Origin of the sequence: Kitasatospora sp. NBC_01539 (assembly GCF_045040525.1) — a bacterium.
In the GTDB taxonomy this organism is placed as follows: domain Bacteria; phylum Actinomycetota; class Actinomycetes; order Streptomycetales; family Streptomycetaceae; genus Kitasatospora.
Genome location: NZ_CP109390.1, coordinates 3491904 through 3720344, shown reverse-complemented (window position 1 = coordinate 3720344; position 228441 = coordinate 3491904). Strand labels below are relative to the sequence as shown.

196 protein-coding genes, 2 tRNA genes and 1 riboswitch (2 of these 199 running past the window's edge) are annotated in these 228441 nt (G+C 73.6%); of the genes, 100 read left to right on the top strand and 98 right to left on the bottom strand.

Annotation, left to right across the window (positions count from 1 at the left end; translation table 11 throughout):
* The 10 genes from OG335_RS15800 to OG335_RS15755 all read right to left on the bottom strand — a co-directional run.
* On the bottom strand, positions 1–877 hold the 5' portion of the coding sequence (locus OG335_RS15800) for an ABC transporter ATP-binding protein (protein WP_405011751.1). Its footprint begins 218 nt before the window's first position; the window shows 877 of its 1095 coding nt (coding positions 1–877); it begins with the start codon at positions 875–877; its stop codon lies off the left edge, out of view.
* Between the two features lie 31 nt (positions 878–908).
* A complete protein-coding gene (locus tag OG335_RS15795) occupies positions 909–1979 on the bottom strand; it encodes an ABC transporter ATP-binding protein (RefSeq protein ID WP_405011750.1) in 1071 nt (356 codons plus the stop codon).
* Positions 1980–2034: 55 nt separating this feature from the next.
* Entirely contained in the window at positions 2035–3012 is a 978-nt protein-coding gene (locus OG335_RS15790) for an ABC transporter permease (protein WP_405011749.1), read from the bottom strand.
* A 178-nt stretch (positions 3013–3190) separates the two neighbouring features.
* A complete protein-coding gene (locus OG335_RS15785) occupies positions 3191–4960 on the bottom strand; it encodes an ABC transporter substrate-binding protein (protein WP_405011748.1) in 1770 nt (589 codons plus the stop codon).
* A 110-nt stretch (positions 4961–5070) separates the two neighbouring features.
* Positions 5071–6096, bottom strand: coding sequence for an ABC transporter permease (locus tag OG335_RS15780; protein ID WP_405011747.1), 1026 nt, complete (start codon positions 6094–6096; stop codon positions 5071–5073).
* Positions 6097–6583: 487 nt separating this feature from the next.
* Positions 6584–8308 carry an ABC transporter family substrate-binding protein gene (locus OG335_RS15775; RefSeq protein ID WP_405011746.1) on the bottom strand — a complete coding sequence of 575 codons (1725 nt, stop codon included), beginning with the start codon at positions 8306–8308 and terminating at the stop codon, positions 6584–6586.
* 265 nt (positions 8309–8573) lie between these two features.
* On the bottom strand, positions 8574–10940 hold the full coding sequence (locus tag OG335_RS15770) for a hypothetical protein (RefSeq protein WP_405011745.1): 2367 nt from the start codon (positions 10938–10940) through the stop codon (positions 8574–8576).
* 320 nt (positions 10941–11260) lie between these two features.
* The gene (locus OG335_RS15765) at positions 11261–11713 is read right to left on the bottom strand and encodes a DUF6113 family protein (protein ID WP_405011744.1); all 453 of its coding nucleotides are present in this window, start codon (positions 11711–11713) and stop codon (positions 11261–11263) included.
* On the bottom strand, positions 11710–12597 hold the full coding sequence (gene mshB, locus OG335_RS15760) for an N-acetyl-1-D-myo-inositol-2-amino-2-deoxy-alpha-D-glucopyranoside deacetylase (protein WP_405011743.1): 888 nt from the start codon (positions 12595–12597) through the stop codon (positions 11710–11712). The genes OG335_RS15765 and mshB overlap by 4 nt, the downstream gene beginning before the upstream one ends.
* A 28-nt stretch (positions 12598–12625) precedes the next feature.
* Positions 12626–12820, bottom strand: coding sequence for a DUF2304 domain-containing protein (locus tag OG335_RS15755; RefSeq protein WP_405011742.1), 195 nt, complete (start codon positions 12818–12820; stop codon positions 12626–12628).
* Positions 12821–13118: 298 nt separating this feature from the next.
* Between OG335_RS15755 and OG335_RS15750 the strand changes: the two genes are divergently transcribed.
* The 5 genes from OG335_RS15750 (at position 13119) to OG335_RS15730 (ending at position 18934) form a co-directional block, all read left to right on the top strand.
* Positions 13119–15245, top strand: a complete 2127-nt coding sequence (locus OG335_RS15750; RefSeq protein ID WP_405011741.1) for an alpha/beta fold hydrolase — start codon at positions 13119–13121, stop codon at positions 15243–15245.
* A 128-nt stretch (positions 15246–15373) separates the two neighbouring features.
* Positions 15374–16357, top strand: coding sequence for an ABC transporter ATP-binding protein (locus tag OG335_RS15745; protein ID WP_405011740.1), 984 nt, complete (start codon positions 15374–15376; stop codon positions 16355–16357).
* Entirely contained in the window at positions 16354–17076 is a 723-nt protein-coding gene (locus OG335_RS15740) for an ABC transporter permease (protein WP_405011739.1), read from the top strand. The genes OG335_RS15745 and OG335_RS15740 overlap by 4 nt, the downstream gene beginning before the upstream one ends.
* Positions 17077–17084: 8 nt before the next feature.
* Positions 17085–18332: a sensor histidine kinase gene (locus tag OG335_RS15735; RefSeq protein WP_405011738.1), complete on the top strand. Its 1248-nt coding sequence runs from the start codon at positions 17085–17087 to the stop codon at positions 18330–18332.
* Positions 18329–18934 (top strand): DNA-binding response regulator, encoded by a 606-nt coding sequence (locus OG335_RS15730; RefSeq protein ID WP_405011737.1) that lies wholly within the window; start codon positions 18329–18331, stop codon positions 18932–18934. The genes OG335_RS15735 and OG335_RS15730 overlap by 4 nt, the downstream gene beginning before the upstream one ends.
* An 18-nt stretch (positions 18935–18952) precedes the next feature.
* Here OG335_RS15730 and OG335_RS15725 read toward each other — a convergent pair whose 3' ends face one another.
* Both OG335_RS15725 and OG335_RS15720 read right to left on the bottom strand, forming a co-directional pair.
* The gene (locus tag OG335_RS15725) at positions 18953–19831 is read right to left on the bottom strand and encodes a transglutaminase family protein (protein WP_405011736.1); all 879 of its coding nucleotides are present in this window, start codon (positions 19829–19831) and stop codon (positions 18953–18955) included.
* 37 nt (positions 19832–19868) lie between these two features.
* Positions 19869–20882 (bottom strand): GNAT family N-acetyltransferase, encoded by a 1014-nt coding sequence (locus OG335_RS15720; RefSeq protein ID WP_405011735.1) that lies wholly within the window; start codon positions 20880–20882, stop codon positions 19869–19871.
* 130 nt (positions 20883–21012) lie between these two features.
* On the opposite strand from OG335_RS15720, the gene fdxA reads away from it, so the two are divergent.
* Together fdxA and dapC are read left to right on the top strand one after the other, a co-directional pair.
* Positions 21013–21339: a ferredoxin gene (gene fdxA, locus OG335_RS15715; RefSeq protein WP_405011734.1), complete on the top strand. Its 327-nt coding sequence runs from the start codon at positions 21013–21015 to the stop codon at positions 21337–21339.
* A gap of 25 nt (positions 21340–21364) precedes the next feature.
* Complete coding sequence (gene dapC / locus OG335_RS15710) at positions 21365–22510, top strand: succinyldiaminopimelate transaminase (RefSeq protein WP_405011733.1); 1146 nt, start codon at positions 21365–21367, stop codon at positions 22508–22510.
* Between the two features lie 68 nt (positions 22511–22578).
* Here the strand turns inward: dapC and OG335_RS15705 are convergent, their stop codons facing one another.
* Positions 22579–23307: a hypothetical protein gene (locus OG335_RS15705; protein WP_405011732.1), complete on the bottom strand. Its 729-nt coding sequence runs from the start codon at positions 23305–23307 to the stop codon at positions 22579–22581.
* A gap of 311 nt (positions 23308–23618) precedes the next feature.
* Positions 23619–24647, bottom strand: coding sequence for a hypothetical protein (locus OG335_RS15700; protein ID WP_405011731.1), 1029 nt, complete (start codon positions 24645–24647; stop codon positions 23619–23621).
* A 114-nt stretch (positions 24648–24761) separates the two neighbouring features.
* On the opposite strand from OG335_RS15700, the gene dapE reads away from it, so the two are divergent.
* Positions 24762–25832 carry a succinyl-diaminopimelate desuccinylase gene (gene dapE, locus OG335_RS15695; RefSeq protein WP_405011730.1) on the top strand — a complete coding sequence of 357 codons (1071 nt, stop codon included), beginning with the start codon at positions 24762–24764 and terminating at the stop codon, positions 25830–25832.
* Positions 25833–25895: 63 nt separating this feature from the next.
* Positions 25896–26708 (top strand): TIGR00730 family Rossman fold protein, encoded by an 813-nt coding sequence (locus OG335_RS15690; RefSeq protein WP_405011729.1) that lies wholly within the window; start codon positions 25896–25898, stop codon positions 26706–26708.
* Positions 26709–26771: 63 nt separating this feature from the next.
* On the opposite strand, the gene folP is transcribed toward OG335_RS15690, so the two are convergent.
* Positions 26772–27584: a dihydropteroate synthase gene (gene folP, locus OG335_RS15685; protein WP_405015416.1), complete on the bottom strand. Its 813-nt coding sequence runs from the start codon at positions 27582–27584 to the stop codon at positions 26772–26774.
* 160 nt (positions 27585–27744) lie between these two features.
* On the opposite strand from folP, the gene OG335_RS15680 reads away from it, so the two are divergent.
* Both OG335_RS15680 and OG335_RS15675 read left to right on the top strand, forming a co-directional pair.
* The gene (locus tag OG335_RS15680) at positions 27745–28188 is read left to right on the top strand and encodes a DivIVA domain-containing protein (protein WP_405011728.1); all 444 of its coding nucleotides are present in this window, start codon (positions 27745–27747) and stop codon (positions 28186–28188) included.
* On the top strand, positions 28185–28778 hold the full coding sequence (locus OG335_RS15675; RefSeq protein ID WP_405011727.1) for a DNA-3-methyladenine glycosylase I: 594 nt from the start codon (positions 28185–28187) through the stop codon (positions 28776–28778). The genes OG335_RS15680 and OG335_RS15675 overlap by 4 nt, the downstream gene beginning before the upstream one ends.
* Before the next feature lie 13 nt (positions 28779–28791).
* Here the strand turns inward: OG335_RS15675 and OG335_RS15670 are convergent, their stop codons facing one another.
* Positions 28792–29592 carry an enoyl-CoA hydratase/isomerase family protein gene (locus OG335_RS15670; protein ID WP_405011726.1) on the bottom strand — a complete coding sequence of 267 codons (801 nt, stop codon included), beginning with the start codon at positions 29590–29592 and terminating at the stop codon, positions 28792–28794.
* Positions 29593–29913: 321 nt separating this feature from the next.
* Here OG335_RS15670 and OG335_RS15665 point away from each other — a divergent pair, with 321 nt between their 5' ends.
* On the top strand, positions 29914–30081 hold the full coding sequence (locus OG335_RS15665) for a DUF3117 domain-containing protein (RefSeq protein ID WP_014137929.1): 168 nt from the start codon (positions 29914–29916) through the stop codon (positions 30079–30081).
* 161 nt (positions 30082–30242) lie between these two features.
* On the opposite strand, the gene OG335_RS15660 is transcribed toward OG335_RS15665, so the two are convergent.
* A complete protein-coding gene (locus OG335_RS15660) occupies positions 30243–30899 on the bottom strand; it encodes an O-methyltransferase (protein ID WP_405015415.1) in 657 nt (218 codons plus the stop codon).
* A 297-nt stretch (positions 30900–31196) separates the two neighbouring features.
* On the opposite strand from OG335_RS15660, the gene sigE reads away from it, so the two are divergent.
* The 5 genes from sigE to OG335_RS15635 all read left to right on the top strand — a co-directional run bounded on the left by sigE (position 31197) and on the right by OG335_RS15635 (position 34884).
* Positions 31197–31910 (top strand): RNA polymerase sigma factor SigE, encoded by a 714-nt coding sequence (sigE, locus tag OG335_RS15655; protein WP_405015414.1) that lies wholly within the window; start codon positions 31197–31199, stop codon positions 31908–31910.
* Complete coding sequence (locus tag OG335_RS15650; RefSeq protein ID WP_405011725.1) at positions 31907–32956, top strand: zf-HC2 domain-containing protein; 1050 nt, start codon at positions 31907–31909, stop codon at positions 32954–32956. The genes sigE and OG335_RS15650 overlap by 4 nt, the downstream gene beginning before the upstream one ends.
* 142 nt (positions 32957–33098) lie before the next feature.
* The gene (locus OG335_RS15645) at positions 33099–33515 is read left to right on the top strand and encodes a sec-independent translocase (RefSeq protein WP_405011724.1); all 417 of its coding nucleotides are present in this window, start codon (positions 33099–33101) and stop codon (positions 33513–33515) included.
* Between the two features lie 225 nt (positions 33516–33740).
* Positions 33741–34418: a hypothetical protein gene (locus OG335_RS15640; RefSeq protein ID WP_405011723.1), complete on the top strand. Its 678-nt coding sequence runs from the start codon at positions 33741–33743 to the stop codon at positions 34416–34418.
* A gap of 154 nt (positions 34419–34572) precedes the next feature.
* On the top strand, positions 34573–34884 hold the full coding sequence (locus OG335_RS15635) for a hypothetical protein (RefSeq protein WP_405011722.1): 312 nt from the start codon (positions 34573–34575) through the stop codon (positions 34882–34884).
* Positions 34885–34953: 69 nt separating this feature from the next.
* On the opposite strand, the gene OG335_RS15630 is transcribed toward OG335_RS15635, so the two are convergent.
* From OG335_RS15630 to OG335_RS15615, 4 genes are all read right to left on the bottom strand, one after another.
* Positions 34954–36114, bottom strand: coding sequence for an Mrp/NBP35 family ATP-binding protein (locus OG335_RS15630; RefSeq protein WP_405011721.1), 1161 nt, complete (start codon positions 36112–36114; stop codon positions 34954–34956).
* A 78-nt stretch (positions 36115–36192) separates the two neighbouring features.
* Entirely contained in the window at positions 36193–36816 is a 624-nt protein-coding gene (locus OG335_RS15625) for a DUF1003 domain-containing protein (protein WP_405011720.1), read from the bottom strand.
* Positions 36806–38083: a magnesium transporter MgtE N-terminal domain-containing protein gene (locus OG335_RS15620; RefSeq protein ID WP_405011719.1), complete on the bottom strand. Its 1278-nt coding sequence runs from the start codon at positions 38081–38083 to the stop codon at positions 36806–36808. The genes OG335_RS15625 and OG335_RS15620 overlap by 11 nt, the downstream gene beginning before the upstream one ends.
* Before the next feature lie 176 nt (positions 38084–38259).
* Positions 38260–38799 carry a hypothetical protein gene (locus OG335_RS15615; protein WP_405011718.1) on the bottom strand — a complete coding sequence of 180 codons (540 nt, stop codon included), beginning with the start codon at positions 38797–38799 and terminating at the stop codon, positions 38260–38262.
* 199 nt (positions 38800–38998) lie between these two features.
* Here OG335_RS15615 and OG335_RS15610 point away from each other — a divergent pair, with 199 nt between their 5' ends.
* Positions 38999–39949 carry a DMT family transporter gene (locus tag OG335_RS15610; protein ID WP_405011717.1) on the top strand — a complete coding sequence of 317 codons (951 nt, stop codon included), beginning with the start codon at positions 38999–39001 and terminating at the stop codon, positions 39947–39949.
* Between the two features lie 73 nt (positions 39950–40022).
* On the opposite strand, the gene corA is transcribed toward OG335_RS15610, so the two are convergent.
* Entirely contained in the window at positions 40023–41135 is a 1113-nt protein-coding gene (corA, locus tag OG335_RS15605) for a magnesium/cobalt transporter CorA (protein ID WP_405011716.1), read from the bottom strand.
* A 407-nt stretch (positions 41136–41542) separates the two neighbouring features.
* Between corA and OG335_RS15600 the strand changes: the two genes are divergently transcribed.
* Entirely contained in the window at positions 41543–42190 is a 648-nt protein-coding gene (locus OG335_RS15600; protein ID WP_405011715.1) for a suppressor of fused domain protein, read from the top strand.
* A gap of 117 nt (positions 42191–42307) precedes the next feature.
* On the opposite strand, the gene OG335_RS15595 is transcribed toward OG335_RS15600, so the two are convergent.
* The 5 genes from OG335_RS15595 to OG335_RS15575 form a co-directional block, all read right to left on the bottom strand.
* Positions 42308–43156, bottom strand: a complete 849-nt coding sequence (locus tag OG335_RS15595) for a PHP domain-containing protein (RefSeq protein ID WP_405011714.1) — start codon at positions 43154–43156, stop codon at positions 42308–42310.
* A 105-nt stretch (positions 43157–43261) separates the two neighbouring features.
* Positions 43262–43900 (bottom strand): DUF6758 family protein, encoded by a 639-nt coding sequence (locus OG335_RS15590; protein ID WP_405011713.1) that lies wholly within the window; start codon positions 43898–43900, stop codon positions 43262–43264.
* Between the two features lie 231 nt (positions 43901–44131).
* On the bottom strand, positions 44132–44278 hold the full coding sequence (locus OG335_RS15585; RefSeq protein ID WP_405011712.1) for a hypothetical protein: 147 nt from the start codon (positions 44276–44278) through the stop codon (positions 44132–44134).
* A 350-nt stretch (positions 44279–44628) separates the two neighbouring features.
* Positions 44629–45486 (bottom strand): alpha/beta fold hydrolase, encoded by an 858-nt coding sequence (locus tag OG335_RS15580; protein ID WP_405011711.1) that lies wholly within the window; start codon positions 45484–45486, stop codon positions 44629–44631.
* A gap of 134 nt (positions 45487–45620) precedes the next feature.
* Positions 45621–47447 (bottom strand): DEAD/DEAH box helicase, encoded by a 1827-nt coding sequence (locus tag OG335_RS15575; protein WP_405011710.1) that lies wholly within the window; start codon positions 47445–47447, stop codon positions 45621–45623.
* Positions 47448–48039: 592 nt separating this feature from the next.
* On the opposite strand from OG335_RS15575, the gene OG335_RS15570 reads away from it, so the two are divergent.
* A complete protein-coding gene (locus tag OG335_RS15570; protein WP_405011709.1) occupies positions 48040–48759 on the top strand; it encodes a ferritin-like fold-containing protein in 720 nt (239 codons plus the stop codon).
* 53 nt (positions 48760–48812) lie between these two features.
* Here OG335_RS15570 and OG335_RS15565 read toward each other — a convergent pair whose 3' ends face one another.
* From OG335_RS15565 to OG335_RS15555, 3 genes are all read right to left on the bottom strand, one after another.
* The gene (locus tag OG335_RS15565; RefSeq protein ID WP_405011708.1) at positions 48813–49097 is read right to left on the bottom strand and encodes a hypothetical protein; all 285 of its coding nucleotides are present in this window, start codon (positions 49095–49097) and stop codon (positions 48813–48815) included.
* A 164-nt stretch (positions 49098–49261) separates the two neighbouring features.
* Complete coding sequence (locus OG335_RS15560; RefSeq protein WP_405011707.1) at positions 49262–49489, bottom strand: DUF3107 domain-containing protein; 228 nt, start codon at positions 49487–49489, stop codon at positions 49262–49264.
* A gap of 124 nt (positions 49490–49613) precedes the next feature.
* Positions 49614–50270, bottom strand: a complete 657-nt coding sequence (locus tag OG335_RS15555; protein WP_405011706.1) for a TetR/AcrR family transcriptional regulator — start codon at positions 50268–50270, stop codon at positions 49614–49616.
* Positions 50271–50477: 207 nt separating this feature from the next.
* On the opposite strand from OG335_RS15555, the gene OG335_RS15550 reads away from it, so the two are divergent.
* From OG335_RS15550 to moeZ, 5 genes are all read left to right on the top strand, one after another.
* Positions 50478–51392, top strand: coding sequence for an alpha/beta fold hydrolase (locus OG335_RS15550; protein ID WP_405011705.1), 915 nt, complete (start codon positions 50478–50480; stop codon positions 51390–51392).
* A 346-nt stretch (positions 51393–51738) separates the two neighbouring features.
* The gene (locus tag OG335_RS15545; RefSeq protein ID WP_405011704.1) at positions 51739–53382 is read left to right on the top strand and encodes a DUF3492 domain-containing protein; all 1644 of its coding nucleotides are present in this window, start codon (positions 51739–51741) and stop codon (positions 53380–53382) included.
* Positions 53382–54398, top strand: coding sequence for a hypothetical protein (locus OG335_RS15540; protein ID WP_405011703.1), 1017 nt, complete (start codon positions 53382–53384; stop codon positions 54396–54398). The genes OG335_RS15545 and OG335_RS15540 overlap by 1 nt, the downstream gene beginning before the upstream one ends.
* Positions 54399–54471: 73 nt before the next feature.
* Positions 54472–55410 (top strand): NAD-dependent epimerase/dehydratase family protein, encoded by a 939-nt coding sequence (locus tag OG335_RS15535; RefSeq protein ID WP_405011702.1) that lies wholly within the window; start codon positions 54472–54474, stop codon positions 55408–55410.
* A gap of 174 nt (positions 55411–55584) precedes the next feature.
* Positions 55585–56763, top strand: coding sequence for an adenylyltransferase/sulfurtransferase MoeZ (gene moeZ / locus OG335_RS15530; protein ID WP_405011701.1), 1179 nt, complete (start codon positions 55585–55587; stop codon positions 56761–56763).
* 79 nt (positions 56764–56842) lie between these two features.
* On the opposite strand, the gene OG335_RS15525 is transcribed toward moeZ, so the two are convergent.
* On the bottom strand, positions 56843–59557 hold the full coding sequence (locus OG335_RS15525) for a flippase-like domain-containing protein (RefSeq protein ID WP_405011700.1): 2715 nt from the start codon (positions 59555–59557) through the stop codon (positions 56843–56845).
* A gap of 136 nt (positions 59558–59693) precedes the next feature.
* On the opposite strand from OG335_RS15525, the gene OG335_RS15520 reads away from it, so the two are divergent.
* The 4 genes from OG335_RS15520 (at position 59694) to OG335_RS15505 (ending at position 68239) form a co-directional block, all read left to right on the top strand.
* A complete protein-coding gene (locus OG335_RS15520) occupies positions 59694–60056 on the top strand; it encodes an MGMT family protein (RefSeq protein WP_405011699.1) in 363 nt (120 codons plus the stop codon).
* 235 nt (positions 60057–60291) lie between these two features.
* Positions 60292–63570: an ATP-dependent helicase gene (locus OG335_RS15515; RefSeq protein ID WP_405011698.1), complete on the top strand. Its 3279-nt coding sequence runs from the start codon at positions 60292–60294 to the stop codon at positions 63568–63570.
* A gap of 74 nt (positions 63571–63644) precedes the next feature.
* Positions 63645–66842 (top strand): UvrD-helicase domain-containing protein, encoded by a 3198-nt coding sequence (locus tag OG335_RS15510; protein ID WP_405011697.1) that lies wholly within the window; start codon positions 63645–63647, stop codon positions 66840–66842.
* A gap of 191 nt (positions 66843–67033) precedes the next feature.
* Positions 67034–68239 carry a PP2C family protein-serine/threonine phosphatase gene (locus tag OG335_RS15505; protein WP_405011696.1) on the top strand — a complete coding sequence of 402 codons (1206 nt, stop codon included), beginning with the start codon at positions 67034–67036 and terminating at the stop codon, positions 68237–68239.
* Here the strand turns inward: OG335_RS15505 and OG335_RS15500 are convergent.
* Positions 68229–69200: an endonuclease/exonuclease/phosphatase family protein gene (locus OG335_RS15500; protein ID WP_405011695.1), complete on the bottom strand. Its 972-nt coding sequence runs from the start codon at positions 69198–69200 to the stop codon at positions 68229–68231. The two genes, OG335_RS15505 and OG335_RS15500, sit on opposite strands and share 11 nt — an antisense overlap.
* 62 nt (positions 69201–69262) lie before the next feature.
* Between OG335_RS15500 and OG335_RS15495 the strand changes: the two genes are divergently transcribed.
* The 6 genes from OG335_RS15495 to OG335_RS15470 all read left to right on the top strand — a co-directional run bounded on the left by OG335_RS15495 (position 69263) and on the right by OG335_RS15470 (position 77166).
* Complete coding sequence (locus tag OG335_RS15495) at positions 69263–69871, top strand: PadR family transcriptional regulator (protein ID WP_405011694.1); 609 nt, start codon at positions 69263–69265, stop codon at positions 69869–69871.
* A 25-nt stretch (positions 69872–69896) separates the two neighbouring features.
* The gene (locus OG335_RS15490; RefSeq protein WP_405011693.1) at positions 69897–70664 is read left to right on the top strand and encodes an ABC transporter ATP-binding protein; all 768 of its coding nucleotides are present in this window, start codon (positions 69897–69899) and stop codon (positions 70662–70664) included.
* Positions 70661–73474 carry an FtsX-like permease family protein gene (locus tag OG335_RS15485; RefSeq protein WP_405011692.1) on the top strand — a complete coding sequence of 938 codons (2814 nt, stop codon included), beginning with the start codon at positions 70661–70663 and terminating at the stop codon, positions 73472–73474. The genes OG335_RS15490 and OG335_RS15485 overlap by 4 nt, the downstream gene beginning before the upstream one ends.
* 107 nt (positions 73475–73581) lie before the next feature.
* Complete coding sequence (locus OG335_RS15480; RefSeq protein WP_405011691.1) at positions 73582–74979, top strand: dipeptidase; 1398 nt, start codon at positions 73582–73584, stop codon at positions 74977–74979.
* Between the two features lie 73 nt (positions 74980–75052).
* The gene (nudC, locus tag OG335_RS15475; protein WP_405015413.1) at positions 75053–75991 is read left to right on the top strand and encodes an NAD(+) diphosphatase; all 939 of its coding nucleotides are present in this window, start codon (positions 75053–75055) and stop codon (positions 75989–75991) included.
* Positions 75992–76347: 356 nt separating this feature from the next.
* Positions 76348–77166: a GntR family transcriptional regulator gene (locus tag OG335_RS15470; RefSeq protein ID WP_405011690.1), complete on the top strand. Its 819-nt coding sequence runs from the start codon at positions 76348–76350 to the stop codon at positions 77164–77166.
* A 128-nt stretch (positions 77167–77294) separates the two neighbouring features.
* Here OG335_RS15470 and OG335_RS15465 read toward each other — a convergent pair whose 3' ends face one another.
* Positions 77295–77552 (bottom strand): mycoredoxin, encoded by a 258-nt coding sequence (locus OG335_RS15465; RefSeq protein ID WP_405011689.1) that lies wholly within the window; start codon positions 77550–77552, stop codon positions 77295–77297.
* 261 nt (positions 77553–77813) lie between these two features.
* On the opposite strand from OG335_RS15465, the gene OG335_RS15460 reads away from it, so the two are divergent.
* From OG335_RS15460 to OG335_RS15445, 4 genes are all read left to right on the top strand, one after another.
* A complete protein-coding gene (locus OG335_RS15460; protein WP_405015412.1) occupies positions 77814–80024 on the top strand; it encodes an ATP-dependent DNA helicase UvrD2 in 2211 nt (736 codons plus the stop codon).
* A gap of 245 nt (positions 80025–80269) precedes the next feature.
* Positions 80270–80728, top strand: coding sequence for a hypothetical protein (locus tag OG335_RS15455; RefSeq protein ID WP_405011688.1), 459 nt, complete (start codon positions 80270–80272; stop codon positions 80726–80728).
* A gap of 157 nt (positions 80729–80885) precedes the next feature.
* Entirely contained in the window at positions 80886–81254 is a 369-nt protein-coding gene (locus OG335_RS15450) for a WhiB family transcriptional regulator (protein ID WP_405011687.1), read from the top strand.
* Positions 81251–81664 (top strand): hypothetical protein, encoded by a 414-nt coding sequence (locus tag OG335_RS15445; protein ID WP_405011686.1) that lies wholly within the window; start codon positions 81251–81253, stop codon positions 81662–81664. The genes OG335_RS15450 and OG335_RS15445 overlap by 4 nt, the downstream gene beginning before the upstream one ends.
* A gap of 156 nt (positions 81665–81820) precedes the next feature.
* Here the strand turns inward: OG335_RS15445 and OG335_RS15440 are convergent, their stop codons facing one another.
* From OG335_RS15440 to OG335_RS15415, 6 genes are all read right to left on the bottom strand, one after another.
* Positions 81821–83164, bottom strand: coding sequence for an ABC1 kinase family protein (locus OG335_RS15440; RefSeq protein WP_405011685.1), 1344 nt, complete (start codon positions 83162–83164; stop codon positions 81821–81823).
* A gap of 289 nt (positions 83165–83453) precedes the next feature.
* Positions 83454–84557, bottom strand: coding sequence for a ThiF family adenylyltransferase (locus OG335_RS15435; protein ID WP_405011684.1), 1104 nt, complete (start codon positions 84555–84557; stop codon positions 83454–83456).
* Positions 84558–84700: 143 nt separating this feature from the next.
* Entirely contained in the window at positions 84701–86641 is a 1941-nt protein-coding gene (locus tag OG335_RS15430; RefSeq protein WP_405011683.1) for a TniQ family protein, read from the bottom strand.
* Positions 86642–86643: 2 nt separating this feature from the next.
* Positions 86644–87927: an AAA family ATPase gene (locus OG335_RS15425; protein WP_405011682.1), complete on the bottom strand. Its 1284-nt coding sequence runs from the start codon at positions 87925–87927 to the stop codon at positions 86644–86646.
* A complete protein-coding gene (locus OG335_RS15420) occupies positions 87924–90176 on the bottom strand; it encodes a transposase (protein WP_405011681.1) in 2253 nt (750 codons plus the stop codon). The genes OG335_RS15425 and OG335_RS15420 overlap by 4 nt, the downstream gene beginning before the upstream one ends.
* On the bottom strand, positions 90176–91009 hold the full coding sequence (locus OG335_RS15415; RefSeq protein ID WP_405011680.1) for a TnsA-like heteromeric transposase endonuclease subunit: 834 nt from the start codon (positions 91007–91009) through the stop codon (positions 90176–90178). The genes OG335_RS15420 and OG335_RS15415 overlap by 1 nt, the downstream gene beginning before the upstream one ends.
* Before the next feature lie 303 nt (positions 91010–91312).
* Here OG335_RS15415 and OG335_RS15410 point away from each other — a divergent pair, with 303 nt between their 5' ends.
* Both OG335_RS15410 and OG335_RS15405 read left to right on the top strand, forming a co-directional pair.
* On the top strand, positions 91313–92554 hold the full coding sequence (locus OG335_RS15410; RefSeq protein WP_405011679.1) for a HEPN-associated N-terminal domain-containing protein: 1242 nt from the start codon (positions 91313–91315) through the stop codon (positions 92552–92554).
* A gap of 29 nt (positions 92555–92583) precedes the next feature.
* Positions 92584–93135 (top strand): hypothetical protein, encoded by a 552-nt coding sequence (locus tag OG335_RS15405; protein ID WP_405011678.1) that lies wholly within the window; start codon positions 92584–92586, stop codon positions 93133–93135.
* A gap of 244 nt (positions 93136–93379) precedes the next feature.
* On the opposite strand, the gene OG335_RS15400 is transcribed toward OG335_RS15405, so the two are convergent.
* Together OG335_RS15400 and OG335_RS15395 are read right to left on the bottom strand one after the other, a co-directional pair.
* The gene (locus tag OG335_RS15400) at positions 93380–93994 is read right to left on the bottom strand and encodes a hypothetical protein (RefSeq protein WP_405011677.1); all 615 of its coding nucleotides are present in this window, start codon (positions 93992–93994) and stop codon (positions 93380–93382) included.
* On the bottom strand, positions 93991–95205 hold the full coding sequence (locus OG335_RS15395) for a hypothetical protein (protein ID WP_405011676.1): 1215 nt from the start codon (positions 95203–95205) through the stop codon (positions 93991–93993). The genes OG335_RS15400 and OG335_RS15395 overlap by 4 nt, the downstream gene beginning before the upstream one ends.
* Before the next feature lie 628 nt (positions 95206–95833).
* On the opposite strand from OG335_RS15395, the gene OG335_RS15390 reads away from it, so the two are divergent.
* The 4 genes from OG335_RS15390 (at position 95834) to OG335_RS15375 (ending at position 99501) form a co-directional block, all read left to right on the top strand.
* The gene (locus tag OG335_RS15390; protein ID WP_405011675.1) at positions 95834–96580 is read left to right on the top strand and encodes a M48 family metallopeptidase; all 747 of its coding nucleotides are present in this window, start codon (positions 95834–95836) and stop codon (positions 96578–96580) included.
* 107 nt (positions 96581–96687) lie between these two features.
* A complete protein-coding gene (locus OG335_RS15385) occupies positions 96688–98085 on the top strand; it encodes a TerD family protein (protein ID WP_405011674.1) in 1398 nt (465 codons plus the stop codon).
* A gap of 15 nt (positions 98086–98100) precedes the next feature.
* Complete coding sequence (locus OG335_RS15380) at positions 98101–98793, top strand: AIM24 family protein (protein ID WP_405011673.1); 693 nt, start codon at positions 98101–98103, stop codon at positions 98791–98793.
* Between the two features lie 24 nt (positions 98794–98817).
* The gene (locus OG335_RS15375; RefSeq protein WP_405011672.1) at positions 98818–99501 is read left to right on the top strand and encodes an AIM24 family protein; all 684 of its coding nucleotides are present in this window, start codon (positions 98818–98820) and stop codon (positions 99499–99501) included.
* Positions 99502–99537: 36 nt separating this feature from the next.
* Here the strand turns inward: OG335_RS15375 and OG335_RS15370 are convergent, their stop codons facing one another.
* Both OG335_RS15370 and OG335_RS15365 read right to left on the bottom strand, forming a co-directional pair.
* On the bottom strand, positions 99538–100101 hold the full coding sequence (locus OG335_RS15370; protein ID WP_405011671.1) for an NUDIX hydrolase: 564 nt from the start codon (positions 100099–100101) through the stop codon (positions 99538–99540).
* Positions 100098–101600: a zinc-dependent metalloprotease gene (locus OG335_RS15365; RefSeq protein ID WP_405011670.1), complete on the bottom strand. Its 1503-nt coding sequence runs from the start codon at positions 101598–101600 to the stop codon at positions 100098–100100. The genes OG335_RS15370 and OG335_RS15365 overlap by 4 nt, the downstream gene beginning before the upstream one ends.
* Before the next feature lie 192 nt (positions 101601–101792).
* Between OG335_RS15365 and OG335_RS15360 the strand changes: the two genes are divergently transcribed.
* The 4 genes from OG335_RS15360 to OG335_RS15345 all read left to right on the top strand — a co-directional run bounded on the left by OG335_RS15360 (position 101793) and on the right by OG335_RS15345 (position 104922).
* Complete coding sequence (locus OG335_RS15360; protein ID WP_405011669.1) at positions 101793–102944, top strand: NAD-dependent epimerase/dehydratase family protein; 1152 nt, start codon at positions 101793–101795, stop codon at positions 102942–102944.
* An 84-nt stretch (positions 102945–103028) separates the two neighbouring features.
* Positions 103029–103469: a molybdenum cofactor biosynthesis protein MoaE gene (locus OG335_RS15355; RefSeq protein ID WP_405011668.1), complete on the top strand. Its 441-nt coding sequence runs from the start codon at positions 103029–103031 to the stop codon at positions 103467–103469.
* A gap of 134 nt (positions 103470–103603) precedes the next feature.
* Complete coding sequence (locus OG335_RS15350; protein ID WP_405011667.1) at positions 103604–103786, top strand: hypothetical protein; 183 nt, start codon at positions 103604–103606, stop codon at positions 103784–103786.
* Between the two features lie 50 nt (positions 103787–103836).
* A complete protein-coding gene (locus OG335_RS15345) occupies positions 103837–104922 on the top strand; it encodes a PDZ domain-containing protein (RefSeq protein WP_405011666.1) in 1086 nt (361 codons plus the stop codon).
* A 15-nt stretch (positions 104923–104937) separates the two neighbouring features.
* Here the strand turns inward: OG335_RS15345 and OG335_RS15340 are convergent, their stop codons facing one another.
* Positions 104938–105501 (bottom strand): PPA1309 family protein, encoded by a 564-nt coding sequence (locus tag OG335_RS15340; RefSeq protein ID WP_405011665.1) that lies wholly within the window; start codon positions 105499–105501, stop codon positions 104938–104940.
* Positions 105502–105693: 192 nt separating this feature from the next.
* On the opposite strand from OG335_RS15340, the gene OG335_RS15335 reads away from it, so the two are divergent.
* The 3 genes from OG335_RS15335 (at position 105694) to OG335_RS15325 (ending at position 111052) form a co-directional block, all read left to right on the top strand.
* Positions 105694–108624 carry a UPF0182 family protein gene (locus tag OG335_RS15335; protein WP_405015411.1) on the top strand — a complete coding sequence of 977 codons (2931 nt, stop codon included), beginning with the start codon at positions 105694–105696 and terminating at the stop codon, positions 108622–108624.
* Between the two features lie 56 nt (positions 108625–108680).
* Positions 108681–108754 (top strand) — tRNA-Met (locus OG335_RS15330).
* 369 nt (positions 108755–109123) lie between these two features.
* On the top strand, positions 109124–111052 hold the full coding sequence (locus OG335_RS15325) for a tetratricopeptide repeat protein (RefSeq protein ID WP_405011664.1): 1929 nt from the start codon (positions 109124–109126) through the stop codon (positions 111050–111052).
* A gap of 99 nt (positions 111053–111151) precedes the next feature.
* Here OG335_RS15325 and OG335_RS15320 read toward each other — a convergent pair whose 3' ends face one another.
* From OG335_RS15320 to OG335_RS15290, 7 genes are all read right to left on the bottom strand, one after another.
* Positions 111152–111493, bottom strand: a complete 342-nt coding sequence (locus tag OG335_RS15320) for a DUF742 domain-containing protein (RefSeq protein WP_405011663.1) — start codon at positions 111491–111493, stop codon at positions 111152–111154.
* Positions 111490–113373, bottom strand: coding sequence for a nitrate- and nitrite sensing domain-containing protein (locus OG335_RS15315; RefSeq protein WP_405011662.1), 1884 nt, complete (start codon positions 113371–113373; stop codon positions 111490–111492). The genes OG335_RS15320 and OG335_RS15315 overlap by 4 nt, the downstream gene beginning before the upstream one ends.
* 218 nt (positions 113374–113591) lie before the next feature.
* Positions 113592–114389 (bottom strand): histidinol-phosphatase, encoded by a 798-nt coding sequence (hisN, locus tag OG335_RS15310; RefSeq protein ID WP_405011661.1) that lies wholly within the window; start codon positions 114387–114389, stop codon positions 113592–113594.
* Positions 114390–114492: 103 nt separating this feature from the next.
* Positions 114493–114816 carry a DMT family transporter gene (locus OG335_RS15305; RefSeq protein ID WP_405011660.1) on the bottom strand — a complete coding sequence of 108 codons (324 nt, stop codon included), beginning with the start codon at positions 114814–114816 and terminating at the stop codon, positions 114493–114495.
* 126 nt (positions 114817–114942) lie between these two features.
* Positions 114943–115998: a ribosome small subunit-dependent GTPase A gene (rsgA, locus tag OG335_RS15300; protein ID WP_405011659.1), complete on the bottom strand. Its 1056-nt coding sequence runs from the start codon at positions 115996–115998 to the stop codon at positions 114943–114945.
* A gap of 14 nt (positions 115999–116012) precedes the next feature.
* Entirely contained in the window at positions 116013–117332 is a 1320-nt protein-coding gene (gene aroA, locus OG335_RS15295; RefSeq protein WP_405011658.1) for a 3-phosphoshikimate 1-carboxyvinyltransferase, read from the bottom strand.
* Between the two features lie 133 nt (positions 117333–117465).
* Complete coding sequence (locus tag OG335_RS15290; protein ID WP_405011657.1) at positions 117466–118179, bottom strand: M50 family metallopeptidase; 714 nt, start codon at positions 118177–118179, stop codon at positions 117466–117468.
* Positions 118180–118313: 134 nt separating this feature from the next.
* Here OG335_RS15290 and OG335_RS15285 point away from each other — a divergent pair, with 134 nt between their 5' ends.
* The 8 genes from OG335_RS15285 (at position 118314) to def (ending at position 126062) form a co-directional block, all read left to right on the top strand.
* Positions 118314–119066 carry an SOS response-associated peptidase gene (locus tag OG335_RS15285; protein ID WP_405011656.1) on the top strand — a complete coding sequence of 251 codons (753 nt, stop codon included), beginning with the start codon at positions 118314–118316 and terminating at the stop codon, positions 119064–119066.
* Positions 119067–119186: 120 nt separating this feature from the next.
* Positions 119187–119828, top strand: coding sequence for an alpha/beta family hydrolase (locus OG335_RS15280; protein ID WP_405011655.1), 642 nt, complete (start codon positions 119187–119189; stop codon positions 119826–119828).
* A 321-nt stretch (positions 119829–120149) separates the two neighbouring features.
* Positions 120150–120800 (top strand): sigma-70 family RNA polymerase sigma factor, encoded by a 651-nt coding sequence (locus OG335_RS15275; protein ID WP_198524298.1) that lies wholly within the window; start codon positions 120150–120152, stop codon positions 120798–120800.
* Positions 120797–121123 carry a mycothiol system anti-sigma-R factor gene (gene rsrA, locus OG335_RS15270; protein WP_405011654.1) on the top strand — a complete coding sequence of 109 codons (327 nt, stop codon included), beginning with the start codon at positions 120797–120799 and terminating at the stop codon, positions 121121–121123. Before OG335_RS15275 ends, rsrA begins: the two co-directional genes overlap by 4 nt.
* 313 nt (positions 121124–121436) lie before the next feature.
* Positions 121437–122861 (top strand): HD-GYP domain-containing protein, encoded by a 1425-nt coding sequence (locus OG335_RS15265; protein WP_405011653.1) that lies wholly within the window; start codon positions 121437–121439, stop codon positions 122859–122861.
* Positions 122858–124183, top strand: a complete 1326-nt coding sequence (locus tag OG335_RS15260) for an HD-GYP domain-containing protein (protein ID WP_405011652.1) — start codon at positions 122858–122860, stop codon at positions 124181–124183. The genes OG335_RS15265 and OG335_RS15260 overlap by 4 nt, the downstream gene beginning before the upstream one ends.
* A 161-nt stretch (positions 124184–124344) precedes the next feature.
* On the top strand, positions 124345–125334 hold the full coding sequence (locus tag OG335_RS15255) for a tetratricopeptide repeat protein (RefSeq protein ID WP_405011651.1): 990 nt from the start codon (positions 124345–124347) through the stop codon (positions 125332–125334).
* A gap of 86 nt (positions 125335–125420) precedes the next feature.
* The gene (gene def / locus OG335_RS15250; RefSeq protein ID WP_405011650.1) at positions 125421–126062 is read left to right on the top strand and encodes a peptide deformylase; all 642 of its coding nucleotides are present in this window, start codon (positions 125421–125423) and stop codon (positions 126060–126062) included.
* Positions 126063–126160: 98 nt separating this feature from the next.
* Here def and OG335_RS15245 read toward each other — a convergent pair whose 3' ends face one another.
* The 3 genes from OG335_RS15245 to OG335_RS15235 form a co-directional block, all read right to left on the bottom strand.
* Positions 126161–127156, bottom strand: coding sequence for a ribonucleotide-diphosphate reductase subunit beta (locus tag OG335_RS15245; RefSeq protein ID WP_405015410.1), 996 nt, complete (start codon positions 127154–127156; stop codon positions 126161–126163).
* A gap of 29 nt (positions 127157–127185) precedes the next feature.
* Positions 127186–129576, bottom strand: coding sequence for a ribonucleoside-diphosphate reductase subunit alpha (locus OG335_RS15240; RefSeq protein ID WP_405015409.1), 2391 nt, complete (start codon positions 129574–129576; stop codon positions 127186–127188).
* Between the two features lie 184 nt (positions 129577–129760).
* Positions 129761–129891: riboswitch (cobalamin riboswitch) on the bottom strand.
* A gap of 135 nt (positions 129892–130026) precedes the next feature.
* Positions 130027–130524, bottom strand: a complete 498-nt coding sequence (locus tag OG335_RS15235) for a GNAT family N-acetyltransferase (RefSeq protein WP_405011649.1) — start codon at positions 130522–130524, stop codon at positions 130027–130029.
* A gap of 309 nt (positions 130525–130833) precedes the next feature.
* Here OG335_RS15235 and OG335_RS15230 point away from each other — a divergent pair, with 309 nt between their 5' ends.
* Entirely contained in the window at positions 130834–131826 is a 993-nt protein-coding gene (locus OG335_RS15230; protein WP_405011648.1) for a helix-turn-helix domain-containing protein, read from the top strand.
* Between the two features lie 16 nt (positions 131827–131842).
* Here OG335_RS15230 and OG335_RS15225 read toward each other — a convergent pair whose 3' ends face one another.
* Entirely contained in the window at positions 131843–132403 is a 561-nt protein-coding gene (locus OG335_RS15225) for a heme-binding protein (RefSeq protein WP_405011647.1), read from the bottom strand.
* A gap of 212 nt (positions 132404–132615) precedes the next feature.
* Here OG335_RS15225 and OG335_RS15220 point away from each other — a divergent pair, with 212 nt between their 5' ends.
* Both OG335_RS15220 and OG335_RS15215 read left to right on the top strand, forming a co-directional pair.
* Positions 132616–133869, top strand: a complete 1254-nt coding sequence (locus OG335_RS15220; protein WP_405011646.1) for a sensor histidine kinase — start codon at positions 132616–132618, stop codon at positions 133867–133869.
* A complete protein-coding gene (locus tag OG335_RS15215; protein WP_405011645.1) occupies positions 133866–134495 on the top strand; it encodes a response regulator in 630 nt (209 codons plus the stop codon). Before OG335_RS15220 ends, OG335_RS15215 begins: the two co-directional genes overlap by 4 nt.
* A 13-nt stretch (positions 134496–134508) precedes the next feature.
* Here the strand turns inward: OG335_RS15215 and OG335_RS15210 are convergent, their stop codons facing one another.
* The 8 genes from OG335_RS15210 to OG335_RS15175 all read right to left on the bottom strand — a co-directional run bounded on the left by OG335_RS15210 (position 134509) and on the right by OG335_RS15175 (position 143457).
* Positions 134509–135258 (bottom strand): histidine phosphatase family protein, encoded by a 750-nt coding sequence (locus tag OG335_RS15210; protein WP_405011644.1) that lies wholly within the window; start codon positions 135256–135258, stop codon positions 134509–134511.
* A gap of 222 nt (positions 135259–135480) precedes the next feature.
* Positions 135481–137106: a monocarboxylate uptake permease MctP gene (gene mctP, locus OG335_RS15205; protein ID WP_405011643.1), complete on the bottom strand. Its 1626-nt coding sequence runs from the start codon at positions 137104–137106 to the stop codon at positions 135481–135483.
* On the bottom strand, positions 137106–137372 hold the full coding sequence (locus tag OG335_RS15200; RefSeq protein WP_405011642.1) for a DUF3311 domain-containing protein: 267 nt from the start codon (positions 137370–137372) through the stop codon (positions 137106–137108). Before OG335_RS15200 ends, mctP begins: the two co-directional genes overlap by 1 nt.
* Before the next feature lie 180 nt (positions 137373–137552).
* Positions 137553–138341 carry a GntR family transcriptional regulator gene (locus OG335_RS15195; RefSeq protein WP_405011641.1) on the bottom strand — a complete coding sequence of 263 codons (789 nt, stop codon included), beginning with the start codon at positions 138339–138341 and terminating at the stop codon, positions 137553–137555.
* A gap of 139 nt (positions 138342–138480) precedes the next feature.
* Positions 138481–140058 carry a glycoside hydrolase family 3 protein gene (locus OG335_RS15190; RefSeq protein ID WP_405011640.1) on the bottom strand — a complete coding sequence of 526 codons (1578 nt, stop codon included), beginning with the start codon at positions 140056–140058 and terminating at the stop codon, positions 138481–138483.
* Positions 140059–140107: 49 nt separating this feature from the next.
* On the bottom strand, positions 140108–141019 hold the full coding sequence (locus tag OG335_RS15185) for a carbohydrate ABC transporter permease (RefSeq protein WP_405011639.1): 912 nt from the start codon (positions 141017–141019) through the stop codon (positions 140108–140110).
* Positions 141016–142005 carry a carbohydrate ABC transporter permease gene (locus OG335_RS15180; RefSeq protein ID WP_405011638.1) on the bottom strand — a complete coding sequence of 330 codons (990 nt, stop codon included), beginning with the start codon at positions 142003–142005 and terminating at the stop codon, positions 141016–141018. The genes OG335_RS15185 and OG335_RS15180 overlap by 4 nt, the downstream gene beginning before the upstream one ends.
* 138 nt (positions 142006–142143) lie before the next feature.
* Complete coding sequence (locus OG335_RS15175; RefSeq protein ID WP_405011637.1) at positions 142144–143457, bottom strand: extracellular solute-binding protein; 1314 nt, start codon at positions 143455–143457, stop codon at positions 142144–142146.
* A gap of 558 nt (positions 143458–144015) precedes the next feature.
* Between OG335_RS15175 and OG335_RS15170 the strand changes: the two genes are divergently transcribed.
* The 3 genes from OG335_RS15170 to OG335_RS15160 all read left to right on the top strand — a co-directional run bounded on the left by OG335_RS15170 (position 144016) and on the right by OG335_RS15160 (position 148430).
* Entirely contained in the window at positions 144016–145317 is a 1302-nt protein-coding gene (locus tag OG335_RS15170; RefSeq protein WP_405011636.1) for a sugar transporter, read from the top strand.
* Positions 145318–145473: 156 nt separating this feature from the next.
* Positions 145474–146535, top strand: a complete 1062-nt coding sequence (locus OG335_RS15165) for an SIS domain-containing protein (protein WP_405011635.1) — start codon at positions 145474–145476, stop codon at positions 146533–146535.
* Positions 146536–146912: 377 nt separating this feature from the next.
* Entirely contained in the window at positions 146913–148430 is a 1518-nt protein-coding gene (locus OG335_RS15160) for a sensor histidine kinase (protein ID WP_405011634.1), read from the top strand.
* Positions 148431–148898: 468 nt separating this feature from the next.
* Here OG335_RS15160 and OG335_RS15155 read toward each other — a convergent pair whose 3' ends face one another.
* Together OG335_RS15155 and OG335_RS15150 are read right to left on the bottom strand one after the other, a co-directional pair.
* Entirely contained in the window at positions 148899–149150 is a 252-nt protein-coding gene (locus OG335_RS15155; protein WP_030267905.1) for a WhiB family transcriptional regulator, read from the bottom strand.
* A gap of 343 nt (positions 149151–149493) precedes the next feature.
* Positions 149494–150465, bottom strand: a complete 972-nt coding sequence (locus tag OG335_RS15150; RefSeq protein WP_405011633.1) for a diacylglycerol/lipid kinase family protein — start codon at positions 150463–150465, stop codon at positions 149494–149496.
* A 51-nt stretch (positions 150466–150516) separates the two neighbouring features.
* Between OG335_RS15150 and OG335_RS15145 the strand changes: the two genes are divergently transcribed.
* Positions 150517–150969, top strand: coding sequence for a hypothetical protein (locus OG335_RS15145; RefSeq protein ID WP_405011632.1), 453 nt, complete (start codon positions 150517–150519; stop codon positions 150967–150969).
* 144 nt (positions 150970–151113) lie between these two features.
* Here the strand turns inward: OG335_RS15145 and OG335_RS15140 are convergent, their stop codons facing one another.
* From OG335_RS15140 to sodN, 5 genes are all read right to left on the bottom strand, one after another.
* Positions 151114–152136 carry an RNA polymerase sigma factor SigF gene (locus OG335_RS15140; RefSeq protein ID WP_405011631.1) on the bottom strand — a complete coding sequence of 341 codons (1023 nt, stop codon included), beginning with the start codon at positions 152134–152136 and terminating at the stop codon, positions 151114–151116.
* A gap of 133 nt (positions 152137–152269) precedes the next feature.
* Positions 152270–152683: an anti-sigma regulatory factor gene (locus OG335_RS15135; protein ID WP_405011630.1), complete on the bottom strand. Its 414-nt coding sequence runs from the start codon at positions 152681–152683 to the stop codon at positions 152270–152272.
* Positions 152684–152902: 219 nt separating this feature from the next.
* The gene (locus tag OG335_RS15130; RefSeq protein WP_405011629.1) at positions 152903–153385 is read right to left on the bottom strand and encodes a GNAT family N-acetyltransferase; all 483 of its coding nucleotides are present in this window, start codon (positions 153383–153385) and stop codon (positions 152903–152905) included.
* A gap of 52 nt (positions 153386–153437) precedes the next feature.
* Positions 153438–153806: a nuclear transport factor 2 family protein gene (locus OG335_RS15125; protein ID WP_405011628.1), complete on the bottom strand. Its 369-nt coding sequence runs from the start codon at positions 153804–153806 to the stop codon at positions 153438–153440.
* Between the two features lie 219 nt (positions 153807–154025).
* Positions 154026–154424: a superoxide dismutase, Ni gene (sodN, locus tag OG335_RS15120; RefSeq protein WP_405011627.1), complete on the bottom strand. Its 399-nt coding sequence runs from the start codon at positions 154422–154424 to the stop codon at positions 154026–154028.
* A gap of 180 nt (positions 154425–154604) precedes the next feature.
* Between sodN and sodX the strand changes: the two genes are divergently transcribed.
* The gene (gene sodX, locus OG335_RS15115) at positions 154605–155042 is read left to right on the top strand and encodes a nickel-type superoxide dismutase maturation protease (protein WP_405011626.1); all 438 of its coding nucleotides are present in this window, start codon (positions 154605–154607) and stop codon (positions 155040–155042) included.
* 27 nt (positions 155043–155069) lie between these two features.
* On the opposite strand, the gene OG335_RS15110 is transcribed toward sodX, so the two are convergent.
* The 5 genes from OG335_RS15110 to OG335_RS15090 all read right to left on the bottom strand — a co-directional run bounded on the left by OG335_RS15110 (position 155070) and on the right by OG335_RS15090 (position 159840).
* Positions 155070–155666: a CGNR zinc finger domain-containing protein gene (locus tag OG335_RS15110; RefSeq protein WP_405015408.1), complete on the bottom strand. Its 597-nt coding sequence runs from the start codon at positions 155664–155666 to the stop codon at positions 155070–155072.
* A gap of 188 nt (positions 155667–155854) precedes the next feature.
* Entirely contained in the window at positions 155855–156643 is a 789-nt protein-coding gene (locus OG335_RS15105) for an amino acid ABC transporter ATP-binding protein (RefSeq protein WP_405011625.1), read from the bottom strand.
* Entirely contained in the window at positions 156640–157533 is an 894-nt protein-coding gene (locus OG335_RS15100) for an amino acid ABC transporter permease (RefSeq protein WP_405011624.1), read from the bottom strand. The genes OG335_RS15105 and OG335_RS15100 overlap by 4 nt, the downstream gene beginning before the upstream one ends.
* Positions 157534–157611: 78 nt before the next feature.
* Positions 157612–158517: an ABC transporter substrate-binding protein gene (locus tag OG335_RS15095; protein ID WP_405011623.1), complete on the bottom strand. Its 906-nt coding sequence runs from the start codon at positions 158515–158517 to the stop codon at positions 157612–157614.
* A 399-nt stretch (positions 158518–158916) separates the two neighbouring features.
* Positions 158917–159840, bottom strand: a complete 924-nt coding sequence (locus tag OG335_RS15090) for an ABC transporter substrate-binding protein (RefSeq protein ID WP_405011622.1) — start codon at positions 159838–159840, stop codon at positions 158917–158919.
* Positions 159841–160531: 691 nt separating this feature from the next.
* Between OG335_RS15090 and OG335_RS15085 the strand changes: the two genes are divergently transcribed.
* Together OG335_RS15085 and OG335_RS15080 are read left to right on the top strand one after the other, a co-directional pair.
* On the top strand, positions 160532–161728 hold the full coding sequence (locus OG335_RS15085; RefSeq protein WP_405011621.1) for an NADP-dependent malic enzyme: 1197 nt from the start codon (positions 160532–160534) through the stop codon (positions 161726–161728).
* Between the two features lie 131 nt (positions 161729–161859).
* Positions 161860–162822 carry a zinc-binding dehydrogenase gene (locus tag OG335_RS15080; protein WP_405011620.1) on the top strand — a complete coding sequence of 321 codons (963 nt, stop codon included), beginning with the start codon at positions 161860–161862 and terminating at the stop codon, positions 162820–162822.
* 95 nt (positions 162823–162917) lie between these two features.
* Here OG335_RS15080 and OG335_RS15075 read toward each other — a convergent pair whose 3' ends face one another.
* From OG335_RS15075 to OG335_RS15045, 7 genes are all read right to left on the bottom strand, one after another.
* Positions 162918–163973: a helix-turn-helix transcriptional regulator gene (locus OG335_RS15075; protein WP_405011619.1), complete on the bottom strand. Its 1056-nt coding sequence runs from the start codon at positions 163971–163973 to the stop codon at positions 162918–162920.
* 3 nt (positions 163974–163976) lie between these two features.
* The gene (locus tag OG335_RS15070; RefSeq protein ID WP_405011618.1) at positions 163977–164897 is read right to left on the bottom strand and encodes a DUF4097 family beta strand repeat-containing protein; all 921 of its coding nucleotides are present in this window, start codon (positions 164895–164897) and stop codon (positions 163977–163979) included.
* A 143-nt stretch (positions 164898–165040) separates the two neighbouring features.
* Entirely contained in the window at positions 165041–165220 is a 180-nt protein-coding gene (locus OG335_RS15065) for a DUF6104 family protein (RefSeq protein ID WP_057226968.1), read from the bottom strand.
* Positions 165221–165271: 51 nt separating this feature from the next.
* The gene (locus tag OG335_RS15060; RefSeq protein WP_405011617.1) at positions 165272–167068 is read right to left on the bottom strand and encodes a serine/threonine-protein kinase; all 1797 of its coding nucleotides are present in this window, start codon (positions 167066–167068) and stop codon (positions 165272–165274) included.
* Positions 167069–167229: 161 nt separating this feature from the next.
* Positions 167230–170961: a multifunctional oxoglutarate decarboxylase/oxoglutarate dehydrogenase thiamine pyrophosphate-binding subunit/dihydrolipoyllysine-residue succinyltransferase subunit gene (locus OG335_RS15055; protein ID WP_405011616.1), complete on the bottom strand. Its 3732-nt coding sequence runs from the start codon at positions 170959–170961 to the stop codon at positions 167230–167232.
* Positions 170962–171237: 276 nt separating this feature from the next.
* Entirely contained in the window at positions 171238–172380 is a 1143-nt protein-coding gene (locus tag OG335_RS15050; RefSeq protein WP_405011615.1) for an ATP-binding protein, read from the bottom strand.
* Between the two features lie 86 nt (positions 172381–172466).
* Positions 172467–173198 carry a response regulator transcription factor gene (locus tag OG335_RS15045; RefSeq protein WP_405011614.1) on the bottom strand — a complete coding sequence of 244 codons (732 nt, stop codon included), beginning with the start codon at positions 173196–173198 and terminating at the stop codon, positions 172467–172469.
* Positions 173199–173788: 590 nt separating this feature from the next.
* Between OG335_RS15045 and OG335_RS15040 the strand changes: the two genes are divergently transcribed.
* From OG335_RS15040 to OG335_RS15025, 4 genes are all read left to right on the top strand, one after another.
* Complete coding sequence (locus OG335_RS15040) at positions 173789–174490, top strand: rhomboid-like protein (RefSeq protein ID WP_405011613.1); 702 nt, start codon at positions 173789–173791, stop codon at positions 174488–174490.
* A 116-nt stretch (positions 174491–174606) separates the two neighbouring features.
* On the top strand, positions 174607–177009 hold the full coding sequence (gene lon, locus OG335_RS15035) for an endopeptidase La (protein ID WP_405011612.1): 2403 nt from the start codon (positions 174607–174609) through the stop codon (positions 177007–177009).
* Between the two features lie 295 nt (positions 177010–177304).
* Positions 177305–178735, top strand: a complete 1431-nt coding sequence (locus tag OG335_RS15030; RefSeq protein WP_405015407.1) for a hypothetical protein — start codon at positions 177305–177307, stop codon at positions 178733–178735.
* A 58-nt stretch (positions 178736–178793) separates the two neighbouring features.
* The gene (locus tag OG335_RS15025) at positions 178794–179312 is read left to right on the top strand and encodes a GtrA family protein (protein WP_405011611.1); all 519 of its coding nucleotides are present in this window, start codon (positions 178794–178796) and stop codon (positions 179310–179312) included.
* A 45-nt stretch (positions 179313–179357) separates the two neighbouring features.
* Here OG335_RS15025 and xylA read toward each other — a convergent pair whose 3' ends face one another.
* Complete coding sequence (gene xylA / locus OG335_RS15020) at positions 179358–180518, bottom strand: xylose isomerase (protein WP_405011610.1); 1161 nt, start codon at positions 180516–180518, stop codon at positions 179358–179360.
* A 104-nt stretch (positions 180519–180622) separates the two neighbouring features.
* On the opposite strand from xylA, the gene xylB reads away from it, so the two are divergent.
* Together xylB and OG335_RS15010 are read left to right on the top strand one after the other, a co-directional pair.
* The gene (gene xylB / locus OG335_RS15015; protein ID WP_405011609.1) at positions 180623–182050 is read left to right on the top strand and encodes a xylulokinase; all 1428 of its coding nucleotides are present in this window, start codon (positions 180623–180625) and stop codon (positions 182048–182050) included.
* A 174-nt stretch (positions 182051–182224) separates the two neighbouring features.
* The gene (locus tag OG335_RS15010; protein WP_405011608.1) at positions 182225–183448 is read left to right on the top strand and encodes an ROK family protein; all 1224 of its coding nucleotides are present in this window, start codon (positions 182225–182227) and stop codon (positions 183446–183448) included.
* A gap of 13 nt (positions 183449–183461) precedes the next feature.
* On the opposite strand, the gene OG335_RS15005 is transcribed toward OG335_RS15010, so the two are convergent.
* Positions 183462–184523 (bottom strand): DUF3533 domain-containing protein, encoded by a 1062-nt coding sequence (locus OG335_RS15005; protein WP_405011607.1) that lies wholly within the window; start codon positions 184521–184523, stop codon positions 183462–183464.
* 108 nt (positions 184524–184631) lie between these two features.
* On the opposite strand from OG335_RS15005, the gene OG335_RS15000 reads away from it, so the two are divergent.
* Entirely contained in the window at positions 184632–185093 is a 462-nt protein-coding gene (locus tag OG335_RS15000; protein ID WP_405011606.1) for a MarR family winged helix-turn-helix transcriptional regulator, read from the top strand.
* A 156-nt stretch (positions 185094–185249) separates the two neighbouring features.
* Positions 185250–186806: an MDR family MFS transporter gene (locus tag OG335_RS14995; protein WP_405011605.1), complete on the top strand. Its 1557-nt coding sequence runs from the start codon at positions 185250–185252 to the stop codon at positions 186804–186806.
* 75 nt (positions 186807–186881) lie between these two features.
* Here the strand turns inward: OG335_RS14995 and OG335_RS14990 are convergent, their stop codons facing one another.
* Both OG335_RS14990 and OG335_RS14985 read right to left on the bottom strand, forming a co-directional pair.
* Positions 186882–187127, bottom strand: coding sequence for a hypothetical protein (locus tag OG335_RS14990; protein WP_405011604.1), 246 nt, complete (start codon positions 187125–187127; stop codon positions 186882–186884).
* 31 nt (positions 187128–187158) lie between these two features.
* Positions 187159–188325, bottom strand: coding sequence for an anion permease (locus OG335_RS14985; RefSeq protein ID WP_405011603.1), 1167 nt, complete (start codon positions 188323–188325; stop codon positions 187159–187161).
* A 363-nt stretch (positions 188326–188688) separates the two neighbouring features.
* Here OG335_RS14985 and OG335_RS14980 point away from each other — a divergent pair, with 363 nt between their 5' ends.
* A complete protein-coding gene (locus tag OG335_RS14980; protein WP_405011602.1) occupies positions 188689–190158 on the top strand; it encodes a C40 family peptidase in 1470 nt (489 codons plus the stop codon).
* Between the two features lie 30 nt (positions 190159–190188).
* Here the strand turns inward: OG335_RS14980 and OG335_RS14975 are convergent, their stop codons facing one another.
* Complete coding sequence (locus OG335_RS14975; protein WP_405011601.1) at positions 190189–192471, bottom strand: FdhF/YdeP family oxidoreductase; 2283 nt, start codon at positions 192469–192471, stop codon at positions 190189–190191.
* Between the two features lie 145 nt (positions 192472–192616).
* On the opposite strand from OG335_RS14975, the gene OG335_RS14970 reads away from it, so the two are divergent.
* Positions 192617–193615: a hypothetical protein gene (locus OG335_RS14970; protein WP_405011600.1), complete on the top strand. Its 999-nt coding sequence runs from the start codon at positions 192617–192619 to the stop codon at positions 193613–193615.
* Here the strand turns inward: OG335_RS14970 and OG335_RS14965 are convergent.
* Both OG335_RS14965 and OG335_RS14960 read right to left on the bottom strand, forming a co-directional pair.
* Positions 193582–195522: an FAD/NAD(P)-binding protein gene (locus OG335_RS14965; RefSeq protein ID WP_405011599.1), complete on the bottom strand. Its 1941-nt coding sequence runs from the start codon at positions 195520–195522 to the stop codon at positions 193582–193584. The genes OG335_RS14970 and OG335_RS14965 overlap by 34 nt on opposite strands.
* A complete protein-coding gene (locus OG335_RS14960) occupies positions 195519–196469 on the bottom strand; it encodes an amino acid ABC transporter permease (RefSeq protein ID WP_405011598.1) in 951 nt (316 codons plus the stop codon). The genes OG335_RS14965 and OG335_RS14960 overlap by 4 nt, the downstream gene beginning before the upstream one ends.
* Positions 196470–197139: 670 nt before the next feature.
* Here OG335_RS14960 and OG335_RS14955 point away from each other — a divergent pair.
* Genes OG335_RS14955 through OG335_RS14930 form a run of 6 tightly spaced genes read left to right on the top strand, consistent with a single transcriptional unit; the run spans position 197140 to position 202569 of the window.
* Positions 197140–198282: an LLM class flavin-dependent oxidoreductase gene (locus OG335_RS14955; RefSeq protein WP_405011597.1), complete on the top strand. Its 1143-nt coding sequence runs from the start codon at positions 197140–197142 to the stop codon at positions 198280–198282.
* The gene (locus OG335_RS14950; RefSeq protein ID WP_405011596.1) at positions 198279–198794 is read left to right on the top strand and encodes a GNAT family N-acetyltransferase; all 516 of its coding nucleotides are present in this window, start codon (positions 198279–198281) and stop codon (positions 198792–198794) included. Before OG335_RS14955 ends, OG335_RS14950 begins: the two co-directional genes overlap by 4 nt.
* Positions 198791–199726: an ABC transporter substrate-binding protein gene (locus tag OG335_RS14945; RefSeq protein WP_405011595.1), complete on the top strand. Its 936-nt coding sequence runs from the start codon at positions 198791–198793 to the stop codon at positions 199724–199726. Before OG335_RS14950 ends, OG335_RS14945 begins: the two co-directional genes overlap by 4 nt.
* A 46-nt stretch (positions 199727–199772) precedes the next feature.
* Complete coding sequence (locus tag OG335_RS14940) at positions 199773–200750, top strand: amino acid ABC transporter permease (RefSeq protein WP_405011594.1); 978 nt, start codon at positions 199773–199775, stop codon at positions 200748–200750.
* 20 nt (positions 200751–200770) lie between these two features.
* Positions 200771–201523: an amino acid ABC transporter ATP-binding protein gene (locus OG335_RS14935; protein ID WP_405015406.1), complete on the top strand. Its 753-nt coding sequence runs from the start codon at positions 200771–200773 to the stop codon at positions 201521–201523.
* Between the two features lie 56 nt (positions 201524–201579).
* Positions 201580–202569, top strand: coding sequence for an ABC transporter substrate-binding protein (locus OG335_RS14930; protein ID WP_405011593.1), 990 nt, complete (start codon positions 201580–201582; stop codon positions 202567–202569).
* A 32-nt stretch (positions 202570–202601) separates the two neighbouring features.
* On the opposite strand, the gene OG335_RS14925 is transcribed toward OG335_RS14930, so the two are convergent.
* From OG335_RS14925 to OG335_RS14900, 6 genes are all read right to left on the bottom strand, one after another.
* Positions 202602–203495, bottom strand: coding sequence for an STM4011 family radical SAM protein (locus OG335_RS14925; protein ID WP_405011592.1), 894 nt, complete (start codon positions 203493–203495; stop codon positions 202602–202604).
* Positions 203492–204817, bottom strand: coding sequence for an STM4012 family radical SAM protein (locus tag OG335_RS14920; RefSeq protein WP_405011591.1), 1326 nt, complete (start codon positions 204815–204817; stop codon positions 203492–203494). Before OG335_RS14920 ends, OG335_RS14925 begins: the two co-directional genes overlap by 4 nt.
* The gene (locus OG335_RS14915) at positions 204814–205635 is read right to left on the bottom strand and encodes an STM4013/SEN3800 family hydrolase (protein ID WP_405015405.1); all 822 of its coding nucleotides are present in this window, start codon (positions 205633–205635) and stop codon (positions 204814–204816) included. Before OG335_RS14915 ends, OG335_RS14920 begins: the two co-directional genes overlap by 4 nt.
* A gap of 77 nt (positions 205636–205712) precedes the next feature.
* A complete protein-coding gene (locus OG335_RS14910; RefSeq protein WP_405011590.1) occupies positions 205713–206813 on the bottom strand; it encodes an STM4014 family protein in 1101 nt (366 codons plus the stop codon).
* Between the two features lie 3 nt (positions 206814–206816).
* Complete coding sequence (locus tag OG335_RS14905; protein ID WP_405011589.1) at positions 206817–207737, bottom strand: STM4015 family protein; 921 nt, start codon at positions 207735–207737, stop codon at positions 206817–206819.
* 10 nt (positions 207738–207747) lie between these two features.
* A complete protein-coding gene (locus tag OG335_RS14900; protein WP_405011588.1) occupies positions 207748–208698 on the bottom strand; it encodes an STM4015 family protein in 951 nt (316 codons plus the stop codon).
* A 172-nt stretch (positions 208699–208870) separates the two neighbouring features.
* Between OG335_RS14900 and OG335_RS14895 the strand changes: the two genes are divergently transcribed.
* The 3 genes from OG335_RS14895 to OG335_RS14885 all read left to right on the top strand — a co-directional run bounded on the left by OG335_RS14895 (position 208871) and on the right by OG335_RS14885 (position 211463).
* On the top strand, positions 208871–209197 hold the full coding sequence (locus OG335_RS14895) for a hypothetical protein (RefSeq protein ID WP_405011587.1): 327 nt from the start codon (positions 208871–208873) through the stop codon (positions 209195–209197).
* A gap of 45 nt (positions 209198–209242) precedes the next feature.
* Positions 209243–210391: a DUF6745 domain-containing protein gene (locus OG335_RS14890; RefSeq protein WP_405011586.1), complete on the top strand. Its 1149-nt coding sequence runs from the start codon at positions 209243–209245 to the stop codon at positions 210389–210391.
* A 211-nt stretch (positions 210392–210602) separates the two neighbouring features.
* A complete protein-coding gene (locus OG335_RS14885; RefSeq protein WP_405011585.1) occupies positions 210603–211463 on the top strand; it encodes a fumarylacetoacetate hydrolase family protein in 861 nt (286 codons plus the stop codon).
* A 61-nt stretch (positions 211464–211524) separates the two neighbouring features.
* Here the strand turns inward: OG335_RS14885 and OG335_RS14880 are convergent, their stop codons facing one another.
* Positions 211525–212424, bottom strand: a complete 900-nt coding sequence (locus OG335_RS14880; protein ID WP_405011584.1) for a TetR/AcrR family transcriptional regulator — start codon at positions 212422–212424, stop codon at positions 211525–211527.
* Between the two features lie 248 nt (positions 212425–212672).
* On the opposite strand from OG335_RS14880, the gene OG335_RS14875 reads away from it, so the two are divergent.
* From OG335_RS14875 to OG335_RS14865, 3 genes are all read left to right on the top strand, one after another.
* Positions 212673–214385 (top strand): DUF885 domain-containing protein, encoded by a 1713-nt coding sequence (locus OG335_RS14875; RefSeq protein ID WP_405011583.1) that lies wholly within the window; start codon positions 212673–212675, stop codon positions 214383–214385.
* Positions 214386–214580: 195 nt separating this feature from the next.
* On the top strand, positions 214581–216101 hold the full coding sequence (locus OG335_RS14870; protein ID WP_405011582.1) for an MFS transporter: 1521 nt from the start codon (positions 214581–214583) through the stop codon (positions 216099–216101).
* Positions 216102–216385: 284 nt separating this feature from the next.
* Positions 216386–217186 carry a trypsin-like serine peptidase gene (locus OG335_RS14865; protein WP_405011581.1) on the top strand — a complete coding sequence of 267 codons (801 nt, stop codon included), beginning with the start codon at positions 216386–216388 and terminating at the stop codon, positions 217184–217186.
* On the opposite strand, the gene OG335_RS14860 is transcribed toward OG335_RS14865, so the two are convergent.
* Positions 217170–217805 carry an ATP-binding protein gene (locus OG335_RS14860; protein ID WP_405011580.1) on the bottom strand — a complete coding sequence of 212 codons (636 nt, stop codon included), beginning with the start codon at positions 217803–217805 and terminating at the stop codon, positions 217170–217172. The two genes, OG335_RS14865 and OG335_RS14860, sit on opposite strands and share 17 nt — an antisense overlap.
* 127 nt (positions 217806–217932) lie before the next feature.
* Between OG335_RS14860 and OG335_RS14855 the strand changes: the two genes are divergently transcribed.
* Positions 217933–218688 (top strand): GntR family transcriptional regulator, encoded by a 756-nt coding sequence (locus OG335_RS14855; protein WP_405011579.1) that lies wholly within the window; start codon positions 217933–217935, stop codon positions 218686–218688.
* A 188-nt stretch (positions 218689–218876) separates the two neighbouring features.
* Here OG335_RS14855 and OG335_RS14850 read toward each other — a convergent pair.
* Positions 218877–218948 (bottom strand) — tRNA-Arg (locus OG335_RS14850).
* 165 nt (positions 218949–219113) lie between these two features.
* Here OG335_RS14850 and OG335_RS14845 point away from each other — a divergent pair.
* The 7 genes from OG335_RS14845 to rho all read left to right on the top strand — a co-directional run.
* Positions 219114–219569 carry a response regulator gene (locus OG335_RS14845; protein WP_405011578.1) on the top strand — a complete coding sequence of 152 codons (456 nt, stop codon included), beginning with the start codon at positions 219114–219116 and terminating at the stop codon, positions 219567–219569.
* A gap of 82 nt (positions 219570–219651) precedes the next feature.
* Positions 219652–221307, top strand: coding sequence for an arginine--tRNA ligase (argS, locus tag OG335_RS14840; RefSeq protein ID WP_405011577.1), 1656 nt, complete (start codon positions 219652–219654; stop codon positions 221305–221307).
* A gap of 89 nt (positions 221308–221396) precedes the next feature.
* Complete coding sequence (lysA, locus tag OG335_RS14835) at positions 221397–222791, top strand: diaminopimelate decarboxylase (RefSeq protein ID WP_405011576.1); 1395 nt, start codon at positions 221397–221399, stop codon at positions 222789–222791.
* Positions 222792–222920: 129 nt separating this feature from the next.
* Positions 222921–224213 (top strand): homoserine dehydrogenase, encoded by a 1293-nt coding sequence (locus OG335_RS14830; RefSeq protein ID WP_405011575.1) that lies wholly within the window; start codon positions 222921–222923, stop codon positions 224211–224213.
* A gap of 6 nt (positions 224214–224219) precedes the next feature.
* On the top strand, positions 224220–225311 hold the full coding sequence (gene thrC, locus OG335_RS14825) for a threonine synthase (RefSeq protein ID WP_405011574.1): 1092 nt from the start codon (positions 224220–224222) through the stop codon (positions 225309–225311).
* A gap of 322 nt (positions 225312–225633) precedes the next feature.
* On the top strand, positions 225634–226551 hold the full coding sequence (thrB, locus tag OG335_RS14820; RefSeq protein ID WP_405011573.1) for a homoserine kinase: 918 nt from the start codon (positions 225634–225636) through the stop codon (positions 226549–226551).
* Between the two features lie 557 nt (positions 226552–227108).
* Positions 227109–228441, top strand: the 5' portion of a protein-coding gene (gene rho, locus OG335_RS14815) for a transcription termination factor Rho (RefSeq protein ID WP_405011572.1). Its footprint extends 836 nt past the window's final position; 1333 of the gene's 2169 nt are visible here — the first part of the coding sequence; its start codon is at positions 227109–227111; its stop codon lies beyond the right edge, outside the window.

Here is a 228441-nt window from a genome sequence, read left to right as displayed (position 1 = left end):
CGACCAGCCGGATGCGCTCGGCGGAGATGTTGTCCGGGTCGGCGTCCGGCGCGGCGGAGAGCAGCGCGTGCGTGTACGGGTGGCGGGGCCGCGCGTACAGCGACTCGCGGTCGGCGATCTCGACGATCTTGCCGAGGTACATGACCGCGACGCGCTGCGAGAAGTGCCGCACGATCGAGAGGTCGTGCGCGATGAAGACGAACGCGATGCCGAGCTCGCGCTGCAGCTTCTGCAGCAGGTTGACGACCTGCGCCTGGATCGACACGTCGAGCGCGGAGACCGGCTCGTCCGCCACGATCAGCTTCGGGTTGAGCGCGAGCGCGCGGGCGACGCCGATGCGCTGGCGCTGGCCGCCGGAGAACTCGTGCGGGAAGCGGTTGTAGTGCTCGGGGTTGAGCCCGACGATCTCCAGCAGCTCCTTGACCCGGGCCTCGCGGCCGCCGGCCGGGTTGATGTTGTTGATCTCCATCGGGCCGGTGATGATCGTGCCGACCGTGTGGCGCGGGTTCAGCGAGGAGTACGGGTCCTGGAAGATCATCTGGATCTCGGACCGGATCGGCGCGAGCTCCTTGCGCGAGGCGTGCGCGATCTCCTGGCCGAGGTACTTGACCGATCCCGCGGTGGGCTCGTAGAGCCGGGTGATCAGACGGCCGGTCGTCGACTTGCCGCAGCCGGACTCGCCGACCAGGCCGAGGCTCTCGCCCTCGGCGACGGTGAAGCTGACGTCGTCGACGGCCTGGACGGCGCCGACCTGGCGGCGGAACGGGAAGCCGCCCATCACCGGGAAGTGCTTGGTGAGGCCGGAGACCTCCAGCAGCGGGCTGCCGGGGGCAGCCGCCGTGGCGGCCGGCTCGCTCAGAGTCTTCTCTGCGCTCATGGGATTTCCTTAGTCCTTTACCGAGGTCTGATCAGCTGCTCAGCCGGGGCAGGATCTGCTCGGTGAGGATGGACTGCTTCTGCGCGCCCGTGAGGTGGCAGGCGCTGAGGTGGCCGTTGGCGAGCTCCAGCGCGGGCCGGTCGGTGCGGCAGCGGTCGCCGGTGACGAGCTCGCGGTACTCGCAGCGCGGGTTGAACGCGCAGCCGGACGGCGGGTTGAGCAGGCTCGGCGGGGTGCCCGGGATCGGCGCCAGCGGCACGTCGACCGAGGCGTTGATCCGCGGGATCGAGCTCAGCAGGCCCCAGCCGTAGGGGTGCTGCGGGGTCTTGAGGACCTCGCGCATCGTGCCGCGCTCGACGGCCCGGCCCGCGTACATCACCAGCACGTCGTCGGCGATCTCGCGGATCACGCCGAGGTCGTGGGTGATGAAGACGATCGAGGTGCCGAACTCCTGCTGGAGGTCCTTCAGGAGGTCGACGATCTGCGCCTGCACCGTCACGTCGAGCGCGGTGGTCGGCTCGTCCGCGATGATCAGCTTGGGGTTGCAGACCAGCGCCATGGCGATCATGGCGCGCTGGCGCATGCCGCCGGAGAACTGGTGCGGGTACGAGTCGACGCGCTTGTCGGGCTGCGGGATGCCGACCTTGTCGAGCATCTCGATGGCGCGCGCCCGGCCCTCCTTCTTGTTCGCACCGGTGTGCTTCATGAAGGGTTCGGCGATCTGCCGGCCGACCGTGTAGTACGGCGAGAGCGCGGCCAGCGAGTCCTGGAAGATCATCGCCATCTTGTTGCCGCGGAGCTTCTCCAGCTCCCGCTGCGGCAGGCCGAGGAGTTCCTGGCCCTCCAGCTTCACGGAGCCCTCGACCGTGGTGTTGCGAGGGTTGTGCAGGCCCATGACGGCCAGGTTGGACACCGACTTGCCGGAGCCGGACTCGCCGACGATGCCGAGGGTGCGGCCGGCTTCGAGCTCGAAGCTCAGGTCGTTGACCGCCTTGACGACGCCGTCCTCGGTGCGGAAGCGGACGCGCAGGTCCTGGACGCTGAGGAACGGGGTGCCGGCCTTCGGCGCCTGGGTGTCTTCGGCCTTGGTGAGGGTGCTCACGGTCGGATCTCCTCGGGGAGCGGGCGGTGCGGGGCGGGGACGGATGCGGGGCCGGTCATCCGATCCTCACCCGGGGGTCGAGGAGGCCGTACGCGGCGTCGATGATGATGTTGAAGATCAGGATCGACGCGGCACTGATCATCAGGACGCCCAGCTCCAGCATGGTGTCCTGGGTGACGACCGAGCGCACCGCCAGCATGCCGAGACCGTGGATGCCGAAGGAGAACTCGGTGATGATCGCGCCGGAGAAGACCGCGCCGAGGTCGATGCCGAAGATGGTGATGACCGGGGCCATCGCACCGCGCAGGGCGTAGCGCCACCAGACGTACCGGTTCGACATGCCCTTCGCGCGGGCCGCGCGGATGTGGTCCTCGGAGAGCTGCTCGATCATCAGCGACCGTACCTGGCGGCTGTAGTTCGACCAGAAGATGACCGACATCACGAGCCACGGCAGCAGCATCCCGGCGAACATCGCGGCCGGGTCCTCGGTGAACGGGGTGTAGCCGGGCTTGTCCATCCAGTGCAGCGTGGTGACGAACAGCGCGATCGACAGCGGCGCGATGAAGTAGATCTGCGTCGACTGGCCGAGCAGGGAGACCGAGCTGGCGATCTTGTCGAAGGTGCTGCCCTGCTTCCAGGCGGAGAGCATGCCCAGGGTCACGCCGATGACGAGGAAGCAGATCGCCCCACCCGAGGCCAGCACGAAGGTGGCCGGGTAGTTGGAGACGATGATGTTCCACACGTAGTCGTTGCGCCCGTAGGAGTAGCCCAGGCAGGGAGCGTGGCAGAAGCCGTCGCTGTACTGCGTGCCGACCACCAGGCCGCGCATGTACGTCCACACCTGCTCGGGCATGGACTTGTCCAGACCCATGTTGTGTCTGAGGTTCTCCAGCTGCTGGGGGGTGCAGGTCTTCGGGCAGCTGAGCATGGCCTGGTCGACCGGCAGCGTCATGACCGCCAGGTACGTCAACAGGACCAGCAGGAAGAGGATGACAATCGCGCCGAGCGCCCGGCGGATGAGAAATCTGAGCATGGGTTGGGCTCTTCCGAGTGAGGGCGCCGGCGGCGGCCGCGTCGTGGAGAGTGCCTGGCACGGTCGGGGCCCGGATGAGGGCCTGTGGGTGGTCGGCAGTGGGCCCGGTGGGGGCCGCTCGGTCGAGCGGCCCCCACCGGGTGGGGTGGCAGGAGGGTCTCCCGCCGCCGTGCGGTGCTTACTTGACGTAGATGCTGCTCACGTCGATGGCACCGATGACCTCGTTGAAGCCCACGGCACCCAGACCCGCGCCGTACACCTGGTAGAACTTCGAGTAGGTGGTCGGGATCTTCGGGGCGTCGGCGAGCATCTTGTCGGCGAGCTTCATCCACTCGTCGGCAGCGGCCTTCTGGTCCGTCATCGCCTGGATGCGGTCGATCTCCGCGTTGTTCGCCTCGCTGTTGTAGTGCGAGTAGTTCGGCGAACCGTCGGCGATCTTGCGGCCGTCCATGACCGGCGGGATGACGGTCGAGGCGACCGGCCAGTCGGCGCCCCAGCCGGTGCGGTACAGGTCGTACGGGTTGTCCTTCTTGCCGATGACCGAGTAGTAGGTCGTCGGGTCCAGCTCCTTGCGCTCGACCTTGAAGCCGGCCGAGTTCAGGGCCTCCTGGACGGCGGCCGAGATCGGCTGCCAGCGCGGGGTGTTGGCGTACGCCAGGACGATCGGGTAGTTCTCCGCGCCGGCCTCCTTCAGGAGGGCCTTGGCGGCCACCGGGTCACCCTCGGGCTTGGCCTTCAGGCCCAGCGGGTCGGTGTCCTTCCAGCCCGAAACGGTCGGGCTGATGAGGTTGTTGGCCATGTCGCCGGTGGCGGCGCCGCCGAGGAGCTTGTAGACCTGGGCGCGCGGGAAGGCGAGCGCGAGGGCCTTGCGGACCTTCGGGTCCTTCACGCGGGTGTTGTTGATGTCGAAGACGTCGACGAACGGCATGAACTTGCTGACCAGGCGGTCCTTGTAGGACGCGTCGCCGGAGATCTTCGCGATGTTCGGCGCGTCGGCGGCCTGGACGAGCGTGATGGCGTTCTTGTCGTTGCCGTTGCCGGCCATCAGGCGGGTGGTGAGCGCCGGGTTCGTGATGCCGAGCTCGAACTCCCAGGAGTCCACGAACTGGTGGCGGATCGGGTCCGACTTCGGGTCCCACATCGGGTTCTTGACGAACTTGATGGACTTGTCCGGCTCGTGGCTCGCGATCTTGTAGGGACCGATCGAGTCCGGGTGGACGTCGTACTTCTCCTTGGTGTCCTTCGACTTCTGGATCGGCGCGATGTTGGGCATCGCGGCCGCGTAGGGGGCGTCGAGGTGCGCCTCCTTGAAGTGGAAGACGATGGTCTTGTCGTCGGGGGTGCCGATGACGTCCTCGCCGAGCTCCTTGCCGCCGTACGGGCCCTCGTAGACCTTGCGGTAGTCGGCGCCGGACAGCCACTCCTGGATGAAGGCGGGGCCCTGGTCCTGGTAGGCCGCGTACAGGCGCTCGATGCCGTACTTGACGTCCTTCGAGGTGATGGCGGAGCCGTCCTCGAACTTCAGGTTGTCCTTGAGGGTGAACGTCCAGGTCTTGCCGTTGTCCGACGTCTTGCCGGTGTCGGTGGCGAGGTCGCCGACCAGGATGGTCTTGCCGCTGACCGGGTCGACCTTGTAGTTGGTCAGGGTGCGGTTGTAGAGCGCCGCGATGGCCTGGTACTCGTTGACGTAGATCTGGCCGGGGTCGAGGTGGTCGAGACCTGCAGACTCGATGCCGTACGCGGTGCCGCCGGTCTTGGAACCCGCGACGGCGGGGGCCGGGCCGGTGGAGTCGGCCAGGGTGCCCAGGCCGAAGTTCTGCACCTCGGACTTGGCGCTGCCGGCCTTGTCGCCGGACTTGCCGCTGCCAGCGTTGCTGGAGCAGCCGGTCAGGGCCAGGGCGCCGATGGCCAGCATCGCGGGCACGTACGCTGCCTTGCGAAGTCTCATGGATTCCTACCTGTCACTGGGCATGTGATGTCTGGTCAGCGCGAGAGCCGGGGCCGGTTCGGTACTGCCGGACGGGGTGCTGTGCTGTGCTGTGGTGCGAGGGTGCGGTGTTACTGGATGGTCTTCGGGTCGAGAGCGTCCCGGACCGCGTCCCCGAGCAGGTTGAACGCGAGGACGAAGATCGTCAGCGTGAGGCCCGGGAAGATCAGGTAGGCGAGGTCGGTGTCGTAGTACTGCGCGGCATCGGCGAACATCCGGCCCAGGTCCGGCGTGGGGCTGACCATGCCCACGCCGAGGAAGGAGAGGCCTGCCTCGGCGGTGACCATCGCGGGGAGCATCAGCGTGGTCTGCACCAGGATGGTGGTGGAGAGGTTGGGCAGCAGCTCCTTGAAGATGATGCGCCGGGAGGAGGCACCGGCGATCTTCGCGGCCTCGACGTACTCGCGCTCGCGCAGGCTCAGCGTCATGGCGCGCAGCAGGCGGGCGAGGCCCATCCAGCCGAGGAACGACAGCACCGTCCACATCGCGACGATGCGGATGTGGGTGGGCGTCTCCTTGTTGAGCGGCACGAAGAGGTTCAGCACGATCGGCGTGAACGCGATGAAGAAGAGCTGCGAGGGCATCGCGAGCAGCAGGTCGGTGAAGCGGCCGACGAAGTAGTCGAACTTCCCGCCGAGGTAGCCCTGGGCGATGCCCACGACCGCGCCGACCAGGGTCGAGACGATCACGATGACCACCGCGATGCCCAGCGAGGTGCGGACGCCGTAGATGATGTTGGTGAACACGTCCTGGCCGGTCTGCGGCGAGACGCCGAACCAGTACTCGCCGCTCATTCCGCCGTTGACGCCGAGCGGCATGTTGAACTCGTCGAGCAGCGTCACGTCACGCAGCCCGTAGAAGGCGTACGGGTCCTTGCCGTACAGCGCCGAGATGAGGGGTGCGCAGACGGCGACCAGGACGTAGAAGATCACGATCCCGGCGCACACCACTCCGGTGCGGTTGCGCTTGAAGCGGCTCCAGGCGATCTGGCCCGGCGTGCGCCCGAGGAGCCCGGCCGGCTTGTTGCCGGCGAGGTCCGACGTGGACCCGACGAGGACGGAGTCGTCCTCCACCGTGGTCCCGGTTGGCGTCGTCATGGTGCTAAAGCTCCCGACCGTGGTCTGTGTAGCAGCAAGGAGAAAAAAGTTGGATGCACGGACTCTCGCAACTCGTTTATCGAACGTCAAGAGTTCCTCAGTTGCCGGACACCTATTTTTTGCTTCGTGCTGGAATGTCAACCACTTCGTAGCCCGAAACCGCTTGACATGCGCGCTGTGAGACGGTCGAAACCGGACATAAACATCTAAAGCGTGTTCACAAGTCCGTAACTCGCGCGACGCAACTCCGCTATCAGGACGCGGTGTTCGACTCTGCGGTTGGTCGATGCGCGTAGACACGATGTCCGATTTCACGCTCTCCATGCACCTTTGTCCGGTGCAATTGGATGTCCGATAATCGGACACTACCGTTTCCAGGTGTGTCCGGGGGAATTCAGGGGCGCGCTGGGGCCGGGTCCGGTGCCTATTAGGGGTCCCCTTGATGGCAAATTCACGCCACTGGCGAGTTTTCGCCGCCTATTCCGCCCTACTTCTCGAAGCCGATGTTCTCGTACACGGTGTCCGAGAGCCCGGGGGCGCCGAGGTTGGCGAGCGCCCGCCGTACGCCGTAGATCGCCGGGCGCTGGTAGAGCGGCACCAGGCCGGCCACCCGCCAGGCCTCCTCATCGGCCCGGTTGATCGCCTTGTACCCCTCCTCGGTGGTCGTCGCCGAAGCGGCGGCGTCCATCGCCCGGTCGAGTGCATCACTGCCGACCTGGCTGACGTTGCCCCCCGCGCCCTGCTGGAACGTACCGCGCGACGACGTCGCCGGGAAGGGTGTCCCGACCATGCCGAAGACGGTCAGGTCGAAGTCGTGGCGGTTCACGTGGGCGTCCAGGAAGCCGGCCGTCGCGGTGGACTCCACCGTGACCCGCACCCCCACCGCGCGGAGGTCCTGGACCACCTGCACGGCCTCGTTCGCCGCCAGCATGCTGCCGGCCGGGGTCACCAGCCGCAGGCTCAGCTCCGTGCCGTCGCGGGTGCGGGTCCGTCCGCCCTCGCTGTGCCAGCCGGCCGCCTCCAGCGCGTCGGAGGCCGCCTGCGGGTCGTACTGGCTGAGCCCGGCGGAGTTGTCCTGGTAGCCGTTCTGGCCGGGCACGAGGAAGTGGTTGTTCATCGGCGTGTACGGCCAGTCGAGCCCCTGGAGCCCGGTGCGGGCCATGGTCTCGCGGTCGATCGCCTGCAGCACCGCCCGCCGCACGGCCGGGTCGGTCAGCTGCGGGCTGCGCCCGTTCAGCGCCAGCACGCGCATGCTGGGGCCGCCGGCCTTGCGGACGGCACCGTCCGGCGCGGCCTCGGCCGTGCGGTAGCCCGTGGCGTCCTGCGAGACGTCGAAGTAGTCGACCGTGCCCCGGGTGAACGCCTCGGCCATGTCGGCCGGCTCCATCGCGCGGAAGACGATCCGGTCGAGCAGGGGTTTCTCGCCCCACCAGCCCGGGTCGGCCTCCACCGTGACGGTGTGCGCCTCGCGGTCGGTGCCGGCCTGGCGGAACGGGCCCGCGGAGACGGGCAGGCGGCCCAGGAAGGCCGTGTTGAACCCCTCGGCGGTGCCGACGTACGCCGCGGGCAGCAGCGGGGCGTTGGCGGCGTTGTTGAACATCGCCTGCCACTCCGCGAAGCGGGTGCGGAACACCATGACGGCCTGGTGGTCGTCGAGCCCGCGGGCCACCGACTCGACCCGGTCGAAGCCGGCCGTCGAGGCCGTCCGGTAGCCGGGATCGGTGCCCCGCAGCGCCTTCCAGGTCGCCTGGAGGTCCTTCCAGGTGATCGGGGTGCCGTCCGACCAGTGCGCCTTCGGGTTGAGCGTCCAGGTGACGGTCTGCCGGCCGTCGGCCGTGGTGCCGGTGACGGCGTCCAGCAGGTAGGCCTGGTTCGGTGTCTGGGTGCCGCCCGCGTCCGACCGCCAGAACGTCGGCAGCAGTGCCTTGGTGACGGCCAGGGTGGCCGGGCCGGTGCCGTCGACGTGCAGGGGGTTCCACTGGGCGGGCAGCTGGTCGATCGCCCACTGCAGGCCGCCGCCCCGGCGGAGGTCCGTCCGCGCGTGCCCGTTGACGTCGGTCCGGGTCATCCCGGCCAGGCCCGCGTCGGCGGCCCTCGCCGGGGCGCCCAGCGTCGTCCCGCCGTCGGCGCCCGTGCTCGAACACGAGCAGAGCGCCAGGGCGAGGGCGGCCGCGGCGGCGGTCACGGCGATCGGGAACCGGGGTCTGTTCACGCGGGTCTCCCAGCGGTGCGGTGCGGCGGGGGTGGCCGACGGCAGGGGCGGGACGGCTCGGCTTGGGGAATCCTGCTGAGCGGGCGGTCGGCTTGTCGACGGTGCACCGATCAAGGATTGGTAACGTGCACCGGCCGACCGCCGCGTGGGCCACTTTGTCCCGTTCTGCCCCGCCACTGGCGAGTAACCGCCAGGAACGCCGAGGAGGCCGGGCCTGCGGCGGCGCCGCGGACCCGGCCTCCTCGGCCGGTGCTGGTGGAACGGGTCAGGCGGGGAAGACGAAGACCCGCTCCTTGCCGGTCTTGTCGAGCACGGAGGCGATGCCGTCCGCGACGTCCTGCGTGGTGATCGGCGCGAGCGCGCCGCTCTTCCGGGTCTTCGAGCGGTCGAAGACGCCGCCCAGGGCGGTGTCCAGCTTGGCGAGGTCCCAGGTGAGCACGATCTTGCCGGAGGCGTCCGGGGCGAGCGTGAGGGCCCTGCTGGCCGTCAGCTTGCCGAAGTCCCACTTCTTGGTGCCCGCCTTGAGCGTGACGTTGCCGGCCAGCACCTGCTTGCCGAGGCCGGCGGCGGCCGCCTTGAGGGCGTCCTCGCCGACCTTCGGCTGAGCGGCCGCCAGGGTCAGCGCGATCTCGCCCTCGGCCAGCCCGGCGGCCCGCTTGCGGTAGGCCTGCTCCACCTGGTCCGCCGCGGCGGCCGGGTCGAGGGCCTGGCCGGGCTTGCCGGCCACCACCTGGGTCTGGCCGGTCGCGGTGAACTCCACGCGGCCCTCCTGCAGCCCCTGGCCCGCCTTGCCGGCCAGTTCCTCCAGGGCGGCCTTCAGCTTGGCCCGGTCGACCTTGACCTCCGGTGCGACGGCCTTGCTGCCGCCCGCCAGCGAGCCGATCACCTCGACCGGGCTGTAACTGTGGCTGGTGAGCCCGTCGACGGTCGCGGTGGTGTCGAAGCTCAGCCCGGCGGTGGTCGGGTCGAGGGTCAGCGCCTGCCCGGCGAGCTTCAGCTTGAGCGGCTCCCGGCCGGTCTTCGCCACGGTGCCGTCGAGCGTGCTGACCGCCTGGTCGCGGGTGTCGCCGCCGATGTCGGTGCCGAGCACCGTGGTGCCCTTGGGGATGTCGGCCTGATTGAGCATCAGCCCGGTGCCGTACGCCGCCGCGCCGACGAACAGCACGCCGACGACCGCGTACGCGACCAGCTTGCGGCCGCGGCCGCGGCGCTTGGCCGGAGCCGCGGCGGCCGCGGGTGCGGCCGGGGTCTCGGTGGGCGGGGCCGCGGCGGGCGCCGGAACCGGCTCCGGCGCACCCGGTCCGGGGGTGCCCGGGAAGCCGCCGAACGGGTCGGCGGGCCGGTCGGTGCCGAACGGGTCCGCCGCGAAGGGGTCCGCGGCCTGCGGCGGGGCGTACGGGGCGGCGAAGGGGTCCGCGACCGCCGGGGCCGTGCCGAACGGGTCGGCGGCCGGCGTGCCGGGTATGCCGCCGGGCCGGGCGTCGTCCCGGATCGGCTCGAAGCCGCCGATCTGGGTGTCCTCCGGCTCGCCCGCCGCTGCGGCGGCCGCACGGCCCGCGGCGAACGGGTCGGCCGGGCCGGTGCGGAACGGGTTGTCCTGACCGGCGCCACCCGCGAACGGGTCCGCCGCGTGCTGCTGCGGGTGCTCGTCGTGCCCCGGCGCCGGGACGGCGAACGGGTCGTCGGCGAACCGGCCGGCCGGGCGACGGCCCCGGCCGGGCTCGGCCCGCTCCTGCGGCGGTGCCGAGAAGGGGTCCTGCGGCTGCGCGGCGTACGGGTCCTGCGGCTGCGCGGCGTACGGGTCCTGCTGGGGTGCGTACGGGTTCTGGGCGCCCGCGAAGGCGTCCTGCGGCCGGGCGGCGTACGGATCCTGCGGCTGCGCGGCGTACGGGTCCTGCGGTGCGTCGTCCCGGCCGCCCGCGAAGGGGGTGGCGGGGGCGCCGGTCGGCCGCGGGGCCTGCCGCTGCTCGCCGATGACGGGGCCGCGCGGTCCGGCGGCCCGCGGTGCGGCGCCCGCGGCAGGGGCAGGGGCGGGGGTCGGGGATCCTGCCGGGGGTCCGTCCTGACGGCCCCTCGGGCGCGGACGGAACCACTCGCCGGTCGATTCGGGGTTGCCGCCGTCGGGCCGGCCCGGACGGGGCTCCTGCCACTCGGGCGGGAGTTCCGGCGTCGCGGTGGAGGTGCCGCTGTCCATGACGCCCAGCACCGGCGAGCCGCCGGTGCCGGCGCGGTGCCGGCGCGCGCCGGGCTCCGGCGCGGGGGCCGGTGCGGGAGCGGGTGCCGGGGCAGGGGCGGCGGGGGGCTCCTCGTTCTTGACGGGGCTGCGGACCACGACCGGCGGGATCGGCCGGGAACCGGGGATGTTGATCCGGATCCGGGTCGTCAGCGTGGTCTCGGTCTTCGGCACGTCCTCGCCGGGTCCTCCGACGGCAGCGGCCTGCGCCGCGGTGCCGAAGGGGTCGTCGCTGGCGCCGTGGGCGAAGGCCGCGGCGCCGGGAAGGCCCGTGCCGGGCAGGCCGGTGCCGTACGGCGGGGTGCCGGAAGGGTAGGCGTCCGCGCCGTCGGCCGGCCGACGGCCGGGGTTGCCCCCGCGGGGCGGCGGGTACGCGCTGTCAGATTCGCGGCTGCTCAATGCTGCTCTGCTCCGGGTTCGCGGTTCGCGCCGGACGGCACCGACCACGGGTTGTGGGGCGCCGTCCCGCGTGCGGCGGGGCCGCGGTGCGGGTCGGACGGACCCTCCGACACCAGCTTCTTCACGTGCCGGCCGAGACGGCGCCGCCACCACGGGGTTGGGGCTGAAGGTACCTTCCCGCCCCGCACCCGAGGAATCCGGGGCCGTCGTTCCCCGGCCGTAGGGCCGGGGCGCCTGCACCGGCACCACCATACTGGGAAGCGCCGGGCGGCGATCGGGAACGGAAAGAACCCGATACGTCCGATAATTCCGCTATGACACTAGGGGTGCGGCTGCCTGACCGGCCGTGGGCGGTCGGCCGGCGGGACCCCGAACGTGAAGCCCGTCCGGGTCGGCAGGGTCGCGCAGACGACGCCCGACACCGCGCCGGCGAACAGGTAGACGTACGAGGTCAGGTCGGCCGCCAGGACGAAGTCGCCCTCCGGACGCGGCGCCATCAGCACCATCAGCATCACGAACCAGCCCGCCAGCGGGATGCCCGCGCCGAGCTTGGTGCCGGTCGCCCGTAGCCCGCCGTAGAAGAGCCCCGCGCTCGCGAGGACCGCCAGCAGCACCCCGAACGGCGGCCACAGGGCCTGCACGAAGGCTCCGCACAACGACACCGCGCAGCCGAGCAGGAACAGCACCGCGTAGATCGCCACCCGCAGCCCGCGCGGGGGGAGCGGCTCGGCCAGCCGCTCGGCGCGGGTGCCCAGGACGTGCTTCGGGTTCACAGGTCCACCCCGGCGAAGAGATCGGTCTCCGGCAGCGGGCCGCCCGGCACGCCGCGCACCAACTGGTAGTACTCGGTCGCCACCAGCGGCTGGCCGAGGTCGTTGCTGAGGGCGAAGTGCCCGCCGTCGACGGTGATCTGGGTGGCGTGCGCCGCCATGGCGGCGGCCTTCGCGGCGGCGTACGCCGCGCCGTCCAGCACCGTCGTGACGACCTCGTCGTCCACCACGCCGGGGACGTCGGCGACCGACGCGGTGCCCGGGAACAGCCCGGCGGCCGCCGTCTCCTTCAGGCCCTGCTCGATCACCGAGCGGGGCATCCGGGCGTGGTAGACCTTCGCGATCCGCCACGCCGGGCCCAGGTCGGGCCGGTGCGCCGGGTCGGCGGCCAGCTCGTGGGCGCGCATCGCGACCCGGTGCGCCTGGATGTGGTCCGGGTGCCCGTAGCCGCCGTTCTCGTCGTACGTCACCAGCACCTGCGGGCGGACCTCGCGGACGACGGCGACCAGGTGGTCCGCGGCCTCGTCCACGTCGGCCCGCCAGAAGCAGCCCGGCCGGTCGTTGTCGGGCAGGCCCATCATCCCGGAGTCCCGGTACCGGCCGGGGCCGCCCAGGAAGCGGACGTCCTCGACGCCGACCGCGGCCGTCGCCGCGGTCAGCTCGCCGATCCGGTACGGGCCGAGGGCGTCGTCCCGGTCGGCCGCCAGGTGGGCCAGCTCGGGGCCGATCACCTCGCCGCCCTCGCCGAGGGTGCAGGTCACCAGCGTGACCCCGGCACCCTCGGCGGCGTACCGCGCCATGGTGGCACCACTGACGATGGACTCGTCGTCGGGGTGCGCGTGCACCAGGAGCAGTCGGCGGGGCCGGCGGTCGGAGGCTGCGGTCATGTCCGTCAGCCTAGCGACCGGCCGTCCGTCAGAGCTTCAGGCCATTGATCATCCCTGCCACGTTGCTGGTGACCTCCTGGATCGACGGGGCGATCGAGCTGGAGGCCAGGTAGAAGCCGAGCAGCGCGCAGATGATCGCGTGGGTGAGTTTCAGGCCCGACCGGCGGACCAGGACCACGACGATGACGAGCATCAGCACAGCTGCGGAGACGGACAAAGCCATGACGGCTCACGCCCTTTCTCGGGTGCGCGGCCCGCGGGGCGGGCGGCGGTCGTGCGGGACGGGCCCGATCCGGGGCCGGAGGGAAGGGGACGGTCCGGATCCGTATCGGGATGAGCAACACATACCCGATCGGTGAGCGTTCCATGACGTTGTGTGAACGCGGCGCGCCGCGCCGCACGGGTGCTCCGGACGGCCCAGCGGCCGGTGGGACGGGGCGTGAGGGCCCTCGGCGAGCCGCGCCGCACGGCTGCTCCGAACGAGTGATCACCACCGGGGGCAGGCCGTAGGGTCGGGTGCCATGACCACCGAGAACCCTGCGGACACCTTCCCGCGGCAGTACGCGCGCACCCTGCGCTACACCGTCGGCGCACCCCGGTCCTTCGCCGTCGCACCCGACGGCGGCCGGATCGTCTTCCTGCGGTCCGGCTCGGGCCGGGACCGCGCCAACCGGCTGTGGACCCTCGACCCCGCCACCGGCGAGGAGCGCGTGGCCGCCGACCCGGCCGACCTGCTCGGCGGCGGCGAGGAGAACCTCTCCGCCGCCGAACGGGCCCGCCGCGAGCGCAGCCGCGAGAGCTCCGCCGGCATCGTCGGCTACGCCCTGGACGCCTCCGCCTCGCTCGCCGCCTTCGCGCTCTCCGGCCGCCTCTTCACCGCCGACCTCGCCGCCGGCACCACCCGCGAACTGCCCGCCGCCGGGCCGCTCCTCGACCCGCGCCCCGCCCCCGACGGCAGCCACGTCGCCTACGCCACGACCTCCGGCGCCCTGCACGTGACCCGCACCGACGGACGCGGCGACCGGGCCCTCGCCGAACCCGAGACCGACGGCGTGACCTGGGGGCAGGCCGAGTTCGCCGCCCAGGAGGAGATGGGCCGCGACCGCGGCTTCTGGTGGTCGCCCGACAGCCGGCGCCTGCTCGTCGCCCGGGCCGACGACACGCCCGTGCAGCGCTGGTGGATCGCCGACCCGGCCAACCCCGGCAGCGCCCCCGCCGAGGTCGCCTACCCGGCCGCCGGCACCCCCAACGCCGAGGTCGGGCTCTGGCTCGTCGACCTCGACGGCACCCGCACCGAGGTCATCTGGGACCACGAGGCGTACCCGTACCTCGCCCGCGTGCACTGGTCGGCGGGCGGCGCCCCGCTGCTGCTCGTCCAGGCCCGCGACCAGCGCAGCCAGCAGATCCGCACCGTCGACCCGGCGACCGGCATCACCGCGCTGCTCGTCGAGGAGCAGGACGACACCTGGCTGGAGCTCTTCACCGGCGTACCCGCCTGGACCCCGGACGGCCGCCTCGTGCGGATCGGCGACACCGGCGGCGTCCGCGCCCTGGTCGTCGACGGGCGGACCGTCACCGACGACACGCTGCACGTGAGGTCGGTGTGGGCCGTCACCGCCGACGCCGTCCACTTCACCGCCTCCGAGGGCGCCGCCGGCGAGGGCCGCCCGCCCGGCTGGACCGGCCTCTTCCGGGCCGGGCCGGACGGCGTCGCGCCGTTCGGCCCGGACGGCGACGGCGCCGCGGCGGCCGTCCACGCCGGCGGCGTCACCGTGCTCTCCACCGTCGCCGCCGACCGGCCGGGCACCACCGTGCAGGTGCTCCGCGACGGTACCGCCGTCGCCGTCGCCGCCGTCGCCTCGCACGCCGAGACGCCGCTGCTCACCGCCCGGCCCGTCTTCCGGTTCGCCGGGACGCGGCGCGTGCCCGCCGCCGTCCTCCTGCCGACCGGCTACGACCGGGACCGCGACGGCCTCCTGCCGGTGCTGATGGACCCGTACGGCGGCCCGCACGGGCAGCGCGTCGTGCAGGCCCACAACCCGCACCTCACCTCGCAGTGGTTCGCCGACCAGGGCTTCGCCGTCGTCGTCGCGGACGGCCGCGGCACCCCCGGACGCAGCCCCGCCTGGGAGAAGGCGATCGCCCACGACTTCGCCGGGGTCACCCTCGACGACCAGGTGCACGCCCTGCACGCGCTGGCCGAGGAGTTCCCGCTCGACCTCGCCCGGGTCGCGATCCGCGGCTGGTCGTACGGCGGCTACCTCGCCGCGCTCGCCGTGCTGCGCCGCCCGGACGTCTTCCACGCGGCGGTCTCCGGGGCGCCGGTCACCGACTGGCGGCTCTACGACACGCACTACACCGAGCGCTACCTCGGGCACCCCGCGGAGCGGCCGGAGGTGTACGACGCCAACTCGCTGACCGCCGACGCTCCGAAGCTGGAGCGGCCGCTGATGATCGTGCACGGGCTGGCGGACGACAACGTCGTGGCCGCGCACACCCTGCGGCTCTCCTCCGCGCTGCTGGCCGCCGGGCGTCCGCACACCGTGCTGCCGCTCTCCGGGGTCACCCACATGACCCCGCAGGAGCAGGTCGCGGAGAACCTCCTGCTGCTCCAGGTCGAGTTCCTGCAGAGGTCGCTGGGCCTCTGACGCCGCCGTGCACGTCCTCGGCATGACATCCGTCATGCCGAGGACACGACGGGCCGCACTGCCGCCCGGGGGCCCGTGGTCCGCACCCTGGAGGGGACAGCGGGGCACACACGGGAGGACCCACGGACATGGGCGGCACGACGGGCACGACACCGGGCGGGGAGGTCGCCGCGTTCCGGTCCGTCAGCAAGAGCTACGGGCCGGTGCGGGCGGTCGACGGGCTCGACCTGGTCCTGCGGGCGGGGGAGACGGTGGCCCTGCTGGGGCCCAACGGCGCGGGCAAGTCCAGCAGCCTCGACCTGCTGCTCGGCCTGCGCGAACCGGACCACGGCACGGTCGAGCTCTTCGGGGGCACGCCGCGCGCCGCCGTCGAGGCCGGCCGGGTCGGCGCGATGCTGCAGAGCGGCGGCCTGATGACCGACGTCAAGGTGCGCGAACTCGTCGAGCTGGCCTGCCGGATCCACCCCCGCGGGCACGACACCGCCACCGTGCTCGCCGAGGCGGGCATCGCCGAGATCGCCGACCGCAGGGTCGACAGGCTCTCCGGCGGCCAGGAGCAGCGGGTGCGCTTCGCGCTCGCCGTCGCCGGGGCCAACGACCTGATCGTCCTCGACGAGCCCACCACCGGCATGGACGTGTCCGTCCGGCAGGCGTTCTGGGCGTCCATGCGGGCGCAGGCCGCGGCCGGGCGCACCGTGCTCTTCGCCACCCACTACCTGGAGGAGGCCGACTCGGTCGCCGACCGGGTGCTGGTGCTGCACCGCGGGCGGCTGATCGCCGACGGCACCTCCGCCGAGATCAAGGCGAAGGCCGGGGCCCGCCGGATCAGCTTCGAGCTGCACCCCGGCGACGGCGAGGTGCCGGAGCCGGTGCTGCGCGGCCTGCCGGGCACCGCCGCGCTGGAGGTCACGGGCCGCCCGGGCGGCGTGCGCACCGTGCGGATCCGCTCCACCGACGCGGACGCGGGCGTGGCGGCCCTCTACCGGGCCGGGCTGTACCCCCGCGGCCTGGAGGTCACCGGCCTCGGCCTGGAGCAGGCCTTCCTGACCATCACCGGCGAGCAGGCCGCCCTCGACCGGGCCGCCGCGGACGACGAGGAGATCGCGCGATGACCACCCTGATCCGGCTGGAGATCCTGCGGACCCTCCGCAACAAGCGGTACGTGATGTTCACCGTGCTCTACCCGGCCCTGCTGTACGTCTTCTTCATCAGCGCCTACAGCGGCGGCGACGTGGCCGGGGGCGTCCCCGCGAAGTCGTACTTCATGGTCTCCATGGCCACCTTCGGCGCGGTCGGCGCGGTGCTCACCGGCTCGGCCCAGCGGATCTCGCTGGAGCGGAAGAGCGGCTGGGTGCGGCAGCTGCGGCTGACCGCCCTGCCCGGACGGGCGTACACCGTCGGCAAGATCGCGTCGTGCGCGGTGACCACGCTGCCCGCGATCGCGGTGGTGTTCGCGATCGGCGCGGTGGAGGGCGTCCGGCTGTCGGCGGGGCAGTGGCTGGGCCTGGCGGCGGTGCTCTGGCTGGGCAGCTTCGTCTTCGCGGCGCTCGGCGTGGCGCTCGGCTACGCGGCGCAGCCGGACGCGGTGCAGCCGGTCGTCATGATCGTCTACATGGTGATGGCGCTGTTCGGCGGCACGTGGTTCCCGGTGGGGAGCTCGCTGGAGCCGTTCGCCCGGTTCGACCCGGTCTACCTGTACAACCGGCTGGCCGCGTTCGTGCAGCCGGGCCACGGCACGGACACCGTCGCGGTGGCCGGGATGGCCGCCTTCCTCGCCGTCTTCGTGGCCGCGGCCGCCTACCTGTACCGCCGCGACACCCGCCAGGCATGATGGCCCGCATGCCGAGGACACTCCTGCCGCGCCGCGCCGACCGCACCACCGAGGACGGGGCGTCCTTCCGGACGGTGCCCGGCTCGACCGTCGACAACCGCCGGCAGCTGGTCGTCAAGCTCGCCTGGATGTCGCTGTGGATGATCTACCTGGTCTACCCGGTGGAGGACCTCACCGGCGGCGGCCACGGCACGGCGGCCACCGTCGCGGGGGCCCTCGCGCTGGCGGTGTTCGTGGTCTCGTACCTCGCCCTGGTGGCCCGGCGGTCGACCGCGACGGCCTCGGCGGCGGGCAACCTGGTGACCGTGGCCGGGATGCTGGCCCTCTCGGTCGGGGCCTCGCTGACCCTCGGCCCGCCCTGGCTGACGCTGTTCACCTACACCTCGACCTGCATCGCCGTGGTGGCGCCGCCGCGGTACGCGCTGGCCGCGGTGGGCGGCGTCACCGGGCTCGCGCTCGTCGTCGCGCTGGCGGCCCACACGGACGCCGGCACGCTCGCGGCGATCCTGCTGCCGTGCTTCCTCAGCGGCCTGGCCATGACGGGCCTGCAGCGGCTCATCAGCACCATGCGCGAACTGCGGGAGGCGCGGGCCGCGGTGGCCCACCTGGCGGCCTCCGAGGAGCGCCTGCGGCTCGCCCGCGACCTGCACGACCTGCTCGGCCACTCGCTGTCGCTGATCACCATCAAGACCGAGCTCGCCGGCCGGTTCCTCGACGCCGGCCGGCAGGACGACGCGCGGACGCAGGTCGCCGACATCGAGAAGGTCGCCCGGCAGTCGCTCACCGACGTCCGGGAAGCCGTCAGCGGCTTCCGCCGGCCCACGCTGGCGGTCGAACTCGCCGCCGCCCGGACGGCCCTGACGACGGCGCAGATCACCCTGGACGTCGCGCCCGAGGTCGCCGCCGGACGGCCCGGACTCGACGCCGAGGGGGCCGGGGCGCTCGCCTGGGCCCTGCGGGAGGCCGTCACCAACATCGTCCGGCACGGCACCGGCGCGACGGTCTGCACCGTCACCCTCGACGAGAGCTGGGAGGCGGACGGCGCGCGGTACGCCGTCCTGGAGGTCGCCGACGACGGCCGCGGCCCCGGCAAGTCCGCGCCCGGCAACGGCCTCTCGGGCCTCTCGGAGCGCCTCGCCCTGGTCGGCGGACGGCTGGAGAGCGGCCCGGGCCCGCGCGGCCGGGGCTTCCGGCTGCGGGCCTCCGTGCCGGTCGAGGCCGTGCGCGCCGGGGCGGACGGTAGGGTGCCCGAGTGATTCGCGTACTGCTGGCCGAGGATCAGGGGATGGTCCGCGAGGCGCTCGCCGCCCTCCTCGGCCTTGAGGGGGACATCGACGTGGTCGCGCAGGTCGCCCGCGGCGACGAGGTCGTCGACGCGGCCGTCGCGCACGCGGTCGACGTCGCGGTGCTGGACATCGAGATGCCCGGCCTGACCGGCATCGAGGCGGCCGCGCTGCTGCGCCGCCGGCGTCCGGAGACCCGCGTGGTGATCGCCACGACCTTCGGCCGGCCGGGCTACCTGCGCCGCGCCATGGAGTCCGGCGCCGACGCCTTCCTGGTGAAGGACGCGCCGGCCTCCGAGCTCGCGGAGGCGATCCGGCGGGTGCTGCGCGGCGAGCGGGTGATCGACCCGACGCTGGCCGCCGCCGCGCTCGCGGAAGGCGCGAACCCGCTCACCGGAAGGGAGTCGGACGTGCTCGCCGCGGCCGCCGACGGCTCGGTCAACGCGGACGTCGCGCGCCGGCTGCACCTGTCGGAGGGCACCGTCCGCAACTACCTGTCGATGGCGATCCAGAAGACCGGCGCCCGCAACCGCACGGAGGCGGTGCGGATCGCGAAGGAGAAGGGCTGGTTGTGAACGGCCCTGCCGTCCGGATCAGTTGAGGCGGTGGCGGGCGGCGCGGGCCGCCTGGCGCACCGTGCCGGCGTTCTCCGGGTCGAACGCGTCCAGGATCTGCGCGTAGGCGTCCATCTCCGCCGCACCGCCGAGGAAGTCGCCCGTGCGGACGAGGAGTTCGGCGCGCTCCAGGCGCAACTGCGCGGGGTGGCGCGGCAGCAGGAGGGCGAGCTCGGTCGCCCAGAGCTGGGTGCGGGCCTGCTCCGGACGGTCCGCGGCCCAGGCCCGGATGTTGCCGAGCACCCGCAGCACGATGTCCAGCGGCTGCGCAGGGGTGAGGAGTTCGGCGGAGAAGTCGTGACCGGAAGCGGTCACGAGCCGGCCGGCGTCGTCGAGGTCGAGCAGCCGCCCGCCGTGGAACGGATCGGCCAGCACGTAGTCGCTGCCGCCGCCCGGCCCGCCGACCGCGACGATGAAGTGGCCGGGCAGGGCGACGCCGTGCACGGTGAGACCGGCCCGCGCCGCCACGCCGATCCACACCAGCGACAGCGTGATCGGCAGGCCGCGCCGGCGCCGCAGCACCTCCGGCAGCAGGGACGACCCCAGCCGCCGGTAGTCGCCCTTCCGGCCGTGGAACCGCTCCCGGCCGCCCAGCACCGCGGCGAGCAGCGCGGCCGTCTCCTCCGGCCCCGACGGCCGGCGTTCGGCGACGGCGAGGCGCACCGCGGCGGCGTGCCGGTCCAGCGCCGCCTGGCACCCGGAGAGCAGTTCCTCCAGGGTGGGCGGCGGGCCGGGTTCGGCCTCGCCGGGGGCGGGGTCCAGCAGGTGCTCGGCGGCCGCGAGCAGGCAGAGCAGCACCGGATCGGGGTGCTCGGCCCGGGCCTCGGAACGGAAGCGGGATCTGCTCTGCTCGGTCACAGCAGCCTTCGTGGGGACAGAACTGGCGAGGGGAACGCTACCGCTGCGGGAGCCGGGCGTAGTGGTAAGTGTGACTGGTGGTGAAACCCAGACGATCGTAGAGGGCGACGGCCCCGGTGTTCTCCTCCTCGACCTGCAGGTAGGCGCCGGTCGCGCCCTCCTCGGCGGCCCGCGCGGCGAGCACGGCCATCACGGCCGTCGCCAGGCCGGAGCGCCGGGCCTCCGGATCGACCTCGATCGCCCCGAAGCACGCCCACGGGCCGTCGACGGCGAGCCTGCCGATGGCGAGCGGCGCGGCACCGGGCGGGCCGGGCACGGTGGCGAACCAGACGGACGGCCCGCCGTGCAGCACCGCGGCCGCGGCCTGCTCCAGCGCGGGGTCCCGGCCGACCCGGCGGTAGCGGGACATCCAGGCCGGGCCCGCGGTGCGCGACAGCCGGACACGCTCGTGCGGGCCGCCGAGCCGGGCGAGCGGTGCCAGCGGGGCGGTGCGGAAGAGGGTCTTCGCCAGGCCGGCGCCGAGCCGGTCGAGTTCGGCGGCCAGGTCGTCGGGCGAACCGGGCGTGACCACCTCGACGTAGGCGGGCAGGCCGCGGGCGGCGTACCAGGCGTCGGCCTCCGCGAGGGCCTGCGGCAGCGGCCGGCCGGGGTCGCCGAGGGCCTGGACGGAGTTGGCCCGGCGGGTGAAGCCGGCCGAGGCGCGCAGCACCCACCCGCCGAGCCGCTCCTGCTCGACGGCCGGCCAGCTGCGGGCGGCGATCCGCTGGAGCTCGACCGGTCCGGCGGACGGCGTCCGGGCGGGACGGGCCGGGAACGGCGGCACGGGCTTCCCCGCGACCAGCAGGTTCTCGGCGAAGGAGACCGGTCCGCCGCTGCGCGGCACCACCGTGAGGCCCGTGTCGTCCCAGGATACGAGCACGCCGACCACATCGCGGAACACCGGACGTCCGTCGACCAGCTCGGAGATCCGCCGGGCGGAGACCCGTCGTCCCACGTCAGAGCGGTCCATCCGGACCTCGGGGCGGCCCGCCGCCACGCTTCCGTCCGCCATCAAGGGCACCTCCTGTGCATTTGCCGTCCCCGACCCGCGATACTAGGGGCGGGCATCGACGACGCCGCGCTCACCCGCGCACGCAAGCAAACAGTTTGGGCCGCCAGCCCTTCCGAGGAGGAACGACAGCGTGACCTACGTCATCGCGCAGCCTTGTGTCGACGTCAAGGACAAGGCCTGTATCGAAGAGTGCCCGGTCGACTGCATCTACGAGGGCGAGCGTTCCCTCTACATCCACCCGGATGAGTGTGTCGACTGCGGCGCCTGCGAGCCGGTCTGCCCGGTCGAGGCGATCTTCTACGAGGACGACACTCCCGAGGAGTGGAAGGACTACTACAAGGCGAACGTCGAGTTCTTCGACGACCTCGGTTCGCCCGGTGGCGCCTCCAAGCTCGGTGTGATCGACAAGGACCACCCGTTCATCGCCGCGCTCCCGCCGCAGAACGCCGGCCACTGACCAACCGATCGGTGACAACTGAGCCGTGAGCACCAACCACACCGCGCGCGCGCCGTTCCCGGGACACCCGGGGGCGGCGCGCCGCGTATCCGAGCTGCTGCCCGCCTTCCCCTGGGACCGCCTGGAGCCGTACAAGCGCACCGCGCTCGCCCACCCCGGAGGTCTGTGCGACTTCTCCGTGGGCACCCCGGTCGACCCCGTGCCGGAGGTGATCCAGAAGGCGCTGGCCGCCAGCACGGACACCCCCGGCTATCCCACCGTCTGGGGCCCGGTCGAGCTGCGCGAGGCCGTCGCCGGCTGGCTGCACCGCCGGGTCGGCGCCGACATCGGCCCGCAGGCCGTGCTGCCCACCGTCGGCTCCAAGGAGCTGGTGGCCTGGCTGCCCGGACAGCTGGGCCTCGGCCCGGGCGACCAGGTGGCCTATCCGCGCCTGGCCTACCCGACGTACGAGGTCGGCGCGCGGCTGTGCGGTGCCGAGCCGGTGGCGTACGACGACGTGGACGAGCTCGACGGCTCCCGGGTGCGGCTGCTCTGGCTGAACTCGCCGTCCAACCCGACCGGCCGGGTGCTCGGGGCGGACGCGCTGCGCCGCGCCGTCGCCTGGGCGCGGGAGCACGGCGTGCTGCTCGTCAGCGACGAGTGCTACCTGGAGCTGGGCTGGGAGGCGGAGCCGGTGTCGGTGCTGCACCCCGAGGTGTGCGGCGGCTCGCACGAGGGCCTGCTGGCCGTGCACTCGCTCTCCAAGCGCTCCAACCTGGCCGGCTACCGGGCCTCCTTCGTCGCGGGCGACGAGGTCGTCGTCCGGGAGCTGCTGGAGATCCGCAAGCACGGCGGCATGATCGTGCCCGCACCCGTGCAGGCGGCGACCGTCGCCGCGCTGGCCGACGACGCGCACGTCGAGGAGCAGCGGCACCGGTACGCGGCCCGGCGCTCCGCCCTGCGGGCGGCGCTGGAGGCGTACGGCTTCACCATCGAGCACTCCGAGGCGAGCCTCTACCTGTGGGCGACCCAGGGGCGGCCCTGCTGGGAGACGGTCGGCGAACTCGCCGGGCTCGGCATCCTGGTGGCGCCGGGCGACTTCTACGGCCCGGCGGGCGAGCGGCACGTGCGGGTGGCGTTCACCGCCACCGACGAGCGGGTGCGGGCCGCGGTGGAGCGGCTCGGCGGCTGAGACCGGCGGACGACGCGCGTGAGGGCCGGCCCCGACGGGCCGGCCCTCACGGCGTTGCGGGGGCGGGATCAGCCGCCGATGCCGCCGCCGCCGATGCCGCCGAGCAGGCCGCCGACCGGGCCGAGCGCACCCACGCCGCCGAGCAGGTCGGCCGGGTTGGAGCCCAGCGACGGCACGCCGCCGAGGCGGTTGCTCGCGGCCGGGGCGCCGGTCAGGGTGCCCAGGGCGTCGGCGCCCGGGAGCGCCTGCGGGATGCCGCCGGTCGGCAGGGCGCTGGTGAGGGTGCCGGTCGGCAGGCCGCTGGTGGGCAGCGCGCCGGTGACGGCGCCGAGCGGGGACGCGGCGTTGGCGCTGCGGGTGCCGGGCACGGAGGGCAGCACCTTCTCGGCGAGCGCCGGGCCCGCCCGGTCGACCAGGGCGGGGGCGACCTGGCCGGCCACGGTGGTGAGCGCGCCGGTGGCGGCGGTGGTCTTCCCGGCGGTGCCGCTGATCGGGCCGAGGGCCTGGTCGGCGTCCGGCAGGGCGGAGGCCACGGTGTGGCCGGCCGCGTCGCTCGTGGCGGGCACGCCGGTCGCGACGGTCGCGGCGCCGGTGGCACCGGCGGACTGGCCGAGCTCGTGGGCCGCGCCCTGCACGGTGCCGCCGGGGGAGTCGAGCTGGGTGAGGCCGGATCCCAGGTCGGTCCCCTGCGGCACCAGGTCGGCGGCCGAGGCGTGGCCGGCGGCGAGCAGCGGGGTCGCTCCGGCCGCGACGAGCAGGGCGGCCTGGGCGATCCGGCGCTTGAGGGGGTGAGACATGGTGCTCCTAAGAGGTGAGGACATGACGGTCCGCGAGCGGACGACGTGATTACCGCTCAGGCGTCGGGAAGGTTTCGGCCGGTGAAGGTAAAGGGCGGGCAAAGATCCGACGATCCTCTTACCGGTACCGCCCTGCCGGGGAGGCGTTCCGGGGCCCCCGAGGAACCGTCACTCCCCTTGTCCCGCAGGGGCCGGACGCCACCCGCGCGGAGCCGTCCGCGGCCGGGCGCGCGCCACCGGGCGGCGTCCACGCCGCCCCGCCCGGATCACCCCCGGGGGCGACGGCTGCTCACGCGTTCGTCAACGCGTCGTCATGCCCGCACCGGCGCGCCGAGGGTGAGCCGCACCCGGTCGACCCGCGCCCCCTCCTGCAGCGGCTTCCAGCCGTCCGTGGGCCGGTCGAACCGCCACACCCTGCCGTCGTACTCCACCGAGCCGATCCCCAGCTCCCGCGACTGCGCCACCGCCCACTGCGCGACCGCCCAGCCCGCCTGCCGCACGCCCTCCGGGCCGGAGCCCGTCGACGCCGAGGTCTGCGGGGCCAGCGCCAGGGCCGGACGCGGGTCCTCCGGGGACTTCTCCGCCGGGCCCACCGCCACCACCCGGCCGAACTCCCGCCGGACCCGCTCGGAGACTTCCGCGGACCGCTGCGCCCCCGTCGACGGCGCCGCCGAGACGGAGGCCGACGGGGACGGGGAGCCCGGGGCGGAGGACGCCGCCGCGGGTGCGGACAGCTCGTGCACCACGCAGTCCAGCGCGGCCTGCTCGCGGCCCGTCAGCACCGAGGAGACCAGCGTCGCGTTCGACTCGTGCTTCGCGTACGCCTGCGGGTAGCCGCTCTTCTGCACCTGCTGGGCGGCGTCCGTCAGCGGGATCCGGGCGTAGCCCGGCACCTTCACCAGGCCGTCCAGGAACTTGTTGGTCGCGTACACCGGGTCCCTGATCTGCGCGGCGGTGCCCCAGCCCTGCGAGGGCCGCTGCTGGAAGAGGCCGACCGAGTCGCGGTCGCCGCCGTCCAGGTTGTAGATCTTCGACTCCTGCATGGCGGTGGCCAGCGCGATCGTGACGGCACGCTCCGGCAGCCCGCGGGAGAGCGCCACCGCGGTGATCGTCGCCGCGTTGGCGGCCTGCGTGAGGTCGAGCGTGCCGGTGCCCGCGGCCGTGGTGATCCGGCAGCCCTCCGGCGGCACGATCAGCTTGTCGCGGTTGAAGTACAGCACCAGGCCGCCCGCCAGCGCGAGCACCACGACGCCGACCAGCAGCCGCCGCAGGAACCGGGACCGCCGACGCCGGCGCCGCGGCCCCGCGACCCGCTCCGGCCCGCCATCCGTCCCTGCCACCGCCGCACCTCTCGCTCGCGTTCCGCGCACACCGTACCCACTCGGACGGCGGTGCGCCCCCGCCGGTTGCGCGCTGCGCCCGCCGGAGGTCCCGCACCGATAGGCTGAACGACCATGAGCAGCCCGAACACGTCCCTCGACCTGACCCTCGACGGCGGTGCGCTGACCGCCCGGCTGGTCGACTTCCCGTCCGTCAGCGGCGACGAGCAGGCCCTCGCGGACGCCGTCGAGACCGCCCTGCGGGACCTGCCGCACCTGACCGTCGACCGGTACGGCAACAACGTCGTCGCCCGCACGAACCTCGGCCGCGCCGAGCGGGTGCTGCTCGCCGGCCACCTCGACACCGTGCCGATCGCCGACAACCTGCCCTCGTACGTCGAGGGCGACCTCCTCTACGGCTGCGGCACCTCCGACATGAAGTCCGGCGTCGCCGTGCAGCTCCGGCTCGCCGCGACCCTCGCCGAGCCCAACCGCGACCTCACGTACGTCTTCTACGACTGCGAGGAGATCGAGGCCACCCGCAACGGCCTCGGGCACCTCGCCAAGGAGCACCCGGACTGGCTGGAGGCCGACTTCGCCGTGCTCATGGAGCCGAGCGGCGCCGTCGTCGAGGGCGGCTGCCAGGGCACCGTGCGGGTCGAGGTCACGCTCACCGGCACCCGCGCGCACTCGGCCCGCAGCTGGCTCGGCGACAACGCGATCCACAAGGCCGTCGAGGTGCTCCGCCGGCTCGACGCGTACGAGCCGCGGCGGGTGCTCATCGACGGCCTGGAGTACCGCGAGGGCCTCAACGCCACCCGGATCGACGGCGGTGTCGCGGGCAACGTCATCCCCGACGAGTGCACGGTGCAGGTCAACTTCCGCTACGCGCCGGACCGCAGCGAGGCGGAGGCCGTCGAGCACCTCCGCGAGGTGTTCGCGGGCTTCCCGGTGGCCGTCACCGACAGCTCCCCGGGCGCGCTGCCCGGCCTCGCCCGCCCGGCCGCCCGGGCCTTCCTGGAGGCCGTCGGCGGCGAGCCGCGCGCGAAGTTCGGCTGGACGGACGTCGCCCGGTTCACCGCGCTCGGCGTGCCCGCGGTCAACTACGGCCCCGGCGACCCGAACCTCGCCCACAAGCGGGACGAGCACTGCTCGCTCACGGCCATCGCCACGGTCGAGGAGCGGCTGCGCGCCTGGCTCGCCTGAAGGCCGCCCGGAGGTGGACCGCCGTTCACCGAAAACGGTGGACGGCGGGCGTAGGGTTTCGTCATGACAGGCACTGGAGACGTACACCACTACGGGCACGGACCCGAAGAAGTCGACGCGCCCTCGGCCAAGAAGCCCTGGCCGGAGAAGCAGAAGGGCCCGGTGCTCCTCCGCCGCGACCAGGTGGGCACCAGCACCACCGACCAGCGACTGCTGGACACCACCGGCCCCACCGACTGGCTGCACACCGACCCGTGGCGGGTCCTGCGGATCACCTCGGAGTTCGTCGAGGGCTTCGGCGCGCTCGCGGAACTGCCCGCCGCGGTGAGCGTGTTCGGTTCCGCGCGCACCCCGGTCGACTCGCCCGAGTACGCCGCGGGCGTGGCGATCGGCCGGGCCCTCGCCGAGGCCGGCTACGCGGTGATCACCGGCGGCGGCCCCGGCGCGATGGAGGCCGCCAACCGCGGCGCCTCCGACGCGGGCGGGCTCTCCGTCGGCCTCGGCATCGAGCTGCCCTTCGAGCAGGGCCTCAACGAGTTCGTCGACCTGGGGCTCAACTTCCGCTACTTCTTCGTCCGCAAGACGATGTTCGTGAAGTACTCGCAGGGCTTCGTGGTGCTGCCCGGCGGCCTCGGCACGCTGGACGAGCTCTTCGAGGCGCTCACGCTCGTGCAGACCGGCAAGGTGACCCGCTTCCCGGTGATCCTCTTCGGCACCGCGTACTGGGGCGGCCTGGTCGAGTGGCTGAAGGGCACCCTCATCGCGCAGGGCAAGGCGTCGCCGAAGGACCTGGAGCTCTTCCACGTCACCGACGACATCGAGGACGTCCTGAAGATCCTCGAAGCGAGCCGCCGCCCGAACGGCACCGCGGTCTGAACCGCGGCACGGGCGGCACCGGGCCCGCGCCGCCGTCCGGCACCGGGCCCGCCCCGCCGTCCGCTACGCGAGCCCCCGGCGGGCCACCGCCGGGGGCCGGACCCCGCGGATCGAGGCCACCATGTCGAGCACCTGGCGGGTCTCCTCCACCTGGTGCACCCGGTAGACCTGCGCGCCGAGCCAGGCCGAGACCGCGGTGGTGGCCAGGGTGCCGAGCAGCCGCTCGTCGACCGGGCGGTCCAGCGTCTCGCCGACGAAGTCCTTGTTGGAGAGCGAGACCAGCACCGGGAAGCCGGTCGCGGTCATCTCGGGCAGCCGGCGGGTCGCCTCCAGCGAGTGCCGGGTGTTCTTGCCGAAGTCGTGGCCCGGGTCGATGATCAGCGCGTCCCGCCGCACGCCCAGTCCCGCGGCCCGCTCGGCCAGCCCGACCGTGACCCGCAGGATGTCGGCCATGACGTCCTCGTAGCCGACCCGGTGCGGACGGGTGCGCGGCTCGGCCCCGCCCGCGTGCGTGCAGACCAGGCCGACGTCGTGCCGGGCGGCGACCTCGGCGAGCTTCGGGTCGACCCCGCCCCACGCGTCGTTCAGCAGGTCGGCGCCGACCTCGCAGACCGCCTCCCCGACCTCGTGCCGCCAGGTGTCGACGCTGATCACCGCGTCCGGGTGGCGCTTGCGCAGCTCCGCCACGAACGGCACGGTGCGGCGCAGCTCCTCCTCGACGGTGACCTCCTCGCCCGGTCCGGCCTTGACGCCGCCGATGTCGAGGATGGCCGCCCCGGCGGCGACCGCGCGGTCCGCGGCGGCGAAGGCGGCCTCGTCGGCGAAGGTGGCGCCCCGGTCGAAGAAGGAGTCGGGCGTGCGGTTGACGATGGCCATGATCACCAGTTCGTCGTCGCCGAACTCACGCGGGCCAAGGCGCAGTGCCACCGGAATCTCCTCCACAGCTCGCCCGGGTGCAATGATGGGCCCCGGCCTGTCCGGGGACCATGATCCCACCATTGCCGGAGACGGGCCGGGGACAGACGGAGGACGGCTCGTGTTCTGGGTGATCGTGGCCGCGATGGCCGTGGTGGTCGGGGGTGCCGCGCTGGTGGCACTCGGCGGGGGCGGGACGCTGGCGGAGGCGGTGCCGGACAGGATCGCCGCCCGGCTTCCGCACGACCGTCCGCTGGCCCGGCATGACGTGGACGAACTGCGGCTGCCGATGGCCGTCCGCGGTTACCGCATGGACGAGGTCGACACCGTGCTCGACCGGCTCGGCGCCGAGCTCGCGCTGCGCGACGCACGGATCGCCGAGCTGGAGGCGTCCGCGGTGGTCCGGGGCGCGGTGGAGGCCGCCCCGGCGGCCGCCGCGACGGACGAGCCGCTGCCCGGCCTGGAGGCGTTCGCCGCCGTGGTCGAACCGGAGCCCGAGGGCCCGGAGACGGCCGCCGCGCCCAAGGCCGACCTGGAGAAGAAGCCCGGCGCGGGGCAGCCGTGACCGGCGCCGTGCCCGGCCCGGACGGCCTGCTGCGCTGCGGCTGGGGCGAGTCCGCGGACGACTACCGGGTCTACCACGACACCGAGTGGGGCCGGCCGGTGCACGGGGACGACGCGCTGTTCGAACGCGTCAGCCTGGAGGCGTTCCAGTCCGGCCTGTCGTGGATCACCATCCTGCGCCGCCGGGAGGGCTTCCGGGCCGCGTTCGCCGGGTTCTCGATCGCCGAGGTGGCCGGGTTCGGCCCGGACGACGTCGAGCGCCTCGTGCAGGACGCCGGCATCATCCGCAACCGCGCCAAGATCGAGGCGACGCTGGCCAACGCCCGCGCCGCCCAGGACCTGGACGGCGGCCTCTCCGCCCTGATCTGGGGCTTCGCCCCCGACCGGGGCGGGCCGGCCCCCCGGACGCTCGCCGAGGTGCCGGCCGTGACCCCGGAGTCCACCGCGCTGGCGAAGGAACTCAGGAAACAGGGCTTCCGCTTCGTCGGCCCGACCACCGCCTATGCCCTGATGCAGGCCTGCGGCCTGGTCGACGACCACCTGGTGGACTGTCACGTGCGGGGTGCGGGCACCGCTCGGCGGCCGGTGTAGCGCGGCTGCCCGCTCAGCGGCCGGTGTAGCGCGGCTGCTCCTTGGCGACGAAGGCGCGCACCGCGATGCGGTGGTCCTCGGCCTCGCCGGCCAGGGTCTGCAGCTCGTCCTCCTTGTCGAGCGCCTCGCTCAGGCCGTGCGAGGCGCCGTAGGCGAGCGACTCCTTCACGGCGCCGTACGCGACGGTCGGACCGGCGGCCAGCTGGGCGGCGAACGCCCGCGCCGTGTCGGCGAGTTCGACGGTCGGCACGACCCGGGTCGCGAGCCCGAGGCCGAGCGCCTCGTCGGCCTTGACCGTCCGGGGGAACATCAGCAGCTCGGTGGCGCGGGCATGGCCGACCAGCCGCGGCAGCGTCCAGGAGACGCCCGAGTCGGCGGTCAGCGCGACCCCGACGAACGACGTGTTGAAGCCCGCGGTGTCGGCGACGATCCGGAAGTCGCAGGCGAACGCGAGGCCCGCGCCGGCGCCCGCCGCGACGCCGTTGACCGCGGCGACGGTCGGCTTGCGCATCCCGGCCAGGGCCCTCAGCAGCGGGTTGTAGTGCTCGGCCACCGTCCGGAGGGCGCCCTCGCCCGTCACCTCGGCCTGCTGGAGCAGGCCCAGGTGCTCCTTGAGGTCCTGGCCGACGCAGAACGCCCGGTCGCCGGCGCCGGTCAGCAGCACGGCGCGCACCGCCGGGTCTGCCGCCGCCTCGGTGACGGTGTCGCGCAGCGCCACCTTGGTCGCGACGTCGAGGGCGTTCATCGCCTCCGGCCGGTTGATGGTGATGACGGCCAGGCCGCCGTCGAGCTCGTACAGCACCGGGTCGGACATGGGTGAGGGCTCCCTGATCGTCGGTCGGTCGGGCGCGGCGCCGCAGGCCGGGGGCCGGCGCCTGACCCAGCATGACGGAGCGGGGGCCCGGCTGGGGAGTGTGAGGTATCGCACCTCCGGATGTCCGCCCGGGGACCGCCGGAACGGCCCTCCGGGCCGGTGTCCGGGCAGGGTGGGAGGGTGTGCGCACCGTCGCGTGGAGGGTGATGTTGGTCATCGGGGTGCGGGATGCGGGATAATGGCTTCCGATCAATGCGTTCGATACCGGTGGTGGACGGACCGCCGGTACGGAGCTGAGCGGTTGCAGGAAGGGGAACGAGCATGGCGGCCATGAAGCCGCGGACGGGTGACGGCCCGCTCGAGGTCACCAAGGAGGGGCGGGGCATCATCATGCGTGTCCCGCTCGAAGGCGGCGGTCGCCTGGTGGTGGAGCTGACGCCCGATGAGGCCGACGCCCTGGGCGAGGCCCTGAAGAAGGCCTGCGGCTGACGCAGCGGGTGCTCCCCTCATCTCTCCCGGAGATGCCGACAGGGCCCGGATTCGAGCGAGAATCCGGGCCCTGTGCCGTGCCCGGAGCGGTTCCCCGCCCCCCGCCGTGCCGCTGCCGTGCCGTGCCGCTGCCCGCCGTGCCGCCTGCCGCCTGCCGCGCCTCAGCGCTTCACGGCGCAGAGCAGGCCGTCGCTGACCGGCAGCAGCGCGGGCAGCAGCCGGTCGCTCTCGCGCACCTCGCGGACGAGCTCGCGCACCGCGTGGGTCTGCGGGTCGTCCTGGTCGGGCTCGGTGAGCCGGCCCTCCTGGAAGACGCCCTCGAAGCAGACCGTGCCGCCGGGCCGCAGCAGCCGCAGCGACTCGGTGAGGTAGGCCTGCGACTCGGCCGGGTCGCCGTCGCAGAACACCAGGTCGTACTGGCCGTCGGCGAGCCGCGGCAGGACGTCGAGCGCGCGGCCCGGGATGAACCGGGCCCGGTTGGGTGCGAACCCGGCCGCCAGGTAGGCCTCGCGGGCGTACTGCTGCCGCACCGGCTCGGTGTCCACGGTGGTCAGCACGCCGTCCGGCCGCATGCCGCGCAGCAGGTACACGCCGGAGACGCCGGTGCCGGTGCCGATCTCCGCGACGGACTTCGCCCCCAGGGCGGCGGCGAGCAGCCGCAGGAAGGCGCCGCCGCTCGGGCCGATCGCCCGTATGCCCGTCCGTGCGGACTGGGCCCGGGCGTAGGTCAGCACCGCGTCCTCGCCGACGTAGGTGTCGGCGAGGGCCGCCCGCTCGGGCCCGAACTCGGTGATGGTTGCCTCTCCGAAGCGACGGATGCCGACCCGATGTCGACATTTTCAGCCACAGATTACTGGCCGCCCGGGAACCGCGTTCCTCGGCGGGCCGTTGAGTGGGACAGGACTTGGCGATCGGGGTACGTACGACGCCGGAGCGGCGGGCCGGGAGCCCGCACGGACGGCGGTCGTGCACTTTATCCGGATCTGACGGGCGAGGTGGATATGGTGGTGGCCCTGCTGGGCAGAAGAGCCGACCGAGGAGGTGTGGCCGAGGGCGACGTCCCCGTGCGGCGGCACGTCCGCGGCACCTCGTCGGCCCGTACGCCGAAGCCCGTGATGAACCAGCCCGCGCACACCCCCCTGGACGCACAGCCCGCGGCCCACGACACGGCGGCCGAGCCCGCCGTGGTCGCCACCTTCGCCGAGGGCCCCGACGCGCAGAGCTGGACCCCGCCCTCCTGGGAGGAGATCGTCGAGGCGCACAGCGCCCGCGTCTACCGCCTGGCCTACCGGCTGACGGGCAATCAGCACGACGCCGAGGACCTCACGCAGGAGGTCTTCGTCCGGGTCTTCCGTTCGCTCTCGACCTACACGCCCGGCACCTTCGAGGGCTGGCTGCACCGCATCACCACCAACCTGTTCCTCGACATGGTGCGCCGCCGCCAGCGGATCCGCTTCGACGCCCTCGGCGAGGACGCCGCCGAGCGGCTCCCCAGCCGCGAGCCCAGCCCGGCCCAGCACTTCAGCGACACCCACTTCGACGCCGACGTCCAGCAGGCGCTGGACACCCTCGCGCCCGAGTTCCGTGCCGCCGTCGTGCTCTGCGACATCGAGGGCCTCTCCTACGAGGAGATCGCCGCCACCCTCGGCGTCAAGCTCGGCACCGTCCGCAGCCGCATCCACCGCGGACGCTCGCACCTGCGCGCCGCCCTCAAGCACCGCGCACCGAACGCCGCCCCCGGCCGCCTGCGCCGCGGCGGCTCCGCCGAGCCCGTCGTGGTGGGCGCCGAGCCCGGCGCTGCCGGCGGACTGGACCGGAGGGGCTCGTGAGCGCCGTCGGCCCCGCGGGCGACGGCCGGCCCGAGCCGGCCGGACGCTCCCGCCGGGGTCCGTCGTGGGCGCAGCTCGCCCGGCGCGGCACCGACCACGCCCCCGGCCGGGCGCAGGACGACCGGCAGCCCGACGACGCACCCGTCGCCGAGCTGCGCGTCCTCGCGATGCGCACCGCCGAGCCCCCGGACGGGCACCATCTCGGCGACCGGCTCTCCGCCTACCTCGACGGCGAGCTCGGCCACGACGCCCGTGAGCGCGTCCAGTCCCACCTCGCGACCTGCCCCGACTGCCTCGCCGAGGCCGACGAGGCGCGCGCGGTCAAGCACCTGCTGGCCCGGACGGACACCCCCGGCCCCTCCACCCTGCTGATGGCGCGGCTGCTCGCGGTGGCCGCGCCGCCCGACGACGAGTCCGGCGGCGGTCCGGGCGCCGGGCCGGCCCTGCCCGCCTCCGCGCCCACCCTCGGCGGCAGTCGGCTGACCGGCGGCTCGTTCGGCCGCGGCGCCGGCTCCTCGTTCGGATCCGGCGCGCTCGGCGCCGGGGCACCGCTTCCCGGTGTCGACCCCCGCGCCGGCATGCCCGGGCTGCCGCAGTCCGGCGGACGTCTGCACCTGGCCCCGGCGAGCGGCCCCGCGGCGGCCCTGCGGAGCCTCACCGAGGCGCGCGGACGCCTGGGCGGCGTCCTGCCCTCCCGCGGTCGCCCCGCGGCCCTTCCGGAGCCCGTCGCGGCCGCCGCGGCACCCCGGCCGGCCTCGCCCTTCGGCCGCCGCTTCGTGTTCGCCGCCGCAGGTGCGTTCTCGGTGGCCGCGGTCACCCTGGGCGGTGTCGGCGGCCCGTCCGCCGTCGGCGGCGAGGAACAGCACGGCACCCGGGTCAGCCCGGTGAGCGACCCGGGCGGCGCCGCCGTCCCGGTCAACGCCCAGCTGCCCGCCAGCCTCCCGGTCGTCCCGGCGGTCGCCTCGGCACCGCCCGCGGGCTTCCCGCAGCCGCAGTCCAGCGGGTACGGCGCAGGGCCGATCGGCCCGCACAACCTGCTCCGATAGGCGGGCGGCGGTTCGGCCACCGGGTGGTCCGGGCCGCATTCCGCAGGCTGCGGGGTCACAGACGGACCTCCGCCCATTACCCTGGTACGGACGGCTGTCCGCCGACCTCGTCGGGTGCGTCGATCAGGAGCTGGGAGCGTACGTGTTCACTGACATAGGCCCTCTTGAGGTCGTCACCCTGGCCATCCTGGCCGTGGTGATCTTCGGGCCGGACAAGCTGCCCAAGCTCATCCAGGACGCCATGGGCTTCATCCGCAAGGTCCGGGCCTTCGCCGACAGCGCCAAGGACGACATCCGCAGCGAGCTGGGCCCGGAGTTCCAGGACTTCGAGTTCACCGACCTGCACCCCAAGACCTTCGTCCGCAAGCAGTTCATGGGCGGTGACGAGGACCCGCTGGGCTTCAAGGAGCTCAAGGACGGGCTCGACATCAAGTCCGTGCTGAACGAGGAGCCGCCCGCCCGGGTCGCGGGCGCCGCCAACATGACGAAGGCGCCCGCCGAGGCCGGCGCGCCGCTCCCCACCGGGGAGCGCCCGCCCTTCGACCTCGACGCCACCTGACACGGGACGCCCCGACGCGCCCCGGCGCCCCGCCCGGTGAACCGACCGCGCGGGGCGCCGCCGTGTCCGCCGCTATGGTGTTCAGGTCGACCGCCCGCAGCACCCCCGCTGCGCCCGGCGGTCGTTCCACGACGTGTCGCCGGCCGGCCCCGGCCGGGCGCCCGGTGCGCCCGTCGGGTCCGCGGCGGCACCGCGCACGGTGACAAGGGCACGAGGAGGCCGGCGATGGACGTGACGAGCCGAGCGGGCGGAGCGGTCGCCCCCGACGGGCGGACGACGCCCGTGGTGGGCGCACAGGCGGGCCCCGCCGACCCGCTGGCGTCCTACCTGGAGGCCGACTTCCCCTGGTACGGCCTCGACGAGGGCTGGACGGGCCGCCGCTGGCTGCTGCCCGCCGGGGCAGGCCGGGCCGGGCAGGGCGCGGGCACCGACTACGGCTCCCTCGGGCACGGCGACGAGCCGGCCCGCCCCTACGAGGCGCGCGAGCCCGGCCGGTTCGCCGTCGTGGTCACCGTCGCCCGCAGGCCCGGACGCCGCAGTGCCGACAACACCGGCACGCTGGAGGCGACCTCGGCCTCCTCCGCGGCCTGGCTGGCCGCGTCCGGCCTGATCGCGACCGTCCCGCCGGGGCAGCTCGACCGTGCCCTGCGGCAGGACTGGCTCGACCAGCAGACGGCCCTCGCCTGGGACCTCGCCGACGACCTGGAGGGCCCCGGCTGGACCGTGCTCTCCCTGCCGGTGAACGGCGCCCCGCAGGAGTTCCGCTACCGCGAGTCCGCGTACGGCTGGGTGCTCGCCGGCGAGGCCCCGGGGGTCCTCCTGGGCGCGTACGGGCGGGGTGTCAGCGCGTACGGCATCGGCTTCGGCACGGTCGCGCAGCTGTCGGCCTACAACGGCCGCTGAGCGGCCGCCCGGAGCCCCCGGGAGGAGCCGCCGAGCCGCCGAGCCCCCGGCGCCGAGAGCCGGACCCGGAGCCGCGTGGCCCCGGGCGCTCCTCGTCCCGCTCGCGGCAGGACGGGAGAATGTCCGTACCACCGCGACGGGACGAGGAGCGCACGTGCAGGCGACCGGCTGGCTCGTGGTGGTGCTCGCCGGTGCGATGGCGGTGCTCGGCGCCGTCGGCCACCACTGGGTCACCGCCCGCTTCGCGGCGGGCACCGAGGCCGCACGGGCGGCCCGCCTCCTCGCGGGATGGGTGCCGGCGGCCGTCGGGTCGGCGGAGCTCACGCGGCGCGTGCCGTCCCTGCTCGGCGCACCCGGTGCCGTCGTCCTGACCGCCGATGCCGCGGGCGGGCTGTTCCTGGTGGTCGTGCTCGTCCTGACCGTGCGCGCCCTGCGCCGTCTGTGCAGGCCCGGCACCGCCACCTGACCGCGCACGGCAGGGGCCCCGGGAGCGCGATCCGCTCCCGGGGCCCCGACAGGCCGACCGCCTACCGCGTCAGAACTTGTTCCTGGGGGTGAGCCCCAGCGAGAGGCCCGACAGGCCGCGCTGGCGGCCGCCGAGCTTGCCGGCGACGGCGCGCAGGGCGGCGCCCGCCGGGGAGTCGGGTGCGGCCAGGACGACCGGGCGGCCGTCGTCGCCGCCCTCGCGCAGCCGGACGTCGATCGGGATCGAGCCGAGCACCGGCACGGTCGCGCCGACCGAGCGGGTCAGGGCGTCGGCGACGATCTGGCCGCCGCCGGTGCCGAAGACGTCGATCATCTCGTCGCAGTGCGGGCAGGGCATGCCCGACATGTTCTCGATGACGCCGACGATCTTCTGGTGGGTCTGCAGGGCGATGGTGCCGGCCCGCTCGGCGACCTCGGCGGCGGCCATCTGCGGGGTGGTGACGATGAGGATCTCGGCGTTGGGCACCAGCTGCGCGACCGAGATGGCGATGTCGCCGGTGCCGGGCGGCAGGTCCAGCAGCAGGACGTCGAGGTCGCCCCAGTAGACGTCGGCGAGGAACTGCTGCAGCGCGCGGTGCAGCATCGGGCCGCGCCACACCACGGGTGCGTTGCCGGGGGTGAACATGCCGATGGAGATGACCTTCACGCCGTTCGCCGACGGCGGCATGATCATGTCCTGGACCTGGGTCGGCCGGCCCTCGACCCCCAGCATGCGGGGCACGCTGTGGCCGTAGATGTCGGCGTCGACCACGGCGACCTTCAGGCCGTCCGCGGCCATCGCGGCGGCGAGGTTGACCGTCACGGAGGACTTGCCGACACCGCCCTTGCCGGACGCGACCGCGTACACCCGGGTCAGCGTGCCCGGCTTGGCGAAGGGGATCTCGCGCTCGGGCGCGCCGCCGCGCAGCAGCTGCGACAGCTCCTTGCGCTGCTCGTCGCTCATCACGTCGAGCTCGACCTCGACACCGGTCACGCCGGGCAGCTTCGCGACCGCCTCGGTCACCCGGCTGGTGATCGTCTCGCGCATCGGACAGCCGGAGACGGTGAGGTACACCGCGACCTTCACCGTGCCGCCGTCGGCGATCTCGACGGATTTCACCATGCCGATCTCGGTGATCGGACGGTTGATCTCCGGGTCGTGGACGGTCCCCAGGGCCTTGCGCACGGACTCCTCCGTGACGCCGGCCCCAACCTCTGTCTCGTTGGCCATGCCTTGATGGTACGGCGCCGGGCCGGGGGCCCGACCCGCCGGTAGCGTGCGCCCGGTCACACGGTGCGGCCCGTCCGGTCACACCCGGTCCGGGGCCTCCCGGCGGTCGTCGAGCTCCTTGAGCAGCGACTGCAGCTCGGAGCGGACGAAGTCGCGGGTGGCGACCTCGCCGAGGCCCTGCCGGAGGGCGGCCACCTCGCGGGTGAGGTACTCCGTGTCGGCGATGTTCCGGTCGGAGCGGGCGCGGTCCTGCTCCATGTTGACGCGGTCGCGGTCGTCCTGGCGGTTCTGCGCGAGCAGGATCAGCGGAGCGGCGTACGAGGCCTGCAGCGACAGCATCAGGGTCAGGAAGATGAACGGGTACTCGTCGAACCGCACGACGGTCGGCAGGAGGGTGTTCCACACGACCCAGACGATGACGACGACCGACATCCAGACGATGAACCGTCCGGTGCCCAGGAAGCGTGCGATCCGCTCGGAGAGCCTGCCGAACGCCTCCGGGTCGTAGGTCGGCATCGGGATGAGCCCGCGCCGGGCGGCGCGCGGCTGGTCGAGCCGGCTGCGGCCGGTGCCGGGCTCGGGGCGCTGCGGCCGCACCCCCTCGCGGGCGCGGAGCTCGCGCAGCTGGCGCAGCTCCCGCAGCTCGCCCTGGATGCGCTGGCGCGGGGTGTCCTCGCGGCCGCGCTTGCGGTCACTGTCCATGCACGACCTCGCTCTCGGTGCCGTGCAGCGAGGCCTCGCGCCAGTCCTCCGGCAGCAGGTGGTCGAGCACGTCGTCGACGGTGACGGCGCCGAGCAGGTGGTCGGCCTCGTCGACGACGGGTGCGGCGACCATGTTGTACGCGGCGAGGTAGCTGGTGACCAGGGGCAGCGGGGTGTCCGGCGGCAGCGGGTCGAGGTCGTCGTCGACCAGCGAGCCGACCAGGGTGAAGGGCGGCTCGCGCAGCAGGCGCTGGAAGTGCACGGTGCCCAGGTACTTGCCGGTCGGCGTCTCGTTCGGCGGGCGGCAGACGAAGATCTGGGCGGCGAGCGCGGGCTTGTTCTCCGCGATCCGCACCCGGGCGAGGGCCTCGGCGACGGTCGCGTCGGGTTCCAGCACGATCGGCTCGGTGGTCATCAGCCCGCCCGCGGTGTCCTCCTCGTACGAGAGGAGGCGGCGCACGGAGGCGGCGTCCTCGGGCTCCATCAGGCGCAGCAGCCGCTCGGCGGCCTCCTCGGGGAGGTCGGAGAGGAGATCGGCGGCGTCGTCCGGGTCCATGGCCTCCAGCACGTCGGCGGCGCGCTCATCCTTGAGCTTGCCGATGATCTCCACCTGGTCGTCCTCGGGCAGCTCCTCCAGGACGTCGGCGAGCCGGTCGTCGTCGAGGGCGGCGGCGACCTCGGCGCGGCGCTTGGCGGAGAGGTGGTGCAGCACGTTGGCGAGGTCGGCGGGGCGCAGCTGCTCGAAGGTGGCGAGCAGGTTGGCCGCGCCCTGGCCCTCCTCTGTGAGGGAGAAGCCGGTGAGTTCGGACCAGTCGAGGGTGAGGCTCTCGCCGCGCGCCTTGCGCAGCCGGCTCACCCGGCCGGTCTGCACGAAGACCTTGCGGATCTCCCACTCCCGGACGCGGGTCTGCACCATCGCGACGTCGAGGACGGTGACCTCCTCCTCCGTCTTGGTGCGCTGCACGGTGCGGTCCAGGAGCTCGGCCAGCACCAGCGTCTCGGAGGTCCGCTGCTCGAAGCGGCGCATGTTGATGACGCCGGTGGTGAGCACCTGGCCGGACTCCAGGCTGGTGACCCGGGTCATCGGCAGGAAGATGCGGCGGCGCCCGATCACCTCGACGACCAGTCCCAGCACGCGGGGCGGGCGGCCGCCGAGGCGCAGCGAGACGACCACGTCGCGGACGCGGCCGACCTGGTCGCCGTTCGGGTCGAAGACCGCGATTCCGGAGAGGTGCGAGATGAAGACCCGGCTGCCTGGTCCTGCCATCGGCTTCCCCTCTCCTCTCCCGTGGCGGCCCGTGGGTCGGCGCCGACGGTGTGCCGTCGGTGCCCCGTCGGTTCCGCGCCAAGGCTACCCGGGGGAGTGCGGGGCAGCCCGGCAGGAACCCGCGGGCGGCCCGGGGGTGCCGGGCCGCACGGCACGGCCGTGGGGGCCGGGCGGGGTCAGCCCTTGCGGCGCTTCAGCAGCAGCCGGGGCAGGCCGGCCGGGGCGGGCCGGCGGGTGGTGGCCGGGCTCGGCATCGGCACGGCGGTGTGCGAGGTGTCGGGCATGGCACCGGGGCGTTCGGCGAGGGGGCCGGACGGCTCCAGCCGGAGCACCCGGCACTCGCGGGCCCAGCGGTCGCCGATGGTGTCGGTGTCGGGGGCGTTGAGCCGCTTGCCCTTGAGCTCCTCGACGGCACCGAGCCAGGCCTCGCCGTGCGGGGCGAGCTCGGTGACGGTGGCGGGCCAGCCGGTCAGCCGGCCGCCCTTGTCCTTGCTGCGGACCGTCACCACCGCGGCGGCGCCCGCCCGCAGGCCGTGCAGCGGCTGTTCGGCGCCGTCGCCGACGACCACCACCGCGCCGTCGTGCCAGGCGTGCCACAGGGCCCGGCTCTGCTCCTGCCCGTCGGCGCGCACCCAGAGCAGGCCGGACTTCTTGGCCGCCTCCTCCAGCAGGGCGCGGTCCTGGAAGTCCTCTGCGGTGGTCGTCAAACGCTCCATGGTCCACAGCGTACGGCCTGGCGGCCCGGCGGCCGGAGGGCCGTCCGGAGAGCGTCCCACCCACCGGAATGACAGTTCCGTGGGAGTATTTGAGCCCTTACCTTTGGACGGTCGGCCCGGCGGCCCTTCCGCCTGTCCGGTCGGCTCGTCGGCCGGTCGCTCGGCCGTCCGCCTGCCCGCCCGTCCGTCCGCCCCGTCGATGTCGAGGAGCGCCGTGCCAGCCCGGCCCGCCACCACCGCCCCCGCGAGCGTGAGGCCCGCCCCCGCCCCGGGCGGGGCCGCACTGCCCAGGACGGACCTGCTGCTCCTGGGCGTCTCCATCGCCGGCATCTCGCTCTCCGCCCCGCTGATCAGCGCCACGGCCGCCCCCGCGCTGGCCATCGCGTTCTGGCGCAACCTCATGTCGGTCGGGGTGCTGGGCCCGTACGCGCTGTTCCGGCACCGCGCCGAACTCCGCGGCATCGGCCGGCGGGCGCTGGTGCTCGCGGCGGCGGCCGGGCTGCTGCTGGCCCTGCACTTCGCGCTGTGGATGCCGAGTCTGCGGATGACCTCGGTCGCCTCCTCGACCGCGCTGGTCACCACCACCCCGCTCTGGGCCATCCTGATGATGCGGCTCGCGGGCACCCGGCCGCCGCGCGCGGTCTGGCTGGGCGTCTGCGTGGCGTTCGCCGGAGTGCTGGTGCTCACCGGTGTCGACCTCACGCTCTCGCCGCGGGCCCTGCTCGGTGACGCCCTGGCCCTGGCCGCGGGTGCCGCGGCGGCCGGGTACATGCTGCTCGGCGCCGAGGTGCGGCGCACCGTCAGCACCACGGCCTACACCCTGGTCTGCTACACCACGACCGCGGTCGCCCTGCTCGGCGTCTGCCTGGCGGCCGGCACCCCGCTGGCGGGCTGGCCGGCCGGCGTGTGGTGGCAGATCGCGCTGCTGATGGTGGCGGCCCAGCTGCTCGGGCACTCGCTGAGCAACCGGGTGGTGCGCACCCTGGGCCCGTCGATCACCTCGACGGCGATCCTGCTGGAGACCCCGGGCGCGGCGCTGATCGCGGCCGTGTGGCTGGGGCAGTGGCCGCCGGCGGCGGCGTACCCGGCGGTCGGCCTGATCCTCGTGGGCCTGGTGCTGGTCGCCCGCGGCGGGCGCGGCCGCCCCTGACGCCCGCGGTCCGCCGAGCGGGAGCGCGGCGGAGGGCCGGAGCGCGGCGGAGGGCCGGAGCGCGCGGCAGGGGTCAGAGCCAGCCGTTGCGGCGGAAGCCGCGGTACATCGCCACACAGATCAGCGCGACGCTGCCCAGCACGAGCGGGTAGCCGTACGTGTGGTGCAGCTCGGGCATGTAGTCGAAGTTCATGCCGTAGATGCCGGTGATCATGGTCGGGACGGCGAAGATCGCCGCCCAGGCGGTGATCTTGCGCATGTCCTCGTTCTGCGCGACCGACACCTGCGCGAGGTTCGCCTGGAGCAGCGAGTTCAGCAGTTCGTCGAAGCCGTGCACCTGCTCGGTCACCCGCGCCAGGTGGTCGGCGACGTCGCGGAAGTACTTCTGGATGTCCGGGTCGATCAGCCGCTGGATCGGCTCGGAGAGCAGCTGCATCGGACGCAGCAGCGGTGTCACCGCCCGCTTGAACTCCAGCACCTCGCGCTTGAGCTGGTAGACCCGGCCGACGTCCGCGCCGCGGCCCGCCTTGGCGGTGAAGACGTCGAACTCGACCTCGTCGACGTCGTTCTGCAGCCGGTCCGCGACCAACAGGTAGTTGTCGACCACGAGGTCGGCGATCGCGTGCAGCACCGCGGACGGACCCTTGGCGAGCAGCCCGCTGCCGTCCGTGTCGGCCTCCAGCCGGTGCCGCAGCTCCTTCAGCGCGCTGTGCCCGCCGTGCCGGACGGTGATGACGAAGTCCTGGCCGACGAAGACCATCAGCTCGCCCGTCTCGACCACCTCGCTGGTCGGCGTGAGCTGGTCGTGCTCGACGTACCGGATCGTCTTGAAGACGGCGAACAGCACGTCGTCGTACCGCTCGACCTTCGGGCGCTGGTGCGCGTGCACCGCGTCCTCGACGGCCAGCGGGTGCAGGCCGAAGCGCTGCGCGATGCCCTCGAACTCCGCCTCGGTGGGCTCGTGCAGGCCGATCCAGCTGAACGATCCGGCGTCCTGCTGGCGGCACAGCTTGACCCGCTGGACGGCCTCGCGCGGGCTGCAGCTCTCGCCGACCCGCTTGCCGTCCTGGTACACGGCGCAGTCGACGACCGCCGACGGGGCGTGGCCCGGACGCAGGGTGTCGAAGGAGGTGTCGCGGCGGCGGTTCGGACGGACGGCCGCGCGCAGGTTGTTGATCATCGACATGGCAGGCTCCCTGGGGCAGGAACCGCCGCACGGCAGGCGGTGACGGCCGTGGTGCGACGGCGAGGAACACCGATGGATGTACCGGGCTGCCGACGGAGGCCCCGCGTCTCCGCGGAAAATCGACGGAGAGTCGGTTTGGGCGCCTCGGCTCCCGGGAAGGTGCTCTCCCGGCCGGGTGTGACGCCGCCTCGGTTACCTCGTCAGGGACGGGTGCGGAGGAGGAGGACAGGCCGGGCAGAGCTGCCGGTACTGCATGGTCGGCTGGTATCCACCGCAACCACCTCCTTCATGCCGCGGCTCCAGGGTTCAGTGTCCCCGGTAGCCAGCCGCCCACACTAACAGTTGTCGGTGCGCCGCCGCTGGGGTGTGCGCGAAAGCGGACGCGCCGGGGCGCTAAGGTCGCGGACATGGCCCACGATTTCCCGCTGTTCGGCGACTTCTCCGACCCGTCGGGCGGCTCCTCGGAGCTCTCCCGCAGCGCGGTGCTGGCCGCCGTCGAGGCGCGGCTGCTCACCACCTTCGGCGAGAGCAGCGGCCGGGCCGCGGTGACCTTCCTCGGCACCGAACGGATCGAGGTGCTGCGCTTCGGCCCCGACCCCGAGGGCCTCGTGCGCTACGCCACCCTCGGCATGGCCGTGAGCCCGATGGCCGACCCCACCGCGGCCGTCGCCGACCCGGTGCGCGGCCCCCGCGCGGAGCTGGTGCTCACCGTCCGCGGCGGGCGCGACGACGTGCTCCGCACGCTGGCCACCTTCGCCGCGACGCCGCAGGTGGAGGGCCTGGTCGTGACCCCCGGGGGCTCGCTCGACCTCGGCGCGCCGCTGTGGGAGGGCGCACCGTTCACCTCGGTCCTGGTGGCCGAGCCCGGCGGCCTGGTCGCCGACCTCGAACTCGCCGACCCGGCCGAGCCGGTGCGCTTCCTGCCGCTGCTCCCGATGACCCCGAACGAGGCGGCGCACAAGCGCGTCCAGGGCGCGGCCGCGCTGGAGGAGCGGTGGCTGCGGCACGGCACCGACCTGCGCGACCCGGACCGCCGCGGCGTACCGCTCGACTGATCCGGCGGCGGGTCGTCCGTGCGCCGGCCGCGGGCACGGGGCGTCCGGCCGGTCCGCACGCCGCCGCGGTGCCGTGAGCGCCGGGGCGTGACGCGAATCACGCGCCCCGCGGCCGGCTCAGCCCGCGATCGGCGCCGCGCCGGTCGCCTGGCCGACCAGTGCCTCGTACGCCGCGGGGTCGGTGGTGAACTCGCCGAGCCGCACGGTCTTGCGGTGCCCGTGGTAGTCGCTCGACCCGGTGGTGAAGAGGCCGAGGTCGCCGGCCAGGCCGCGCAGGTGCGCGCGGGTCGGCTCGTCGTGGTCGATGTGGTCGACCTCCAGCCCGCCGAGCCCGGCCGCCGCGAGATCGGCCAGCACCTCGTCGGAGACCGTACGGCCGCGCTTCACCGCGCCCGGGTGCGCGAACACCGGCACACCGCCGGCCGCGCGGACGAGCCGGACGGCGGTCGCCGGGTCGGTCTCGTGCTTGCGGACGTCGGCCCGGCCGCCGTTGGCCAGCCATTCGGCGGTGAAGGCGTCCGAGACGGTGGCGACCACGCCGGCCTCGACGAGGGCACTGGCGATGTGCGGGCGGCCCACCGAGCCGTTGCCCGCGATCCGCTCGACCTGCTCCCAGCTGATCGGCGCCCCGAGCTCCCGGCACCGCTCGACGATCGCGCGGCCGCGCCGGAAGCGGTCGTTGCGCACGAGGTCGCGCTCGGCGGCGAAGGCCGGCTCGGCCGGGTCGAAGAGGTACGCCAGCAGGTGCAGGCTGATGCCGTCGACGTGGCAGGAGAGTTCGGCGCCCGGCACCAGGGTCAGTCCGGTGCCGCGCACGGCCTCGGCGGCCTCGGCATGCCCCGCGACGGTGTCGTGGTCGGTCAGCGCGACGACGTCCAGGCCGGCCGCGACCGCGGCCGCGACCAGCTCGGCAGGGCTGTCGGTGCCGTCGGAGGCGTTGCTGTGGGCGTGCAGGTCGATGCGCACGGGCGGGGCTCCAGGGGCCTCGGGGGCGGGCGGTGCCGGCTGCCCGGCGCCGCCCAGCTTAGACCGGCGGGCCGGGGCCTCCGGGGCTCCGGCCGTGGAGGCCGTTCAGCCCAGGAGGCGCGGGGTGAGGGCGCCGCAGGGCAGCAGCCCCAGCTCGGCGCCGGCGTCGCGCAGGTCGGTGAGCACCAGCTCGTCGTGCATGAGCAGGGCGGACTGCTCGGGCCACGCCACCGCCCACAGCCAGAGCCCGCGGGCCTCGCCGACGTACACGGCGCGGTCGTCGGGGGCGTCGGGCACGTGGAACATCGGGGTGGGGCGCCCGGCGGCCATGAGCTTGGCGTCGGCGGGCTTGTACAGCGAGACCGACTCGCCGGGGTCGGGACCGGACAGGCCGGCGTACCGGGCCCCGAGGCCGACCCCGAGCTCCTCCGCGACGAGCACCAGCTCGCCGAACCCGCCGAGCGGTGCCGGGCCGGAGCAGGCGACCGCAGTGGCGCGGGCGCCCGACAGGTCGTCACCGACGTGGGCGATGCCGGTGAACAGCCAGCCGACCGGCAGCGGCCAGGGCAGCCAGACCGGCACCTGGGACCGGGCGACCGCGACGTTCAAGGCCTCCACGCTCGGCGGCAGCACGGGTTGCATCGGGTGCACGTCGCCGTGGCGGTCGCACTGCCACGTGTCGGAGAAGAGACCGGGGGCGCGGACCCGACCGGCGCACCTCGGGCAGCTTGGCTCGCCCCTCATAGCCGACAACGCTCCTCCCTCCGGACCGCCGCGTCAAGGACGATCACCCGTACGGGGTGCCTCGCGTCGGGGCGGCACGGCCCCGTTGGGAAATGTCCCGTCCCGGGGGGCGGCAAACGTCACGCTGGTCGCGCGGGGTGCGCGGGGGCGGCGCACTGACGCCCCGTCGTCCTCGGAGGATGACGGGGCGTCGGTGGTGCGGAGGGCCGGCCCGGTGCGGGCCGGACCGGTTCACGCGTTGGGGAACGGTCGGATGTACAGGCGTTCGCCCGTGGCGGCCGCGTCCTTCAGGTACTGGCGGACGGTGTCGGCGTCGACGACCAGTCGGTCGGTGGCGGCGCCGGAGGCGTCGTCCAGTCGGAGGATCTCGAAACGCATGTGCCTCTCCCTTCCCGGCCCGGTGGACCGAGGCGGCTGTGGCGGGCCGTCGACCGGATGGTCGGCGGCCGGCTCCTGCTGGGTCTGTCGTCCGGCGGCTGCTGCTGGCCGCATCGTCCCCCCTCGCGGACCGTGCGGCCTGTGCGCCGAGGCGACAGTGCCTCAGGTGCTCCACAGTGCCGCACTGCTGATTCCTGACGGTTGCCCGTCCGTGAAGTCCTGGTTTCGGCGTATCCCGCCGTGAGGGGCAACCGCGCTTGCGGCGCAACGATTCCCGGACAGAGTCAAATATTACCCGAGCTAAAGGTTTTTGTCCTGGACTTTTGCGGGCGGCCGCCCGGGAGGCCCGCTCAGCCCCAGAAACCGGCCAGGGCCGCGGCCGTGGCGGCCGGCTGCTCGGCGTTGGGGGAGTGCCCGGCCTCCGGCACCGCGGTGTACCGGGCGTCCAGCCGCCGCGCCATCGCCGCCTGCTCCTCGACCGGCCAGGCGTAGTCCCGCACCCCCGACACCACCTGGACCGGCAGCGGGGCCCCGGCCAGCTCGGCGACCCGGTCCCGCGCGGTCACCAGGTGCTCGCCCATCGCGGCCAGCGCCTCGGGCACGTTCGCGAGCCAGCGGCGCTCCAGGAAGGCCGCCACCTCGGGATGCAGGTCCGCCCGGCCGCCGCTGCCCTCCTCCATCTGCTGCATGACCTGCCAGATCGCCGCGAGGTCCATCACCGGGAGGGCGTCCAGCAGCAGCTTCGTCCGCGCGGCCTCGGTCGGGTCGATGGCGCCCGGCCCGGTGGAGAGCAGCGTGAGCGAACGCCACGGCAGCGGCCCGTCGGCGGCCAGCACCGCCTCGCGGACGACGTGTCCGCCGAACGAGTGCCCGAGCAGGTGCAGCGGCCCGTGGCCGGCGAGCTCCGCGGAGAGCGCCAGGACGTCCTGCGCCAGCTCCTCCACCCGGTACGGCCGCGGGTCGGCAGGACCGCCCGTCTCGTACTGCCCGCGCTGGTCGACGGCGGCCACCCGGTACCCGGCCGCGGCGAGCGGCTCCAGCAGCGCGATGAAGTCCTCCTTGCTGCCGGTGAACCCGGGGACGAGGAGGGCGGAGCCGCGCACCGGCCCCGACGGCTCCGCGAGCAGCGCGGCGAACGCGCCCCGCCCGGTGGACAGGCGCAGGGCGCGCGCGCAGCCGGGCAGGGTCAGGAAGGGCGGGGTGCTCATGGCGGTGCTCCAGGCGGCGCGGAGGGTGACGGCGTTCCGAGCTTAGGCGTCCGCCGCCGCCGTCCCCGTGCACCGCCGGGACGCGCCGGAGGGCGGGTCCGATCGACACGATCGGACCCGCCCTCCGGGTGCGGTCAGCTCTCCGCGGGTGCCTCGGCCGGGGCGACGGCGCGGCGGGTGCGGGTGCGGCGGCGCGGGGCCTCCCCGGTCGCCTCGGCGGTCTCCGTCGCGGTGCCGGCGGCCTCGGTCGCGGCCTCGGCCGGGACGGCCTTGGCGCGGGTGCGGCGGCGCGGGGCGGGTGCGGTGACGGCCTCGGCCGCGGCGTCCGCCGCGGTGTCGGCGGTCTCCGCCTTGGGGGCGGCGGCGCGGGTGCGGCGGCGCGGGGCCGGGACGGTCTCCACCGCGGCGACGGCCTCCGCGGCGGGGGCCGTCTCCGTGGCGACGGCCGCCGGGGCGTCCGGCGCCTGCACCGCGGTGTCCGTCGCGGTCTCCGCGCCGTCCGTGCCGGTGGTGCGGGTGCGGCGGCGACGGCGGCGCGGTGCGGCGTCGCCCTCGGTCACCGTGTGGTCGGCCGTCGCCGGGTTCGCCGCGGGGGCGTCCGGGAGGTCCGAGGACTCGGTCACGGCCGTGTCCGGGGCGGTCTCGCCGGAGCCGCCGCGGGTGCGCCGGCGCTCGCGGGCCTTGCGGGCGGGGCGCTCGGCGGCCGGCTCGGGCTCGGGGGCGCTGCCGGGCCGCCCCCCGCGGGTGCGGGGACGGGCGCCGCGGCCGCCGGTCTCGCCGAGGTCCTCGACCTCCTCCGCACCGAGGCCGGCGCGGGTGCGCTCGGCGCGCGGCAGGACACCGGTGGTGCCCGGGGCGATCTTGAGCAGCTCGTAGAGGTGCGCGGAGGTGGAGTAGGTCTCCGGCGGGTCCGTGAACGGCAGGTCCAGCGCCTTGTTGATCAGCTGCCAGCGCGGGATGTCGTCCCAGTCGACGAGGGTGACGGCGGTGCCCGACGCGCCGGCGCGGCCGGTGCGGCCGATCCGGTGCAGGTAGGTCTTCTCGTCGTCGGTGCACTGGTAGTTGATGACGTGCGTGACGCCCTCGACGTCGATGCCGCGGGCGGCGACGTCGGTGCAGACCAGCACGTCGACCTTGCCGTTGCGGAAGGCCCGCAGGGCCTGCTCGCGGGCGCCCTGGCCGAGGTCGCCGTGGACGGCGCCCGCGGCGAAGCCGCGCTTGGTGAGCTGCTCGGCGACGTCCGCGGCGGTGCGCTTGGTGCGGCAGAAGATCATCACGAGCCCGCGGCCGTCGGCCTGCAGGATGCGCGAGACGACCTCGACCTTGTCCAGCGAGTGCGCACGGAAGATGTGCTGCTCGATGTTGGCGACGGTCGTGCCGGTGTCGTCCGGCGCGGCCGCACGGATGTGCGTCGGCTGGCTCATGTACCGGCGGGCGAGGCTGATGACCTGGCCCGGCATGGTGGCCGAGAAGAGCAGCGTCTGCCGCTTGGCCGGCAGCATCGTGATGATCTTCTCGACGTCGGGCAGGAAGCCCAGGTCGAGCATCTCGTCGGCCTCGTCGAGGACCAGCGAGCGGACCTTCGAGAGGTCGAGCTTGCGCTGGCCGGCGAGGTCGAGCAGACGGCCCGGGGTGCCGACGACGATGTCGACGCCCTTGCGGAGCGCCTCGACCTGGGGCTCGTAGGCACGGCCGCCGTACACCGCGAGGACGCGGACGTTGCGGACCTTGCCGGCGGTCTGCAGGTCGTTGGTGACCTGGGTGCACAGCTCGCGGGTGGGCACCACGATGAGCGCCTGCGGGCTGTCGGTGAGCTGCTCCTCGGTGGCCCGGCCGGCGTCCACGTCGGCGCGCACGACCGCCCGCTCGATGAGCGGCAGGCCGAAGCCGAGGGTCTTGCCGGTGCCGGTCTTGGCCTGGCCGATGACGTCGTGCCCGGTCAGCGCGACCGGGAGGGTCATCTCCTGGATCGGGAACGGGTGCAGGATGCCGACGGACTCCAGCGCCTCCGCGGTCTCCGGAAGGATGCCCAGATCGCGGAAGGTGGTCTTGGGGGTATCGGTGGTGGACAGGGTGCTGCCTCTTCCATGTGGGGGCCGAGAGCGAGGGATGAGCAGCGGGCGACCACCGCGTGCGGGCCCGGGGGCCCGTCATCGCCGGGGTCGCACAACCGCGCCTGCCCCGGTGCGCCTGCCGGTCGGGGCGGCCCGTCTCGGGTCGCGTCGTCCGGCGGCGTGGGGGAGGGATCCCGTGTGGGGCTGGCGCGGGACCTGCGCCGTGCGGCGCGGTCCGCGGCGGCCCTCGCTCGGCCACTGATGCGGTGCCTGGCTTGGGGTCCAAGCCAAGGTCGGAGCCGATCGGGTCTCCGACCGGGCATCCGCGTACGTGAGCGCCCGGTGCGGTGTCCGTGCTGTGCACGTCTGCGCGGCCTGCCGTCCTCCGGCGGGCCGCGCGATCACACCAGGCCTCACTACCACCATACAGGGGCGCGACCACTCGAACACGTGACGCGCCTTACTCGGTCATCCGCGGGCCCGGCTAGGGTGGCGGACCATGGAGTCACAGGAATCTGGCGATGTCGCGTCGATCGGCGACTGGGCGGCCTGCTCGGGCGACCCCGGCTACCGCGCCGCGGTGCTCGACCTGCTCGGCGCGCTGGCGTACGGCGAGCTGAGCGCGTTCGAGCGGCTGGCCGAGGACGCGAAGTTCGCGCCCGGCCTGACCGACAAGGCGGCGCTGGCGCGGATGGCGTCCGCGGAGTTCCACCACTACCAGCAGCTGCACGACCGGCTGGCCGAGGTCGGGGCGGACCCGACCGAGGTGATGACCCCGTTCGTCGAGCCGCTGGAGGCCTTCCACCGGCTGACCGCGCCGTCCGACTGGCTGGAGGGCCTGGTCAAGGCGTACGTCGGCGACTCGATCGCCACGGACTTCTACCGCGAGGTGGCCGTCCGGCTCGACGACGACACCCGCGACCTCGTGCTCGGCGTCATGGCGGACACCGGGCACGCGCAGTTCGCGGTGGACCGCGTGCGGCAGGCCATCACGGACGACCCGCGGGTCGGCGGGCGGCTCGCCCTCTGGGGCCGGCGGCTGATGGGGGAGGCGCTCAGCCAGGCGCAGCGGGTCGTCGCCGAGCGCGACGCCCTGTCGAACCTGCTGGTCGGCGGCGCGTCGGTGCAGGGCTTCGACCTGGTCGAGGTCGGCAAGATGTTCACCCGGATCACCGAGGCGCACACCCGGCGGATGGCCGCCCTGGGGCTGGCCTCCTAGGGCGTGTCCGACACGCCCTGGCTGCGGTCGCGGCGCCGCCGGCGGAGCCCCCTTCAGGCGGGGCGGTGCCGGCGGTGGCCGCCGGGGCGGGCGGCGAGGTCGGGCCGGGCCAGCACGGAGACCAGCAGGCCGGAGCAGACGGCGCTGACGGCGATCGACAGGCCGGTGCCGTGCCCGTCCAGGGCGTAGCGGGAGATCAGGCCGGCGAGCAGGGCGGCGACCACCGCGGTGGCGGCCGTCAGCACGCGGGGCGCGGGGAAGTACTCCGGCAGCAGCACGAGGGCGCCCGCCCCCACGGCCAGGCCGATGAGGACGTAGGCGACGGTCTCGACGAGCACGGGCGGCCTCCCGGGGGTCGTACGGCACGGTGCTTCGTTCCGGCCATACCCGCAGGTGCGGGTCGGTACGCGTGCGCGGGACGATCCCACCCGCGCGGTCCGCGGACGCCACGGTGCCCCGGCCCTCACGGGGAGGGCCGGGGCACCGGGTACGTCGTCCTGCGTCAGAGCGTGCCGAAACCGACCTTGCGGACGGCCTGCTCGCCGATCTCCACGTACGCCAGGCGCTCGGCGGGGACGATGATGCGGCGGCCGTGCTCGTCCGCCAGCACCAGGAGCTTGGACGTGCCCTCCAGCGCCTTGGCGATCGCGCTCTCGACCTCGTCGGCAGTCTGCGGGCTCTCGAGAACGATCTCTCGGGGCGCGTTCTGCACGCCGATCTTGACCTCCACGGCTTCCGTCCCTCCGGGTTGCAGCCATTCACGCGCGCTGTTCGGACGGATGTCCGAGGTCACCGCGCCGTACGGCTTCACCTTAGAGCACCGGATCGGCCGTGCGGCGAAGGTCGGGAGATCGCTACTCGCCGCCCTCGGGACCGCTGCCGTCGGTCGGGTGCATCGGGAAGCCCTTCAGCCCGCGCCAGGCCAGGCTGGCCACCAGTCGCACCGCCTCGTCCTGCGGGATCTCCCGGCCCTGCGAGAGCCAGTAGCGGGCGGTGATCTGCGCCAGCCCGCAGACCCCGGCGGCCAGCAGCTTCGACTCGGCCTCCGGGAGGTCGGTGTCCTCGGCGATGACCTTGCTGACGAGCGTGGCGCTCATGTCCGAGGCCCGCTCGACCCGCTCGCGGACGGCCGGCTCGTTGGTCAGGTCCGACTCGAAGACCAGCCGGAACGCGCCCGACTCGCTGGAGACGTAGTGGAAGTACGCCTCCATCGTCGCGGCCACGCGCTGCTTGTTGTCGGTGGTCGCCTCCAGCGCGTTGCGGGTGGCGTCGACCAGGGAGTCGCAGTGCTTGTCGAGCAGGGCGAGGTAGAGCTCCAGCTTTCCGGGGAAGTGCTGGTAGAGCACGGGCTTGCTGACCCCGGCGCGGTCGGCGATGTCGTCCATGGCCGCGGCGTGGTAGCCCTGGGCGACGAACACCTCCTGGGCGGCTCCGAGCAGCTGTTCACGGCGGGCGCTTCGCGGCAGGCGAGCACCTCGCGGACGCTCCTGCGCCTCCTGGATGGCCGTCACGGCGGTCCTCACTTCACGGTTTGGGCGTACCCGGCAGGGCCTTGAGTCTACTTTTCGGTAACCGGATCTGCGCCTGCGGAAGCCGAGTAAAGCGTAGAAACAGGCTTGTCGGGAGCCCACAATACGACCAGCGTGCGCCGTGTCCGAGGGGTGAGACCGGGTCGGGTACCGGTGCGTACCCCCCGCGGATCACTACGATCGTGCTCCATGAGCGCTGATCAGCAGGTGCAGAGCGGTGCCCCGGCCCACCGCACGGTGGAGGTGCCCGGAGCGGTGCTGGCGGTCGGGCCCGCGGTGCCCGCGGACGCGGACGGCCTGCCGCCCGCGCTCTTCGTCCACGGACTCGGCGGCTCCGCCGACAACTGGACCGACCTCATGGCCGCACTCGCGGACGAGATCTCCGGCGAGGCCGTCGACCTGCCGGGCTTCGGCTGGTCGGCGCCGCCGCAGGACGGCAACCTGACGCTCTCCGGCCACGTCCGGGCGGTCATCGGCTACCTGGAGAAGTCGGGCCGCGGGCCCGTCCACCTCTTCGGCAACTCGCTCGGCGGCGCGGTCTCCGTCCGCCTCGCGGCCCTCCGCCCCGACCTCGTCCGCAGTCTGACCCTCATCTCCCCGGCGCTGCCCGAGATGCCCCCGCAGGCCAGCGCCTGGCCCACCGCCGTGCTCGCCGTCCCCGGGGTGCCCGCGCTGCTGCGCCGCCGGGCGGCCGGCTCGGGCCGCACCGCCGAGCAGGCCACCGAGGACCTGCTGCGGCTCGTCTACGGCGACATCGACACGATCCCGGCCGAGCGCCGCGAGCGCGCCGTCGCCGAGTACCGCCGCCGCCTGGGGCTGCCGTACGCCCTGCAGGCGACCGTCGGCTCGGCCCGCGGCATCGTCTCCGCCTACACCGAGCGCGGCGAGCAGGCGCTGTGGCGGCAGGCCGCCCAGGTCAAGGCGCCCGTCCTCCTCGTCTACGGCCTGAAGGACAAGCTGGTCTCGTACCGCTCCGCCCGCCGGGCCTGCGCGGCGTTCGCCGACGCCCGGCTGCTGGTGCTGCCCGACTCCGGGCACGTCGCGATGATGGAGCACCCGGAGCGGGTGGCCCGCGCCGTCCGGGAGCTGCTCGCCGAGGTCTGAGCGGCCGCCCGGCCTGCGTCGACGCGCCACGGTGAACGCGCCGCGGCGCCTCAGGTCACGGCCTTTCACTCGTTCAGGTGGCATGCCCGCACGCGGACGAGGAGTCGTCGGCGTTCCGCTCTACCTTCGAGCTGTCAGACCGAACAGGTGTGGGGGAGAGGCGGCCGGCACCGGACCCGAACGGGTCCCGGACCGTCCGCCCGGTGGAGCCGGACACCGTGACCGCGGGGAGCGGGAGCGGTGCCCGCGCGGCTCCGCCGGCTTTCCGGGCATTGGTGTCACTGGGTGATCAGGCTCCCTGTCGCGTCGTCGCATCCCGATCCGTCGCACCGCTCCGGAGGTCGTCGTGCGCATTGCCCTGCTCACCGAGAGTGCCCGCCCGCTCGCACCCCGTGGCGGGACGGGCTGGTGCGGCCGCCTCGCCGGCGCGCTCGCCGAGCACGAGTTCCGGCTGTACCTGCTCGGCGCCGAGACCGGCCCCGGCCCGGACGGCCCGCCGCCGCGCGGCCTGACCGCCGTCCACCGCCTGCCGATATGGGGCCGCCGCCCCGGCGGCCCGCGCCCCGCCGTGCACCGCCGCCGGGCCTGCGCCGCCGCGTACGAGGACCTCGTGCGCGCCCTCGTCCGGCCCACCGAGCGCGAGCTCTTCGGACCCGCGCTCCACCGCCTCGCCGAGCTCGCCGGCCAGGACGGCGCCCTGCCCGCGTTCCTCGCCTCCGGACGGGCCCGCCGGGCCCTGGAGCGTATTTGGCGCGCCCCCGGCGCCGAGACCGCCGCCGGGCAGCCGCTCCTGCAGGACGTCCTCGTCGCCGGCGACCTGCTGGAACAGCTCCTGCGGCCGCTCTCCGCCCCCTGGTACGGCACCGGGCCGGACGGGCTCGGCGGCGCCGACCTCTGCCACGTCGTCGGCGGCGGCCCCGCCGCCCTGCCCGCCCTCGTCGCCAAGCACCTGCACGGCGTGCCCTTCGTGCTCACCGAGCACGGACTGCACCTGCGCGAGCAGTACCGCGGCTACCGCACCGCCCCCTACCGCTGGCCCGTCCGGGCCCTGCTCCTCTCCTTCTTCCGGCTGCTCACCGCGGAGACCTACCGGCAGGCCGCGGTGCTCACCCCCGGCAGCGCCTACGACCGGCGCTGGCAGGAGGCCTGCGGCGCCGACCCCGCGCGGATCCGCGTCGTCCACGAAGGCACCCCGGAGGCGTCCCGGGAGCCCGCGGGCGCCGAGCCCGAGCACCCCACCCTCGTCTGGGCCGGCGCCCTGGAGCCCGGCAGCGACGCCGAACTCATGCTGCACGCCTTCGCCCGGGTCCGCGCCGAGCTGCCCGCCGCCCGGCTGCGCATGTACGGCGAGGAGGCCGCCCCCGGCTACCTGCAGCACTGCCGCACCGTCGCGGAGAAGCTCGGCGTCACCCGGGCGGTCGACTTCGCCGGGCGGCCCCCGCTCACCGCCGACGCCTGGGCCGCAGGCAGCGCCGTCGTCTTCACCGCCCGCGCCCGGCGCAGCCCCCGGCTGCTCACCGACGCCATGCTCAGCGGCCGTGCGGTCGTCGCGACCGACGTGGGCGTCACCCCGGAGGTGGTCGGGCCCGCCGGCCTGCTCGTCCCGCCGCGCAGCCCCCGGGCGCTGACCGAGGCCTGCCTCGCCCTGCTCACGGACGCCGAGCGGCGGGCCAGACTCGGCCTCGCGGGCCGGCTCCGCGCCCAGGAGCGCTTCGCGGTGGAGCCGGAGACGGCGGCGTTCCGCGAGATCTACCTGGAGCTGGTCTCCCGCTGGCCCGCCTTCCCGGCGGCGGCCGCGCGGCTGCGGCCCTTCGCCCGTCCGGCCGAGTACTGGGTCGCGGGGGCGCCGGTCACCGTCGCGCCGACCCCGGAAGCCGGCACCGGCACCAGCACCGGCAGCGAGGCCGGCCCTGCCGGGGCCGCACCTGCCGGGGGCCCGGCCGGGGACGGCGGCCGGTCCGCCCCCGGCGTGCTCGCGGAGGCGCTCTGATGAGCCGCCCCGCCGGTCCGCCCGCGCCGCCGGACGCACCGCCCGCCGCGCGCACGGACACCCCGGCCGGAACGCCGTCCGGCGACCCCGTCCGGGCGCTGATGGCCGAGCACCGACGGCTCTGCGAGGAGGCCGTGCACCCGCTGGAGATCGCCGCCGGACTGGAGGACGCCGGGCTCACCGACCGCGCCGCGGCCCGCTTCCGGCACGCCGACCTCTTCGCCCTGGCCGAGGAGCTGTACGCCCGGGTGGAGCGCCGCCCCGCCGCGCCCGCCCCTCCGCCGCCCGCCGCGCCCTGGCCGGGTCAGGCCGCCCGGGCCCTCGGCACCGCCCTGCTCCACCTGCCGGCCGCCGGCCTGCTGGCCACCGTGCCCTGGCTGCTGCGCGTGCTCGGCCCCGGCGCTGCCGTCGCGGCGGCGCTCGTCGCGATCGGCTGGCTCGCCCTCGCCGCCCCGGCCCCGCGACCGGCGGCCCGGATCGGCTACGCCCTGGGGGCCGCGCTGCTGCTGGTGCCGGGTGCGGCGGCGGGCGGCCCGGCGTCGGCGGCGGTGCTCGCCCTCGGCGCGGGCACCGCGGACTTCGCCGCCCGGCGGCTGCGCGCCGCGGGCCGGAGCCACCTCGCGGCCGCCAAGACCGCGGACGAGTTCCGTGCCCGGATGCGGCCGCTGCTGCCGCTCGCGGCGGCCGTCCAGTTCGCCGCGGCGGGTCTGGCCGGCGCGCTGCTGCCGCTCGGCGCGGAGGGCCTGCCCGGCCCGGCCGGATGGGCCGGGCAGGGCGTGCTCGCGGTGCTGCTGCTGCTCGCCGTCGTCCTGCTGCGCTGCGGCCGCGCGGCCGTCGCGGCCGGTGCGACGGCTCTCACGGGCGCGGCGCTGGCGCTGCTGCCGCAGGCCGGGGCCGGTCTGCGGCTGGGGGTGGCGTCGGCGGTGGTCGCGGTGCTGCTGCCGGCCGTCCGGTCGCTGCTCGGCCGCCCCTGGACGCACCACCCGGCGCCCGCCGCCGGCGGGCCGGCCGGCTGAGGCCGTCCCGATCACCGATCTTGCCAACCAGCCCGGCCGCCACCCGGCCGGGCCTCGTGGAAGGACACCCCCGATGAGGGTGCTGCTGCTGGGCGCCGACGGCTACATCGGCCGACGGGTCGCCGACCGCCTGCTCGCCGAGTCAGACCTCCAGGTCACGGTGCTCGGCCGCCGGGATTCGGCCGACATCCGCTTCGACCTGACGGCGGGCAGCCCCGGCGCGCTGTCCCGCTTCCTGGACGCGGTCGCCCCCCAGGTGGTGATCAACTGCGCGGGCGCGACGTACGGCAGCTCGCGTTCGCTGATCCGCTCCAACACGCTGGCGGTGGCCACCGTCTGCGAGGCGATCCGGCGCAGCCGGGAGCCGGCCCGGCTCGTGCACGTCGGCTCGGCCGCCGAGTACGGGCCGATGCAGCCCGGTGCGCCGATCGCGGAGAGCACCGAGCCGCGGCCGGTCGGCCCGTACGGGGTGTCGAAGCTCGCCGGCACGGAGCTGGTGCTGGCCTCCGGGCTGGACGCGGCGGTGCTGCGGGTGTTCGACGTGGTGGGGCCCGGCGCGCCGTCGGCCTCGCTCTTCGGCCGGCTCGCCGACGGCCTGCGGCGGGCGCTGGAGCAGGACGAGCTGCAGGTGCGGATGCCCGACCTGTCCGGATACCGGGATTTCGTCGACGTCCGGGACGTCGCCCGGGCGGTCCAGTCGGCGGCGGTGTCGGCCGCCACCGGCGTGATCAACATCGGCAGCGGGCACGCGGTGCGGGCCCGGGACGCGGCCCATCTGCTCGTCCGGGCCTCGGGGTTCGAGGGGATCGTGGCGGAGGACGGCCGTCCGGTGCTCGTGCCGGGCCAGGCGGGCGAGTACCACCGCCCGGTGGAGCCCCGGCTGCTGCCGGAGCCCGTGCCGTGGCGGCAGGCCGACGTCCGTACCGCGCGCGACCGTCTCGGCTGGCGGACGCAGGTGCCGTTGGAGGAGTCGCTGGGCGACGTGTGGCTGGAGACGGCCTGCCGGGTGTGACCGCGCAGGTCGGAGCGGACGGCGCTGACCAGCGCCGTTCACCCCGCCGGGGGCGGGTCTCGGCATCCGGGGCGGGCGGTCTCACATGACGGACCCGACGTCTCGGAATAACAACGGCACGTGACACTGTTGGCGTAGCAAAGACCTACCGAACTGACGACCATCGGAGTCCCCGTGTCGCTGCCACCCCTGGTCGAGCCGGCCGCCGAGCTCACCGTCGACGAGGTCCGCCGGTACTCCCGCCACCTGATCATCCCCGACGTGGGCATGGACGGGCAGAAGCGGCTGAAGAACGCGAAGGTGCTGTGCGTCGGCGCGGGCGGCCTCGGCTCGCCCGCCCTCATGTACCTGGCCGCGGCCGGCGTGGGCACGCTCGGCATCGTGGAGTTCGACACGGTCGACGAGTCGAACCTGCAGCGGCAGATCATCCACGGCCAGTCGGACATCGGCCGTTCGAAGGCGGAGTCGGCGCGCGACTCGGTCAAGGAGATCAACCCCTACGTCGACGTGATCCTCCACGAGGACCGCCTCGACAACTCCAACGTCATGGAGATCTTCGCCGGCTACGACCTGATCGTGGACGGCACCGACAACTTCGCCACCCGGTACCTGGTGAACGACGCGGCCGTGCTGCTCGGCAAGCCGTACGTGTGGGGCTCGATCTACCGGTTCGACGGCCAGGCCAGCGTCTTCTGGGCCGAGCACGGCCCCTGCTACCGCTGCCTCTACCCGGAGGCCCCGCCGCCGGGCATGGTCCCCTCCTGCGCCGAGGGCGGCGTGCTGGGCGTGCTCTGCGCCTCGATCGGCTCGATCCAGGTCACCGAGGCCATCAAGCTCCTCGCCGGCGTCGGCGAGCCGCTGGTCGGCCGCCTGATGATCTACGACGCCCTGGAGATGCAGTACCGCTCGGTCAAGGTCCGCAAGGACCCGAACTGCGCGCTCTGCAGCGACAGCCCCACCGTCACCGAGCTGATCGACTACGACGCCTTCTGCGGCGTCGTGTCGGAGGAGGCCCAGGCCGCTGCCGCGGGCTCCACCATCACCTCGAAGCAGCTCAAGGCGTGGCTCGACGACGAGGAGGACATCTTCCTCATCGACGTCCGCGAGCCCGGCGAGTACGAGATCGTCAACATCCCCGGCGCCACGCTCATCCCCAAGAACGAGTTCCTCATGGGGAACGCGCTGGAGAAGATGCCGCAGGACAAGAAGATCGTCCTGCACTGCAAGACCGGCGTCCGCTCGGCCGAGGTGCTGGCCGTGCTCAAGTCGGCCGGCTTCTCCGACGCCGTCCACCTGGGCGGCGGCGTGATCGGCTGGGTCAACCAGATCGAGCCGCACAAGCCGGTCTACTAGGCCGCAGCCGCAGCCGCAGCCGCACCATCGTGCCGAAGGGCCGCCCCACCGGGGCGGCCCTTCCGCGTGCCCGGGGGCCCTACAGCGCGCCGCGGCGCTGCAGCAGGTTGTACGAGATCCAGCCGGGCAGCACCGGCAGCCAGAACGTCAGCAGCCGGTACAGGAAGACCGCCGGGGTCGCCGCCGACGGGGGCACGTTGCCGACCGTCAGCGCACCGATCAGGGCGATCTCCACCGGCCCGATGCCGCCCGGCGTGGGGATCGCCGACCCGGCCGCGTTGGCGGTGAGGAAGACCACCGCCACCGCCGAGTACGTCATCTCGCCGCCGAACGCCCGCACCGACGCGTACAGGCAGGCCGTGAACGACAGCGTCAGCAGCAGGATGCCGCCGAAGCCGGTGACGAGCTTCGTCGGGGTCTGCATGAGGTCGAGCATGCGCGGCACCACGCCGAAGAACAGCGACCGCACCCGCGTGACCACGAACCGCCGCAGCGGCGCCACCGCGGCGACCACCAGGCCCAGCACCGACGCCGACAGCACGCCGATGATCACCGCGCGGGAGGCGCCGAGATCGCCGTTGGTCTGGCTGCCGGTGACCAGGCCGAAACTGAACAGCAGCAGCAGGTGCCCGGCCAGGCCTGCCAGCTGCGAGGCACCGACGCTGGCGACCGCCTGGCCCGGACGGATCCCGGCCTTCTGCAGGTAGCGGGTGTTGAGCGCGATGCCGCCGATCGCCGCCGGCGCGACCAGCTTCACGAACGAGCCGGCCAGCTGCGCGGCGACCGTCCGCCGGAACGGCAGGCGCTCCGGCACGAAGCCGGTGAGGCTCATCGCCGCGGCGCCGTACGTGACCGCGGCCGCCGCCAGCGCGACGGACGCCCAGCCCCAGTCCATCTGCGACAGCTTCAGCTGGGCGGGCTTGATGGTGGTCAGCGCCAGGTACGCGGCGAAGGTCAGCGCGATGACCGTGATCAGCGTCTTCGGCTTGAGCCGCTCCAGCCGGGCCGGGGCGAGCGGCGCCTCCGGCGCGATCTGCAGGATCTGCCCGCGGATCCGGCTCAGCAGGTCCTCGCCGGCGACCGCGATGTCCTCCTCGGCCTGCTGCTGGGTGCGCTCGCCCGCGGCGACCTGCTCCAGCGCGAGCGCCCGGGCCGCGGCCTTGCGCTCCTTGGTCATCCGCTGCAGGTCGACCCGGGTCGAACGGCTCATGCCGACGGGCTGCAGGAGCGGCAGCGAGGCCGCCACCCGGTCCGCGCCGAGCACCAGGTTGGCCACCGCCACCGAGCGGGCCGGACCGACCCGCAGGGCGAAGGTGGTGAGCAGCTGGGCGACGTCGATGCGCAGCGTCAGGTCGCCGGCCGCGATGTCGCCGCCGGAGAGGTTCACCAGCGCGCCGGACTTCTCGTCGACGACGAGCAGCGACTCACCGGTCAGCCTGCGGTGCGCGATGCGGCGCTCGTGCAGGGACTGCACGGAGTCCCACAGGGAGCCCATCACCTGGTCGGTGATCTCGTCGTCGGCGAGCTCGTCGAGGGTGCGCCCGGCGACGTTCTCGTACACGAGGATCGCGGCGTCCGGGCCGAGCTCGGAGGTCGCCACCAGCTGCGGGGCCCGCGCCCCGGACGCGGCCGCCGCGTACGCGATCAGCGCCTCCTGCTCCAACGCCTGCCGCAGCGACTGCGGGCTGCGCCGCACCGCCACCGACCGCAGCCGGATCCGCCGCCAGGCGCGGTAGAAGAAGCCGGACGCCTGCTGCTCCCGGTCGATGACGTGCACGTCGAGCAGCGGCCCGTCGGTCTGCGTCACGAGGTAGCGGCGGGTCTCCCCGGGCGCGTCCGGCGCGCGGTGCGCACCCGAGGGCGTGAAGCCGACCTTGCGCAGGCCGATCAGCAGGTGCTGGCCGGTCGGCCGGATGTTGGGCGACCCGATCGCGTACAGCGTGCCGTACGCCACCGACCAGCCGATCAGGACGGTGAGCAGCAGCGACAGCGGCGTCGTGTACCCGCTGATCAGCTCGGTGACGCCGCTGAGCACCACCACCACCCACAGCGCCACCCGCCACCGCGGACGGCTCGACATGCCGACCGCCGTCATGTAGGCGATCACCGGCGCCAGGTAGCCGTGCACCGGGTCGGTGAGCGTCTTGCCCCCGCCCGGCGGCAGCTGCGTCAGGGCGTCCCGGATCGCGGGGGGCGCCCCGGCGGCCACCCACCAGTCGATGCCGAGCGACACGCCGTACGCCAGCACCGAGGCGAGCACGCCGTCGGCGACGCGCAGGCCGTCGCGCTTGATCAGCCGCTCCACCGCGAAGGCCAGCGGCACCGCCAGCACGGCGACGCTGGAGACCAGCGCCGCGATGGTGCTGAGCACGCTCGGCACCTTGTCGGCGTTCGAGGAGATGTCCGTCTCGATGCCGGTCGTCGTCGAGACGGCGACCTGCGCGAGCACGAAGACCGCGATGATGCCGAGCACGCCGGCGAGGAAGCGCAGCAGGTCGGTGGGGCGGTGGGCGCGGGCGGCGAGCAGCGGCTCGTCCACCGCCACGAACTCGCCGGTCGGCTCGTCGGCCGCCGCGGCCACGTCCGCCACGTGTCCGTCGTCCTCCTGCCCGTCCCCGGGGGGACCGTCGGGCCCGGGGGCCTCCGGACCGTGCGCGTCCGCCGCGCGGTCGTCCTTGCCCGCGGGCTGCCGCGGCGGCGAGACTGTCGGCGGTTCGGGGGCGGGGCCCGCAGACCGGTCGGTGGCGGACTCGTCCGAGCCCTTGTCCACGTTCACGTCTGCCGTCCCGGTCATCTGGTCTTGTCCTCGTATCACCCACGCACTTGCCCCGAAGATGCTGCCATGCCCCGGCGTCTCGTGCGGGACAGGGGCCTGATCGGGCGCGGCGGATCGCCCGCACGGGCCCCAGGAATCGACCGGATGGGGAGAAATGCCACAGCAGACCGACGATCCCGGGGCGGAGGGCGCACCGCCGCCCTTCGCGGAGGCCGTGCTCGATCTCACGGAGCGCATCCCCCCGGGACGCGTCATGACGTACGGCGACGTCGCCGAGTACCTCGGCCAGGGCGGCCCCCGCCAGGTGGGCCGGGTCATGGCACTCTACGGCGGCGGCGTGCCCTGGTGGCGGGTCATCCGGGCGGACGGCCGCCCGCTGCCCGGGCACGAGCACCGGGCGCTGCCGGAGTACCGCGCCGAGGGCACGCCGCTGCGCACGGTCGGCGGCGAACCGCGGGTCGACCTGCGGGCGGCCCGCTGGGACGGCGGCCAGGCCGGGGCGTCGGCCGGGGCGTGACGGGCGCACGGGACGGCGGGGAGGCGGGGGAGGCGGACGTCACCCCCGCCGATCCCCCGAAAGGGGTGCGCGGGACGGTCTGACGGTGCAGGATCGTAGGCTCGGTGCGGACACCCCCGCCCCCGGGGCGACGGAAGGCACCGCAGCCCGCGCGCCACCGGCCGACGCCGACCGGCACGCCCGCCCGAGACGCCCGACGCGTCGCACGAACCGCCGCACGACCGCCTGGACCGCAGTGACCTCCCCATTCCGCCTGGTACGCAGCCCGCTCGCACAGCCCGCCCCGCCCGTCCTGGACGACTTCCAGCAGGCGGTCGCCGAGCATGCCGGCGGGCCGCTCCTGGTGCTGGCCGGACCCGGCACCGGCAAGACCACCACCCTCGTCGAGGCGGTCGCCCGGCGCATCGAGCGCGGCACCGACCCGGAGCGGATCCTCGTCCTCACCTTCAGCCGCAAGGCCGCGATGGAGCTCCGGGACAGGATGACCGCCCGGATCGGCGCCACCGGCGCGGCCCCGCAGGCCACCACCTTCCACTCCTTCTGCTACGCGCTGCTCCGCGACCAGCAGGAGCCGGAGGCCGCCGCCGAACCGCTGCGCCTGCTCTCCGGCCCCGAACAGGACGTCATGGTGCGCGAGCTGCTCGCCGGCGGCGCCGAGGACGCCCGGCTCGGCACCGGACGGATCTCCTGGCCGCTCGACCTGCGGGCCTGCCTCACCACCCGCGGCTTCGCCGACGAGGTCCGCGCGGTGCTCGCCCGCAGCCGCGAGCTGGGCCTCGGCGAGGCCGAGCTGGCCCGCTTCGCCGAGGGCGTGCAGCGCCCCGACTGGGCCGCCGCCGCGCACTTCCTCGCCGACTACCTCGACGTGCTCGACCTGCGCGGCGTCCTCGACTACGCCGAGCTCGTGCACCGCGCCGTGCTGCTCGCCGAACGCCCCGAGGCCGCGGAGCACCTCGCGCAGCGGTACGACGTCGTCTTCGTGGACGAGTACCAGGACACCGACCCCTCCCAGGTGCGGCTGCTGCGCCGGCTGGCCGGCGGCGGACGCGACCTCGTCGCCGTCGGCGACCCGGACCAGTCGATCTACGCGTTCCGCGGTGCCGACATCAACGGCATCCTCGACTTCCCCGACACCTTCCGCCGCGCCGACGGCGGCCCCGCCGAGGTGAAGGTGCTGCGGGTCTCCCGCCGCTCCGGCGCCGTACTCCTCGCCGCCACCCGCGAACTCGCCCGCCGCATGCCGATGGGCCGGCTGCCCGCCGACAAGCTCGCCCAGCACCGCGCCCTGCTGCCCTCCCGCGAGGGCGGCGCCGTCGAGGTGTACACCTACCCGACACCCGGCACCGAGCTCGACTCCGTCGCCGACCTGCTGCGCCGCGCCCACCTGGAGGACGGCGTGCCGTGGGGCGAGATGGCCGTGCTCGTCCGCGCCGGCGCCCGCTCCATCCCCGGGGTGCGGCGCGCCCTCGCCGCGGCCGGCGTGCCGCTGGAGATCGACGGCGACGACCTGCCGCTGCGCGAGGAGCCCGCCGTCGCCCCGCTGCTGCTCGCCCTGCGCGTCTGCGCCGAGCCCGCCGACCGGCCCACCGCCGAACTCGCCCACACCCTGCTCACCGGCCCGCTCGGCGGCCTCGACGGCTCCGACCTGCGCCGTCTCGGCCGGGCGCTGCGCGAGGAGGAGCGCGCCGCCCTGCGCGAGGCCGGCGACCCGGCCGCCGTCCGCCCCGCCGAGGAGCTGATCCGCGAGGCCCTCGCCGAGCCCGAGCGGCTCGTCGCCATGGACCCGGCGTACGCCCGCCGCGCCCGCGACCTCGGAACCCTGCTGCGCAAGGTCCGGGAGCTGCTGGCCGGCGGCGGCAGCGCCGAGGACGCCCTGTGGGCGCTGTGGGACGGCAGCCGCCGCTGGCGCGAACGCCTGGAACGCACCGCCCTGCGCGGCGGCGCCGCCGCCCGCAACGCCGACCGCGACCTCGACGCGCTGTGCGCCCTCTTCGAGACCGCCGCCCGGGCGGAGGAACGCGTCGCCGGGCACCGCGGCGCCCCCGACCTGCTCGCCGAGCTGGAGGCGCAGGACATCGCCGCCGACACGCTCACCGTGCGGGCCGTCCGCCCGGAGGCCGTCCGGCTGATGACCGCGCACCGCTCCAAGGGCCTGGAGTGGCGGGTCGTCGTGGTCGCCGGAGTGCAGGAGGGCCTCTGGCCCGACCTGCGCCGCCGCGGCTCCCTGCTGGAGGCCGACCGGATCGGCCGGGACGGCCTCGCCGAACCGCTCTCCCCGGCCGCCCTGCTCGGCGAGGAGCGGCGGCTCTTCTACACCGCCGCCACCCGCGCCAAGGACCGGCTGATCGTCACCGCCGTGAAGGCCCCCGCCGAGGACGGCGACGAGCCGTCGCGCTTCCTGCGCGAGCTCTACCGCGAGCAGCTCGACCCCCGCACCGGCGCGGTGCGCTCCCGCGTGCCGCAGGTCACGGTCGCCGACATCACGCACCGGCCGCGCCGCCCGCTGTCGGTGGCCGCCCTGGTGGCCGAGCTGCGCGCGGTGACCGTCGACCCGGCACGGACGCCCGAGCTGCGCCGGGCCGCCGCCGAACGCCTCGCCCGGCTGGCCTCCGCCGCCGACGAGGACGGCTTCCCGCTGGTGCCCGCGGCCCACCCCGACCGCTGGTGGGGCCTGCTCGACCAGACCGCGGCCCCCGACCCGCTGCGGTCCCCGGAGACGCCCGTCCGGCTCTCCGGGAGCGGGCTGGAGCAGCTGGAGGGCTGCGCCCTCCAGTGGTTCCTCGACAAGGACGTCCGCGCGGCCGGCACCGCGACCGCCGCCCAGGGGTTCGGCAACGTGCTGCACGCCCTCGCCGACGAGGTCGGCTCCGGCCGCAGCCCGGCCGACCTCGCCGTGCTCATGGAGCGCCTGGACACCGTCTGGGACGCCCTCGCCTTCGACGCCCCCTGGAAGTCGCAGCAGGAGAAGACGGAGGCGCGGTCCGCCCTGGAGCGCTTCCTGCACTGGCACGTCCTGGAACGCGGCCGCACCACCGTCGCCACCGAGCACGGCTTCGACCTGACCCTCACCGTCGGCGGCGTCGCCGTGCGGATCCGCGGCTCCATGGACCGCATCGAGCAGGACGAGGGCGGCCGCGCCTACGTCGTCGACTTCAAGACCGGCAAGCAGATCCCCACCGAGAAGTCGCTGCCCGAGCACAAGCAGCTCGCCGTCTACCAGCTCGCCGTCCGCAACGGCGCCCTCGACGGCCTGCCGGGCGTGGCCGCCGGCACCGCCTCCGGCGGCGCCGAGCTCGTGCACCTGCGCGAGCCCGGCAAGACCGACAAGGAGGCGCCGAAGGTCCAGCAGCAGGCGCCGCCCGACGGCGAACCCTGGATCGAGAACCTCCTCGCCGACGCCGCCGGCCGGGTGCTCGCGGAGCGCTTCGTGCCGACCCGGGGCGACGGCTGCGCGCGCTGCTCGTTCCGCAGCAGCTGTTCCGCCCAGCGCGACGGCCGGCAGGTCGTCGACTGAGACCGGCCGGCGACAGGGCCCGCGGGCGCCCGCTCCGTGCCGGGAGTGTCGGCGCGGGCGGCTAGCGTGGGGGTGTGCGTCCTGTGCTCGATGACCCCGCCCGGCTGAGGGACCTGCTCGGCATCCCCTTCAACGACGAGCAGATGCAGGCGATCGGCGCCCCGCTGGAGCCCGCCGTGATCGTCGCCGGCGCCGGTTCCGGCAAGACGACCGTGATGGCCGCCCGGGTGGTCTGGCTGGTCGGCTCGGGCGCCGTGGCCCCGGAGCAGGTGCTCGGCCTGACCTTCACCAACAAGGCGGCCGGCGAGCTCGCGGAGCGGGTGCGCTCCGCCCTGCTGCGGGCGGGCGTCGCCGACCCGGACGACGCCGACGCGCTCGGCGAGCCCGACATCTCGACCTACCACGCCTTCGCCGGCCGCCTCCTCAAGGAGCACGGTCTGCGCCTCGGCATCGAGCCCGACGTCCGGCTGCTCGCCGACGCCACCCGCTTCCAGCTCGCCGCCAAGGTGCTGCGGGCCGCCCGCGGGCCCTTCCCGGCGCTCACCGGCACCTTCTCCACCCTCGTCGCCGACCTCATCTCCCTCGACTCCGAACTCGCCGAGCACCTCGTCGACCCCGAGCGCCTGCGGGCCTGGGACACCGGCCTCCTCGACGCCCTCGCCGGGGTGAAACTCACCAACGACGACCTGCGGGCCGTGCCGGGCACCGCCCGCGCCCGCCAGGAGCTCCTGCGCCTCGTCGAGGACTACCGGCGCCGCAAGCAGGCCGGCGACCTCATGGACTTCGGCGACCAGATAGCGGCCTCCGCCCGGCTCGCGCAGGAACGCCCCGAGGTCGGGGCGCTGCTGCGCGAGCAGTACCGGGTCGTGCTGCTCGACGAGTACCAGGACACCTCCGTCGCCCAGCGCCTCATGCTGGCCGGGCTCTTCGGCGGCGGCACCGGCCACCCGGTGACCGCCGTCGGCGACCCCTGCCAGGCGATCTACGGCTGGCGCGGCGCCTCCGTCGCCAACCTCGACGACTTCCCCGTCCACTTCCCGCGGCAGGACGGCACCCCCGCCGCCCGGTTCGCGCTCAGCGAGAACCGCCGCAGCGGCGGCCGCCTGCTGGCCTTCGCCAACGGCCTCGCCGCGCCGCTGCGCGCCATGCACGAGGGCGTCGAGGCCCTGCGCCCCGCGCCCGGCGCCGAGCCGGACGGCTTCGTACGCTGCGCCCTGCTGCCGACCCACGACGAGGAGATCGGCTGGCTCGCCGACCGGATCGCCCACCTGGTGCGCACCGGCACCGCGCCCGGCCGCATCGCGGTGCTGTGCCGCGGCGGAGCGGCCTTCCCCGACGTGCACGCGGCGCTGGTCGCCCGGGAGGTGCCGGTCGAGGTGGTCGGCCTCGGCGGGCTGTTGCAACTGCCCGAGGTGGCCGACCTGGTGGCGGTCTGCGAGGTGCTGCAGGACCCGACCGCCAACGCCTCGCTGGTGCGCCTGCTGATCGGCCCGCGCTGGCGGATCGGCCCGCGCGACCTCGCCCTGCTCGGCCGCCGGGCCGCCGACCTCGTCCGGACCGAGCGGGCGCACGGGGACGTGCTCGCCGCGGCGGTGGCCGGCACCGACCCGACGGAGGTGGTGTCGCTCGCCGACGCGCTGGAGACCTTCCTGGAGGCCGGGCAGCCCGACGAGCTGGCGTTCTCGCCGGAGGCCCGGGTGCGGTTCGCCCGGCTGGCCCGGGAGGTCCGCGAGCTGCGCCGGGCGCTGGCCGAACCGCTGATGGACGTCCTGCACCGGGTGCTGGGGGTCACCGGCCTGGAGGTGGAGCTGTCGGCGTCGCCGACGGCGCTGGCCGCCCGGCGCCGGGAGACGCTGCACGGCTTCCTGGACATCGCGGCCGGGTTCGCCGACCTGGACGGCGATCCGGGCCTCGCCGCGTTCCTGGCGTTCCTGCGGGCGGCGCAGGAGTACGAGCGGGGTCTCGACAGCAGCCTCCCGGGCGGCGAGGACACCGTGAAGGTGCTCACCGCGCACAAGTCCAAGGGCCTGGAGTGGGACGTCGTCGCGGTGCCCGGCCTGGTCAAGGGGGCCTTCCCGAGCAGCCAGGGCCGGGAGCGCTGGACGAGCACCCGCCGGGTGCTGCCGCACGCGCTGCGCGGCGACGCCGACACGCTGCCCGTCGACCCGCCGTGGACGGCCAAGGGCATGGGGCTGTTCAAGAAGGAGATGGCCGCGCACTCCCAGGTCGAGGAGCTCCGGCTCGGCTACGTCGCCTTCACCCGCCCCCGCGAGCTGCTGCTGGCCTCCGGGCACTGGTGGGGGCCGAGCCAGAAGCGCCGCCGCGGGCCGTCCGGCTTCCTGCTGGACCTGCGGGCGCACTGCGAGCAGCCCGGCAACGGCGAGGTCGAGGCGTGGGCCGAGGAGCCGCTGCCGGACGCGGAGAACCCGGCCCTGACCCGGACGGTCGACACCCCCTGGCCGCTGCCGCTGGACACCGCCGCGCAGCTCGCCCGCCGCCGGGTCGCGGAGGTCGTCCTCGGCCGGCTCGCCGGCACCCCGGCCGCGGAGCCGGAGCGGACGACTCCCGAGGACACCCGGCTGATCGCCTCCTGGGACCGTGATCTCGACGCACTGACAGGGGAGTTGGAGCGTTCCCGGCGTTCGGTGCGCGAGGTGCCGCTGCCGTCGTCGCTCTCCGCGTCGCAGTTGCTCCGGCTGGCCGCCGACCCGGACGGCTTCGCCCGCGACCTGGCCCGCCCGATGCCGCGCCCGCCGCAGCCGGCGGCCCGCCGCGGCACGCGTTTCCACAGCTGGGTGGAGTCGCGGTTCGCGGTGGAGGAGCTGGTGCTCGTCGAGCCGGACGCGCTGCCCGGCGCGGACGACGACGGCATCGAGGACGAGCGCGACCTGGAGCAGCTCAAGGAGGCGTTCCTGCGCAGCCCGTACGCCGGGCGGACGCCGTACCGGGTCGAGGCGCCGTTCCAGCTGCTGCTGGCGGGGCGCGTGGTGCGCGGCCGGATCGACGCGGTCTACCGGGAGCGTGACGGTGGCGCAGGGTCACGGCATCCGTGGCGGTACGAGGTGGTCGACTGGAAGACCCACCGCGAGGAGACCGCGGACCCGCTGCAGCTCGCGGTCTACCGCCTGGCCTGGGCCGAGCGGACGGGCGTGGAGCCGGAGCAGGTCAGTGCGGCGTTCCTGTACGTGCGCAGCGGACGGGTGGACAGACCGTCAGGACTTCCCGACCGAAAAGAGTTGACCAGGCTCCTGATCGGGAATAGTGAAGAATGAGTCACTCAGAGCATCCAAGCCGTCACGGGAGCGCGCGAAACCTGTGCATCGTGCACTTTTCGCGCCTATTGTGGGGTCGGTAACCGGTCACACCGGCGCTCCGGCCGCCCGCAGGGGCAGCAGCCCCTGACTTTCCGTCATCACCGCAGGTGTCCCCTGACACCGGCCACCCTCTGCTGGAGAGACCGACGTTGAGCGCGACCGGATGGATCAGAGACCGGCTCGCGGGGCAGACCCCGGGAGCCGTCCCGGGCCGGGTGACGGGCACCTGGCCGAGAACCGCACTGGCGCTGCCGTTCATCGGCATGGCCCTGGTGCTCTCCCTGGACTTCTTCAGCAACACCGAGGTCACCGTCGAACCGGCCCTCACCTCGGTGCCGGCACTGGCCGCGGTGGTCAGCCGGCGCACCTGGTACCCGCTCCTCATCGGCGTGCTGACCGAGATCGCGGCGTTCCTGATGGCCGGCTACAACGAGGTGCTCGGCGAGTCGGTGCACAGCGCCACCGTCTTCGCGATCGCGCTGGTCGCCGGCATCGGCTGGGTCTCCACCACGCTGCGGCTGCGCCAGGAGCGGGCGCTGGCCGAGGCCCAGCTGGTGGCCGAGATCGCCCGCCGGGTGCTGCTGCGGCCCGTGCCGGAGCGGGTGGGCAGCGTCCGCGCGGCGGTGCACTACGCGGCCGCGCACGCGCACGTCTCGATCGGCGGCGACCTGTACGAGGTGGTCAACACCCGGCACGGGGTGCGCGCGGTGGTCGGCGACGTCCGCGGCAAGGGCCTGGCCGCCGTGGAGACGGCCGCCGCGGTGCTGGGGGCCTTCCGGGAGGCCGCGCACCAGGAGGCCGCCCTCGACCGGGTCGCCGGCTGGCTGGCCGTCAGCCTCGACCGGGCGCTGCACGAGAACGACCACCCGGGCATCGAGGAGGAGTTCGTCACCCTCGTGCTGATCGGGCTGCGCTCGGACGGCACCGCCGAGATCGTCAACTGCGGGCACCCGGCGCCCGTCCTGCTGCGGGCCGGCGAGCCGGTGCGGCTGCTGGAGCCGTCCGAGCCCGTGCCGCCGCTGGGCGTGCTCGACCCGGCGGACGTCTGCCCGCCCGTGCAGCGGCTGCCGCTCAGCCCCGGCGACCGGGTGCTGCTCTACACCGACGGCGTGATCGAGGCCCGCGACGGCGCCGGGGTCTTCTACCCGCTGGTCGACCGGCTGCCGCACTGCGCGGAGGGCGGCCCGGTCGAGGTGCTGAACCGCCTGCACCAGGACGTCGTGCGGCACGTCGGGCACAAGCTCGGCGACGACGCGGCGATGCTGCTCCTGCAGTACGAGCCCGCCGGCCCGCACCTGCCCGTGCAGGGCGGCCGGCCGATCCTCGCGAAGGGCGCCCCGCCGGTCAGAGACTGACCTCGACCACCAGCGGCCGGTGGTCCGAGACGCCGGTGCGGGGAGCCTCGGCGGTGCCGACCGCCGACCTCGGCACGCCCGCCGCGAGCACGTGGTCGAACTGCACCGCGGGCCGGTGCGACGGGTAGGTGGGGGTGCTGGCCAGGTCGTACCAGCCGTGCAGCCGGGGCCGGTGCCCGCGGGTGCGGCGGCGGTACGGCCCGGGCTGGGCGCGGCGGTCGCGGCGGGCGGCCCGTGCGGCGCGCAGCCGCTCCCGCGAGGTGGTGCGGTCGAGGGCGGTGGCGCCGCCGAGCACCGTGCGGGGCACCGCGCCGATGAGGTTGAAGTCGCCGAGCACCAGGTGCGGCCGCGGCAGGTCGGCGATCCAGCGGCGGACGGCGGCGAGCTGGGCGACGTTCCAGCCGGGCACGAACGACAGGTGCGTGGCGACCACGGTGAACGGCCCTCCGGCGCCCACCAGGACGGCGGCCACGGCCGCCCGCGGCTCGTCCGGCACGGGGGTCAGGCCGCGCCGCCCGGCCACCCGCAGCGGCAGCCCGAACGGCGCCGGCGCGAACCGGCGGGCCCGCCAGTGCTGCACCGGCAGCCGGGTCAGCAACGCGGTGCCGTACGCGGGCAGGCCGGCGGCGGTCCCGACCTCGTCGGGCCCGTACACCCGCAGGCCGCGGACGGACGGGTCGGGCAGCCACCCCGCGACGGGGGCGGGCGTGCCGTGCAGCGCGGCGGCGAACCGCCAGTCGGAGGCCCCCATGGCCTTCGCGGCGACGGCCGCCTGGTCGACGAGGCCGGAGCGCTGCTGGTGGCGGTCGACCTCCTGGATCGCGAGGACGTCCGCGTCGAGCGCGGCGACCGCGTCGGCGAGCGGCGCGCCGGGGTCGTCGGGGTAGGGCAGCGGCCCGCCGTCGTCCGCGAGCGGCTGCCCGTGCAGCAGGTTGAAGGTGGCGATGCGCAGCTGGCTCACGACCCGACCGTACCCGTTCCGGAACTTGAGACACTGTGGCATACCGGGTATACATACTCGGTATGTCGATCCGTCACGGTCTTCTCGCCCTCCTCGACCAGGGCCCCCGCTACGGGTACCAGCTGCGCACCGAGTTCGAGGCCAGGACCGGTGCCACCTGGCCGCTGAACGTCGGCCAGGTCTACACCACCCTCGGGCGGCTGGAGCGCGACGGCCTCGTCCAGCCCGCCGGCGAGGACGGCGAGGGCCACCTCTTCTACGCCGTCACCGAAGCAGGACGCGCAGAACTGCGCCAGTGGTTCGACACCCCGGTGCCCCGCACCAACCCGCCCCGCGACGAACTCGCCATCAAGCTCGCCATGGCCGTCACCGTGCCCGGCGTCGACGTGCAGTCCGTCGTCCAGGGCCAGCGCCGGCACAGCATGAAGGCCCTCCAGGACTACACCCGGCTCAAGGGCCAGGCCCTCGTCGCCTCCCCCGAACAGCAGGGAGACCTCGCCTGGCTGCTCGTCCTGGAACAGCTCATCTTCCAGACCGAGGCCGAGATCCGCTGGCTCGACCACTGCGAGACCCGCCTCGCCCAGTACGCCGCCCGGCCCGCGCCGCCGGAACCGGGGCCCGCCGCCGCGCCCGCCCCGAAGACCGGCCCCCGCCGCCGCGCCCGCACCTGAACCACCGACCTCACAGGGGGACACCGTGAGTACCGACCACCACGAGCACCTGCCACCCGTCCTGCACCTCGACGGCGTCGGCCGCGTGCACGGCCACGGCGCCGCCGAGGTGCACGCCCTGCGCGGCGTCGACCTGGCCGTCCGCCCCGGCGAACTCGTCGCCGTCATGGGCCCGTCCGGATCCGGCAAGTCCACGCTCCTCACGCTCGCCGGAGGACTCGACAGCCCCACCACCGGCCGGGTGCTGATCGAGGGCACCGACCTCGGCTCGCTCTCCCGCAAGCAGCAGGCCCGGGTCCGCCGCCGCGCCGTCGGCTACGTCTTCCAGGACTACAACCTCATACCGGCCCTCACCGCCGCCGAGAACATCGCCCTGCCGCGCGAACTCGACGGCGTCTCCAGCCGGGCCGCCCGCCGCGAGGCGGTCACCGCCCTGGAGGAGCTCGGCATCGCCGACCTCGCCGACCGCTTCCCCGACGACATGTCCGGCGGCCAGCAGCAGCGCGTCGCGATCGCCCGCGCCCTCATCGGCGACCGCCGGCTCGTCCTCGCCGACGAACCCACCGGCGCCCTCGACTCCACCACCGGCGAGTCCGTCCTCGCCGTCCTCCGCACCCGCTGCGACGCCGGCGCCGCCGCCATGATGGTCACCCACGAGGCCCGGCACGCCGCCTGGGCGGACCGCGTCGTCTTCCTGCGGGACGGCCGCGTGGTCGACCAGAGCGTCAGCCGCGACGCGGCCAGCCTGCTCGTCACCGCCGCCACCAACAGCGTGAAGGGCCCGGCAGAGTGAAGCTCACCGCCTGGCGGGCCGCCCTGCGCATAGCCCGCCGCGACGCCCTGCGGGCCAAGGGCCGCAGCGCCCTCGTCCTCGCCATGATCGCCCTGCCCGTCCTCGGCGTCGCCGGCGCCGACATCGTCTACCGCAGCGCCGACCTCGACCCCGTCGAGCGGATCACCCGTCAGATGGGCCGGGCCGACGCCCTCGTCGACATCGGCTCGGCCGGCCAGGCCCTGCTGCAGGCGCCCGACCCGCGCGAGGGCGCCGGCAGCTTCGCCGACGGCAACGGGAAGCAGCGGGCCCGGACCCCCCAGGAACAGCACGCCGAGCAGACCCCGCCGGAGAAGCTCACCGCCGAACTCCTCCCGCCCGGCTCCACCCTCGTCGCGCTGCGGTCCGGCCCGAGCGTCCAGGCCGCCACCAAGGAGGGCCTGCTCAGGACCGACACCGCGGAGGCCGACCTCGCCGACCCGGTCTGGCACGGCAAGCTGAACCTCCTGCACGGCCGCGCCCCGGCCGCCGCCGACGAGGTCGCGGCCACCCGGGCCTTCCTCGACCAGTCCGGACTCCGCGAGGGCGACACCACCACCCTCAAGGGGCTGGAAGGCCGCACGCTCACCGTCACCGCCGTCGTCGAGTACCCCGACTCGCTGGACGGAGCCGTCCTCGTCGGCCGGCCGGGCGCGCTCGTGAAGGCCCTCGACCCGGCCGGCGAGCGCTCCGCCGGCCCGTCCTGGCTGGTCCGGCTGCCCGCCGGCGCCGCGCTCGACTGGCCCGCCGTCCAGAAGTTCAACGCGTACGGCCTCACCGTCGCCTCGCGCTCGGTGATCCTCGACCCGCCGCCCCGCTCCCGGGTGCCGTACTACACGGAGATGGACCGCTACGGCGCGGGCGGCCCCGACCCGGTGGCGTTCGTCGTCCTCGGCACGGTCGCCGGCATGGCCCTGCTGGAGATCGTGCTGCTCGCCGGCCCGGCCTTCGCCGTCGGCGCCCGCCGCTCCCGCCGCCAGCTCGGCCTGCTCGCCGCGGGCGGCGGCGACCGCTCGCACATCCGGGCCGTGGTGCTCGGCGGCGGCGTCGTGCTCGGCATCGCCGGGGCCGTCGTCGGCGTCGTCCTGGCCACCGCCACGGTCGCCGTGCTGCGGCCGTGGGCCGAGGAACAGGCGGGCAGCCGCTTCGGCCACCTCGACCTCCAGCCGCTCGACCTGCTCGGCGTCGCCGCGATCGGCCTCGTCACCGGCCTGCTCGCGGCCGTCGTCCCGGCCGTCCAGGCCGCCCGGCAGGACGTCGTCGAGGCGCTCACCGGACGCGGCTCCGTCAAGCCCGCCAGCCGCAGACTGGCCGTGCTCGGCCTCCTCATGGTCGTCGGCGGCTCCGCGGTCGCGCTGTTCGGCACCGCCACCGACACCTCCGTCCGCACCCTCGGCCTGTTCGGCGGCTCCGCGATCGCCGAGCTCGGCATGGTCTGCTGCGCCCCGATGCTGATCGGCCTCTTCGGCAGGCTCGGCCGCCACCTGCCGCTCAGCCCCCGGCTCGCCCTCCGCGACGCCGTCCGCCACCGGGGCCGCACCGCCCCCGCGGTCGCCGCCGTGATGGCCGCCGTCGCGGGAGCCGTCGCCGTCGGCATCTACACGGCCAGCGCCGACGAGCAGAACCGCCGCGAGTACCAGGCGATGCTGCCCGCCGGGGCCGTCATGGTGCACGTCTACCCCGACGGGCCGGCCGACCGCGTCGCACTGGACCCGCTGCGCGCCGCCGTCGAACGCGCCGCTCCCGCCCTCGGCGCGCACGCCGACTTCTACGGCACCACCTACTCCGCCGGTTGCGGCGCCTCCTCCGGCTGCGGCGGGGTCAACGTGGAGGTGCCCGAGGAGAACCGGTGCCCGGAGCCGGACCCGGCCGCCGGCCCGGCGGCGGAGACCGAGCGGCAGCGGGACGACGCGCGCTGCCGCGACTCCTTCAACTACGGCATGTTCGGAGACGGCACGATCGCCGCGGGTGACGGCCGGCTGCTGCACGCGATGTTCCGGGCGGACGACCCGGCTGGTGCGCAGGCCCTGGCGGCCGGCAAGGCGGTCGTCTTCGACCCGCGCTACCTCGGCAAGGACGGCAGGATCACCGTCGACCTGACCCAGTGGCCCGCCGACGGGACCACGGCCGACGGACGGCCCGCCGAGCCGAAGATCACCCGGGTCACCGTCGACGCCGTCGTCGTGGCCGCCGAGGCGGCGAGCTCGCAGGCCGTCGTCAGTCCGGAGACCGCCCGGCGCCTCGGCCTGACCGTCGAACTCAGCGGCAGCGTCTGGCTGCCGGACACCGTGCCGTCCTCCGCCGCCGAGCAGCGGGCCACCGCCGCCGTCGGCAAGGTCGACGACCGGGCCGACCTGCGGATCGAGCGCGGCTACCAGTCCGAGCAGACCCTGGTCGGCCTCGCCCTCACCGGCTTCGCCGCCCTCGTCGCACTCGGTGCCGCGGGCATCGCCACCGGCCTCGCCGCCGCCGACTCCCAGCGTGACCTCGCCACCCTGGCGGCGGTCGGCGCGACCGGCGGCATCCGGCGACGGCTCTCCGGCTTCCAGTGCGGCGTGATCGCCGCCATGGGCACGGTGCTCGGCGCCGTCTGCGGCGTCGTCCCGGCCGTCGCGCTGCGGAAGCTGGAGGTGTCCGGCATGTCCGCCGCGATGGGGCGCAGCTCCGAGGCGGTGATCGTCTTCCCGTGGCGGGACCTCGCGGTCACCTTCGTCGGCCTGCCGCTGCTCGCGGTCGGCCTGGCCATGCTGTTCACCCGCTCCCGGCTGGAGCTCGGGCGGCGCGCCGCCTGAGCCCCGTCCTCGGTCGCCTCCCGGTGGGACGGGAGGTGACCGAGGTAACGGACGGGGCCAGGGGGGACGGCGGCGCACACCCGTCCGGGCGAACTAAAGTCGTCCGTATGACGAAAACCCCGGACAGCGTCGTCCGCTCCTTCATCGACGGGCACGAGCCCGCGTTCCTCGACGAGCTCGCCGCCTGGCTGCGCATCCCCTCGGTCTCCGCCGACCCCGACCGGGCCGCCGACGTGCGCCGCTCGGCCGAATGGCTCGCGGACGCCCTGCGCGGCACGGGCTTCCCGGTGGCCGAGGTGTGGGAGACCGACGGCCTGCCCGCGGTGTTCGCGGAGTGGCCGTCCGGGGACGCCTCCGCACCGACCGTCCTCGTGTACGGGCACCACGACGTGCAGCCGGCCGCCAAGGAGGACGGCTGGGCCACCGAGCCCTTCGAGCCGACCGTGGTCGGCCGCCGCCTGTACGCGCGCGGCGCCGCCGACGACAAGGGGCAGGTCCTCTTCCACACCCTCGGCGTCCGCGCCCACCTCGCCGCCACCGGCCGCACCGCGCCCGCGGTCAACCTCAAGCTGCTCATCGAGGGCGAGGAGGAGTCGGGCTCGCCGAACTTCGCCGCCCTGGTGCGCCGCGAGGCCGAGCGGCTCGCCGCCGACGTCGTGATCATCTCGGACACCGGCATGTGGTCCGAGACCACGCCGACCGTCTGCACCGGCATGCGCGGCCTGGCCGACTGCCAGGTCGACCTCTTCGGCCCGGACACCGACGTCCACTCCGGCTCCTTCGGCGGCGCCGTCCCCAACCCGGCGGAGGTGGCCGCCTCGCTGGCCGCCGCGCTGCACGACGGCGACCGCAGGGTCGCGGTGCCCGGCTTCTACGACGGCGTGATCGAGCTGACCGAACGTGAGCGCGAGCTCATCGCCGAGCTGCCCTTCGACGAGGCGCAGTGGCTGCGCGTCGCCAAGTCGTACGGCACGCAGGGCGAGGCCGGCTACAGCACCCTGGAGCGCGTCTGGGCCCGCCCGACCGCCGAGGTGAACGGCATCTGGGGCGGTTACACCGGCCCCGGCGGCAAGACCATCGTGCCGTCCGAGGCGCACCTCAAGCTGTCCTTCCGGCTGGTCGCCGGCCAGGAGGTGGAGAAGGTGCGGGAGGCCGTCCGGTCGTGGGTGGCCGAGCAGGTGCCGGAGGGCATCCGCCACGAGATCGTCTTCCCCGGCGCCACCCGCCCCTGCCTGACCCCGCTCGACCACCCGGCGCTGCAGTCGGTCGTCCGGTCGATGGGCCGGGCGTTCGGGCAGAAGATCCTCTTCACCCGCGAGGGCGGCTCCGGCCCGGCCGCGGACCTCCAGGACGTGCTCGGGGCGCCGGTGCTCTTCCTCGGCATCTCGGTGCCCTCGGACGGCTGGCACTCGGTCGACGAGAAGGTCGAGCTGGACCTGCTGCGCAAGGGCGTCGAGACCTCGGCGTACCTGTGGGGCGACCTCGCCGAGAGCTGGCCGCGGTGAGCCGGCGGGCGGCGGCCGCCACGGCGGCGGCGATGCGGACGAATCGAACCATGCGGACTTCGGACGGGGATGGATCCAGTTGAGCGGCGCATCCGACACCAAGCACCTCGCCCTGGCCCGCGCGGGCGTCGACCGGGCGGCGCACCACCGGTTCGACGAGCCGTGGCTCGCCGCGGCCTGGAGCCACCCCGCCACCAAGGTGCTGCCGATCTCCGGCGGCGAGGTCTTCGTGGTCGACACCGAGCTCGGCACCGAGCTCGTGCTGATGCCCTCCTTCGAGGCCCCCGAGGCCGGTGACCGCTTCTACCTGGGCACCGACGAGGACGGCGTCTCCTACTTCGCCCTGGCGGGGGAGAGCCTGCCGGGCCGGCTCGACGGCGACGCCCGCCCGGCCGGCCTGCGCGAGGTCGGCGCGGCGCTCTCCGACCGCGACGCGGGCCTGCTCGTGCACGCGGTGGCGCTGGAGCACTGGCACCGGCTGCACAGCTTCTGCTCGCGCTGCGGCCACCCCACCGAGAAGGCGGGCGCCGGGCACGTGCGCCGCTGCACCTCCTGCGCGGCCGAGCACTACCCGCGGACCGACCCCGCGGTGATCATGCTGATCACCGACGGCGAGGACCGCTGCCTGCTGGGCCGGCAGGCGCTGTGGCCGGAGGGCCGCTGGTCGACGCTGGCGGGCTTCGTCGAGCCCGGCGAGTCGATCGAGCAGGCCGTGGCCCGCGAGGTGCTGGAGGAGGCGGGCGTGCGGGTCGGCGAGGTCGCGTACGTGGCGAGCCAGCCGTGGCCGTTCCCGTCCAGCCTGATGCTGGGCTTCATGGGCGTCGCCGAGCCGTCGGGCACCACGATCACGGTGGACGGCGAGGAGCTGTCGGAGGCCCGCTGGTTCTCCCGCGAGGAGCTGGCGGCGGGCATGGCGGCGGGGGAGATCCTGCCGCCGTCCGGCATCTCGATCGCCCGCCACCTCGTGGAACTCTGGTACGGCGAGCCGCTGCCCGCCGCCGCCCGCTGGTGACCGGCCGGTCGGCCGCTCGGTGACCGTCCGTCCGGCCGGACGGACAGGACGCAGGGGGCGTGCGGTGAACGACCGCGCGCCCCTGCGTGCCCCCGTTCCCGGGCGGCCGTTCTCCGGAATCCGGCATGTGCCGACCGCCGAGGACCACACCCGACCGGGCCGCGCCGCCGCCCCGCGTTCCGCCCGGGCCCCGGGCCCCGCCCCGCCAGGGCGCCCGTCCCCGACCTGCGGGTCTTCGCCCCGCCGGGGCGCATCCGGCGGCGCGCGCCGCCGTTCGGCGCCCGCAGAACACCGCGGGCGGCGGTGTTGTCCGGTTTCCCTGAAATGCGCGGAGCCGCGTGGCTAGATTCACGGGGGTGACGATCCCCCGAGCCGGCGTACCCGCCCCCAAGTATCAGCGCCTCGCGGCCGACCTGCGCCGCCGGATCGAATCCGGCGAATGGCAGGGAGGCGCCCAGCTGCCCGTCGAGACCGAACTCGAACACCACTACGGAGTCGCCCGGAACACCGTGCGCCTGGCGGTCGACGTGCTCGTCAACGAGGGGCGGCTGATCCGCCTCCAGGGCAAGGGCACCTACCTGAAGCACCAGCCGCTGCTGGACCACCGCGTCTACGGCCCGTCACCCGGCCCCGGGTCCGAGGACTGCCTGGCCGGGCCCACGGCCGTCTACGCGGACGAGGCCCTCGCCGCCGGCCGCCGGCTCGGCTGCGACTTCGAGATGCTCGTCGTACGCGCCCGCGCCGACGTCGCCGAACTGCTCGGCATGGCGCCCGGCGAGGCCGTGGTCGTCCGGCGCCAGCTGCGGCTGACGGACCGTGAGCCGTACTCCATCGAGGAGAGCCACTACCGGGCGGGCCTCGCGGCGGGCACGCCGCTCATGGAGCCCGAGCCGGTGCCCGGCGGCGACGAGACCGTGCTCGCCGCGATCGGCCGCGCCGAGTCGTCCGCCGTCGACCACCTGGTCGCGCGGATGCCCGGCCCCGAGGAGACCGCCTGGTTCGAGGTCGGCCCCGGTGTGCCGCTGATGGTGCAGACCCGGGTCACCCACGACGACCGCGGACCCGTCCGGGTCGTCGAGACCCGCTACGCGGCGGACCGCTGCCGGCTGCTCTACGGGCTCGGCCCGGTGCCCGCCGCCGCCGGGACGAGGGTCACCGCCGGAGCGCCCGCCTGACCCGCCACCCGCCCGACCCGCCGCCCGCTTGCGTGACGGGCCGCGCACGTGACGGGCCGGGCACGTGACGGGCCGGGCACGTGACGGGGCCCCGGCGGACACCGCCCGCCGGGGCCCCGGACGCGCCGTCAGCCGGCCAGCGCCGCCTGCACCTGGCGCAGGCTCGGGTTGGTCATCACGACCCGCTCGCCGCCGCTCTTCGGGGTGACCAGCACGGTCGGCACCGTCTGGTTGCCGTTGTTGACCGACTCCACGAAGTCCGCCGAGGCCGGGTCCAGCTCGATGTTCACCTCGGTGTAGGCGATGCCCTCGCGCTCCAGCTGGCTCTTGAGGCGGTTGCAGTAGCCGCACCAGGACGTGCTGTACATCGTGACGGTGCCGGACATGGCGGGGGGCTCCTTCGGGGAGGGGGCGTACGGTCGAGGATCCCAACGCGCGGCATGCGGCCGTCATTCCGCACCCGCGGGAGCGCGTGCCGCACGCCACACGCCGACCACCGGAGTGATCGTCCTACCGCCGCGGCCCGGTCGCCCCGGGTCTGTGGACGACCGGGGCCGACCGTCGGCGGCGCCTGCCAGGATGGCCGCCCGGTCCGCGGCGCGCGCCGGGCTGAGAGGATGGATGCCATGCAGGAAGAGCTCTCGGGCATGTCCGGCCCGCACGACCCCTACGCCGCGTACGGCGGCGCCCCCGCCGACGCGGACGCCGTGCTGGCCGGGCTCGACCCCGAGCAGCGCGCGGTCGCCACGGCCCTCGGAGGCCCCGTCTGCGTCCTCGCCGGCGCCGGCACCGGCAAGACCCGCGCCATCACCCACCGCATCGCCTACGGCGTCCGCAGCGGCGTCTACCAGCCGCAGCAGGTCCTCGCCGTCACCTTCACCGCCCGCGCGGCCGGCGAGATGCGCGGCCGCCTCCGCCAGCTCGGCGCCGAAGGCGTCCAGGCCCGCACCTTCCACTCCGCCGCACTCCGCCAGCTCCAGTACTTCTGGCCGCGCGCCGTCGGCGGCGAGGTGCCGCGCCTGCTGGAGCGCAAGGTGCAGCTCGTCGCCGAGTCCGCCGCCCGCACCGGCCTGCGCGTCCAGCGCACCGAGCTGCGCGACCTCACCGGCGAGATCGAGTGGGCGAAGGTCACCCAGATCGTCCCCGACGACTACCCGGCCGCCGTCGTGAAGACCGGCCGCGAGGCCCCGCGGGACCCGGCGGAGATCGCCCGCGTCTACGCCACCTACGAGCAGACCAAGCGCGACCGCGGCGTCATCGACTTCGAGGACGTGCTGCTGCTCACCGCGGCCATCCTGGAGGACCGCCCGGAGATCGCCGCGCAGGTCCGCGCCCAGTACAAGCACTTCACCGTCGACGAGTACCAGGACGTCTCGCCGCTGCAGCAGCGCCTGCTCGACCAGTGGACGGCCGGGGGCGCCGGCCTCTGCGTGGTCGGCGACGCCAGCCAGACCATCTACTCCTTCACCGGTGCCACCCCCGACTACCTGCTGAACTTCCGCACCCGGCACCCCGACGCCACCGTCGTCAAGCTCGTCCGCGACTACCGTTCCACCCCGCAGGTCGTCCACCTCGCCAACGGCCTGCTCGCCCAGGCCCGCGGGCACGCCGCCCAGCACCGCCTGGAACTCGTCTCGCAGCGCGAGGCCGGCCCCGAGCCCGAGTACGTCGAGCACCCCGACGAGCCCACCGAGGCCGAGTCCACCGGGCAGCGCATCCGCAAGCTGCTCGACGCCGGCGTGCGGGCCAGCGAGATCGCCGTGCTCTTCCGCACCAACGGGCAGTCCGAGGTGTACGAGCAGGCCCTCGCCGACCTCGGCATCTCCTACCAGCTGAAGGGCGCCGAGCGGTTCTTCGAACGGCCCGAGGTGCGCGAGGCCGGCCTCCTCATCCGCGGCGCGGCCCGCGCCGCCTCGGACCCGCTCACCGCCGACGAGCCCGACCTCGCCGCGCAGGTCCGCGCGGTCCTCGCGACCCGCGGGTTCACGGCCACCCCGCCCTCCGGCTCCGGAGCCGTCCGCGAGCGCTGGGAGTCGCTGGCCGCACTCGTCCGCCTCGCCGGGGAGTTCGAGGCGGGCCGCCGCGCGGCGGGCGCCCCCGCCGACCTCGCCGCCTACGTCACGGAGCTCGACGGCCGCGCCTCCGCCCAGCACGCCCCCGCCGTCGAGGGCGTCACCCTCGCCTCGCTCCACGCCGCCAAGGGCCTGGAGTGGGACGCCGTCTTCCTCGTCGGCCTCACCGAGGGCACCCTGCCGATCATCTACGCCAAGACCGACGAGCAGATCGAGGAGGAACGCCGGCTGCTCTACGTCGGCGTCACCCGCGCACGCCTCCACCTCACGCTCTCCTGGGCCCTCTCGCGCTCCCCCGGCGGGCGCGCGAGCCGCAGGCCCAGCCGGTTCCTCGACGGCCTGCGCCCCGGCTCGGGCGGCCCGCGCGCCGGCACCCGCGGCGGGCGCGGCGGCGTCGAGCACGGCGAGGGCCGCGCGGCGGGGCGGCGCGCCCCCCGCGGCCCGGTCGTCTGCCGGGTCTGCGGCCGCACCCTCACCGAGGCGGTCGAACGCAAACTGCGCCGCTGCGAGGACTGCCCCTCCTCGATGGACGAGGCGCTCTACGAGCGGCTGCGGGAGTGGCGGGCCCGGCAGGCCAGGAAACAGGGTGCCCCCGCGTACGTGGTGTTCACCGACGCGACGCTGATGGCGATCGCCGAGGAGGTGCCCGGGAGCGAGCGCGAGCTCGCCCTGATCTCCGGGGTGGGCGCCATGAAGCTGGACAAGTACGGCGCCGCCGTGCTCTCGTTGTGTGCGGGGGAAGAGCTCGGCGACGAGCTCGAGGGGGAGCCGACCGAGCCGGCCTGAGCCGCTCGTGCACATCACCCGGAACTCGCCGGAAAAATAGTTTGCGCCCCGTGCGCCGCGCGCAATAGCCTGCCGGAGCGGTCAAGGGGACGAGATCGCAAGGCCGTGAAAGGCAGGCTTTCGCGCGCCGTCCGTCCACGACCGGGATCTCCCGCCCCACCGCACCACCTGCAGGACCGACCGACATCCGAACACCGGAGCCCGGGAAACCGGGCACCGCGAGACGCCGAGAGGAGGCGAAGACAGTGGAAACCACGAAGACGATCACCAAACTGACCGGCCACACCGTTATCGCCATGCCCTCGGGCGCCGTCTCACCGTTCGGCACCCGTGGCTCCTCGACCGTCGCCCCGCTGTGCGGCGTGGTCGTGGTGGCCGGCAACGGGCTGGGTCTCGACGGCACCGGTGTCCCCACTGTCAGTGGTCACGGCTTCACTGGCTTCGGCGGCGCCTCCTTCGAGACGGGTCTGTCCCGCGACTGGGCGACGTTCGACCGCGGCCTCGTGATGCGCGACGAGCGACCGACCCAGGCACCGAAGGCAGTGGCAGCAGCAGCCATTCATGGCGGCTATGCACGGGTCTCCGGTGCCGGGGCCGAGCAGGACGAGCAGCTGATCAACCAGGCCGAGGCCGCCCGCAAGGGAGCCGGAGCCGTCCGGATGGGGGCCTTCCGCGGCCCGAAACCCTGGAGTGAACGAACCTGAGGAACCCTCAGGTCGGTCTCCAGGGCCGCGGAACCCGTCAACCGGGATCCGCGGCCCTTCTGTTTGTCCGGTACGTCATGACAACCCTGGCCCCTCGGGGCCTCCGGATCCGCCCCACCAGCAGGCGGACCGGAACCACAGAAAAGACGAGGAAGAAGTGTCCACGGTCATCACACCGCCCCTCCCGTCCGTACCGACAGACACGTTCACCCAGGCCGACCCGGCCGCCCCCCCGGAGGTAACCCTGATGCAGCAGCTCAACTCGTTCGACGAAGCCGACGCCCTCGGCCAGACCGTCCCGTGCCGCGCCTTCGACCCGGAGGTCTTCTTCGCCGAGACCCCGGCGGACGTCGAGTACGCCAAGTCCCTCTGCGGGACCTGCCCGGTCAAGGAGTCCTGCCTGGCCGGTGCGCTCGACCGGCGCGAGCCGTGGGGCGTCTGGGGCGGCGAGCTCTTCGTCCAGGGCGTGATCGTGGCCCGCAAGCGGCCGCGAGGCCGTCCGCGCAAGACCGAGGTCATGGCGTGAACCGCGCCGATCCGCCCTCCGGTCACGGAACCGCGGGCGTCCGACGGGGAGAGCAGCCCCCGCCGGTCAACGCCCTGCGCCGATCCGTACGCGTCGCCGCCGCCAAGGCCGACGCCGCAGCCCACCGCCCCTTCCCGAGCACGCACCACGAGCAGGACCACCACATGATCCCCCTTGCCGAAAAGCCCGTCCGACTCACCGAGCGGACCCCCGAACTTCAGATCCGGAACAGGAACTTCGAGATGCAACTCCTCCAGGAATCCCTGGCGCGCGCCCATATGCAGGAACTAACCCGCGAGGCCGAGCGCCAACGCCTCGGCGCGCGCCTCGCACGGGCCGACCGCCTCCGGCGGAAGGCCGAACGTGCGTCGCTGCGCGCCCGCAGGGCGCTTGCCGCCGCCCTGATGTAACCGGCCGCCGGTGCGTGCCCCGTCCTGCGGAGGCCGGGCCCACCGACGGACAGCGGAGAGACCGGAGGCCGCCCCCTTGCGGAAGGGGGCGGCCTCCGTCGTTCCACGGGACGGGCGGCCCGCCGGGGCGGGGGCCTCGCCGGGCGCGGTGCCGGGTCAGCCGCGCGGCGGCCGGCCGTCGAAGCCGGGCAGCCAGGTGGCGAGCTCCTCGCGCAGCCGTACCCTCGCCCCGAGCTGGCAGAGCACGCCGATCGTGCTCAGGGTCACCCGGTGGATCAGCAGGTAGGAGGGCGGCAGGTTGAGCTGCTTGGCCAGGTTGTAGGCGGGTGAGCGGGGGTCGGCGATCCGGGCCGCCTGGGCGCGCATCCAGTCCCGGGTGAAGGTGAACTCCTCGACCCGGGTGGGCTCGATGATGGGGTGCAGGTAGGCGAGCACGGCGTCGGGGTCGAGGGTGATGCCGGGCCGCACGAAGCCCTCCTGGCGGAGCATGTCGTAGACCTCCCCGGCCTCGCCGGCCAGCGCCATCCGCAGGGCGGCGCCGATCGGCTCGGGCAGGCCGCCGGGCAGCCGGTCGACGGTGCCGAAGTCCATGACGCCCAGCCGCCAGCCCTCCGGCGGGCCGTCGTCCTGGATCAGCCGGAAGTTGCCGGGGTGCGGGTCGGCGTGCAGCAGGCCGGTCCGGGTCGGGCCGGCGAAGAGGAAGCGGGCGAGCAGCTGACCGGCGCGGTCGCGCTCGGCGGGGGTGCCGGTGCCGATCACCCGGGCCAGCGGGGTGCCGTCCATCCACTCGGTGACCAGCACCTGGCCCGACCGGTCGACGACGCCGGGCACGGCGATGTCCGGGTCGCCGGCGAACTCCTCGGCGTGCACCCGCTGGGCCTCGGCCTCCAGCCCGTAGTCCAGCTCCTCCGCGACCCGGGCGCGCAGCTCGGCGATGAGCGGCTTCATGTCCATGCCGGGGATGAGCGGGCCCAGCACCCGGGCGAGCCGGGCGAGCTGGCCGAGGTCGGTGAGCAGGGCGTCCCCCGCGCCGGGGTACTGCACCTTGACGGCGACCCGGCGGCCGTCGTGCCAGACCGCCCGGTGCACCTGCCCGATGGAGGCGGCCGCGGCGGGCCGGTCGTCGAAGCTGCGGAAGCGCGACCGCCAGTCGGCGCCGATCTGTTCCGCCATCACCCGGTGCACGGTCGTGGACGGCATCGCGGGTGCCGAGTCCTGGAGCTTGGTGAGGGCGGCGCGGTAGGGCCCGGCCACGTCCTCGGGGAGGGCGGACTCGAAGACGGACAGCGCCTGCCCGAACTTCATCGCGCCGCCCTTGAGCTGACCGAGCGTCGAGAAGAGCTGCTCGGCGGTGCGCTGCTGCAGCTCGGCCGTGACCTCCTCGGCCGGCCGCCCGCCCAGGCGCTTGCCGAGCCCGAGCGTCGCCCGGCCCGCGAAGCCGAGGGGGAGGGCTGCCAGGCGGGCGGTACGCGTCACGGCCTTGCGCGGAAGATCGCTCACCCGGTGCCTCCAGTCGGATCGCCGGTGCCGGCCCTCCGGCGCGGGCCGCCGGGCGTGGCCTGCCACCGGCAGTGGTCACCACGCCATTGTGCCCGCTCGTTCGGCCGTGTCCGCCGAATCATCCGGACTGGTATTCGGGCCGTCCTGTGCGGATTTCCCGCACGCCGTGCCGGGGGCGGGCCGGGGCGGCGGCCGGCGCCGCGGGCGCGCGGTCCCGGGCGCGCGGTACGCGGGTCGGCGCCGGGGCGGCCGGGGCGAGGTGGGGGCGCGGGGCCGGCAGCGGGCGCCCTCACCGCCGGCCGTCCGCCGTGGTCGCCGGGGCCGGGGCCGCCGGCCACAGGCACCCGCAGGCCGGGTGGGCGGGCAGCCGGAGGCGCCGGGCCATCCCGTCGGCCGCGGAGATCTCGCACCAGCCGTCGACGCTCGGCGGCACGACGCCGTCCAGGTAGAGCTGGGTGTGCAGGGCGGCGAGGCCCGCCACCGCCGTGGCGAGGGCGGTGTCGCAGGCGGGGGTGCGGGCCCGGCCGGGCCCGGGGCCGTCGAGCTGGGCGAGCAGCCTCGGCCAGCCCGGGTCCTCGTCCTGGCGGGTGAGGGAGGCGCAGCCCGCGCAGGCCGTCGCGCCGGGCACGACCAGCGGGCCGACCACGCCGAGGTGCTCCAGCACCCCGACGTAGAGGTGCGGGACACCGGCGCGCATGAGCTCGTGGGCCTCGGCGGCGCACCCGGTGAAGGCGGCGGAGCCGTCCCGCGGGGCGAGGACGACGAGGGCGGGCGGCCCGGCGCCGACCGGGACGGGCCGTGGCCGGTCGCCGGCGGCACCGGAGGCCCGGTGGACGGCCTCCCGGGCGGCGGTGGTGCGCAGCCGTCCGACGTCGGTGGCCGGGAGCCCGGCGGGGGCGCAGTCGCGGCCGGTGACGCGTCCGCGGTCGACGACCGTGACGGTGCCGGTCCCGCCGGCGGCCAGGACGGCGGCGACGGCGGCGCCGACCCGGCCCGCGCCGCGCACCTCGACCCGGGTGCGGCGTCTGGCGGCGAGCACGTCGGCGGCCTCGCCGGGCTCGGGGTGCACGAGGGAGAGGGCGGCGGCGTCGGGCCCGAGCATCTCGCGCCGGGGCGCCGGGTAGTCGCCGAGCGCCGTCTCCAGGGCCTCGGCGTCGTCGAGCAGGTCGCTGCGGGCGAGCGAGGCGAGCAGGCCCTCGCAGGCGGGGCGGTCGAGGCCGAGCCCCCGGCCGGCCGCGATCAGCTCGGGGGTGTCCCTGCTGCCGTCGACGAGTTCGAGGAAGGCGGCGATGCCCTGGTCGACCTGTTCGACGACGCGGGCGTGTCGGCGGACGGTGCCGAACTGGAGGGTCCGCTCGTCGCGCCAGAGGCGGGAGAGGGCAGGCTTGAGCATCGGGCGCACGGGGTTCTCCGGGGAGCTGGCGGGGCGGTCGGTGGCGCGGTGAGTGTGACCGAGATCGATATCTTGCGAGTTGATGGGCGAGATCCACAGGTGGAACCCCGATGAGATAGGTAGTTTGCGACTGGCTGAGAGCTCTAGTTTGCGAGTCCGGAGCTGGAGGGCTTGACCGGCTGGGCGGTCAGCAGGCCATGAACGTGCTGGTCGATCAGCGCCTGGAAGGGGAAGTAGGGGGACCGGTAGCCGGCGCTGTCGACCCGCGCGGCTAGTACGAGCTCTGTGCTGTTGGAGTGCGTCTGCCGCTTTGCCGGCGAGATCGGGGGGTGGAAGCAGGGCGCGAGGTAGTACTCGCTGGCGGTGAGACGGTGCCAGATGACCGCGGAGAGGGCTTCATGGAGTCGCGTCCGTGGGGCTGGCGGCCGTCGACCGACCGCTGCCGTGTAGTGGTCAAGGAACTTGAAGAATGATTCGGTTTCGAGATGCCATGTAGCAAATCGCTTTCGCCTCGCTCGATAGTCGATTCGGTCTCGAATCGGAATCCCGGACGCGCATTGTGCGAGCCGCTTGATTCCTTGGGAAAACTCGGCCTCGCGGGCGGGGTTGCTTGGCCGGTAATTGGGGTCTTCGAATTCAAGAAGTCCCCAGTCTGCCGGGATCCCCAAGTAGTTGGCTGCTTGCTGGGAATCCATCTCGGATGCTGCCTGGATGAGATGGATCGCGGCCGCGCGGCGGACTCTGCGGGTCGTGGGGATCAAGGGTTCGGCCAGCCCGTCATGGAATTTGTTGAACCAGTCGTCCGGGATTTCCTGTGGGATCGATTCGATCGAGTATCCGTCAAGTCTTTCGACGGGGACATGCAGGAAGTAGGGAACGGTTCGGAACCGGGTCCATTCGGCTGAACGGGGCTTGATCAGGCGGGGCTTGGGGCGAAGGTCCCAGGGGAGGCCCGCTTCCACAGCTTCTCGGCAGGCTGGGGTGGAGTCCTTAATGAGGGTCTTCCAGGTATTCCCCCAGCGGCGGACTGCTTTCTCGGGCGCTGTGCTGGCGAGCTGACCGATCGCATCGGCCCTCTTCTGTTCGGGGGTTCGAAGGATTCTGTCGGCGAGGCTCAGTACCGCTGCAACGGCGAGGGAAGCGCGGGGCGGGAGCGTCCAAGAAAGCTCTTGATCCCGATGTCGTATTGGCGGCAGGGCGTCGACTTGCCGCAGTTGGTTGGTGACGTGGGAATTGACTTCTGCGGCCTGCTCCGAGGACATCTGGTGGGCGGTGGCCGGCCAGGTGGCGAGGATTAGTGTGGCCAGAAGTTGAAGGTCCGCGAAGATTTCGAAGCTGGCTCGGGCAGGGGTGTCTGGCTGCAGCAGGCTGTGCAGGCGGATCTGGAGGTCCGCGAGGTCGTCATGAAGGGTGCCCTGGGCGGGATGCCCGGTGAGATCGTCCAGCCGCTGCCCACAGGCCTGTCCCGAGCTGGTCTCATTGCGGCACTGAGCGGGGTGGAGACCGGCGGCGCCGGGAAGCGTCAGCAACTGATGGGACCTGTAGGCAGTCCCGGGAGGCTGGTGGCAGTCAGGGCAGGTATGGCGGAGGAGAACGTTGTGCTCGGGGCATGCGAACGTAGTCGCGAGACGCCAGCGCCGGAGCCAGGCTCCTCCGTGCCGGGCCTGGATCTCAGAACCGTCCCCGGCCAGACATTCCGGGCAGTAGCGGCCACCCGGGACTAGGATCCCGGGCGGGAAGCGGTGAAGCGGCCGGGGGGTCGCAGTGGGGTCCTTCGGCGGAACGAGAGCGTGGGTGACCGGCGGACAGCGGTTGACCCACGGCCGCAGAGTCAGCCGGTCGGCGTCCTCGGGTGAGATCCGCGCGACCTGCGCGAAGTGCTGGAGCTTGCTGGCCTCGATCATGAACAGCTGACCGGCACGAGCGGTCGTCACCATCGGGCGTTCCCCGGCGAGGCCGACCCGCCAGGCGACGAACCCCGGCGCCAGGTTCAGACGGTGGCCGAGCCGCAGCAGGAACCCCGGCAGGCTCTCGTCGGGCAGCGGCACCAAACTGCGTGGAAACGGCGTCGCGTTCGGGGCCATGCTCAGCCGGCCGCGTCGACCGAGGCCTGAGGGCCCTTGTCGTCGAAGACGGTGTTCCGGCCGCGCCGCCGCCGGGCCGGTCGTGCAGCAGCCTCCGCCGGCGCGTCCGGGGCGAGCTCCTCCGGTGCCAGGTCGGAGTCTTCGCGGCGGATGACGATCTCGTCCAGGAGGTTCTGGTCGATGACCTCGCGCTCGGTGTCCATCGCCTCCTGGCAGCCGTCCTCGATGAGGCGGCCCAGCAGACCGACCACGCCACCCGTGCGGTTCAGGAGGTACTCCGGCATGGTGCCGGAGGTGAGCATCCCCGGCTTGGCGTTCAGCAGTCGCAAATGGACCTCGATGCCGTGCAGGTGGTTGACGAACGCCTGGATCTGTTCGGCGGTCGAGTAGCGGAAGCGGTCCATCTCGACGAGTTCGAAGCGGTGCTCGGTTTGGGTGATCTCCAGCCCGTGGACGCGAGTCGACTCCAACGGCGGCAGGACCCACTGCTGCTGCTTCGGCTGCCAGCACGCCTCTCGGAGGAGGCCGGTGCCGGGGATGTTCACGCCGGTCAGGATCAGGGTGACGTTCAGGCTCATGAACGCACGGATGAGGTCGAGGACGTCCTGGTCGTCCGCGCGGTGCATCCGCAATCGGCTGATGTCGTCGAGTACCAGCGCCTTGACCCCGTGGTCGCGGAGTGACTCTGCGACCAACTGGACCAGGTTGGGCAGGGTTGCCGCGCTGCGGATATCGGCGCCGAAGAACCGCAGGATGGCCGTGCATGTGCTCTTCGGAGTCGCGGTCACAGGAGTGGAGACGAACACGATCGGGGCGTGGATGTCCGTGGTCCCCGGGACCGTCGCAGGGTTGAGGAACTGGTGCAGTTGGAGCCACGAGTCCTCGAACGCCGCGCAGACCGCGCTGACCGTGGCGGTCTTGCCGTAGTGGCCGAAGCCGCTGACCATCACGCCGGCGAGCGTCGGATCGTCCTGCTTGTAGGTGTTGCCGTGCAGGCGCCGCTTGATCAAGCGGGTCACCTTCGCGGCCATCGGTGTCTGCTGGAGTGGCAGGTTGACGTTCGTCAGGCGCCGGTAGATGTCCCGGTCGAATCGTGCATTTGGCGTCAACATCTGCCACTGGCGGAACGTCAGTCTTGGAGGCAAGGTCAGCTCGCCGCGGGTGCGACGGTAGTGCTGCCAGCCCTCGAAGGTGTTTCGGTGCGGGCGGGGCCGCAGGATCAACTCGGCGATCCGCTCGCGGGTCGGCCATTGGACCTGCGGATCGTCGGGCTGTTGTGCCGTCACGTGTTCTCCAGGGGTTCGCTGTCTGGGACAGCAGCGGGCAGGAGGAACAGACCGCCCCGCAGCGAGTCGTCCAGCAGCGGTGGTGCGGTTGGTCCCGACGCCGTCGCGGCTTGCCGACGGCGTCGGCGGTCGGAGTCGACGGCTTCCTGGACCGCCCGTGACTGGTCTCGCCAGCGCGCGGGCATGACTGCCGGCTCGGCGGACACCGGTTCGGGCGTCGGCCGGTCGGCAGCTGCAGCTGCGGCGCGCGACTGCTCGTGGGAGCGGGCGACGCGCTTCTTCTTCGCCGACCGGCTCGGCCAGGCGGAGACCGGGGTGACATCGCCCAGCAGCCCTAGCAGGAGCGGGAGGAGTTCGGCGTCCGACTTCGGGGCGAGCCCGTGACGGGCGACCTCCGCCAGCAGGTCGGCGGCGGTCCGGTCGGAGAATGCCGGGATCTCCCCCTCGGGGGGAAGGCCGTTCCAGCGCAGGGTGTGCCAGAGCGAGTGGTCGTCCGGGTCCTGGAAGAACACCGTCCGGCGATCACGCCGGTCGCTGCTGACCACCCACCGCCCGGCATGGCGGCCGCCCCGGGCCGACGGATGCTGGTAGCGGTCCTCCGCGAAGAGGTCAGCGGAATACCAGAGTCCGAGGATCTTGACCCCGCGGCGGGGGTGGATCTTGACGTTGTGCCTGGGCAGAAGCCGGTAGTAGAGCGACGGATCGGGGATCCGCAGGCTGAATCCGCCCTGGTTCATCGCTGCGGCGAACAGCGAGTTCGGGCTGTGGCGCTCGCCCGGGCCCCAGGCCGGCGCGTACTCTCCGAGCTCCCGGTTTTGCCAGACCTGGACGATCCAGGTCGCGATCAGGTGCTCCATCTGATTGACCGTCAGCGTTGCGTCGAGTTCCGGGTCGCTCCCGCGGTCGGCGACATCCGTCCCCGTGAACCCGAGCAGGTGCTCGAACAGCAGTGTCTTGAACCCGGAGAACGCCCGCTCGACCGCGAACTTGTCGGTAGGTCGAAGCGCCCGCGCCGGCAGAACGTTGCAGCCGAGTTCCCGCTCGGCGGCGACCAGGTCGTGGCTCTTGTAGGAGCCCCCGTGATCGGTCGTCACCGTCTCCGGTGCGAAGAACGGCAGAGCCGCGACGTCGTGCCCCGCGAACTCCGCCACGATCTCCGACGGGACACCGGGATAGGGCCACTGCATCTCCTCGCCCCAGCTCGCCCGCATCGGCAGGGGCAGCATTACGTCCCGCAGCAGCATCGCGACGTCGACCGACCGCTCGCCCTTCGGGGTGAGCCTGAACGCCGGCGCCGAATGCGTGTAGAGGTCCAGTGCAAGGGTCAGCGTCATGTCAGTCGGCTCGCCGAACACAGTCTCCCGCAGCTTGACCGGCAGCGGTGTCGAGTCCAGCGCCAGCACTTGCCCCGGCCGGTGGACGACTATCCGTGACTGGACACCTGCCTCGGCTGCTGCTGCGGCCGACCTCACGTAGCGCTGCCGGCCGCCCTCCGACCCGAACCACTCCAGCCAGACCGCCGCCAGCGTGTGCCGACAGGGCACCTTCTCCTGCGGAAAGTCCGGGAACGTCTCATTGACGTACTGGTGGAGCAAGCGGTGCTTCGCACTCATGGTGATCCGGGACCGCTCCGCGCACTCCCTCCGAACCGCGAAGATCGCTTCGCGGATCTCCACTGTGATACTCCGGCGCCCACCACGCCGCCGGGTCCACCGGCCGTCCGCGCAGGCCAGCACCAGATCCTGCGGAGCGACCGTCGACAGACCCTGCAGGGTGCGAAGGCCAAGACCCGACAGGCCCAGCATCTGGGCCTCCCGCGGATCCATTACCTTCACCTCATCGACCTTCGCCTGCCGGCGCTCGGTCAACGTCGTGTTGTCCGGATTGTAGGCCGGACGCGGCTCACCTGGGCGGGCCCGCTCCGCGGACCCCTCCCGGAACCCCGTCACCGCCTCCCGGACATGCTCGGCCCGATTCACCGCCTGGCGAAGCTGGCTCTCCGTCAGATCCGTTGCCGCCCGCGGCTGGATGCCTGAGCCAGCCGCCGCTGACGCGACCACGGCCCGGGCGAGACGGGCATCACGGTGGTTGACGAGCCAGCTGATCGACCGTGTCTCGACCCTGCCGTCCGCATGCTCCAGCACCAGTCGCCCAAGCTGCGGGGCGATCTCCCGGGCCGTCCACTCGACCCCGTTGAGCACCAGCACCGCCCCGGGGCTCAGATCCAGCAGCCCCCGCCCGCCCGTCATCAGGCTTCCCTCCGACCGGGAGCCAGCCAGACTGATGACCCGTCACCGAGCGGCTGACCGAGGTCGATCCCCAGACGGCGATGCCAGATCAGGTGCGTGGCATGAGCCCGAGCGATCACCGGCAGCCTCGTCGCCGCCACCAGATCACCGAACCGGATCGGGCCGCGGCCGACCGCCTCCACCAGTTCGGCCTCCAACCCCAGCCGATCCTCCAACGGCCGGCGCTGGGACGACAGATGATCCAGAACAGTCTGGACGTGTGGCTTCCAGCCAGCAACCACGCTGTAGTGCCAGCCGCAGGCCGCCGCGGCCTCCCGGGCCGCAGCGAACTTCAGGAGATCGTCCTCCTTCACCAGCCGCCGAGGGCGGACATCAAACAGCCAGAACCCGCCACCTGGAAGGACAGCCAGGAAGTCCGGAATGTGGCGACCGCGCCCGCCTACATGCTCGAAATCCAGCTCGAACGGCTGCGGCAGCACCTCGGCCACGGTCACGAAGTCCAGCGCGAGGAGCAAACGCTGTTCCTCCAAGGACTCGAACCCATGCTGCCGGCCCGTCGACACCATGAACTGCAGGCCGGGACGGTGCTTCTGCCGAGCACGCCAGGTGAACCTCCGGACCGGACGCGAGGAGAGAACCGGCACTGAGGCGGTGTCCCTCAGCGGCCATGACACCTTGCCTTCGCTGATCAGCCAGGACCCGACCCACCGCCGGAGCCAGTCGCCACCCAGCGTCAACAGCTCCCGCGCGGCGACATCAGCAGTGAAGGGAACAAGTAGGTCATCCAAGCCGCACGCATCAGAGCTCACCGCGGGCTTCGCTGGCGCATCCACACGGTCATGGAACCACCGTCGCAGCTCCTAACCAGGCATGTTGTCGAACCAGACCGACATCAATCGTCATGAGCGCAACTTGAAGAGGAAAGTGTCCATCGGTGATCGTCAACCTTGCCTAGGCCTAGGTCAGAGCCACACCGAGAACCAGCCACCACCAGTCTATTACCAGACATTCGATCAGAATCTTGACTGGGTCGTGGAGGCACCCAAGCGTGTCTCCATAGGGTGACCGGCAAGCAAGGCCAAAGCCCGTGCGCAACGTGTAGATCCATCGACACGATCGCTAGTAGCCTCACCTCCATGGGTATGGCCAAGCGCGCAATGGAAGAAGCTGAAGCCCGAGGCTACTGGGGCAGCGACGATTGGGTTTGCAAAAGCTGCGTCGATGAGGAATTCCTCGAAAATAAGATCAAGGCGGCCGCAGACCCCGAAGAAGAATGCACCTTTTGCGAACAAGCTCCCGCAGCTCCGCTCGATGTACTAGTCGATGCCTTCTATAAGGGAATGCGCGTCGATTACGCCACCGTGGATGAGGAGGGCGTCCCATACGACCCTGAAGAATATGGTTACCTACTCACTCCCAAGACTGCCGAAGAGTTGGTGCTTGACGACTACAGTGACGTGCTAGTGGGAGATGGTCTTGCAGAGGCGGTAGCTGCCCTGCTAGATGATAGTAGCCTTTGGGTAAAGCGCGGCGCCTGGGCTGGAGACACCACAAGGGAGATTCTCACTACGGGCTGGGAGTCCTTCTGTCATTCACTCAAGCATGAGACCAGGTACGTCTTCATGGTGGAAAGACCGAAGACCGAAAGGGATTTTCGCGAACTGTCCCCTGGGGAGATGCTTAAAGCGGTAGGCGCCATGGTTGACCTGCACTACCTCTATAGCGAAATTGTTCCCGGAACTCGATTCTGGAGAGCAAGGACTGGAATGATGCCGACTCCTGACTGGAGCGCAAGGGACCTCGGCACCCCCAGGATCGAGCATTCCAAGCAGGCGAACCGAATGAGTCCTGCGGGAATCCCAATGTTCTATGGGGCCAGCGATAGCGACACTGCGATCAGGGAGACGCTGGGAAGGGCGACGGCCACCCATGTTACGGCAGCAGCGTTCGCCGTCGGTCGGACGCTCTCAGTAATCGACCTGACAAATGCCAAGCTCCCCTTGATTCCATCCCAATTCGACATCGAGAAACTCCCGGAGAGGGACAGCATTCAGTTCCTGCATGACTTCACTCGCCGTCTCAGTGAACCCATCCGAGAGACGTACGAGCAGGTTGACTACGTTCCGACGCAGGTCCTGACAGAGTACCTCCTGAAAGCTCACGCCCGGGGTGAGGAGTCAGCGGACGGCCTAATGTACAGTTCCGCAATCACCGGAAAGCCCTGCGTCGTTCTGAATATCCCAAACAGCATGTGCGTCGACAGGGGAGTCGAGGTGGTTCACGAAGGATTCCTTCGGATCGACCTGGACAAGGAGGCCCATCTGGTCATGGATCCCGAATCGATTGCCACATACAAGATCGGCCGCACTTATTCTTAGGAATTCTTTGCTCGAAGGGGGCGGCGGATATGGATGCAGCGACAAGTGCACTGGCTGTAGCCGGAATAGGAATTATTGGAACGCTCACCTCTGGAGTGCTCATTCAAATGGGATCCAGAAAAACCAGAATGCGCGAGCTTGAGCACGCCGACAGGCAGAAGGATGCAGATCGATCACACGCCTCCAAGGTTTCCGACTTTGAGGCCCGCCGCTCTTCGTATATTTCCCTTAACTCGGCGGCCCGCCACTATCAGACTGAGCTGGCAAATTATCTTCATGCTCAAAGGGGTGGCGTATCGGTGCACGAGGCACGAGAGGCGGTTGAAGAAGCTCGGCAAATTCACCGTGCCAGATACGCAGAGGCTCAGATGATGTTCCAAGATGAGATCCTCCGACATGCAAGTGCCGTAAATAGACATCTCGGAGACACCTATGGCATCCTGAGGAGAATTGAAGCCGGCAGGGCTACCGAGGCGGAGAATTTCGAGCTGGCCCAGAATATGAGAGTTCGTGGTTGGGAAATCATTGCAGCAATGCGCGCGGCCATGCGGGTCGACCTTGGAGTATCGGCCAATCCTTAACGGCTACGGTTTACCCCGACCGGGTGGGATGCTATGGGCTCGGACCCGCTCCCCTGCATGTCGGTAGGCCCCCTCAGGGCATAGCGATCTCCCCCGCCGGTGCCACTAGACCAGGCAGCACTGGCCCAACCTGGGGCAGCGGGAGCAGCTGGAAGTGCTCGCAAGGTATCGATCCCCGTCACACTGTGTCTGCGAATCCGAGCGGAACGCAAACAGATCGTGATTGATACGAAGCAGTTCGCGGTCAGTCCGCTGCTGACCCCGGATACTCCGGGAGCGAGCCGCGAGCAGGTTCGAGCTGGTGGAGTGTGCGAAGCGCCGTGATCCCGGCCAGGGCCCTCGCCAATGCATCTTTCGGTGACCAAATGCGGATCCCGAGGGCTGCGGCGATCTGCTCGTCCTTCTTCAGCAGGTCCTTCTCGTTCGTGACGAAGGCGTGCCCGCCGTAACGGGCCGCTGTTGCGACATGCATAGCGTCACGCCTGGAATTCTTTCGCACCGTCTCCCAAGAAGCCGAAGGAAACAGGATCGCGAAAGCATCCTGGATCCGTTGCCCATCTTCTTCAGAGGCGAACACAGAAGCGTCAAGGCGAGAGTTATCAAAAACGAAGGGCCCGAACGCTTCAGGGAAGTCGGCAGCCTCCTCTTCTCGCTCTGCTTGGGTTGCTTCATCTTGCCCTTCGAGTCGCTCTGTGTTCATCGTGTCAGTGCGAGCCAAACCGATCCAGCCCTCCTCCCAGAGACGGAACAGCTCCCGGGTGTCCGCATCATCCCGGTGGACAGCACCAATCAGCGTGTTCGTGTCGATGAACATGTAGAGCGCGATCAGATTCCGGCCGCGAAGCGGTGCGGGACTCATTCTGACTCCTGTGGTTGAGCGGGGATCGTCGGCGAGTATAGGGCAGCCTCCTCGCAAATACGAGACCACAAGCGGGACTCGCTGTAGGCATCTGCGGAGAGCGTCTCGGTATAGCCGCCTTGAGGCATCTGCTGAGGGGTTAGATGCCTCGGGTATCCATCTGCTCGAACCTTCGCAAGCGACGATTTCTCGATCAGCCTGGCTGTCCAGCCGTCCTGGACCTCCAGCGTCCGTACGATTCGCCAGCCTTCCTTCCGGTGGGCTCCCAGGCGGCGAGCCTCGTTGTCGCTGTTGCAAATGCCGATCTTGTAGGACAGGTGCCAGTAGTGAACGGCAAGGTAAACCAGGGAGGGTGCCGCGTAATCGATTCCCTTGGTTGCGCAGTACCGGCACCCACCTGCCTGGCCTTTGTAGATATTTCCGAAATGCGGGCTAACGGAACGATTGCATTTCTGGCAGATTCCCGGCCAGGGCTTGTTCATGCCGGGATATGGGGCGGTCGGCGTGACGCCGGCCAGTGTCATGATTTCAACTGCGACCGCCTCATCGTGAAGGCGATCCCGCGCCATGTCCTGATGCGCGCACGACCAACAGCCCGATCGGCGCTTGCTGCCCGACCGGATATTCGCCAGGGCGGGGTTGCCAACCTTTCCGCAGCGCATGCATCGGCTCGACCAAGGACTATTAGTCGATTGATATGGCGCAAGCGGTTCCCATCCCGCAGCCTTCATCTGGGCCAGCGCTTCACTTTCAGGCACGGGAAGTTTGCCCGAACCATCGCGGTGACTGCAAAGACGCTGCTTGGCCCCGCGAGCAGCGCTGAGCGTCGGCTTCCGCGTTCGACCGCACGTCAAGCAGCGAGATTTCCAAGGAATCCCCGTTTGGCCGGGGTAGGGATCCAGCGGCTTGAACCCGGCGCTCATCATTTCAGTGAAAGCCTGCTTATCCGGGATCCTTGGACGATTTGCCGCAGAGCACACCGAGCATCCACCACCGACCCGGATGCGACTTAGCCCAGGAGTGACTTCCTGATTGCAGGTTGTGCAGCGGCAACGCCATGATTCGTTTGCTCCTGGATATGGTTCCAGCGGAATGAAGCCAGCTTCAATCATCTCCTGTTCGGCATCCTGGTCGGATACTCGAAGATGCTTGCCGGCCGAGCAGAGCTTGCAGCCAGAGGTCTTACTCAGGCGCAGCCCGGTCAGGGTCACAGACCGAGTATGGCCGTTGGCGCATTTCGCTTTCCAGGGGTGGTTGGCAAGCCCCGGATAGGGTTCAAGAGGAGTCCAGCCCTTTACCTGAATCTCCGCAAGGGCTTGCCCGGAATCTATCCGCTTTGAAGCCGAGAGGTTCGCCGCAGCGCATTCCTTGCACCCCCGACCAGCGCGAACGTTGGTCAGGCGAGGCTCGGACCGGTGCCCGGCGGCGATGCAGCGAGCCGGCCACGGTTTGCCCGCGCCCGGATACGGCGCCTCTGGCTCGTATCCACCCGAGCGCATCACGGCAGCAGCGGCCTCGGGATCAAGGGGTCTCACCACCGTGCCACCGTATCCGGGGCCACCGACAGGACCTGGGCAGGGGAAGCGACCGAGCCGATGAGGCCACTCGCAAGTTGTGGATCTCATTCGCAAGGTATCGATCACGGTCGCAGTGAGGGCAGGATGCCCGATGCCCCGCCGGCCGTGCCCCGCGTTGTCCACAGGCCCGGTCGCATCATCACACCGCTGGTGCGTACACCCTGTGGACAACCTCCGTTCGCCGGACGTGTGCGAGCCCTGCACCCGCGCCTCGGCCCCGGCACCGGGGTTCTGTCGGCGCCTCCGGGTAACGTCGTGTGCCATGGCGGCCGAACGGGACACCCGATCCACGTCGCCGCGTCGGCGTTCCCGGGCTGCCTCCGGGTACGGCGCCGCGGCGCCCGGCGCACCGCTCCCCGGTGCGCCGGCGTCCGATGCCCTCCTGGCGGTCCAGGCGCCGCAGGCCGGGGTCGCCGAGGCGGACGCGCCCGGCGTGCGCCGTCCGGTCGACCCCGCCCCGATCGACCCCGCCTCGGTCGAGGTGCGCCGCAGCACCCGCCGCAGCCGCACGGTCTCCGCGTACCGCGAGGGCGACCGGACGGTCGTGCTGATCCCCGCCCGGATGTCGCAGGCCGAGGAGCAGCGCTGGGTGGCGCAGATGCTCGACCGGCTGGCCCGCCAGGAGAGCCGCCGGGCCCCCGGCGACGACGTCCTGGCGGCGCGGGCCCGGGAGCTGTCCGTGGCGTACCTCGGTGGCCGGGCGGTGCCGCGCAGCGTCCGCTGGGTGACCAACCAGAACTCCCGCTGGGGGTCGTGCACCCCGGGCGAGGGCAGCATCCGGCTCTCCCACCGGCTGCAGGGCATGCCCGGCCACGTCGTCGACTACGTGCTGCTGCACGAGCTGGCGCACCTCCTCGTGCCGGACCACGGGCCCCGCTTCTGGGCGCTCCTGGAGGCGTATCCGCGCACCGAGCGGGCGCGCGGCTACCTGGAGGGCGTGGCCGCCGCCGGGCGGCTGCCGGGCGCCCCCGACCCGCAGGGGACGGCGGCGGCGGACGGCTGCGACTGAGGCGTCCCGCTCCGGGATCCGCCGTCCACCGGGGCTGCTGCGGACCCGCCGGCCTGGGATAGGGTCGCGGGGATCAGTCGCCGTACGGGAGGGGGCCGGCCCGCGCCATGTCCAGAGAACTCGCCAAGGCGTCCCGGGTGCGGATCAGTGAGCTGACGCCCGGCACCGACCTGTACCTCGGGGTGCACATCACCGGGCCCGGGCTGAGCTTCGACATCAGCTGCTTCGGCCTGGACGCCGACGAGAAGCTGAGCGACGACCGCTACTTCGTGTTCTTCAACCAGCCCGCCAGCCCCGAGCAGTCGATCCGTCTGCTGGGCGCGCGGGAGGGCGACTCCGAGTCGTTCGCGGTGGCGCTCGGCTCGGTGCCGGAGGCCGTCCACAAGCTGTCGCTCACCGCGACCATCGACGGCGACGGGCAGATGTCCCAGGTCGCCTCCGGGTACGTCCGGATCGTCGCCGGCGGCACCGAGGTCGGCCGCTACAGCTTCACCGGCGCGGAGTTCTCCACCGAGCGCGCCGTGATGCTGGCGGACGTCTACCGGCGCGGCAGCGAGTGGCGCTTCGCGGCGGTCGGCCAGGGCTTCGACGGCGGCCTGCGGGCCCTCCTGGAGAACTTCGGCGGCGAGGCCCTCGACGAGGACGGGCCGGCCGCCCCGCCCGCTGCGGCACCCGCGCCGGCTGCCCCGCCCGCCCCGTCCACTGCGGCACCCGCGCCGGCCGCCCCGCCCGCCCCGCCGGTGAGCGTTCCGGCCCCCGCGCCGTCGTACGACGCGACGCTGGTCGCCGTCCCGGCAGCGGTCCCCGCCGCCGCGGTCCCGCAGCAGGCCGGGGGCGTCCCGGTGGGTGTGCGCGTCTCGCTGACGAAGTACGTCGAGGTGCCGGAGAGCCCGGGCTGGGTGAAGCAGAACGACAACCTCGTGCGGGTCCTGCTGACGAAGGGCCAGGACGTGCTCGCCCTGCAGGGCAGCATGGTCGCCTACCAGGGCAAGGCCGACTTCGCGCACGAGGGCTCCGGCATGCTGCGCAAGCTGGTCGGCAACCTGACCGGCCAGCAGCTGAAGCTGATGCGGATCACCGGCGAGGGCCAGGTCTTCCTCGCCGACGAGGCCTGCGACCTGCACGTCGTACGGCTGGAGGGCGACACGCTCTGCGTCGGCTCCGACCGGGTGCTGGCCTTCGAGGCGGGCCTGGAGCACGAGGTGCGCCGCATCGAGGGCGAGGGCCTGCCGAACGGCGGTTTCTTCACCCTGCAGTTCAGCGGCCACGGCGTGGTCGTGGTGAAGACGAACGGCGTGCCGGTGGTGCTGCCGGTCACCCCGGCCCCGGAGACGTACGTCGACGTGCAGGCGCTGGTGGCCTGGTCGCGCGGGTCGCAGGTGATCACCACGGCGCCGGTGCGGATCCGCCGCTCCGCCTACGCGGGGCACGCGGCCGAGTCGTACAGCCTGCAGTTCCGCGGTGCCCCGGGGAACTTCGTCATCGTCCAGCCGTTCGAGGTCTGAGGTCCAGGAGGAGTCATGCAGGCACAGTTCCTCGCGGGTGGCGGGCTGGACGCGTACCGGGCCGCCGACACCGCGGCGCGGATGAGCAACCACGGCGCGGCGATGTGCCGGGTCGGGCTCACGGCCGGGGCGGACGTGTACGCGAAGGCCGGGGCGATGGTGGCCTACGACGGCTTCCTGCAGTACGAGCCGGTGTCGCAGTCGTTCCGCCGGGCGCTCGGGGAGTGGGCGTCGGGCGAGCGGAGCCCGCTGCTGCGCTGGACGGGCGACGGCGCGCTCTACCTCGCCGACATGGGCGCGGACGTGCTCAACCTGCACCTCGCCGACGAGTCGCTGTCGGTGAACGGCGCCCACCTGCTGGCCATGGACGCCGCGTTGAGCTGCAGCGTGGAGAAGGTGCGCGGTGCGGCCCTGCTCGCCGGCACCGGCCTGTACAACGCGACCGTCGCCGGCACCGGCTGGGTGTCCGTGACCTCCCGCGGAGTGCCGGTGGTGCTGGACTGCGCCGAGGCCGAGACGTACGTCGACCCGGACGCGCTGGTCGCCTGGACCACCGGGCTGGAGGTGCGCACCCGGCGGACGGTCAAGGTCGGCGCGCTGGTGGGCCGCGGCAGCGGCGAGGCCCTGCAGCTCGGCTTCCGCGGCTCGGGCTTCGTCGTCGTGCAGCCCAGCGAGGACACCGCCGACCGTCTCAAGATCCGCGGCTGAGAACCGAGTTCGAGGAGCCCTTCCGTGCAGAGCCCCCTCCTGGCGCACACCGCCGGCACCGGCACCGACCGCTTCGCCCTGCAGAACCCGCAGATGCTGCGGGTGTCGCTGGACGGCCAGTCGAAGGTGCTGGCCCGCAGCGGCGCGATGGTCGCGCACGTCGGCAAGGTCGCCTTCACCAGCTGGTCGCCGCAGACCGGCAACCGCCGCGGTCCGCGGCGCGACGCGGGCGTGCTCGACATGATGAGCTGCTCCGGCACCGGCACCGTCTACCTCGCCAACCTGGCGCAGCACCTGCACGTGCTGTCGCTGCGCGACGAGCGGCTGGTGGTCACCAACTCCTACGTGCTGGCGCTGGACACCTCGCTGGCCTGGCACACCGTGGCGATCGAGAACGGCGACCGGATCGCGGGCGTCGGCTCGCGGTGCCTGGAGTTCTCCGGCTCCGGCAGTCTCGTGCTGATGACCTCGGGCCGTCCGCTCGTCCTGCCGGTGGAGCCGGGCCGGTACGTGTACGGCGACGCCGACGCGGTGGTCGGCTGGTCGTCCGGGCTGGAGGTGCAGTTGCAGGCGCAGAGCAGCAACACCGAGGCGTGGCGGCGCCGTGGCACGGCCACCGAGGGCTGGGAGCTGGCGTTCACCGGCCGCGGCCACGTGATCGTGCAGCCGAGCGAGCTGCTGCCCCCGCGGCGGGTGCCGCGCGGCTGACCGCGCGCACCCCCGCCGCGGGGCGGCGGGTCCGGATCAGGTCAGCGCGCGGGCCAGCCCGACGAGGGTGCGCACCGAGCCGTCGGTGAGCCCGGGCAGCTCGTCGTAGCCGAACCAGCGGAGGTCCAGCGACTCCTCGCTGATGAGCTCGCGGGCCCCCGCGGGGGCGATCGCCACGTACTGCACGTCGAGGTGGGTGTTCTCCGGCCGGTCCTTGCCGGTGCACCGCACCTGGTGCCGGTCGAGCTTGACCGGGGCGGGCCGGCCGCCGTCGGCCAGCAGCGTCAGGCCGGGGATGCCGGACTCCTCGGTGGCCTCGCGCAGGGCGGCGGCCGCGAGGGTGGTGTCGCCCGGCTCGCAGTGGCCGCCCATCTGCAGCCACCGGCCGACCTTGGGGTGCAGCGTGAGCAGCACCCGGCCGCCGGCGGGGTCGACGACGACCGCGCTGGCGGTGATGTGGGCGGGCAGGCACTCCCGCCACAGGCCGTCGGGCCGTTCGGCGAGGTGCGCGAGGTAGTCCTGCCGGAGCCGGTCCTGCGCGGGGTCGGCGACGGCCCAGGCGTCGAGCGTGCGGACGGCGTCGTGGTGGAGCCCGGTCACCTGCCGTCCTCCGTGCCGGTGCCGTCCGCGTCCGTGCCGGGGTCCTTCCCGCCGGCGGTGCCGTCGCCGGCGGCGTCCCGGCCCCCGGTGCCGCTGCCGCGGGCGGCGTCGCCGAGCAGCTTGTCGAGTGCGGAGAAGTCGATGCCGCCCTCCTCGGCGCGGTGCACGAAGCCGTCCGGGTCGTCGAGGTCGGCGGCGGTGGGCAGCATGTCGGGGTGCTCCCAGAGCGCGTCGCGGCCGTCGATGCCGCGGGCGTCGGCGAGCGAGGCCCAGAGCCGGGAGGCGTCGCGCAGGCGGCGCGGACGGAGCTCCAGGCCGACCAGGGTCGCGAAGGTCTGCTCGGCCGGTCCGCCGGTGGCGCGGCGGCGGCGCAGCGTCTCGCGCAGCGCGCCGGCCTGCGGCAGGTGCGGCTGGGCGGCGGCGTGCACGACGGCGTCGACCCAGCCCTCGACGAGCGCGAGGGCCGTCTCCAGGCGGGCGAGCGCGGCCTTCTGCTCGGGGGTGTCCTCGGGCTGCAGCAGGCCGCCGGCCAGTGCCTCCTGGAGCGCCTCGGGGTTGTTCGGGTCGAGGTTGCCGACCAGCTCCTCCATGCGGGAGCTGTCGACCTTGATACCGCGCGCGTAGGCCTCGACGGCGCCGAAGAGGTGTGCCCGGAGCCACGGCACGTGGGCGAAGAGCCGCTGGTGGGCGGCCTCGCGGAGGGCGAGGTAGAGCCGCACCTCGTCGGCGGGCACGCTGAGGCCCTCGCCGAACTCGGCGATGTTCTGCGGCAGCAGCGCGGCCTTGCCCGCGGGGGCGAGCGGCAGGCCGACGTCGGTGGAGCCGGTGACCTCGGCGGCGAGCGCGCCGAGCGCCTGGCCGATCTGGGTGCCGAACATCGCGCCGCCCATGGAGCGCATGACGCCCATCAGCGGGCCGGCCATGGCCTGCATCTCGGCGGGCAGCACGCCGCCCATGGCGGTGCCGACCCGCTCGGCGACCGGGTCGACGAGGTCCTTCCAGACCGGCAGGGTGGCCTCGATCCACTCGGCGCGGCTCCAGGCGACGGCGGTGGTCGAGCCGGACGGGAAGTCGGTGGCGGCGTCGAGCCACAGCTCGGCGAGCCGGACGGCCTCGGTGACGGCGGTGCGTTCGGCCGCGCCGACCGACCGGTCCTTGCTGCGGCCCTCGGCGGGCTCGGCGACGACGGTCTGCCGGGCGATGTTCTGCGCGAGTTCCCAGTTCACCGGGCCGCCGTCGAAGGACAGCATCTGGCCGAGCTGCTGGAAGGCGGCGCCCAGGTCGTTCGGGTCCAGGCCGCCCATCATCGCGCCGAACGGGTTGTCGCCGGCCGGGCCGCCCATGCCGAACAGCGCGCCGAAGGGGTTGCCGGGGCCGCCGAAGCCGAACGGCTGCTGCGGGTTGTCGCCGGAGCCCTCGCCGCCCTGGTCGTCCTTCTTGCCCTTGCCGTCCTCGGGCTCCTCGGGCGGATTGGAGAATCCGAAGGGAAGGTCACTCACGGGGTCCTCGATCTGCTCGGCCGTCACGCGGAGGTGTGGCGGGGTCTTCGTGTACCCGCGAAAGGGCGGGACGTGTCCATGGTCTCGTGGTCCGATGGCTCAGGGTGCAACCGCCGGGCCCGTGCCTCGGGCAGGATGGGCGGTACGTGACACTCGTCCGTACGCACATAAGCTAACCGTGGAGGATGGCCGGTGAGTTCCCCGCCTTCGGACGTTCGCTCTGGGCTGACCGGAGGTGAGGACGGCGCCGCGGCCCCCGCGGGTTCGCCGTCTCCAGCCTACGGCGGCAGGCCGCTGACCGTGGCCGTGACCGGGGCGGCGAGCGTGCTCGGCGAGCGGGTCGCCTCCCGCCTCGTCGGCTCGCCGGGGGTGCGCCGGGTGCTCGCCATCGACGACCGCCGGGGCGACGTCCCCGGCGTCCAGTGGCGGGTGCTGGACGTCCGCGACCCCGCCGTGGCCGAGCGCCTGGCCGGGGTCGACGTGGTCGTCCACCTGGCCATGGACCTCGGGATGGAGACCGATCCGCGCGCCCGCAGCGCCTACAACGTGCGCGGCGCGCAGACGGTGCTGACCGCCGCCGCGGCGGCCGGCGTGTCGCGGGTGGTGCTCTGCACGTCCGCGATGGTCTACGGCGCGCTGCCGGACAACGAGGTGCCGCTCGCGGAGGACTCCGAGCTGCGGGCCACCGAGGAGGCGTCGCTGGTCGGCGACCTGCTGGAGATCGAGCGCCTGGCCCGGCGCGCCCCGCGGGCGCACCCCGGCCTGCAGGTGACCGTGCTGCGGCCGGCGGTGGTGGTCGGCCCCGGTGTCGACACCGTGCTGACCCGGCACTTCGAGGCGCCCCGGCTGCTGGTGGTGGCGGGTTCCCGGCCGTGCTGGCAGTTCTGCCACGTCGACGACCTGGCCTCGGCGCTGGAGTACGCGGCGCTGGGCCTGGTGGAGGGCGAGGTGACGGTGGGCTGCGACGGCTGGCTGGAGCAGGAGGACGTCGAGAACCTGTCGGGGATCCGCCGGATGGAGCTGCCGGCGTCGCTCGCGCTCGGGACGGCGGCCCGGCTGCACCGGCTCGGCCTGACGCCCGCCCCCGCCGGTGACCTGGCCTACACGATGTACCCGTGGGTGGTCTCGGGCAGCCGGCTGCACGAGGCCGGGTGGCGGCCGCGGTACGGCAACGAGGAGGTGCTGGCGGAGCTGCTGGCCCAGGTCGCCGGCAAGCACGCGGTGGCGGGTCGCCGGCTGGGCGGCAAGGAGGCCGCGACCAGCCTGGGCGCGGCGGGCGCCACGGTGGCGCTGGTCGGTACGGCGGCGCTGGTGCGGCGGGCGAGGAAGCGCCGCCGGTTCTGAGGTCCGTTCCGCTCTGCGGAATGGTGTAATCGTGATGCGGAAGTCCTTGCCGAACGGCACCGGAGATGGGGAATCATGGTGACCATGCCCGAGAACGACGATCCGATCCGCCTCCTCGCCGTCCGCGACACCCCGCTGTCGCTGGACGAGGTGTACGACGCGGTCGGCCACGACGCGGCCGGCGGCACCACCGTCTTCGTGGGGACGGTCCGCGACCACGACGGCGGCAGGTCCGTCACCGCGCTGGAGTACAGCGCCCACCCGACGGCCGAGCAGGAGATGCGCCGGATCGCGGAGAAGATCGTCGCGGACTTCCCGGTCAGGGCGCTGGCCGCGGTGCACCGGGTCGGCCGGCTCGGCATCACCGACAAGGCCGTGATCGTCGCGGTCTCCTGCGCGCACCGCGGGGAGGCCTTCGAGGCGGCCCGCCGCCTGATCGACGACCTCAAGCACGAGGTGCCGATCTGGAAGCACCAGGTCTTCGAGGACGGCAGCGAGGAGTGGGTCGGGGCCGGCTCCTGCTGACCCGCGCCCGCGCCCTTCCGCGCTCCTTCCCACCCGTCCGGTCCCAATCCGGGCCGTAACCCGGACGGTGCCGTCACCGTTGTCAGCGCGGCCGGTTAATCTGCTGATAGACACGACGAGCTGGGAGTACGGACATGGCTGCGCTCGCCTGGTTGATCATCCCCGTCGCCGCCGCACTGGCCGCCATGGTCTGGGCGGGCTGGGCGGCCCGCACCCCGCGCGCCACCGGCGACCCGGCCTCGCTCGCCGAGCACGAACGCTTCCGCGCCGCGATGGAACGCTCCACCGCGGGCCAGGCCGACCGGCCCCGCGGCTGAGCCCGGCGCCCGGGCAGCGCAGGCCCGCCCCGGTCCCGTACTGTCGAGCCATGCCACGCCGCTCAGCGACGATGCTCGCCGCCACCCTGCTCCTCATAGGCCTGCTCTGCGCCTCCGTGCTGATGCGTGTGCCGTACACCGAGATGAGCCCCGGGCCGACGTACAACACCCTGGGCGAGCAGGCGAAGAAGGGCGGCGGCTCGGTGCCGGTGATCGCGATCACCGGGCACGAGACGTACCCGACGACCGGGCACCTCAACATGACCACCGTGCAGGTGACCGGGGCGAAGTACGAGCCCAGCCTGATCTCCGCGGTGGTCGGCTGGCTGCGCAAGGACGTCCTGGTGGTGCCCCACGACAACGTCTACCCGAAGGGCCAGACCGACAAGGAGGCCCAGCAGGAGAACGCCGAGCAGTTCGCCTCCTCCGAGGACAGTGCCAAGACCGCCGCACTGAAGGAGCTCGACATCCCGGTGGAGTCGCAGGTGGTCGTCTCCTCGGTGGTGGCGGGCGGCCCGTCCGAGGGGAAGCTGCACGCGGGCGACCGGATCGTGGCGGTCGACGGCACCGCGGTGACCGCCAAGGAGCAGGTGGCCGCGCTCGTCACCCGGCACAAGCCCGGGGAGACCGTCGAGTTCACCGTCGTGCCGCACGCCGGGTCCGGCACGTCCGGCGCCGCCGCGGCCGGGAAGAAGGTCGCGATCACCACCGGCAAGGCCGACGACGGCCGGGCCGTGGTGGGCATCCTGCCGGGCAGCGACCACACCTACCCGTTCACCATCGACATCGGCCTGCAGGACGTCGGCGGGCCCAGCGCCGGCCTGATGTTCTCGCTCGGCATCATCGACAAGCTCACGCCGGACGACCTGACCGGCGGCCGGTTCGTCGCCGGCACCGGCACCATCGACGACGACGGCGCGGTCGGCCCGATCGGCGGCATCCAGATGAAGCTGATCGCCGCCCGCGACAAGGGGGCCGAGTACTTCTTCACGCCCTCCGAGAACTGCGCCGAGGCCGTGCGCGACACCCCGTCCGGGCTGACCCTCGTGAAGGTCGACACCCTGGACGGCGCGCTCGACGCGCTGGGGAAGATCCGCGCCGGCGGCACCGCGGGACTGCCGTCCTGCCCGCGGTGACACCGGCGGCGGGCGTCAGGAGAAGGTCGACAGCAGGGCCTCGCTGAGCCCGGGCACCAGGTCCGGGCCGGTCAGCACCTCGCGCGCGATGTCCTTCTCGCGCAGCCGCAGGGCGATCTCGCGGGAGCCGTCGCGCAGCACGGCGGCCGTGATGCGGACCTCCTGGCGCTGCGGGTGGTTCTCGACCCAGGCCGACAGCTCCTTCTCGGTGGCGTTCTTCGGCCGGGACTGCTCCGCACCCGGCGGCAGCATCAGCCGCTCCACGACGAGCGCGCAGCCGACCACCTGGTCCGGCCAGGCGATGGTGCCCAGGAAGCGGTCCAGCTCGGAGCCGGCCGGCAGCTCCTCCTGCTCGACCGGCGTGAAGCCGGTGCTCTCGTCGGCGGTCAGGCCGAGCTGCTTGGCCAGCCGCGGATCGGCCTTGCGCAGCGCGGCGGTGTCGACGAGCGCGAACAGCCGGGCCGGGAGGTCCCAGCCGAGCGTCGCCGCGTACTCGTCGATCTCCAGGGCGGCCCGGGTGAGCGGGGAGGCGGCCGGCGGGAGGCCGTCGCCGGCGGGCGTGAGGGGTGCATCGGACATGGACACCATCCTCACATGCCGCCCGGTTCCGGCGGTCGAGGCGATCCCGGCGGCCGAGGGGTTCCCGGTAACGGTCGGATCTCGGGGCAAACCGCGGGGAACTCAGGTAAAGACAGATTAAGTTGCTCTGAGGACGGCTAGGACCGCTACGACCGCAGACGACACAGCAGAGGTGCCCCCTTGGTTTTCCAGATGCCGGACCGCCCCGAACCGGGCTTCCGTGCCAGAGTCGGCCCGCCCTCCCGGCGCACCCGCGTGCTGGTGCTCACCGCGGGCGTCCTCGTCGCGCTCTTCCTGCTGTTCGTCATGGTGTCCGGCTTCTGGACGGACTGGCTCTGGTACAAGTCCGTCGACTACAGCCGGGTGTTCACCACCCAGCTCCGGACGAAGGCCGGCCTGTTCGGCGTCTTCGGTGTGCTGATGGCCGTCGCGGTCGGCTTCAACATCTGGCTGGCGCACCGGCTCCGGCCGCCGCTCGCCGCGATGTCGGTCGAGCAGCAGAGCCTGGACCGCTACCGGATGGGCGTCGCGCCGTACAAGAAGTGGCTGCTCCTGGCCGCCTCGCTGCTGGTCGGCCTCGTCGCCGGCGCCGCGGCCTCCGGGCAGTGGCGCACCTGGCTGCTGTGGACGAACCAGACGCCCTTCGGCGTGAAGGACCCGCAGTTCCACCGGGACGTCGCCTTCTACGCGTTCGACCTGCCGTGGTTCGAGTTCCTGCTGGGCTTCGCGTTCAGCGCGGTGATCGTCTCGCTGCTGGCGTCGACGCTGGTGCACTACCTCTACGGCGGTCTGCGGCTGCAGGGGCCTGGCCGCCGGGCGAGCCGCGGCGCACAGGGCCACCTGGCCGTGCTGCTCGGCGTGTTCGTCCTGCTGAAGGCGGTCGCGTACTGGCTCGACCGGTACGCGCTGGCGGTCAAGTCCGGTGCGTACAAGGGCGTCGACGGCTGGACGGGCCTGCGCTACGTGGACGCCAACGCGTTCCTGCCGGCCAAGACCATCCTGTTCTTCGTCGCGATCATCTGCGCCCTGCTGTTCTTCATGACCCCGATCCGCCGCACCTGGGCGCCGGCGCTGATCGGCTTCGGCCTGATGGCGCTCTCCGCCGTGCTGATCGGTGGCGTGTACCCGGCGATCGTGCAGCAGTTCCAGGTCAAGCCGAACGAGCAGGCCAAGGAGACGCCGTACATCCAGAAGAACATCGACGCGACCCGCCAGGCGTACGGCATCACGGGGGCCGAGACCCAGCAGTACGACCCCAAGGAGGGCGCCAAGTCCGGCGCGCCCGCGCCCGATCCGCAGACGATCGCGGACATCCGCCTGATCGACCCGAACGTGGTCGCGCCGACGTTCCAGCAGAACGAGGCACTGCGCAAGTACTACGCCTTCCCGAAGACGCTGGACGTCGACCGGTACGGCGACCAGGACACCGTGCTGGGCCTGCGCGAGCTCGACCTCAGCGGCGTGCAGCAGCGCAACTGGATCAACGACCACTTCAAGTACACCCACGGCTACGGCATGGTCGCCGCCAAGGGCAACCAGGTCGACGGCAACGGCAACCCGGTCTACACCGAGTCCGGCCTGCCGACCACCGGTTCGCTCGGCGCGTACAAGCAGCGCGTCTACTACGGCGAGAAGACCGGCACCTACTCGATCGTGGGCGGCTCCAACCAGGAGATCGACTACACCTCGGAGAGCGGCGCCGACCAGACCTTCCAGTACGACGGCGGCAGCGGCGTCTCGCTGGACAACCCGTTCACCCGCGCCGCGTACGCGATGCGCTTCGCCGAGCCGCAGATCCTCTACTCCGGCGCCATCACCGACGGCGCCCGGGTCATCTACGACCGCACGCCCAAGGAGCGGGTCGAGAAGGTCGCCCCCTGGCTGTCCATCGACGCCGACCCGTACCCGGTCGTGCAGGACGGCAAGCTGGTGTGGGTGCTGGACGCCTACACCACCTCGGACGGCTACCCGTTCTCGTCCAAGACGACCCTGGGCGAGTCCACCAAGGACTCGCTGACCGACCAGCGCGGCCGCACCCTGACGGCGGTCAACACGGTCAACTACATCCGCAACTCGGTGAAGGCCACCGTCGACGCGTACACCGGCGCCGTCACCCTCTACCAGTGGGACGACGCCGACCCGGTGCTGAAGACCTGGATGAAGGCCTTCCCCGGCACCGTGCAGCCCAAGTCGAAGATCCCGTCGACCCTGATGCCGCACCTGCGCTACCCGCAGGACCTCTTCAAGGTGCAGCGCGACCTGCTCGGGCAGTACCACATGACCGACGCCACGGCCTTCTTCAACGGCACGGACATCTGGCAGGTGCCGGTCGACCCGACCACCAACACCGGTGACGTGCAGCCGCCGTACTACCTGACGCTGCGGATGCCCGGTGCGCCCGACACCAGCTTCTCGCTCTCCACGAGCTTCGTGCCGAGCGGACGCGACAACCTCGCCGCCTTCATGGCCGTCACCGCGGACCCGGGGCCGGACTACGGCAAGATCCGGATCCTCAAGATCCCGGGCGGATCCGGCGCGCTGGGACCGAAGCTGACGCAGGCGAAGTTCAACTCCGACCAGGCGGTGGCCAACAAGCTCACGCTGCTGAAGACCGGCACCGACTCCGACATCGAGTACGGCAACCTGCTGACCCTCCCGGTCGGCGGCGGCCTGCTCAACGTCGAGCCGGTCTACCTGCTCGGCCGCGGCGCCAAGGCGCCGGTGCTGCAGAAGGTGCTGGCGGTCTACGGCGACAAGGTCGCCCTGGAGGACAACCTGGAGAAGGCGCTCGCCGCCGTCCTCCCGGGAGCCGCGGGCAGCGCCACCACCCCGCCGACCGCCCCCACCACCCCGACCACGCCCGGCCCCACCACACCCGGGCCGACCGCGCCGGGCACCGCCGCGGGCACGACGCCGGAACTGCAGCAGGCCCTGAAGGACGCGCAGAAGGCGTTCGACGACGGTCAGGCGGCCCTGAAGACCGGCGACTGGGCGGCCTACGGGCAGGCCCAGAAGGCGCTCCAGGAGGCGCTCGACCGGGCCGCGGCGGCCCAGCCGTCCACGGGCGGAGCCACCCCGGCACCCTCGGCCCCGGCGTCGCCGGCGCCGTCGGCCACCCCCTGAGCTGCGAGAACCGATTGTCCGTCCACCCCGCGTCCGTGCTACTGTTCATTCAACGACGCGGGGTGGAGCAGCTCGGTAGCTCGCTGGGCTCATAACCCAGAGGTCGCAGGTTCAAATCCTGTCCCCGCTACTGAAGTCCAGGGCCCGGAGGCCGCCAGAGATCATCTGGCCCTCCGGGCCCTGGCGTTTTTCCGATCAAGGTGGGCCCTTCTCCGGTACTATCGACGCGGTCGGCCAGGTCCTGCCGGCGCCGCCGGGGTTTGCGCGGCCTGATGTCGGGAAATCGACAAAGCGCCGAGGCGGTGCCCGCCGGCGTCGGCCCGCCTCCGCCGGACATGGCCCGGGGGCGGTGTACGCGGGCTCCGGGTGATGCGACGATGGACCACATGGGGGATGCGGAAAGGCTGTTGACCCCCCATCGAACGGGCAGGGGGGCTGCGGCCGTTCACACCGGCGCCCCCGGCGGATGCCGTAGCACTCTGGGGGAGCAGGAGCCGGCATGAAGCTGATCGGCAGGAACGACACGGGGGCAGGACCCGCACCGGGCGGCGCGCGCGCCGAACGCGTGCACGCCGAGGTCGACACCGACACCTGGGCGCAGTCCGCCGACGACACCCAGCAGGGCCTGCCCGCCCAGCGGAGCTCCGGCCCGGAGAGCCTCGTCCGGATCTCCTCCCAGCAGCTGGTCGAGGCCGTCGGCCGCTACCCGGCCACCACCGACGAGCCCTCCGAGGAGTCCGAGGAGGAGACGAGCTTCGAGACCGCGCTCGCCGCCCGCGAACAGGCCGCCCTGGAGACCCGCCACCGGGCCTCCGCGGACGCCGGCGACCCCAACGCGTCCAGCCAGCTCGGCGCGCTGCTGCTGCGCCGCGGCGAACTGGAGGACGCCGAACCGTATCTGCGGTCCGCGGCCGCGGCGGGTCTGCGCGCGGCCGCCAACAACCTCGGCGTGCTGCTGCACCAGCGCGGCCACCGCGCCGAGGCCGCCCAGTGGTGGCGGCAGGCCGCCGTCGCCGGCTCCGCGCCGGCCGCCCACGCGCTCGGCCTGCAGCTGCGCGACCAGGGCGAGGAGGAGGCCGCCGAGTACTGGCTGCACTTCGCCGCCGAGCACGGCCACCCGCTCGGGGCCTACGCACTCGGCGATCTGATGGAGCATCGGCGGGACGTCCGCGCCGAGCGCTGGTTCAAGGCGTCCGCGGAGGCCGGCCACCGCGAGGCCGCGTACCGGCTGGCGCGGATGCGCGAGTCGGCGGGCGACAAGGAGACCGCCGAGACGTGGTACCGCACCGCCGCCGCCCGCAGCCACGCCCGCGCCTCGCTGCGCCTCGGCGTGCTGCTGGAGGAGCGCGGCGAACTCGACGAGGCCGCCCGCTGGTACCGGCAGTCCGCGCAGAACGGCGAACCGCGGGCGGCGTGCGCGCTCGGCTTCCTGCTGCGCGACGCCGGCGACCTCGTGGCCGCCGCCGAGTGGTGGCAGGAGGCGGCCGAGGCCGGTGACGGCAACGCCGCCAACGCGCTCGGCGCGCTGCACGCCGGCCGCGGCGAGGCCGCCGACGCCGAGCGCTGGTACCGCGCCGCCCTGGACGCCGGCGACCACAACGGCGCCTTCAACCTCGGCCTGCTCTGCGCGACCGCCGGCCGGGAGGCACAGGCCGAGCAGTGGTACCGCCGGGCCGCGTACGCCGGGCACCGGGAGGCGTGCAACGCGCTGGCCGTCGTGCTGCTGCAGCGCGGCGAGGAGTCCGGCGCGGAGCCGTGGTTCTCCAAGGCCGCCGAGGCGGGCAGCGTGGACGGCGCCTTCAACCTCGGCGTGCTGCACGCGGGCCGCGGCGAACTGCCGCAGGCCCACGAGTGGTACGCCCGTGCGGCGGCCGAGGGGCACGGCGAGGCCGCGCTCCAGCTGGCCGTGGTGCACGAGCAGCGCGGCAACCCCGGCGGGGCGCTCGAACGCTACCGGCAGGCCGCCGCGGCCGGTTCGGCGGAGGGCGCGTTCCGGCTCGCCTCGATGCTGGAGCGCCGGGGCGACTCCGAGGCCGAGGTCGAGCACTGGTACCTCGTCGCGGCCGAGGCCGGCCACCGCCGTGCCCAGGTGCGGATGGGCGTGCGGGCGGCCGAGCGAGGCGAGCTGCAGAGCGCGGAGCACTGGTACCGGCGGGCCGCGGAGGCGGGCAGCCGCAGCGCGGCGTTCAACCTGGGGCTGCTGCTCGCCCGTCAGGACAGCGAGAACGAGGCCATGGTCTGGTACACCCGGGCCGCCGACGCGGGACACGGACGGGCCGCGCTGCGGCTCGCCCTGCTCGCACTGCGCCGCGGGGAGCCGGTGCAGGCCGAGGGCTGGTGCCGGCGGGCCGCGGAGGCCGGACCGGCGGAGGTCGCGGAGCGGGCGGCGCGGCTGCTCGGCGCGCTCAACGCCGAGCTCAGCGCCTGACCTTCAAGAGGTCCCCCGGCGCCCGCCGCCCACGGCCCGCGCAGAAGTGACGCCGCGGCGGGCCCGGGGCGCACGCCGCACCCCGGGCCCGCCCGCGCCTCACAGCCGCATCAGGCCGTCCCGGATGCGCTCCAGCAGCGCCACCGACACGTCCTCCGCCGCCCGCTCGTGCACCTGCACGTACCGCTCCGCCGCGAGGTCGGCCACCAGCACCCGGGCCACCCCGAGCGGCACCGGCAGCAGCGCCGCCAGCTCCGCGACCGACCGGGGGTACTGGCACAGCTCCACGATCCGGTGCCGCTCGAAGCCCAGCGGCGCGGCCAGCGCGGCCGGCGGCGCCGTCACCAGGGTCTCGATCCGCAGCTCGTCCCGCACCGGCCGCGTCCGCCCCGCCGTGATCACGAACGGGCGCACCACCTCGCCGGTCTCGAACCCCGTCACGCCCGCACCCCGCCGGCCGGCACCGGCGCGTGCGCCAGCAGTGCGGCGGGCAGCACCACGGTCGCCGTCACCCCGTGCACCGGCGCCGCGGCGAGCCGCACCACCGCGCCGAGGCGCTCCGCCAGCCGGCCCACCACGTAGTGGCCGAGCAGGCCGTCCCGGCCCACCAGGAAGCTCTCCCGGCCCGCCAGCCGCGCGTTCGCCCGGTCGAGCGCCGCCTCGTCCATGCCCGGCCCGCGGTCCGTCACGGCGACCAGGCAGCCGTCCGGGCGGAGCCGCGCGAACACCTCGACGTCCGTGTCCGGCGGCGAGGCGGCCAGGGCGTTCTCGATCAGCTCGGCCAGCAGGTGCGCGACCTCCGCCACCGCACCGCCGTCCACCATCGCGTCGTCGACCTGCCGCAGCACCACCCGCCGGTAGTCCTCCACCTCGCCCAGGGCCGACCGCACGACGTCGCCCAGCGCCACCGGCTGCGCCCAGCGGCGCGGGCTGGTCTCGCCGACCAGCACCAGCAGGCTCTCCGCGTTGCGCCGCATCCGCGTCGCCAGGTGGTCCAGCTCGAACAGGTTCGCGAGCGCGGCGGGGTCGTGCTCGCCGCGCTCCAGGGTCGACAGGAAGCCGAGCTGACGGGTCACCAGCGCCTGGTTGCGACGCCCCAGATTGGCGAGCGACTCCGCGGTGTTGCGCCGCAGCACCGACTGCTCGACCGCCAGCCGCAGCGCGGTGCCCGCCACCCGGTCCAGGGCCGCCCCGAGCACCTCCAGCTCCTCCGTGCCCGCCGCCGCGGTGGAACCCGGCGCCACCGCCTCCCCGCCCGCCTGGGCCCGCTCCACGGCCTCCGGCAGCACCCGGTCGGCCAGCTCCTCCGCCTCGCCGACCAGCGCCGCCATCGGCCGGGTGATCGACCGGGTGGCCAGCAGGCCCAGCAGCACCGCCCCGGCGACCGCCGCCAGCGTCAGCCCGGCGTCCAGCAGCAGCGCCCGCAGGGCCGCCGCGCGCAGGTCCCCGGCCCGCGCCAGGCTCTCGTCCGCGGCCTGCGACTGCACCGCGTACAGGTCGTCGACCAGCGTCGACGCCGCCTGCCACCAGGCGTCCGCGCGCACCGGGAGCCGGCCGGCGGCGAAGCCGTCCAGCGCCTGCTGCTCCATGCCGGCCACCGTCACCGCGGCCGGGCTGCGCAGCACCGCGTCGAGCGCGTCGGTGCGGGCGGCGGTGGCGGTGCGCGGCGCCTGGGCGAGCGCGGCGTTCTTCACGGCGACGATCCGGACGAAGGCCGGGTAGTCGCCGTTCCCGAACGAGCCCGCCGCGAGGACGCCGTTGAGCGTGCCGCGCTCCAGCGCGGCGGCCTCGGTGGCGTCGCCGAGCGCGCGCAGCGTGCCGAGCGCGTCCTGGAGCGCCCGGTCGCCGGTGCCGTCGCGGTCGGCGAGGACGGCGGACCCGAGGGCCGTGACGGCGGTGGTGAAGAAGCCGAGCGCCTCGGTGCGGGAGGCCGCGCCGGTGTCGGCCCGGCCGCGCAGCTGCGCCAGCGTGCTCAGGCCGCCGAGGGCGCTGCGGACCCGGTCGGCGCCCGGCGGGTCGGCGGCGAGGTGTTCGTCGAGGGTGTGCCGGGCCTGGTCGGCGGCGGTGCGCTGCGGGCCGAGCCGGTCGCGGAAGGACTCCTCGCCGCCGAGCAGGCCCGCCGTCAGGCCGCGCTCCCGCTGGAGCTGGTGGACGAACTCGCCGGTGGCGGCCACCAGGGCCACCCGGTCGCCGGTCCGTCCGGCGTCGGCGTAACGGCCCGCCTGGGCGGCGGTGCCGGCGGCCCCCAGGACCACGAGGGCGCCGGTCGGCAGGACGAGGAGCAGGGCGAGCCGGTGGCGGATGCTGCGGAGCGTGGGCACGTCGGGGGGTCCCCCTCGCGGGTGGCCCGGCGGGGTGGGCGCACGGGGAACGGAAGGCTCGGCAGCGACTGCCGGCCCTTGCGCCTCCGAGCCTAGGGTCCGCCTGTTGCAAGGGAGTTGCCGTGACCTCAGTGCCCCCCGGGACGCACTGCGGGTGGTCGGCAACACCACCGACCACCCGCCGAAACACGCCCGCCGGACGGGCCGTCAGTCGCCGTTCACACGCTGAGCCGGTGCAGCGCCTCGGCGTGCAGCAGCCCGTTGCTGGCGACCGCGTCCGCGCCGTTCGGCCCGTCGATGCCGTCCAGGCCGGTGAAGCGCCCGCCCGCCTCCTGCACGACGATGCACGGCGCCGCCATGTCCCACAGGCTCAGCTCGGGCTCGGCCGCGATGTCCGCGGCCCCCTCGGCGACCATCATGTACGACCAGAAGTCGCCGTACGCGCGGGTGCGCCAGCAGGCGCGGGTCAGGTCGAGGAACGGGTCGAGCCGGCCGCGCTCCTCCCAGCCGCTCAGCGAGGAGTACGAGAGCGAGGCGTCCTCGATCCGGCCGACCTCCGACACGTGGATGCGGCTCGCCTTGGCGAGGCTGCGGCCCGCGTACGCGCCCAGGCCCTTCGCCGCCCACCAGCGGCGGTTCAGGGCGGGGGCCGAGACGATGCCGACCACGGGCTGCAGCTCGCCGTCGATGCCCTCCTCCAGCAGCGCGACCAGGGTGGCCCACACCGGCACGCCGCGGACGTAGCTCTTGGTGCCGTCGATCGGGTCGATCACCCAGCGGCGCGGGCCGGAGCCCTGCAGGCCGTACTCCTCGCCCATCACCGCGTCGCGCGGGCGGGCGCGCTGCAGCACGCTGCGCACGAGCTCCTCGGTGGCCTTGTCGGCGTCGCTGACGGGGGTGAGGTCGGGCTTGGTCTCGACCTTCAGGTCGAGTGCCTTGAAGCGCTCCATGGTGACCGAGTCGGCCGAGTCGGCGAGGACGTGGGCGAGTCGGAGATCGTCGTGATAATCGGCCATGCGGAAACCCTAGCGACCCTGCGCCCGTCCGGGCGGCGCGGCTCGCACAGCGGACCGAGCCGGTCGAACGCGTGCGGTTTCCCCACTGCCGGCCGGTCTTCGGTCAGTGCCCGCTGCCGGAGAGCTGGAGGCCGACGACGCCGGCGATCACCAGGCTGATCGAGACCAGCTTGAGGGTGCTGGTGGACTCGTCCAGGAAGACCATGCCGTAGATCGCGGTGCCGGCCGCGCCGATGCCCGTCCAGACCGCGTAGGCGGAGCCGACCGGCAGCGACTTCAGGGAGAGCGTGAGCAGACCGAAGCTGCCGAGGGCGAAGGCGCAGAAGCTGATGGTGGGCCAGATGCGGGTGAAGCCGTGGCTCAGTTTGAGGTTGATCGCGAAACCGGTCTCCAGCAGACCGGCGAGGATCACCATGGCCCATGCCATCGGGCTGACTCCCTTGCCCCTCGGAAGGCCGGCCCGATCCGGGCCGACTTTCCTATGATCACCGGCCCGGTGCCGTCCGACACCTCCGACAGGCCGCGTTCCCGCGGCGGGGGCGCCCTGGAGCGGTCAGTCGCCCTCGCGCGTCTCCCGGCTGGCGAGCAGCCGGCGCAGCGAGTAGAGGCGGGGCTGCTCGGCGTGGCCGTCCGCGACCCAGGCGTCGAGGGCGCAGTCCGGTTCGTCGTGGCTGCACGCGCGCGGGCAGCCCTCCGTGCCGGGCTCCAGGTCGGGGAAGGCGAGGATCACCCGGGACGGGTCGATGTGCGACAGCCCGAACGAGCGGAAGCCCGGCGTGTCGATGACCCAGCCCGGGTCGCGGGCCTTCTTCGAGCCGGGCTTGGCGCCGGGCGGCGGCGGCAGGCGCAGGGCGAGCGCCGACACGGTGGTGTGCCGGCCGCGGCCGGTCACCGCGTTGACGAGCCCGGTGCTCCGCTGGTGCAGCGGCACCAGGGCGTTGACCAGTGTGGTCTTGCCGACGCCGGAGTGCCCGATGAACACCGTCGCCCGCCCGCGCAGGTGCGCGCGGACGGCTTCCGCCCCGGCCGTCTCCAGCTCGTCCCGCCGCGTCACCACGTAGGAGATGCCGAGCGGCGCGTACGACTCCAGCAGCGGCTCTGCCGACGCCAGGTCGGACTTGGTGAGCACCAGCAGCGGCTCCATGCCCGCGTCGTACGCGGCCACCAGGCAGCGGTCGATGAGCCGCGGCCGAGGCTCCGGGTCGGCCAGCGCGGTGACGATGGCCAGCTGCTGGGCGTTGGCGACGACGATCCGCTCGTACGGGTCGTCGTCGTCCGCCGTGCGCCGCAGGACGGAGCTGCGCTCGGCGACCCGGACGATCCGGGCCAGCGTGTCCGGCTCCCCGGACAGGTCACCGACCACGCCGACGTTGTCGCCGACCACGACGCCCTTGCGGCCCAGTTCGCGGGCCTTCATGGCGACGACCTCGCGCTCCTTGCCGGTGCCCGCGTCGACCAGGCAGGTCAGCCGTCCCCGGTCCACGGTGAGGATCATCGCCTCGGCGGCGTCGTCGTGCTTGGGCCGGATCCGCGTCCGCGGCCGGGAGCCCTTGCGTCCCGGGCGGTTGCGGATGTCGTCCTCGTCGGCGTCCTTGCCGTATCGGCGCATGCTGCTCGGCCCCGTCAGCCCTGGCCGAGGAGATCGGCCCACATCTGCGGGAAGTCGGGCAGGGTCTTGGCGGTGGTCGCCACGTTCTCCACCCGCACGCCGTCGACGGCCAGGCCGATCACCGCGGCGGCGGTGGCCAGGCGGTGGTCCTCGTAGGTGTGGAAGACGCCGCCGTGCAGCGGGCGCGGACGGATCCGCAGGCCGTCCTCGGTCTCCGAGACGTCGCCGCCCAGGTCGTTGATCTCCTTGGCGAGCGCGGCGAGCCGGTCCGTCTCGTGCAGGCGCAGGTGGGCGATGCCGTACAGGTGCGACTCGGAGTCGGCGAGGGCGGCGACCGCGGCGATCACCGGGGTGAGCTCGCCGACGTCGTGCAGGTCGGCCTCGATCCCGTGGATCCTGCCGGTGCCGGTGAACTCCAGGCCCTCGTCGGTGAAGCGGCAGGCGCCGCCCATCTGCGTGTAGATGTCCCGCAGCTGGTCGCCCGGCTGGTAGGTGTGCTTCGGCCAGTCGCGGACGGTCACCCGGCCGCCGGTGATCAGCGCGGCGGCGAAGAACGGCGCGGCGTTGGAGAGGTCCGGCTCCACGACGACGTCGCGGCCGATCAGGGCGCCCGGCGTGACCCGCCAGATGTCCTTCTCGCCGCCGTCCTCGGGCGCGTCGACCTGGCCGCCGGCCTTGCGGACCATGTCCACCGTCATCCGGATGTGCGGCAGCGACGGCACGGTGCCGCCGGTGTTCCGGATCTCCACGCCGTTGTTGTAGCGGGCGCCGGAGAGCAGCAGGGCCGAGATGAACTGCGACGACGAGGAGGCGTCCACGTCGACCGCGCCGCCGTCGACCGCGCCGGTGCCGTGCACGGTCAGCGGGAAGCCGCCGCGGCCGCCGTCGTCGATCCGGGCGCCGAGCACGCGCAGGGCGTCGATCACGCCGTGCTGCGGCCGCTCGTACGCGCGCGGGTCGCCGTCGAAGTGCACCGCGCCGTCGGCCAGCGCCGCGAGCGGGGGCAGGAAGCGCATGACCGTGCCCGCGTTGCCGACGTCGACCTGGGCCGGGCCGCGCAGCTGGGCGGCCGGGATGACCCGCCACGCCTCGCCGCCGCCGGTACCGCCGCTCGCCTCGTTGACCGTCTCCTCGACGGTGACGCCGAGGGCCCGCAGGCCGTCCGCCATCAGCTGGGAGTCCCGGCTGCGCAGCGGGCGCCGCACCCAGCCGGGGCTGTCCGCGAGCGCGGCCAGCACGAGGGCGCGGTTGGTCGCCGACTTGGAGCCGGGGATGGTCACGGTCGCGTCCACGGCGGCGGTGGCGACGGGGGCGGGCCACAGGGCATCGGTCATGCCGCCAAGTCTAGGGGGCCGCCCGTCCCCCGACCGGTCCGCATTCGAATGGCGGACGCGGGTGCTGCACGCCTTCCGTGGCGGCGGTGTGCGGGCGCCGTGCGGGTGGTGTGGGCACGCACCCCGCGCGCGGCTACGGGGTGCGCCACTCCAGCAGCCAGCTGCCGCCCGCCAGCAGGCTGGCCAGCGCGGTCACCAGGAACAGCGTCACCCACAGCACCGCGCCCACCCCGGTCAGGCGGGCCAGCTGGTCGGCGTCGGAGTCGGGGGCGCCGCCGGAGCGCCGCTTGCGCTGCAGCTCGACCACCGGGCGGACGCCCGCCAGCAGCAGGAACCACACCCCGAGGTACGCGAACGCCGCCTGGGTGCCGCTCTCCGCGTACCAGGACACCGCGAGGAACAGCGCGCCGGTCAGCACCACCGCGAGCAGGCCGAAGCCGTTGCGGATCATCACGAGCATCCCGGCCAGCAGCAGGATCGCGATCCACAGCAGCGCGGTGATCCGGCCCGAGGCGAGCAGCGCGGCACCGCCGAGGCCGAGCAGCGAGGGTGCGAGGTAGCCGGCCGCCGCGGTGAGGATCATGCCGGGGCCGGTCGGACGTCCGGAGGAGATCGTCAGTCCGGAGGTGTCCGAGTGCAGCCTGATGCCGGACAGCCGCCGCCGGGTCAGCAGGGCGGCCAGCCCGTGGCCGCCCTCGTGCGCGATCGTCACGACCGTCCGGCTCCAGCGCCATATCGGTGCGGGCAGCACCGCCAGCAGGGCCACGGCGGCGGTGACCAGCACCAGCCACTGCGGCGGGTCGGGCTGGACGCCCGTCACCTGCTGCCACACGTCCGCGATGTCCATTCCCGTCCCGCCTCCCGTGGTCGTGCCGGTCCGGCAGCCTCCCATGCCAGGACGCGCGGCGGTAGCGCCCGGTTCGGATCCCCTTCCGCCGGTCACCCGGCGGCGGCCGGGAACGGCGTGGCAAGCTGACCCGCATGTGCGGCCGTTTCGCCTCCACCACCACGCCCGGGGACATCGTCGGGATGTTCGGCGTCCGGCAGTGGGATCCTGCCGAGACGATCGCACCGAGCTGGAACGTCGCCCCGACCGACCCCGCCTACGCCGTGCTGGAACGCACCCCCCGGGACGGGTCGCGGCAGCCGGTGCGGCAGCTGCGGGTGCTGCGCTGGGGCCTCGTGCCGGCCTGGGCGAGGTCGCCGGAGGGCGCGGTCAGGATGATCAACGCCCGCGCCGACACCGTGCACGAGAAACCCGCCTACCGTCAGGCCTTCGCCTCCCGCCGCTGCCTGCTCCCGGTCGACGGCTACTACGAGTGGCAGACCGTCCCCGGCGAACGCGCCCGGCCCGGCAGGCAGCCGTACTTCGTCTCCCGCGCCGACGGCACCCCCCTCGCCCTGGCCGGCCTGTACGAGTTCTGGCGCGACCGCACCCGCCCCGCCGACGACCCGCTCGCCTGGCGGGTGACCTGCACCGTCGTCACCACCGAGGCCGAACCGCTGCTCGCGCCGATCCACGAGCGGATGCCGCTCTTCCTCGACCCGGGCGCCTTCGACGCCTGGCTCGACCCCGGCCTCACCGACCCGGACGCACTGCGCGGCCTGCTCGTGCCGCCCCCGCCCGGCGCCCTGCGGGTGCACCCGGTCGGGGCGGCGGTCGGCAACATCCGCAACAACGGGCCGGACCTCGTCCGCGAACTCACCGAGGACGACCGCACCACGCTGTTCTGATCCACGCTGTTCCGATCCGGGCCCGTTCCGTCCGGGCCGCCCGCACCGGCCTGCCCCGGGACGGGCCGCGCCGGGTCGCGCCCCACCGGGCCGCACGGCCGCCGGGGCTACGCTGCCGCCATGCAGCAGTCGGTGCCGACACCGGTCGGCGACGCGCGGATCACCACCCACCCCGCCGACGCCCCCCGCGGCGTGCTCGCCCTCGGCCACGGCGCGGGCGGCGGCACCGAGGCGCGCGACCTCCTGGCGCTCGCCGCCGCCCTGCCGCCGCTCGGCGTCACGGTCGCGCTGGTCGAGCAGCCCTGGCGGGTCGCGGGGAAGCGGCTCGGCCCGGCGCCGAAGGCCCTCGACGAGGCGTGGCGGCCAGTGATGGCCGTGCTCACCGCGGGCGGCACCCCGGTGGTCGCCGGCGGCCGCAGCGCCGGTGCCCGGGTCGCCTGCCGGACGGGCGCCGCCACCGGCGCGGTCGCCGTCCTGGCCCTGGCCTTCCCGCTGCACCCGCCCGGCCGGCCGGAGAAGAGCCGCCTGGAGGAGCTCCTCGGCTCCGGCCTGCCCACCCTCGTCGTGCAGGGCACCGCCGACACCTTCGGCACGCCCGCGGAGTTCCCCGCGCTGCCGGCCGGCCACACGCTGGTCGAGGTGCCGCACGGCAGCCACGGCTTCGCCGTGCCCAAGCGGGCACCGGTCGGCCAGGAGGAGACGCTGGCCGGGATCACCGGCGCCGTGGCGGCCTGGCTCGACGGCGTCCTGCCCGCCCGCTGACGCCGGCCGGGAATGCCCCGGGCCGCCGTGCGGTTACACGGTCGTCAGGACAGTCCCGGTGAAAGGCAGGCAGTGCCCATGGGTTCGATCGCGTGCCCCGAACGGCCGGAGGAGCGCTCGGCCCGGAATTCCCTGCTACCCGACTGGTCCGAATGGGTTGTCGCGGGCGAGAAGCCGGTCGGCCCGATATCCTCCATCTCGGGTCGGCCCGCCGTGGGCCCGGCCCGCAGAACCGAGGAGGTGGGTCCGGTCGTCGGGACCGAGGACGAGGCCGTACCGGGCGGCAGCCTGCCGGAGAGCGGTGCGCTCACCGGTGAAGAGCTGGCCGAAGCGATCGGCGAGGACACGTTCCGCGTGTCCGCCGACGAGAGCGAGGACGCCCGCCGCGAACGGTTCGAACGCGACGCCCTGGCCTTCCTGGACCCGATGTACTCGGCGGCGCTGCGGATGACCCGCAACCCGGCCGATGCTGAGGATCTGCTCCAGGAGGCGTTCGCCAAGGCGTATGCGTCCTTCCACCAGTTCCGCGAGGGAACGAACCTCAAGGCGTGGCTGTACCGCATCCTCACCAACACGTTCATCAACTCGTACCGCAAGAAGCAGCGCGAACCGCAGCGGACGGCGGCCGAGGAGATCGAGGACTGGCAGCTCGCCCGGGCCGAGTCGCACATGTCGACCGGGCTGCGGTCCGCCGAGGCCCAGGCGCTCGACCACCTGCCGGACAGCGACGTCAAGGACGCGCTGCAGGCGATCCCGGAGGAATTCCGGATCGCCGTGTACCTGGCGGACGTCGAGGGCTTTGCGTACAAGGAGATCGCGGACATCATGGGTACACCCATCGGTACGGTGATGTCCCGACTGCACCGTGGCCGCCGCCAGTTGCGCGGCATGCTGGAGGACTACGCCCGTGAGCGTGGGCTCGTCCCGGCGGGCAGCGGTGCAGGGCAGGAAGCGAAGGGCGCGGGCTCATGAGCTGCGGCGATCCGCACGACACCGAGTGCGGCGAGGTGCTCGACCACCTCTACGAATTCCTCGACAACGAGATGGCCGAGGGCGACTGCGCCAAGCTGCGCGTGCACTTCGAGGAGTGCTCGCCCTGCCTGGAGAAGTACGGGCTCGAACAGGCCATCAAGGCCCTGATCAAGCGCTCCTGCGGATGTGACGACACGCCGGTCGACCTCCGCACCAAGGTGCTGGCCCGGATCGACTCCATCCGGGCGGGCCAGCGGGCCGCCCAGATCACCGCCGAGGGCGGGGCCGGACACGGGGCCACCGCCGCAGCCGCAGCGGAGTAGCACGGAACGACCCGACAGGGGCCGTTCGCCGGGAAACACCCCGGCGGGCGGCCCCTGTCGTCGTGCGGTCGGTCATCCGAAGGAGCCGCTCGACCCCGCACCCGTTCCCCCGCGCCGGGCGGCTTCACTCGTTCGGGTGAGCTGAACGCCCGTCGGCTGCGGTGTTGCCCGATCACGCGCCCCGGCCCGCACACCGGGGCCTATTCTCCTCACTGGCCCGCAGAACGGACGGGCCGGGCGCGGGGAGGCTGAGATCACCGGCGAACGCGAGAGCGAGGCCCTGACCGGCGCGGCGGCCCGGTACGCCGTCGCGGTGCTGGCCGCGGCCGTCTGCTGCACCCTGCCGCTGGCCCTCCCGGCCCCCGCCCCCCTCGGCGGCCCCGTGGACTGGCCCCGGCTCGGACTGCTCGCCTTCCTCCACGCCTGCGCCGAGTCGCTCGCCGTCGGCCTGCCCACCCCGTGCGCCCGCCTCGGCCGCCGGCTGCTCCGCATCCCCCCGCGCGAGCCCTGCGAGACCGCCCGCGCCCTGCCCGGCCGGGGCTTCTTCCCGGTGCTGTTCGCCGGGGTCCTGCTGCTGCCGCCCGCCGCCGCGGCCCTCGTCGCCGTACCCGGCGCCCTCGGCGCCCACGCCCCCGGCCCCCACGGACCCCGCCACCTGCACCGCCTCTGGAACGCCGCCCAGCTCGCCGTCGCCGCCTTCACCGCCTCGGCCGTCCACCGGCTGCTCGGCGGCCCGGACCGGCTGCTCGGCGCCCGCTTCCCCTCCGCCGCGCTCGGCGCCATGGCCGCCGTCGCCGTCTTCTGCCTGGTCAACGCGGCCCTGGTCGGCGTCATGCGCAGCCTCGACACCACCGCACCGCACCGCGCCGCCCACCCCGCCGCCCTGGCCCGCGCCACCGGCGCCGTCGTCCTCCCCGCCCTCGTCCAGGGCGCCGGCGGCCTGATGGTCGCCGTGCTCTGGCAGGGCCCGTACGGCGCGTTCGCGGCCGTGCTCGCCCTCCTGCCGCTCTCCATCTCCGCCTGGATGTTCGCCCAGGGCCACCGCGAGGCCAACGCCCACCGGGCGACGGTCGGCGCCCTCGTCCAGGCCGTCGAGATCAAGGACGCCTACACCCGCGGCCACAGCGAACGCGTCGGCCGGGCCGCCGTCCTGATCGCCCGCCAGCTCGGCATGGCCGAGGAACGCATCCGCACCCTCCACTTCGCCGGCACCCTGCACGACGTCGGCAAGCTCGGCGTCGCCACCGAACTGCTGCGCCGCAACGGACCGCTCACCGACACCGAGCGCCGCGCCGTCGAGGTGCACCCCGTCTTCGGCCACGAACTCGTCCGCGACCTCGCCTTCCTCGGCGAGGCCCGCGAGGGCATCCTCCACCACCACGAACGGCTCGACGGCCGCGGCTACCCCGCCGGACTCGCCGGCGACCGCATCCCCGAGTTCGCCCGGATCATCTCCGTCGCCGACGCCTTCGACTCCATGACCTCCACCCGCTCCTACCGCCGCGGCCGCCCCGTCACCGAGGCCGTCGACGAACTCCGCCGCTGCGCCGGCAGCCAGTTCGACCCGGCGATGGTCGCCGCCCTCGTCTCCGCCGTCGACGAACACGGCTGGCAGCCCGAACCGCCCCCGCCCGGCGGCTGGGACGGCGAGGTGCCCGACATCCCGCTCGGCGTCCCGGAACCCGCCCCGAGGGTGCCCGCCCCGGGCCACCGCATCCCCACCGGCGGGTCCTCGTGAGACTGCGCCCGGGCGGCAACCGGCTCCGGTCGGCCGCCGTCCACGGCGCGGCCGCCCTGCTGCTGGGCGTATCGCTCCTGCACCTCGCGGGCCACGGCGCCGCGCAGCCCCGGGTCGCCCTCGCCTTCGGCGCCGTCGTCGCCGCCGGCGAATGGGCCCGCATCACCCTCCCGGGCGACCGGGAGCACGCCCCCGTCGCCACCGCCGCCGCCCTCGCGTACGCCCTGCTCGGCCCGCTCCACGGCCTGCCCACCGCCCACGGCGTCCTGCAGGTCGTCGCCGTCACCGGCCTCGGCACCCTCGCCGGCCTGCTCCCGCTCGCCGTCCCCGCCGTCCGCACCCGCCGCGCGCCCGGCCAGCGCCCGCGTGACGCCCTGCGCGCCGACACCGCCTCCCGGAGGCTGCTCACCGTCGCCTTCGCCGCCCTGCTCTTCCAGCCGCTCTACACCAGCGGGCTGCTCGACCGGGCCCCCCTCAGCGGCCCCGCCTACGGCGCCGTCCTCACCGCCGTGGCCGCCCTCAGCGCGCTCTGCGACGCCGTCCTCGCCGCCGTCCTGCACCGCGACCGGGCGGGCCTGCGGTTCGCCGCCGCCCTGGAGGACGAGCTGCGCTCCCTGCCCGGGATCGGCTCCGCGATCGTCGCCACCGGCATGCTGGTGAGCCTCCTCGCGGGCGAGGTCGGGCTCTGGGCCCTGCCGGTGTTCTGCACGCCGCTGCTGCTCGCCCAGGCCTCCTTCCGGCGGGCCTCGGCCATCCGGGCCACCACCCGCCAGACCATCGAGGCCCTGGCCCGCGCCACCGAGGTCGCCGGCTACACCCCGCCGGGGCATGCCCGCCGGGTCGCCGACACCGCCTGCGCCATCGGCCGCGAACTCGGCCTCGGCACCCGCGACCTCGCCCTCCTGGAGTACGCCGCGCTGATGCACGACATCGGCCAGCTCTCCCTCGTCGAACCGGTGCCCGGCGGCGCCACCGCCCTGCTGCCCGCGGCCGAGCAGCAGCGCATCGCCCGCCTGGGCAGCGAGGTCATCCTGCGCACCGGCGTGCCGCGCCGGGTCGGCGCCCAGGTGGCCCGGCTCGCCGACCCCTGCCGGCTGCCCGACGGCTCCGCCGACCGCACCCTGCCGCTCGCCGCCCGCATCGTGCGCGTCGCCAACGCCCACGACGACCTCCTCACCGACGCCCTCGCCCGCGGCCTCTCCGAGGCCGGCGGCGGCCTCGCGGCCCTGGAGCGGCTGCGCCTCGAACGCGGCCGCTCGTACGACCCCGCGGTGGTCGACGCGTTGGCCAGAGTGGGCAGCGGCGTCCGCGAACCGGAATGAAGCGCCTCGCGGGAAGCGCGGGCCACCACAGGCGTGGTTGGATGCGGTCGTAGCGTGGAACACCGGATGCGGGGCCCGGACGCCCCGGATCGTTCCCGCTGCGGCAGCCGGCCCCGGAGCAGGTGCCGGGAAGAGGCGGACGACAACGGCAGGGACGGAACGTGAGGATCTTCCACCGCGCACGGCACCGGCCGTCGGCCACCTGGCGGCAGACGACCGACCGCGCCTTCACGCTCATCGGCGACGGCCGCTTCGAGGACGCGGGCGCCCTGCTGGTGATGGCAGCCGACCTGGAGCCCTGGCTCTCCGACTCGTGGTTCAACCTCGCCCTCCTGCACAAGTTCCGCCGCGACTGGGACCAGGCCCGCGCCGCCGGCCTGCGCGCCGTCGCCCTCCTCGACCGCGAGCAGGGCGCCCCGGACTGGTGGAACCTCGGCATCACCGCCACCGCCCTCCAGGACTGGCCGCTCGCCCGCCGCGCCTGGCAGGCGTACGGGCTGCGCCTCCCCGGGGGCGCGGGCGGCCCGGCGGACGGTCCGGTCGACCTCGACCTCGGCACCACCCCGGTGCGGCTCTCCCCGGACGGCGAGTCCGAGGTGGTGTGGGGCCGCAGGCTGGACCCGGCCCGGATCGAGGTGCTCTCCATCCCGCTGCCGTCCTCCGGGCGGCGCTGGGGCGAGGTGGTGCTGCACGACGGCGCCCCGCACGGCGAGCGCGTCGCGGACGGCGTCGCCTACCCCGTCTTCGACGAGATCGAGCTGTGGGCGCCCTCGCCGGTGCCGACCTTCGTCGTGCTGCTGCAGGCGGCCACCGCCGCCGACCGGGACGCCCTGGAGCGCTTCGTCGCCGACGCCGGGTACGCCGCCGAGGACTGGACGGCCTCCGTGCGCCTGCTGTGCCGGGCCTGTTCGGAGAGCCGGATGGCCATCGACGACGGCCACACCGCCCACCACGACCCGCACGACGACGGCGACCCGCTGCACCCCGGCCACCTGAGCCACCTCAGCCAGGGCAGCGCGGGCAGCGCCTGGCTGGTGGAGCGCGAGTGCGGCATCGCCGCGCCCGCCGGGCTCGTCCGCACCCTGCTCGACCGGTGGGTCGCCGCCTCCCCGGTGACCCGCGCCTACCGTGACCTCGAAGAGGTCTGCTGACCCCGAGGGTAAGGGCCGGGACACCGTGCGGAGCCGTACCCTTGAGCGGTACACCCGGACGGATCCACGGAAGCGGAAGACAAGCGATGGCCGACGAGCACGCGCACGACCACGACCACGAGCACGCGCACAGCGAGCAGGACGAGAGCCCGGTGCAGAAGGTCGTCGGCGAGCTGCCCGACCCCGGCAAGGGGTCGGCCCGGCCGATCACCGTGTTCGGCAACCCGGTGCTGCACCGCGAGGTCGCCACCGTGACCGCGTTCGACGGCGAACTCGCCTCGCTCATCGACGACATGTTCGCCTCGATGTACGCCGCCGACGGGGTCGGCCTGGCCGCCAACCAGATCGGCGTCGACCTGAAGGTCTTCGTGTACGACTGCCCCGACGACGAGGGTGTGCGGCACGTCGGACACGTCGTCAACCCGGTGCTGGTGGACCTTCCGGCGGGCCGCCGCGTCCTCGACGACTCCGCCGAGGGCTGCCTCTCCGTCCCCACCGCGTACATGGACCTCGCCCGCCCGGACTTCGCCGCCGTCACCGGCCAGGACAAGGACGGCAGGGCGATCAGCGTCGAGGGCACCGGCTTCTTCGCCCGCTGCCTCCAGCACGAGACCGACCACCTGTACGGCTACCTCTACGTCGACCGGCTCTCCAAGCGCGACCGCAAGGACGCGCTGCGGCAGATGGCCGAGGGCACCCCGCGCTACGCGACCGTGCCGAACGACTGACGCGCACCCGCGCACGGAGGGCCGCTCCCCGGGTGGGGGAGCGGCCCTCGGTGCGTGGCAGGTCCGTCGGCGGCAGGACGCTCCGGCGGCGGGGTGCGCTAGAAGTCGTCGTCGAAGGAGACCGAACCCTCGACGGCGACCTGGTACGCGGAGACCCGGCGCTCGAAGAAGTTGGTCAGCTCCTGGACGTTCTGCAGCTCCATGAACCCGAACGGGTTGGTGGAGCCGTAGCGGACCGGCAGGCCGAGGCGGGCGAGCCGCTGGTCGGCGACGGCCTCCAGGTACTGGCGCATGGAGGCGGTGTTCATGCCGGGCAGGCCGTCGCCGCACAGGTCCTGCGCGAACTGGAGCTCGGCCTCGACGGCCTCCTCCATCATCGCGGTGACCTGCTTCGCCAGCGCGTCGTCGAAGAGGTCGGGCTCCTCCTCGCGGACGGTGTCGACCACCGACATGGCGAAGTCCATGTGCATGGACTCGTCACGGAACACCCAGTTGGTGCCGGTCGCCAGGCCGTGCAGCAGGCCGCGGCTGCGGAACCAGTACACGTACGCGAAGGCGCCGTAGAAGAACAGGCCCTCCACGCAGGCCGCGAAGCAGATCAGGTTGAGCAGGAACGCCCGGCGGTCGTCCTTGGTCTGCAGCGAGTCGAGGTGGTCGACCGCGTTCATGTACGTGAAGCAGAACTGCGCCTTCTGGTGGATGGAGGGGATGTTCTCCACCGCCGAGAAGGCCGCCGCGCGGTCGTCCGGGTCGGGCAGGTAGGTGTCGAGCAGCGTCAGGTAGAACTGGACGTGCACGGCCTCCTCGAACAGCTGGCGCGACAGGTAGAGCCGGGCCTCGGGCGAGTTGATGTGCTTGTAGAGGCTCAGCACGACGTTGTTGGACACGATCGAGTCGCCGGTCGCGAAGAAGGCGACCAGCCGGCCGATCATGTGCCGCTCGCCCTCGCTGAGCTTGGCGAGGTCGGCGACGTCGGAGTGCAGGTCCACCTCCTCCACGGTCCAGGTGTTCTTGATGGCGTCCCGGTAGCGGTCGTAGAACGACGGGTACCGCATCGGGCGCAGCGTCAGCTCGAAGCCCGGGTCGAGCAGCATCTTCTGACGGGCGGCGTCGGTCGGGGTGGTCACTGGCAGGCCTCGCAGGACTCGGGGTTCTCCAGGGAGCAGGCGATGGCGTCCTGCTCCTCCTGGCTCATGGTCGGGGCGGGCACCGGCACCGGGGCGGCGGCGCGGGCGCCGGTGGCGGCCTGCGCGATGCGGGTGGCCGGGCGCGACCGCAGGTAGTACGTGGTCTTGAGGCCGACCTTCCACGCGTACGCGTACATCGAGCTGAGCTTGCCGATGGTGGGCGCCGCCAGGAAGAGGTTCAGCGACTGGCTCTGGTCGATGTACGGCATGCGGGCCGCGGCCAGGTCGATGAGCGCGCGCTGCGGCAGCTCCCATGCCGTGCGGTAGAGGGAACGGACCTCGGCCGGCAGCCAGTTGAGCTCCTGCACGGAGCCGTTGGACTCGCGCAGCGCGTCCCGGGTCTGCTGGTCCCAGACACCGAGCGCCTTCAGCTCCCGCACCAGGTACGGGTTGACCTGGAGGAACTCGCCGGAGAGGGTCTCGCGCTTGAAGAGGTTCGACACCTGCGGCTCGATGCACTCGTACACGCCGGCGATCGAGGCGATCGTCGCGGTCGGCGCGATCGCCAGCAGCAGCGAGTTGCGCAGGCCGGTCGCGGCGATGCGGGTGCGCAGCGCCTCCCAGCGCTCCGTCCACCGCGGGGTGGCCGAGCCGAAGTGGTCGATGTGCAGCTCGCCGCGGGCGGCGCGGGTCTCGCCGTACGCCTCGTGGCGGCCGAACTGCTCGGCGAGGTCGGCGGAGCGCTCGTACGCGGTGAGCATGATGCGCTCGGAGATCAGGGTGGAGAGGGCCGCCGCCTCGGCGGAGTCGAAGTCGATCCGCAGCTGGAAGAAGACGTCCTGCAGGCCCATGATGCCCAGGCCGACCGGCCGCCAGCGGGAGTTGGAGGTGCCGGCCTCGGTGGTCGGGTAGAAGTTGATGTCGATGACCCGGTCGAGGAAGGTCACCGCGGTGCGCACGGTGGCGTCCAGGCGGTCCCAGTCCATCGCGTTCAGCAGGTCGTCGACGGTGGCGCCGGGGGCGACGTGCGCGCCCAGGTTGACCGAGCCGAGGTTGCAGACGGCCGTCTCGGAGTCGTCGGTGACCTCCAGGATCTCCGTGCACAGGTTGGACGAGTGCACGGTGCGGCCGGGCAGCGCGGTCTGGTTGGCGGCCCGGTTGGAGGCGTCCTTGAAGGTCATCCAGCCGTTGCCGGTCTGCGCCAGGGTGCGCATCATGCGGGCGTACAGGGTCTGCGCGGGGATGGTGCGCACCGCCTTGCCCGCCTGCTCGGCCTTGCGGTACGCCTCGTCGAAGTCGGCGCCCCACAGGTCGACGAGCTCCGGCACGTCGGCGGGGGAGAAGAGCGACCAGTCGGCGTCCGCGTTGACCCGGCGCATGAACTCGTCCGGGATCCAGTGCGCCAGGTTGAGGTTGTGCGTCCGGCGGGCCTCCTCGCCGGTGCTGTCGCGGAGCTCCAGGAACTCCTCGATGTCGGCGTGCCAGGTCTCCAGGTAGACGCAGGCGGCGCCCTTGCGCCGGCCGCCCTGGTTGACCGCGGCCACGGAGGAGTCCAGGGTGCGGAGGAACGGCACGATGCCGTTGGACTGGCCGTTGGTGCCGCGGATCAGGCTGCCGCGCGAACGGATCCGCGAGTACGACAGGCCGATGCCGCCGGCGTGCTTGGAGAGCCGCGCGATCTGCGCGTACCGGTCGTAGATCGAGTCGAGGTTGTCGAGCGGCGAGTCCAGCAGGTAGCACGACGACATCTGCGGGTGCTTGGTGCCGGAGTTGAAGAGCGTCGGCGAGGACGTCAGGTACTCCAGACGGCTCATCAGCCGGTACAGCTCGGCGACCTCGGCCACCGACTGCACGGTGTCGCCGACCGCGAGGCCCGCGGCGACGCGCAGCAGGAAGTGCTGCGGGGTCTCGACGACCTTGCGGGTGATCGGGTGGCGCAGCAGGTAGCGGGACTGCACGGTGCGCAGGCCGAAGTACTCGAAGCGGTCGTCGCCCTGTCGGTCGATCAGGGCGTCGAAGGCGGCGGCGTGCTTCGCGACGAAGGCGGCCGTGGTGTCGCCGATCAGACCCTCGGCGTGACCGACGGCGACCGAGGCGGCGAAGGACACCGCGCCCTGCGAGACGGCCTCGTCCTGGATCTCCAGGGCGAGCAGCCGGGCGGCGAGCTTCGAGTACTGCGGGTCCTCGGCGATCATCGACGCGGCGGCCTCCACGGCCAGCCCGCGCAGCTCGGCGAAGTCCGAACCGGCGTGGCGGCCGCGCAGCGCGGCGGCGGCGACGTGGCCGGGGTCCACCTGGGGGAGATCGGTGCTGCGGTCGGTGAGCAGCCGGAGCAGAGCAGCACCGGGGTCGGGCCGGTCGGATCCGGCAGATCCCTGGGAGGGCAGGGTGACTGAGGCAGCGACGGTCAAGGCGCACTCTCTCCTGTGGCGGCAGCGGACGGCGGCGTTGCCCGGGCCGTGCGTGGCAGGGGAGGACGGCACGCCGGACCGCGAAGGGGCGCGCGTCGTCTACCCGGCCCACCCGCGTGGCCTGGACGGTACTGCTGTGCTTCAAGGCATCTGCGGGGAAGCCGTGTGGCACACCGTCGGCAGGTCCTCGGACTGTGCGGTCCCCGGCGTCGCGGGCCGCTCACCGTTGCGGGGCAGTCCCGGACTTCCACCGGATTCCCCTGCGTCGACAGCGAGAGTGAGCATACATGTAGTGGTCGCTCGTTGATGTGCCCCCATATCTTGTGCACGCTACGTGTCGTCCTGATGGCGTCCGGCCGCGGCGGCGCAACGGAGGCCCGCCCGTACGGACACGCTGCGTGTCCGCCGGACGGGCCGGGCTAACCGTCAGAAGGTCAGTGAGTACACCATCAGCGGTCCGAGGCCCGGCCGGGGCGACCAGTCGCGGTCCGGGCTGCGGCGGAAGCCGAGCCGCTCGTAGAGGCGGTGGGCGGCGGACATGTCCGCCATCGTGGAGAAAGCCATGCCCGCGAGTCCGAGCGCGCGGCTGCGGTCCGCCGCCGCCGTGACGAGCGCCGCGCCGACGCCCCGGCCGCGGGCGGACGGGGCGACGGCGAGCATCCGGATCTCCCCCTCGTGCGGCCCGGCGACGTCCGCCCAGGGGGTGCCGCCGGGGGCGAAGGTCACGCTGCCGAGGACACGTCCGTCCGCCGGGTCGACGGCGACGAGGAGCTCGGCCTCCTCGCTGCGGGGACGGGCGTCACGGAGGCGGGCCGCGTAGGCGCTGCCGGGCGCGGTGTGGCCGCCGGCGACGAAGGCCTCGACCGTGACGGTTCCGGCCCCTGCGAGGTCCTCGGCGAGGGCCCGGCGGATGACGATGTCCATCCGTCCAGTGTGCCGCCGCCGGGGGCGTCGGGACCGGCCGGGGTGCCGTGCAGCCGGCCGGGGAGGTCCGGGTCGGCCGGGTAGCCGCCGGGGCGGTGCCAGTTGTCGCGCCCCTGGCGGGAGTTCCGGTCGACGTCGCGGCCGACGAGGGCGCCGAGCAGGCCGAAGCCGCCGATGACGGAGAGGAGGACGGTCGCGTCGGTGAGCATCGAGGAGGTCATGCGCTCCACTCTGGCCGGGGGCCGCGGCACCGACGAGTGGCAGGAAAGACCACTTGCATCGAAATCCTGCCAGCGTCATGCTGGAGCCATGCTGAAGAACGTCGTCGCCGTCGTGCTGGAGGACGTCCACCCCTTCGAACTCGGCGTGGCCTGCGAGGTGTTCGGACTCGACCGGTCCGAGGAGGGCCTGCCCGTCTACGAGTTCGGCCTCGCCTCCGACACCCCCGGGCCCAAGCGCACCCACGCGGGCTTCTCCGTCGACGTCCCGCACGGCCCCGAACGCCTCGCCGCCGCCGACCTCGTGGTGCTCACCGCCACCGGCCTGCGCGACACCTACCCGCCGGCGCTGGTCGACGCCCTGCGCGCCGCCGTCGACGGCGGCGCCCGGGCCCTGTCCATCTGCAGCGGCAGCTTCCTCCTCGGCGCCGCCGGCCTCCTCGACGGCCGCCGCTCCACCACCCACTGGAGGCACGCCGCCGAGATGGCCCGCCGCTTCCCCCTCACCACCGTCGAACCCGACGTCCTCTACGTCGACGAGGACCCGGTGATCACCTCCGCGGGCACCGCCGCCGGCATCGACGCCTGCCTGCACCTCGTGCGCAGGCTGCAGGGCGCCGAGGTCGCCCGCGGGATCGCCCGGCGGATGGTCGTCGCCCCGCACCGGGACGGCGGGCAGGCGCAGTTCATCAGCCGGCCGCTGCCCGAACCGGGCGTCGACTCCCTCACCGGCGTCCTCGACCAAATGCGCCGCGACCTCGACCAGGACGCCACCGTCGACAGCCTCGCCGCCCTCGCCCACATGTCGCCGCGCACCTTCGCCCGGCGCTTCCGGCAGGAGACCGGCACCACCCCGCACCGCTGGCTCACCGGCCAGCGCATCCTCCTCGCCCAGCGGCTGCTGGAGGGCACCGACGAACCCGTCGACACGGTCGCCGCCCGCTGCGGCTTCGGCAACGCGGCCACCCTGCGCCACCACTTCGCCCGCCGGCTCGGCACCACACCGCAGGCGTACCGGCGGGCGTTCGCCGGACCCGGCGGCACGCCGGACGCCCGGCCGGAGGTGCTCCTGCCGGGCGTCTGACCGCCGCCGGGGCCGCTCAGCGGCCGACCGCCGCCGCCCCGGCCCGGGCGAACTGCTCGTCGAGGTCGCCGCTCGGCGCGCCCGCCACCCCGATCCCCGCCACCGGCGCGCCCTGCACCTGCACGGGGGCGCCGCCCGCCAGGAACAGCGTGCCCGGGATGTCCTTCAGGTTCGGGGCCTGCGCCAGCCGCCCGGCCAGCTCCGAGGTCGGCGCGTTCCACGACACCGCCGTGAACGCCTTGCGCACCGCCGACTCCGGCGACTGCGGGCCCGCGCCGTCACCGCGCAGCGTGACCACGGTGGTGCCGTCGCGGTCGACCACCGCCACCGACACCCGCTGCCCGGCCTCCTCCGCCGCGTGCAGCGCCGCCTGGGCGGCCCGCGTCGCCGCGTCCACCGACAGGTGGGAGGAGGTGACCACGTTCCGGCCGTCCACCGCGACCGCAGGGGCCCTGCCCGCCGCCGCGCCGCCCGCGGTGTCCGCACTCGCCGACACCGCGCCGAACGTGCCCGCACCGAGCGCCGCCACCGCCACCGCACCGCCGAGCACCCGGGCCCTCACCGACGTCTTCCGCATGGTTCCGCTCCTCCTGCGATCACCGGCAGGGCCCCTACGGCCGCCGCCACACCCCGATCCTCCGGCCGCCGCGGGCCCTGCCGGGTCGTCCCCCGGGCCCGCTTCCGCAGGCATCATGGACGACAGGGGGGTCGGCCGATCGGATGATGCGCGGCCGCCCGGGACGGGTGAGGATCGCCACGACGCACGAGAGACGGAGCAGGTCGCAGCAGATGAACCGAACCCCCGCGGCCCCCCGCGACCCCCGGGCCCGGGTGCAGGCCCAGGCGCCCGGCACCGGCACCGCGGACGCCCGGTGGCTCCCCGCCGTCCTCGACTCGGCCTTCCTGCTGCTGCTCGCCGCGGCCCTCACCCGCTACCTCACCCACCACCCCGGCAACCCCGCCGCCCCGTGGGTGACCGGCCTCGGCGCCGCACTGGCCGCCGCCCAGCTCACCGGCCCCCGACTGCGCAGCCGTCCGGCCGCCCGGGCCGCCCTCGGCCCCGTGGTCGCCCTGTGGGTGGTGCTCGTGCTGCTGGCCCCGAGCTTCGCCTGGTGCGCCGTGCCGCTCGTGTACACGGTGCTGCGCACGCTGCCCGCGCGGGCCGCGCTGCCGCTGGTCGGTGCGCTCACCGTGCTGGTGGCGGTCGGCCAGGCCCGGCTCCCCGGCCCGGTCGACGCCACCCTGCTGCTCCTGCCGCCCGCCGTCGCGGTGCTGGCCACCGCGGTGTTCCTGTCGATGCAGCGGCAGACCGAGCGGCAGCGGGCCCTGCTCGACGACCTCGTCCGCACCCGGCGCGACCTCGCCTCGACCGAGCGGCGCGAGGGCACGCTCGCCGAGCGCGGCCGGCTCGCCGCGGAGATCCACGACACCCTCGCCCAGGGGCTGTCCAGCCAGCAGATGCTGCTGCAGGCCGCCGACCGCACGTGGGACACCGACCCGGACACCGCCCGCGGGCACGTCCGGACGGCCGCCGCCGTCGCCGCCCGCAACCTCGCCGAGGCGCGCCGCTTCGTCCACGACCTCGCCCCGGCGGAGCTCGCCGACGGCGGCGGCCTCGACCGGGCGCTGCACGCCCTCGCCGAGCGCGAGCGGGCCGAGTCCGGGCTGCCCGTCCGCCTGCACGTCGACGGCGCGCCCGCGCCGCTGCCGCCCGCCGCGCAGGCCGCCCTCCTGCGGATCGCGCAGGGTGCCCTGGCGAACGTCCGGGAGCACGCGGACGCCTCGGCGGCCGTGCTCACGCTCTCCTACCTGGGCGACCAGGCCGTGCTGGACATCGCCGACGACGGCCGCGGCCTCCCGCCCGGGCCGTCGGCGGCCGGCACCCCGCCCGCCGGGCGTCCGGACGCCCGGCGCGGCCACGGGCTGCGGGCCATGGACGCCCGGCTGCGGCAGTTCGGCGGCACCCTCACCGTCGAGAGCTCCCCGGGCGAGGGCACCGTCGTCTCGGCCGCCGTGCCGGTCGGCCCCGGGCGGCCGGCATGAGCGCGCCCGTCCGGCTGCTGGTCTGCGACGACCACGCCGTCGTCCGGGCCGGGCTCCTCGCGCTGCTCGCCAGCGCGGCCGGCATCGAGGTCGTCGGCGAGGCGGGCAGCGGCGAGGAGGCCGTCGTGCTGGCCGCCCGGCTCCGCCCGCAGGTGGTGCTGATGGATCTCCAGCTCGGCGCGGGCATCGACGGCGTCGAGGCCACCCGGCGGATCACCGCCGGGCCGGACGCGCCGTACGTGCTCGTGCTGACCACCTACGACACCGACGCCGACATCACGCGGGCCGTCGACGCCGGTGCGACCGGCTACCTGCTGAAGGCCGAGCGGCCCGAGGAACTGTTCACCGCCGTGCAGGAGGCGGCGGCGGGCCGCACCGTGCTCTCCCCGCCGGTCGCCTCCCGGGTGATGGCCCAGATGCGGGCCCCGGCCCGCCGGCTCACCGGGCGCGAGCTGGAGATCCTCGGCCGGCTCGCCGAAGGGCTCGGCAACCGGGAGATCGCGCGGGCGCTGTTCGTCAGCGAGGCGACGGTGAAGACGCACCTCGGCCGGATCTACGCCAAGCTCGGCGTCAACACCCGGGCGGGCGCGGTGGCGGCGGCGAAGGAGCGCCGGCTGCTGCGGTGACCCGCGGCCCGGCTCACCCCGGCAGGTGGCCGGTGGCGTTCCAGCCGTCCGCCCGCAGGCGGCCGTCGGCGGCCCGCCAGAGGCTGGCGGAGCAGTTGCGGACGGGTTCGAGGGCCATCAGCTGGGGCTCGGTGAGCCGGTCGAGGACGTGCCGCAGCATCAGCACGGTGCAGTCGTGCGCGACGACCAGCACCGGCCGGCCGGCCTCCTCCTCGGACAGGTCGCGGAGCACGCCGCGCACCCGCAGGGCGACGTCCAGCCAGGACTCGCCGCCGGGCGGCCGGTAGTAGAGCTCGCCCATCCGGCGGCGCCGGGCGGCCTCCGCCGGGTGCTCCTTCTCGATGGCGGCCCGGGTGAGCATCTCCAGCACGCCGAGCTCCCGGTCGCGCAGCCGCTCGTCGTGGCGCACGGGCAGCCCGACGGGTACGGCGCCGAGCCCGGAGGCCTGGGCGAGGGCGATCCGCGCGGTCTCGACCGTGCGGACGTACGGGGAGCACCAGACGGCGCGCGGGCGGTCGGCGGGCGGCAGGTCGGCCCACCAGCGGCCCAGGGCCTGGGCCTGCGCCTGGCCGTGCATGGTGAGCGGGATGTCGGCGTCGCGGCTGGTGATCGGCACGCTCAGCGCGCCGGTCTCGTCGGCCCGCCGGAATTCGACGTTGGCGACGGACTCGCCGTGCCGGGTGGCGATCAGGACGGACGGGAGCGGGCGCCCTCCGTCGCGTTCGGTGCGGTGTCCGTTCAGGATGGTGCCGGCCTCGGCCATCGGCGTCTCCCCGTCTGCGTCGTCGTTCCGCGCCGTCGCGCCGGCGCCGTGGCGGCGCCCCCGGCTGGTGGGGGTGGCGCGCCCGTGGGGAGCCGCGCCCGACACGGTGCCCGCGCCGCCGCCTCCAGTGTTGTCGGAGGTGGCGGCGCGAGCACAGGGCGCACGAGGGGCGACCCGGTGCGCCGTCTCGCACGGCGCGCCCGTGGCCGGGCGGCCCTGCGGTCAGTGCGCCGTCGCGGGCTGCGGGGCGGTGTCCACGGCGGTGTCGCCGGCGTCCGCGGTGTAGTCGGTGCGGACGGTCTCGTCGGCGCCCTCGGGGGCCTTGAGGGACTTCAGGACGAGCGTGAGGACGACGGCGACCGCGAGGTTCAGCACGAAGGCGGTGAGGCCGATGTAGCCGATCTCGCCGATCCACGGGATCTCGTGCGAGCTGCCGCCGAAGTGCTTGGTGGCGGCGGACTTGATGCCGTACGCCGTCCAGGTGCCGTAGCCCATGCCGACGGCCCAGCCCGCGAGCAGCGCCCAGCGGTGGAACCAGCGGGTGAAGAGGCCGCCGACGATGGTGACGAAGGTCTGCAGGATCCACAGGCCGCCGAGCAGCTGCAGGTTGATCGCGAACTGCTTGTCCATCGCGAGGACGAAGGCCAGCGCGCCGACCTTCACCAGCAGCGAGGCGATCTTGGCGACCCGGGTCTCGTCCGCCGGGGTGGCCCCGGGCTTGAGGAACTCCTTGTAGATGTTGCGGGTGAAGAGGTTGGCCGCGGCGATCGACATGATCGCGGCGGGCACCAGGGCGCCGATGCCGATCGCCGCGAAGGCGACGCCGGTGAACCAGTCCGGGAACATGTTCTCGAAGAGCTGCGGCACCGAGAGCTGCGCGTTGAAGCCCTTCACGCCCTTGCCGACCCCGGCCGCGATGGCCATGAAGCCGAGCAGCGCGAGCAGGCCCAGCATCAGCGAGTACGCCGGCATGATCGCCATGTTGCGGCGCACCGTGTTGCGGGACTTCGAGGCCAGCACGCCCGTCACCGAGTGCGGGTACATGAACAGCGCCAGCGCCGAGCCGAGCGCGAGCGTGGCGTACGTCCAGTGCGCGCTCGGGCCGAGCACCAGCGAGCCGGACGGCTTGCCGGTCGCCGGGTTGACCGTCGAGAACTTCTGCGCGGCCGCGTCGAAGATGTGCCCGTAGCCGCCGAGCCGCATCGGGATGTAGATCACCGCGACGATGATCACGATGTAGACCAGGGTGTCCTTGACGAAGGCGATCAGCGCGGGCGCCCGCAGCCCCGACGAGTACGTGTACGCGGCGAGCACCGCGAACGCCAGGAACAGCGGCAGGTCCTTCATGAACCAGTTGCCCGAGCCGCCGACGCCCAGCACGTCCAGCACCGCCTGGATGCCGACCAGCTGCAGCGCGATGTACGGCATGGTCGCCAGGATGCCGGTCAGCGCGACCACCAGCGACAGCGACTTCGAGCCGTACCGCCCGCGCACGAAGTCCGCCGGGGTGACGTACCCGTGCACCCGGGACACCGACCACAGCCGCGGCAGGAACAGGAACACCAGCGGGTAGGCGATGATCGTGTACGGCACCGCGAAGAAGCCCGCCGCGCCCGTGCCGTAGATCGCCGCCGGGACGGCCACGAAGGTGTAGGCCGTGTACAGGTCGCCGCCCAGCAGGAACCAGGTGACCCAGGTGCCGAAGCTGCGGCCGCCCAGGCCCCACTCGTCGAGGTGCAGGGCGTCGTCCGCCCGGCGCCAGCGGGCGGCGAGGAAGCCCATCACGCTGACGAGGGCGAAGAAGAGCAGGAAGACGGTCAGCGCCGTCACGTTGATGCCGGTGTGCATCACTGCTCACCCGCCGCTCGGGCCGCCTTGCGGGCCTTCTCGTCGCGGTTGATCAGGACGTAGGCGCCGACCGTGAAGAGCGCCGACACCGGCACCCACATCAGCTGGTACCAGTAGAAGAACGGCACCCCGCCGAGCTCCGGGGTGGCCTTGGTGTACGAGGACACCCAGAGCATGACCACCACGGGCACGGCGAGGCAGAGTCCGGCCAGCACCCGGGCGGGTGTGACCGCGGGCAGGCTGCCCGGGGGAGTTTCCGAGGACATGGATCGGCTCCGGCTGAAGAGGTGTCACCTCTGCGGCGCCGCAGCGCACATCGCTGTGCGCCCGCCGAGCAGCACCCTGGGTGATCGACAGGACGCAGCGAAATTTAGGGCACGGCGTGACCTGTGTCACTACGTACGGGCGAACTTTCGCCATGTCCGATCAGACCGGGCGCAGGATCCTCACGCCGGGCGCTGCAGGCGGGTGATGAACTTGTACCGGTCGCCGCGGTAGATCGAGCGGACCCACTCCACCGGCGCGCCCTCGGCGTCGAACGAGTGCCGGGAGAGCTGCAGCATCGGCAGACCCAGGTCGGAGCCGAGCAGGCCGGCCTCGCGCGGGTTCGCCAGGGTGGTCTCGATGGTCTCCTCGGCCTCGGCCACGGTGACGCCGTACACCTCGCGCAGCGCGGTGTAGAGCGAGTTGTGCTTGACGAGGTTGCGGCGCAGCGCGGGGAAGCGCTTCGCGGAGAGGTGCGCGACCTCGATCGCCATAGGGTCGCCGTTGGCCAGGCGCAGGCGCTCGATCTGCAGCACCCGGCTGCCCGGCTTGATGTCGAGCAGCGGCGCGAGCCGGTCGTCGGCGCTGACGTAGCCGACCTCGATGAGGCGGGAGGTCGGCTCCAGGCCCTGCGCGCGCATGTCCTCGGTGTACGAGGTGAGCTGGAGGGCCTGCGCGACCTTCGGCTTGGCGACGAACGTGCCCTTGCCCTGGATGCGCTCCAGACGGCCCTCGACGACCAGCTCCTGCAGGGCCTGTCGGACGGTGGTGCGCGAGGTGTCGAACTGGGCGGCGAGCGCCCGCTCCGGCGGCACGGGCGTGCCGGCGGGCTGCGTCTCGGTCAGCTGCAGCAGGTGGCGCTTGAGCCCGTAGTACTTCGGTACGCGCGCAACCGCGCCGGCTGCCGCCGTGGACTGCGCCGGCACCGAGGTGCCCTCCGGGAGGGCCGCCGTGCCCCTGTCGCCGCTCATGGCCGCTCTCACTCCTCGCGCTGCAGCCGTCACCGGCTCCTCCGTCGTTGTCTGCGCACATGGTTGCACGCGCGGGCCGCCGGAGGGGAGCTCCGGCGGCCCTGGTCCCGTCCTGCGGTCGGGTCCGTCCTTCGGGGCGTCAGGCGGACGCCGCGCCCAGGGCGAGGCCGGCCAGCGCCTCGGCGGCGGCGACGCCGCAGACGCGGGCCCCGCCGTGGGTGGCCAGCACGGTCACGCCGGGGGCGCCGAAGGCGCCGGCGAGGTCGTGGGTCGTGCCGATCTCCACCACGACGGCGTCGGGCCGGGCGGCGGTCAGCGCGCGGGCGGCGCGCAGCATCCACGGGTGCCGGTGGACGTCGCGGACGACGACCACGAGCGGCCGGTTGACCGCGGCGCCGAGCACCGGCCGTACGTCGACGTCGGCGCCCTCGGCGGCGACCGCCACGTGCAGCAGGCCGGAGCCCTCCATGCGGGTCGCGGGGGCGCCGACCCGGGTGTGGGTGGTGCCGGGGACGAGTTCGGCGAGCGGGCCGGAGACGCCCCACGGGGTCTGGTCGCCGACGGCGATGTTCGCGCCCGGGGAGAACTCCACGACGTGCGGCACGCCGTTCACGGGCCGCAGCTCGCCGTGGACGCGCAGCGCGCGGCGGGCGGCCGTGAGGCCGATGCCGGGCTCGGCGTGCGCGCCGGCCTGCGCACGGCGCTCGGCGGCGGACCAGCGGGCGACCGCGCGGTTGCGCTCGGCGGCCTCGTGCAGGCGCTCGGCGGACAGGCGGCCCTCGCGGACGGCCCAGACGAGGGCGTCGCGCAGGTAGAGGAAGGCGGCCTCGTCGTCCAGGCCGCCGCCGACGCAGATGGTGTCGGCGCCGGCCGCGACGGCCTTCACGGAGCCGGCGGCGACGCCGTGGGTGCCGGAGATGGCGCCCATCTCGATGCCGTCGGTGACGATCAGGCCGCGGTAGCCGAGCTCCTCGCGGAGCAGGCCGGTGAGGATCTCGCGCGACATGGTGGCGGGCAGCCGCTCGTCGTACGCGGGGAAGAGGATGTGCGCCGTCATGATCGACTTCACGCCGGCCGCGATGGCGGCGCGGAAGGGCTTGAGGTGCTCCTGCACCTGCTCGGGCGTGAGGTCGATCCGGGGCAGGCCGAGGTGGGAGTCGCCGGAGGTGTCGCCGTGGCCGGGGAAGTGCTTGGCGCAGGCGGCGACGCCGGCCGACTGCAGGCCGCGGACGTAGGCGGCGGTGTGCCGGGCGGCGAGGTCGCCGTCGGCGCCGAAGGAGCGCACCCCGATCACCGGGTTGTCCGGGTTGGAGTTGACGTCGGCGTCCGGCGCGTAGTTGAGGTTGACGCCGACCGAGGAGAGGTCGAGGCCGATGGAGCGGGCGACGCGCTCGGTGAGGTCGGTGTCGTCGACCTCACCGAGGGCGAGGTTGCCCGGGTAGGAGGAACCGCTCGCCACTTCGAGGCGGGTGACGTCGCCGCCCTCCTCGTCGGTGGCGACGAGCAGGTCGCCGTTGAGGGCGTACATCTCCCCGGTCAGCGCCGCGACCTGCTGCGGGGTACGGATGTTGCGGCCGAACAGCGCGACGCCGCCCAGCTCGCCCGAGCCCAGTCTGCGGCGCAGCCACTCGGGGGTGGTGAGCCCGACGAAGCCCGGCTGGAGCACCGCACCGGCGTCCGTGAGCAGTTCGACGCTTTCCGTACCGGGAGTCGCCATGGTTCCTTCCCTGGGTGGGTGGTGTGCGGGGAGTGCGGGGGGCGAGGGACTAGCCCTTGACCGCACCGGCGGTGAGGCCCGCCGACACCTTCTTCTGGAAGATCACGAAGAGCAGGATCACGGGCAGCGACACCATGAGGGCGCCGGCCATCTGCGAGCCGTAGTCCGCGCCGCGGGTGGGCGTCGTGGCGTAGAAGGTGAGCCAGATCATCGAGGTCTTCTGACCGCCCGTGGAGAGCAGCACGTTGGCGACGATGAACTCGTTCCAGGCCTGGATCCAGCTGTAGACGCCGGTGGTCACGAGGCCCGGGAGGGTGAGCGGCAGGATGACCCGGAAGAAGGCGCCCCACTGCGTGCAGCCGTCGACCATGGCCGCCTCGTCGAGCTCGGCCGGGATGTTGACGATGAAGGAGCGCAGCGTCCAGATCACGTACGGCACGGTGAAGACCAGGTAGGCCAGCATCACGCCGAAGAGCGTGCCGGTCATGCCGGCGTTGTTCATCACGACGAAGAGCGGCACGATGATCGCCAGCAGCGGCACCATCTGGACGACCAGCATGGTCACGATGAAGAAGCTGCGGCCGCGGAAGTTGAACCGGGCGACGGCGACGGCGGCGAGGAAGCCGACGACCAGGCCGAGCAGCACCGCGCCGACCGTGATGAGCACGGTGTTCTGCAGGGCCGGCAGGAAGTCCACGTCGTCGAAGATCGTGGTGTAGCTGTCGAACGAGAAGGAACTCGGCCAGAAGGTCGGGTCCTTGGCGATCAGGTCCTTGTTCGTCTTGAACGTGGTGATGATCATCCAGTAGATCGGGAAGCCCATCACCACGGCGAAGCCGAGGCCGAGGGTGTTCCAGAACGCCGTCATGCCGCGGCTGCGGCCGGTGACACGGGCCTTGGCCCGGACCTTGGGGGCGGCGGCGGCGGGGGCCTGGGCCTGTACGTCGAGGGTCGAGGTCATCGGTCCTGGGCTCCGATCTTGAGCATCTGGCGGATGTAGAAGACCAGCACCGCCAGCATGAGGAGGATCATGACGATCGAGATCACCGAGCTGTCGCTGTAGTGCGAGGCGACGATGCCCTTCTGGTACAGGTAGGTGCCGATCGTCCAGTAGCCCGGCTCCGGGGAGGTGTTGCGCAGCGAGAAGATCTGCGCGAAGACCTGGAAGTCCCAGATGAAGCTGAGCGCGGCGCTGATCATCAGGAACGGCTTGATGACCGGGATCACCACGTGCCGGAACGCCTGGAAGGGGCCGGCCCCGTCGAGGGTGGCGGCCTCCAGCAGCTCCTTCGGCACCTGGGTGAGCGCGGCGTTGAGACCGAGCACCAGGAACGGCAGCGCGCCCCAGATGATGACGGCCGCGCCGACCACGTACAGGCCGACCGTGGGGTTCGCGAACCAGTCGTAGTGCTTGGTCTTCTCGTCACCGGTGAAGAGGAAGCCGATGTAGTCGACCACGCCGCCGTTGGAGGCGAAGAGCCAGCGGAAGACGGTGCCGGTGACGAGGGCGGGGATGGCCCAGACGAACATCATCACGGTGATGCAGATGATCTTCACCCAGCCGGAGACCCGGTTGAGCAGCAGGGCGAAGAGCATGCCCAGCACCATCGAGAGGACGACCAGCTCCACCGTGAAGTACACGGACCGGAGCACGACCTCCCAGAACTGGTCGTCGCCGAACATCTTGGTGTAGCCGTCGAACCCGATGTACTTCGCGAGCGCCGGGTTGACCAGGTACGCGTACCGGTTGATGTTCAGGAACGACAGGTCGAACAGCTTGTACAGCGGGTACGCCAGCACGCCCACCAGGGCCGCGGCGGCCGGCAGGATCATCGCGTACGGGATGTAGTGGCCCGCGGCCAGGAAGCCGCTGCGCCGCGGCTCCTGGGCAGGGGCGGGCCCGGACGTCTCGGACCGGGGCACGGTCTCGTTGGTGGTCACACTCATCAGGGTCCTTCCCGGGCCCGCGGAACTGGTCGCTACCTGGCGCAGGGGTGGGCAGCCCGCAACCGTCGCGGACTGCCCACCCCCTGCCCTCAGTGCCGGCCGGCGGGACGGTTCGTCCCGGGCCCGCGGTCAGTCACGTCAGCCGTTCAGGTCCTTCACCACGGTCTCTTCGACCTTCTTGAGCTCGGTGGCCGGGTCGCCGCCGGCGGCGATCGCACCGAAGGCGGTCTTCAGCGCGGTCTCGTCGGCACCGGACCACAGCGGCGAGTTCGGGATGAACCAGGTCAGGCCCTCGGCGGCGTCACCGGTGGCCTTGTTGGCCGGCGCGGCGGCCTTGTAGGCGGCGACCAGGTTCTTGGCGTTCGGGATCGCGAACTTCGCGAGCTCGGTCTGCTGCTTGGTGTTGGTGTAGATCTGCAGGAAGGTCGCGCCCAGGCCCGGGTTGGCGGACTTGGCCGGGACGGCCAGGTCGGAGCCGCCGAGGAAGGCCGGGGTCGGCTGGCCCGCGGCGGTGCCGGGGAGCGCGATGGAGGCGAGCTTGTCCTTCAGGCTCGGGTCGCCGGTCTTCGGGTCGGCGACGGAGCCGAGCTCCCAGCCGTTGCCGACGATGGCGGCGATGTTGCCCTTGGCCATCAGGGCGTCCTGGGTGGCCTCGTCGGTGGTGGTGCCGCCGACCGAGAACTCCTTCTGCAGGTCGTTCCAGGTCTTGACGCCCTCGACGAACTTCGGGTCGCTCAGGGTGCCGGTCCACTTGTCGCCGTCGGCCTTGGCGACGATGTTCTTCACGCCGAAGGTGCTCGCGCCGAAGGAGGCGGCGGTGTACCAGTTCTGGCCCGGGAGGTAGAGCGCGGAGAAGCCCGGGGTGGAGGCGTTGGCGGCCTTGACCTTGGTCAGGGCGTCCTTCAGCTCGGCCAGGGTGGTCGGGGCCTGGGTGACGCCGGCCTTCTCGAAGAGGTCCTTGCGGTAGATCAGGACGCGGGCGCCGGCGTAGTACGGGATGGCGTAGGTCTTGGTGCCGTCCGGGGTCTGGCCGGAGGCGGCCAGCGAGTCCAGGTACTTGTCCGAGTTGTCGAACTGGCCCTTGACGCCGGTCAGGTCGACGAAGGAGCCGGCCTCGATGTACTTCGCGGTCTGGGTGTTGCCGAGCTCAAGGGCGTCGGGGGCGTTGCCGGAGAGCAGCGCGGTGTCGAGCTTGGTGGTGTAGTTCGTCCAGGTCTGCCACTGGATGTCGACCTCGGCGCCGGTCTTCTCCGTGAACTCCTTCTTGGCGGCGTCGACGACGGCCGGCCAGCCCTTCTGGGCGTCGTCCATCAGCCAGACGGTGATCTTCTTGCCCTTGCCGTCCGTGCTGAGCGTCGCCTGCTTGGCGTCACCGGAGGACCCGGACGAGGAGCAGGCCGAGGCGACGAGCACAGTGGCAATGGCGGCCACGGCGGCGATCTTGCGGTTCAAACCATCCTCCAGAGGGATGAGCAAGGAATGGGCACCGGGCTGTTGGGCCATGGCCCTGAAGCGACGTGCCTTGGGGGGAGTGTCACCGGTGAACGCGGATGCGGAAGAGCGGGGGTGGAGCGGCAACCGGCCTGGTGGAGTAGACCATTGGTGTAGACCAACTGCCCTGGAGATTGGCACGTACCAAAGAAGACCGTCAAGGGTTCTCGGCGGCTCGGTGCACACCGTTATCAACGCTTGACACTGCCGTGCGCTTCTGGTGGCCGGCCGGGCTTGGCCTGGACCATCCAGGGGGCGAAAGCGGCGAATCCCCCAGGAAAGGGCATAGGCGGACGGCGATCGGCCCCCAGTCCTAACCCGGCCTCAAGTGAGCCTTAAGGGCGCCTTGATGAAGCATGTGGTGAGGGTGTGCTCACTCTTCGCAGTTGCTTGACAACGGGTCTGCAACGACTGGTGCGTACGCACCGGCCCGCCGTTGACTCCCCCAGTGGTCTGGTCCACTCTCGGCGAACTGGTCTGTACCAGAGCGCAGATCGGCCCCGACCCTCCGGAGGAAACGTGAAGCGGCAGTTGACGGCGGCGATCGGCCTGGCGGCCCTGGTGGCAGGGGCAGTGGGATGCAGCAGCGGAGGGTCCGCGGGCCAGGACGCCGCGGCTTCCGCCGCCGCCGAGACCGGCGTCGTCACCGTCTGGCTGATGGGCGAGGCCCAGACCAACTGGCCCGAACTCGTCCAGCAGGTCAACGACGAGTTCGCCGCCAAGTACCCCAAGGCCGAGCTGCACCTGCGGTACCAGACCTGGAAGGACAAGGTCGGCAACCTGGACGAGGCCCTGAAGGCCAACAACGCCCCGGACGTCGTCGAACTCGGCAACACCGAGACCATGAAGTACATCCTCAACGGGTCCCTGGCCCCGGTCGACCGCTCCAGCTACGACAACAACGAGACCTGGATCCGCGGCCTCGTCGACACCTGCACCTACCAGGACAAGCTCTTCTGCGTGCCCTACTACGCCGGCGCCCGCGTCGCGCTCTACAACTCGGCCATGTTCAAGGAGGCCACCGGCTCCGAGGCGGTGCCCGCCACCGAGGAGGAGCTGCTCTCCGCGCTCGACCGCGTCCAGTCCGACAACCGCGGCCAGAAGTCCTTCTCGGCCCTCTACCTGCCCGGCCCCTACTGGTACGCCGCGATGTCCTACGTCGCCGCGTACGGCGGCAGCATCGCCCGCTTCGACGACACCGGCCGCTGGCACGGCACGCTGAGCGAGCCGAAGGCCCGGCAGGGCATCTCGCACTTCGTCGGCCTGGTGAAGAAGTACAACCACGGCGACCTCAAGGCCGACGAGCTCGACCAGGCGTCGGTGCTGGGCAAGCACCGCACCGCGATGCTCTACGGCAACGGCTGGGAGGTCGCGGGCGCGCTGGAGCCGCTCTCCGGCGACCCGAAGCTCAAGGACGTCCTCAAGGTCACCACGATGCCCGGCCCGAACGGCAAGCCGCTGCCCTCCTTCATCGGCGGCTCCGACCTCGCGGTCACGGCCGGCTCGAAGGTCCACGGCCTCGCCGAGGACTGGGTCCGGATGTTCACCAGTGCCAAGTCGCAGCAGGTGCTCGCCGACAAGGACACCCTGCCGAACAACCTGACGCAGCTCGCCCCGCTCAAGTCCAAGCCCGCCACCGCGGCCGCCGCGAACGCCGTGCCGGACGCCTGGTTCACCCCGGTCGCCCCGGGCTGGGCCGCGATCGAGAAGCAGAAGGTGCTGGTGGAGATGCTCGACGACATCCTCGCCGGCGCCTCGGTGGAGGCCGCGACGACCGCCGCCGACGCCCGCATCGACCAGCTGATCAACAACCCGTCCTGAACGGGCCGCCCGGGCGCCGGAATGTTTTCCGGCGCCCGGGCACCGTAGGATCGACGCGACACACCATTCGCAGCGAGTGTGCGGACTCGCCGCCGTGAGGTCCCCGCCGGGCAGCCGCCCGTCCGGGGTAGAACCATCTCAACGGAGGCACCCCCGATGTCCGACCAGCAGACCGTCTCGTCCGTCCCCGGCAGGATCATGGCGGCGGAGATGGCCGAGCAGCCGGCCGTCCTGCAGCGCATCCTCGACGAGGGCGCGCCGAAGATCCGCGAGATCGCGGCCGAGATCGCCGCCCGCAACCCGCGCTTCGTGCTGCTCACCGCGCGCGGCACCTCCGACAACGCCGCGCTGTACGCCAAGTACCTGATCGAGGTGCTGCTGGGCAAGCCCGCCGGCCTCACCTCGATGTCCACCACCACCGCGTACGGCGCCCGGCCGGACCTCACCGACTGCCTGGTGATCACCGTCAGCCAGTCCGGCGGCTCGCCCGACCTGGTGGCCTCCACCAAGGCGGCGCGCGAGGCCGGTGCGATCACCCTGGCCGTGACCAACAACGCCGGCTCGCCGCTGGCCGAGGTCTCGGAGTTCCACATCGACGTCCTGGCGGGCCCGGAGAAGGCGCTCCCGGCCACCAAGACCTACACCGCCGAGCTGCTCGCGCTGTACCTCTTCGTGGAGGGCCTGCGCGGCGGCGACGGCTCCGCCGCCAAGGACCTGCCGGAGCTCGCCGCGGCCGTCCTCGCCCGCCAGCCCGAGGTCAAGGCCCTGGCGGAGCGGTACCGCTTCGCGCAGCGCCTGGTCATCACCTCGCGCGGCTTCGGCTACCCGACCGCCCGCGAGGCTGCGCTGAAGCTGATGGAGACCACCTACATCCCGGCCTCGCCGTTCTCCGGCGCGGACCTCCTGCACGGCCCGCTGGCCATGGTGGACAACGTCTCGCCGGTCATCGCGATCGTGCCGGACGGCAAGGGCGGGGAGGCCCTGCAGCCGGTGCTGGACCGCCTGCGCGGCCGCGGCGCCGACCTGGTCGTCGTCGGCCAGCAGTCGCAGGTCGAGGCGGCGTCGGCCGGCTTCGCCCTGCCGGCGGGCGTGCCCGAGGAGGTGCAGCCGATCCTGGAGATCCTGCCGCTGCAGCAGCTCGCGTACGAGGTCACCATCGCCCGCGGCCAGGACCCGGACGCCCCGCGCGCCCTGGCGAAGGTCACCGAGACGCACTGACGCGGACGCGAAGGAGCCCCCGGCCTCGGCCGGGGGCTCCTTCGCGTGGTGCGGGCGGTGCGGGCGGCGCGGGCGCGCCGGACGGGTGCGGACAGCACTACGGGCCACGGCGCCGCGTCGGGACCCTCAACCCAAGCGGCACCGCAGCCCGGAGCTGTCGTCGGCGGCCGGTGTGGCCGGGAGTTGTGCGGGACTCCCGGTTCTCCGGTGCCGACCGTGGAGCTTCCTCGCGCGGTCAGGGCAGTGAGCGCGGGGACGTCTCCATGGTGCTTCTCCATTGTGGACTAGACCAATCCGGGTTGTCCAGGGGTCCGCCGCGATTGGTCTGGACAACAGGCGGGAAGGTCCCGGACGGCCGTTTTCGTTAGGCTCGCCCTGTGCCCTCGTTGAACGAACTCGTCCGCCGCCACACCACCCTCACCGGTGCCGACGTGGAATGGCTGCACCTCCTGGTCTCGGAGTGGCAGCTGCTCTCCGACCTCTCCTTCGCCGACCTCGTCCTGTGGATCCCGACCTGGGACGGCATCCGGTACGTCTCGGTCGCCCAGATGCGGCCCAACACCGGACCGACCTCGTACCACGACGACATGGTCGGCCACCTCGTGCCCCGCGGACGGCGGCCGCTGCTCGACGCGGCGTTCGACGAGGGCCGGATCGTCCGCGAGGGCGATCCCGAGTGGCGCGAGGAGGTGCCCGTCCGCGTCGAGTCCATCCCGGTCCGGCGCGAGGGCCGGGTGCTCGGGGTGATCGCCCGCAACACCAACCTGCTCACCGTCCGCACGCCCAGCCGGCTGGAGCTCACCTATCTGCAGAGCGCGTCCGACCTCGCGCAGATGATCGCCGCCGGAACGTTTCCCTACCCCGCCGAGCAGGCGGACATGGACGCGGCCCCGCGGGTGGGCGACGGCCTGATCAGGCTCGACGCCGACGGGGTGGTCACCTACGCCAGCCCCAACGCCCTCTCCGCCTACCACCGGCTCGGCCTCAACGCCGACCTGGTGGGCAGTCACCTCGGGCGCGCCACCGCCGAGTTGGCGCCCCCGTCGCGGTCCGCCGTGCACGAGGCCCTGGTCAAGATGGCCAGCGGCTGGGCCCCGCGGCAGACCGAGGTCGAGGCGCAGGGCGGCGTCGTCACCATCCGCTCCATCCCGCTCAAGCCCAAGGGCACCCTGACCGGTTCCCTGGTGCTCTGCCGCGACGTCACCGAACTGCGCCGCCGCGACCGCGAGCTGATGACCAAGGACGCCACCATCCGGGAGATCCACCACCGGGTGAAGAACAACCTGCAGACCGTCGCGGCCCTGCTGCGGCTGCAGTCGCGCCGGATGGACTCGGAGGCCGCCCGGGCCGCGCTGGACGAGGCGGTGCGCCGGGTCGGGTCGATCGCCCTCGTGCACGAGACGCTCTCGCAGACCCTGGACGAGGAGGTGGCCTTCGACGAGATCGCCGACCGGGTGCTCGCCATGGCCCTGGAGCTCTCGCAGGACGGCATGGTCTCCACCCGCCGGTCCGGCAGCTTCGGCATCCTCGGCGCCGAGGTCGCCACCCCGCTCGCGATGATCCTCACCGAGCTGCTGCAGAACGCCCTGGAGCACGCCTTCGGCCCGAAGACCCCCGGCACGCTGGAGATCAGCGCCCTGCGGGGCCGGGCGCCCTCGACCGGCATGGGCTGGTCGGAGAGCTGGAACGGCGGGGTCAAGCCCGAGGAGTACCTGCTGATCACCGTGCAGGACGACGGCCGGGGCATGCCGGAGGACTTCGACCCGCAGCGGTCCGGCAACCTCGGCCTGCAGATCGTCCGCACCCTCGTCACCGGCGAACTCGGCGGCACCTTCGACATGGTGGCGGCGCAGGACGGCGGTACCCGGGTCGTCCTGGAGATCCCGGTGAAGTGAGGCCCGCGGCGCACGCCCCCCGGCTACGGCTCACGCGGGGTGTGCGCCCCACTCGCGCCCTCACTCGCGCCCCTGCCCCGCCCCCGCGGCTGCCGCGGACGCCGAGCCGGTGATCCCGGTACTGCCCCGGCGTCGCCGGCCGCTCCGGCCCGGGGAGGAAGCGCCGGACAACAGAAACGAGGCCCTGCCGACCGGGGGGGTGGGTCGGCAGGGCCTCTCGACCCGTTCCGGCCGTCGGGGGGAGTCGGCCGGAACGGGGGCTCTGTGTGGGGCGACGCAGTCGTGCGTTGCGCACGGTGAGCGGCCCAGGTCCACGATATTGCTCTCAGTGAGCAGTATCAAGGCCCCTGGCCGCCCGGCGTCGTCGGGGTCGCGCCGTGATGCGGGACCCGTCGTGCGGAAGGCCCTGCGTGGAGCGGGAGACAAGGCCTTTGATCATGGGTTGATCAGGTGTACTGCGACGGTGTGTCAGGCGGTGCGGGCGCGGTTGCGGGCTGCGCGGCGCTTCATCGCGCGACGCTCGTCCTCGCTCATACCGCCCCAGACGCCGGCGTCCTGCCCGGTCTCGAGCGCCCACTGCAGGCACTGGTCCATGACGGGACAGCGGCGGCACACGGCCTTGGCTTCCTCGATCTGCAGCAGAGCAGGGCCGGTGTTCCCGATCGGGAAGAACAGCTCCGGGTCCTCTTCGCGGCAGACAGCGCGGTGGCGCCAGTCCATGGTCGTCCAACTCCTCCGGTCGGCGGGGGTGGCCCCTCCGACGCAATCGACGGCTTGTGAATGTGAACGCTTTCACGAATCCCCCGACAGCAAAACGGACCAGAGGCCCATCGGGCCCGGGTGGTCTGCGCTGAGGTGGGGTTCGGGCGATTCGAGGGAGTGCCGCGTGTTCCGCTGCGGCCCGTCCCGATCGCCATGTAGAGGTTCGCAAACCTCGGGCCCGTATACAACCCCCTTCGGCAATGAATTTTTGATTCTTCGGTGTCGCCTAGCTCACAGCCCGTACTTCTATGGGGTGAAGGGGGCTAGCGCGTTCGAGAAGAAGGGGCGAGGCCCCTTCTGGTCACACAATCACACGCAGTGCCCGCCGAACGCCTGTGAAACTGACGCGACTCCTGTCTCCAAGGTGGTCCCCGTCGACCTGAAACGGGGCTGGTTCCTGTGAAACCAAGGTGAAGTGCCGGACGTCGTGATAGGAGACGACGTGCTTTCCGGTCGGTCCGGAGGCGTTGCGGCCGCCGTCCGCAGGGGTGTGCGACCGCAGGATCTGACGGACCGTTCGAGCCGTGCCGAACGCCGTCATCCGGGTGATGCCGAAGATGTCGAGGTGCGTGTCGAAGGAGGCGGACGGTGAAGGGAGCACCGGGCGGTTCCCCAGATACGTCCACGGAGAGGTGTTGGACACTATGGACAGCACCAGCCCCGGCACCGGCTCCTGGCCGTTGATCTCCAGGGTGACCGGGCCGTTCCGCCGGTGCTCACGCTCGGTGACGTAGTGCCGGAACGCCTGCTTGACGTAGAGCGCGTGCGTGGACTTCCGGCCCGCCGTGCGCTGGTCCTCCACCCGGCCCACGACGCCGGCGTCGAAGCCCAGCCCCGCCGTGAAGGTGAACCAGCGGTCCGGATGCCCCTCCGTGAAGGCCTTGCCCAGCCCGATCGACCGCTCCCGCCGCCCGGCCAGCGCGTCCAGCAGCGCGCCGGTCGCCTCCACCGGGTCGTTCGGCAGGCCCAGCGCCCGGGCGAAGACGTTCGTCGAACCGCCCGGCACCACCGCGAGCCGCGGCACCCGGTCGGACGGGCCGTGCGCCAGGAGGCCGTTCACGACCTCGTTGACGGTGCCGTCGCCGCCCAGCGCCACCACCAGGTCGACCCCGCCGCCCTCGGCGGCCTCCCGCGCCAGGTCGCCCGCGTGCCCGCGGTACCCGGTGTGCGCGACCTCCAGCTCCAGGTCGCTGCGCAGGGCGTGGATCAGCACGTCGCGGGTGCGGCCACTGGTCGTGGTCGCCTTCGGGTTCACGACCAGGAGAGCGCGCATGACCATCAGCCTACGGGTCGGTACGCGAGGGGCGACGGCTACCCTGCTGGGGTGACCGCAGAAACCGCCCAGCCGTCCCCCGCCCCCGCGCCCGGCCAGGAGGCGGCCCCCGGCGCCTTCGGCGACCGGCCCGCCCCGTTGGTCGCCGGTGCGGCGATCACCCTGCTCCAGGGCGCCGCACTGGCCGTCTGGGGGCTCTACGACGTCGTCGCCGGGCTGGCCGGCGACGAGGCGTGGCTCGGGCGCAGCGAGGCCGGCGCCGTCGTGCTGCTGCTGATGGGGCTCTTCCCGCTGCTGGCCGGGCGCGCGCTGCTGCGCCTGCGCCGCTGGGGCCGCAGCCCGGCCCTCCTGACCAACTCGATCTGCCTGCCGGTGGCCTACTACATGTGGGAGGTCGGCGGCGCGATGAAGGCGGTGGCCGCCGCCGTGGCGGTGCTCGGCCTGGCCGGCATCGCGTCGCTGCTGCACCCGCGGGTCACCGACGTGCTGTACCGGGCCGGCTGACCCGGCCCGGACGCACCCCCGTCACCCGCGCGTACGTCCGGGCCGGGAGCGCACGGACGGCGGACGGCCCGACGACGGACGGCCGACGGCGGAGGCCCGGAGGGTGATCCCTCCGGGCCTCCGCCGTGCGGTGCGGGTGCGCGGTCACTCCTCGACGAGGAGCTTCTCCCGCAGCTGGGCCAGGGTGCGGGCGAGCAGCCGGGAGACGTGCATCTGGGAGATGCCCACCTCGGCGGCGATCTGCGACTGCGTCATGTTGCGGAAGAAGCGGAGCACCAGGATCTTCTGCTCGCGCGGCGGCAGCTGGGCCAGCAGCGGCTTCAGCGACTCGCGGTACTCGACCCCCTCCAGCGCCTCGTCGGTCGTGCCGAGGGTGTCCGCGACGGCCGGCGACTCGTCGTCGCTGTCCGGCACGTCGAGCGAGAGCGTCGAGTACGCGTTGGCGGACTCCAGGCCCTCCAGCACGTCCTCCTCGCTGATCCCGAGGTGCTCGGCGAGCTCGTGCACGGTGGGCGAGCGGCCGTGCCGCTGCGAGAGTTCGCTGGTCGCCGTGGTGAGCGACAGCCGCAGCTCCTGCAGGCGGCGCGGCACGCGCACCGCCCAGCCCTTGTCGCGGAAGTGCCGCTTGATCTCGCCGACGATCGTCGGGGTCGCGTAGGTGGAGAACTCCACCCCGCGCTCGTGGTCGAAGCGGTCCACCGACTTGATGAGGCCGATGGTGGCGACCTGGGTGAGGTCGTCCAGCGGCTCGCCGCGGTTGCGGAAGCGCCGGGCGAGGTGCTCGACCAGGGGGATGTGCATCCGCACCAGCTGGTTGCGGATCTCGACCCGCTCCGTCGAGCCCTCCGGCAGCTGCGAGAGCCGCACGAACAGGGCCCGGGCGGCCTCGCGGTCCGGTGCGCCCGAGCGGTGGCCCTGGGCGGGCACCGCGCTGCGGACGAACGCCGCGGCGGTCCGCAGCTCCTCCTCCGCAGGGGCGTCCGCCGTGGCGGCGGGCTGCTCCGGTGTCGGATCGGTCGGTTGGGTCATCCGGTGGGCGTCCTTCGGGTACGCGTCGTCGGTCGGGGAGGCGTCGGCGATGCGGGCAGCGCTCGCCTGGGTCGGTACGGCCACGTCTGCGGTGGCCGCCGGCACCGCGGCGGCACCTGTGCGGTCCAGATCACTCATGGCGATCACCCGTTCCGTTCCGGGAGCACTTCACTGACTGCACCGCAGTGGCCTGCGGTACGGGGAGGCCGTACGCGTCCGGCGCCGTCCCTGACGAACGGCACCCGCGCGTACGGCCCTCGGGTGCAGGGCGCTACGGCAGGGCCGGAGCGCCGCCGCGCTTCTTGTTCAGGCTGATGCTGACCGTCCGGTCCTCGGCGACCGAGGACTCGACCTCGCCCGCCAGCGCCGAGAGCACCGTCCACGCGAAGGTGTCGCGCTCGGGAGCGCGCCCGTCGGTGGTCGGGGCGGAGACGGTGACCTTGAGCGAGTCGCCGATCAACCGGAACTCGCAGCTCAGCACGGAGCCGGCGACGGCCTGCTGGAGCAGGATGGCGCAGGCCTCGTCCACCGCGATCCGCAGGTCCTCGATCTCGTCGAGGGTGAAGTCCAAGCGGGCCGCGAGGCCCGCCGTCGCTGTTCGCAGCACCGAGAGGTAGGCCCCCGCCGCGGGCAGCCGGACCTCCACGAAGTCCTTCACGTCGGGCTCGCCGTCGATCTGGGACACCCTCACCTCCTGGGTGACGTGCGGTGCTTGCGGCCGGACGGCCTCGGCACTTCCACTTGCTTGGCTCAACTGCTTCGCCCCAACTCGTCCGAGGGGTGGTGCGGTACGTACCGGTCATACCCACCCGGGAGAGTCCGAACGCCGCGCATCCGCCCGAGACGTTACCGCCTGGGGCGGGCCGATGTCGCGATCTCCGGCCACGATCACGGGAAAGGGCGACTATCGGGTGGATCCGCCCAGGTCGGCGAGGGCGTCGTCGGTGAGCCGGAAGACCGTCCACTCCTCCATCGGCACGGCGCCGAGGGACTTGTAGAAACCGATCGACGGCTCGTTCCAGTCGAGTACGGACCATTCCAGCCGGGAGTAGCCGCGTTCCGTGCAGATCCGGGCGAGCTCGGTCAGCAGGGCCTTGCCGTGGCCCCCGCCGCGCCGGGAGGGCCGCACGTAGAGGTCCTCCAGGTAGATGCCGTGGGTGCCGCGCCAGGTGGAGAAGTTGCGGAACCACAGCGCGAACCCGACGGGCTCCCCGGTCGTGTCGTCCTCGGCGATCAGGCCGAACACCGCGGGGTGCTCGCCGAACAGCGCGTCGTGCAGCTGCTCCTCGGTGGCCCGGGCCTCGTGCACGGCCTTCTCGTACTCCGCGAGTTCGCGGATCATGGCGTGGATGACGGGGACGTCGGGGGCCTGTGCGGAGCGGATCATACGGCGAGGGTACTCGGACGCACCGGCGGGGCGGAAAGGGTAATCCCGACGATCACCCTTCGTCCCAGGCCTGGATCGACGTCTGGTCGACGATCCGGCCGTCCCGCAGGTCGGCCATGGAGGTGGCCAGCACCCGGGTGCCGTCGGGGTACCTGCAGGACTCCATGAACGCGAGGTGGTCGCCGTCGACGACCACCTGTTCGAGCGTGTGGGTCATGTCCCTGCCGTAGACGTCGGTCAGCATCTCCGAGATCGAGGACCGGCCGTGCATCACCATCGGGTGGCTCGGCTGGGTCCGGTGGTCGATCATGCGGATCTCGGCGTCGTCGGCGTACAGCGCCAGCAGGGTCGACGCGTCCTGCCGCTCGATGCCCCGGCGCAGGGCCTCGGTGTCAAAGGTCGGTGCCGCAGCGGTGCCCATCGCGGTCTCCCTCGTTCGTGACGGCGGGACGGACCGGTGCGGTTCGACCCGCTGTTCCGAGCGTACGCCGCGCGGCCGGTCCCCGGTACGCGGGCGGCCGGGTCGCCGGCGGCCCGGCCCGGCGGGGGAGCGGGCGAGGAGCGGCCGCGCGTGGACGGGGGAACGGCGAGGGCCCGGCCGCGGCGTGCGCCGCGGCCGGGCCCTCGTGCTGATGCGGGATCAGGCGGCCTTCTTGGTCTCCCAGAAGATGCGGTCGATCTCGGCGATCAGGTCGAGCAGGGCCTGGCCGGTGGCCGGGTCCGTGGAGGCCTTGGCGGCCGAAGCAGCCTTGCCCGCCTTGTTGAAGAGGTCGTGCAGCTGCGGGTAGGCCTCGAAGTGCGGGGCCTTGAAGTAGTCCGTGTGCAGCACGGAGAGGTGGTGCTTGACCAGCTCGGCGCGCTCCTCCTTGATGACGATGGCGCGCGCACGGAAGTGCGGGTCCTCGTTGGCCTGGTACTTCTCCTGAGTGGCCTTCACCGACTCGGCCTCGATACGGGCCTGGGCCGGGTCGTACACACCGCAGGGCAGGTCGCAGTGGGCGTGCACGGTGGCGCGCGGAGCAAACAGACGAGAGAACATGGAAGTCCTTCCTTAGATCGTCTTCCCGCGAGCGAGATTACCCCGACAGCCCGTACGTTTCGCGGTCGGCCCGGTGACCTAGGGCGAAAGACGGAGCCCCAACCGGTGGATTTCGGACGGGCGCGGGCGGGGTTCCATGGGGGAGACTGGACGGCGACGCCGGCAGGCAGGGGAGAGCGGATGGCCGAGGAGACCGGGCCGGGCGGCCTGCTGCCCTTCGGGGTGGTCGACGTCGCGGGGCCCTCGATGCGTCCCACCCTGCGCGACGGCGACCGGGTGCTCGTCCGCTACGGCGCGCGGCTGCGGCCCGGCGCCGTGGTCGTCGTACGGCACCCGCTGCGGCAGGACCTGCTCGTGGTGAAGCGCGCCGCCGGACGCCGCCGCGGCGGCTGGTGGCTGCTCTCCGACAACCCGTTGGTGACCACCGACAGCCGCGAGTTCGGGCCGGTGCCCGACGACCTCGTGCTCGGCCGGGTGCTGCTGCGTTTCGCGCCGCGGCCAGCCTGGCTGGCGCCGCCGCGCGGCCTGGAGCGGTTGCTGCACGGCACGCTGTCCGCCCGGCTGCCGGGCCTGGCGGCCCGGCTCGGCGCCTTCCGCCCGGTCGACGCCGAGCTCTGAGCGGCCGGGCCGGGCGCCGCCGTCCCGTCAGCCCTGGGCGTGGGCGGCGAGCGCCGTGCGGGCCGCCTCCTCCCGTTTGCGGGCGCGGTACGCGGCGACGTTGGCGCGGGTGGCGCACCGGTCGGAGCAGTAGCGGCGCGAGCGGTTGGTGGAGGTGTCGAGGTAGGCGTTGCGGCAGGGCTGGGCCTGGCAGATGCCCAGCCGGTCGGCGCCGAGCTGGGTCAGGTGGATCGCCAGGCCCATGCAGGCCACCGCGGTGAAGTTGGCGGTGGCGGTGGCGGCGTTGTCCGCCAGGTGCAGGTGCCAGCGGGGCCGGCCGGCCTCGTCGAGGTAGTCGTGCCCGGAGACCAGCGGGCTGACCGGGTACTCGACCATGAGGCTGTTGAGCAGGTCGACGGCCCGGATCTCGTCGTTCTCGGCGGCGGCCTCGAAGACGCCGCGCAGCCGGGTGCGGACGGCCCGCAGCCGGGGGAGGTCCGACTCGTCGGCGAGGGCGGCCGCACGCGAGGGGCTGCCGAACAGGGTGCGGACGGCGTCCACCGAGGTCAGCGCGTCCCGGCCGCGCTCCGGCTCCTCGGTGTTCACCAGCCGGACGGCGAAGTCGGCGTACGAGGCGAGCTCCACGGGGGGTCCTTCCATGGCCGGTAACGGGCAAGCTGCCTTAAGGGTATTACCGACGGGCGGCCACCGGTACCGGGTCGCCCGGCTGCCCGGCCGGCGGGGTGCCGGGGGCCGGAAACGCCGAGGTCCCCGCCGGGGTGCGGCGGGGACCGTACGGCAGGCGTCCGGGCGGCCGGGCGGCCGCCACCGGACTACAGCACGCGGGACAGGAACGCGCGGGTGCGCTCGTGCCGGGGGTTGGTGAGCACGTCGCGGGGGTGGCCGGACTCGACCACGACACCGCCGTCCATGAACACCAGCGCGTCGCCGACCTCGCGGGCGAAGCCCATCTCGTGGGTGACGACGATCATCGTCATGCCGTCCTGGGCCAGCTGCCGCATGACGTCCAGGACGTCGCCGACGAGCTCCGGGTCGAGCGCCGAGGTGGGCTCGTCGAAGAGCATCAGCTTCGGCTCCATCGCCAGCGCGCGGGCGATGGCGACGCGCTGCTGCTGGCCGCCGGAGAGCTGCGAGGGGTAGTTGTCGGCCTTGTCGGCCAGGCCGACGCGCTCCAGCAGCTCGCGGGCCTTCTCCCTGGCGGCCGTCCGGTTGACGCCCTTGACCTGGATCGGCGCCTCGACGACGTTCTCCAGCGCCGTCATGTGCGGGAACAGGTTGAACCGCTGGAAGACCATGCCGATGTCGCGGCGCTTGAGTGCGACCTCGCTGTCCTTGAGCTCGTAGAGCTTGTCGCCCTTCTGGCGGTAGCCGACGAGCTCGCCGTCGACCCAGAGCCGGCCGGCGTTGATCTTCTCCAGGTGGTTGATGCACCGCAGGAAGGTCGACTTGCCGGAGCCGGACGGTCCGACGAGGCAGAACACCTCGCCGGTCCGGACCTCCAGGTCGATGCCCTTGAGCACCTCGACCAGGCCGAAGGACTTGCGGACGCCCTCGGACCGCACCAGGACCTGGCCGGAGGCGGGCTTTTCGAGATCGGTCATCGCGTCCGCCCAAACGAGAGGTTCTTCTTGATCTTCTGCAGCGGGGTCGGCGGCAGGCTCCGGCTGGAACCCTTCGCGTAGTGCCGCTCCAGGTAGTACTGGCCGACGCTGAAGATCGTGGTGAGCACCAGGTACCAGAAGCAGGCGACGAAGAGCAGCTCCATCACCGCGAGGTTGCCGGTGTAGACGTCCTTGGCCTTGGTCAGCAGCTCGGGGTAGGTGACCACGTAGGCGAGCGACGAGGTCTTCAGCATGTTGATGAACTCGTTGCCCGACGGCGGCACGATCACCCGCATCGCCTGCGGCAGCACGATGCGGCGCATCGTCTTGGCGCGGGAGATGCCGAGGGCGTGCGCGGCCTCGGTCTGGCCCTCGTCGACGGACTGGATGCCCGCCCGGACGATCTCCGCCATGTAGGCGCCCTCGTTGATGCCGAGGCCGAGCAGGGCCGCCATGAACGGGGTGATGAGGTCGTTCGTGGAGACGCCGAACATGGTGGGGAAGATCAGCGCGAGGTTCCACCAGATCAGCAGCTGGACGAGCACCGGGGTGCCGCGGAACAGCCAGATGTAGCCCCAGGCCACCGTGGAGGTGACCGGGTTGTGGGAGAGCCGCATGACGGCGGCGACCACGCCGAGCAGCAGGCCGAGCGCCATCGCGCAGACGCTGATCAGCAGCGTGTTGCCGGCGCCCTGGAGCATGGACGACGTGAAGAGGTAGTCGCCGGTGATCGACCAGTCGATCTTCGCGTTGGCGAAGGCGGCGATCAGCGCGACGAGCAGGCCGACGACGACGACCGCGGCGACCCAGCGGCCGTAGTGGCGGACCGGAATGGCCTTGATCACGTGCTCGGCGGGCACCTGATCCGCACCGGTCGGGGTGTTAGTCATGTGGGGGGCCTCTCGGGCGGGCGGTGGGAGCGAGGGCGGGACCGGGCCCGCGGAAGCCGCGGGCCCGGTCGCACGGGGTCAGGAACCGCCGTTGATCTTCGCCTCGGTGACCGCGCCGAGCTTGACGTTGTACTTCTCCAGGATCTTCGCGTACTCGCCGTTGGCGATGAGCGCGTCCACGCCCGCCTTGACCGCGTCGCGGAGCTGGGCGTCGTCCTTGGAGACGCCGATGCCGTACAGGCCCGGGTCGATCTGCTCGCCGACGACCTCGAAGTCCTTGCCGCCGCCCGAGGTCTGGGCGTTGTACGCGGCGACGGGGTAGTCGTTGAGGTCGGCCACGGCTGCGCCGGACTTCAGCTTGAGGAGCGCCTCGCCGTCGTGCTCGTAGCCCTGGATGGTGATCTCCGCCTTGCCGGCGGCCTTGCACTTCTCGGACTGCGCCTTGGCGGTGTCCTCGTTGACGGTCGCCTTCTGGAGGGCGACGGTCTGGCCGCAGAGGTCCTCCAGGGTCTTGATGCCCTTGGGGTTGCCCTTCTGGACCAGGATCGAGGTGCCGGCGCTGAAGTAGTCGACGAAGTCGACGCCCTTGCCCTGGCGCTCCTTGTTGTCGGTCATCGCCGACATGATCAGGTCGATGCGGCCCGTGCTGAGCGAGGTGATCAGGGTGTCGAAGCCGGCGTCCTGGATCTGGAACTTCACGCCGAGCTGCTTGCCGAGCGCCTCGGCCAGGTCCGGGTCGATGCCGGTGATCTTGTCGCCCTGCTTGTACTCCACCGGCGCGTAGGCGACCTCGGAGCCGACCTTGACGACACCGGCCTTCTGGATGTCGGCGGGCAGCTTGCTGTAGAGGGGGGCCGAGGAGCCGGCGCTGCTGCCACCGGTGGAGCTGTCGCCGCTGCTGCCGCAGGCGGTGAGGAGCAGCGTTCCGGCCGCGAGGGCGGCACCAGCCGCGACGATGCGGGGGCGCAGGGTGCGAGCGGTCATGAGAAGGATCTCCTCCTGAGGAGAGACGGGCGGAACGCTCCGCCGGGGGTGGCGGTCGACCGGTCCGCGCACCGGCACACCGTCGTGCCGTGCGGACCACCGGTCGGTCAGGTCTTCAGGTGTCGGGCTCGTGCGGTCGCCACCCTCCGCCGAGGTGAGCGACAGCCGGATCGCCTCGCCGGGGGAGTGCCCGCGAAGAGGCGTTTTTCGATCCGAGTTGGGTGGAATCCTGCCACTCACCGAGGGTGAAAGGACGCTGATTCAGATCAAAATCGGATAACAAGGGGCTTTGACGTCCGCTATCCGGACGAATTCCGTGCCCCTGTCACCCTGTGTATAAGTATGCAGCCGAGCTCGGGTGTGTCGCTCGAAGGGCGGACCCCGCGCGACCGGAACGGATCAGAATCCGCCGTTCACGACCGCGTTCTGCACGGCACCGGCCGAGACGTCCCACTTCTCCAGCACCGCCGCGTACTCACCGTTACGGATCATCTGGTTGAGCGCCTTCACCATGACGTCCCGCAGCTCGGTGTCCGCCTTGGCGACCGCGATGCCGTACGGGGACGGCTGCAGCTGGGGGCCCGCCACGGAGAACTTCGTCCCGTTCGGGCCGCCCTTGGCGGCGACGTAGGCGGCCACCGGGAAGTCGTTGAGGTCGGCGTCCGCCCGGCCGGCCGCCAGCTCGGCCAGCGCCTGGCTGTCGTTGTCGAAGAGGTTCACGGTGAGCGGCTTGCGCACCCGGCTGCAGGCGCCCACCTGCCGCTCGACGATCGCGGCCTGCGTCGTGCCGCGCTGCAGCGCCACGGTGTGGCCGCACAGGTCGTCGAGCTTGTTGATCTTCTTGGGGTTGCCCTGGGCGACCAGGATCGACGTGCCGGCGATGAAGTAGTCGACGAAGTCGACCCCGGGGTCGATCTGGACGCCCTTGTCGTCGGTGCCCTCCCGGCGCTGGCGGTTGTCCGTCATCGCCGACATCGCGACGTCGAACTCCTTCGCCTGGAGCCCCGGGATCAGCTTGTCGAACGCGGTGTCCGTGAACTCCACCCTCACGCCCAGCACCTTGCCCATGGCCAGCGCGATGTCCGGGTCGATGCCCGTCGCGGTGCCGTCGGCGCCCTTGAACTCCACCGGCGCGTAGTTCAGGTCGGAGGCGATCTTCAGGACCCCCGCCTGCTGGATCCGCGCGGGCAGCCTGCCGTGCAGATCGTCGGCGCTGCTCGTGCCGGACCCGGCACTGCTGCACCCGGTCAGCACCAGGGAGCCGGCGGCGAGCGCCGCACCGACCGTCAGTGCGCGGGCGGATATGGGCGCGGTGGCGTGCATGCGAGGGTCCTCCTGTGGGAGCGGTGGTGCCGGCGCGGATCGGCGCCTGGGGCGGACCGGGGTGTCCGCCGAAGAGACGCCCCCGTCCGGATGCCGGTGCGGGAAATGTGATCCTGCCATCCCGCACTGCTGTCGGAGGTCGCGGGTATGTCAGAATCTGGTATCGGGTGACCCCCGACGAACGAACGCAGGCCGCCGATTCCCCTGCTCACAATCGGGCAGAGCGGATTTCGGGGTGCGCAGGACCGGAAGTCGACGACGCCGACTCCGTAGCCGAGGCACCAGATCCCCTCCGGGCCTGCATTCACTCCTGCGGGTGCGTGCGCCGCCTCGCAGCCGCTCCGTCCGCGACGGCCCGGCCCCCGTGGCCCGGCGCCCGTCACGTGCGGCAGCGCGGTGAACGGCGCGCGACGAGGACGCAAAGGCACAGGTGCGGTGCCTTCGTCCGATCTAGGCTCAAGCGGTGCGCGTCACCGTACGTACCCGTGCGGGTACGCCTGGACGCGACCGGAAGCACAGCGCAGAACACCCCAAAACCCTCATTCGAGGGCGCCGTCCGACGGCGCCCCGACCCCCGGACCCCGGGTACGCCGTGCGGCGTACCCGGTATCGCCGTCCTCACGGCAGGGTCCGCGGGGCCGAACCACCGTCGGCCCGTGCGCGCTCGCTGATCATTGACGAAGAGGTCACTGTGGCAGCGGAGATCATCCACCCCAACACCCAGGACACCGACGATCCGGTCGATGCCGTCTTCGCGCTCCACCGGGGCGGGAAGATGGAGGTCCGGGCCACCGTCCCGGTCCGCGACGCGGACGACCTGTCCCTCGCCTACACCCCCGGTGTCGCCCGGGTCTGCACCGCCATCGCCGAGCAGCCCGAACTCGTGAACGACTACACCTGGAAGGCCAACACCGTCGCCGTCGTCACCGACGGCACCGCGGTGCTGGGCCTCGGCGACATCGGCCCCGAGGCGTCGCTGCCCGTCATGGAGGGCAAGGCGATCCTCTTCAAGCAGTTCGGCGGCGTCGACGCCGTGCCGATCGCGCTCGCCTGCACCGGCGTCGACGAGATCGTCGAGACGGTCGTCCGGCTCGCGCCGTCCTTCGGCGGCGTCAACCTGGAGGACATCTCCGCCCCGCGCTGCTTCGAGATCGAGCGCCGCCTGCAGGACGCGCTGGACATCCCGGTCTTCCACGACGACCAGCACGGCACCGCCATCGTCACCACCGCCGCCCTCCGCAACGCGGCCAAGGTGACCGGCCGCGAGGTCCACGGCCTGCGCGCCGTCATCTCCGGCGCCGGCGCGGCCGGCATCGCCATCGCCAAGATGCTCGTCGCCGCCGGCATCGGCGACGTCGCCGTCTGCGACCGCCGCGGCGTGGTGCACGAGGGCCGCGGCGACCTCACCGACGTCAAGGCCGAGATCGCCGCGCTCACCAACCGCAGCGGACTCAAGGGCTCGCTCGCCGACGCGCTCGTCGGCGCCGACGTCTTCATCGGCGTCTCCGGCGGCACCGTGCCCGAGGAGGTCGTCGCCACCATGGCGCCGGGCTGCTTCGTCTTCGCGATGGCCAACCCCACCCCGGAGATCCACCCGGAGGTCGCCCACAAGTACGCCGCGGTGGTCGCCACCGGACGCAGCGACTTCCCGAACCAGATCAACAACGTGCTGGCCTTCCCCGGCATCTTCGCCGGGGCGCTGCAGGTCCGGGCCACCCGGATCACCGAGGGCATGAAGCTCGCCGCCGCCACGGCCCTCGCCGCCGTCGTCGCCGACGAGCTGACCCCGCAGAAGGTCATCCCGTCGCCGTTCGACGAGCGGGTCGCACCGGCCGTCACCAAGGCGGTCGCCGAGGCCGCCCGCGCCGAGGGCGTCGCCCGCCGCTGACGCACCGGCGGGCGCCCGCCGCCCGCCGCGTCCGCCCGGCCGTACCAGAGCCGGCCGGGGCACCGACACGCAACGAGGGTCACACCGACGCGTGGTACCGGGCCCCGGTCGGCGCGGCTATCGTCCGGGGCATGTTTGCTGCCTACGCCGCCCGCACCGACGCCGACGACCCGCTGAGCGCCCTGGAGCTGGGCGACCTGCCGGAGCCCGAGGCGCGCGAGGGCTGGAGCGTCGTCACCGTCCGGGCCGCCACCCTGAACCACCACGACCTGTGGTCGCTGCGCGGGGTCGGCCTGCCCGCCGAGCGCCTGCCGATGATCCTCGGCTGCGACGCCGCCGGCATCGACGAGCACGGCAACGAGGTCGTCCTGCACTCCGTCGTCGGCCAGAGCGGCCACGGCGTCGGCGCCGCCGAGCCCCGCTCCATCCTCACCGAGCGCTACCAGGGCACCTTCGCGACCAAGGTCGCCGTGCCCACCTGGAACCTGCTGCCCAAGCCCGCCGAACTCACCTTCGAGCAGGCCGCCTGCCTGCCGACCGCCTGGCTGACCGCCTACCGCATGCTCTTCACCAACGCCGGGGTCAGGCCCGGCGACACCGTGCTCGTCCAGGGCGCCGGCGGCGGCGTCTCGACCGCGCTGGTCGTCCTCGCCAAGGCCGCCGGGCTGCGCGTCTGGGTCACCGGCCGCGACGAGGCCAAGCGCGCCCGGGCCGTCGACCTCGGCGCCGACGCCGCCTTCGAGAGCGGCGCCCGGCTGCCCGAGCGGGTCGACGCCGTGATGGAGACCGTCGGCGCCGCCACCTGGTCGCACTCGGTGAAGTCGCTGCGGCCCGGCGGCACGATCGTGATCTCCGGCGCGACCTCGGGGCCGAGCCCGAAGGCCGCCGAGCTCAACCGGATCTTCTTCCTGGAGCTCCGCGTGGTCGGCTCGACCATGGGCACCAAGGAGGAGCTGGCCGGACTGCTCGCCCTCTGTGCCAACTCCGGCGTACGGCCGGTCATCGACTCGGTGCTGCCGCTGGCCGACGCCCGGGACGGCTTCGCGCGGCTGGCCAGGGGCGAGGTCTTCGGCAAGATCGTGCTGACGCCCTGACGCCCTGACAGCGGGTCGGGCTGGCAACGGGTCGGGCACGGAGGAGCCCGCCGCCGCCCTCGGCGACGGCGGGCCCGGCCCGCGCCGGCGGCCCGTCAGCCGAGCAGCCGCCGCAGCCGCTCCTCGGCGGAGACGAGCACCGCGCGGGCGTCGTCCAGCCGGCCGGCCGTCACGCCGCCGTCGCGCGCGGCGTCGCGGACCCGGTCGCGGAACCGGTCGAGCAGCCGCTCCAGCTCGCGCGCCGGGTCTCCGGCGGCGTCGGTGCGGGCCCAGGCCGGCACCTCGGCGGGTGTCGTGGGCCGTTCGTCCGCGCCGGCGTCCGCGCCGTCCGGGCCGGTGTCCTTGTCGAGGTCGATCCGGGTCACCCGGACGTCCTCGGCGGAGCCGGGCTGTCCCCAGCGGGCGGCGTCGGCGAGCCCGCCGAGACTGCGGGTCAGCTCGGCCAGGCCCTCGGCCAGGCCGGTCGACCAGTCGCCGCGCGCCGCGTGCTCGCGGACCTGCTCCTCGACGCGCCGCTTGATCCGCAGGGCCTCCTGCTGGGTGGCGCTGCGGGCCGCCTTCGACTGGGCGCGGAGCCGGCGGGCCTCCTCCTCGGCGGCCTTCGCCTGCGCCTTGGCGGCCCGTTCCTGCTCCTTGGCGCGCTTGGCCTGCTCCTTGGCCTGGGCGCGGAAGCGCTCGTACTCCTCCTTGGCGCGCTGCCAGGAATCCCGGTCGCCCCAGGGGCCGGCCCACGGGTCGCCGGTCCCGGGGGCGGCCTCCGGGCGGGGGGCCTGCCGGGCGGCGCCCCACAGCTCCTCGCGGAGGTCCTTGGCGGTGTCCCGGACGTCCTCGCGGATGGCCCCGGCGAGCTGGGCGACCGAGTCGCGGATCTCCACCTCCAGCTCGGCGAGCTCGCCCTGGCGGGCCGCCAGCTCGGTGCGCCCGGCGTCGGTGAGGCGGTAGACCTTGCGGCCGCCCTCGGTGCTGTGGGCGACCAGGCCCTCCTTCTCCAGCTTGGCGAGCCGCGGGTAGACGGTGCCGGCGGAGGGCGCGTACAGGCCCTCGAAGCGCTCCTCCAGGAGGCGGATCACCTCGTAGCCGTGCCGCGGGCTCTCGTCGAGCAGCTTGAGCAGGTAGAGGCGGAGCCGGCCGTGGCCGAAGACGGGGGTCATCGCTCAGGCCTCCTTGGTGAGGTCGGGGCCGGCGGTGTCCGGCGCGGCGGTGTCGGCGGTGGGGGCGAGCTCCTTGGCCGGAGCGTCGTCGTCGGTGTCGGGGCGGCGGAGCACGGTGATCGGCCCGGAGACGGTGGTGACCTGCAGCCGGCCGGCGCCGCTGCCGAGCTGGCCGGAGAGCCGCTTGGCGCCCCAGCTGCCGGCCACGGTGAGCTCGGTGAAGGTGGAGCTGACGTCGCCCGTGGTGGTGCCGGCCTCGACCTTGGCGTCCGCCACCGAGGGCAGCCGGACGGCGACCGGGCCGCTGACGGTGGTCACGGCGATGTCGGTGGGCGTCTGCACGTCGAGGTCGAGGGTGACCGCTCCGCTGACGGTCTTCGCCTGCACCTTGTCGGCGGTGCCGGCGACGACGGTGAGCTGCCCGGAGACGGTGTGCACCCGCAGCTCGCCGGAGACGGACTGCGCGTCGACGTCGCCGGAGACGGTGTTGGCCTGGACGCGTCCGGAGAGGCCGACCAGGGTGGTGGCGCCGCTGGCGCCGTGCACGGTGACCGGGCCGGTGAGGCCGGAGACGGTGGTCTCGGCCGAGGCGGAGCCGGAGCGGACCTCGGTGCCGGCGGGCACGGCGAGGGAGACCGAGGCGCTGCGCCGGCGGCGGAGGGAGCCGAGGAACAGCTTGACGGTCTGCACGGACTTCACGGCCTCGCCGAGCTCCGCCCAGCTGAGGTCCTTGTAGGCCACGGTGAGGACGCCGGCGTCGAGGGTGACGAGCAGCGGCTCGCCCTCCAGGTCGGTGACCTCCAGGCGGGCCGGGCCGTCGGAGGCGACGACGTTGACGGCGCCGCCCATGATCCGCACGTGCAGTGCGGTGACCGGCTCGTCGATGGTGATCTTCTCGGGTCCCTCGACCGTCCACTGGCTCATGACTGTTCCCCGTCCTCCCGATCGCGATGTATCGCGTTCACTTCTCAACACGATATGTCGCGTATCGCGGAAGTCAAGGGCCGGCGACGGAGAGGGCCCGGAAGCAGGGGTTGCTTCCGGGCCCTCTCGGGGTCGTCTCGGGGTCAGTCCTCGTCCTCGTCGTCGAGCCTCGCCAGCCAGGTGGCCAGCCGCTCGACGGGGATCTCGAAGTCCGGGTTGAGGTCGACGAACTCGCGCAGGCGCTCGGCCAGCCACTCGAAGGTGACCTCCTCGTCGCCTCGCCGGCTCGCCAGCTCCTCGATGCCTCGGTCGGTGAAGTACACGGTGTGCTCCGGTCCGGTGGGGTGTGACCCGGTCAGAATAGTCCCGGCGGGTCAGGCGTCGTTGCGGTAGTAGGTGAGCGACACCCTGGCCGCCCCGCTGGCCCGGCCCTGCTCCACCACCTTCGCGACGACCACGTCGCCGCTCTCCCGGTTGCGCACGCAGAACAGCCGGCCGACCGGCAGGTCGTCGTACTTCAGCTCGGTCAGCGGCTGCTGCTCGATGCCGGCGGTGCACGCCGCCGGGGTGAGCCGCGGCTGCTTGTCGAAGTAGACGTCCGAACCGCTCGACCAGTTGAAGTGGCCGTAGGTCGGCTCCAGCGCCCAGGCCGGGTACGTCGACGAGGAGACGACCTTGCCGTTCGACAGGTCGAAGAGGTACGTGTAGTCCGGGCTCGCCAGCTCGCGGTCGCGGTACAGCTCGGTGTACGTGCCGCCGGGCGCCGCCGCGGCGGAGCCGCCCGCCCCGGTGGCCCCCGCCGATTCCCCGGACGCCGCCGGCGCCCTGCCCGTCCCGGTGCCGGCACCGGGCGCGGTGCCCTGCGCGGTCGGGTGCCGCTGCCCCGCGGCGCCGCCCGCCGGGTCGTCGCCGTCCGTCAGCAGGACGCCGACGAGGGTGCCGGCGACCGCGGTCGCCGCGGCGATGCCGAGCACCGTCCGCCACCCCACCCCGCCCCGCCGCGCCGGCACCGGGCCGGGGTGGGGCGCCGGACGCGGCACCGTGGCGGCGAAGCCCGGGTGCGGGTGCTGGTACGCCGCCGGCGGTACGTGCGGGGCCGGTGCGCCCACGGGCGCCTGCGGCGGCCCGAACGCCCCGAGCGGCGGTGCCACCGCACCGGCCGGCGGTCCGGCCGGCGGCGGGGGAGCGGCGGGCGAGGGTGCGGTGGCCCGCAGGGTCGGCGGCCCCGCGGGCGGTGCCGGCAGCGGGGTGGGCGGGGTCCGCGGCAGGTCGGAGCGCCGGGTGATCTCCGTGCCGACGGGGGCGGGCAGCCAGTCGTCGGAGAAGCGGAGCTGCCCGCCGACCTCGGGGTGGCTGCGGGCGGCGTCGATGAGTTCGGCCGGGGCCGGCCGGTCCTCGGGCTGCTTGGCGAGGCAGCGCTCCAGCAGGCCGCGCAGGTCGGCCGGCACGTTCCCGAGGTCCGGCTGCTCGTGGACCACGCGGTAGAGCACGGCCGTCTCCGGGCCCTCGCCGAACGGCGGTGTGCCGCCGACCGCGTACGCGGCCAGGGCGCCGAGCGCGAAGACGTCGGTGGCGGGGGTGACCGGTCGTCCCTGGGCCTGCTCGGGCGACATGAAGGCGGGCGAGCCGATCCGGAAACCGGTGCCGGTGAGCGCGGTGGCGTCGGCGGCCCGGGCGATGCCGAAGTCGATCACCCGCGGGCCGTCCGCGGCGACCAGCACGTTGGCCGGCTTGAGGTCGCGGTGCACCACCTGCACGCTGTGGATCGCCTGGAGGGCCTCGGCGATGCCGCCGATCAGCAGCAGCACCGTGCGGACGGGCAGCGCCCCGTGCTCGCGGATCACCTGCTGCAGCGAGGGGCCGGGCACGTAGGCGGTGACCAGCCACGGCGCGTCCGCGTCGGCGCCCGAGTCGATCACCTGGGCGGTGTACAGGCCGTGGATGCGCTGGGCGCTCGTCACCTCCTGGGCGAACCGCCGCCGGAACTCCCCGTCCTCGGCGAACTCCGGGCGCACCACCTTGAGCGCCACCGGCCGCCCGCCGGGCGTGTACGACAGGTACACCCGCCCCATGCCGCCCGCGCCGAGGCGGGCGAAGAGCCGGTAGCCGCCGACCTCCCGGGGGTCGTCCGGGTGGAGCGGCTGGAAGACGGACGGCAGATCGGCGGACATTGCGGCGGCTCCCCCACGGTGCGACAGGACGGTCACACCGTAGCGACCTGACGCACCGGCAGACCGGCGGGGTGCCGCCGCACGCGCCGAGGCCCGGCCCCGCGGGAGCGGGACCGGGCCTCGTGACGGTGCGTCGGCGACGCCGTGTCAGCGGTGCCGCGTCAGAGCGAGAACACCTCGTCGACGAGGCCCTGCTGCTCGGCGGCGTGGCGCTTGGCCGAGCCGACCGCGGGGGCCGAGGAGGCCGACCGGGCGACACGGCGCAGGCGCGCGCCGTTGGCGTTGCGGCCGATGACGACCTGCAGGTGGTCGACCAGGTTCATGGCGATGAACGGCCATGCGCCCTGGTTGGCCGGCTCCTCCTGGGCCCAGATGAACTGGACGTTGTCGCCGAAGCGGCCCAGCTCCTCCTGCAGCTCGGAGATCGGCAGCGGGTAGAGCCGCTCGACCCGGACGATGGCGGTGTCGGTGACACCGCGCTCGGTACGGGCCGCCTCCAGGTCGTAGTAGAACTTGCCGGAGGTGATGACGACCTTGCGCACCTGCGCCGGGTCGACCGTGTTGTCGCCGATGACCGGGCGGAACGCCCCGGACGTGAACTCGGCGGCGGCGGACGCCGCGGCCTTCAGGCGCAGCATCGACTTCGGGGTGAAGACGATGAGCGGCTTGTGGTGCGGGTTGTGCGCCTGCCAGCGCAGCAGGTGGAAGTAGTTCGACGGCGAGGTGGGCATTGCGACCGTCATGTTGTTCTGCGCGCACAGCTGCAGGAAGCGCTCCGGGCGGGCGGACGAGTGATCCGGTCCCTGGCCCTCGAAGCCGTGCGGCAGCAGCAGGGTGACGCCGGAGTGCTGGCCCCACTTCTGCTCGGCGGAGGCGATGTACTCGTCGACCATGGTCTGCGCGCCGTTGACGAAGTCGCCGAACTGCGCCTCCCACATGACCAGCGCGTTCGGGCGGGTCAGCGAGTAGCCGTACTCGAAGCCCATCGCCGCGTACTCGGACAGCAGGCTGTCGTACACGGTGAAGCGGGCCTGGTCCTCCGTCAGGTACAGCAGCGGGGTGTAGTCCTCACCGGTGTTGCGGTCGATGAGGACGGCGTGGCGCTGGCCGAAGGTGCCGCGGCGGCTGTCCTGGCCGGCGAGGCGGACGGGGTGGCCCTCCATCAGCAGCGAGCCGATGGCGAGCGCCTCGCCGGTGGCCCAGTCGATGGTGTTGTCCTCGACCGAGGCGGCGCGGCGCTGCAGCTGCGGCAGCAGACGCGGGTGCACGGTCAGCCAGTCCGGCAGGTTGACCTGCGAGGCGGCGATCCGCTTGACCATCTCCTCCGAGATGCCGGTCTGGATGCTCACCGGGAAGTCCGCGACGGGCCTGCCGCCGGCGGCGGACGCCGGGGCGCCCGCAGCCTCGCGGACCTCGGCGAAGACCTTCTCCAGCTGGCCCTGGAAGTCCTGGAGCGCCTGCTCCGCCTCTTCCATGGTGATGTCGCCGCGACCGATCAGGCCCTCGGTGTACAGCTTGCGCACCGAGCGCTTCTTGTCGATCAGGTCGTACATCAGCGGCTGGGTGAACGACGGGTTGTCGGCCTCGTTGTGACCGCGGCGGCGGTAGCAGATGAGGTCGATGACGACGTCCTTGTGGAACTCCTGCCGGAACTCGAAGGCGAGCCGCGCGATGCGGACCACGGCCTCCGGGTCGTCGCCGTTCACGTGGAAGATCGGCGCCTCGATCATGCGCGCGACGTCGGTGCAGTACATCGACGAGCGCGAGGACGCCGGCGCGGCGGTGAAGCCGACCTGGTTGTTGACCACCAGGTGGATCGTGCCGCCGGTGCGGTAGCCGCGCAGCTGCGACATGTTCAGGGTCTCCGCGACGACGCCCTGGCCGGCGAAGGCCGCGTCGCCGTGCACCTGGATCGGCAGTACCGGGAAGGTCGTGCCGCCCTGGTCCAGGACGTCCTGCTTGGCGCGGACGATGCCCTCGACGACCGGGTCGACCGTCTCCAGGTGGGACGGGTTGGCGGCGAGCGACACCTTGATGGTCTCGCCGTCGAGGCCGGTGAAGGTGCCCTCGGAGCCCAGGTGGTACTTGACGTCGCCGGAGCCGTGCATCGACTTCGGGTCGAGGTTGCCCTCGAACTCGCCGAAGATCTTGCCGTACGGCTTGCCGACGATGTTGGCCAGCACGTTGAGGCGGCCGCGGTGGGCCATGCCGATGACGGCCTCGTCGAGGCGGTGCTCGGCGGCGGCGTCGATCGTGGCGTCCAGCAGCGGGATGAGCGACTCGCCGCCCTCCAGCGAGAAGCGCTTCTGCCCGACGTACTTGGTCTGCAGGAACGTCTCGAAGGCCTCGGCGGAGTTCAGCCGGCGCAGGATGCGCAGCTGCTCCTCGCGCTCGGGCTTCGTGTACGGCTTCTCCAGGCGCTGCTGCAGCCACTTGCGCTGCTTCGGGTCCTGGATGTGCATGTACTCGATGCCGACGGTGCGGCAGTACGTGTTGCGCAGCAGGCCGAGGATGTCGCGGAGCTTCATCATCTTGTTGCCGCCGAAGCCGCCGACCGCGAACTCGCGCTCCAGGTCCCACAGGGTGAGGCCGTGCTGCACGACGTCCAGGTCGGGGTGCTTGCGCTGCTTGTACTCCAGCGGGTCGGTGTCGGCCATGAGGTGGCCGCGCACGCGGTACGCGTGGATGAGCTCCATGACGCGCGCGGTCTTGTTGACCTCGTCGTCGTGGGTGGCGGCGACGTCCGTCGCCCAGCGCACCGGCTCGTACGGGATGCGCAGCGACTCGAAGACCTCGTCGTAGAAGCCGTGCTCGCCCAGCAGGAGCTGGTGGATCGTGCGCAGGAACTCGCCGGAGGCCGCGCCCTGGATGACCCGGTGGTCGTAGGTCGAGGTCAGCGTCATGATCTTCGAGACGCCGAGGCGGGCCAGCGTCTCGGGCGAGGAGCCCTGGAACTCGGCCGGGTACTCCATGGCGCCGACGCCGACGATGGTGCCCTGGTTCTGCATGAGGCGCGGCACGGAGTGCACGGTGCCGATGCCGCCGGGGTTGGTCAGCGAGACGGTGACGCCGGTGAAGTCGTCCATCGTCAGCTTGTTGGCGCGGGCCCGGCGGACGATGTCCTCGTAGGCCTGCCAGAAGCCGAAGAAGTCGAGCGTCTCGGCCTTCTTGATGGCCGCGACGACGAGCTGGCGGTCGCCGTTCGGCTTCACCAGGTCGATGGCGAGGCCGAGGTTCACGTGGGCGGGCTTGACCAGGTAGGCCTTGCCGTCCTCCACCTTGTAGCTGTGGTTCATGCCCGGGGAGGCCTTGATGGCCTGGACCAGGGCGTAACCGATCAGGTGGGTGAAGGACACCTTGCCGCCGCGGGCGCGCTGCAGGTGGTTGTTGATGACGATGCGGTTGTCGATCAGCAGCTTGGCCGGGACGGCACGCACCGACGTCGCTGTCGGCACCTCCAGCGAGGCGTCCATGTTGGTCGCGACCGCCTTGGACGGGCCGCGCAGCTGGACGAGCTCGGGACCCTGCGCGGCCGGAGCGGCGGCGGCCGCCGGAGCGGCGGCCTTCGGCGCGGGCGGTGCGGCAGGGGCTGCGGCGAGTGGCGCAGGCGCCGGCTGGACCGGCGCGGCCGGTGCAGCGGGGGCGGGCGCCGCCTCGACGGCAGGAGCGGCAGGAGCTGCAACGGTGGTCGGCGCGGAGCCGACCTGGGTTGCGGCCTGGGTCACTGGAGTCACCTCGGTACCGGGCTTGTAGTCGGCGAAAAAGTCCCACCAGGCCCGGTCTACGGAACTCGGGTCCTGGAGGTACTGCTGGTAGATCTCGTCGACGAGCCACTCGTTGGGGCCGAAGCCAGTGGTACTTGCCGAGCTGGGGGTTTCAGGGTGTGGCGACATCGGGGCAACCGCCCTCTTCCGCTTCCTTTTTGGATGGTGGACAGCGGGGATTAAGGCTACGCCTCCGACCAGTGATCGCGCAGTCCTCCGAGGCCAGGCGTCGCCCAGATCACAGTGACCGGCCGATTTTGGGCCGATTGTGCGCGTTACAAAACCGCGCAGGCAGGGAACCTGACACCTTCGCTCACCATCATTATCACCTGAAAACCTGACAATACGGACTCCGGGGCCGGCCCCGAGCGGGACCGGCCCCGGTATGTACCGGTTGTGTGACAACTACACCGCTATGGGCGACTCACCCGGCAGCGAGACCTCGATCCGGCAGCCCGGCGCGGCCTCGGCCACCCGGATCTCGCCGCCGTGCAGGTCGACCGCCCAGCGGGCGATGGCCAGGCCCAGGCCGGTGCCGCCGTCGCTGCCCGGACCCTGGGCCGTCGCGGTGCCGCTGCGCCCGAAGCGCTCGAACACCCGCTCGCGGTCCTGGACCGGGATGCCCGGCCCCTGGTCCTCGACCTGCAGCCGCAGCCCGCCGTGCCCCTCGCCGGCCCGGGCACGCACCGTCACGGTGCCGCCGGCCGGCGAGTGCTTGCAGGCGTTGTCGACGAGGTTGGCCACCACCTGGTGCAGGCGCTCCTCGTCGGCGACGGCCGTCAGGCCCGGCGGATCGACGTCCAGGCTCAGTCGCACGTCGCCGCGCCGCCCGTACGCGCCGCCGGCGGTGGCGCCGTCGACGGTGACCCCGCGCAGCACGCCGTCCAGGAACGGCCGCACCTCGAAGGGGCGGCTGTCGAGCGGCACGACCCCGCCGTCGAGCTTGGAGAGGTCCAGCAGGTGGGTGATCAGCCGCCCGAGCCGCTCGGTCTGCTCCAGCGCGGCGCCCAGCGTCCTCGGCTCGGGCTGCACGACGCCGTCGACGACGTTCTCCAGGACGGCCCGGAGGGCGGCGATGGGCGTGCGCAGCTCGTGCGAGACGTTGGCGATCAGCTCGCGCCGGTGCCGGTCGGCGGCCTCCAGGTCGGCGGCCATGCGGTTGAACGAGTCGGCGAGCTCGCCGATCTCGTCCCGGGAGGCGGTGTCGACCCGGGTGCTGTAGTCACCGCGGGCCATGGCGCTCGCGGCGGCGGTCATCGCGCGCAGCGGGGCGGTCAGCCCGTGCGCGAGGAACTGCATGAAGAGCAGCGACGCGATCATCGAGAAGATCATGATGATCCGGATCTGCGTCTCGGAGCGGATCGCGACGACCACCATGCCGGTCGCCAGGAAGACGGACACGATCACCAGCAGGGCGAGCTTGCCCTTGATCGATCGCACCGGGTCGAACGGGCGCATGTCGGCCCACACCCGGCGGGCGGCCCGGCCGGCCAGGCCGGGGCGCGGACGCGCGGCGGCGTCCTTGTTGCGTTGCTGCGGAAAGGTCATGGTGTCCCTGGGTGTCGGTACCCCGCGGGACGAGAGCGTGGGCCCCCCGGCGGCCCAGCCCTCGGCGCGACGCCGTCGGAGAACAGCTAGGAGAGCGGTGCCTCCAGGGCGTACCCGACGCCGTGCACCGTGCGGATCCAGCTCGCGCCGATCTTCCGGCGGAGCGCCTTGACGTGGCTGTCGACCGTGCGGGTGCCCGAGGCGTCCGTCCAGTCCCAGACCTCCGCGAGCAGCTGCTCGCGGGTGAGCACCGCGCGCGGCTGCGCGGCGAGGCAGGCCAGCAGATCGAACTCGGTCGGCGTCAGGTGGACGTCGCCCGAGCCGAGCCGCACCCGGCGCTGCACGTGGTCGATCTCCAGCTCGCCGAAGCGCAGCGAGCCGAGGGCCGGCGTCCTCGCGGCCTGCTGGGCGCGCTCCACGCGGCGCAGCAGCACGTTGACGCGGGCGGCCAGCTCGCGCATCGAGAACGGCTTGGTCATGTAGTCGTCCGCGCCGACGCCCAGGCCGACCAGCAGGTCGGTCTCGTCGTCGCGGGCGGTGAGCATCAGGACGGGCACCGGGCGCTGCGCCTGGATCCGGCGGCACACCTCCAGGCCGTCGAAGCCGGGCAGCATGATGTCGAGCACCACGAGGTCGGGCTGCCAGGTGTGGAACCCGTCCACCGCGCCGGGGCCGTCGTGGGCCACGGCGACCTTGAAGCCCTCCGCGCCCAGCCTGGCCGCGATGGACTCGGCGATGGTGGGCTCGTCCTCCACCACCAGCACCCGCCGCTGCGTACCGACCTGGCTGCTGCCGGTCTCCTGCTGAATTTCTGTCACGGTCACGCCACCGCCCCCAGGGCTGCGGGCCGGCCACCTGTGGGGGTGGCGGGCGCCGCGTCGTAGTCGTCTTGTTCCGTCGTGGGCTTGTGCCCGGCCTGCCGTGTCCCGCAGGGCGCCGTTCCGCCGACGGCTTCCCGCGCGGCGTGGATGCGCCGTGTGGCTCGCACACCCGGCCCGCACTCCACGCAGAGTACGGACACCGTGGGCGTTCCGGCAGATGGCTCGGGTGGATCCGGGCCACGGCCGTGCCGGTTCCCGTCCGGGACCGGGCACGGGGCGATACCTTACCGGGCGATTTTCCCGGCCGGAACGCGCTGTACGACCCCTCACCGCGGCTGCGGTCCTTACGGAAGCGATGCTCGTCCGTGAACGGAGGGAAGGTACGGACCAAGGGGGCCGTGGACGTCGCCGAAGCTCAAGCAACCTTCACAGCTCTTCCCCAGCAGGCTCCCAGGCTGGGAACGTATCGTGGTCACGACAAGGACCGCCGGTGTCCTCGCGGGCACCGTCCGTGCGCATCCCCGTGCGCCCTCACCGCCGCTGCGAGGGCCTCGCGCGCCGGTCCGCCGGCGGCGGACGGAGGGCCCATGGCAGGCGCCGGCCACCCGGCGGACCCGCGCGGACCGCACCCGGCCGTCCGGCTGCGCGACGCGGTGCCGACCCCCCGCCGCACCCCCTTCACCGTCGCGTACCTCGCCCTGCTGCTCGGCACCACGCTCCTCGCCCGCTTCGCCGACCCCGTACGGGTGCACCGGCTGCAGGCGCTCTCCAGCACGGACGTCCACAACCTCCTGCACCACCCCGCGCCCGCCCTGCTCGCCAGCGGCCTGTGGGTGGCCGGGCCGATCTGGACCCCCTACCTCTGGGCCTTCGCCCTGACCGTGGCCCCGCTCGAACGCCGGGTCGGCGCCGGCCCGACCGCCGCGGTGTTCGCCGCCGGGCACGTCGGCGCCACCCTGCTCTCCCAGGGCGTCGTGCTCGCCTCGGTCGCCGCCGGCCGGCTCTCCCCCGACCTCCTCGACGCCCTCGACATCGGCGTCAGCTACGGCGTGCTCGCCTGCCTCGGGGCCCTCGCGGGGCTGCTCCGCCCGCGCGCCCGGGCGGCCGTGCTGGCCGCCGCGGCCGTGTACGTCGGGCAGTCGTCCCTCCTCGGGGCGGACCCGGTGACCGTCACCGGCCACCCGGCCGCCCTCCTCGTCGGCATCGCCCTCTGGCGGCCGCTGCGGCGCCGGGCCCGCCCCGGGCCGCCCCGGACGGCGGGCCGTCCGGCCCTCCCGTCCCGCGCCTGAGCTGCACCTCTCCCCGGGCCGCCGGCGATCGCCCAGGGCGAACACGGACCGGGGAACAATCGCGCCCCGCCAATCCTTAGTCAGGTCAGCTCAACTTCACTGACTGGGGAGAGATCATGGCATCGACGTCCACACCGCTCACCCTGCCCGTGCTGCCGCTCGACGACGAGGTCGTGCTCCCCGGCATGGTCGTCCCGCTCGACCTCTCCGACGCCGAGGTCCGCGCCGCCGTCGAGGCCGCCCGGGCGGCCGGGGCCGCCGGCGCCAAGCCCCAGGTGCTGCTGGTGCCGAGGCTCGACGGCTCCTACGCCGCCGTCGGCACGCTGGCCACCGTCGAGCAGGTCGGGCGCCTCGCCGACGGCGACCCCGCCGCGCTGGTCCGCGCCGTGCGCCGGGTGCGCATCGGCGCCGGCACCACCGGCCCCGGCGCCGCGCTCTGGGTCGAGACCACGCCCTTCCGCGAGTCCTCCGTCGGCACCCCGGTGGCGGGCCGCGCCGCCGAGCTGGTCAAGGAGTACAAGGCGCTCTCCACCGAGTGGCTGCGCAAGCGCGGCGCCTGGCAGATCGTCGACCGCGTCGCCCAGATCGACGGCGTCGGCGAACTCGCCGACAACATCGGCTACGCGCCCTTCGCCACCGCCGAGCAGAAGCTCAAGGTGCTCCTGGAGGCCGACCAGCTCGCCCGCCTCGGCTACGCGCTGACGCTGCTGCGCGACCACCTCGCCGAGGAGGAGGTCAACGACACCATCCGCAAGGACGTCGAGGAGGGCGTGGCCAAGCAGCAGAAGGAGTTCCTGCTGCGCCGCCAGCTGGAGGCCGTCCGCAAGGAGCTGGCCGAGCTCGACGGCGGCACGGCCTCCGAGGAGGACGACTACCGGGCCCGGGTGGAGGCGGCCGACCTGCCGGAGAAGGTCCGCGAGGCCGCCCTCAAGGAGGTCGACAAGCTGGAGCGCTCCAGCGAGCAGTCGCCCGAGGGCTCGTGGATCCGCACCTGGCTGGACACCGTGCTGGAGCTGCCCTGGAGCGAGCGCTCCGAGGACGCGTACGACATCGCCGGCGCCCGCGCCGTGCTCGACGCCGACCACGCGGGCCTGGCGGACGTGAAGGACCGCATCGTCGAGTACCTGGCCGTCCGCAAGCGCCGCGCCGACCGGGGGCTCGGTCTCGTCGGCGGCCGCCGCGGCGGAGCCGTGCTGGCCCTGGTGGGCCCGCCCGGCGTCGGCAAGACCTCGCTCGGCGAGTCGGTGGCCCGCGCCATGGGCCGCTCCTTCGTCCGGGTGGCGCTCGGCGGCGTCCGCGACGAGGCGGAGATCCGCGGCCACCGGCGCACCTACGTCGGCGCGCTGCCCGGCCGGATCGTCCGCGCGATCAAGGAGGCCGGCTCGATGAACCCGGTCGTCCTGCTCGACGAGATCGACAAGGTCGGCTCCGACTACCGCGGCGACCCGGCCGCCGCCCTGCTGGAGGTGCTCGACCCGGCGCAGAACCACACCTTCCGCGACCACTACCTGGAGGTCGAGCTCGACCTCTCCGACGTGGTCTTCCTCGCCACCGCCAACGTGCTGGAGGCCATCCCCGAGCCGCTGCTCGACCGGATGGAGCTGGTGCGCCTCGACGGTTACACCGAGGACGAGAAGGTCGTCATCGCCCGCGACCACCTGCTGCCCCGCCAGCTGGAGAAGGCCGGGCTGAAGGCGGACGAGGTCGCCCTCGACGAGGGCGCGCTGCGCCGGCTGGCCGGCGAGTACACCCGCGAGGCGGGCGTGCGCACCCTGGAGCGCTCGATCGCCCGCATCCTGCGGAAGGTCGCGGCACAGAGCGAGCTCGGCGAGCGGGAGCTGCCCGTCGCGATCGGCGCCGACGACCTGCGGGCGCTCATCGGGCGGCCGCACCACACCCCGGAGTCCGCGCAGGAGCCAGCGGAGCGGCGTACCGCGGTGCCGGGCGTGGCCACCGGCCTCGCCGTCACCGGCGCCGGCGGCGACGTCCTCTACATCGAGGCCTCGCTGGCGGACGCCGAGACCGGCTCGACCGGGCTGACCCTGACCGGGCAGCTGGGCGACGTGATGAAGGAGTCCGCGCACATCGCGCTCTCCTACCTCCGCTCGCGCGGCGCCGAGCTGGAACTGCCCGTCACCGGACTGCGGGAGCGCGGCATCCACCTGCACGTGCCCGCCGGGGCCGTCCCCAAGGACGGGCCGAGCGCCGGCGTCACCATGACGACCGCGCTCGCCTCGCTGCTCTCCGGCCGCAAGGTGCGCACCGACGTGGCGATGACGGGCGAGGTGTCGCTGACCGGGCGGGTGCTGCCGATCGGCGGGGTGAAGCAGAAGCTGCTCGCCGCCGACCGGGCCGGGATCACCACGGTGATCATTCCCAAGCGCAACGAGGCCGACCTGGACGACGTGCCGGCCGAGGTGCTGGAGCGGCTGGCCGTGCACCCGGTCGCCGACGTGCGGGAGGTGCTGGCGCTGGCCCTGGAGCCGGCCGAGGTACCGGTGGCCGCGGCCGCCGCGTAGCGGCGGGGGTCGTGGGGCCGCGGGCGGCGGAGGAGCCGCCCGCGGCCCCACGGGCGTGCCCGGAAGGTGAGACGACTCTTGTGCGACGGACCGTCAGCACGCCACGCTGGCCCCATGCATCGCCACGCGTACCTGAGCCGTCGACTCGACGTCGACCTGGCGTACGCGTGCTCCGCGATCTGTCACCGCGCCCTCTGAGCGCGGTGTCCCCGCCCGGCCGAGGCCGGGAGCACGTCCGGGTGTGAGCACCGCCGCGCGGTCCTCCCTTGCCCACCTCACCCGACGGGACAACCCCATGCGCCTCGCGCTGCCCGCCCTCGCCGCCGCCGTGCTGCTCGCCCTCGCCCCGGCGGCCCCCGCCGCCGGCGCGGAGGCCTTCGGCCCGCTGCCCCCGCACAACCCGTACGCGGGCCCCGACGGCACCGCCACCATGCACGGCGACACCGGATCCTCCGACGCGACCCCGCTGCCGGGGCCCGCCGCCGGGTCGCTGACCTCGCACCGGGCCGCGCTCGCCTCGGCCTGCCCGACCGTGCTGGTGGGTGCCGACGGCTACCCGGTCGCCCTGTGCACCGCGATCTTCGGCCTCACCCCGACCGTGCACCTGCTCGACCCGGCGACGGGTGACTCGCTGGCGTCGCTGCCGATCGCCAAGGGCTCGCTGCTCGGCGGCGTCTACGCCTACCTCGACGACCGGGACCGCCTGGTCGCCGTCGACGGCGGGGGCAGCCTGCTGCGCGTCGGGCACCACCGCACCGCCACCGGCGCCTGGCAGCTCTCCGTCGACTCCTCGCTGCCGCTGGCGTCCGCGCTGCCGTCCGGCGACGCGGTCACCGGGATCTCCCCGGACTGGCAGGGCCGGGTGTGGTTCGCGACCGGCGGCGGCACGGTCGGCACCGCGGACGACCGCACCGGCACCGTCCGCACGCTCGCGCTCCCCGCCGGCGAGACGGTGGCCAACTCCATCTCCACCGCGCCCGGCGGCACCGCCGTCGCCACCACGTACGCCACCTACCTGCTGACCGCCGCCGCCGACGGCACCCCGCAGATCGTCTGGCGGCAGCCGTACGACCGCGGGCCGGGCCGCAAGCCCGGACAGCTGAGCTGGGGCACCGGGTCGACGCCGACCTTCTTCGGCCCGCGCACCGGCGGCGAGTACGTCACCGTCGTCGACAACGCCGCCCCCACCGTCAACCTGCTGGTGTACCGCGCGGACTCCGGCGCGCAGGTCTGCTCGGTGCCCGTGCTGAAGGCCGGCGGCAGCGGCAGCGAGAACTCGCCGGTCGCGGTCGGCAACGCCGTGTTCGTCGCCTCGACCTACGGCTACCCGTACCCGAAGCTGCCGGAGGGCGCGGGCACCAGCGTGCCCGCGTCGGCGGCGTTCCGCGGCGGGCTGAGCCGGGTCGACGTCCGGGCCGACGGCTCCGGCTGCGACCTGCGCTGGGACACCCTCGTGCGCTCGGCCGCGGTGCCCCGGCTCTCCACCGCGGACGGCCTGATCCGCACGGTGCTCCGCGACCCGGTGATCCCGGGCACCACGACCACCTCCGAGCTCGACCCGTACAGCTACGCCGAGGTCGACCCGGCGACCGGCCGGGTGGTCCGGACGAAGTGGCTGGGCAGCGGCTTCGTCTTCGACACGCTGCAGATGGTCGGGTCGATCGCGCCGGGCGGCGTGGTGCTCCAGGGCACCACGACGGGCGTGCTGCGCATTACCAACGGGTAGTCCCCCGGGAGGGTCCGCCGAGTACCCGCCGGCAATCCGGGCGTGGGAGACTGCCGGAATGCCGTCGCCAACTCAGCGGGCCCTGGCCCGGGTCCCGGAGCGCTGGAAGCCCACGCTGGTGCAGCACCGCAAACTGGTGAAGTTCCTGCTGGTGGGCGGTACCTGCTTCGTGCTGACCATGGCCGTCGACCTCGGCCTCAAGTTCACCGTGCTCCAGCACAAGCCGGTCGTGGCACTCACCGTCGCCACGGTGATCGCCACCGTCGTGTCGTACGTGCTGAACCGCCAGTGGTCCTTCCGCGCCAACGGGAAGCACCGCGAGGCGATCCTCTTCCTCGTGGTGAGCGCCCTCGCGGTGGCCGTCAACGACCTGCCGCTGGTGTTCTCCCGTTACGTGCTCGACCTGCGCGAGCCGGACGTCACCCCGCTGGTGCAGGAGGTCGCCGACTTCCTCAGCGGCATGATCGTCGGCACGCTGCTGGCCATGGTCTTCCGCTTCTGGGCGATGAACCGCTGGGTCTTCACCCGCACACGGCTGCAGCCGCCCGCCGAGGAGCTCGAACCCGAACGGGTCTGAACTCCCCGGGGGCGGCGGCCCCGGTGGCCCCTCGGGGGGCCCGGCTCAGCGGGCGCCGAGCAGGTGCTCCATGGCGAGCTGGTCGAGCTGCTCGAAGGCCATGCCGCGGGCGGCGGCCGCGTCCACGTCGAACTCCTCGAACGCCGAGCGGTCGGCGAGCAGGGCGTCCAGGCCGTCCGCGACGGTCGGCGTGGCCAGCTCGTCGAGGCGGGCGGCGCGCAGCGCCTCCTGCACGGCCGGGTCGGCGCGGAACGCCAGGGCCCGCTCCTTCAGCATCAGGTAGTTGCTCATGCAGCCGGCGGCCGAGGCCCAGACGCCGTCGAAGTCCTCGGTGCGCGGCGGCTTGAAGTCGAAGTGGCGCGGGCCCGCGTAGCCGGCCGACTCCAGCAGGTCGACCAGCCAGAACGCGCTGCGCAGGTCGCCGGCGCCGAAGCGCAGGTCCTGGTCGTACTTGATGCCGGACTGGCCGTTCAGGTCGATGTGGAACAGCTTGTCGTGCCACAGCGCCTGGGCGATGCCGTGGGTGAAGTTCAGGCCCGCCATCTGCTCGTGGCCGACCTCCGGGTTGAGGCCGACCTTCTCCGGGCGCTCCAGGCTGTTGATGAACGCCAGGGCGTGGCCGATGGTCGGGAGCAGGATGTCGCCGCGGGGCTCGTTCGGCTTGGGCTCGATCGCGAACCGCAGGTCGTAGCCCTTCTGGTCGACGTACTCGCCGAGCAGGTCGAAGGCCTCCTTCAGGCGGTCCAGCGCCACCCGGACGTCCTTGGAGCCGCCGTGCTCCGCACCCTCGCGGCCGCCCCAGGCGACGTACGTGGTGGCGCCGAGCTCGGCCGCCAGGTCGATGTTGCGGATGGTCTTGCGGAGCGCGTAGCGGCGCACGTCGCGGTCGTTGGAGGTGAAGCCGCCGTCCTTGAAGACCGGGTGCGTGAAGAGGTTGGTGGTGGCCATCGGCACCGTGAGGCCGGTGGCGTCCAGGGCGGCGCGGAAGCGCTTGACGACGGCGTCGCGCTCGGCGTCCGAGGAGCCGAACGGGATCAGGTCGTCGTCGTGGAAGGTGACGCCGTACGCGCCGAGCTCGGCGAGGCGGTGGACGGTCTCGACCGGGTCGAGGGCCGGGCGGGTGGCGTCGCCGAACGGGTCGCGGCCCTGCCAGCCGACGGTCCACAGGCCGAAGGTGAACTTGTCCGCGGGGGTGGGGGTGGGCATGGCGGAGTACTCCAGATCTGCCGGGGGCTATTCGTCAGGGCAGAAAACAAACTAATATCCCCAGGCACGGATGGGAAGTCCCGGCGCGGCACACGGAGTGAGACATGGCACGGATCGTCATCGGGGTGGACAGCTCCACCCAGGCCACCAAGGCCCTCGCGGTCGACACGGAGACCGGCGAGGTCCTCGGCGAGGGCCGCGCCGCGCACACCGTCACCGGCAGCGGCGGCGCCCGGGAGAGCGACCCCCGGCAGTGGCGGCAGGCCCTCGACGAGGCCGTCGCCGCCACCGGCCACGCCGACCGCGCCGAAGCCGTCGCTATCGGCGGCCAGCAGCACGGGCTCGTCACCCTCGACGCGGACGGCGCCCCCGTGCACCCCGCCCTGCTGTGGAACGACACCCGCTCCGCCGGCCAGGCCGCCGCCCTCGTCGACGCGCTCGGCCCCGACGCCTGGGCCCGGCGCACCGGCAGCGTGCCCAACGCCTCCTTCACGGTCAGCAAGTGGGCCTGGCTGCGCGACCAGGGCCTCGCCGGCCGGGTCGCCGCCGTCCGCCTCCCGCACGAGTACCTCACCGAGCAGCTCACCGGCCGCCCCGCCGCCGAGCGCAGCGACGCCTCCGGCACCGGCTGGTGGGGCGAGCACGGCTGGGACGAGGAGATCCTCGCCCTCGCCGGCCTCGACCCCGCCCTGCTGCCACCCCTCGTCGAGCCCGGCACCCCGGCCGGCGAGACCCTCGGCACCCTCGGCGGCCTGCGGCCCGGCATCCCCGTCGCCCTCGGCGCGGGCGACAACGCCGCCGCCGCCCTCGGGCTCGGCCTCGGCGGCGGCCCCGGCGCCGCCTACGGACGGCCCGCCCTCTCGCTCGGCACCTCCGGCACCGTCTACGCCGTCACCCGCGGCCGCCCCGCCGACCCCAGCGGCACCGTCGCCGGCTTCGCCGCGGCCCACGGCGACTGGCTGCCCCTCGCCTGCACGCTCAACTGCACCCTCGCCGTCGACCGCGTCGCCACCCTCCTCGGCCTCGACCGGCAGGCCGTCGAACCCGGCGGCGAGGCCGTCGTGCTGCCCTTCCTCGACGGCGAGCGCACCCCCGCACTGCCGCACGCCGCAGGCCTGATCCACGGCCTGCGCCACGACACCACCCCCGGCCAGCTGCTCCAGGCCGCCTACGACGGCGCCGCCCACGCCCTGCTCACCGCCCTCGACCTCGTGCTGGAGTCCGGCGGCGAGACCGGCGGCGACCAGCCGTTGCTGCTGATCGGCGGCGGCGCCCGCGGCCGGGCCTGGCAGGACACCGTCCGCCGGCTCTCCGGCCGCGCCGTGCAGGTGCCGGCCGCCGGCGAACTCGTCGCCCTCGGCGCCGCCGCCCAGGCCGCCGGACTGCTCAGCGGCGAGCACCCGGCGGCGGTCGCCCGCCGCTGGGACACGGCGGCCGGGCCCGTCCTGGCGGCGGTCGAACGGGACACCGCCACCGCGGCGCGGATCACCGCCGTGCTCGCCGACGGCGGCCCGCTGCTCGGCGCCCGCTGACCCGACACGGCACCCGGGGTCGCGAGCCCCGGGGCCGCGCCGTGCGGAACGCGCGGCCGAGCGCGGATACGCTGCAAGCGGTCGACCTGGTGTTCGGCCCGATGACCGGCAGGGGGCCGGGCGGACGCCCGACGAGGGCACCGGCCCGGCCGGTGGACGAGAGGTGCGACGGGGATGCGCGACACGGCGACGAGACGGGCCAGGCCCGCGAGCCAGCAGGGCATGCGCCGGGCCAACCTGGCGCTCGTGCTCGGCGAGTTCGCGGCCGGGCCGCGGTCGCGCGCCGAGGTCGCCGCCGCCACCGGGCTCACCCGCGCGGCGGTCTCCTCGCTCGTCGACGAGCTGTCGGCCGCCGGGCTCGTCGCCGAGAGCGGACCCACCGTGCCGAGCGGCCGGGTCGGGCGCCCCGGCACCGCACTCGCCCTCGACCCGCAGGGCCCGGCCGGCCTCGGCGGCGAGATCGGCGTCGAACACCTCGCCGCCTGCGTCGTCGACCTGCGCGGAGAGGTGCGCGCCTGGCTGCGCCGCGACGTCCCCAACCGCGGCCGCACCCCCGCCGCCGTCCTCGCCGACCTCGCGGCGCTGCTGCGCGAGGTCGCCGACGGCTGCGGCCTCGAACCCGCCGGTCTCGCCGTCGCCGTCCCCGGCCTGGTCGGCGCGGCCGACGGCACCGTCGAGCGCGCGGCGAACCTCGGCTGGTCGGACGTGCCGCTCGCCGCCGAACTCCGCCGGGCGCTGCGCGGGGCCGGTGCCACCGGCCTCGCCGGCCTGGCCCTCGACGTCGACAACGAGGCCAACCTCGGCGGCCTCGCCGAACTCTGGCTCGGCGACGGCCCCGACGACTTCCTGCACCTCTCCGCCGAGGCCGGCATCGGCGCGGCCCTCGTCGTCGACGGCCGACTGCTGCGCGGCGCCCGCGGCTACGCCGGGGAGATCGGCCACCTGCCCGTGCACCCCGACGGCCCGCCGTGCCCGTGCGGCGCACGCGGCTGCCTGGAGCAGTACGCCGGGGAGGCCGCGGTGCTGCGGGCCGCGGGCCTCACCGACGCCGGGGGCGACTGGGTGGCGCTGCTCGCCCGGCGCGCCGCCGACGGCGACCCCGCCGTCCGGGCCGCGCTGACCGGGGCCGGTACGGCGCTCGGCGTCGCCGCGGCCGGGTCCGTCAACCTGCTCGACCCGGCCGCGCTCGTGCTCGGCGGCGGCTACGCGGAACTCGCCGAGTGGCTGCTGCCCGCGATGCGGGCCGAACTCGCCGCCCGGGTCACCGTGCGCGCCTGGCGGGACGACTGGCTGTCGGTCTCCCGGCTCGGGCGGCGCGGCCCGCTGCTCGGGGCGGCGACCGGTGTGGTGCGCGCGGTCGTCGCCGACCCGGGCCGGTTCGCCGCCGCCGAGGGCTGAGGCCCGGGCGGCCTCAGCCGGACGCCACGGTGCCGGGCGCCGCGCCGGCCCCGGCCGGACCCGGGGCGGCGCCCGGCCGGCGGGCCACCGCGAGGAGGGTGACGCCGACGCCCACCACCGCCCAGGCCGCCAGCACCAGGAACGGCTGCGTCAGCCGGCTGCCGCCGAGGTAGGCGATCGACCGGGCCGCGTCGGTGCCCGCGCCGTTGGGGATCCACGCACCGATCGCCCGCCAGAACGGCGGCATCAGCGGCGGCGGGAACACCCCGCCCGCGCTGGGGTTGCCGAGCACCACGAACACGAGCACCGCGAGCCCGATGCCGACCACGTCGAAGAGGCACTCCAGCGCCATGGTGAACGCGCCGACCGCGAACACCACCAGGCTGCCGAGCCCCCACAGGGCCCAGCCGGAGCCGGGCAGCGCGTTCAGGACCGGCCCGATGATCACCGCCCCGCCGAGGCCCGCCGCCACGGAGTAGACGACGAGGGTGGCGAGCCGGATCAGCGCCCGGTGCGTGTTGGCGGGCCGGGAGCCGGCGCTGATGCCGAGGATCGACGCCACCAGGTAGCCGCCCACGCACCAGCCGACCACCAGGTAGAAGGAGGAGAGGCCCTCGGCGTCGCCCTCCGCGAGCGGCACGACGTCCTCGACGGCGAGCGTGCGCCGCTGACGGCTGTCGAGGCCGCCCACGATCTGTTCGGCGGCGGTCGCCGCGGCCGGGCCGCGGGCCGCCGCGACGAGCAGCGTGTCCTTCGTGCCGGCGGGGTCGACCAGCCAGGCGGCGTAGATCTCCTGGTCGCGGATGCGCTGGACGGCGGTGGCCCGGTCAGGAGCGGTGCTCGACCGGACGGCCTCGCCGGGGACGGCGTCGAGGGCGGCGACGAACTGCGGCGCGGCCCGCGCGGGGGCGACGACGGCGATCGACAGCCGGTGCGGGCTCGGGTCGTGGAGCGCGCCGACGTAGCTGGCGATGAAGCCGAGCTGCAGCAGCAGCACCGCGAGCACGAGGAGGGCGGCGCGCGGGGTGACCGCGTCCCTGATCTCGGCGGGGAATCCGCGGCGCGGACCGGCCATCGACTGCCTCCGGGAATCGGACTGGGACGAAAGTGGATCAAGCGGACACTTCATAGCATGAAGCAGTTGCCGGAGGGGGGAGGCGCCGCCTGCGGGATACTGGGCGCCATGAGTGACCAGGAGTCGGCGGAGCAGGCGTTCCGCGCGGTGGAGCGGGAGGTGGCGCTGCTGTTCCGGCGCGGCCGCGCGCGGTCGGCCGAGATGTCGCGGCGGGTGCACCCCGAGCTGGAGGGCGGGGCCTACAGTCTGCTGGCCTTCGTGGAGGAGACCGGCCGGGTGCGACTCACCGACATCGGGGTGCACTTCGGCATCGGCAAGGCCTCGATCAGCCGACAGGTGAAGCACCTGGAGGAGCTGGGGCTCGTGCGCCGGGAGGTCGACCCGCTCGACCGCCGCTCCTCGCTGGTCTCCCTCACCGGTGACGGCGCCGCCCGCTACCAGCGGGCCCGCGACGCCCGGATGGACCGCTTCCGCGAGCTGATGGCGGCCTGGGGCGACGACGACGTCGAGCGGTTCGCCGAACTGCTGCACCGCTTCAACGACATCGCCGCGGAGTCGATGTCCGTCTGAGCGCGTCCCGTGCGTCCTGCGCGTCCTGCGCGTCCTGAACGGGCACCGCCCGGCCCTTCGGGGCCGGGCTTTACTTGCGCTTGGCGAAAGTTGCCTTACTCAACCATCGAGCTTACGGTTGCTTGAGGCAACGAAATTTCACGTCGAAGGAAGCCCATGACCCCGACGACCCCCATGACGCACCGCCAAGTCCTGGAAGCCCTCTCCGGCCTGCTCCTGGGCCTCTTCGTGGCCGTGCTCTCCTCGACCGTCGTCTCCAACGCCCTGCCGACGATCCTCACCGACCTGCACGGCGGCGAATCCGCCTACACCTGGGTGATCACCGCCACCCTGCTCTCCCTCACCGCCTCCACCCCCATCTGGGGCAAGCTCTCCGACCTGGTCAGCAAGAAGCTGCTCGTCCAGATCGCCCTCGTCATCTACATCGCGTCCTCCGCCCTCGCCGGTCTCTCCCAGAACACCGGCCAGCTCATCGGCTGCCGCGTGCTCCAGGGCATCGGCGCCGGCGGCGTCACCGCCCTCGCCCAGATCTGCCTGGCCGCGATGGTGTCGCCCCGCGAGCGCGGCCGCTACAGCGGCTACTTCGGCGCCGTCTTCGCCCTCGCCACCATCGGCGGCCCGCTGATCGGCGGCGTCATCGTCGACACCGACTGGCTCGGCTGGCGCTGGTGCTTCTACGTCGGCATCCCGTTCTCGCTGCTCGCCATCGCCGTCCTCCAGCGCACCCTGCGGCTGCCCGTCACCCCGCGCGCCACCAAGGCCCGCATCGACTACCTCGGCGCGCTGCTCATCACCGCCGCCGCCAGCCTCCTGATGATCTGGGTCAGCCTGGCCGGCAAGAACTACGACTGGGCCTCCTGGCAGACCGCGGCCATGCTCGGCGGCACCGCCGTGCTGGTCGTGCTCTTCGTCGCCGCCGAACGCCGCGCCGCCGAGCCCGTCGTGCCGCTCGACCTCTTCCGGCACCGCACGGTCACCCTCTCCGCCATCGCGAGCGTGCTGGTCGGCGTCGGCATGTACGGCGCCACGACCTTCCTCAGCCAGTACTTCCAGCTCGCCCGCGAGAAGTCGCCCACCATGGCCGGCCTGCTCACCCTGCCGATGATCCTCGGGCTCGCGGTCTCCTCCACCGTCGCCGGCAAGCTCATCACCCGCTACGGCCGCTGGAAGGGCTACCTCGTCGCCGGCACCCTGCTGCTCGCGGTCGGCTTCGGCCTGCTCGGCACCGCCCGCGCCGACACCGCGTACGGCCTGCTCGCCCTCTACATGGCGCTCGCCGGCATCGGCCTCGGCCTGACCATGCAGAACCTCGTGCTCGCCGTGCAGAACACCGTGCCCCGCGAGGAGCTCGGCTCGGCCAGCTCCACCGTCACCTTCTTCCGCACCATGGGCGGCGCCATCGGCGTCTCGGCCCTCGGCGCGCTGATGTCCGACCGGGTCGCGCGCTACCTGGCCGAGAACCTCGCCAAGGCGGGCGTCCACCCCGCCGCCGGGGGTCTCGGCGGCGGCGAGATCCCGGACCTGCACGCGCTGCCCGCACCGGTCGTCCCGCTCGTCACGGACGCCTTCGGCCGCGGTGTCGGCATGGTGTTCCTGCTGGCTGCGCCGTTCGCTCTGGCGGCCTTCGTGGTCGTGCTGTTCATCCGCGAGGCGCCGCTGCGCGGCACCGTGGACACCCCGGCCGCCCGGGCGCCGGAGCTCGTCAAGGACTGAGCCCGGCACGCGCGTACGGCGAAGGGCCCGACCTCCGAGGTCGGGCCCTTCGCCGTACGTCGTGCGCCGGTCGCCTCAGCGGCCGGCGATCATCGTGATCCCGTAGAAGACCACGGAGGCGCAGGCGCTGAAGCACAGGGCCGCACCGGCCAGTGCGAGGTTGCCGCTGCCCGCGCCGGGGATGCCCGAGCGGACGGCCTCCTGCGCGGCCTCGCGGCGCGACAGCGCCAGGATGCCGAGGGCGAAGGCCGCGACCACCGCGACCGTCACGCCGAAGCTGATGCCCGCGGTCTGGGCGAGGGCGCTCCACTTGATGTCCATGGTTCTCTCCGTCCTGTCCGTGACCGGGCCGTCAGGCCGCGACGGTGGTGGTGGCGGGCGTCGGGGCGGCGGCCTGGACCGGCACCTCGACCTCCTGCACGTCGTTGACGTTGCCGGCGGTGACCGGCTGGCGGCGCGAGAGGAGCCACATCGCGCCGGAACCGGCGACCAGGGCGGCACCGACCAGCGCGACGCCCCACGCGCCCTGGTCCGCGACGAAGGCCGCGGCACCGGCCACCGTGGCGGCGGCGGGCAGGGTCAGGCCCCAGGTGTAGACCATACGGCGCACCAGGCTCCAGCGCAGCTCGCGCTTGGGGCCGCCGAGGCCCGCGCCCATGATGCCGCCGGAGCAGACCTGGGTGGTGGAGAGGCCGTAGCCCATGTGCGTCGAGGTGAGGATGACCGCGGTGGCGGCCGTCTCGGTGGCCAGGCCCTGCCGCGGCCGGATGTCGGTCAGGCCCTTGCCCATCGAGCGGATGATGCGCCAGCCGCCCATGTACGTGCCGAGGGCGATGGCGGCGCCCGCGCTCACGATGACCCAGACCGGCGGCAGCGCGCCGGGCTTCAGGGCGCCGACGGAGACCAGGGTCAGGGTGATGATGCCCATGGTCTTCTGCGCGTCGTTGGTGCCGTGCGCCAGCGAGATCAGCGACGACGAGAACATCTGGCCGCGCCGGAACCCCTTGTCGGTCGTGGTCTCACGGCCGCCGCGGGTGATCAGGTACGCCAGCTTGGTGGCGCCGAAGGCGGCCAGGCCGGCCACGAGCGGGGAGGCCACGGCCGGGATGAGGATCTTGGTGGCGACGACGTCGAAGTTCACGCCGTCCATGCCGACGCCGACCACGGTGGCGCCGATCAGGCCGCCGTACAGCGCGTGCGAGGAGCTTGACGGCAGGCCGCGCAGCCAGGTCAGCAGGTTCCAGAGGATCGCCCCGACCAGGGCGGCGAAGATGATGGACGGCTCGACGCCGACCTTCTCGTTCACGATGCCGCCGGAGATGGTGGTGGCCACCTTCACGGAGAGGAAGGCCCCGGCGAAGTTGAGGACGGCGGCGATGGTGACCGCGACCTTGGGCTTGAGGGCTCCCGTCGCGATGGAGGTGGCCATCGCGTTGGCGGTGTCGTGGAAGCCGTTGGTGAAGTCGAAGGCGAGCGCCGTGATGATCACAACGGCCACCAGGAACGTGATGTGTTCCATAACCAAACAATCGTCGTAGTTGTCGGACTGACGCTGCTGTCCTGCGTGACCGTAGGGAGCCTGGGTGAACGGAAGGTTAACTGGGCCCGGCATCACGGCTCCGAGGGTTGCGAAGGGGTTGCGGGGAAGGTGTGAAAGCGTGGACTCCGAGGCCTCGTACCGCGGTTATGTCCGCTTGGGTCCCGCTTGGTGGCGGTTTGCTGAGAGGTGTCTCACACCCGTTCCCGCCCCCCGGTGAGGAGTGGCTGAGAATTCACCGGCCCGACCGCCGGCCCCCTGCCGTTACCGGTGCGTCACATGGCAGGATTCTGCGCAGATCACCGGGCACCGGGCCCGGCAGTGCTGGACTGGGGAGGGCGGCCGATGACGGCTGGACAGCGCACGGAGACCGGCATCCGCCCATGGGTGCGCGCAGCGCTGCGCTGCGGAGCGGTGCTCGCAGCCGCCGCCCTGTCCCTCCCGATGGCCACCGCCGCGTACGCCGCGCCCGAGCCCGGTCCGTCGATCGGCGTCTCCGCCGGCGCCGACCCGCTCGCGGCGGCTAAGGCCACCCTCGGCCCGATGCTCGACCGGCTGCACCAGCTGTACCAGGAGGCCGAGGCCGCGACCGAGCAGTACAACACGGCCGTCGCCCAGCAGGCCGCGCAGCAGCAGCTCGTCGACGACCTCAGGGCCCGGCTGGTCTCGCAGCAGACCGCCGTCGACGCCGGGGTGGAGATCGCGGCCCAGCTCGCCGCCGCCCAGTACCGCAACGGACGGGCCTCCGACCTCGCCGACCTGATGCTCGCCGAGAACCCCTACCAGGCCGTGGTCATCGCGCAGCTGCTCGACGCCGCCGGCCGCTCCCAGAAGGCGTTCCTCGACCGCCTCACCTCGGACCGCGCCACCCTGGTCGAGCTCCGCTCCCAGGCCGAGCTCGCCCTCGCCCGGGCGGGCGTGCTCGCCACCCAGCAGGAGGCCGCCAAGACCGACGTCGCCAAGCGGCTGACCGCGGTCGAGGACATGGTCGCCTCCCTCACCGGCGCGCAGCGCAGCGAGCTGGAGGCCCTGGAGCGCCAGCAGGCCGACGAGGCCCAGCTCGCCTTCCTCGCCTCCGGCGCCCTCGGCAAGGGCGAGCGCACGCCCTCCGCCGCGGGCCGCCAGGCCGTCGCGTACGCGCTGAAGCAGCTCGGCAAGGACTACGTCTGGGGCGGTGCCGGGCCCAACGTCTTCGACTGTTCCGGCCTGACCTCGCAGGCCTGGCTGCACGCCGGCGTGCCGATCCCGCGGACCAGCCAGGTGCAGTGGGCGCAGCTCAAGCACGTGCCGCTCAACCAGATCCGCCCCGGCGACCTGATCGTCTACTTCGGCGGCGCCACCCACATCGCCATGTACATCGGCGGCGGCCTCATCGTGCAGGCCCCGCACACCGGCGACGTCGTCAAGGTCTCCAAGATCGGTGCGATGCCGATCCTCGGCGCCGTCCGGCCCGACCCCGACGCGGCCGGCGACGACAAGGGCGGCCAGTGGAAGGTCCCGGACGTGAAGGTGGGCGAGGTGAAGATCGCCCCCGCCAAGCCGACCACGATCCCGCCGCGGCCCACCCCGCCGACCGTGCCGACCCCGCCGGCCACGGGCACCCCGTCCGGCAGCCCCACGGGCACGCCGTCCGCCCCGGGCACCCCGTCGACGCCGGGCACGCCCTCCGTCCCGGGCACCCCCTCCGTCCCGGGCACGCCGTCCGGCACCGGCACGCCCTCCGCGGCCGACTCGCCCTCGACCGTGGGCTCGCGGTCGGCCTCGGCCTCGGTGGCGGCCACGTCGCCGTCCTCCGCCGCCCCGACGGAGCAGTAGCAGTAGCGGCGGGGACGGCGGAGGGGGCCGTCAGGCCCCGCTGTCCGGCTCGAAGCGGACCACCACCGCCTTGGAGGTCGGCGTGTTGCTGACCTCCGCGGTGGAGTCCAGCGGCACCAGGACGTTCGTCTCCGGGTAGTAGGCGGCCGCACCGCCGAGCGCGACCGGGTAGTGCACCACCCGGAAGTGCGGGGCGCGGCGCTCCACGCCGTCCCTCCACTCGCTCACCAGGTCGACGTACCGCCCGTCGGCGAGGCCCAGCCGCTCGGCGTCGGCCGGGTTCACCAGGACCACGCGGCGGCCGCCGGTGATGCCGCGGTAGCGGTCGTCCAGGCCGTAGACCGTGGTGTTGTACTGGTCGTGCGAGCGCAGCGTCTGCAGCAGCAGGCGGCCGGCCGGCACCTCGGGCGCGGTCAGCGGGTTGACCGTGAAGTTGGCCCGGCCCGTCGCGGTCGGGAAGGTGCGGGTGTCGCGCGGGCCGTGCGGCAGGGCGAAGCCGCCCGGCCGCCGGACCTTCTCGTTGAAGCCGTCGAAACCGGCCACCACCCGGGATATCCGGTCCCGCACGGTGTCGTACGCGGTGGCGAACTCCTCCCAGGGCGTGGCGTCGTCGGGCCCGAAGACCTCGCGGGCCAGCCGGCAGACGATCGCCGGTTCGGAGAGCAGCGTGTCGGACGGCGGCCGCAGCCCGCCGCGCGAGGAGTGCACCATGCCCATCGAGTCCTCGACGGTGACGAACTGGGCCCCGGCGGACGTCAGGTCCCGGTCGGTGCGGCCGAGCGTCGGCAGGATCAGCGCGCGGGCACCGGTCACCACGTGCGAGCGGTTGAGCTTGGTGGAGACGTGCACGGTGAGCCGGCAGCGGCGCATCGCGGCCTCGGTCACCGCGGTGTCGGGGGTCGCGGCGACGAAGTTGCCGCCCATCGCGAAGAACACCCGCACCCGGCCGTCGCGCATCGCCCGGATGGTGTCGACCGAGTCGAGCCCGTGCTCGCGCGGCGGCTCGAAGCCGAACTCCGCGCCGAGCGCGTCGAGGAAGGCGGCCGCGGGGCGTTCGAAGATGCCCATCGTGCGGTCGCCCTGGACGTTGCTGTGCCCGCGCACCGGGCAGACGCCCGCGCCGGGCCGGCCCACGTTGCCGCGCAGCAGAAGGAAGTTGACGACCTCCCGGATGGTCGGCACGGCGTGCCGGTGCTGGGTCAGGCCCATCGCCCAGCAGACGACGATCTTCTGCGAGGAGAGCACCAGCCGGGCGAGCTCCTCGATCTGCTCCCAGGGCAGGCCGGTGGCGGCGAGCACCTCCGCCCGGTCCGTCGTCGCCGCCTCCGCGGCGAACTCCTCGAAGCCGTGGCAGTGTTCGGCGACGAACGCCTCGTCGACGCCGTCCTCGGCGGCCAGCACCAGCTGGTTCAGCGCCCGGAAGAGCGCGAGGTCGCCGCCGAGCCGGATCTGCAGGAACAGATCGGTGAGCTTCGTGCCGGAGCCGGCCAGGCCGCGCGCGTTCTGCGGGTTCTTGAACCGCTCCAGCCCCGCCTCCGGCAGCGGGTTGACCGAGACGATCGTCGCGCCGGCCCGCTTCGCCCGCTCCAGGGCGGAGAGCATCCGCGGGTGGTTGGTGCCCGGGTTCTGCCCGGCGACGATGATCAGGTCGGCCTGGTACAGGTCCTTCAGGTGCACGCTGCCCTTGCCGATGCCCAGGGTCTCCACCAGCGCCGAACCGGACGACTCGTGGCACATGTTGGAGCAGTCCGGCAGGTTGTTGGTGCCGAGCCGCCGGGCGAACAGCTGGTAGAGGAACGCGGCCTCGTTGCTGGTGCGGCCCGAGGTGTAGAACGCGGCGGCATCCGGGGTGTCGAGCGCCCGCAGCTCCTCGGCGACGATCCCGAGGGCCCGCTCCCAGGAGACCGGCACGTACGTGTCCGCGCCCTCCTCCAGCAGCATCGGCGCGGTCAGCCGGCCCTGCTGGCCCAGCCAGTAGCCGGACCGCTCCGCCAGCTCGGAGACCGGGTGCGCGGCGAAGAACTCCGCGGTGATCCGACGCTCGGTGGCCTCCTCGGCGACGGCCTTCGCGCCGTTCTCGCAGAACTCCGCGGTGTGCGTGTGCTCCGGCTCCGGCCAGGCGCAGCCCGGGCAGTCGAAGCCGTCCGGCTGGTTGACCTTGCGCAGGGTGGCCAGGGTGCGCCGGGCGCCCATCTGCTCGCCCGCCATGCGCAGGGTGTGCAGTACCGCGGGGGTGCCGGCCGCCGCGTGCTGCGGGGCGGATATGCGCGGCGCGTCCTGCGCCGGGTCGACCTGCGGGGCCTGCTTGGCCATGACGGGCTCCTCCTCCACCGGGCCCGGCAGCGTCGCCGCGGCACCGGATCCATCCTTCCACCGTCCGGCCCGCGCGGTCCGCCGAGGTCGGGGCGGTGGCAGGATGTGCGGCGCCAGCGCCGCCGAGCCGTGAACGAGGTCGACCATGCCGTCCGTCGAGAAGCCCGAGGGCCGGTTCGGCCCGCCCGCCGACCCGGCCGCGGCACCGGCCGCACCGGTAGCGCCGCCGGCCCCGGCGGTGCCGCCCGCGCAGCCCGTGGACGCGCCGCCCCCGGCCGTGCCGCAGGTGCCCGCGCAGCCCTCGGAGCCGTCCGCCGCCCCCGGGCCCGCCGCCGTGCAGCCCGTCGACGCGGCGCCGGGTGGGGCGGGCGCCGAGGTCCGGGCGCTGCTGGTGCGGCTGAGCGACGCCGCCGACACGGCGCCCACCCCCGACGGTGCGGTGCACCTGCTGGAGGCGGTCGCCCGCGAGGCGACGGCCCTGCTGGGCCGCTACGACCGCGACACCCTGACCGCCTGGCGCCGGCTCGGGCTCCGGCGGTCCGCCGCGGGCGATCCGTCCGGCGCCGCCCACCTGCTGGGCCAGGTCGCCGCCGACGCCGCACAGGCGCTCGGCCCGCACGACCCGGACACCCTGGAGACCCGCACGGCGCACGCCCGGGCGGTCGGCGCCGCCGGCGACCCGTACGGCGCCGTGCACCTGCTGCGCGAGGTGCAGCCCGCGCTCGTGCAGGCCGTCGGGCCGTACGACGTGCGGGCCCTCGCCGCGCAGTGCGGGCTCGCCGACGCGCTCGCCCGGGCCGGGGACGTCGTGTCGGCCGTCGGCGTGCTGCTGGAGATCGTTCCGGTCGTGCAGCACCACCTGGGCCCCGCCCATCCGCTGCTCGGCGAGGCCCGCTGCCTGCTGGGCCGGCTCGTGCCGCAGTGGCGGCGGCTCTCCGGCGGTGGAGGGCTGCTGCCGGTCGCCGCGGTGGCGATGGTGCACCGGCTGCTGGTCTGGGACTTCGACTCCGACCGGGAGGCCGACCTCTTCCTCACCGAGCTGGAGCGCGCCACCGGCCACCGCGACCTGGCCGGCCGGCTCGCCGCCGTGCCGGACGAGCTGTCGGCGGATCAGGCGACGGCGATGCTGCTCGGGCCCGGCTGAGCGCCGCCGGTCGGGCCGTCGCCCGCGAGGACGCGCAGCAGCGCCCGCGCGGCGGCGTCGTTCTGGCGGAAGCCCGGCGCGTTCGTGTACGGCCGGGCGAAGGCCGCGTAGCTGCGGGCCGAGGTGTGCGGGCCGAGCGCGGTGCGGCGGGGGTGCGGGGCGCCGCCGAGGCCCGGGTCGAGCAGCCGGCCGTCGGCGGGGGTGACGGCGACCAGCCCCGAACGGTGGACGTGGCCGGCGTCCGCGGTGACCTCCTCGGCCACCCGGCCCGCCCGGTGCAGCCGGTGCAGCACGGGGTCGGCGGTGCGGTCGAGGGCGTGCCGCGGCAGGTACGCCTCGATCAGGGCGGTGGCCCGCACCGTGCGGCCCGGCACGGTGGGGGAGGCGGCACGGAACGTGCCGTCGCTCTCGTCGGCGGTGACGGTGGCGTCGGCGCCGAGGAAGTGCACCACGCCCGCCTCCGACAGGGCGAGCAACTGCCGCAGCCGGAAGCCGGGCGGCCCGGACGCGAGGAAACTGAAGAAGCCGTTCCACCAGCCGTCGAGCTCCTCGGCGACCGAGCGGGCGGTGAGGCGGCCGGAGGCGGCGAGCCGCGGCAGCTGCCCGTAGAGCGACAGCAGGGCCAGGAAGGCTCCGAGGTCGGCGCTGTGGGCCGGGTCGGCGCGGCGGTCGGCGTCCGCCCGGACGTACGCCCGCAGGTGCTGCTGGAGCCGGTCGCCGTCGGCGAGCCGCAGGCCGGCGAGCGGGCGGTCGAGCCGTTCGAAGTCGAGCCGGTCGGCGGGGTCGGGCACGGCGGCGGCGACGAGCGCGACGCGCTCCGGGCCGTACCAGTCGAGCGGGTCGTAGGCCGCGAGGAACTCCGCCCAGGGGAGTGCGGTGCGTTCCGGGTGGGCGTGGAACAGCTCGTGGTAGTGGCCGAAACCGATCTCCTTGGCCATCAGCGGCCAGACGTCGCGGCGGAGTTCGAGCGGCTCCGGCCGGGCCGTCAGGGCGTCGACGGCGTCCGCGCCGAAGTAGCGGGGCAGCGGGGCGGGCGGCCCCTGGAGGCGGTAGTGCGTCTTGGAGTGGTACGGCACACCGCGCCGGGAGCCCGCGTGGATCACCGGTTCGCGGCCGGACGGCAGGTAGCGCAGCCCGTCCGGCGTCTCCTCGAACCGGCCCCCGCGGCCCTCGGTGAGCAGGGCGACGAGGTCGACGAAGGCCAGGCCCAGGCCGCGCAGGATCACCGGCTCGCCCGGCCGCAGGCCGTCCAGGCCGGCGTCCGAGGAGAACGCCGGCGGCAGGTGGAAGCGGCCGTGCCGGGCGGCGAACTCCGCCGTGCCCTGGTACTGCGGCTCGGGCGAGGAGTCGAGGTGGCCGAGGGTGAGCACCACCTGGTCGGCCGTCAGCACGCGGTCGGAGAGCCGCACCCGCTGCACCCCGTCGTCCGGGCCGGAGACGGCCCGCGCGGTGTCGCGGTGCACCGTGACGGTGACGTGCGCGGGCAGGTCGGCGACCGCCCGGCGGAACACCCAGTCCAGGTAGGCGCTCTGCGCGCGGCGGGTCGGGAAGTCCGCCGGGCCGAGCGCGCGGAGCTCCTGCGCGAGCCCCGGGTCGGCGGGCGGCCGGTACGGCGGGTACCGCTCCGGTTCGGCGGCCCACGCGGCGAGCGACGGCCCGGGGCGGACGGGCCCCTCCAGGGTCGAGGAGGTGTCGGTGAACATCGTGACGTCCTCCGCCATCGAGTTCATCCGCAGCAGCGGCGACTGCGCGTACCGCCAGATCCGGCCACCCCCCGGCGGGTACGGGTCGACCAGGTGGATGTGCAGGGGCGCGTCGGCGGGCAGGAGTTCGGGCGCGTTGGCGGCGATCCGCTCCAGCAGCCCGGTGCCGCGCGGCCCGGCGCCGACGATCACCAGGGTGCTCACCGCCGCACCCCCGGCCGTGCGGCGCGCAGGCCGGCGAGCACCCGGGCGTACGGCGTCGGCGGCAGCGCCCCGCGGGTCGAGCCCCGGGCGTAGTGCCGCTCCACGTGGTACTGCACCACGGAGAGCACGCTGGTCACCGCGATGTACCAGAGCGTCGCCACCAGCAGCAGCGGGATGACCTCGTACGTCTGGTTGTAGATCAACTGGGCCGAGAACAGCAGGTCGTGGACGGCCAGCACACTGACGATGCTGGTGCCCTTGAGCGTGCCGACCAGCATGTTGCCGGCGGTCGGCACGATCGAGCGCATCGCCTGCGGCACGACGATCCGCCGCAGCACGCGGGCGCGGCGCAGCCCCAGCGACTGGGCGGCCTCCACCTGCCCCTGGTCGACGGAGAGGATGCCCGCCCGCACCACCTCGGCGGCGAACGCGGCCTCGTGCAGGGTGAGTCCGAGGATCGCGGTGACCGTCGGCCCGAGCAGGTTCACCGTCCGCACGCTGAACAGCTCCGGCCCGTACGGCACCCCCAGCGACAGCGTCGGGTACAGCGCGCCGATGTTGAACCAGAGCAGCAGCTGCACCAGCACCGGCGTCGCCCGGAACACCCAGACGTAGCCCCAGCTCAGTGCCGAGAGCACCGGGTTGCCGGACAGCCGGGCCACCGCCAGCAGCGTGCCCAGGGCGAAGCCCAGCACCATCACGGCGGCCGTCAGCCACAGGGTCAGCAGCAGCCCCTGCACGATCGCGGCGCTGGTGAGGTAGCGGCCGACGACGTCCCACCGGAAGGCGGCGTTGCGGGCCACCGACTGCAGCACCAGCGCGAGGACGAGCAGGGCGAGGCCTGCGGCCAGCGGGCGTCCGGCGCGGCGGCGCGGCACGATCACCGGCTCGACGGGGACGGGCGGCGGTGCGACGGCGGGCGGCAGGACGTCGTGCGACGTGGCCATGGGGAACTCCAGGGTGCGGGCGGACAGGCGGGCCTGCGGTCCGTCGCGCGCGCCGTGTCCCTCAACACGGCGGGAGCCGCCGGGACATCGGCCGGGCTCCGGGGCACCTCGCTCCGGGCAGGATCGTACGCGTATCCGAACGCCGCCTGTCAAGGGCGCCCCCGCACCGCCCGCGACCGGCCGCCGCCGGACAGTGGTTGACGAACTCCCCTGGTCACTGCTCAACTTGACGCCATGAACGCCGAGCAGCGCCTGGTCACGCGCGACCACATCGACTTCGGTCGGGTGTGGTCCGCAGCGTGTTGCGTCTGACCCGGCAGCAGGCCGCCTGACCGGCCCTTTCTTCCCCCGGGAGACTCTCCCTCGTCCGCCCCGCCGTGTGGGGCCGGGACGCCGTCCGCGCCCGCGGACCAGCACCAGGCGCATGCTGCCGCCTCCTCCGCGCACCCGCTCCACCCGGTGACACGCCGGGTCCCGTCGCGCGCACCCCGCCCGTCCCGTCCGCCGCGGCCCTGCCCGTCCGCGGTCCCGCCCGCCTGCCCGTGCCCCCCGCGACCCCCGCCCGCACCACCGGGCCGCGCCGCGCCGTGCGCGCGCCGGACCACGCCCGCCCGCCGGGCCGGCCCCGTGCGCCCCGGGCACGTCCGGCACCCCCGAAGAGAGGCCCGCCATGCCCGTCGAGTTCCTCGGCATCGCCGCCACCGGCGACGGCTCCGAGACCACCCCCCGCACCACCGCCGCCTTCGACCGCGACTACACGCTGCGCCTCGCCCGCGCCCACGAGGACCACGGCTGGGACCGCGTGCTCTTCGCCTACGGAGCCGGCTCGCCCGAGCCCGCGGCCGCCGCCGCGTTCCTCGCCACCAGGCTCGACCGGCTGCAGATCCTCCTCGCCCACCGCCCCAACGTCTCCTACCCGACCTTCGCCGCCAAGACCTTCGCCACCCTCGACCACATCAGCGACGGCCGGCTGACCGTGCACTTCATCACCGGCGGCAACGACCACGAGCAGCAGCGCGAGGGCGACTTCCTCACCAAGGACGAGCGCTACGACCGCACCCGCGAGTACATCGGCATCGTCAAGAAGGCCTGGACGAGCCGCGAGCCCTTCGACCACGAGGGCACCCACTACCGCTTCCGCGACTTCGTCTCCGACGTCCTCCCCGTGCAGCAGCCCCGGCCTGGCGTCTCCTTCGGCGGCTCCTCCGACGCCGCGTACGCGGTCGGCGGGGCCGAGGCCGACGTCTACTGCCTGTGGGGCGAACCGCTGGCCCGCACCGCCGAGCAGATCGACCGCGTCCGCGCCGCCGCGCGCGCCGCGGGCCGCACCGACACCCCGCGCATCCAGGTGGCGTTCCGGCCGATCATCGCCCCCACCGAGGCACTCGCCTGGGAGAAGGCGCACCGCACCGTCGACGCCATCAGGGCCCGTCGCGCCGGCCAGGACCTCGTGCGCCGCCGCCTGGTCACCGACGGCCCGGAGAACACCGGCTCGCAGCGGCTGATCGAGATCGCCGAGGCCGGCGAACGCTACGACCGCGCGCTGTGGACGCCGACCGCCGCCGCCACCGGCGGCGCCGGAAACTCCAACGCCCTCGTCGGCACCCCCGAGACCGTCGCCGAAGCCCTCCTCGACTACTACGACCTCGGCGTCGACATCCTCTCCGCCCGCGGCTACGACCACATCGACGACGCGATCGACTTCGGCCGGTACGTCATCCCGATCGTCCGCGAGGAGGTCGCCAAGCGGGACGCCGCCAAGGCCGCCGCCCGCGAGAACGACCGCCACCAGCTGATCGCGGCCCAGGCATGACCCTCACCACCGAGGTGCGGGCCGTCCGGCTGGGCGACCCGCTCACCGAACCCCTCGTCCGCGAGCTCACCCACGAGTACCTGACCCGCTACGGGCCCGGCGCGCACGACGAGATGGCCCGCTACCCCGCGGAGGAGTTCGCCCCGCCCGGCGGCCTGCTGCTCCTCCTGCTGGAGGACGGCGCACCCGTCGCCGGCGGGGCGTACCGGCGGCACGCCGACCCCGGCACCGCCGAGGTCAAGCGCATGTGGACGCACTCCGCGCACCGGCGCCGCGGACTCGCCCGCCGGGTCCTCGCCGAACTGGAACAGGCCGCGGCCGCCCACGGCTACCGCCGGATCTTCCTCACCACCGGACCGCTCCAGCCGGAGGCCCGCGGCCTCTACCTGGCGACCGGCTACACCCCGCTCTTCGACCCGGCGGCGGTGCCCGTCGAGCCCCACCCGCTGCCCTTCGAGAAACACCTGACCACCGCACGACACCCCGGACCCGAGGAGACGCGCCACCCGTGAGACACCGACTCCCCGCCGCGGCGGCCGCGGCCGCCGCCCTGCTCCTGCTGGCCGCCTGCGGTGCGGGGCCCGACGCCTCCGGCCCGGCCGCCGGCGACCCCGCCGCGTCCGCCGCCCGGCAGGACGTCCTCGCCGCCGTGCAGAAGTCCGACGCGGCGGCCGCCCTGCTCCCCGCGGACGTCCGTGCCGCCGGCACCCTCAAGCTCGGCGGCTCGGTCGGCACCCCGCCGAGCGCGTTCTACCCGGACGCCGCCACGAAGAAGCCCGCCGGCCTCGACGTCGACTTCGCCGACGCCGTCGCGAAGGTCCTCGGCCTCACCATCACCCGCGAGGACGCCGCCTTCGAGACCATCCTGCCCGCCCTCGGCAGCGGCAAGTACGACGTCGGCACCGGCAACTTCGGCGTCACCACGGCCCGGTTGAAGACCGTCGACTTCGTCACCTACATCGACGACGGCCAGGGCTTCGCCGTCCGCAAGGACGACACCTCCCTCCAGTCGGTCACCGACCTCGCGCAGCTCTGCGGCCTGACCGTCGGCACCGGTGCCGGCACCACCTTCGAGGCGACCCTCAACGCGAAGAAGAACGTCTGCACCGACGCCGGCCGCAAGCCGTACGAGGTCAAGGCGTTCAGTGACAACGGCGCCGTGCTCACCGGCCTCCAGCAGGGCCGCATCGACGTCGTCATGTCGACCATCAACGGGCTGCGCCACCAGGCCGCCCAGCCCGCCGCCGGCACGCGGTTCCTCGGCGAGTTCCACCGGCTCGACGTCGGCTTCGCCTTCAAGAAGGGCTCGCCGCTCACCCCGGCCTTCCGCGCCGCCGTCAACCAGCTGATCAAGGACGGCACGTACACACGGATCCTGCAGAAGTGGGGCACCGCGGACTCCGCCATCACGGAATCGCGGATCAGCCCGCCCGAGCACACGTGACGCCGCGCCCGCCCGTCCCGCCGCAGCCCCGCAGAGGAACCCCGCCATGACCACCACCGCACCCGAGCAGACCGCCGGGCCGGCCACCGGCCCGCCCGGCGAGGCCGGGCTCCGGGTCGTCCCCGCCCGGCACCCGTGGCGCTGGGCGGCCGGCGCCACCGCGCTCGTCCTCGTCGCCCAGTTCGTTCACGGCCTCGCCACGAACCCCGGCTGGGACTGGCCGACCTTCCGGGCGTACGCCCTCACCCCGACGATCCTCCGGGCCGTCGGCACCACCCTCCAACTCACCTTCTACGCCACGGTGCTGGGCTTCGCACTGGGCGCTGCGGTGGCCGCGCTGCGGCTCTCCCGCAGCCCCGTGCTGCAGACCATCGCCTGGACGTACGTGTGGGCGTTCCGCTCGATCCCGCTGATCGTGCAACTCGTCTTCTGGTTCAACCTCGCGTACCTCTACCGGCGGCTCGGGCTCGGCATCCCGTTCGGTCCGGTGCTCGTCGACTTCGACACCGTGAACGCGCTCGGCGCGCTCGGCGCCGCCGTCGTCGGGCTCGCCCTGCACCAGGCCGCGTACGCCGCCGAGATCATCCGGGCCGGCGTCATCTCCGTCGACGCCGGCCAGCGGGAGGCCGCCGCCGCCCTCGGCATCCCCCGGCTGCGGCAGATCCGGCGGATCATCCTCCCGCAGGCCATGCGCGGCATCCTGCCCAACGCCGCCAACGAGATCATCTCGCTCTTCAAGGCCACCTCGGTGGTCTACGTCATGGCCATCGGCGAACTCTTCTACCAGGTGCAGGTGATCTACGGCCGCACCGGCCGGGTCGTCCCGCTGCTGCTCGTCGCCACCGCCTGGTACGTGCTGCTCACCACCCTGCTGTCGGTCGGCCAGTACTACCTGGAACGCCGCTTCGCCCGCGGCACCGACCGCATCCCGCCGCCCGGCCCGCTGCAGCAGGCCCGCGAACTCGCCCGCCGGGCCGTCGCGGCCCGGCCCGGCCCGCCCTCACCCTCCGGAGGCCGACCGTGACCACCGCCCCCGCCCCCGCGATGGTGGACATCCGCGGCGTGCACAAGAGCTTCGGCCGGCTGGAGGTGCTGCGCGGCGTCGACCTGAGCGTGGCGGCCGGCTCGGTCACCGTCGTGCTCGGCCCGTCCGGCTCCGGCAAGTCGACCCTGCTGCGGGCCGTCAACCACCTGGAGAAGCTCGACCGCGGCACCGTCACGATCGACGGCGAGCTGATCGGCTACCGGCGCTCCGGCGACCGGCTCCACGAACTCCGCGAGCGCGAGGTGCTGCGCCAGCGCACCAACCTCGGCTTCGTCTTCCAGAACTTCAACCTCTTCCCGCACCTCACCGTGCTGGAGAACGTGGCCGAGGCGCCGATCGGCGCGCTCCGCCTGCCGAAGGCGCAGGCCAGGGCGCGCGCACTGGAGCTGCTCGGCCGGGTCGGCCTCGCCGACAAGGCCGCCGACTACCCGCGACGCCTCTCCGGCGGCCAGCAGCAGCGCGTCGCGATCGCCCGCGCACTCGCCCTCGAACCCAAGGTGCTGCTCTTCGACGAGCCGACCTCCGCCCTCGACCCGGAGCTCGTCGGCGAGGTGCTCGACGTCATCAAGGACCTGGCCGCGGCCGGCACCACGATGATCGTCGTCACCCACGAGATCGGCTTCGCCCGCGAGGTCGCCGACACCGTCGTCTTCATGGACGGCGGCGTCGTCGTCGAGCAGGGGCCGCCGGCGGCCGTCCTCGACCACCCGCAGCACGAGCGCACCCGCGCCTTCCTGTCCAAAGTCCTGTGACCCGGAGCTTTCCGACCCTGCGCCCCGTGGTCCACCGTCCTGCAAGGAGCCATGCCGTGACCCTGTCCCGCCGTACGCCCGCCGCCGTCGCGGCCCTCGCCGCCGCGCTCGTCCTGACCGCCTGCGGGTCCGCGTCCACCGCCGGGGGCGGTGACGGGACGGGCACGGCGAAGGCCGGGACGGCCCCGAACGGGATCACCGTCAACCTGACGCCCGACCAGAAGCGCGTCACCACGCCCAAGGTCGACGCCGTCGCCGCACTCGTCCCGGAGGAGATCAGAAAGCGGGGCACCCTCCAGGTCGTCGGCAACGCCGGCACGGTGCCGCCACTGGAGTTCACCGCCACCGACGACAAGACCGTCATCGGCGTCGAGACCGACATCGCCCAGCTCGTCGGCAACGTGCTCGGGCTCGACGTCCAGCGCAACACGGTCTCCTGGGAGAACGTCTTCGTCGGTCTCGACAGCGGCAAGTACGACGTCGGGTTCACCAACATCACCGTGACCGAGGCCCGCAAGGAGAAGTACGACTTCGCCACCTACCGCCTCGACATCCTCGGCTTCGAGGCGCGCAAGGGCGGCAGCTGGAAGGTCACCGGTCCGAAGGACGTCGCCGGTCACGTCATCGGCACGTCGTCCGGCACCAACCAGGAGAAGCTGCTGATCTCCTGGAACGAGCAGAACGTCAAGGCGGGCCTCAAGCCGGTCGACATCAAGTACTACCAGAACTCCTCCGACTACTACCTGGCCCTCGGCTCGGGCCGGATCGACGCCTGGCTCGGCCCCAACCCCACCGAGGCCTTCCACGCCGCGCAGACCGGCGAGACCGAGGTCATCGGCACCTACTCCGGCGGTGGCGCCGACGTCCTCGGCAAGATCGCCGCGACCACCAAGAAGGACAGCGGCCTGGTGAAGGCGCTGAGCGGTGCCGTCAACGAGATCATCAGGAACGGCACCTACGCCCAGGTGCTCAAGCGCTGGGGCCTGGGGGAGGAGGCCGTGCAGACCTCCGAGATCAACCCGCCCGGCCTGCCGAAGATCGGCTGAGCCGCGGAGGGGAGGCCCGCGTCCCGCACGGCTCACCAGCCGTGCGGGATCCGCTCCAGGACACCCCCGGCGAAGACGTCGTGGAGCGGCAGCGACTCCAGGTGCACGTAGCCGATGTGGCAGTCGCAGACCGGCAGCGGGCAGTCCCGCGGGACCAGCCGGGAGCGGTACGAGCCGTCGTAGAGGTTGCCCAGCGGCGGGCGGACGAAGTGGCACCGGCGCACCGTGCCGTCGCCGTCGACCGAGACCACCGACTCCCCGGTGCGGCACGGCCGGCCCTCGCTGGGGTGCGGCTCGCGGCTCCAGCCGAAGAGCGGGTCGACCGCCGTCCAGACGGCGGCTTCGGCGTCGTCGTAGCGGCGGCCGTCCGCGGCGTTGACCCACAGGTAGGTCGAGGCGGGCAGCTCGGCGCGCAACTCCCGGGCCGCGTCCAGGTGTTCCGGCTCGCCGACGATGCCGACGCTGTGCCGCACACCCATGGCCGCCAGCTCGCCGATCCGGGCGAGGAACCGCTCGCGCGGCACCTGCCCGGGGTGGTAGGTCACCCAGAGCGCCAGCGTGCCGAGATCGGCCTCGGCCAGCCAGTCGGTGCGGCAGCTGAGGTTGGTCTGGATCGCCACCCGCCGCACGTGCGGCAGCCGGCTCAGCTCGACCATCGCCCTCCGGTACCAGGACCGGACCAGGCCCTCGCCCCACGGCGTGAACAGCACGGAGAGGGTGTCGGCGGTCTGCCCGGCCGCCCAGGCGGTGAACCGCTCCAGCGCGGCCCGGTCGGCCCGCAGCTGCTCCGGGGTGTCCCGCCGCTTCGCGAACGGGCAGTACGGGCAGTCGTAGTCGCAGGAGGAGAGCGGCCCGCGGTAGAGCAGGGTGAGGTCCGTCGGCACCTCGTCGGGGCGGCGGCCCGGCAGGCCGAGGTCGACGGTCACTTCTGCTCGTACGCGGCCATCGCGGCCTGCACCGCGGGGGAGAACAGCATCGGGCCGACGGCGTCCGAGTGCGCCAGGCCCTCGGGGGAGAGCACCAGCCGCCCGGGCCGCCCGGCCAGCCAGCCGCGGGCCTCGAACGCGGCCAGCTCCGCGGGGAAGTCGTCGGCCGGCAGCGAGCCGAACCGCGCCCGGTAGTCGGCGAGTCCGAGCCCCTCGGCCTGCAGGAGGGTCTGCAGGAGGTGGCGCCGGCGGCTCTCGTCGGCGTCCATCGCCCGGCCGACCTCGGCCCGGGTGAAGTCCGCGGTCGCGACGTAGTCGTCGATGATGCCGCGCACCTCGCGGGCGTCCACCGCGTAGTCGAAGGAGTAGTGCAGGCCCGCGGTGTACGAGCGGGCGCCGCAGCCGAGCCCGACCATGCCGTCGGTCTGGCAGGCGTACTCGCCCGCGCTCGCAGTGGCCGCGCCGGCGCGGCGGAACATCCGCATCGACACCTGCTCGTAGCCCTCGGCGAGCAGGTGGTCGCGGCCCGCGCGGTACAGGGCGAGCCGCTGCGCGTCCCACTCGGGCGACGGCTCGTCGGCGGCGCGCCGGCCGAGGCCGGTCAGCGGGCGCACGTACAGCGGGTAGAGGTACAGCTCCTCCGGCCGCCACGCGAGCGCGGCGTCCAGCGAGGCGAGCCAGCTGGCCTCGGTCTGGCCGTCGATGCCGTAGATGAGGTCGAGGTTGAGCACCGGTATGCCCGCCGCCCGGATCCGCCCGAGTGCCGCCTCCACGGCGGCGCGCTTCTGCGGGCGCACCGCCGAACGGGCCTCCTCGTCGAGGAACGACTGCACGCCGAGGCTCAGCCGGGTGGTGCCGCGCTCCGCCAGCACGGCCAGCCGGTCGGCGGTGGCGGTGTCCGGGGAGGCCTCCACCGACAGCGGGACCGCCCGCAGGTCGACGCCCATCCGCTGCTCGGCGATGTCGCAGAGCCGGGTCAGCTCGGCCGCGGTCAGGTAGGTCGGGGTGCCGCCGCCGAACGCCGCCAGCGCGAACCGCGCGCCCGGGTCCAGCGCGTCCCGGACGGCCACGGCCTGCCGCTCCAGCGCGTCCAGGTAGGCGGTGGTCAGCCCCTCCGGGCTGCCGATCCGGGTGAAGAGGTTGCAGAAGCCGCAGCGCACCTCGCAGAACGGCACATGGAGGTAGAGCGAGAGCGCGTGCTGCGGCTCGCCCGCCCACAGGCCGCGCAGCGCGGGTCGCCCCGGCAGCGGCCGGTACGCCGTCTTGTGCGGGTACGCGTACACGTAACCGCGGTACGGGGTCTCGGTGGTGGCCGTCGTCATCGGGCGGGCCTCTCGGACGCGGGGAGGGTGAAGTGCGCGTACGGCACCGACCAGACCACCTCGTGGCCGATCCGGTGGCCGGTGTAGCCGTCCTCGCCGTACGCCGTGCCGTGGTCGGAGCAGACGATCGCGAAGCACGGGCGGCGCCGGCTCATCGCGGCGAACAGCCGGCCGACGTGCGCGTCGACGTACTCCAGGGCCGCCGCGTGGCTGGCCCGGGTGTCGCCGTGCTCGCGGCCCGCCCCGGGCAGGTGGAACCAGTTCGGCTGGTGCAGCGCGGAGACGTTCACGAAGAGGAACAGCGGCTGCCCGGCGGGCTGTTCGGCGCAGACCTGCTCCGCGCAGGCGACCTGCTCCTCGAACGACGTCGGCGAGGGCACGCCCATGCCCGGCGTCCAGTGGCTCTCCTGGAACAGCCCCGGCAGCACCGACCCCAGCGGGCCCTGCCGGTTGAAGAAGCCCACACCGCCGATGCAGACCGTGCGGTAGCCCGCGCCCGCGAGCGCCGACGGCAGGTCCGGGGTGTCGAACACCCAGGTGCGCGGCTCGGTCGTCTCCGACCCGGCGAAACGCGCCGCGAACAGCCGCGGGTGCGGCCCGTCCGGACTCGCCGGCGTCGGCAGGAACCCGGCCAGGATCGCCTGGTGCGAGGCGTACGTGAAGCTGCCGGGCGCGTGCCGCCGCTCCCAGCGGCCACCGGGCAGGTGCGCGGCCAGGTGCGGGATGCGGCCCGCCGCGGCGAGCTCCTCGGCGACGTCGAGGCGCAGCGTGTCGAGGGTGACGAGCAGCAGGTCGTGACTGCCGACCACGGCGTTCATGTCGGGGATGCCGGGGCCGCCCGCGGCCGGGTCGGGGCCGGTCGGGTCGGGAGTGACCGGGTCGGGGGTGCGGTGGGTCATCGGGGGCTTTCCGTCCGGGGTGGTGCGGCGAGCAGGGCGGCGATCTGGGCACCGTACGTGTCCAGGCCCTCGGCCGGTCCGCCGGGCAGGCCGGTCAGGCCCGGCAGCAGGTCGCCGAAGGCGTTGACCTCGCCCACGACGGCGCGCCGCCAGCCCGCCGTCGGCAGCACGTCGACGCCGACCGTCGGCGTGGCCGGGAAGCAGGCCGCGGCCGCCTCCGCGGTCTCCAGCAGCACCGGCCAGGCCGGGCCGGCCGCCTCGCGGGCGAGCGCGAGGTCGCCGCGCGCCCCGCCGAGGTGCAGGTTGGTCATCGGCCGGGTGCTGGTGCGCACCACGACGTGGGCGGCCCGGCCGCCGACCACCACCACCCGCAGGTCGGCCGCGCGGCCGGACTGCGCGGCCTTCGGCACCCACTGCTCGACGTGCAGGCCGTCCGGGGCGAGCCGGTCGACCAGCTCGGCGACCTCCGGCACGGTGCGGTAGCGCCGCACCCGCAGCGAGTTGTGCAGCCCGCCGGGGGTCAGCTCCGCGGACGTCGTCGCCTGCACCTGCCCGCGCGGCCCGAGTTCCAGCGCCACCACGCCGGAGGCCGACGACCCGTGCACCGGTTTCACGAACACCCGGCGCATCCCGGCGGCGGCCAGCCGCTCCCGCAGGTCGGCCCAGCCCGCGGGCGGCGGCCCGTCCAGGGCGCGCGGCACCGGCACGCCCGCCTGCGCGAGCAGCCGGTGCGCGCGCCGCTTGTCGAACATCACCGCGATCTCCGCGGGGTCGCCGAGCAGCCGCACCCCGGGCCGCGCAGCTACCCGGTGCAGGGCGGCCGTCACGCCCGCGTGCCACGCCGCGCCGCCCTCCACCCGGGTCGGCGCGTACCCGGCGCCGAGGGCGGGGCCGCGCAGCAGGGCGTCGACGGCCGGCTCCTCGCCGGGCGACTCGACCCGCAGCAGCGTGCCGGGCGGCGGGCCGTCCGTGCCGCGCAGCACGTCCAGCCAGGGCAGGACGGCCGGCTCGGGCAGGCCGGCGGCCCGGGCGGCGGCCGCGAAGAGCACGACGCGCCGGTGGCCGGGGTTGCCGAGGACGGTGAGCTGCACGGTCATCGCCTACTCGGAGACCGCCACGTAGCGGTCCTCCTCGTCCTCCTCGTCCTCCGCGCCGGACAGGTCGAGGGCGACGCCGGGCAGGGCGTCGCGCAGGCGCTGCCGCATCGGCTCGGTGAGGTAGTGGTGGTGCAGGTCGAGCGCGGCGAGGTGGGTGAGCGGCTGCCCGGCCAGCAGCGCGGCGGCGCCCTCGTCGGTCAGCACGCCCAGGCCCAGCGCGAGCCGCTCCAGCCGGGCGACGACCGGGGCCTGCGCGACGGCCGCGGCGATGTCGTCCTGGTACTCGCTGTTCTGCAGGCCGAGCGTGCGCAGCGCGGGCAGTCGGGTGCCGGTGAGGAACGGCGCGAGGTCGGCGAGGCCGTGGTCGCCGCCGTACTCGTCGACGCCGAGCCACAGGTCGAGCGTGTCCAGCGCGGGCAGCTCGGAGCCGCCGAGGGCCCGCACCACCTCGCCGGGCAGGCCGCCCGACTCGAAGGCCAGCGTGCGCAGCCGCCCGTGCCGCACCGGCCGCAGCCGCAGGCCGGAACCGCCCCGCACGGTCAGGTCGGTGAGGTGCGGGAAGACCTCGAACACCGGGGTGATGTCGCACATCTCCAGCCAGGAGATCTCGCACTCCTCGGCCTCGACGTCGCCGAGGAAGAGCGCCTCCAGGGCGGGCAGCCGCCCGGCGGCGCCGGTGATCGCGGCCAGCGGCCCGGCGAGGCCGTCGTACTCGCCGGGCCACCACGCGCCGAGCACCAGGGCGCGGACGTGCACGAGGTCGACGGCGTCGAGGAAGCGCTGCCAGGCCGCCTCGAACGGCTCGCGGTGGCCGTACCCGAGGGCGATCCGCCAGGCGGCCTTGTCGGCCGGGGGCAGCGGCTCGCCCCGGTCGAGGGCGGCCAGGACGTCGCAGACGGGTAGTCCGTGGAACGTTCGGGTCATCGGGGCACTCCTACTCTGCGACGGCGACGTAGCGCCACTCGTCGTCCCACTCCTTGGCGTCGGACAGGTCGAGGGCGACGCCTGGCAGGGCGTCGCGCAGGCGCTGCCGCATCGGCTCGGTGAGGTAGTGGTGGTGCAGGTCGAGGGAGGCGAGATGGGTCAGCGGCTGGCCGTCCAGCAGGGCGGCGGCGCCCTCGTCGGTGAGCGCGCCCATCGACAGGTCGAGGCTCTCCAGCCGGGCGACGACCGGGGCCTGCGCGACCAGCTCCGCGACACGGTCCTGGTGCACGGTGTTCTGCAGGCCGAGCGTGCGCAGCGCGGGCAGCCGGGTGCCGGTGAGGAACGGCGTCAGGTCGTCGAAGGCCCAGTCGCCGCCGTAGTTGTCCACGCCCAGCCACAGCTGCAGGCGCTCCAGCGCGGGCAGGTCGCAGGCGCCGACCGCCCGCACCACGTGCCCGGGCAGCCCGCCGGCCTCGAAGCGCAGCGCCTTCAGGTGCTCGTGCCGCAGCGGCGTCAGGGACAGACCGCCGTTGCCCTCCCAGTCGTCGCCCGCGCCGCGGACGACCAGCTCCTCCAGGAGCGGGAAGGCCTCGAAGACCGGGGTGATGTCGCACATCTGGAGCCACGAGATCTCGCACTCCTCGTAGGTGATGTCACCGACGAAGAGCCCCCGCAGGGCGGGCAGCCGGTCCGCCGAGCCGGTGATCGTCCGAAGCGGTGCTTCGAGCCGGTCCGGCTCCTCCGGCGACCAGTTGCCGATCACGACGGCGGTGACCCGCGCGGTGTCGACGGTGTCGAGGAAGTGCTGCCAGGCGTCGTCGAAGCTCTGCTCGTCCTCGTAGTCGAGCCCGATCTTCCAGGCGGCGGCGTCCGCGGCGGGCCGGTCCTCGACCTTCGGCGCGTTGCGGAGCTCGACCACGGGCAACCCGTGGAACCGCTCGATGTGGCTGTTGATCGTCATGCGCTGCTCCTGGGAGGTCCGGGGAGATCCGCTCGGCCGGGCACCTGTCTACCAGGCGCCACCGACGGCCCGGCAGCGAGGGCGGCACCGGTGACGGGTTGTCGGACCCCGGCCCTAGCTTTCGTGTCGTCGAGGCCGGCGGACCCGCCGGTCCTGAACCAGGGGAGGGCCGATGTACCGCCAGGGTGATGTGCTGATCGTGCCGGTGGAGGAGAGCGCCGTGCCGCAGGTCGTGGCCGACCTCGTCCCGCTCCCGCGGGACGTCCGCGGCCGGATGGTGCTGGCCCTCGGCGAGGTCACCGGCCACGCCCACGCGGTGGTCGGGCCGGGCACGCTGCGGCGGGAGTCGGGTGCGTTCGGCACCGCCTGGCTGCACCTGCCCGAGGGCGGCCGGGTCGTGCACGAGGAACACGCCGCGATCCCGCTGCCCAAGGGCTGGCACCGGGTGGTGCGGCAGCGCGAGTACGTGCCGGGCTCCGTCCGCGTGGTCGCGGACTGACCGGCCGGAACGACGAGGAGAGCAGCGACCGTGACCACTTCGCCCATGACCACTTCGACCCCGGCCACTTCGCCCGTGACCGGCGAGGACGTGTCGCACCCGCACGGGACGTCCCCGGCCGTCCCCCACGCCCCCGACGCGGCGACCGCCCGCTGGCGCGCCGTGGCGGCGGCCACCGGCCCCGCCGACCGCACCCGGACCGAGCGGGCGGTGCGCGCCGCCTACCGGGCCGCCGGGCTCGCCGAACCCGGCCTCGTCCGCTGGTACGGCTCGCCGCTGGAGGCCGCGAGGGCCGCACTGCACCTGCACGCCGAGGGCGCTGTCAGCGTCCGTGACGCGGTGCGCACCCGCCCGTGGGAGCAGGCCCGCACCGCCCTCCACGGACGCATCGGGGCCCAGGGCTGGGCCGGGCTGTGGGCACTGACCGGCGGCGAACTCCTGCCGCAGACCCAGGGCCTGGCCGGGCGGCTCCGCGAGGCCGTGCTCGACCGCCTCGCCCCCGAGGCGCCGGCCGGTGCCGACCCGGACGCCCGCACCCGGGCCGCCGCGGAGCGCACCGCCACCCGCCTCGCCCTGCTCGATGCCGTGCTCGGCCAGCACGACGCACCCTGGCTGGCCGCCTTCGACGCGGCCGGCGCCCTCGACGGGCCCGACGGCCTCGGCCCGCTGGCCGAGGTCGCCGCGCAGACCGGCTGGTGGTGGCCGTACGAGGGGGTCGTGCTGATCGCCGAGCGCCCCGTCGCACTCCACCGCGACGAGGCGGGCCGGCTCGACCGCGCGGACGGCCCGGCGCTGGCCTTCGCCGACGGCTTCGCCCTGCACGCGTGGCGCGGCATGCCGGTGCCGGCCGACTTCCTCGCCGGTCTGGCCGAGGTGACCGCCGAACGGATCCGCACCGAGGAGAACGCCGAACTTCGGCGCGTGATGCTGGAGTTCTACGGCTACGACCGCTATCTCGCGGAGTCCGGGGCCGAGCCCGTGCACCGCGACGACACCGGCGTGCTCTGGCGGATCCTGCTGCCCGGCGACGAGGCGGTCGTCATGGTGGAGGTGGTCAACTCCACCGCCGAGCCGGACGGCACGTTCCGCACCTACTGGCTCCGTGTGCCGCCCTCCACCCGCACCGCCCGGGCCGGCGTCGCCTGGACCTTCGGGGTGACCGAGGAGGAGTACCGGCCGCAGCGCGAGACCTGAGCCGGCCGTCCCGCCCCGGCCCGGCGCCCGGCGGTGTCAACCGTACGGGCCCCCGATTCCGGCCCCGCCGCGCGGCGCCGACTTCGGAGGAACTCGCCCACACGCACTCCCTGGTTCACCGGGGAACGCCGTTGATATACCTCGGATGCACAGGGCGGGCCGGTGATCGGCACCCCCGCCGACCTGCGACGAGACAAGGCGGTGACGGTCAGTGAAGTTCCTCCGCGTCGGCCCCGCGGGCTCCGAGCGGCCCGCCGTTCTCGGACCCGACGGCGCCGCGTACGACCTGTCGGCCCGCGTCCCCGAGATCGACGGGGCGTTCCTCTCCGGGCTCGACCCGGCGGCCGCCGCAGACCTCGCGGCCCTGGCCGCCTCCGGCACGCTGCCGCGGATCGACCTCGACGGCGTACGGATCGGCGCACCCGTCGCCCGTCCCGGCAAGGTCGTCGGCATCGGCCTCAACTACCGCGACCACGCGGCCGAGGCGGGTGCCGCGATCCCCTCCGAACCGGTGGTCTTCCTCAAACCGGGCAACACGGTCGTCGGCCCGAACGACGAGGTCCTGGTGCCGCGCGGCAGCCGCAAGACCGACTACGAGGCCGAGCTCGCCGTGGTGATCGGCCGCACCGCCCGCTACCTGGAGTCCGACGCCGAGGCGGCCGCCGCCGTCGCCGGCTACGCCGCGGTCAACGACGTCACCGAACGGGCCTTCCAGCTCGAACACGGCGGCCAGTGGGACAAGGGCAAGGCGGCGGAGACCTTCACCCCGCTCGGCCCCTGGCTGGTCACCCCCGACGAGGTCGGCGACCCGCAGCGCCTCGGGCTGCGGCTCTGGGTCAACGGCAGGCTGCGGCAGGACGGCTCCACCGCCGACATGATCTTCCCGGTGCTGGAGATCGTCCGCTACCTCAGCAGGTTCATGGTGCTGGAGCCCGGCGACGTCGTGGTCACCGGCACCCCGGCGGGCGTCACCCTCGGCCACCCCGGCGTGGCGTTCCTGCAGCCCGGCGACGTGGTCGAACTCGCCGTCGACCGGCTCGGCCGGCAACGGCAGGTGTTCGGCGCCGCCTGAGCGCGGACCTTCGCGCCCGCCCCGGGCTCACGCCGGGCCCGGGATTACGCTGCGCCAGGGCTCACGCCGGGTCCGGGCGGTCGCCCGGCCCCGGCAGCAGGCCGCGCAGGCGTGTGACCAGCAGGCCCGCCGGACCGTCCGGGCGCTCCATGGCCAGCAGCCCGGCCAGCATGTCCGCGGTCTGCGGGTCGTGTGCCGCCGTCGCCGCGCTCATCGCCACGAACTCGTCGACGAGCCAGTCCCGCAGGGACTCCGGCGGGATCTGCCGCCCCTCGTCCAGCCAGCTCAGCGCGGTCGCCTCGACCACCGAGATCCAGGCCCGCACCAGCAGGGTCAGCCGCGGTCCCGCCGAGCGCACGCCGAGGTGGCGCAGCGTCTTGCGGAGCGCGATCCGGCGGACCTCGTCGACGATCGAGGTGGTGCGCCCGGTCTCGACGACCGAACCGCCGCGGAGCAGCGCGCCGTAGCCCGCCGCGTGTCCGGCGACGAACGCGAAGTAGCCGTCCAGCACCTCGGCCAGCTGCTCGGTGGGCGTGCCCACCCCCGACACCCGGAACCGGCGGCTCAGTTCGTCGGCCGCGGTCCGCAGCGCGGCCTCGTAGAGCTGCTGCTTGCCGCCCGCGAAGTACCGGTACACCAGTGGCCGGGAGGCACCCGCGGCCTGCGCCACGTCGTCCAGCCCGACCTCCTCGGGGGCCCGGGTGCTGAAGAGCTCCAGCGCCACCGAGATCAGCTGCTCGCGGCGCTGTTCCACCGTCAGCCGCCGGTACCCGGCCCTGCGCGGCCGGTCCGCGGCCGTCCCGCCGTCACCCGCGGCCGTCCCGCCGTCGCCGGCCGCGCCACCGCCCGCCACGCCACCGGCGCCCGCCGCGCCGCCGTCCGGGGCGGACGCGCCGCCGGGGCTCTCCACGGAGCGCGAGGCCCGTCGGGCACCGCGCGCGGGTACGTCTCTGACTGCCATGCCCGCCAGCCTAGGCCCTGCCCGGAAGCGGCGTCCGGGGCCGCTGCCGGCCTGCCCGCGCGGGGTGGACGCGGAGTCCACCGCCCTTCCCCGGCCAACACGTTGGGCGTGCTCGCGGGCACGCCCCGTGACACCGCGGGGTCGGGGCGCCGGGCGGTCGGCGGCCCCGGCGCCCGACCGTCCGTCAAACCTGCGAGAGGCGGCCCGGAGGGTCTTGAAATCGCCCGGCGCTGCGACAGGATGGCCGAATGGTCCAAGAACCGATCACCCTCGACGTCGACGGCACCACCCCCCGCCGTATTGCCGACGCCTATGTCCACGCCCTCGCCGAGCTCGACCCGCTGACCGCGGTATACCTCGGCCTCAACCCGGATGACGACCGCATCACCGACCTCTCACCGGCCGGCCGCGCGGCGATCGTCGGCCTCGCCCGCACGACCCTCGCCCGGCTCGACGCCGCCGAGGCCGCGGGTGCCGCCGCCGACGACGCCGAACGCCGCTGCGCCCGCCTGCTGCGCGAACGGCTCTCCGCCGAACTCGCCCTCCACGAGGCGGGCGAGGACTTCCGCTCGCTGCGCAACCTCGGCTCGCCCGTGCACGACGTCCGCGAGGTCTTCACCCTCATGCCCACCGGCACCGAGGCGGAGTGGGAGCTCGTCGGCCGCCGCCTGGCCCGGGTGCCCGCCGCCCTGGACCAGTACCGCAGCACCCTCGCCGAGGGCATGGCCCGCGGTCTGCTGTCCGGTCCGCAGCAGGTCACCACGGTGGTCGGCCAGATCGCCGAGTGGCTGGAGGGCGAAACGCCGGGCGGCTGGTTCGGCGCGTTCGTGCAGGACGCCCCCGAGTCGCTGCGCGAGCGGCTGACCGCCGTCGCGGTCGAGGCGTCCGGTGCGCTCGCCGGGCTGCGGGACTGGCTGCGGGACGTGTACGGCCCGGCGGCGGCCGGCACCTCCGACACGGTCGGCCGGGAGCGGTACGCCCGCTGGGTCAGCTACTGGACGGGCGCCGAGCTCGACCTCGACGAGGCGTACGGCTGGGCCTGGGAGCAGTTCCACGACCTGGACGCGCAGATGCGCGCCGAGGCGGAGAAGGTGCGGCCCGGCGCGACGCCGATGGAGGCGATGCGCTGGCTGGAGACCGAGGGCCCCGCCATCGAGGGCGCGGAGAGCGCCCGGTCCTACCTCCAGGGCCTGATGGACCAGGCCATCGGCGACCTCCAGGGCACCCACTTCGATCTCGCCGAGCCGCTGTTGCGCGTGGAGTCGAGAATCGCGCCGGTCGGCAGTGCCGCCGCGCCCTACTACACCCAGCCGTCGCTCGACTTCTCCCGTCCGGGCCGCACGTGGCTGCCCACGCTGGGCCGCGCGTCGTTCCCGGAGTGGGACCTCGTGTCGACCTGGTACCACGAGGGCGTCCCCGGCCATCACCTGCAGCTCGCCCAGTGGACGTACATCGCCGACCGGCTCTCCACCTACCAGGTCAGCCTCGGTGCGGTCAGCGCCAACCTGGAGGGCTGGGCGCTCTACGCGGAGCGGCTGATGGACGAGCTCGGCTACCTCACGGACGCCGGGCACCGGCTCGGCTACCTCAACGCCCAGATGATGCGCGTGCTGCGGGTCATCGTCGACATCGGCATGCACGCCGGCCTGGAGTTCCCCGCGGACTCCCCGTACCGGCCCGGCGAGCCGATGCACCCGGACGACGCCCGGGAGTTCTTCGGCCTGTACTGCGGGCTCTCCGCCGACTTCCTGGACAGCGAGCTGGTCCGCTACCTGGGGATGCCCGGTCAGGCCATCGGCTACAAGCTCGGCGAGCGCGCCTGGCTGCGCGGCCGTGCCGCCGCCCGGGCCGCGGCGACGGCCCGCGGTGAGGAGTTCGACCTCAAGGCCTGGCACATGGCCGCCCTCTCGCAGGGTTCGCTCGGCCTGGACGACCTGGTCGCCGAGCTTTCCGCGCTCTGACGGGCGCCGAGGCCGCGGATCCGGTCCTGCGGAGGGCTGAGCCCCCGCCGCAGGACCGGGCAGGTTTAGGACTTTAGTCCCAATTCGTACATTTCTGCACAATCCGCCTTGCCGTCGGGCGGCCCGAGGGCTTGTCTGGAGGAAGCGCCGTGTGCGCACCTCTCCCCTCCGTCCCCTCCGGAAGGCGGCCCCCCGGTGTCCCTCCAGCACGCACAGGACGAGGAAACGGTCGACCCCCGCCGCTGGTGGGCCCTGGCGGTCATCGCCATCGCCCAGCTGATGATCGTCCTCGACGCGACCATCGTGAACATCGCCCTGCCGTCCGCGCAGAAGGCGCTCGGCATATCCGACGCCAACCGGCAGTGGGTGATCACCGCCTACACCCTCGCGTTCGGCGGCCTGCTCCTCCTCGGAGGCCGCATCGGCGACCTCTACGGCCGCAAACGCACCTTCACCGTCGGCCTGATCGGCTTCGCCCTCGCCTCCGCGATCGGCGGCTTCGCCACCGAACCGTGGATGCTCTTCGGAGCCCGCGCCCTGCAGGGCGCCTTCGGTGCGGTGCTCGCGCCCTCCGCCCTCTCGCTGCTCTCCAACACCTTCTCCGACCCACGGGAGCGCGCGACCGCGTTCGGCATCTTCGGAGCCCTCGCCGGCGGCGGCGCCGCCATCGGCCTGATCATGGGCGGCCTGCTCACCGAGTACCTGAACTGGCGCTGGTGCCTCTTCGTCAACATCCCGATCGCCCTGGGCGCCGCCGTCGCCGCGTTCTACCTGCTCAAGCGCGACCACATCGAGAAGGGCCGGAGGATCAGGCTCGACCTGCCCGGCGCCGTCCTCGGCTGCGGCGGCCTGCTCGCGATCGTCTTCGGCACCTCGGAGGCCGTCAGCCGCGGCTGGGGCGACTGGCTGGTGCTGACCTGCCTCATCGGCGGTGCCGTCCTGCTGCTCGTCTTCGTGCTCTTCGAGCGCCGCACCACGCACCCGCTGCTGCCGCTGCACATCATCGCCGACCGCAACCGGGGCGGCGGCGCGATCGCCGTCGGCCTGGCGGTGATCGGCATGTTCGGCCTGTTCCTCTTCCTGACCTACTACATGCAGGTCGTGAAGGGGTACTCCCCGATCATGGCGGGCGTCTCCTTCCTGCCGATGACCGCCGCGATCGTCATCAGCGCCACCGGCATCGCGGCCCGCCTCATGACCCGGGTGCCCACGCGGACCCTCGTCGTGCCCGGCCTCCTGCTGGCCGCGGGCGGCATGGCCTGGCTGACCCAGATGAAGGTCGACAGCCCGTACGTCGGCATGGTGCTGCCCGCCGAGATCCTGCTCGGCCTGGGCATGGGCCTGGTCTTCATGCCGTCGATGAGCCTCGCCACCCTCGGCGTCGCCCCGCACGAGACGGGCGCGGCCTCCGCCATCATCAACAGCGCCCAGCAGGTCGGCGGTTCGATCGGTACGGCGCTGCTCAACACCATCGCCGCCAGCGTCACCGCCTCCTGGCTGGTGGGCCGCGACGCCGCGGATCCGCTCGTCGTCAACGAGGGCGCGGTGCACGGCTACGCGGTCGCGACGACGGTCGCGATGGGCATCCTGCTGGCTGCCTCCGTGATCGCCTTCTTCATGATCGACCACAGGCCCGCGCCCGGTGAGGCCGCCGGCGCGGGAGCGGAGACCCCGTCCAGGGCCGCCGCCGCGGGGGCGTCCCCCGAGACCCCCTGACACCACCCGCCGCGCACCGGTCGAACGGCCCCCGTGCCCGGATCACGGAACCGGCGCCCGCACCGCACCGCCCGCGCCCGTCGCACAGCGGCGGCGCGGGCGGTGCCGGACCCGCCCCGGCGCGCACCGCCCGCGACACGCCCACCGCGTGCGCTGGACGCCGACCGCCGGGAACGGGATCGTGTACGGATTCTCACCGGGTTCCCATCCGGTGATCACCCGGCGGTCGGCCCCGTCGAGCAGGCTGGGCCCACGACCGCCCGTGGCCAGGAGGGATACCGCCGATGAGCCGTGACCGGATGCCGCGCCGCACCCTTCCGCGGGTCGCCGGCCGCACCCTGCTCCCCCTGACGGCGCTGCTGCTGGCCGGCGCCAACACCCTGGGCCTGTCGCTGGTCGGGGTGCCGGTGGGCGTGGTCGCGTCCGTCCGGACCACGCTCGGCACGACCGCCGTCGCCCCGGCCGACGGCAGCGCGGCCCGGGTGGGTGCGCTGTTCACCGGCGGCGTCGGGCCCGGCCGGCACTTCTGCTCGGCGAGCGTCCTGCAGAGCCCCACCCGCGACCTGGTCGTCACGGCCGCGCACTGCGTCGGCACCACCGACGGGCTGCTCTTCGTCCCCGGCTACCGCGACGGCACCGCCCCGTACGGCAGCTGGAAGGTCACCCGGATCTTCACGACCGCCGGATGGTCCGCCGCCCGCGACCCGGACGAGGACTTCGCCGTGCTGCGGATCGCCCCGAACGGCGGGCACCGCATCGAGGACGTCGTCGGCGGCAACGCCCTCGGCCTCGACGACACCCTCACCCGGACCGTCCGCCTCTACGGCTACCCCTCCGGCAGCGAGGCGCCCCTGCTCTGTACGAACGCCGTCACCGCGTACTCCGCGACCCAGCGCCGCATCGAATGCCCGGGATACCCCGGCGGCACCAGCGGCGGCCCCTGGATCAGCACCCGGACGGGCGAGGTGATCGGCGTGATCGGCGGCTACCAGGAGGGCGGCGACACCCCCGACGTCTCCTACACCGCCTGCTTCGGCGCGGCTCTGGCCGGTCTCTACCGCCAGGCCGTCACGGACACCGCCTGACGGACGGCCCCGGGCGGTGCACGGGCGCGTCCCCGCGGCCGGACGGCAGCCGGGGACCGTCGCCGGTGCGGCCGCCGGGCGACGGATCCTCCGACCGGTCCCGCGCGAGCACGCCGGCCGGGACGGCGGGCCGCGGCCGGGGGAGCACGGGCCCGTCGCCGCCGTCCGGGCCGCCGGGCACGCCGGGTGGTGCGGACCGTCCGCCGGACCACGCCCGGTGCGGCCCGGCGGACGGCCCCGCCGCCGGGCCCAGCTCGGCCCACACGGTGCGCCGCCCGCCGGCCTCGCCGCTCGCACCCCACCGGTCGGCCAGCGCGTCGACGATCGTCAGGCCCCGCCCGAAGTCCGTCAGCTCCTCCGGCGACCGGTACGCCGGCTCGCCGTCGAGCGGCCCGTCGTCCGTCACGGCGATCCGCGCGGTGACCCGCCGCCACCGCAGCTCGACCCAGAGCGCGCCGGCCGCGCCGGACCGGCTGTGCACGATGGCGTTGGTGGCCAGCTCCGAGACGATCAGCTCGGCGTCGTCCGCCTGCGGGAAGGGCCGGAGCGCGTCACGGGCCATCCGGCGCGCGGCCCGTACGGTCTCGGGCACCCCGGGAAAACGGGCGATCCACATCATGCGGCCGCACCCCTCCGATATCTCTGCGCTCACGTCCCGCTACGTTCGGTACATCTCGAATACGAGCTTGAAAGCCCGGGAGCGGGATTGTCAAGCTGATCGGAGGAACCGAGAGACGGGGATCGACATGGGCGAGCTGGGACGACCGGCCTACCTGAGGCTGGCCGACGCGCTGCGGGCCCGGATCCTGTCCGGCGACTACACCCCGGGCGCGCGGCTGCCGAGCATCGCCGAGCTCGGCCGCGACCACGAGGTCTCCGAGCAGCCGGTCCGCCAGGCCCTCCGCGTGCTCGCCGCCGAGGGACTCACCGAGGGGCGCCCCGGCTCGGGCACGTACGTCCGGCTCCGCCCGGCCCCGGCCCGGATCCCGCGCGAACGCCACGACGCCGCCGGCAGCCCGTTCGCCGCCGACGGCACCGCGGAGGGCGGCCCGCCCTGGACGCACGACTCGCAGAAGTCCTACGCCACGCGCGGCCTCGCCGACCGCCTCCGCATCTCCGAGGGCGACCCGATCATGCAGACCCAGTACGTCCGGGTGGCCGAGGACGGCCCCGCCCGGCTCTCCACCAGCTGGGAGCCGCTCGCCCTGACCGGCGGCACCACCGCGGTCCTCCCCGAGCTCGGCCCGCTCGCCGGCCGCGGCGTCGTCGAACGCATGGCCCGGATCGGCCTCACCGTCACCAGGGTCACCGAGGACGTCACCGCCCGGCCCGTCCTGGAGGCCGAGTCCGTGCCGCTGGGCATTCCCCTCGGCGCCACCGTCCTCGCCGTCGAGCGCACCCACTGGGCCGGCGACCTCCCCGTCGAGACCGCCGACATCGTGCTCGCCGCCGACCACTGCCGGCTCTCCTACGAGCTCGGCGTCCCCGCCCCCCGCGGCTGACCCCGGCCCGGCGCCGCCCCCGCGCGTGCGGGGCTGGCGGACCGTCACCCGCGCCGTCGGCCGGGGAGTGGGCGCCGGCGTCCGAGGGGCACGGGCCGGGGCGGCCGGGCCCGGCCCGGAAAACGACGAAGGCTCAGATCTGCGGATCAACTCCGCCGATCTGAGCCTCACTTGCACTTCCTGCGAAGTGCCCCCGGTAGGATTCGAACCTACGCACCCGCCTCCGGAGGGCGGTGCTCTATCCCCTGAGCTACGGGGGCCTGTCGGCCGTCGCGACTTGCTGCGACGTGGAGAACACTACCAGGCCCGGGGCGTGATCCGTGCAAGGGTTTGCGCGGTCGACGGCGGGGTGGCCGGCGGCCCGTCGGCGGCGGAAACGGGCAAAGGCCGGACGCGGCGGTGGGGGCGCGGCTACCCTCGGTGATGTGCCGGGAACGTCCGGGCGGGTCCTCGTGGTGGACGACAGCGAGGTGATCCGCCAGCTGATCAGAGTGAACCTGGAGCTAGAGGGCTTCGAGGTGGTCACCGCCGCCGACGGCGCCGAGTGCCTGGAGGTCGTCCGCCGGGTGCGCCCGGACGTGGTGACGCTGGACGTCATGATGCCGAGGCTCGACGGGCTGCGGACGGCGGCCCGGCTGCGGGCGGCGCCGGAGACGTCGGCGCTGCCGATCGCGATCGTGAGCGCGTGCACCCCGTCGGATCTCGACCGGGGGGAGTCGGTCGGGGTCGACGGGTATCTGGCGAAGCCGTTCGAGCCGGCCGACCTCGTGACGCTGGTGCGGAGGCTGATGCCCGCGGGCGCGGCCGAGCCGGGCAGGTCGGGCGCCGGGCCCGGGGAGCGGCCGGTGGAATTCCGCTCTCGGCGAACAGATCGGCCTTGACGGCGCCCGTCACCGGTGCAAGGCGTCTCAACGGGTAAACCGGGTGGCGGTCGGGTACCCCGTCTCGCCTACGCTTGGCGTCGTGACACCCGCAGAGCTTTCCCAGGCAGTCCAGGCCGCAGTGAGCGCCGCCGTCGAGGCGGGCGAGCTGGCCGTCGCCGTGCCCGAGCACGTGACGATCGAGCGGCCCAAGAACAGGGACCACGGCGACTACGCCACCAACGTGGCCCTCCAGCTCGCGAAGCCGGCCGGCCGGCCGCCGCGAGCCGTGGCGGAGCTCGTCGCCGGCCGCCTGCGCGGGATCGCCGGTGTGGCCGGGGTCGACATCGCGGGCCCGGGCTTCCTCAACATCACCCTCGACGCCGCGACCCAGGGCGAGCTGGCCCGCACGATCGTCGAGGCCGGCGAGGCGTACGGCCGCAACGAGGCGCTCAAGGGCCTGCGGATCAACCTGGAGTTCGTCTCGGCGAACCCGACCGGCCCGATCCACATCGGCGGCGTCCGCTGGGCGGCCGTCGGCGACTCGCTGGCGCGGGTGCTCAAGGCCACCGGCGCCGAGGTCTCCACCGAGTACTACCTCAACGACGCGGGCGTGCAGATCACCAAGTTCGCCGCGTCGCTGCAGGCCGCCGCGAACGGCCGAGAGGTGCCGCAGGACGGCTACGTCGGCGAGTACATCGGCGACATCGCGAAGGCGATCACCGACGGTGTCCCCGGCGTCCTCGACCTGCCCGAGGACGAGCAGCTCACGGTCTTCCGCACCGAGGGCCTCCGGCTCATGGTCGCGGAGATCAAGCGCTCGATGGACGAGTTCGGGGTGCAGTACGACACCTACTTCTCCGAGCAGAGCCTGCACGACTCGGGCGCCGTCGGGACGGCCATCGGCCGGCTGCGCGAGCAGGGCCACGTCTTCGACCGGGACGGCGCGATCTGGCTGCGCACCACGGACTTCGGCGACGACAAGGACCGCGTCCTCGTCAAGGCCGACGGCGAGACCACGTACTTCGCCGCCGACGCCGCCTACTACCTGAGCAAGCGGGACCGCGGTTCCGAGGTCTCCGTCTACATGCTGGGCGCGGACCACCACGGTTACGTCAACCGCCTCAAGGCCATCGCGGCCTGCGCCGGCGACGACATGGACCGGAACATCGAGGTCAGGATCGGCCAGTTCGTCAAGATGGTCCGTGACGGCCAGGAGGTCCGGCTGTCCAAGCGGGCCGGCAACATCATCACGATCGACGACGTCGTCGACTGGATCGGTGTGGACGCCGCCCGCTACATGCTGGCCCGCTCCTCGACCGACTCCACCATCACGATCGACATCGACCTGGTGACCAGCCGGTCCAGCGAGAACCCGGTCTTCTACGTGCAGTACGCGCACGCCCGGATGTGCTCGGTGCAGCGCAACGCCGCCGAGAAGGGCATCGTCCGCAGCGCGGACTTCAAACCCGAGCTGCTCTCCACCGAGTGGGAGTCCGTGCTGCTCGGCCAGCTCGGCGAGTTCCCGCGGGTGCTGGCCTCGGCCGGCGAGCTGCGCGAGCCGCACCGGGTGGCGGTGTACCTGGAGAAGCTCGCCCGGGAGTACCACCGGTTCTACGACCACTGCCAGATCCTGCCCAAGGGCGACGAGGAGGTCACCGACCTCACGCACGCGCGCCTCTGGCTCGCCGACGCCACGCGCACGGTGATCGCCAACGGGCTGACGCTGCTGGGCGTCTCCTCGCCCGAGCGGATGTAAGTACGACCCCCAAGCGCACGGAGGGGGCGGTGGACGGTCGACGGAGACCGCTCACCGCCCCTCGCCATAAGCCAAGGAAGTAGCCACAGATGAGCCGCTCCGCCCACCCCGCCGGCCCGCGCCACGGTGACGTCCTGCCCGAGGGCCACTACCAGGCCCCGCCGGCCGACCTGAACGCGCTCGACCCCAAGGTGTGGTCGCGCACCGTCGCCCGCGGCGCCGACGGTGAGGTCACCGTCGGCGGCCTCGGCGTGAAGGGGCTGGCGGCGGAGTTCGGCACGCCGGTCTACGTCATGGACGAGGCGGACTTCCGCTCCCGGGCGCGCGCCTGGCGGGACGCCTTCGGCGCGGACGCGGACGTCTACTACGCCGGCAAGGCGTTCCTCTCCAAGGCGGTCGTCCGCTGGCTGCGCGAGGAGGGCCTCAACCTCGACGTGTGCAGCGGCGGCGAGCTGGCCGTGGCGCTGGCGGCGGGCATGCCGGGCGAGCGCCTGGCGCTGCACGGCAACAACAAGTCGGTGCTGGAGCTGGAGCAGGCGGTGAAGGCGGGCGTCGGCCACGTCGTCGTCGACTCGTACGAGGAGATCGAGCGGCTGGCCGCGGTCGCCGAGCGGCAGGGCGTGCGGCAGCCGGTGCTGATCCGGGTGACGGTGGGCGTCGAGGCGCACACCCACGAGTTCATCGCCACCGCGCACGAGGACCAGAAGTTCGGGCTGTCGCTGAGCGGCGGTGCCGCGGCGGAGGCCGTCCGCCGGGTGCTGGCGCACCCGGAGACGCTGGAGCTGCGCGGCATCCACTCCCACATCGGCTCGCAGATCTTCGACACGGCGGGGTTCGAGGTGGCGGCCCGCCGGGTGGTGGGGCTGCTCGCCGAGGTCCGGGACGAGCACGGCGTCGAGCTGCCGGAGATCGACCTGGGCGGCGGCCTGGGCATCGCCTACACGAGCGACGACGACCCGCGCGAGCCGGCCGAGATCGCGGCCTCGCTGGCGGAGATCGTCCGCCGCGAGTGCGCGGGCGCCGGCCTGACGCCGCCGCGGCTGTCGGTGGAGCCGGGCCGGGCGGTCGTCGGCCCGACCACGTTCACGCTGTACGAGGTGGGCACGGTCAAGCCGCTGGAGGGCCTGCGCACGTACGTCAGCGTGGACGGCGGCATGTCGGACAACATCCGCACCGCGCTGTACGACGCCGCCTACTCCGTCGCGCTGGTCTCGCGGACCAGCGAGGCCGAGCCGGTGCTGGCCCGCGTGGTGGGCAAGCACTGCGAGTCGGGCGACATCGTCGTGAAGGACGCCTTCCTGCCCGCCGACCTGGTGCCGGGCGACCTGATCGCGGTGCCGGCGACCGGTGCGTACTGCCGCTCGATGGCGAGCAACTACAACCACGCCCTCAAGCCCCCGGTGGTCGCCGTCGTGGACGGATCGGCCCGGGTGATCGTCCGGCGCGAGACGGAGGAGGATCTCCTGCGCCTCGATATCGGCTGACGAAATTCTTGTCTCAGAACGTGGACCGGCCGTAGATCTGTGCGGAAAGTCCCGGAGACTGGTGGAGACCGAATACCGTCGGGCACCGGGAATCGCCCGAGGGAGACCGAGAATGCAGAGCGGAGTCGGATGATGCGTACGCGCCCGCTGAAGGTGGCGTTGCTGGGCTGTGGTGTGGTGGGCTCCGAGGTGGCGCGCATCATGACGACGACGGCCGACGACCTCGCCGCGCGGATCGGTGCACCGGTCGAGCTGGCGGGCATCGCCGTGCGCCGGGCCGGCCGCCCGCGGCCCGGGGTGCCCGAGCACCTGATCACCACCGACGCGGAGGCCCTGGTGGGCCGCGGTGACATCGACGTGGTGATCGAGGTGGTGGGCGGCATCGAGCCGTCCAAACAGCACATCCTCTCCGCCTTCGCGAACGGCGCATCGGTGGTCTCCGCCAACAAGGCGCTGCTCGCCCAGGACGGCGCCGAACTGCACGAGAAGGCCTCCGCGGCGGGCGTCGACCTCTACTACGAGGCCGCCGTGGCCGGGGCGATCCCGCTGATCCGCCCGCTGCGCGAGTCGCTGGCCGGCGACAAGGTCAACCGGGTGCTGGGCATCGTCAACGGCACCACCAACTTCATCCTCGACAAGATGGACTCCTCCGGCGCCGGGTACTCCGAGGCACTGGAGGAGGCCACCGCGCTCGGGTACGCCGAGGCCGACCCGACCGCCGACGTCGAGGGCTTCGACGCCGCCGCGAAGGCCGCGATCCTGGCCGGCATCGCCTTCCACACCCGGGTGACCGCCGCCGAGGTGTACCGCGAGGGCATCACCGAGGTCACCGCCGCCGACATCGCGTCCGCGAAGCAGATGGGCTGCGTGGTCAAGCTGCTGGCGATCTGCGAGCGGGCCGCCGACGGCGCGTCGGTGACCGCCCGCGTGCATCCGGCGATGATCCCGTTGAGCCACCCGCTGGCCTCGGTCCGCGAGGCGTACAACGCGGTGTTCGTGGAGTCCGAGGCCGCCGGCCGGCTGATGTTCTACGGGCCGGGTGCGGGTGGCGCGCCGACCGCGTCCGCGGTGCTCGGCGACCTCGTCGCGGTCTGCCGCAACCGGATCAACGGCGCGACCGGCCCCGGCGACTCCGTGTACACCCGGCTGCCGGCCAAGCCGATGGACGAGGTCGTCACCCGCTACCACGTCAGCCTCGACGTGGACGACCGTGCGGGCGTGCTCGCCCAGGTCGCGTCGGTCTTCGCCGAACACGGCGTGTCGATCGACACCGTGCGGCAGCAGGGCCGCGACGGCGACGCGTCGCTCGTCGTGGTCACCCACCGCGCCACCGACGCCGCGCTGTCGGCGACGGTCGACAAGCTGCGCGCGCTGGACAGCGTGCGTGACGTGGCCAGCATCATGCGGGTCGAAGGGGAGTAATCGATCATGAATGCCGTCATCGCCAGAGGCGCCCACACGCAGCAGTGGCGCGGCCTCATCGAGGAGTACCGCGACCGCCTGCCGGTCAGCGACGCGACGCCCGTGGTCACCCTGCTGGAGGGCGGCACGCCGCTCGTCCCGGCCCGGGTGCTCTCCGAGCGCACCGGCTGCGACGTCTACCTCAAGGTCGAGGGCGCCAACCCGACCGGGTCCTTCAAGGACCGCGGCATGACGATGGCCATCTCGAAGGCGAAGGAGGACGGCGCCCAGGCCGTCATCTGCGCCTCCACCGGCAACACCTCCGCCTCGGCCGCCGCGTACGCGGTGCGCGCGGGCATGGTGCCGGCGGTGCTGGTGCCGCAGGGCAAGATCGCGCTCGGCAAGATGGGCCAGGCCATCATCCACGGCGCGAAGATCCTCCAGGTGGACGGGAACTTCGACGACTGCCTCACGCTCGCCCGTGAGCTGTCCGAGAAGTACCCGGTGGCACTGGTCAATTCGGTCAACCCGGTGCGCATCGAGGGTCAGAAGACCGCGGCCTTCGAGATCGTCGACATGCTCGGCGACGCCCCCGACATCCACGTCCTGCCGGTCGGCAACGCGGGCAACATCACCGCGTACTGGAAGGGCTACCGGGAGTACGCCGCGGACGGCATGTCCACCCGCAAGCCGCGGATGTGGGGCTTCCAGGCGGCCGGTTCGGCCCCGATCGTCGACGGCGCCCCGGTGCTCAAGCCGGAGACCCTGGCGACCGCCATCCGCATCGGCAACCCGGCCTCCTGGGACTTCGCGCTCACCGCGCGCGACGACTCCGGCGGCCTGATCGACAAGGTCACGGACCGTCAGATCCTGACCGCCTACCGCCTGTTGGCGTCGCAGGAGGGCGTGTTCGTCGAGCCGTCCTCGGCGGCCGGCGTGGCGGGCCTGCTGGCCAAGGCGGAGGCCGGACTGGTCGACCCGGGCCAGCGCATCGTCTGCACCGTGACCGGCAACGGCCTCAAGGACCCGGACTGGGCGGTCGCCGGTGCGCCGCAGCGCCCGGAGATCGTGCCGGTCGACGCGTACGCCGCGGCCCAGCGCCTCGGACTGCTCGACTGACGGCCGCGCGACGCCCGACACGGCGGGCCGACCCTTTCGGGGGTCGGCCCGCCGTTGTGTGCGGATGACACGTACGTGTTGATTCATCCGCGATTTCCCCGCCCATTTCCCTGCCGTTTTCGGCCGGAAACGGCAACACGGCGGACCAATGGGGAGCGGGGTGTACCGCTGTGGAACCTCTCTTCGATAGGCTGGTTCCGACGGGACACGCGTGGACGCGTGCTCTCCCGCTCCGCCGGGTCCTGTAGTCCAGGGTCCGCAGCCGTACCACCGCTGGCCCCACCCCACCGGGCAGCCCTCACTCCCCAGGAGAGTCCACCGCATGGCCGGTCCTGCGTTCCGTGCCGCCGCCGTCCGGGTCCGGGTCCCCGCGACCAGCGCCAACCTCGGCCCCGGCTTCGACGCCTTCGGACTCGCCCTGGGGCTCTACGACGACGTCGTCGTCCGGGTCGCCGACTCCGGGCTCTCCGTCGACATCGCGGGCGAGGGCGCCGACAACCTCGCGCGTGACGAGCGCCACCTGGTCGTCCGCTCGATGCGGGCCGCCTTCGAGCGGCTCGGCGGACAGCCGCGCGGCCTGGAGGTCGTCTGCGCCAACCGCATACCGCACGGCCGCGGCCTCGGCTCCTCCTCCGCCGCGATCTGCGCCGGCATCGTCGCCGCCCGCGCCGTCACCATCGGCGGCAACTCCGCGCTGGACGACGACGCGCTGCTCGACCTGGCCTCCGAGATCGAGGGCCACCCGGACAACGTCGCCGCCTGCCTGCGGGGCAACTTCACGGTGGCCTGGACGGCCGAGGACGGCGCGCACACCATCGTGCTCGACCCCTCCGACCGGGTCGTCCCGGTCGTCTTCGTGCCCGCGACCGAGGTGCTCACCGCTACCGCCCGCGGCCTGCTGCCCAAGACCGTCCCGCTCTCCGACGCCGCGGTCAACGCCGGCCGGGCGGCACTGCTCGTGGAGGCCCTCACCCGCCGTCCCGAGCTGCTGCTGACCGCCACCGAGGACCGCCTCCACCAGGACTACCGGGCCTCCGCGATGCCCGACAGCGCCGCCCTCGTGGCCGCGCTGCGCGCGCAGGGGGTGCCCGCCGTCATCTCCGGCGCCGGCCCCACCGTGCTGGCCCTCTCCGACGAGGCGGGCGCCGACAAGGTCCTCGGCCTCGCCGGACCCGAGTTCGCCGCGAACCGGCTGGAGTTGGACCGCACCGGCGCCTGCGTCCTGCCGCTCGACGTGTGAGCGGAAACGGCACGCGGACGGACCCGCGGGGACGGACACGATTGACAAGAACTGGGCTGGGGAATGTGTCAGGGGGTCGGTAGTGTTAACCTCAATGCTGCACCAGGTGCCCTCCGGGGCCCGGTGCGCCGCGTCCCGATCCCGCCCCTTCAGGTTCGCAGTGTTCGCACCTGCAGGGTCCGGAAGGACGGGACCACGATTTTCCGGGAGCCCACCACGGCGCGTACGCAGCCTGCCTGCGCGACTGCGGCGCATCCCGAAGCCGTGACGGCACCTGACTCCCACCCGCGGCCTCCGGACTGAGGCACGGGCGGGCGGAGCCCGAGGTACCGCCACGCGGCGGGGGCCCGGGAACCACAACAGGCAGCGAGGCCGGCACGAGACCGGCCCACCGCGCCGATTCGCACCACAGTGCACCGCACATCGCAGCTTCTCCCGATCGGCTGGTCCTTTCGGGGGACAACCGCCTCGGACCAGCGTGATTCGGCGTTGGTCAGGACAGCACAACCGGTCGCCGAGCCAGACAGGCCGACGTCCGCTCCAGGGAAGGACCCTTAGTGAGCGACACCACCGATCTGATGGGCGCGCGCCCGGACGCCGAAGCGTCGGACGCAGCCGCCGCCCCCGCGGCCCCGGCGAAGCGCCGTCGCAGCGCTGCCGCAGGCCTCGACGGCCTGGTCCTGGCCGAGCTTCAGAAGCTCGCCACGGGCCTCGGTATCAGCGGTACCGGACGGCTGCGCAAGAGCCAGCTCATCGAGGCGATCAAGGAGAAGAGCGGCGGCGACCCGCTGCTCGCCTCCGCCGCCGCGCCCGCTCCGGCCGCCAAGCGCGCCGCCGCCAAGGCCGCCGCCCCGGCGGAGGAGGCGCCCGCCGCCGCCCCGGCCGCCGCCGAGAAGCCGGCCCGCCGCACCCGTACCGCCCCCGCCGCGGCCGCTGCCGCCGAGGAGCAGCCGCAGGCCCAGATCGACATCCCGGTCCAGGCCGCCGCGGAGGCCGCTCCGGTCCGCGCCGAGCGCACCCGCCGCCGTGCGACCTCCGCCGCGGGCGCCCCCGTCGCCGAGGCCGCCGAGTCGGCCGGTGCGGTCGTCGCCGAGGCCAAGGCGGAGACCCGTTCCGAGACCAGGACGGCCGAGCCGCGCGCGTTCGACGGCGAGGGCCGCACCGAGCGCCGCGACCGTCGTGACCGTCGTGACCGCCGCGACGTGGGCGAGCGCACCGAGGCCGTCGAGGCCCAGGACGCCGACTCGCGCGAGTCCCGCCGTGACCGCCGCAACCGCCGTGACCGCGACCGGGCCGAGCGCCAGGGCGGTCAGGGCGGCCAGGGCGGCGGCCAGGGCGGTCAGGGCGGCGGCCAGCCGCAGCAGCAGGGCGGCAGCACCCAGCAGGAGCAGGCCCCCCGCCAGGGCGGCCAGTCCGCCGGGCAGGGCCAGCAGCAGTCGCAGGCCGGCGGCTACGACGACGACGAGTTCGGCGACGGCCGTCGCGGCCGTCGCGGCCGCTACCGCGACCGCCGGGGCCGCGGCACCGGCACCGGCAGCGGCCGTCGCGAGGGCTTCGACACCGGCGCCCCCGAGCCGCAGATCGGCGAGGACGACGTCCTGATCCCCGTCGCGGGCATCCTCGACATCCTCGACAACTACGCGTTCGTGCGGACCTCCGGCTACCTGCCGGGTCAGAACGACGTCTACGTCTCGCTCGCCCAGGTGCGCAAGCACGGCCTGCGCAAGGGCGACGCCATCACCGGGGCGGTGCGCCAGCCCCGCGACGGCGAGCGCCGCGAGAAGTTCAACGCGATGGTGCGCCTCGACTCGATCAACGGCATGGACTCGGAGGGTTCCCGCAACCGTCCCGAGTTCGGCAAGCTGACCCCGCTCTACCCGCAGGAGCGGC

Excerpts from the sequence above, each read along its gene's own strand:
- OG335_RS15030 (WP_405015407.1), top strand. The coding sequence starts at position 177,305 with ATGCGCCTCGCGCTGCCCGCCCTCGCCGCCGCCGTGCTGCTCGCCCTC.
- thrC (WP_405011574.1), top strand. The coding sequence starts at position 224,220 with ATGAATGCCGTCATCGCCAGAGGCGCCCACACGCAGCAGTGGCGCGGC.
- OG335_RS14985 (WP_405011603.1), bottom strand. The coding sequence starts at position 188,325 with ATGGAACACATCACGTTCCTGGTGGCCGTTGTGATCATCACGGCGCTC.
- OG335_RS15780 (WP_405011747.1), bottom strand. The coding sequence starts at position 6,096 with ATGACGACGCCAACCGGGACCACGGTGGAGGACGACTCCGTCCTCGTC.
- OG335_RS15075 (WP_405011619.1), bottom strand. The coding sequence starts at position 163,973 with ATGACCCCCGTCTTCGGCCACGGCCGGCTCCGCCTCTACCTGCTCAAG.
- OG335_RS15630 (WP_405011721.1), bottom strand. The coding sequence starts at position 36,114 with ATGGCCAACGAGACAGAGGTTGGGGCCGGCGTCACGGAGGAGTCCGTG.
- OG335_RS15480 (WP_405011691.1), top strand. The coding sequence starts at position 73,582 with ATGACGAAAACCCCGGACAGCGTCGTCCGCTCCTTCATCGACGGGCAC.
- OG335_RS15355 (WP_405011668.1), top strand. The coding sequence starts at position 103,029 with ATGCCCGAGAACGACGATCCGATCCGCCTCCTCGCCGTCCGCGACACC.
- lon (WP_405011612.1), top strand. The coding sequence starts at position 174,607 with ATGGCATCGACGTCCACACCGCTCACCCTGCCCGTGCTGCCGCTCGAC.
- OG335_RS14895 (WP_405011587.1), top strand. The coding sequence starts at position 208,871 with ATGTACCGCCAGGGTGATGTGCTGATCGTGCCGGTGGAGGAGAGCGCC.
- xylB (WP_405011609.1), top strand. The coding sequence starts at position 180,623 with ATGGCACGGATCGTCATCGGGGTGGACAGCTCCACCCAGGCCACCAAG.
- OG335_RS15185 (WP_405011639.1), bottom strand. The coding sequence starts at position 141,019 with ATGACCTCGACCCTCGACGTACAGGCCCAGGCCCCCGCCGCCGCCGCC.
- OG335_RS15670 (WP_405011726.1), bottom strand. The coding sequence starts at position 29,592 with ATGTCCGACCCGGTGCTGTACGAGCTCGACGGCGGCCTGGCCGTCATC.
- OG335_RS15340 (WP_405011665.1), bottom strand. The coding sequence starts at position 105,501 with ATGTCCGATGCACCCCTCACGCCCGCCGGCGACGGCCTCCCGCCGGCC.
- OG335_RS15285 (WP_405011656.1), top strand. The coding sequence starts at position 118,314 with ATGTGCGGCCGTTTCGCCTCCACCACCACGCCCGGGGACATCGTCGGG.
- OG335_RS15600 (WP_405011715.1), top strand. The coding sequence starts at position 41,543 with ATGGCCCACGATTTCCCGCTGTTCGGCGACTTCTCCGACCCGTCGGGC.
- OG335_RS14975 (WP_405011601.1), bottom strand. The coding sequence starts at position 192,471 with ATGGCCAAGCAGGCCCCGCAGGTCGACCCGGCGCAGGACGCGCCGCGC.
- OG335_RS15290 (WP_405011657.1), bottom strand. The coding sequence starts at position 118,179 with ATGGACATCGCGGACGTGTGGCAGCAGGTGACGGGCGTCCAGCCCGAC.
- OG335_RS15335 (WP_405015411.1), top strand. The coding sequence starts at position 105,694 with ATGCCGGACCGCCCCGAACCGGGCTTCCGTGCCAGAGTCGGCCCGCCC.
- OG335_RS15665 (WP_014137929.1), top strand. The coding sequence starts at position 29,914 with ATGGCGGCCATGAAGCCGCGGACGGGTGACGGCCCGCTCGAGGTCACC.
- OG335_RS15210 (WP_405011644.1), bottom strand. The coding sequence starts at position 135,258 with ATGGCCGAGGCCGGCACCATCCTGAACGGACACCGCACCGAACGCGAC.
- OG335_RS15350 (WP_405011667.1), top strand. The coding sequence starts at position 103,604 with ATGGCTGCGCTCGCCTGGTTGATCATCCCCGTCGCCGCCGCACTGGCC.
- def (WP_405011650.1), top strand. The coding sequence starts at position 125,421 with ATGGCCGACGAGCACGCGCACGACCACGACCACGAGCACGCGCACAGC.
- OG335_RS15585 (WP_405011712.1), bottom strand. The coding sequence starts at position 44,278 with ATGCGTTTCGAGATCCTCCGACTGGACGACGCCTCCGGCGCCGCCACC.
- OG335_RS15550 (WP_405011705.1), top strand. The coding sequence starts at position 50,478 with ATGAGCGCTGATCAGCAGGTGCAGAGCGGTGCCCCGGCCCACCGCACG.
- OG335_RS14855 (WP_405011579.1), top strand. The coding sequence starts at position 217,933 with ATGGGCGAGCTGGGACGACCGGCCTACCTGAGGCTGGCCGACGCGCTG.
- OG335_RS15200 (WP_405011642.1), bottom strand. The coding sequence starts at position 137,372 with ATGTCCTCGGAAACTCCCCCGGGCAGCCTGCCCGCGGTCACACCCGCC.
- OG335_RS15345 (WP_405011666.1), top strand. The coding sequence starts at position 103,837 with ATGCCACGCCGCTCAGCGACGATGCTCGCCGCCACCCTGCTCCTCATA.
- OG335_RS15580 (WP_405011711.1), bottom strand. The coding sequence starts at position 45,486 with ATGAGCACCCCGCCCTTCCTGACCCTGCCCGGCTGCGCGCGCGCCCTG.
- OG335_RS15070 (WP_405011618.1), bottom strand. The coding sequence starts at position 164,897 with ATGAGCCAGTGGACGGTCGAGGGACCCGAGAAGATCACCATCGACGAG.
- OG335_RS15000 (WP_405011606.1), top strand. The coding sequence starts at position 184,632 with ATGAGTGACCAGGAGTCGGCGGAGCAGGCGTTCCGCGCGGTGGAGCGG.
- OG335_RS14890 (WP_405011586.1), top strand. The coding sequence starts at position 209,243 with ATGACCACTTCGACCCCGGCCACTTCGCCCGTGACCGGCGAGGACGTG.
- OG335_RS15105 (WP_405011625.1), bottom strand. The coding sequence starts at position 156,643 with ATGACCGATCTCGAAAAGCCCGCCTCCGGCCAGGTCCTGGTGCGGTCC.
- OG335_RS15155 (WP_030267905.1), bottom strand. The coding sequence starts at position 149,150 with ATGGACTGGCGCCACCGCGCTGTCTGCCGCGAAGAGGACCCGGAGCTG.
- OG335_RS15790 (WP_405011749.1), bottom strand. The coding sequence starts at position 3,012 with ATGCTCAGATTTCTCATCCGCCGGGCGCTCGGCGCGATTGTCATCCTC.
- OG335_RS15435 (WP_405011684.1), bottom strand. The coding sequence starts at position 84,557 with ATGCTCAAGCCTGCCCTCTCCCGCCTCTGGCGCGACGAGCGGACCCTC.
- folP (WP_405015416.1), bottom strand. The coding sequence starts at position 27,584 with ATGGCCATCGTCAACCGCACGCCCGACTCCTTCTTCGACCGGGGCGCC.
- sodN (WP_405011627.1), bottom strand. The coding sequence starts at position 154,424 with ATGTTCTCTCGTCTGTTTGCTCCGCGCGCCACCGTGCACGCCCACTGC.
- OG335_RS15280 (WP_405011655.1), top strand. The coding sequence starts at position 119,187 with ATGCAGCAGTCGGTGCCGACACCGGTCGGCGACGCGCGGATCACCACC.
- OG335_RS15460 (WP_405015412.1), top strand. The coding sequence starts at position 77,814 with ATGTCCGGCCCGCACGACCCCTACGCCGCGTACGGCGGCGCCCCCGCC.
- dapE (WP_405011730.1), top strand. The coding sequence starts at position 24,762 with ATGAGCAGCCCGAACACGTCCCTCGACCTGACCCTCGACGGCGGTGCG.
- OG335_RS15575 (WP_405011710.1), bottom strand. The coding sequence starts at position 47,447 with ATGACCCTCCCGGTCGCGCTGACCGGGCACGACGTCATCGGCCAGGCC.
- OG335_RS15420 (WP_405011681.1), bottom strand. The coding sequence starts at position 90,176 with ATGACGGGCGGGCGGGGGCTGCTGGATCTGAGCCCCGGGGCGGTGCTG.
- sodX (WP_405011626.1), top strand. The coding sequence starts at position 154,605 with ATGGCCGAGGAGACCGGGCCGGGCGGCCTGCTGCCCTTCGGGGTGGTC.
- OG335_RS15305 (WP_405011660.1), bottom strand. The coding sequence starts at position 114,816 with ATGGCATGGGCCATGGTGATCCTCGCCGGTCTGCTGGAGACCGGTTTC.
- corA (WP_405011716.1), bottom strand. The coding sequence starts at position 41,135 with ATGTCGATGATCAACAACCTGCGCGCGGCCGTCCGTCCGAACCGCCGC.
- thrB (WP_405011573.1), top strand. The coding sequence starts at position 225,634 with ATGGCCGGTCCTGCGTTCCGTGCCGCCGCCGTCCGGGTCCGGGTCCCC.
- OG335_RS15100 (WP_405011624.1), bottom strand. The coding sequence starts at position 157,533 with ATGACTAACACCCCGACCGGTGCGGATCAGGTGCCCGCCGAGCACGTG.
- OG335_RS15540 (WP_405011703.1), top strand. The coding sequence starts at position 53,382 with ATGAGCCGCCCCGCCGGTCCGCCCGCGCCGCCGGACGCACCGCCCGCC.
- OG335_RS14830 (WP_405011575.1), top strand. The coding sequence starts at position 222,921 with ATGATGCGTACGCGCCCGCTGAAGGTGGCGTTGCTGGGCTGTGGTGTG.
- OG335_RS15095 (WP_405011623.1), bottom strand. The coding sequence starts at position 158,517 with ATGACCGCTCGCACCCTGCGCCCCCGCATCGTCGCGGCTGGTGCCGCC.
- OG335_RS15745 (WP_405011740.1), top strand. The coding sequence starts at position 15,374 with ATGGGCGGCACGACGGGCACGACACCGGGCGGGGAGGTCGCCGCGTTC.
- OG335_RS15785 (WP_405011748.1), bottom strand. The coding sequence starts at position 4,960 with ATGAGACTTCGCAAGGCAGCGTACGTGCCCGCGATGCTGGCCATCGGC.
- OG335_RS15130 (WP_405011629.1), bottom strand. The coding sequence starts at position 153,385 with ATGATCCGCTCCGCACAGGCCCCCGACGTCCCCGTCATCCACGCCATG.
- OG335_RS15230 (WP_405011648.1), top strand. The coding sequence starts at position 130,834 with ATGCTGAAGAACGTCGTCGCCGTCGTGCTGGAGGACGTCCACCCCTTC.
- OG335_RS15570 (WP_405011709.1), top strand. The coding sequence starts at position 48,040 with ATGGAGTCACAGGAATCTGGCGATGTCGCGTCGATCGGCGACTGGGCG.
- OG335_RS14915 (WP_405015405.1), bottom strand. The coding sequence starts at position 205,635 with ATGAACGCCGTGGTCGGCAGTCACGACCTGCTGCTCGTCACCCTCGAC.
- rsgA (WP_405011659.1), bottom strand. The coding sequence starts at position 115,998 with ATGCGCCGATACGGCAAGGACGCCGACGAGGACGACATCCGCAACCGC.
- OG335_RS14970 (WP_405011600.1), top strand. The coding sequence starts at position 192,617 with ATGCCGTCCGTCGAGAAGCCCGAGGGCCGGTTCGGCCCGCCCGCCGAC.
- OG335_RS15165 (WP_405011635.1), top strand. The coding sequence starts at position 145,474 with ATGTCCGACCAGCAGACCGTCTCGTCCGTCCCCGGCAGGATCATGGCG.
- OG335_RS15465 (WP_405011689.1), bottom strand. The coding sequence starts at position 77,552 with ATGTCCGGCACCGTCACGATGTACAGCACGTCCTGGTGCGGCTACTGC.
- OG335_RS14950 (WP_405011596.1), top strand. The coding sequence starts at position 198,279 with ATGACCCTCACCACCGAGGTGCGGGCCGTCCGGCTGGGCGACCCGCTC.
- OG335_RS14935 (WP_405015406.1), top strand. The coding sequence starts at position 200,771 with ATGGTGGACATCCGCGGCGTGCACAAGAGCTTCGGCCGGCTGGAGGTG.
- hisN (WP_405011661.1), bottom strand. The coding sequence starts at position 114,389 with ATGGCCGATTATCACGACGATCTCCGACTCGCCCACGTCCTCGCCGAC.
- OG335_RS15005 (WP_405011607.1), bottom strand. The coding sequence starts at position 184,523 with ATGGCCGGTCCGCGCCGCGGATTCCCCGCCGAGATCAGGGACGCGGTC.
- OG335_RS14905 (WP_405011589.1), bottom strand. The coding sequence starts at position 207,737 with ATGACCCGAACGTTCCACGGACTACCCGTCTGCGACGTCCTGGCCGCC.
- xylA (WP_405011610.1), bottom strand. The coding sequence starts at position 180,518 with ATGCCCACCCCCACCCCCGCGGACAAGTTCACCTTCGGCCTGTGGACC.
- OG335_RS15125 (WP_405011628.1), bottom strand. The coding sequence starts at position 153,806 with ATGGGCACCGCTGCGGCACCGACCTTTGACACCGAGGCCCTGCGCCGG.
- OG335_RS15740 (WP_405011739.1), top strand. The coding sequence starts at position 16,354 with ATGACCACCCTGATCCGGCTGGAGATCCTGCGGACCCTCCGCAACAAG.
- OG335_RS15690 (WP_405011729.1), top strand. The coding sequence starts at position 25,896 with ATGACAGGCACTGGAGACGTACACCACTACGGGCACGGACCCGAAGAA.
- OG335_RS15050 (WP_405011615.1), bottom strand. The coding sequence starts at position 172,380 with ATGACCTTTCCGCAGCAACGCAACAAGGACGCCGCCGCGCGTCCGCGC.
- mctP (WP_405011643.1), bottom strand. The coding sequence starts at position 137,106 with ATGCACACCGGCATCAACGTGACGGCGCTGACCGTCTTCCTGCTCTTC.
- OG335_RS15225 (WP_405011647.1), bottom strand. The coding sequence starts at position 132,403 with ATGCGGAAGACGTCGGTGAGGGCCCGGGTGCTCGGCGGTGCGGTGGCG.
- OG335_RS15640 (WP_405011723.1), top strand. The coding sequence starts at position 33,741 with ATGGACGTGACGAGCCGAGCGGGCGGAGCGGTCGCCCCCGACGGGCGG.
- rsrA (WP_405011654.1), top strand. The coding sequence starts at position 120,797 with ATGAGCTGCGGCGATCCGCACGACACCGAGTGCGGCGAGGTGCTCGAC.
- OG335_RS15040 (WP_405011613.1), top strand. The coding sequence starts at position 173,789 with ATGGCAGGCGCCGGCCACCCGGCGGACCCGCGCGGACCGCACCCGGCC.
- OG335_RS15060 (WP_405011617.1), bottom strand. The coding sequence starts at position 167,068 with ATGTCCGCCGATCTGCCGTCCGTCTTCCAGCCGCTCCACCCGGACGAC.
- OG335_RS15385 (WP_405011674.1), top strand. The coding sequence starts at position 96,688 with ATGTCCAGAGAACTCGCCAAGGCGTCCCGGGTGCGGATCAGTGAGCTG.
- OG335_RS15215 (WP_405011645.1), top strand. The coding sequence starts at position 133,866 with ATGAGCGCGCCCGTCCGGCTGCTGGTCTGCGACGACCACGCCGTCGTC.
- OG335_RS15025 (WP_405011611.1), top strand. The coding sequence starts at position 178,794 with ATGCCGTCGCCAACTCAGCGGGCCCTGGCCCGGGTCCCGGAGCGCTGG.
- OG335_RS15590 (WP_405011713.1), bottom strand. The coding sequence starts at position 43,900 with ATGAGGGGCGAGCCAAGCTGCCCGAGGTGCGCCGGTCGGGTCCGCGCC.
- OG335_RS15325 (WP_405011664.1), top strand. The coding sequence starts at position 109,124 with ATGAAGCTGATCGGCAGGAACGACACGGGGGCAGGACCCGCACCGGGC.
- sigE (WP_405015414.1), top strand. The coding sequence starts at position 31,197 with ATGAACCAGCCCGCGCACACCCCCCTGGACGCACAGCCCGCGGCCCAC.
- OG335_RS15525 (WP_405011700.1), bottom strand. The coding sequence starts at position 59,557 with ATGACCGGGACGGCAGACGTGAACGTGGACAAGGGCTCGGACGAGTCC.
- OG335_RS15090 (WP_405011622.1), bottom strand. The coding sequence starts at position 159,840 with ATGCACGCCACCGCGCCCATATCCGCCCGCGCACTGACGGTCGGTGCG.
- OG335_RS15055 (WP_405011616.1), bottom strand. The coding sequence starts at position 170,961 with ATGTCGCCACACCCTGAAACCCCCAGCTCGGCAAGTACCACTGGCTTC.
- OG335_RS15180 (WP_405011638.1), bottom strand. The coding sequence starts at position 142,005 with ATGAGTGTGACCACCAACGAGACCGTGCCCCGGTCCGAGACGTCCGGG.
- OG335_RS14995 (WP_405011605.1), top strand. The coding sequence starts at position 185,250 with ATGACCCCGACGACCCCCATGACGCACCGCCAAGTCCTGGAAGCCCTC.
- OG335_RS15735 (WP_405011738.1), top strand. The coding sequence starts at position 17,085 with ATGCCGAGGACACTCCTGCCGCGCCGCGCCGACCGCACCACCGAGGAC.
- OG335_RS15140 (WP_405011631.1), bottom strand. The coding sequence starts at position 152,136 with ATGAGTGATCTGGACCGCACAGGTGCCGCCGCGGTGCCGGCGGCCACC.
- OG335_RS14980 (WP_405011602.1), top strand. The coding sequence starts at position 188,689 with ATGACGGCTGGACAGCGCACGGAGACCGGCATCCGCCCATGGGTGCGC.
- OG335_RS14900 (WP_405011588.1), bottom strand. The coding sequence starts at position 208,698 with ATGACGATCAACAGCCACATCGAGCGGTTCCACGGGTTGCCCGTGGTC.
- OG335_RS14940 (WP_405011594.1), top strand. The coding sequence starts at position 199,773 with ATGACCACCACCGCACCCGAGCAGACCGCCGGGCCGGCCACCGGCCCG.
- OG335_RS15750 (WP_405011741.1), top strand. The coding sequence starts at position 13,119 with ATGACCACCGAGAACCCTGCGGACACCTTCCCGCGGCAGTACGCGCGC.
- OG335_RS15615 (WP_405011718.1), bottom strand. The coding sequence starts at position 38,799 with ATGGAGCGTTTGACGACCACCGCAGAGGACTTCCAGGACCGCGCCCTG.
- OG335_RS15390 (WP_405011675.1), top strand. The coding sequence starts at position 95,834 with ATGGCGGCCGAACGGGACACCCGATCCACGTCGCCGCGTCGGCGTTCC.
- OG335_RS15720 (WP_405011735.1), bottom strand. The coding sequence starts at position 20,882 with ATGGCGGACGGAAGCGTGGCGGCGGGCCGCCCCGAGGTCCGGATGGAC.
- OG335_RS15495 (WP_405011694.1), top strand. The coding sequence starts at position 69,263 with ATGTCGATCCGTCACGGTCTTCTCGCCCTCCTCGACCAGGGCCCCCGC.
- aroA (WP_405011658.1), bottom strand. The coding sequence starts at position 117,332 with ATGACCGATGCCCTGTGGCCCGCCCCCGTCGCCACCGCCGCCGTGGAC.
- OG335_RS15010 (WP_405011608.1), top strand. The coding sequence starts at position 182,225 with ATGCGCGACACGGCGACGAGACGGGCCAGGCCCGCGAGCCAGCAGGGC.
- OG335_RS14990 (WP_405011604.1), bottom strand. The coding sequence starts at position 187,127 with ATGGACATCAAGTGGAGCGCCCTCGCCCAGACCGCGGGCATCAGCTTC.
- OG335_RS15535 (WP_405011702.1), top strand. The coding sequence starts at position 54,472 with ATGAGGGTGCTGCTGCTGGGCGCCGACGGCTACATCGGCCGACGGGTC.
- OG335_RS15620 (WP_405011719.1), bottom strand. The coding sequence starts at position 38,083 with ATGGCAGGACCAGGCAGCCGGGTCTTCATCTCGCACCTCTCCGGAATC.
- OG335_RS15195 (WP_405011641.1), bottom strand. The coding sequence starts at position 138,341 with ATGAGCGGCGACAGGGGCACGGCGGCCCTCCCGGAGGGCACCTCGGTG.
- OG335_RS15430 (WP_405011683.1), bottom strand. The coding sequence starts at position 86,641 with ATGGCCCCGAACGCGACGCCGTTTCCACGCAGTTTGGTGCCGCTGCCC.
- OG335_RS15520 (WP_405011699.1), top strand. The coding sequence starts at position 59,694 with ATGCCACAGCAGACCGACGATCCCGGGGCGGAGGGCGCACCGCCGCCC.
- OG335_RS15625 (WP_405011720.1), bottom strand. The coding sequence starts at position 36,816 with ATGGACAGTGACCGCAAGCGCGGCCGCGAGGACACCCCGCGCCAGCGC.
- OG335_RS14920 (WP_405011591.1), bottom strand. The coding sequence starts at position 204,817 with ATGACGACGGCCACCACCGAGACCCCGTACCGCGGTTACGTGTACGCG.
- OG335_RS14865 (WP_405011581.1), top strand. The coding sequence starts at position 216,386 with ATGAGCCGTGACCGGATGCCGCGCCGCACCCTTCCGCGGGTCGCCGGC.
- OG335_RS15400 (WP_405011677.1), bottom strand. The coding sequence starts at position 93,994 with ATGAGTCCCGCACCGCTTCGCGGCCGGAATCTGATCGCGCTCTACATG.
- OG335_RS14960 (WP_405011598.1), bottom strand. The coding sequence starts at position 196,469 with ATGGCCACGTCGCACGACGTCCTGCCGCCCGCCGTCGCACCGCCGCCC.
- OG335_RS15190 (WP_405011640.1), bottom strand. The coding sequence starts at position 140,058 with ATGGCGACTCCCGGTACGGAAAGCGTCGAACTGCTCACGGACGCCGGT.
- OG335_RS15405 (WP_405011678.1), top strand. The coding sequence starts at position 92,584 with ATGGATGCAGCGACAAGTGCACTGGCTGTAGCCGGAATAGGAATTATT.
- OG335_RS14860 (WP_405011580.1), bottom strand. The coding sequence starts at position 217,805 with ATGATGTGGATCGCCCGTTTTCCCGGGGTGCCCGAGACCGTACGGGCC.
- OG335_RS15235 (WP_405011649.1), bottom strand. The coding sequence starts at position 130,524 with ATGGACATCGTCATCCGCCGGGCCCTCGCCGAGGACCTCGCAGGGGCC.
- OG335_RS14955 (WP_405011597.1), top strand. The coding sequence starts at position 197,140 with ATGCCCGTCGAGTTCCTCGGCATCGCCGCCACCGGCGACGGCTCCGAG.
- lysA (WP_405011576.1), top strand. The coding sequence starts at position 221,397 with ATGAGCCGCTCCGCCCACCCCGCCGGCCCGCGCCACGGTGACGTCCTG.
- OG335_RS15410 (WP_405011679.1), top strand. The coding sequence starts at position 91,313 with ATGGGTATGGCCAAGCGCGCAATGGAAGAAGCTGAAGCCCGAGGCTAC.
- OG335_RS14875 (WP_405011583.1), top strand. The coding sequence starts at position 212,673 with ATGGTCCAAGAACCGATCACCCTCGACGTCGACGGCACCACCCCCCGC.
- mshB (WP_405011743.1), bottom strand. The coding sequence starts at position 12,597 with ATGACCGCAGCCTCCGACCGCCGGCCCCGCCGACTGCTCCTGGTGCAC.
- OG335_RS15705 (WP_405011732.1), bottom strand. The coding sequence starts at position 23,307 with ATGTCTCACCCCCTCAAGCGCCGGATCGCCCAGGCCGCCCTGCTCGTC.
- OG335_RS15380 (WP_405011673.1), top strand. The coding sequence starts at position 98,101 with ATGCAGGCACAGTTCCTCGCGGGTGGCGGGCTGGACGCGTACCGGGCC.
- OG335_RS15080 (WP_405011620.1), top strand. The coding sequence starts at position 161,860 with ATGTTTGCTGCCTACGCCGCCCGCACCGACGCCGACGACCCGCTGAGC.
- OG335_RS15220 (WP_405011646.1), top strand. The coding sequence starts at position 132,616 with ATGAACCGAACCCCCGCGGCCCCCCGCGACCCCCGGGCCCGGGTGCAG.
- OG335_RS15150 (WP_405011633.1), bottom strand. The coding sequence starts at position 150,465 with ATGCGCGCTCTCCTGGTCGTGAACCCGAAGGCGACCACGACCAGTGGC.
- OG335_RS15245 (WP_405015410.1), bottom strand. The coding sequence starts at position 127,156 with ATGCTGCTCGACCCGGGCTTCGAGCTGACGCTGCGCCCGATGCGGTAC.
- OG335_RS15610 (WP_405011717.1), top strand. The coding sequence starts at position 38,999 with ATGTCGAGGAGCGCCGTGCCAGCCCGGCCCGCCACCACCGCCCCCGCG.
- OG335_RS14910 (WP_405011590.1), bottom strand. The coding sequence starts at position 206,813 with ATGACCGTGCAGCTCACCGTCCTCGGCAACCCCGGCCACCGGCGCGTC.
- OG335_RS14880 (WP_405011584.1), bottom strand. The coding sequence starts at position 212,424 with ATGGCAGTCAGAGACGTACCCGCGCGCGGTGCCCGACGGGCCTCGCGC.
- OG335_RS15755 (WP_405011742.1), bottom strand. The coding sequence starts at position 12,820 with ATGGCTTTGTCCGTCTCCGCAGCTGTGCTGATGCTCGTCATCGTCGTG.